The organism is Micromonospora maris AB-18-032, assembly GCF_000204155.1.
GTDB classification, from domain to species: domain Bacteria; phylum Actinomycetota; class Actinomycetes; order Mycobacteriales; family Micromonosporaceae; genus Micromonospora; species Micromonospora gifhornensis.
Genome location: NC_015434.1, coordinates 2,117,379 through 2,344,311, shown reverse-complemented (window position 1 = coordinate 2,344,311; position 226,933 = coordinate 2,117,379). Strand labels below are relative to the sequence as shown.

The window sequence follows — 226,933 nt, the reverse complement described above, 5'->3', positions numbered from 1 at the left end:
CCGCCTCGTCCTCTTCGTCGCCCTCGATGAGCACGCCGTCGAGTTCGAGCAGCCGCTCGGCCGCGTCGGTCTCGGCGTCGGCGTCGACCTCCGCCGCACGGGAGAACCACTCCCGGGCCTCCGCGCGCCGTCCGACGGCCAGCAGAGCATCGGCGTACGCGTACCGCAGTCGCGCCGTCCACGGCTCCGCCGTGTCGGAGGTCAGCTCACGCACCTGGAGCATGGCCACGGCCGCGTCCCGCTGTCCGAGGTCGCCTCGGGCACCAGCGGCCACGATCAGCAGTTCGATCGCGACGGCCCGGTCGAGCTTCTCCTGGTCGGCGCCGCGGAACAGGTCGATCGCCCGCTCGGGGCGGCCCAGGGCCCGCTCACAGTCCGCGATGACCGCCAGGTGACTCTGCAACCCACTCATCCGGTGGTACGTCCGCAGCTCTGCGATCGCCGTCTGCCACTCGCCGGCGTGGTACGCGGCCAGCCCGACGGCCTCCCGGACCGCGGAGATCCGCGATGCCAGGCGACGCGCGGCCAGGGCATGCGCCAGCGCCTGCTCCGGGTCCTCGTCGATCAGCTGTCCGGTCGCCACCAGGTGACGCGCTACGGTCTCCGCGACCGGCTTGGCAATCGAGAGCAGCTCAGCGCGAACGTCCTTGTCGAGGTCGGTCGCGAGGATCTCGTCGGGCAGCGTCGGGGCCGCCGTACCGTCGGCCTGCTCCGCTCCGTCCCGCCGAGCACGCGCGTCGTCGCCGCGCCCCCTGTCGTCGCGGAAGCCACCCTCACGGCGGTCACCGCCCCGGAACCCGCCCTCACGGCGGTCACCATCACGGAACCCGCCCTCACGGCGATCACCGCCACGGAAGCCACCTTCACGACGGTCACCGCCGCGGAAGCCGCCCTCGCGACGGTCACCGCCGTCACGGAACCCGCCGGAACGCTCACCGCTGTCGCGCCGGAAGCCGCCTTCCCGGCGGTCTCCGCCCTGGAAACCACCGGAGCGCTCGCCGCTGTCACGGCGGAAGCCGCCCTCACGACGGTCGCCGCCTTCGCGGAAGCCGCCAGAACGTTCCCTGTTGTCGGGACGGAAGCCACCCTCGCGACGGTCACCGCCGCGGAAGCCACCAGAGCGCTCGCCATCGCGGGAGCCGCCTTCCCGGCGGTCGCCGCCCCGGAAACCACCGGGACGCTCACCGCTGTCACGGCGGAAGCCACCCTCGCGGCGATCCCCGCCGCGGAAGCCGCCTTCCCGGCGGTCTCCGCCCTGGAAACCACCGGAGCGCTCGCCGCCGTCGCGGCGGAACCCGCCCTCACGACGGTCACCGCCCCGGAAACCACCGGGACGCTCGCCGCTGTCGGGACGGAAACCGCCCTCACGGCGATCCCCGCCTTCGCGGAAGCCGCCAGAACGTTCCCTGTTGTCGGGACGGAAGCCACCCTCGCGACGATCCCCGCCGCGGAAGCCGCCCTCACGACGGTCGCCGCCCTCACGGAAGCCACCCTCACGGCGGTCACCGCCCCGGAAACCACCGGGACGCTCGCCGCTGTCACGGCGGAAGCCACCTTCACGACGGTCACCGCCGCGGAAGCCGCCCTCGCGACGGTCTCCGCCGTCACGGAACCCGCCGGAACGCTCACCGCTGTCGCGCCGGAAGCCGCCCTCACGGCGGTCACCGCCCTCACGGAAGCCACCCTCACGGCGGTCACCGCCCCGGAAACCACCGGGACGCTCGCCGCTGTCACGGCGGAAGCCGCCCTCACGACGGTCGCCGCCTTCGCGGAAGCCGCCAGAACGTTCCCTGTTGTCGGGACGGAAGCCACCCTCGCGACGGTCACCGCCGCGGAAGCCACCAGAGCGCTCGCCATCGCGGGAGCCGCCTTCACGACGGTCGCCGCCCCGGAAACCACCGGAGCGCTCACCGCTGTCACGACGGAACCCGCCCTCACGACGGTCGCCGCCCTGGAAACCACCCTCGCGGCGGTCTCCGCCGCGGAAACCGCCGGAGCGCTCGCCGCTGTCACGACGGAAGCCGCCTTCACGGCGGTCACCCTCGCGGCGGTCGCCGCCCCGGAAACCACCGGGACGCTCGCCGCTGTCACGACGGAAACCACCCTCACGACGGTCACCCTCGCGGAAACCGCCGGAACGGGAACGGTCAGCCCCGTCACCGCGTCCCTCACGGGAACCACGGTCCCGGTCACGATCGTCGCGGTACGACGGGCGGTCGTCCCGGCGGAAGCCGCGGTCACGGCCCTCGGGCCGGCCCTCCTGGCTCCGGGGACGGTCTCCGCCCTGAGCTCCTGAACTCACAGGTACATCCTTCCTCAGTGCGCCATTCCATGGCGCAACGCAGTCGAGGGCCGACCCGATTCCGGGTGGCCCTCGACTGTGACGTGTGTCCGGCGGTGTCCTACTCTCCCACACCCTCCCGAGTGCAGTACCATCGGCGCTGGAAGGCTTAGCTTCCGGGTTCGGAATGTAACCGGGCGTTTCCCTTCCGCCATAACCGCCGTAACCCTATCAACATATCAAACAACACCACACCAACAACTTGTCGGGGTATTTGTTTGTTTGTTGTGAGTTACACAGTGGACGCGAGCAGAACCTTTGTGAGCAAGTCCTCGGCCTATTAGTACCGGTCAACTGAACCCGTTACCGGGCTTACATTTCCGGCCTATCAACCCAGTAGTCTAGCTGGGGGCCTTACCCACCCGAAGGTGGTGGGATACCTCATCTTGAAGCAGGCTTCCCGCTTAGATGCTTTCAGCGGTTATCCCTTCCGAACGTAGCTAACCAGCCGTGCCCCTGGCGGGACAACTGGCACACCAGAGGTTCGTCCGTCCCGGTCCTCTCGTACTAGGGACAGCCCTTCTCAAGTATCCTACGCGCACGGCGGATAGGGACCGAACTGTCTCACGACGTTCTAAACCCAGCTCGCGTACCGCTTTAATGGGCGAACAGCCCAACCCTTGGGACCTGCTACAGCCCCAGGATGCGACGAGCCGACATCGAGGTGCCAAACCATCCCGTCGATATGGACTCTTGGGGAAGATCAGCCTGTTATCCCCGGGGTACCTTTTATCCGTTGAGCGACACCGCTTCCACACGCAAGTGCCGGATCACTAGTCCCGACTTTCGTCCCTGCTCGACCCGTCAGTCTCACAGTCAAGCTCCCTTGTGTACTTGCACTCAACACCTGATTGCCAACCAGGCTGAGGGAACCTTTGGGCGCCTCCGTTACCTTTTAGGAGGCAACCGCCCCAGTTAAACTACCCACCAGACACTGTCCCTGAACCGGATAACGGTCCGAAGTTAGATACCCGAATCAACCAGAGTGGTATTTCAAGATTGCCTCCACACATACTGGCGTATGCACTTCACCGGCTCCCACCTATCCTACACAAGCTAACTCAGATACCAATGTCAAGCTATAGTAAAGGTCCCGGGGTCTTTCCGTCCTGCCGCGCGTAACGAGCATCTTTACTCGTAATGCAATTTCGCCGGGCCTGTGGTTGAGACAGTGGGGAAGTCGTTACGCCATTCGTGCAGGTCGGAACTTACCCGACAAGGAATTTCGCTACCTTAGGATGGTTATAGTTACCACCGCCGTTTACTGGCGCTTAAGTTCTCCGCTTCGCCCCGAAGAGCTAACAGGTCCCCTTAACGTTCCAGCACCGGGCAGGCGTCAGTCCATATACATCGAATTACTTCTTCGCATGGACCTGTGTTTTTAGTAAACAGTCGCTTCCCCCTCGCTCTCTGCGGCCATACAACGCTCCACCCGCGCGGGGCTTCACGTCTCCGGCCCCCCTTCTCCCTAAGTTACGGGGGCAATTTGCCGAGTTCCTTAACCACAGTTCGCCCGATCGCCTCGGTATTCTCTACCTGACCACCTGTGTCGGTTTGGGGTACGGGCCGCTCAGAACTCGCTAGAGGCTTTTCTCGGCAGCATAGGATCACTGACTTCACCTGAATCGGCTCGGCATCACGTCTCAGCCTACATGTGCCACGGATTTGCCTATGACACGGCCTACACGCTTACCCCGGCACAACCACCGGCCGGGCTCAGCTACCTTCCTGCGTCACCCCATCGCTTGACTACTACCCGCCAGGTTCCCACGCTCCCCAACCTCAACCCGAAGGTCTTGACTGGTTTGGGTGGTTAGCACAACGAGGTTCATCAGGGACGCTCCTTCGCGGGTACGGGAATATCAACCCGTTGTCCATCGACTACGCCTCTCGGCCTCGCCTTAGGTCCCGACTCACCCAGGGCGGATTAACCTGGCCCTGGAACCCTTGGTCATCCGGCGGAAGGGTTTCTCACCCTTCTTTCGCTACTCATGCCTGCATTCTCACTCGTGCCGCGTCCACAACTCGATCACTCGGCTGCTTCACCCCCGGCACGACGCTCCCCTACCCATCCACACACCTGCACAAGGCTCCAAAGAACCTCGCGAAGTACACGCGTGAATGCCACAGCTTCGGCGGTGTGCTTGAGCCCCGCTACATTGTCGGCGCGGAACCACTTGACCAGTGAGCTATTACGCACTCTTTAAAGGGTGGCTGCTTCTAAGCCAACCTCCTGGTTGTCTATGCGACCCCACATCCTTTTCCACTTAGCACACGCTTAGGGGCCTTAGCTGGTGATCTGGGCTGTTTCCCTCTCGACTACGAAGCCTTATCCCCCGCAGTCTCACTGCCGCGCTCTCACTTACCGGCATTCGGAGTTTGGCTGATTTCGGTAAGCTTGTGGGCCCCCTAGACCATCCAGTGCTCTACCTCCGGCAAGAAACACACGACGCTGCACCTAAATGCATTTCGGGGAGAACCAGCTATCACGGAGTTTGATTGGCCTTTCACCCCTAACCACAGGTCATCCCCCAACTTTTCAACGTTGGTGGGTTCGGCCCTCCACGCGGTCTTACCCACGCTTCAGCCTGCCCATGGCTAGATCACTCCGCTTCGGGTCTAGAACATGCGACTCAAACGCCCTCTTCAGACTCGCTTTCGCTACGGCTCCCCCACACGGGTTAACCTCGCCACATGCCACTAACTCGCAGGCTCATTCTTCAAAAGGCACGCCGTCACCCCGCAAGGCTCCGACGGATTGTAGGCGAACGGTTTCAGGTACTATTTCACTCCCCTCCCGGGGTACTTTTCACCATTCCCTCACGGTACTCGTCCGCTATCGGTCACCAGGAAGTATTTAGGCTTACCAGGTGGTCCTGGCAGATTCACGGCAGATTTCAGGAGTCCGCCGCTACTCGGGAACACCCACAGAAGACCAGCTGTTTTCACCTACCGGACTATCACCGTCTACGGTCAGCCTTTCCAGACCATTCAGCTAACAACTGGTTTTATAACTCCTCAAACGAGTGTCAGCTCGTTTAGCAGGGTCCCACAACCCCGACCACGCAACCCCTGACAGGTATCACACGCAACCGGTTTAGCCTCAATCCGCTTTCGCTCGCCACTACTCACGGAATCACTAAATTGTTTTCTCTTCCTACGGGTACTGAGATGTTTCACTTCCCCGCGTTCCCTCCACACACCCTATGAGTTCAGGTGCAGGTGACATCACATGACTGATGCCGGGTTACCCCATTCGGACACCCTGGGATCACAGCTCGGTTGACAGCTCCCCCAGGCCTATCGCGGCCTCCCACGTCCTTCATCGGCTCCTGGTGCCAAGGCATCCACCGTTCGCCCTTGACAACTTGACCACAAAGATGCTCGCGTCCACTGTGCAATTCTCAACAAACAACCAACCCACAACCCACAGCCCCACACCAGCAACCCCACCCCAAGGTGACATCCGGTATGCGAGACCAGGCCATGCCTGGCAACCAACCCCCACCAACCGGTGGAGTAATCGGCTCCGAAGAAAACAACCCATGGTTGTTCCTTCAGGACCCAACAGGGTGCTCTACATCCCTCCCCAGCCGCACCAGAGCAACCGTTCCCACCAACCCGAAAGCCGGCTGTACTAAGCGCCCCGACCGTTGCCGAGGAAAAACTCGCCAGTGTCTCCGCCATTGAGCACCCCGACCTGACATTCGCAGATCGCGGGCTCCATACCAGCCTTCGCTGGATGGTGCTCCTTAGAAAGGAGGTGATCCAGCCGCACCTTCCGGTACGGCTACCTTGTTACGACTTCGTCCCAATCGCCAGCCCCACCTTCGACGGCTCCCTCCACAAGGGTTGGGCCACCGGCTTCGGGTGTTGCCGACTTTCGTGACGTGACGGGCGGTGTGTACAAGGCCCGGGAACGTATTCACCGCAGCGTTGCTGATCTGCGATTACTAGCGACTCCGACTTCACGGGGTCGAGTTGCAGACCCCGATCCGAACTGAGACCGGCTTTTTGGGATTCGCTCCACCTCACGGTATCGCAGCCCATTGTACCGGCCATTGTAGCATGCGTGAAGCCCTGGACATAAGGGGCATGATGACTTGACGTCATCCCCACCTTCCTCCGAGTTGACCCCGGCAGTCTCCCATGAGTCCCCAACCGAATTGCTGGCAACATGGGACGAGGGTTGCGCTCGTTGCGGGACTTAACCCAACATCTCACGACACGAGCTGACGACAGCCATGCACCACCTGCCACCGGCCCCGAAGGACCCCACATCTCTGCAGGATTTCCGGCGATGTCAAACCCAGGTAAGGTTCTTCGCGTTGCATCGAATTAATCCGCATGCTCCGCCGCTTGTGCGGGCCCCCGTCAATTCCTTTGAGTTTTAGCCTTGCGGCCGTACTCCCCAGGCGGGGCGCTTAATGCGTTAGCTGCGGCACAGAGAACCGGAGAGGCCCCCCACACCTAGCGCCCAACGTTTACAGCGTGGACTACCAGGGTATCTAATCCTGTTCGCTCCCCACGCTTTCGCTCCTCAGCGTCAGTATCGGCCCAGAGACCCGCCTTCGCCACCGGTGTTCCTCCTGATATCTGCGCATTTCACCGCTACACCAGGAATTCCAGTCTCCCCTACCGAACTCTAGCCTGCCCGTATCGACTGCAGGCCCGCAGTTGAGCCACGGGTTTTCACAGTCGACGCGACAAGCCGCCTACGAGCTCTTTACGCCCAATAAATCCGGACAACGCTCGCGCCCTACGTCTTACCGCGGCTGCTGGCACGTAGTTGGCCGGCGCTTCTTCTGCAGGTACCGTCACTTGCGCTTCGTCCCTGCTGAAAGAGGTTTACAACCCGAAGGCCGTCATCCCTCACGCGGCGTCGCTGCATCAGGCTTCCGCCCATTGTGCAATATTCCCCACTGCTGCCTCCCGTAGGAGTCTGGGCCGTGTCTCAGTCCCAGTGTGGCCGGTCGCCCTCTCAGGCCGGCTACCCGTCGTCGCCTTGGTAGGCCATTACCCCACCAACAAGCTGATAGGCCGCGAGCCCATCCCAAGCCGAAAAACTTTCCACCCACAAACATGCGCCCATGAGTGAATATTCGGTATTAGCCCCCGTTTCCGAGGGTTATCCCAAAGCCTAGGGCAGGTTGCTCACGTGTTACTCACCCGTTCGCCGCTCGAGTACCCCGAAAGGCCTTTCCGCTCGACTTGCATGTGTTAAGCACGCCGCCAGCGTTCGTCCTGAGCCAGGATCAAACTCTCCAACAAAAACCTGTTGAACAATCCATCCCGACAACAAACAAAATGTTGCCAAAGGAATCCCAACCAGATCAGACCACAAAGGCCCAACCCAGTCCGGGGTATCAAACTACTTGGCACTGGCTTATCAAGCACCCTGTTGAGTTCTCAAAGAACAACCACACACCATCAAGCAACCCACCAGGGCCACCATCCGGGGCATCCGTTCCACTCTCACACCCGCCGCTCTCGCGCCGGGCACTTTTACTACGTTACCCGCTGGTTTCCGCCGTGTCAAATCGGCTTGCGCCGGTTTGTCACGCTTCCACCCTTTCTCCGGGCACCATGAGCGAATCGGCTGACGCCGTTACGTTCGTGGTTTCCGGCAGGCCAGCCGCTGCGGTTTCCCGCTAGCGCGCCTGGGCCCCTGCCAGCGGCCAACCATACCCGGTCGGTTCCGCTTCACCAAATCCGCCTCGCGGCGACTCTGGGGCACCACCCGGTCCCGTCTCGAAGCGGCTACGCCGCCCGCTCGGGAAGGTTGACCTGCGCTCGGCCTTCAGGTCTTTCGACCTGTTTCGTCCGGTCCGCGCTGGCAGAGAGAAAGTTACGCGCCCGGCGGTTTGATCGTCAAATCCGCCGGACGCGTCGCGCGTCACACTCCGCGACAGTGGCTCATTCGACCGCGGCGGGAACGTCCAGTTCGACACCGGCGAACGAGCGCTTGCCCCGGCGCAGCACCAGGTAGCGGCCGTGCAGCAGGTCGTCGGCCCCGATCACCGCGTCGGCCTCGGTGACCCGGACGTTGTTGACGTAGGCGCCGCCCTCGGCGATCACCCGGCGGGCCTCCTTCATGCTGGGCACCAGGCCGGACTCCTTGAGCAGGGCGGCCGCCTCCGGCAGCTTGTCGAGGCGTACCAGGCCGGCTTCGGTGAGCGCGGCGCGCAGGGTCGCCGCCGACAGGTCCGCCAGGGAGCCTCGACCGAACAGCGCCTGACTGGCGGCCACCACCTGGGCCATCTCCCGCTCGCCGTGCACCAGGGTGGTGAGTTCCTCGGCGAGGGCACGCTGGGCGGCACGGGACGCGGGCCGTTCCGCGGTCTCCTTCTCCAGCGCTTCGAGCTCCTCGCGGGAGCGGAAGCTGAAGTAACGCAGGTAGCGCCCGACGTCGCGATCGTCGACGTTGATCCAGAACTGGTAGAACGCGTACGGGCTGGTCATCTCGGGGTCGAGCCAGATCGCGCCGCCCTCGGTCTTGCCGAACTTCGAGCCGTCGGACTTGGTGACCAGCGGTGTGGTGAAGGCCTGCACCGGGCCGGCGCCGCGACGACGGACGTAGTCGACGCCGGCGGTGATGTTGCCCCACTGGTCGGAGCCGCCGAACTGGAGTTGGCAGCCGTGCCGGCGGTGCAGTTCGAAGAAGTCGTTGGCCTGGAGCAACTGGTAGCTGAACTCGGTGAAGCTGATGCCGCTCTCCAGCCGGGCCCGGACCACCTCCCGCGCCAGCATCTTGTTCACCGGGAAGTGCTTGCCCACGTCCCGGAGGAACTCGACCACCGACATCTCGCCGGTCCACTCCAGGTTGTTGACCAGCAGGGCTGCGTTGTCACCGGTGTACGACACGAAGGGCGCAAGCTGGTCGCGGATGCGCTGCACCCAGCCGGCGACCACCTCGGGCGGGTTGAGGGTGCGCTCGGCGCTCTCCTTCGGGTCGCCGATCTGACCGGTCGCGCCACCGACCAACAGCAGCGGACGGTGGCCGGCGAGTTGCAGGCGACGGGCCGTGGCGACCTGCATCAGATGGCCAACGTGCAGGCTGGGCGCGGTCGGGTCGAAGCCCACATAGAAGACGGCCGCCGGGCCGTCGAGCAGTGCGCGCAGCTCGTCGGGGTCGGTGGAGTCCTGGATCAGGCCACGCCACCGCAGGTCGTCGGTGAAGGAGTCCCGCCCGGCCGGCGGGAGGTTGCTGTCGGTCACGGTCACCGATTCTCCCCCATCAGCGCCTCTGGGCCCTACCGGGTTAGCAGCGCTGCCACCTCGGTAGGGTGACGTTGCCAAGATCGAGGAGGCCGCCATGGAGATGTCCGAGCTCTCGACCGGGTTCTTCGCCCTGCTCGGCTTGGAGTACGGCGAGGCCAGCGGTGATCGGGTGACGGTCCGTTGGCGGGTACGCCCGGAGCTGCTGCAGCCGTACGGCATCCAGCATGGCGGGGTCTACTGCTCGGTGGTGGAGACCGCGGCCAGCGTGGGTGCCGGCCTCTGGTTGGGTGAGCGCGGACGGGTGGTCGGCGTGTCGAACCAGACGGACTTCCTGCGGCCCGTCGGCGACGGGGAGTTGACCGCGATCGCCACTCCGGTGCACCGGGGGCGCAGTCAGCAGTTGTGGCAGGTGGAGATCACCGATGCCAAGGATCGCCTGGTCGCGCGGGGACAGGTCCGCCTGCAGAACCTCTACCCCGACAGCTGAGCCCGGCCGGATCACCGTGTGATCCGGAAGTCGTTGAGCAACAGACCCAGCCCTATGCCCGTTTCGCGATAGTTTGCGGCTTAGCGGCGATATTGTCGCGTCGATGACCGAGCCCGCGACGCCGTCGACGTGAAGAAGCTGCTCGCCGCCACGCTCGGCATCCTCTCCGCGGTCGGTGGCTTCGTCGACATCGGCGACCTGGTCGCCGCCGGTCAGGCCGGTGCCCGCTTCGGCATGGCCCACTCCTGGGTGCTGCTGCTCGGAGTCATCGCGATCTGCGCGTACGCCGAGATGGCCGGACGGATCGCGGCGGTGACCGGCCGGGCGGTGTTCGACCTGGTCCGGGAGCGGCTCGGGGCCCGCATGGCGCTTGTCAACCTGATGGCGTCGTATGTGGTCACGGTGATCACCCTGGCCGCCGAACTGGGCGGTGTGGCGCTGGCCTTGCAACTGGCCAGCGGGGTGCCGTACCTGCTCTGGGTGCCGGTCGCCGGGGCGGCGGTGTGGCTGGTGCTGTGGCGGGTGCGCTTCCCGGTGATGGAACGGCTGTTCGGGCTGGCCGGCCTGACGTTGGTGGTCTTCGCCGTGGCGCTGTTCTGGTTGCCGACCGACTGGGCGGCGCTCGGCCGTGGCACGGTGAGCATCGACGACGGCGGGCAGGGGTGGGGGGCGTACTGGTTCGTTGCGGTGGCCCTGTTCGCCTCGACGGTCAGCCCGTACGAGGTGTTCTTCTTCTCCTCCGGCGGGGTGGAGGAGCGGTGGAGCGCCGCCGACCTGGCTGACGCCCGGTTCAGCGTGCTTGTCGGCTTCCCGATCGGCGGGTTCCTGGCGCTGTCGCTGATCGCCACCGCGACCGTGGTGCTGCGACCCGCCGGCCTGACGGTCTCCGACCTCGGCGACGTCGCCCATCCGATCGTGCTGGCCTTCGGCGGGGTCGGCCTGGCGATCGCGGCCCTGGCGTTCTTCGCGGTCACCTTCGGCGCCGCGTTGGAGACCGGGTTGTCGGCCGCGTACGCCGCCGCGCAGTACTTCGGCTGGCAGTGGGGCAAGCGGGTCAGCCCGCGTGAGGCGGCGCGGTTCCACACCGTGTTGCTGGTCAGTGTGCTGCTCGGGGTACTTCTGCTGCTCACCAGGATCGATCCGGTGACGCTCACCGAATACATGTTGATCATCAGCGCGGTGGCGTTGCCACTCACCTACCTGCCGATCCTGGTGGTGGCCAACGACCGCACCTATCTCGGCGACCGGGTCAACGGGCGGTGGCTCAACGCGCTGGGGGCCGTGCTGCTGCTGATCATCGTGGCCGCGGCGATCGCCGCCATTCCAGTGGCCATCGGGACCAGAATGGGGCAGTGAGGATCCAGATCAGCCATGATCTGCTCGACCGCCAACTCGTCGACGTCGACGGCCGGCTGATCGGCAAGGTCGACGACGTGGAGTTCGCCCTCGACGCCCACGGGACGCCGTACCTGCGAACCCTGCTCACCGGGCCGGGCGCGCTCGGGCTGCGGGTCGGTGGCCGCATCGGCCGGATGCTGGCGTTGACCGCGGAACGGTTCGTCTCCGACCGGCCGATGGTGCCGCTGCGCATCCCGTACGGATTCGTCGCACGCATCGACAGCGCGGTGTGGCTGCGGATACGCGCCGAGGACCTGCCCACCTCGCCGGTGGAATTGTGGCTGCGTCGCCACCTGATCGGCAAGATTCCCGGAGCCGGCCGTGCGGGCGGGTGAGCTGCTCGGCCGCACCGCGTACGACGAGCAGGGCCGGCGGCTGGGTCGGGTAGTGGATCTGGTGGTGCGCGGCACGCCGGGCGGACCGCTGCGGTTGACCGATCTGGTGGTCACCCGGCACTGGTACGGGCGGCTCAGCGGCCGGTTGATCGGGCCGGAACGCCACCCGTCCGGGCCGTGGGCGATCCGCGCCGCCGCCCGATTGCTCGGCCGCAGCACCGTTCAGGTGCCGGTGCACCGGCTCAGGCTCGATCCGCCGGTGCCAGGTCTGCCCGAGGATCCCCCGACCCGGTGACGGCAGCGGACTCCGGTGCCTCCTGCGCCTCCTGCTCGGTCGCGTCCGGTGCGGTCGACTCCGCGTCGGCTGCCGATTCGGCTCGGCACAGCCGTACGCCGGTGATGGCACGTTCGTCGACCTGGGTGATCTCCAGCCGCCAACCGTCGACGGTGAGGTGCTCGCCGGCGGTGGGGATCCGCCCGAGGGCGGCGAGCACCAGGCCGGCGACCGTGGTGTAGTCGCCGGCCGGGCGGGCCGGCAGCTCCACGCCGATGTCCGGCAGGTCGTGCACCGGGAAGGTGCCGGGCAACGCCAACGCGCCGTCGGCGTCGGTACGCACCTCGCGGACGTCCCGGTCGGTCTCGTCGTAGATCTCCCCGACGATCTCCTCGAGAATGTCCTCCAGGGTGACGATGCCGTCGACGGCGCCGCGTTCGTCCACGACCAGCGCCATGTGCTGGCGTTCCGCCTTGAACTGGCGCAGCGCGTCAACCACCGACACCGAGTCCGGCAACAGCATCGGTGGTCGTACGCACTCGTCGACGGGCTGGTCGTCGCGGACGCCGACCAGGTCCCGCAGGTGGATGACGCCGACCGTGTCGTCGAGGCCGCCGTGGCGGACCACCGGTGCGCGGGAGTGCCCGGAGGCGGCCAGCACCAGCCGGGCCGCCTCGGCGGTGGTGCCGGTGTCCAGGCAGAAGACGCTCAGCCGGGGCACCAGCACGGCGCGCAGCTTGCGGTCGGCGATCTCCACGGCACCGGCGATGATGGTCTGCTGCTCCTTGGTGAAGCCGTGGTGGCCGGCGACGATGTCCCGTAGTTCGTCGGGGCTGATCTCGTCGCGTTCCGGCTCCGGGTTCAGCCCCGCCATCCGGACCACCAGGTCGCTGGTGGCGCCCAGCAGCCACACCGCCGGGCGGGTGAGCGTGGCGAGCAGGTCCAGCGGACGGGCGACGAGCAGTGCCCAGCGCTCGGGAATCTGCATCGCGATCCGTTTGGGGGCGAGTTCCCCGAAGACCAGGGTGACGAAGGTCAGCACCAGGGTGACCAGCACGATGGCGACCGGTTCGGCGGCTCGACCGAGCACCTCCAGCAACGGGGTCAGGGGCCGGGCCAGTGACACGGCCGCCGCCGCCGAGGCGAGGAAGCCGGCCAGGGTGATGCCGATCTGGATGGTGGCCAGGAACCGGTTGGGGTCGCGGGCCAGGCGGGCCAACACCTGCCCGGCTCGGCTGCTGCGGGCCAGCCGTTGGATCTGGCTGTCGCGCAGCGACACCAGAGCCAGCTCACTACCGGCGAAGATCGCGTTGATGACGATCAGGACCGCGACCAGGGCCAGCTGACTCCAGTAGCTCTGCACGCCCGGCTCCCTCGTTGGACCGCGCCCGGTGGCGCCGCCGGTGGAAGTCCCACCGGCGTAGCGGTGCCTATGCCCAATGGCTGCGACGGTGAATCATCGTCATCATCCGGGCAGGTCGAGCACGTACGACTGGCCGTGCGGACGAAATCCGATGCGCTGGTAGTAGGGGGCGCGCATGCCCGGCGGGCTGATCACCCGACGGAAGCCACGGTCGGTGAACAGGCTGCTGCGTCGGTAGACGAACTCGCCCGGGGTGAAGTCCCGGAAGGCCGGGGTGACGTAGTCCAGGTCGACCTGGGCCACGCCGTCTCCGGCGTCGTGGGCGAGCACCACGCCGACGACCTCGTCGGCGCGTACCACCAGGAAGGCCGAACGGCCGGTCACCCGATCGGGGTGGAAGCCCGGGTTGAACCGGGCGATGTCGGCGGCGTGCACCCGCAGCGTGTGCGCCAGGAACGCGTCGTCGGCGCCCACCTCGACCACCTGGTAGGTCTGCTCGTCGTGCCGGGTGGCGAGCAGTCGGCGCAGATACCAGATGTTGATCACTGCCAGGACGATGTTGAGTCCCACCATGGGCCACACCCGCAGTGCGCCGTTGTAGCCGATGAGCACCAGGCAGCCGATCAGGTTGACCGCCCGCAGCCGCAGGATGCGCGTCTGCAGCAGCGACCAGACCAGCAGCGCGGAGCCGGTCCAGCCGACGAGTTCCAGCCAGTTCACCCCGCGAGGGTAGTGCCGCCCAGCCCGGGCCGCCGCCTGGCGGGGTCGGGCCGATCAACCCGGCGGGGTGTCAGGCCGGCAACTCCAGCAGGTACTCGTCGATCTCCTCGCCCCGGCCGGGGGCGTACGCCCGTTCGGTGGACCGGATGACGAACCCGCAGCGGCGCAGCACGGTCAGCGAGCCGATGTTGTCGGTCGCGGTGCGCGCGTACAACGGGCGACGGGTCACCTCGCGCAGCAGGGCGGCCAGCGCGCGGGTGGCGTAGCCGCGACCCCACCGGGCCGGGTCGATCCAGTAGCTGACCTCGGTGCGGCCCTCGGCGGGGAAGACCAGCACGTGCCCAACCACCGCGTCGTCGACGGTCACGGTCCAGGCGAGATTCCGCGGGTCGGTCAGGATGCGCATCCAGTGCGCGGCGAACGCCCGCGTGTCGGCCGGGTCGGCGGCGCCGAAGGCAGCCATCCGGCCGGCCTCGGGGTCGAGTTGGTGGGCGTAGAACTCCGGCAGGTCGTCCTCGGCGACGGCACGCAGCCGTAAGTCGTCGCTCATCGCCGACGACGATACGCCGCGCGACGGCAGGGCCGTTGGTCCCGTGCCGAGCGGGCCGTCGACTCTGCCGGACACCGGCGGTGGCACGCCACGCTGGTGGTGCAGGGCAGCCGTCGGGGCACGGCCTCGGGGCAGGGGTGAAGCGGTGAGGGGTACGAGGGCGTGGGCAGGGGTGCATCGTGAGCACTGACATCGTCACCCGGCCGGTAGCCGTCAACGGACTCAGTTCCGCCGAGGCCGCCGAACGGCTGCGCCTGGACGGGCCGAACGCCGCCGAGGCGCCACCCCGCCGGCACCTGACCGTCCGCGTCCTGCGGCAGCTCACCGACCCGCTGGTCGCCCTGCTGCTGGCCGCCGCCGTGGTCACCACGGTGCTGCGGGACTACCCCGACACGGCGGTGATCCTGCTCGTCGTCGCGGTCAACACCGTCATCGGCGTGGTGCAGGAGGTACGCGCCGAGCGGGCGATCGCCGCGCTCGACCAGTTGGCCGCACCGACCGCCCGGGTGGTGCGCGACGGCCGGGACCTGGTGCTGCCCGCCGCCGACCTGGTCCGGGGCGACCTGGTGCGCGTCGAAGCCGGCGACGTGGTCCCCGCTGACCTGCTGCTCGACGAGGCCAGCCGGCTGCGCCTGGACGAGTCGGCGCTCACCGGCGAGTCACTGCCGGTGGCCCGCGACGTCGGCGAGGAGGCCAGCGCCGGCACCGTGGTCACCGTGGGCCGGGCCACCGGCACGGTGGTACGCACCGGCGCGGCGAGCGCGCTGGGCCGGATCGCCACCCTGGCGGCCACCACCCGACCGGGTCCCACCCCGCTGCAGCGGCGTCTCTCAGCGCTCGGCCGGGTCCTCGGCCTGGTCGCCGTACTGCTGTCCGGGCTGGTCTTCGTCGTCGGTGTGCTCGGCGGGCGGCCGCTGGTGGACATGGCCGTCACCGCGGTGAGCCTGGTCGTGGCCGCGGTCCCGGAGTCGCTGCCCGCGGTGGTCACCCTCGCGCTCGCGCTCGGCGCACGGCGGATGGCGCAGGCCCGGGCCATCCCCCGCCGGCTGCACGCGGTGGAGACCCTCGGTTCGGTCACCGTGATCGCCTCGGACAAGACCGGCACCCTCACCGAGGGACGGATGGCCGTGCAGCACGCCCGCACCGCCGACGGCGCCGGCTTCGACGTCACCGGCACCGGGTACGCCCCGCACGGCGCGATCCACCGCGACGGCCAGCGGATCGCGGTCACCGACGAGCTGCGTCAGCTGGCCCGGGCCGGGCTGTTGTGCAACGACGCGACGCTGACCCCGCCGGATGACCAGCGGCCCGAGTGGGGTGCCGTCGGTGACCCGTTGGAAGGGGCCCTGCTGGCCTTCGCGGCCCGGTGCGGCCTCGACCCGCAGGCCACCCGCCGCGCATGGCCACGCGTCGCCGAGCACCCCTTCGACCAGGAACTGCGCCGGATGACCACGGTGCACCGCTGCTGCGACAACAGGTATCTGGTGGTGTGCAAGGGTGCGCCGGAGAGCGTGCTGGCCGCGCCGCTTGTCGACGCCGACGCCGAGGAACTGGCCGAGCTGGCCGCCGCGGCACAGGAGATGGCGGGCGCGGGCCTGCGGGTGCTCGCCCTGGCGGCGGCGCTTGTGGACACCCCGCCGGTCGACCCCGCCCACCCGGTCGGGCTGCGAGCGGTGGGCCTGGTCGGTGTCGGCGATCCGCTGCGCGCCGGTGCGCCGGAGATCGCCGGCAGCTTCACCGAGGCCGGGGTGCGGCTGGTGCTGGTCACCGGCGACCATCCGGCGACCGCGGCGGCCATCGCCGGTCAGCTCGGCGTCTGGGACACCGGCGACCCGGTGGTACGCGGCGACGACGGTGACCCCGCCGAGGCCGACCCGGCGGCGCGGGTGTTCGCCCGTACCCGCCCGGAGCAGAAGCTCGACATCGTCGCCGCGATGCAGGCCCGCGGGCATGTGGTGGCGATGACCGGCGACGGGGTCAACGACGCGCCGGCGCTGCGCCGCGCCGACATCGGTGTGGCCATGGGCGGCGGCACCGAGGTGGCCCGGCAGGCGGCCGACCTGGTGCTTGTCGACGACGACCTGTCGACCGTGGCGACCGCCATCGGCGAGGGGCGGCGGATCTACGACAACATCCGGCGGTTCCTGCGCTACGCCCTCTCCGGCGGGGTGGCCGAGATCGTGGTGATGCTGCTGGGTCCGCTGTTCGGGCTGGCCGTGCCGCTGCTGCCGGCGCAGATCCTCTGGATCAACCTGCTCACCCACGGGCTGCCGGGTGTCGCCCTGGGCGCGGAACCGGCGGAACCGGGGACGCTGCGCCGGGTGCCGCGCTCGCCGCAGGAGTCCGTGCTCGGGGCGGGCCTGGGCCGGCACATCCTCATCGCCGGCGCGTTGATCTCTGCGGTGACTCTCGGCGCGGGTGTGCTGGCCGCCCACTGGGACCGGCCCTGGCAGTCGGTGGTCTTCGTGGTGCTGGGTCTGGCCCAGCTCGGGGTGGCGTTGGCGGTCCGCGCACCGCGCCCGCCCGACGGGCGGCGGGGCAACCCGGCGCTGCCGCTGGCGGTGGCGATCTCCGCGTTGTTGCAGGTCGCCGGGGTGCTGGTGGCACCACTGCGGGACCTGCTCGGCACCGAAGCGCTGGGTGCGGTGGAACTGCTCGCCTGCGCCGCGGTGAGCGTCCTGCCCGGCCTGCTGCTCCGGCTGACGATGATGATTCGTCGCCGGAAGGCGGGGTCGGTGAACCTGACCTCCCCTGATGGGTCAGGCTGGTAGTGAGCCGAAGGAGGACTCGATGAGCAGCAACAACGCCCCCGTCGTGGTGGGTGTGGACGGTTCCGAGACTGCCCTGCACGCGGTGCGGGCCGCCGCCCGGGAGGCCGCGTACCGGCAGCGACCGCTGCGGGTCGTGCACGCGTTCATCTGGCCGTTGATGCGGGTGCCGCTGGGCCCCGCGCCGGGCGCGCCGGCCGACGCCGGCCTGCGCAACCAGGCCGAGCAGTTCGTGGCCGAGGCGGTGGCCGAAGCCACCAAGGTCGCCCCGGAGGTGTCGGTCACCGGCGCGGTGGTGCACGGCGCGGCACCGGCGGTCATGCTCGCCGAGGCCGACAACGCCGCGCTGCTGGTGCTCGGCAGCCGGGGCCTGGGCGGTTTCGCCGGGCTGCTGCTCGGCTCGGTGGCCGTGCAGCTCAGCGCCCGGGCCAGCTGCCCGGTGCTGGTGGTCCGGGGTGAGCAGCGCGCGGACGGGCCGGTGGTGGTCGGCGTCGACGGCTCCCCCGCCTCCGATGAGGCGATCGGTTTCGCGTTCGAGGAGGCCGCCCGGCGCGACACCGAACTGGTGGCCGTGCACTCCTGGCTCTACCCGGCGCCGGCCGGTCCGGGCGACATCCTGCCGCTGGTCTACGACCTGGACGCCTTCCGGGAGCAGGAGGAAAAGGTCCTCGCCGACGCCGTGGCCAGGTGGTCGCCGCGGTACCCGAAGGTGCCGGTGCGGCAACTGCTGGTCCGTGGCTCCCCCGCCCGGGCACTGGTGGAGCAGTCCCGCGACGCCCAGTTGGTGGTCGTCGGTGCGCGGGGACGCGGGGCGCTGGCCGGGCTGCTGCTCGGCTCGGTCAGCCACGCGGTCCTGCACCACGCGGACACTGCGGTGGTGGTGGTCCGCGAGCCGCGTACCGTCGACGGTTCGTGATCCGGTGGGGTCGCGCCGCTCCCCCGGCGCCACCTCACCACGGGTGGCGGGCCCATCGGCCCGCCCGGCCGCCGGTGGACCGGCCCCGCATCAGGTGTGTCGGGGGCCGGTCTACCGGCCGGCGACGTTCGACAATGGCGTGACGACGTCTGGAGGCATCATGAACCGACCTGTCGTGGTGGGAGTGGACGGCTCACCGCCGAGCCTGGTCGCCGCGGAGCACGCGGCCCAGGAGGCGGTGTGGCGGTCCCGTCCGCTGCACCTGGTGCACGGCTACCTGCATCCGCTCGGCTACGGGGTGCCGATCAACCCGTACGAGATGGGTCTGCCGGCGCCCTCGGAGGACGGTCGGAAGATGCTCGAACAGACCGCCGCCGAACTTGTCGACCGGTGGCCGTCGCTCACCGTCGAGGTGCGGCAGGTGGCCGGTGGACCCGGCGCGACCCTGGTCGAGGAGTCACGTCGGGCCGAGTTGGTCGTGGTGGGCAGCCGGGGCCTGGGCGGCTTCGCCGGCCTGCTGCTCGGCTCGGTCGGCACCCAGGTCGCCGCGCACGGGCACTGCCCGGTGCTGGTGGTGCGGCCCCCGGACCGGCCGCTGCCGACCGACGGGCCGGTGCTGGTGGGGGTGGACGGCTCCGAGTCGGCGGAACTCGCCGTCGGCCACGCCGCCGAGGAGGCCGTCCGACGCGGTGGCACGCTGCTGCTGGTGCACGTCTCCGGTGAACGGGACGTCGACGGCGAACACCTGCTGGCCACGGCCGCCGCGGCCACCCGGGGCAGCCACCCCGGCCTGACCGTCGAGGAGCGGGTGATCACCGGCCGCAAGCCCGACGAGGCGCTGATCGAGGCCTCCGAACAGGCGGCGCTGGTGGTGGTCGGGTCCCGGGGCCGGGGCGGTTTCGCCGGCCTGCTACTCGGCTCGGTCAGCCAGGCGCTGGTGCACCACTCCCGCTGCCCGGTGCTCGTCGCCCACCCGCACGCTGCCGAGCACGCCGTCTGACATCTCGTCGCCCCGCACCACGATGTGTGGTGCGGGGCGACGCCGTACGCCTGTGCCTTCGGGTCAGGTGTCCCCGCCGCGCAGCAACTGTTCGAAGTCGGTGGTCAACGCGAACGGGTCGACCGGACCGGACGACGGGGCGCTGCGGTGCACCTGCCCGGCCAGTTCGGCGGCGGCCCGCGCGATCCGGGTCCGCAACGCGCCCTGCGCGGTACCGCCCGACCAGTCCTCGGGGGCGGCGAAGACGGCGGTCGGCAGCACCACCGCCCGCAGGTAGGTGAACATCGGCCGGATCGCGTGGTCCAGGGCCAGCGAATGCCGGGCGGTGCCGCCGGTGGCGCCGATCAGCACCGGCCGACCACCGACGGCGTCGGCGTCGACCAGGTCGAAGAACGACTTGAACAGCCCGCTGTACGAGGCGTTGAAGATCGGTGTCACGGCGACCAGCCCGTCCGCGCCGGTGACCTGGTCCAGCACCTGCCGCAGCGGCTCCGACGGAAAGCCGGTGAGCAGGTGGTTGACGATGTCGTGGGCGTGCTCACGCAGCTCGATCGGGTGCAGCGTGACCTGTTCGCCGTGGCCGACCAGCTCGTCGCGGGTGGCGGCGGCGAGCTGGTCGGCGAGCAGCCGGGTGGACGACGGCTGGCTGAGCCCGGCCGAGACCACGGCGAGGGTACGCACGGTCACCGCCCGGCCTCCGCCCCCGCGCTCTGGTCGGTGGCGGCCTGCTCGGCGGCGGCGCGCAGCGAGGCGTGCGTGGGCGCCAGCGGCACGTGCGCCGGACGCAGCGACTCGAACTCCTTGCGCAGCACCGGTACGACCTCCTCGCCGAGCAGGTCGAGCTGCTCCAGCACCGTCTTCAGCGGCAGTCCGGCGTGGTCCATGAGGAACAGCTGCCGCTGGTAGTCGCCGACGTAGTCACGGAACCCGAGGGTCCGGTCGATGACCTGCTGCGGGCTGCCCACGGTCAGCGGGGTCTGCGCGGTGAACTCCTCCAACGACGGACCGTGCCCGTACACTGGGGCGTTGTCGAAGTAGGGACGGAACTCGCGTACCGCGTCCTGGGAGTTACGCCGCATGAACACCTGGCCGCCGAGGCCGACGATGGCCTGGTCGGCGGAGCCGTGCCCGTAGTGCGCGAAACGCTGCCGGTACAGGCCCACCATCCGCTTGGTGTGCTCGGCCGGCCAGAAGATGTGGTTGGCGAAGAACCCGTCCCCGTAGTAGGCGGCCTGCTCGGCGATCTCCGGGCTGCGGATCGAGCCGTGCCACACGAACGGCGGCACCCCGTCGAGCGGACGCGGCGTCGAGGTGAACGACTGCAACGGGGTACGGAACTTGCCCCGCCAGTCGACAACGTCCTCACGCCAGAGCCGGCGCAGCAGGTCGTAGTTCTCGATCGCGAGGGGGATGCCGTTGCGGATGTCCTGCCCGAACCAGGGGTACACCGGGCCGGTGTTGCCGCGACCCATCATCAGGTCGACCCGACCGTCGGCCAGATGCTGCAACATCGCGTAGTCCTCGGCGATCTTCACCGGGTCGTTGGTGGTGATCAGCGTGGTCGCGGTGGACAGCAGCAGCCGCTCGGTACGCGCGGCGATGTATCCCAGCATGGTGGTGGGCGACGAGGGCACGAACGGCGGGTTGTGGTGTTCGCCGGTGGCGAAGACGTCGAGGCCGACCTCCTCGGCCTTGAGCGCGATGGTGACCATCGCCTTGATGCGCTCACGCTCGGTCGGCTCCCGCCCGTTGGTCGGGTCGACGGTGACGTCACCGACGGTGAAGACTCCGAACTGCATGATGCGCTCCTCGTGTCGTCCGACCGGGGACAGGTGTCCCCGGTGCCCCCGACAACATATTTGACGAGTCAACTATTCCGCGAGTCGGGCTGCCCTCGTCTCCCCCGGCAGGCCGCTTCCAACCGGTTGCGCGGAGGATCGTCGACCTGCATTCAGAGCGGATGGGAGCGGCTACGACTTCGGGCTGGGGCCGAAGCGGTTCGGACCGGGCGTCCCGTTCTGAAGGGCGAACACCAGCAGCACGATCCACCCGACGATCGGGATCAAGGCCAGCAGGAGCCACCAGCCGGTGCGGTCGATGTCGTGCAGCCGTCGGACGGCGACTGCCAGTGACGGCAGCAGTACCGCCAGATTGACGAGCAGGGAAACCGGCCCGCCCGACCCCTCGAAGTCGACACCCAGCGCGCCGTCGAGGACCGAAGCCACAATCCCGACCAGGAGAAGGAACAGCGAGAACCACCAGTACTCGGAGCGACGGGCCCGCCCTCGGAACGTGGCGTACTGGGAGAAAGCGGAACGAATGGCATCGGGGAACGACACGACAAGCTCCATTCATCAAGAGCGATGCTGATGCCAGCAGGGTAGGTCGTCGTGTCACGCGGCACTGGCCCATGATCGGCCACGAGAGCGTCAGCGGATCGACGCCGGACGCCGCCGTGGGACATGGCGGCGGTAAGGGCTGACGGTCGGGTCGCCGGTGATCCAGAAGCGCCAGGGCACGTCGTGGGCGGCGGCCACACCGACACGCGGGCCGGCGGAGACGGCCGACGGCGCGACCGGCCGGGTCGGCGGAGTCAGCAGCAGCGGCCCGGTCCCGTCCAGCATGCTGGTGCCGTTGGCCGCCGCCGTCACACCCAGCGCCATCACCAGCCGGGCCGGCCCACGGGCCAGGTCCCGGTCGGGCACCCCGCCGCGCCGCTCGCGGGCCAGATCCCGCCCCTCGACCACCTCGCCCGCGCGCAGCAGCACCGCCGCCGCCTCTCCCTCCGCGCCGCAGACGAGATTCAGACACCAGTGCATACCGAAGACGAAGTACGTGTAGGCGTACCCCGCCGGACCGAACATGACAGTCGTACGGGGCGTCGGACCCCGATGGGCGTGCGAGGCCGGATCCTCGCCGGTGCCCGCGTACGCCTCGACCTCGGTCAGCCTGATCCGCACACCGTTGGCCGTCACCTCCCAGCCGAGCAGCGACCGCGCGGTCTGCGCGATGTCGGCGGCGGGGGCGTTCAGCCAGGGATGGTCCACCCGTCCAGGTAACCCGGTCCCGCCCTGACCGGCAACCGCGCCCCCACGCTCGGTGCGGGTGCCTCCGGTCGAAGTGCGGACCCTGCCGCAGTTGACCAGGGGTTTCGCTCCTACATGACGGGTAATCGCGGGTACCGGCGCTGCCGGCGGTGAACAGGTCTCGGAGTGAGGGAGCGTGCGCATGTCCGATCAGCAGCCCACCATCATTCTCGTGCACGGAGCGTTCGCCGAGTCGGCAAGCTGGAACGGTGTGATCGACCGGCTGGGTGCCGGTTACAACGTGGTCGCGCTCGCCAACCCGCTGCGGAGCCTTCCCGGTGACGCCGCCTACCTGCGGGACGTGATGCGGTGGGTGGATGGCCCGGTCGTGCTCGTCGGGCATTCGTACGGCGGCATGGTGACCACGCAGGCGGCGGCCGACAACCCGTCGGTGCGGGCCCTCGTCTACGTCAACTCGTTCGCGCCGGACACCGGCGAGTCGGCGCTGTCGTTGTCCGGGCAGTTCCCCGGCAGCACCCTCGCCGGCACGCTTGTGCAGTATCCGGTGTCGACCGGCGGCAACGAGGTGGCGATCGCCCAGGACGCCTACCACAAGCAGTTCGCCGCGGATGCGTCCGCCGACCTCGCCGCACTGATGGCCCGGACCCAGCGGCCGGTCACCGAGCAGGCTCTCAATGACGGTCTCGTCGGCGACCCCGCCTGGCGCTCGCTGCCCAGTTGGTTCGTGTTCGGCGACGCCGACATGAACATTCCGGTCGCCGCGCACCGGTTCATGGCGGAGCGGGCCAACCCGCAGGGCCAGCGCGAGATCGAGGGCGGCTCGCATGCGATGGCCGTGGCCCGACCGGGTGAGGTCGCGGAGACCATCATCGAGGCGGTCCGGGGCTCCAGCTGATCTGGCGGGGTGACGCAGCGGGGCCGTCCATCAACGAGGTGTTGACAACACTTCGTTGAAGTGCTGGAGTTGGCGCATGGCCGACTCCAGCACCACGTCCGAGGATCGGGCGCACCGCAGCTATGCCGCACTGCAACGACTCACCGAACGGCACGCCGCCAGCGAACAGCAGCGGCGGCGGCACACCAACCCGTACGCTGCCGACCCGTACGAGGCGATCGCCGTGCTCCTGGCGCTGGCTGCCGGGGCAGCCCAGCCGGAACCGGGCGAGGAGCCGGTGGACGAGGCGGATCTGCTCGCCGCGCTGACCCTTTTCCCGCACCTGCGCGCGGAGATCGACACCATGGAGGCGGGCCTGTTCCACCTCGCCCGCAACCGGGGCCTCACCTGGCAGGCCATCGGCCAGGGCCTCGGCCTGGGCAGCGCCCAGGCCGCCAAGCAACGCTACGACCGCCTCACCGCCCGCACCCCGCCACCCCAACCCGCCCCCTGAACCAAGACCGCCCCCCGCCGATACGGCGGCAGCAGGTTCGGGGAAGATGCGGTCCCGATGGACCGGGAGGCAGCATCTTCCCCGAAGTTGCAGGCACCGCACGTGGGAGCGGAGGGGTCAGCGGGGGACGACGGTTTCGGCGGCCCACTCGCGCCAGGTGGCGAGGTGGTCGGCGGCGGCGGCGAGTTGGTCGGCGACCGGGCCGGGGCCGGTGGAGCCGGGAGTGATCCGGGCGGCCAGGGCCGAGCGGACCGACAGCACGTCGCGTACGGACGGGTCGAGGTGTTCGCTGACGGTGGCCAGGTCGTCGTCGGAGACCTCGTCGAGGGCGCAGTCCCGGGCGGCGCACAGCGCCACCAGCTTGCCGGTGATCTCGTGGGCGTCGCGGAACGGCACGCCCTTGCGGACCAGCCAGTCGGCCACCTCGGTGGCCAGCGAGAAGCCGACGGGTGCGGCGGCGACCAGGCGGTCGACGCGTACCGTCATGGTGGAGATCATCCCGGCGAGGGCCGGCAGCAGCAGTTCCAGGGTGTCGACCGCGTCGAAGGCCGGCTCCTTGTCCTCCTGCATGTCCCGGTCGTAGGTCATCGGCAGGCCCTTGAGCATGGTCAGTACGGCGACCAGCCCACCGACGAGCCGGCCGGACTTGCCCCGGGCCAGCTCGGCGATGTCCGCGTTCTTCTTCTGCGGCATGATCGACGAGCCGGTGGCGAAGGCGTCGTCCAGCTCGACCCAGCCGAACTCCTGCGACGTCCAGAGCACCACTTCCTCACCGAGGCGGGACAGGTGCACGCCGATCATCGCGGTGATGAAGAGGAACTCGGCGACGAAGTCCCGGTCGGCGACCGCGTCCATCGAGTTGGCGAAGGACGTGCGGAAGCCCAGCTCCTTGGAGACCGCCACCGGGTCCAGCGGCAGGCCCGAACCGGCCAACGCGCCGGCACCGAGCGGGCTGACCGCGGCGCGGTGGTCCCAGTCGCGCAGCCGCTCCAGGTCCCGCAGCAGCGGCTGGACGTGGGCCAGCAGCCAGTGGCCGAAGGTGACCGGCTGGGCGTGCTGCAGGTGGGTCATGCCGGGCGCGGCGGTGTCGACGTGCCGCTCGGCCTGCTCGACAAGCGCCTCGGCCAGCTCGACCAGCCGCGAGGCCACGCCCCGGGCATGGTCACGCAGGTAGAGCCGCAGGTCGGTGGCGACCTGGTCGTTGCGGGACCGCCCGGCGCGCAGCTTGCCGCCGAGGCTGCCGAGACGCTCCAGCAGACCGCGTTCCAGCGCGGTGTGCACGTCCTCGTCGTCGACGGTCGGCCGGAAGGCACCCGAGGCGCAGGCGGCTTCCAGGTCGTCCAGGGCGGCGAGGATGCGACCCAGTTCCTCCGGGTCGAGCAGCCCGGCACCGGCCAGCACCCGGGCGTGGGCCCGGGAACCGGCAATGTCGTACGGGGCCAGTCGCCAGTCGAACTGGACGCTCACCGACAACCGGGCGAGCGCCTCCGACGGGCCGCCGGCGAACCGGCCACCCCACAGGCTCGTCCGGTTGGCTGCGGTGCTGTTCTCGGTCAGGGTCTTGTCGTCCACCCCGCCCATTCTGGTGGTCACGATGGCACCTCATCCAACCGGGCGTACCGAGCGTTCATGGTGTGACACTCCCGTCGACGTTCTCGTCGCGGCGGGCCCAGCCGGCGAGCCGTTCGCCGAGCGCGGCGCCGCCGTCGCTCTCGCGGGCCACGACGAGGATGGTGTCGTCGCCGGCGATGGTGCCGACGACCTCCGGCAGGCCAGCCCGGTCCAACGCGCTGGCCAGATACTGGGCGGCCCCCGGTGGGGTACGCAGCACGGCGATGTTGCCGCTGGAGTCGACCTCGTTGAGCAACTCACGCAGCAGCCGTACCAGCCGGGCCGGGGCTGCCTCCGCGTCGCGCAACGGGCGGTGCCCGTCCTCCGGGATCACGTACACGGCGCGTCCGTCGCCGCCGCGGGCGGTGACGGCGCCGAGCTCCTTCAGATCCCGGGAGAGGGTGGCCTGGGTAACCTGGACGCCCTCGTCGCCGAGCAGTTCGGCGAGTTCGGTCTGCGACCGGATCGCCTTGTCACGGATCAGCTCGACGATGCGGGCGTGCCGGGCGGCACGGGTCAGCGGTGTCGTCATGGGCTCCTACCCTGCCAGGAGGAAGGCCAGCAGCGCCTTCTGGGCGTGCAACCGGTTCTCCGCCTGGTCGAACACCGCGCTCTGCGGGCCGTCGAGCACCTCGTCGGTGATCTCCTCGCCGCGGTGCGCGGGCAGGCAGTGCAGCACGATCGCCTCCGGCGCCGCGTGCCCGAGCAGCGTCTTGTTGACCTGGTAGGGCAGGAACGGGGTGATCCGGTCCAGGCCGTCGCTCTCCTGCCCCATCGAGGTCCAGGTGTCGGTGGCGATCACGTCGGCGTCGCGGACGGCGGCCACCGGGTCGGTGAACACCTGCGCCGAGCCGCCGGTGTCGGCGGCGATCTCCTCGGCTCGGGCCACCACCTCGGCGGCGGGCTGGAAGCCCTCCGGTCCGGCGATCCGCACGTGCATGCCGGCGGTCACCCCGGCCAGCAGGTACGAGTGGGCCATGTTGTTCGCCGCGTCGCCGACGTAGGTCAGCGTCCGCCCGACGGTGCCGCCGCACCACTCCCGCACCGTGAGCAGGTCGGCCAGCAGTTGGCAGGGGTGGAAGCCGTCGGTCAGCGCGTTGACCACCGGCACGGACGCACCGGCGGCCACCTCGGCGATCCGGTCGTCGCCGTGGGTGCGCAGCACGATCGCGGCCACGTACCGGGACAGCACCCGGCCGGCGTCGCTCAGGGCCTCACCCCGACCGAAGTGCGTGACCTGGGTGTCCACCACCAGGGGGTGGCCGCCGAGTTCGGCGATACCGACGTCGAAGGAGATCCGGGTCCGCAGGCTCTGCTTGTCGAACAGCACGGCCACCGCCCGGGGCCCGGCCAGCGGGGTGTGCGCGAAACGGTCGGCCTTCATCCGGGCCGCCAGGTCGAGCACGGCGGACTGCTCGGCCGGGGTGAGGTCGTCGTCGCGCAGGAAGTGCCGGGTCATGCGGGGGCCTCCGTCGGGGTCGGATCCACGTCGGTCGGCGTGGTGTGTACGGCGATCGGTCCACGCGGGTGCTGATCGGTGGCACCCGGGGCCACCGACGCGGCGGCGGTCAGCGCGATGGGCAGGGCGGCCAGGAAGGCGTCGGCCTGCGCGGCGGTGAGGATCAGCGGCGGGGCGAGCCGGAGCACGTCCGGCTGCACCGGGTTGACCAGGAAACCGGCCGTCCGCAGCGCCTCGGCGGCGGCCGGGGCCACCGGCGCGGTCAGCGTCACGCCGAGCAGCAGCCCGGCGCCCCGGACCCCGGCGACCAGCGGGTGCCCGAGCGCGTCGATGCCCCGGCGGATCCGTTCACCGACCCGCTTGACGTGGTCGAGCAGCCCTTCGTGGGCGATGGTGGAGATCACCGCGAGGGCGGCGGCGCAGCTGACCGGGTTACCGCCGAAGGTGGTGCCGTGCGAGCCGGGGGCCAGCAGGTCGGCGGCCGGGCCGAAGGCGAGGGTGGCGCCGATGGGCAGCCCACCGCCGAGCCCCTTGGCCAGGGTCACCACGTCCGGTTCGACGCCCTCGGCCTGGTGGGCGAACCAGTGCCCGGTACGCCCGATGCCGGTCTGCACCTCGTCGAGCACCAGCAGCGCGCCGTGCCGGGCGGTGATCCGCCGCGCGGCGGCGAGGTAGCCGGCGAGTGGGACGACGACGCCGTTCTCGCCCTGGATCGGCTCCAGGATCACCATGGCGGTGGCGTCGGTGACGGCCGCCTCCAGTGCGGCCACGTCGCCGTACGGGACGTGGGTGACCTCGCCGGGCAGCGGGCGGAACGGGTCGGCCTTGGCGGGCTGGCCGGTCAGGGCCAGGGCACCCATGGTGCGCCCGTGGAAACCACCCACGGTGGCCACCACGTGGGTGCGGCCGGTGCGCCGGGACAGTTTGAACGCCGCCTCGTTGGCCTCCGCGCCGGAGTTGGCGAAGAAGACCCGGCCGGGCCGGCCGGCCAGCGCCAGCAGCAACTCGGCCAGGGCCACCGGAGGCTCGGAGATGAACAGGTTCGACACGTGCCCGAGGGTGGCGACCTGCTTGGACACGGCGGCCACCACTGCCGGGTGGGCGTGCCCGAGGGAGTTGACGGCGATGCCGCCGAGCAGGTCGACGTACTCGCGGCCGGTCTCGTCGACCACGACGGCGCCGGAGCCGGAGACGAGGGCCAGCGGTGGGGTGCCGTAGTTGTCCATCATGGACTGACGCCACCGGTCGCTGAGGGCGGTCATGACGCCACCGAGCCTTCCTGGTTCGCGGGGCCGGCAACCTCGCTGGACGCGCTCACGACCATGGTTCCGAAACCTTCCGAGGTGAATACTTCCAGCAGCGTGGAGTGGGCCACCCGGCCGTCCACCACGTGCGCGGCCGGCACGCCGCCGCTGACCGCCCGCAGGCAGGCCTCCATCTTGGGCACCATGCCCGACTCCAGCGACGGCAGCAGCTTCGCCAGCTCGTCGGTGGTGATCTCGCTGATCAGGCTGGAGGTGTCCGGCCAGTTGGCGTAGAGGCCGGGTACGTCGGTGAGCACGACCAGCTTGCGGGCCTGCAACGCGATCGCGAGCGCGGCGGCGGCGGTGTCGGCGTTGAGGTTGTGCAGCACCCCGTCGGTGTCCGGCGCCACGGTGGAGATCACCGGGATGCGGCCGGCCGCGATCAGGTCCGTCACCGCGGAGGCGTTCACCGACTCGACGTCGCCGACCTGCCCGACGTCGACCGGCTCCCCGTCGACGTACGCGGGGCGGCGTACCGCGGTGAACAGGCCGGCGTCCTCACCGGAGAGCCCGACCGCGAGCGGACCGTGGGAGTTGATCAGCCCGACCAGTTCCCGCCCGACCTGGCCGACAAGCACCATCCGGACCACGTCCATCGCCTCCGGCGTGGTCACCCGCAGGCCGCCCCGGAACTCGCTGTCGATGCCGAGGCGCCCGAGCATCGCCGAGATCTGCGGGCCGCCGCCGTGCACCACGACCGGCTTGAGACCGACGTGGCGCAGGAACACCATGTCGGCGGCGAAGGCCCGCTGCAACTCCGGGTCGATCATGGCGTTGCCGCCGTACTTGACCACGACGGTGGCGCCGGAGAACCGCTCCAGCCAGGGCAGCGCCTCGATCAGGGTGGCCGCTTTGGCCTGGGCGCGGGTCAGGTCCGAGTTCAGGTTCATGCTCATGTGGAGTAGGCCGAGTTCTCGTGCACGTACGCGTGGGACAAGTCGTTGGTCCACACCGTCGCCTCGGTGACGCCGGCGTGCAGGTCGATGCGGATGGTGACGTCCCGGCCGGTCAGGTCGACCTTCGAGCGGTCCTCGGCGGCGGCACCGCCCCGGCAGACCCAGATCCCGTTGACGGCCACGTCGACGGCGTCCGGCTCGAACTCGGCGGCGGTGGTGCCGACGGCGGCGAGGATCCGACCCCAGTTCGGGTCGTTGCCGAACAGCGCGGTCTTCACCAGGTTGTTGCGGGCCACCGACCGGCCCACCTCGACCGCGTCGTCCTCGTCGGCCGCACCGACGACCTCGATGGCGATCTGCTTGGTGGCGCCCTCGGCGTCGGCGATCAACTGTTGGGCCAGGTCGTGGCAGGCGGCGGTGACCGCCGCAGTCAACTCCGCAGCGCTCGGCGTGACCCCGGCCGCGCCGCTGGCCAGCAGCAAAACGGTGTCGTTTGTGGACATGCAGCCGTCGGAGTCGATCCGGTCGAAGGTGACCCGGGTGGCGGCGCGCAACGCGGCGTCGAGCGTCTGCGGGTCGGCGACCGCGTCGGTGGTCAGCACGCAGAGCATGGTGGCCATCGCCGGGGCGAGCATGCCGGCGCCCTTGGCCATGCCGCCGACGGTCCAGCCGGCACCGGAGATCACCGTGGTCTTCGGCCGGGTGTCCGTGGTCATGATCGCCTCGGCGGCGGCGTCCCCGCCGTCGACCGTCAGACCGCCGATGGCGGCGCTGACCCCCGGCAGGAGCTTGTCCATCGGCAGCCGCTCGCCGATCAGGCCGGTCGAGCAGATCGCCACCTCACCCGCGCCGAACGGCTGGTCGGGGTGCTGCGCGGTCAGTGCGGCGGCGGCGTGCTCGGCGGTGGCGTGGGTGTCCTGGAAGCCGGCCGGGCCGGTGCAGGCGTTCGCCCCGCCGGAGTTGAGCACCACCGCCCGGACCACGCCGCCGTGCAGCACCTGCTCGCTCCATGCCACCGGTGCGGCCTTGACCCGGTTGCTGGTGAACACGCCGGCGACACCGGTGTCCGGGCCGTCGTTGACGACCACCGCGATGTCCGGTGCGCCGCTGCTCTTGAGCCCGGCGGCGACCCCGGCCGCCCGGAACCCGGCGGGTGTGGTGACGGTCATGGCGTTACTCCCAGCGGGGACAGGCCTGTGGTCTCGGGCAGGCCGAACATCAGGTTGGCGTTCTGCACCGCCTGACCTGCGGCGCCCTTGCCGAGGTTGTCCAGGGCGGCGACCACGATCAGTCGACCGGAGTCGACGTCGACGGTGGCCTGCAGGTGGCAGGAGTTGCTGCCCAGGGTGGCGGCGGTGTGCGGCCAGCGGCCCTCGGGCAGCAGGTGGACGAAGGGGCTGTCCGCGTACGCCTGGGCCAGCACGGCCCGGGGGTCCGCCGAGCCGGTCGGCCGGGCGGTCACGGTGGCCAGGATGCCGCGTGGCATCGGCGCGAGCACCGGGGTGAAGGACAGGCCGGTCGCGCCGGTGGCCTGCTTGATCTCCGGTACGTGCTGGTGGGCGCCGACCTTGTAGGGCGACAGGTCGCCCATCACCTCGCTGGCCAGCAGGTGGGTCTTGGCGGCCCGGCCGGCCCCGGAGGTGCCGGAGGCGGCGACGACCACCACGTCGGCGGGGTCGGCGACACCGGCGGCGATCAGCGGCGCGAGCGCCAAGGTGATCGTCGCGGCGTAGCAGCCGGTGTTGGCGACCCGGGTGGCGGCGGCGATCCGCTCGGCCTGCCCGGGCAGTTCCGGCAGGCCGTAGGTCCACGCGCCGGCGTGCGGGCCGCCGTAGTAGCGGGCCCAGGCGTCACCGTCGGTGAGGCGGTGGTCCGCGCCGAGGTCCACCACCCGGACGCCGGTGGGCAGCTGCGCGGCGAGGGCGGCCGACTGGCCGTGCGGCAGCGCGAGGAAGAGCAGGTCGGCCTCGGCGAGCGTCTCCGGTACGGTCTCGGCGAAGGTGTGGTCCAGCCCGACCAGCTGCGGGTGCACGCTGTCGACGCGCTGCCCCGCCTGACTGTGCGCGGTGGCGGTGACCAGATCGAACTCAGGATGCCCGGCGAGCAGGCGGAGCAACTCACCGCCCGCGTAGCCACTCGCACCGGCGACCGCGACCCGGATTCCCATGCCTACCTCCGTATGACTATGCAGGGAGGTTAGCAGCAGCGAGACTGGCGCTGCAAGTTCATGCAGTCGACCGTATGAGAATACTTGCTGTGTTAAGAAGGGGCCCCTGCTCTACCGGAGGCGTTAACAGGGGGCCCTTCCTTGCACCTACAGGCGGCCGGCGTGCACGGCGTCGGTGACCCAGGGGATGACCTCGTCGAGCATCGTGTCGAGCGAGGTGGTGGCGGTGAAGCCGAGCACCTCGGCTGCCTTCGTGGTGTCCGGCACCCGCTTGCGGACGTCGTAGCGGAACGGTTCGTCGCTGACGTACCGGAACGGCACCTCCGCACCCTTGATCTTGTGCCAGATCAACTCGGCCAACTCCAGCACCGTGGTCGACCGGGCGGTGGAGAGGTTGAAGTCCTCGTTGTGGGCCGCCGGATGCTCGATCGCCGTCGCGATGCCCCGGGCCAGGTCACCACCGTAGGTGTAGTGCCGCACCTGATCGCCCTCGCCCAGGATGTGCAGCGGATCCTGCCCCTTGACGATCTTCTGCACCAGGTCGGGCACCACGTGCGACATGGCCAGCTTCACGTTGCCGGAGAGCACCTCGGCCTGACCCAGCGCCCGCCCCTCCCCCACGCCCACACAGTTGAACGGCCGCACGATCGTGAACGGCAACTGGTACTGCTCCCAGGCGGCGCGGGCGTAGTACTCCACGGCCAACTTCTGGAACCCGTACGACGACAGCGGCGGCGGGATGCGCCGCTCGTCGCCCTCCCGGCTCGGCCAGTGCTCCGTCGACTCGTACACCATCGAGGAGGAGAGGTAGGTGACCTTGCGCAGCGTGCCGTCGCGGTGCGCCCGCAGCGCCGCGTCGCAGGTCGCCGCCATGATCCGCTCGTTGGTGGCGAGCAGGTCATAGGCGTACGCGTGGAAGTAGGAAATCCCACCGATCATCGCCGCCCCGGCGACCAGATGGTCACAACCGTCCAGCAGCTCGGTCAACAGGTCGGTGTCACGGGCGTCGCCCTCGACGAACCGGAACCGCGGATGGGTGTCGTAGCTGTGGCTGACCGGGCCGTACTTGGAGAAGTTGTCCACCCCGACGACCTCGTGGCCCCGGTCCAACAGCTCCGCGACCAGGTAGCCGCCGATGAAGCCGGCCGAACCAGTTACCAGGACCTTCGCCACGTGCGCTCCTATGCGGTCTTCTCGTACTCGGTGGACTCGACGCTCTGCACCGCCGCCGGTCGGGTCCGGGCGGCCAGCTTCTCCCGGCTCAGCCGTCGACCGTAGGCGAACAGATACCAGCGCAGGTACCCGGGGAGGAACCGGCCCAGGTCGAAGTGGGACTCCCCGAGCGGCCGATCCAGCCAGATCGTCGGGATCTCGGCCACCGGCAGCCGCAACCGGGTCGCCTTGGCGGTCAACTCCAGCCCGATCTCGAAACCGGTCCGCGACTCGATGCCCACCTCCCGGACGAAGGCCGTGTCGTACGCCTTGAAGCTGTTGGTGGCGTCCCGGGTGCCCACCCGCGCCAGGGTGTAGAGGCTGCGCCCCGCCCAGCGGGACATCAACCGCTTCAGCCTCGGCCCACCCACCTGCTGACCGCCGGGCATGTACCGGGAAGCGGCGGCGACCACCACGCCCCGGTCCACCAGCCGGGCCAACTCGTCGATCTGCCGGGGATCGTCACAGCCGTCGGCCATCGTCACCACCACAACCGGGGCCCGCGCCACGTCGATGCCGAACCGGATCGCGTTGGCCGGCCCCCGCCCGTACGTGTTGAGCACCGCCCGCACCCGCGGGTCGGTACGGGCGGCCTGCACGACGTACGGGACGGTGGTGTCCTCCGGCATGTCGTGCACGATGAGCACCTCGGCCGGCAGCAGCATCTCCCGCAGCATCCGCTCCAGACAGCGCACGATCGCCGCGCCCTCGTTGTAGACCGGCACGATCACCGAGACCCGGGGGATCACACCCGCACCCCCTGCCCGGTCAGACCCCACATGTCGATCACCGGTTTGTCGGTGTCCAGGCGGGCGTACTGCTCGTGCGGGGCGGCGATGACCAGCAGATCGGCCCGGCGCAGCACCTCGTCGAGGTCGACGAAACGCTCGTCGATGACGTACGGGTCGGTGCAGAGCGTCTCCCGGGTCTTCAACGCCAGGATCTTGCGCAGCTTGTACGCCAGACTCTCCCGGGGATCGTCGCTGCCACCCTTGAACGCCATGCCGAGGATGCCCACCGTCGAGCTGGCCAGGTCGAACCGGTCCTCCAGCCGCGAGACCAGGTACAACGGCAGACCCTCATTGATCAGCATCGCCGAGTGGCCGAGCACGAAGTTGTTCCGGTTGAACGCGGCCAACTGCATGGTGTCCTTGAACAGGCACGGCCCGGCCGCGAACCCGGGCATCGGCAGGTCGGCGGCGCGGGGGTACTCGTACGCCACGGCGTGCCGGATCCGGGCGAAGTCCAGCCCGAAGTCGTTGGCCATCATCCAGAACTGGTTGGCGGTGGCGAACTTGATGTACCGCCAGGTGTTGGTGAACAGCTTCGCCAGCTCCGCCTCCTCCGGCGTCAGCGTGACGATCCGGTCGGTCAGGTGCCGGAACAGCTTCTCCGCCCGGGTCAGCGACTGCGGGGTACGCGCCGCCACGATCTGCGGCAGCGTGAACAGCTCGGTCATCGCGTGCCCCTCGGCGATGCGCTCCGGGCAGAAGGCGACATCCGCCTGCACTCCCCGGCCGACCAGCAACTTCTCGGTCAACGCGGTCACTCCGGGGTAGACGGTGCTGCGCAGCACCACCAACTGCCCGTCGCGCAGATGCTCCGCACAGCGTTCCAATGCCCGCGGCACGGCCCCCAGGTCCGGGTTCAGATGCTCGTCGACCGGGGTGCCGACCACCACCACCAGATGCTCGGAGGTGCCGACAGCGGCCGGGTCGGTGGTGGCCCGCAGCCGCCCGGCGGCCACCGCCTCCGCAAGGGGTCCGGCCGCCCCGGCCTCGGCGAACGGCAGGGTCGCCGAGTTGACCGTGGCGACGGCGTCGGCGTTGATGTCGTACAGCACGACGGAGAGCCCGCGGGCGGCGAACGCGATGCCCAGTGGCAGGCCCACCCGGCCGCAACCACCGACTATGCAGACGTCGACCGAGGCGGGTGGCTCATCGGGCATGAGGGGGCTCCCGTGGGGGTGGCGGGTGTGATCCCAGGGTCATCGGGGTCACAGCAGGCTAACCCCTCAGAGGTGACTCGTGGGTAACCAAATAATCCAACCGTCGTGACCTTTCGGCCGATGCCGCCCGCCGCCGACTCCTCCCCCGCCCGATCAGGGGGAAGAGTCGACGACCCGAGTTGTCACATCGACTGTCGGGTAAGCCCCTGCTGCCGCTCGTAGGTGCGCAGCGCGATGTCCCATGCCTGGGTGTACTCGGACGGGCCGAGACCGAGATCGCCGTGTCCCTTGACGGCCTCCCGCAGCAACTCCACAAGCTTCGGAACGATGTCGCGGCGTTCCGTGACGTAGCGCTGGAACACCTCGGCGAACTCCGCGCCGGTCAGTCTGGCGGCGTACGCGGTGACCGGTTCGTCCTGGAGGTTCTGCAACACCGCCGCCCACCGACGGGTCAGATCGTCGGCCTGCCGGGTACGGATCTTCTCCAGTTCGTGCTCACACTCCAGCGCGATCCGCTGTTCCCAGTACGGACGCAGCCATTCCCGCACCCGCTCGTCCGGGCTGACCCGGAGCCGCACCGTGAACTGGGGCAGGTGCGCTTCCTGCGGCCAACGCTGGTGCATCAGCAGATCGTTCAGCGCCCGTTCGAGGTCGTGGGAACGGTGCGGCTCATGCTCGCGAGCCAGGTCCACAGCACGCTCACGGACGATCCCCATCGCCCAGGGCAACAGCGCCTCGGCCCGCAGCCGCAGCCCGTCGAAGGTCATGTTGGTCGCGGTCCACAGGTAGACGACGTGCAGGTTGAAGTCGAACGCGTCGCCCTTCGCCGGCACCAGCAGGGGTTGTGGCACGTCCTGCCGAAAGGTGACCCGGGTAGGTGCCGGGGGCGGCAGTGCGGGGGCGGGAACGGGAACCGGGGCGGGCGGGAAGATCGCGTGCCACCAGCGGCGAGGCCGCGGCGGCACACCCTGCCGCACGTGAGACGTCCCGGAAGGTCCAGTGATCATCAGGCATCCTCAAAGGTCAGAGTTTCGACGTCGTTGAGCAGGGCGCACCCGGGCATGACCGGGCGCCAGACGTGACGCAGCTGGTGATGGAGCCGACGACGCAGCGGAGGCCGTCCGGCCAACACCAGCCGCAGCAGCGCCAGCACGTGCGCGGACACCTCGGCCTGACCGTCCGCCCGGCTGAGCCAGAAGCCGAGCGTCCGCCAGGATCGGTACGCCGTCTCGGGCAGGCTCAGCGCTGTCGCCCAGAGAGTTGCCAGGTCGTGGGCGGAGACGATCTCGCTACGCGCCAGATCCAGCAGCTCCGGCCAGTGTTCCCGAGGTGGTCGTGCCCACCGTTCGGCCAGGATCCGCAACGCTCGCGCGGCGTGCAGCCGCACCTCTCGGTCTTCCGGGTCGGTCGATCTGGCCCACTGCGCCAGAGACGTCACCAGAGCAGCCCCGTGTCCGCCCTGGTAGACCTCGACCAAGCCACGCACGACCGAGTTGTGCCAGCGTTGCATCCGCCCGGAGGCGACCAGCCGAAGCTGCACCAGGGCGGCGTCCGGCCACAGCCGGGCCAGCCCCAGTTCGTGGGCGCGGGCGACGGTGTCGCGCAGATGTGCCGCCGGCCCGGCGGCCCAGCGGTCCAACTCGACGCTGACCCGCTGCCGCAACCGAGGCTGCATCGCAATCGCGACAAGAACGATCGCGGCCGCCTGCCGTACGCTCGCTCGCCGCTCCCGGGCAAGGTCGCGCACAGTGTCCAGGGCCGTCTGCACGTCCCGGCCGGCCGACCATCCGATGGCGGCGGCTGCCGCCTGTCGTACGTCCGGCTGCTCGGCCCGCACCATGTCCGCGAACCAGCCGAGCAGCGCCCGGGGCGTCCACCAGTCGGTCCAGGCCACATCCAGGACAGCGGACCGCAGCTGCTCGGTGCCGACCGAGAACTGCATCCGGATGCCGCCGGTCGCCCAGTCCTCGTCCGGTATCACGATGGCGCCGCGCAGCATCGGGCCGAGCACCTCGTCGAGGGTGACGCCGCGCAGACGTACCGTGGCCGACTGTAGCCCTTCCGGGCCGGACACCAAGCGTTCAGCCGCGAGGCGGATCTCGACCGTCGACAGTCCGGCGAGAACCACGCAGGCCAGCCGGAAGGCCCGTACCTGCTCAGCGGACCAGCCCACCGAGGCACCGGCGTCGGCCGGCACGTCGAGGATCTGGGAGGCACGCTCACGAAGCTGTCGGGGCAGCAGTTGCGCCAGCCGGTCCGTCAGTGCCCTGGCGCGCGGCACCGTCTGCGCGAGCGCCGCCACGACGGGGACCACCTCGCGGGGCCGAGGTGCTCCGGCCAGGTACACCGAGAGCAGTTGATGCCGGAGGCATTCCTCGTCGACGTACTGATCCACGCACTCGCCGACACAGTGGCCGGCGCAGAAGCCCACACAGCGCCCGGCCAACTCCCGCCGTAGAGCGGCGCGGAACACCTCGGCCGCAGGTGCCGGACGGTGCTCGACGACGTGCCCGGCGAGGTCCTGGACACGCCGGGAGAAATCGCCGACCAGCAGCAGTGTCATGGCATTGGCCGCAGCCCGCTCGGCGAGCCCCATCAGGGTGTAGCCGTCCAGCGCACCGACCATCTCATCGGTCAGCCGCAGCACGTAGCCGCTGCCCCGGCGCTGACCCAGCTTCGTCCGGAACACATCGGTGAGCTGCTCGACCCCGAGGATGTTCACCCCGCCGACACCGTGCCGGCGAGCCGAGGCGACCAGCGCTGAGGTGAGTCTTCCGCTGCCCGACGGTCCGGACAGGCACACCAGATGGCGCTGCTTCAGATGGTGATCGAGTTGCTGATCGCTGCCGGCCGGCGCGTAACCCCGCACCAGGTCCAGCACCGTCGTCTCACTGAGCGTCTCCGACCAGACCCGACGGCCGTCCACCGAGTCGGACGCCGCAGTGACATTGACCGTACCGATGGCGAGGGCACCGTGCCCGGTCGCGTTCTGGCCCCGGACGTACATGTTGCCGGCATCGATCCCCGCGTCACCGAACAGACCGGCCAGCCGGCGCAGCACATCACCGGAGTCGAGCGCATCCTCACGGTCCTCCTCATCGCCGTCGTCCGACTCGTCGTTCGGAGCTGGGTCGGCGTCCGTGTCCGGTGCCGATCCGTCAGCGGCACCACTGGCCGGATCCCCGGGACGTCCCTGACCCGAATCGCCGCCGGCATCTGGTCCGACTTCGGCCGCACCGGCTTCGGACTGGCCCGGCCGGGATCCGCCCGCCTCGCCGAACGTGGCCGGGTCGGTGCGCCCCGGCGGGTCCCCGGCCACCGGCTCCGGATATCGGTCGTTCATCGGTCCACGTCCGGGCGCAGGATGGCGTCACGACCGATGGATCCGATCGCCATCGCACCCGGTCCCACGGCGTTCTGGCCGTTGACCCGGATGTTGCCGGTACGGATGCCGCCGGCCGGCGGCTCACCACCGTGCCCGGTTCCGCTCTCCCCGCTCGGCTGCGCCGCCTCGCCCGGTTTCACCGCCTCGTCCAGCGACGATGGCTGCTGGCCGGGCGACGCATCGTCCCGCCAGGAGGTCACATCCTCGTCGAGAACACAGAGCCACGCCGGCTCAGAGAACCCCTTCTCTGGCTGGACCACCTCGATGCGCCGGAACCGGTCCGGCCGAATCTCCTCCGGGTACTCGGTCACCACGTCCCGGTAGATGTCGGAGGAGACCACCAGGGCAACTCCGGCGTCCGGGAAGGCCGCCAACGCTCGGCGCACCGGTGTCGCGTCGCAGAGCCGACTGACCATGACGACCGCCTGGCCGGGAAAACCGTTGGCCCCGTCCAGGTGCACCATGCCCTGATGTACCGCCACACGTAGCCGGATACGGGCCACCGGGAGACGGCTGGCGTTGTACTGCCGCAGTCGCCGGTTCAGTTCCGGCAGGAACCGCCCGATCACCCTCGCCTCGGGAATCTCGCGGGGCAGGACGGCCAGTTCCCCGTCTCCCGCCTGCTGCGTCGCCCAGCCGACACGATCCATGCCCACCCCGTCGGCTGCCTCACGCAGCAGCCGATGGAAGTCCTGCTGCGCTTCGTACTGCTGGACGTTGCCGCGCCGGCTGTAGCGCTCCATGTCCACGCAGACCAACAACCGCCGCTCCGGATGTTGCATCTCGTCACCCTCCTCACCCCGGTCCGTGAGGCCGGGCACGAGCGACATCCAACTGGGGGCGACGCCCAGAGACCCCGTAGAAGTACGGCTTCAGTGGCAATGTCCGTCAGCAGTCATCCCGCACGACACGGGTATTTTGGGCGACTGTCCAGGGTGCACTTGTGGCATGTGGAGCGTCCCGATCGACGTACTGTTGGAGCTGGGCCTGGATCTGCACCTCACACTCGGGCTGTTGCTCGCCTACCTGCTCGGTGTGGTGCTGGCACGACGGGTGAGACGTATCGCGGCCGGACGGTTACGCTGCGGACGCTGTCGTCGCTTGAGCGGAGTGGGAGCCTGGATGCGGCGCGAACCTACCCAGAACTCGCAGTGGCCCTACGGCACATTTCTGCAACGGCTCGGCCCACCCGTACGCTCCGCCCTGTTGGAGCTCGGCGTACGTCGCCAGGTGCCGGCCGGTCAGATCCTGATCCACGAAGGACAGCAGCAATCACACCTGGTGCTGATCGAAGAGGGCCTGACGAAGGTCACCGCCGCCCTGCCCGACGGCCGCACGGCGCTGTTGTCCCTGCGGGTCGGCGGTGACCTGGTCGGCGAGATGTCGGCACTCAACGACCGGCCACGCTCCGCGACTGTCACCACCTGCAGCGCCGCCCGCTACAGCGTGATCCCCTCGGAGCGGTTCCGCGCGTTCCTCAGAACCAATCCGGACGCCGCGCTCGAACTCGCCGCCATGGTCTCCGACCGGTTGCGCTGGTCGAACCGCCGACGGATCGACTTCTCCTCGTACCCGGTCAAGATAAGGGTCGCCCGGGTGATCGCCGAACTGTCACGTACCCACGGCCGCCAGACACCCGACGGCGTCGTCATCGACGTCCGACTCACCCAACCGGAACTGGCCTCCATCTGCGGCGCCTCCGAGACCTCGGTCCAGAAGATCCTCCGGGAGCTGCGCACCGACGGGCTGGTCGACACCGACTACCGCCGGATGACCGTCCGGAATCTGCCCGGCCTTCAACAGGTCGGGCAACTCCAAGCCGACGAATGTTAAGAAGGGCCCCTTCCTATGCACGAGGCGTTAAGAAGGGGCCCTTCCTTACATCTCAGGCGCCGCGGAGAGTGGCGCCGACGCGTTCGGTGGCGCGGGCCACCGCGGCGTCGCGGGCGGCAACCGCCTCCTCGACGGTCAGGGTGCGGTCGGGTGCCCGGAAGGTGAGCTTGTAGGCCAGCGACTTGCGGCCAGCACCGAGCTGCTCCGAGGCGTACACGTCGAACAGGCGCACCGCCTCCAGCAGTTCACCGGCGCCCTCGGTGAGGGCCTGCTGGACGTCCTGGGCGGGGACCGCCTCGTCGACCACCAACGCCACGTCGATCAGGGCCGGCGGGAAGCCGGAGACTCCGGGCGCGGGCAGCACCGGCGCTGCCGGCAACGCGTCCAGGTCCAGCTCCATGGCACTGGTACGCCGAGGCAGCTCCAGTGTGGCCAGCACCGCCGGGTGCAGTTCACCGGCGTGACCGACGACCGTCCCGTCGACCAGCAGCTGCGCGCAGCGGCCGGGGTGCCAGGGGGCGTACTCGGCGGCCCGTACCTCGATCCGGTCGGCGGGCACGCCGGCGGCGGCGAGGACGTCACGGCCCGCCTCCACGGCGTCCGCCCAGGTGGCCGGTCGCCCGGCACCCCACCAGCCGGCCGGCTCGATGTCGCCGGTCAGCACGACGGCGACGTGCCGGGGCTGGTGCGGGACCACCGCGTCGGCGGCGGCGAACTCGGCGTCGGTGGGTCGCCGGTCCACCCCCATGGCCGGCGGGCTGCCGGCGCCCGGGCGCGGCTGGAAGACCACACCGATCTCGTAGAGCGCCAGGTCCCGCAGGCCACGACCGAGGTTACGGCGGACGATGCCGAGCAGCGGGCCGAGCAGCGTGGTCCGCAGCAGCGGCTCCTCGTCGGACAGCGGGTTGGCCACCCGTACCGCCTGGCGACGCGGGTCGTCGGCGGGCAGGGCGAACTGGTCGGCGAGGTCGGTGGCGACGAACGGGTGCGCCAGCACCTCGACGTAGCCGCGCTCGGCCAGCGCCCGGGACACCGCCCGGTTACGCCGCTGCTGCCAGGTCAGCCCCCGGCCGGGCGGTGCGGTGGGCAGCAGCGACGGCACCTTGTCGTACCCGTCCAGGCGGACCACCTCCTCCACCAGGTCGGCCGGGTCGGTCAGGTCGGGCCGCCAGGTCGGCGGGGTGACGCTGAGGACGTCGGCGTCACCTGCGGCGACACCCACCTCGCCGGGATCCTCGGCGAGCCGGTCGGTACCCCGCGCCACGGTGCAGCCGACCTGTTCCAGCAGGGCGACCACCCGTGCCGGCGAATACTCCACCCCGACCCGCCGGCTCGGCAGGTCGACCGGCAACGTCACCGGGGTACGCGCCACGACGTGGTCGATGTCCAGCACCTCGTCGCCGGCGGTGCCGCCCGCGTGCTCGGTGAGCAGGGCTACCGCCCGGTCCAGGGCGACCAGCGGCAGGGCCGGGTCGACGCCCCGCTCCCACCGCTTCGCCGCCTCACTGAACAGCTTGTGTCGACGCGCGGTACGCCCCACCATCGCCGGGTCCCAGTGCGCGGCCTCGAACAGCACGTTGACGGTGCTGGGCAGCACCTCACTGGTCTCGCCACCCATCACGGCGGCGAGCGAGATCGGCACCCCGTCGCCGTCGCCCGCGACCGGGTTGGACAGGCCGGCGTCGCAGATGACCATGTCTTCCGGGGCGAGGGCGCGGGTCACCCCGTCGAGCGTGGTCAGCTTCTCCCCCGGTACCGCCCGACGGACCACCAGCGGGCCGGCGAGACGGTCGGCGTCGAAGGCGTGCATCGGCTGCCCGAGTTCGAGCATCACGTAGTTGGTGATGTCGACGGGCAGCGAGATGCTGCGGATGCCGGCAACGGTGAGCCGCCGCTGCATCCACTGCGGGGTCTGCGCCGTCGGGTCGACGCCGCGCACCATCCGGGCCGCGAACCGGTCACAGCCGACCGGGTCGCGTACCTCGACCGGGTACGCCGGTTGGGCGGTGCCCGGCGTGGCCGGCATCCGACCCGGGTCCTGGAAGCCGACGCCGAGGGCGTGCGCCAGTTCGCGGGCGAGCCCGCGCAGGGACATCTGGTAGCCCCGGTCCGGGGTGATCTCCACCTCGACGACGATGTCGTCGAGCCCGACCACGGGACGGGCGTCGTCGCCGGGCTTGGCGGCGACGTGTTCAGGCAGCACCAGGATGCCGGAGTGGTCGTCGCCCAGACCCAGCTCCTTGGCGGAGCAGATCATGCCGTGGGAGTTGCGCCCGTACGTCTTGCGGGCCCCGATGGCGAAGCCGCCCGGCAGCACCCCGCCGGGCAGGATCACCACGACCCGGTCGCCGGGGGCGAAGTTGCGCGCCCCGCAGACGATCTCCTGCGGTTCACCGGTGCCGTTGGCGGCGCCCACGTTCACCCGGCAGAACCGGATCGGCTTCTTGAAGCCGGTCAACTCCTCGATCTCCAGGACCTCACCGACCACCAGCTGTCCGGTTACCGTGGTGGACAGGTCCACGATGGACTCGACCTCGATGCCGAGGTCGACCAGGGCCCGCTCCAGGTCGGCGGCGGGCAGGTCCGGCAGGTCGACGTACTCCCGCAACCAACTGACAGAAACTCGCATGACTCGTTACCACCGTCTCCGTTACTCGCGCGCCCGCACTACGCCCCGTGGCCGAACGCCCGGGTGAACCGGACGTCGCCCTCGACCATGTCCCGCATGTCGCCCACCCCGTGTCGGAACATCACGGTGCGGTCGATGCCCATGCCGAAGGCGAACCCGGAGTAGACCTCCGGGTCGATGCCGCAGGCGCGCAGCACCCGCGGGTTGACCATGCCGCAGCCACCCCACTCGACCCACTGTGGGCCCTTGCGGTGCTCCGGGAACCACACGTCGAACTCCGCCGACGGCTCGGTGAACGGGAAGTAGTGCGGCCGGAACCGGGTCTTCGCGCCCTCGCCGAACATGGCGCGGGCGAAGTGGTCGAGCGTGCCGCGCAGGTGGGCCATGGTGATGCCCTTGTCCACCACCAGGCCCTCGACCTGGTGGAACACCGGCGAGTGGGTGGCGTCCAACTCGTCGGTGCGGTAGACCCGGCCGGGCACCACCACGTAGATCGGCGGCTGGCGGGTCAGCATCGTGCGCGCCTGCACCGGTGAGGTGTGGGTACGCAGCACCAGCCCGGACTGCTCGGGTGCGATGTGGAAGGTGTCCATCAGGCCCCGGGCCGGGTGGTCGACGGGAATGTTGAGCGCGTCGAAGTTGGTCCACTCCAACTCGACCTCGGGGCCCTCGGCCACCTCGTAGCCCATCCCGATGAACAGGTCGCTGATCTGTTCCATCAGCACGCTGACCGGGTGCCGGGAGCCACGCGGGCGCCGGTCGTAGGGCAGCGTCACATCGACGCGCTCGGCGACCAGGACCCGCTGCGCCTGCTCGCGGTCGAGCACCTCGGACCGGGCGGCGTAGGCCTGCTCGATGCTGCGACGGGCCTCGTTGACCCGCTTGCCGGCGTCGGCCTTGGCGGCGGGCGGCAGCGCGCCGATCTCCCGACGGGCCAGCGAGACCGGGGCCCGGTCGCCGAGGTGCGCCGGGCGGACCGCGGCCAGCGCGTCGGGGTCACCGGCGGCGGCGAACGCCTTCTCGGCCTCGGTCACGGCCTCGGCCAGGGCGGCCGGGTCGAGCAGGGCGACCTGCTTCGGGTCGTACGGATCGTTGCGGTAGGTCATGGCGTACGGGCACTCCTCACGGCGGCGCCGGCCCTCACAGGCGGCGAAGCGAGTCTACGGACGCGCGGCTGCGCCGCAGCCCGCCGGTGGGAGTGGTGCGGAGAGCAGGTCAGGCTCGCCGCCCGCCGACACCGGCGGGCTGGCTAAACGTACGCCGTGGTGCGTCCACCATCACCGGCCGCTCTCCTCGTGCTCTGCACATGTTCCTGCGCGTGATCTCATGTCAGCGCTGGGCTCTCGCCGAAGCGTACAGGCAGACCGCCGCGGCCGCAGCCAGGTTGAGGCTCTCGGCCCGCCCGTGCAGCGGGACCCGGACCCGGGCGTCGGCGGCGGCGATCAGCTCGTCGGGCAGGCCGTGCGCCTCGGACCCGAACAGCCAGGCGGTGGGAACGGCGAGTCGGCCGGCGTCGGCCAGGTCGTCGAGATCCGCTTCGCCGTAGCCGGTCGCGGCGAGCACCACCAGACCGGCGGCGCGGGCGGCGTCGACCACCGCCGCCGGGTCGCGTTCGCGTACCACGTCGACGTGGAACAGGCTGCCCGCCGAAGACCGGACGCACTTGCCGTTGTACGGGTCGACCGCCTCCCCGGCGAAGACCACCGCCGCGGCGCCGGCCGCGTCGGCGGTCCGCAACACGGTGCCGGCGTTGCCCGGGTCCCGGATGCCCGCGAGCACCCCGACCAGCCGCGGACCGCGGGACAGCGCGGTCGCCAGCGGCACGTCGAGGTGTTGGCAGACGGCGACCAGGCCCTGCGGGGCGACGGTCTCGGCGAGCGCCGCGAGCGCCTCGTCGGTCACCTCGGAGACGGGTACGTCGGCGCCGGCGGCGGCTGCCGCCAGGTCGGCGTGGCGGTCGAGCGCGGTGGGCGTACCGAACAGTTCGAGCACCGTCCGGGAGCGGGCCAGGGCCTCGCGGACCGCCTGCGGTCCCTCGGCGAGGAACCGGCCGGTGGCCTCGCGGTCGCGGCGGCGTTGCAACCGGCGGGCGGCGACCACCCGGGGTGTACGCGGCGTGAAGGGCATGGTGTCCTCACCACACACGCGCGAGGCGCCCCCCGTCGTCGAGGGACGCCTCGCTGCGTTGTGCGGGGATCAGGCGGCCTGGGCCGCCGCGCCGCCGGTGCCCTCGGCCTGCACCGCGGCCCGGGCCAGCTCGACGATCGCCGCGAAGGCGGCGGCGTCGTTGACGGCCATGTCGGCCAGGATCTTGCGGTCGACCTCGATGCCGGCCAGGCGCAGGCCCTGGATCAGCCGGTTGTAGGTCATGCCGTTGGCGCGGGCACCCGCGTTGATCCGCTGGATCCACAACTGCCGGAAGTCGCCCTTGCGGTCACGACGGTCCCGGTAGGCGTACTGCATCGAGTGCAGCACCTGCTCCTTGGCCTTGCGGTACAGCCGGGAGCGCTGACCGCGGTAACCACTCGCGGTCTCCAGCAGGGTACGGCGCTTCTTCTGGGCGTTCACAGCCCGCTTGACGCGTGCCATCTCAACTCCTTCTTGGGCTCAGGTGGCGCGCGTCAGCGGCCGAGCAGCTTCTTGAGGCGCTTGACGTCGGACTTGGCGGCCTCGACCACGCCCGTCAGCCGCCGGGTACGGGTGGAGGGCTTCTTCTCCAGGTTGTGGCGCAGACCGGCCTGCTGCTTCATGATCTTGCCCTTGCCGGTTACGCGGACCCGCTTACCCGTCCCCGTGTGGCTCTTCATCTTCGGCATGTGGAACGTCTTCTCCCCTGTTACTGGCCGCTGGTGTCAGCGGTCCCGCCGGTCTCACCGGCTGCTGCGCTCTCACCGGCCGTCACGGACTCGGTAGCCGCTGCGGGCTCGGTAGCCGCCGCGGAATCCTCCGCGGTCCGCTCCCGAGGTCCGCCACGCGACGCCGTGGCGGCGACCGCGGAGGCCTTCACGGCCCGGTGCGGAGCGAGAACCATGATCATGTTTCGGCCGTCCTGCTTAGGAGCGGACTCGACATATCCCAGTTCCGTGATCTCCGACTCGAGCCGACGCAGGAGCCGGTAACCCAGCTCCGGGCGACTCTGCTCGCGACCGCGGAACATGATCGTCACCTTGACCTTGTCTCCGGCCTTGAGGAACCGCACCACGTGACCCTTCTTGGTCTCGTAGTCGTGCGGATCGATCTTCGGTCGGAGCTTCATCTCCTTGATGACGGTCTGCTGCTGGTTACGCCGCGCTTCGCGCGCCTTCAGTGCGCTCTCGTACTTGAACTTGCCGAAGTCCATGAGCTTGCACACCGGCGGGCGCGCCATCGGCGCAACCTCGACCAGGTCCAGATCGACGTCCGCGGCCAGCTGAAGGGCGCGCTCCAGCGGGACGATGCCCACCTGCTCACCCTCGGGGCCGACCAGTCGGACCTCACGTGCCCGGATCTGCTCGTTCACGCGTGGTTCGACGCTGATGGGGCCTCCTCGAGTCGGTTCTTCATCGGTGGCCGACCCGTGCGGCTCCCGTCGGGAACCGGCGCGGAAAGCAGAAGGCCCCGGCGCATGCCAGGGCCCGCTCGACCGGTCGGCACGATCACAGGATCGCGCATCCGGAGCCGGGACGTGCCCGGAACCGGTGACCGGACCCGGCCGCCGCAGTTGGCGAACTCGGGTGGGAGCAGGCGCCCCACTTTCGTGGCCGCCCGCTCACACGGACAGCCTGGTCGACTTGACCACACTACACCCCGGTCACCGAGGCCTCAAACCGACCCACCGTGTCGCCTGCGCTGTCGCACGGACCGGTGGTGCCGACGCTGTCCGCCGCCGGGCGGCAGGCAGGTCAGGGGCCGGGGGTGCGCTCGGCAAGGGCGGCCAGGTGCGCCTGGTGCAGCCGGCGCAGGGCACGCACCCCGTCGACCGCATGCTGCTTGTCGGCGGCCTGCAGCGCCACCACCGGCAGCAGATCGTCGTCGTACAACTCCAGGGCGGCCCACGGCGCGCCGCGGTCGAACCGGATCCCCCGGACGACCTCCCAGGGCAGCTCGTACGAGCCGATGATGTTGCGGACCCGCACCCCCCGCGCGTCCGCCTCCACCCGGGGACGGGTGAACAGCAGGGCACCGAGGGCGAAGAGCACGCCGAGCCCGATCATGGCGAACTGGTCGCCGCGCTGGAAGGTGCCGTAACCGTTGCCGGTCGGCCCGGTCAGCGTGGTGGCGATCACCGCGAACAACACCACCACCACGACCGCCGACACCCAGCAGACCACCCGGATGCGCCGGGGCCGCAGCCGCACCGGCTCGCCGCCGGTCACCGGCCCACGGTCGGCCGTATCGGCACCCGGCTGCGCTGCACCCCGCTGAGCTGCGTCCCGCTGACTCATGGCACCAGTCTGCCATCCGCCCCCGGCCCGGCGGACGGTGCCACACGCAGCGACACCGTCCGCCGCACCGGTCACAACCGGCAGGCGTGGATGTTGGTGACCAGGATCGCCCGGGCCCCGAGCTCGTAGAGCTCGTCCATGATCCGGTGCACGTCGTCGCGGAGCACCATGGCCTGCACCGCCACCCAGCCCTCACGGTGCAGCGGCGAGACGGTCGGTGACTCGATGCCCGGGGTCAGCGAGCTGGCCCGGTCCAGCAGGCCGGCCGGCACGTCGTAGGCGAGCATGACGTACCGGCGGGCCACCAGCACCCCGTGCAGCCGGCGCAGCAACTGCTCCGCCTGCGGGTGCGCGGTCGCGCCGGCCCGGCGGACCAGCACCGCCGAGGAGCGCAGCAGCGGCTCGCCGAAGACCACCAGGCCGGCCTGGCGCAGCGTGGCGCCGGTCTCGACCACGTCGGCGACCACGTCGGCCACGCCCAGGCGGATGGCGTTCTCCACCGCGCCGTCGAGGCGGATCACCTCGGCCTTGACGCCCAACTCGGCGAGGTGACGCTCGACCAACCCCGGGTACGCGGTGGCGATCCGGTGCCCACCCAGCTCCTGGACGTCGTCGACGTCGTCCGGGCGGGCGGCGAACCGGAAGGTGGCCCGGCCGAAGTTCAGGTCGACGACCTCCTCGGCCGGCGCGCCGGAGTCGATCAGCAGGTCCCGGCCGGTGATCCCGACGTCCAGGTCACCGGAGCCGACGTAGGTGGCGATGTCCTTCGGTCGCAGGTAGAAGAATTCGATGTCGTTTGCCTCGTCCCGGCAGACCAGGTCCTTCGGGTCGCTGCGCTGGCGGTAGCCCGCCTCGCGCAGCATCTCGGCGGCCGAGGAGGCCAGGGCGCCCTTGTTGGGTACGGCGACACGCAGCATGACGGAGTGCTCCTTCGATCGGGTCAAGAGTCGACGGCGGGCACTCAGAGATGTCGGTAGACGTCCTTGAGCTCCAGTCCGCTGGCGAGCATCAACACCTGCACCTGGTAGAGCAGCTGGGAGATCTCCTCGGCGGTGCGTTCGGGCCCCTCGTGCTCAGCGGCCATCCACGACTCGGCGGCCTCCTCGACCACCTTCTTGCCGATGAAGTGCACCCCCTTCTCCAGCGCGGCGACCGTGCCCGAGCCGGGGGTGCCGGCGGCGGCCTTGGCCTGCAGCTCGGCGAACAACTCCTCGAACGTCTTCACGGAACCGGATTCTCCCAGTTGCCCCGGGTCGTGGCGTGCACCGGGTCCGGTGGTGACCGGTGAGCGGGACCTGTATTCCCTACCACCATGGTGGGACAGCTCTACGGCAGCTGCCGATGGTGGTCGTACGCTGTCGGCCATGGTCAGCACCCCACGCATCCGTACGCTAGCCACGGCCGGCGCGGTCCTTTTCGCCGTCACCGCCTGCGCGCCGCAGAACGAGCCCGCGCCCCCGCCCTCGACCTCCGACGCCGCCTCGTGCGCGAAGGAGAACCTGCCCACCCAGACCCCCGGCAAGCTCACCATCGCCACCGACCAGCCGGCCTACCAGCCGTGGTTCGTCGACGACAAGCCCGAGAACGGCCAGGGCTACGAGTCGGCGGTGGCCTACGCGGTGGCGGAGAAGCTCGGCTACACCCGCGACGAGGTTGTCTGGACCCGGGTCAAGTTCGACTCGGCGATCGCCCCCGGACCGAAGTCCTTCGACTTCGACATCAACCAGTTCTCGATCACCGAGGAGCGCAAGAAGGCCGTCGACTTCACCGCGCCCTACTACCTGGTGCGGCAGACCGTCATCGCCCTGAAGTCGTCCAAGATCGCCGGTAAGACCAGCCTGGCGGACCTGCGCGAGGCCAAGCTCGGCGCCCAGGTCGGTACGACCAGCTACCAGGCGATCACCGACGTGGTGAAGCCGACGACGAAGCCGCAGGTCTACAACAGCAACGACGACGCCAAGAAGGCCCTGCAGAACGGTCAGCTCGACGGCCTGGTCGTCGACCTGCCCACCGCCTTCTACATCACCGCCGCGGAGATCGACGACGCGGTGATCGTCGGCCAGTTGCCGCAGGTGGGCACGCCGGAGGCGTTCGGGCTGCTGCTGGACAAGGACTCCCCGCTGACCGGTTGCGTCAGCAACGCGGTCGGGCAGCTCACCGCCGACGGCGTGTTGAAGCAGTTGGAGCAGCAGTGGCTGGCCCAGGTCGCGGGAGCCCCTGAACTCACGTGAGCGCAACCTCGTACGTCCCCTCCCCCGCCCAGCGGGCCCGAGAGGAGTACCGCCGCAGGCAGACCGTACTGAGCGTGCTGATCGCCGCCGCCTCCACGGCGGCGGTCGGCACGCTGCTGGCGTTCGCGGTGACCGGGGCGCCCGGCTGGGACCGCGTACGCGCCTCGTTCTTCGACCCGCAGATCGCCCGGGACGCGCTGCCGGCGGTGCTGACCGGGCTCTGGCTCAACCTGCGGTTGCTGGTCTGCTGCGCCATCGGCGCGTTGCTGCTCGGGCTGGTGATCGCGATCCTGCGTACCCTGCGCGGGCCGGTCTTCTTCCCGATCCGGGCGCTGGCCACCAGCTACACGTACGCCTTCCGGGGCCTGCCGCTGATCATCGTGCTCTACCTGCTCACCCTCGGCGTGCCGGGCCTGCGGTTGCAGGGCATGCCGCCGGTGCTGGTGCTGGGCGGGCTCGCGCTGGTGCTCACCTACAGCGGGTACCTGGCCGAGGTGTTCCGCGCCGGCATCGAGTCGGTGCATCCCAGTCAGCTCGCGGCGGCCCGGTCGCTGGGGCTGACCTACCGGCAGACCATGCGGCACGTGGTGCTGCCGCAGGCCGTCCGGCGGGTGGCGCCGCCGCTGCTCAACGACGTGGTGGCGTTGCAGAAGGACGTCGGCCTGGTCTCCCTGGCCGGCCCGATCGACGCGGTCCGGGCCGCGCAGATCGCCACCGCGCAGAGCTTCAACTACACGCCGTACATCGTGGCCGGGGTGCTCTTCGTGCTGCTGGCCATTCCGCTGATCGCCGTCACCGACCGGGTCACCCTGCGGGCGGCCCGACGCCAGTCCGGAGGCTGAGCATGGACGTGTTGCGGTGCCGCGGGCTGCGCAAGGTCTTCGGCGACCAGGTGGTCCTCGACGGCCTCGACCTGACCGTGGCCGAACACCAGGTGGTGGCCCTGATCGGGTCCTCCGGGTCGGGCAAGTCGACCCTGCTGCGCTGCATCAACCTGCTGGAGGACCTGCACGACGGGACGATCGAGCTGGACGGCGAGGACATCACCGCCCCCGGCGTCGACCCCGACAAGGTACGCCGCCGTATCGGCATGGTGTTCCAGTCGTACAACCTCTTCCCGCACCTGAGCGTGCTGGACAACATCACCCTCGCACCCCGCCGGGTGCACCGTCGGGCGCGGGCCGAGGCGGAGGCCCGGGCCCGGGAGCTGCTGGAGCGGGTGGGGTTGGGGGCGAAGGCCGACGCGTACCCGGACCGGCTCTCCGGCGGCCAGCAGCAGCGGGTGGCGATCGTGCGGGCGCTGGCCAACTCGCCCCGGCTGCTGCTGCTCGACGAGGTCACCTCGGCGCTGGACCCGGAGCTGGTCGGTGAGGTGCTGACGATGATCCGCGACCTCAAGACCGAGGGCATGACGATGATCCTGGCCACCCACGAGATGGGCTTCGCCCGCGACGTGGCCGACCAGGTCTGCTTCCTCGACGCCGGCCGGGTCATCGAGTCCGGCCCGCCCAGCCAGGTGCTCGCCGATCCCGTCCACCCGCGTACCCGCCAGTTCCTGGCCCGCATCATCGAGGCCCGCCGCCTCTGACCGACCCGGTCGAGGGCGGGATGAGCGGTTACCGGCACCGATTACGCCATGATCGAGGCCACAATGTGGTGGGTCGGTAAGCTCGATTGGGTACAAAACGCACCCATGACGATGTCGCCAGAGGTAGCAGCCATGTCCAGTCAGCCGTCCGTACCCGTCGACGTCGCCCGCCTGCGAGAGGTGCTGGACGGACCGTGGGCCGAGGTCCGCGAGGCCCACCGCACCGAACTCGACGACAGCTTCCTGCCGGTGTACGGGGAAACCGGCGACCAGGCACGGGAGCGGATCACCGGGCTGCTGCCCCGGCTGCCGGTCACGATGGGCATGCCCGCGGCCTTCCCCGCCGAGTACGGCGGCCGGTCCGACATCGGCGCCTCGATCGTGGCCACCGAGATGCTGGCCCAGGTCGACCTGTCCCTGATGGTCAAGGCGGGCGTGCAGTGGGGCCTGTTCGGCGGCGCCGTGCTGTCGCTGGGCACCGGGCGGCACCACGACGCCTACCTGCGCGACATCGTCGCCGGTGACATCCTCGGCTGCTTCGCGATGACCGAGACCGGGCACGGCTCGGACGTGCAGCAGCTGCGCACCACCTGCACGTACGACCCGGCCACGCAGACCTTCGACCTGCACACTCCGCATCAGGCGGCCCGCAAGGACTACATCGGCAACGCGGCCCGCGACGGCCGGATGGCTGTCGTCTTCGCCCAGCTGATCACCAACGGGCAGCGGCACGGCGTACACGCCTGGCTGGTCCCGATCCGCGACGCGCAGGGCAACCCGATGCCCGGGGTGACCATTGGCGACGCCGGGCCCAAGGCCGGCCTGCTCGGCGTGGACAACGGGCGGCTCAGCTTCGACCACGTCACCGTGCCCCGGGACATGCTGCTGGACCGGTACGGCCAGGTGGCCGCCGACGGCACCTACTCCAGCCCGATCTCCAACGACTCCCGACGCTTCTTCACCATGCTCGGCACCCTGGTCCGGGGGCGGGCGAGCGTGGGTGGCGCTGCGGCGGCGGCCACCAAGGTGGCGCTGACCGTCGCGGTGCGCTATGGCGACATCCGCCGCCAGTTCAGCAGCCCCGACGCCGAACGCGAGGTGCTGCTCAACGACTACCTGGCCCACCAGCGCAAGCTGCTGCCCGCGCTGGCCACCACGTACGCCCTGCACTTCGCCCAGGCCGAGCTGGTCGCCGCGATCGACCAGGTGCAGGGCGGCGACGGCCCGGTCGACGAGCATCGGCAGCGGGAGCTGGAGTCGCGGGCCGCCGGTCTGAAGGCCGCGCAGACCTGGCACGCCACCCGCACCATCCAGATGTGCCGCGAGGCGTGCGGCGGGGCCGGCTACCTGGCCGAGAACCGGCTGCCCGGCCTGAAGGCCGACACCGACGTCTTCACCACCTTCGAGGGCGACAACACGGTGCTGTTGCAGCTGGTGGCCAAGGGGCTGCTCACCGGCTACCGGGACGAGTTCGGTTCGCTGGACGGCTGGGGGCGGGCCTCGTTCGTCGCCGAACAGGTCCGCGAGATGGTGTTGGAGCGTACCGCCGCACGGTCGCTCATCGAACGGCTGGTCAGCGCCGTGCCCGGCCGCGACGAGGAGGTCGCGGTCACCGACCGCGGCTGGCAGCTGAAGGCCTTCGAGGACCGTGAACGACACCTGCTCGACGGTGCGGTCCGGCGGCTGCGCAACGGCGCCAGCACCAAGAAGGACCGGCCCTTCGACATCTTCAACGACGTGCAGGACCACGTCCTGGCCGTCGCCGCCGCGCACGTCGACCGGGTCACCCTGGAGGCGTTCGTCGCCGGTATCGAGGCCACCTCGGATCCGGCGGTCAAGGCGCTGCTGTCCCGGGTCTGCGACCTGTACGCGCTCAGCGTCATCGAGGCCCACAAGGGCTGGTTCCTGGAGCACGGCCGGCTCACCCCGGCCCGCGCCAAGGTGATCACCGCCGTGGTGAACAACCTGCTCAAGGAGCTACGCCCGCAGATGGGCACGCTGGTGGACGGGTTCGGCATCCCGCAGTCGTGGCTGCACTGCGCCATCCTGCGCGAGGAGGCCGACCGGCAGGAGGCCATGGCCGCCCACGACGCCGCCGGTGACCCGCAGACCGTCCCGGCGTAACCGGACCGCCGGTCGGCGGCGGGACCCGCCGGGGTGGCGGTCGGCGTCGGGGTGGCGTACGCCCTCAGACGCCGAAGCCGACGCGCTGGTTGCCGCCGGTGCTGACGCCACGGATGGCCAGGGCGGCGTCCAGCGCGGCGACGGTGGCGGACCAGCCCTTGTCCTCCGCGGAGCCGGGCAGCCCGGCCCGGTCGCGGGCCTGGTCGAGGGTGTCGACGGTGAGCACCCCGTGCGCCACCGGCTTGCCCTCGTCGAGCGCGACCCGGGTCAAGCCGTCGGTGACCGACCGGCAGACGTAGTCGAAGTGGGCGGTGGCGCCGCGTACCACCACGCCGAGGGCGACCACCACGTCGCAGCGGCGGGCCAGGGCCTGGGCCACCACCGGCAGTTCCACCGAGCCGGCCACCCGGGCCACCACGGCCTGCGCTCCGCACGCCTGCGCGGCGGCCACCGCCCGGTCGAGCATGTGGTCGGTCAGCTCGCCGTGCCAGCGTGCGGCGACCACGCCCACGGTCATTCCCGACGCGTCGACCGGGGTCGTCCCCGGCTCACCGAAACCTGCCATCTGTCCTACGCTCCGATCTCGTTGCCGGCCACCGGACGACCCATCGGGGCCTCGGCGGTCTCGTCCACGTCGAGCAGGTGCCCCATCCGGTCCCGTTTGGTCCGCAGGTAGCGCACGTTCTCCGGGTGGGTGCGCACCGGCAGGCTCTCCCGGCCGGTGACGGTGAGCCCGTAGCCTTCCAACCCGGCCCGCTTGGCGGGGTTGTTGGTGAGCAGCCGCATCGAGCGCACCCCGATGTCGTAGAGGATCTGCGCGCCGGTGCCGTAGTCCCGCGCGTCGGCGGGCAGACCGAGGTCGAGGTTCGCGTCGACCGTGTCGCGGCCCTGGTCCTGCAACTGGTACGCCTGAAGCTTGTGCAGCAGCCCGATGCCGCGCCCCTCGTGGCCGCGTACGTAGAGCACCACGCCCCGCCCCTCCTTCGCCACCCGGTCCAGGGCGGCGTTGAGCTGGGGACCGCAGTCGCAGCGCACCGAGGCGAAGGCGTCTCCGGTCAGGCACTCGGAGTGCACCCGGACCAGCACGTCCCGGCCGTCACCGATGTCCCCCATCACCAGGGCCACGTGCTCGGCCGAGTCGGTCTCGCTGCGGTAGCCCAGCGCCCGGAACACCCCGTGCTCGGTGGGCATCCGGGCGTCGGCGACCAGTTCGACCTGCTTCTCGATGCGACGCCGGTAGGCGATCAGGTCGGCGATGGTGATCAGGGCCAGCGAATGCTCGGCGCAGAACTTCTCCAGGTCCGGCAGGCGCATCATGCTGCCGTCGTCGTTGACCAGTTCGCAGAGCACCCCGGCGGGTCGCAGACCGGCCAGCCGGGCCAGGTCGACGGCCGCCTCGGTGTGTCCGGCCCGCCGCAGCACCCCGCCCGGGCGGGCCCGCAACGGCACCACGTGCCCGGGCCGGGCCAGGTCGGCGGGCCCGGTCGACGGGTCGGCGAGCAGCCGGATGGTGTGCGCCCGGTCGGCCGCCGAGATGCCGGTGCTCACCCCTTCCCGGGCGTCCACCGTCACCGTGTACGCGGTCTGCCGGCGGTCCTGGTTGGTGTGGTGCATGGGCGGCAGGTCCAGCCGGTCGCACTCGTCCTCGGTCAGCGGTACGCAGATGAAGCCCGAGGTGTGCCGCACGGTGAACGCCAGCAGTTCCGGGGTGGCCAGTTCGGCGGCGAAGATCAGATCGCCCTCGTTCTCCCGGTCGGGGTCGTCGACCACGACGACCGGCCGGCCGGCGGCGATCTCCGCGAGCGCCTGTTCGATGTCGGTGAAGGGTCCCGGCTCGCTGTGCTCGGTCATGCGACGGCCTCCGCGTAGGTGGATGGAATCGGGACGGACGCCGCGGTGGTGGTCCGCGCGGTGCGCCACCGGCTGACCTCGGCGGTGACCGACCGGCCGCACGCGCCGGTCACGACGCCACCGGGCCGGGCACGGGCGCGTCGGCCGGGCGGGCGCCGAGCAGCCGCTCGACGTACTTGGCCAGCACGTCCATCTCCAGGTTGACCGGGTCGCCGACGGCTCGGGTGCCGAGGGTGGTCAGTGCCAGGGTGGTCGGGATCAGGCCGACGCTGAACCAGTCGTCGCCGACCTCGGCCACCGTCAGCGAGACCCCGTCGATGGTGATCGAGCCCTTCTCCACCACGTACCGCGACAGCGCCACCGGCAGCCGGAACCGGACGGTCTCCCAGCGCGGCGCGGGTTCCCGCGCGAGCACCTCACCGACGCCGTCGACGTGCCCCTGCACCAGGTGCCCACCGAGGCGGCTGCCCAGCGCGGCGGCGCGCTCCAGGTTGACCGGGTCCCCGGCACGCAGCGTGCCCAGCGCCGAGCGGCGCAGCGTCTCGCCCATCACGTCGGCGGTGAACACCCCGCCGTCGACGTCGACGACGGTCAGGCAGACGCCGTTGACCGCGATCGAGTCGCCGTGCCGGGCGTCGGAGGTGACCAGCGGGCCACGGACCGCGACCAGGACGGAGTCCTGCGCCGTCGGGGTCACCCCGACGACCTCACCCAACTCCTCGACGATGCCGGTGAACATGCCTAGCCCTCCCTCTTGCGGGGCAGCGCGGTGATACGTAGATCGGGACCGATCTGCGTAACGTCGGTGATCTCCAGGTCGATGGCCTCGGCGATGGTGGTAACACCGGCGTCGACCAGGGCCGCCGGGCCCGCGCCGAGCAGCCGGGGGGCGAGGTAGCCGACCACCCGGTCGACCAGGCCGGCGGCGAGGAACGCCCCGGCCAGCTTCGGCCCGCCCTCCAGCAGCACGGCCCGTACCCCCTTGGCGTGCAGGGCGGCCAGCAGCGCGGGCAGATCCACCCCGCCGTCCGGGCCGGCGCCCACCTCGGCCGCGGTGGCGATCCAGGTGCGGGCGGCGGCATCGCGGATCTGGGCGTCGAGCGGGGTACGCCCGGCCGAGTCGACCACCACGCGCAACGGTTGCCGGATGGCCAGGCTGCCGTCACGCAGGTTGCGCACGGTCAGTCGAGGGTCGTCGGCGAGGACCGTGCCCACCCCGACGATCACCGCGTCGACTGTCGCGCGCAGCGCGTGCACGTCCATCCGGGCCGCCTCGGAGGTGATCCACATGCTGGTGCCGTCGGCCGCCGCGGAGCGGCCGTCAAGCGTCGCCGCGTACTTCCAGATCACGTACGGCCAGCCCCGGCGCATCGCGGTCAGCCAGGCGACGTTGCCGTTCTCTGCTTCGGTGGCGCGTACCCCCAGGTCGACCCGGATGCCGGCGGCCCGCAGCGTCGCCGCACCCCCGGCGGCCACCGGGGTGGGGTCCGGCACCGCGATCACCACGCGCGCCACCTGCGCCTGCACCAGGGCGTCGCTGCACGGGCCGGTACGCCCGGTGTGATCGCACGGCTCCAGGGTGACCACCGCGGTGCCGCCCTTCGCCCGGTGCCCGGCCTGGGCCAGCGCGACGATTTCGGCATGCGGCCCACCGGCGTACGCGTGGAAGCCCTCGCCGACCACCTCGCCGTCGGCGTCGAGCAGCACACAACCGACCACCGGATTGGGACTGGTCGTGCCGAGCCCGCGCGCCGCGAGTTCGATCGCGCGACGCATCGCCTCGTCCACGGAGACGCTCGCCATCGCCTGACCCCTGCCCTCTCGCTGTCCGGGCGCGGGCGGGGAGGCGACAGGCATGCGGGCGGAATCCGGGAACGGCACAGCCGCCCCGGCAGGGAGGGTGCGCACGCCACGACACGGCGAGCACCGACCCCTTCCGATCCGCGCGCTGTCTCCCATCCGGACTGTCTGGGCGCGGACGGGCCGCACCCAACCGTCGGCCCCGGATTCTCACCAGGTCCACCGGGCGGACGAACCGCTCCCGGGTCGCGGGCTTACCACGGTCGGACCGTGGATCACCGCCGGTTCGGAATTACACCGAGTCCCGCCAGCGCGTGGTGGGTACTGAGGGAAAGTCTTACACGGCGAGTGGGTGGTTTGGCCAGAGCGGCGAGCTACTTCACATGACGCTGATTCGGATCGGAGACGCCGCGCCGACGATCCACCGCCACGTACGAACCGGGCTGGCTCTTGGCCACGCTCTTCATCTCCGAGGCGATGGTCATCGCCTCAAGTGGGCTGGTCAGACGCTTGTCGGCGTCGGAAACGCAGACCCCGATGGACAGCGTCACCAAAGCCGCTTTTCGCATGTTTCCGCGCCGGTCCTTCAGCTCCACATACCCCCGTTCGCGGTCCGTGGGGTCGTACAGCGCGTCGGCCGCCTTCTCGAAATCTGCGGAAACTCGGGACGTCAACGCCAGAACCTGATCCGGGGTACAGACGAACACGAAGTCGTCACCGCCGACGTGACCGAGGAAGGCCGGCGGCGGCGCCACCGAGACCACCGCCTGGTGCAGGGTCCGGGCCAACGCGGCGATGAAGTCGTCGCCGCGGACGAACCCGTACCGGTCGTTGACGCTCTTGAACCGGTCGATGTCGATGTACCCGACCGCGTAGTCGGTGCCGCTGCGGACCCGGTCGGCGATCTCCCGGCGGATGCGGCTGTTGCCCGGCAGCCCGGTCAGCGGGGAGACCTCGCGGAACTCCTTGTTGCGGCGCAACGTCGAGGTGACCCGGGCCAGCAGTTCCAGGGTGTCGAAGGGCTTGACCAGATAGTCGTCCGCGCCCGCGCTGAGTCCGTTGACCTTGTCCTGGGTCATCCCCTTGGCGGTCAACATGATCACCGGCAGGACCGCGGTCATCGGGTCGGCCCGCAGCCGCCGGGTCAACTCCAGACCGTCGATGCGAGGCATCATCAGGTCCACCACGGCGAGATCGGGACGCTGACGTTCGATCAGCTCCAACGCCTCCTGACCGTCGCTGGCCAGCATGACGTCGAAACCGTGCAGCCGCAGGTTGAACTCGACGAAACGGGCGATGTCCTCGTCGTCGTCGACGACGAGGATCACGTCCCTGCGGTCACCGGCGGCCTCCACCTCACTGCCCGTCGGCCGCGCGCTCCGCCAACTGCCGCAGCCGGCGTACCGCCTCGGCCGGATCGTCGGCGCCGTAGACCGCGGTGCCCGCGACGAACGCGTCGGCACCGGCCGCCGCGGCCTGCTCGATGGTGTCGGCGGCGATCCCCCCGTCGACCTCGATGCGCAGTTCCAGATGGCCGGCGTCACGGTGCCGACGGACGGCGCGGACCTTGTCCAGCAGCTGCGGGATGAACCGCTGACCACCGAACCCGGCCTTGATGGTCATCACCAGCAGCGTGTCGAAGTTCGGCAGCAGGTCCAGGTACGGCTCGATCGGGGTGTCCCGGTCGATCGCCAGCCCCGCCTTGGCGCCGGCGGCACGCAGGTCCTTGGCCAGCGCCACCGGATCGTCACAAGCCTCGGCGTGGAAGGTGACGTTGTAGGCGCCGGCGTCGGCGTAGCCGGGCGCCCACCGCTGCGGATCCTCGATCATCAGGTGGACGTCGAAGGGGAGTTCGGTGGCGGCGCGCAGGCTCTGCACGACCGGCAACCCGATGGTCAGGTTCGGCACGAAGTGGTTGTCCATCACATCGACGTGCAACCAGTCCGCGGCGTTCTCGACGGCACGGACCTCTTCGGCGAGGCGGGCGAAATCAGCGGCGAGGATGCTCGGCGCGACGATCAGCGGCGGTACGGTCACGCGGCCAGTGTACGAAGGCGGCCACCGGCCACCGGCAGCACGGCACCATCTGACGGACACCGCGTGACCCAGAGGTGACCAATGGTGCAGAATGGCACCCGCCGGAGGCGATGGCACGGTGTGCAGGTGGTCCCGACTGGCCAGACGGGGAAATCGCGGCGACACTCCATCCGGGACGGTGACGGTAACGTGCAGGCCGGTTGGCACGGGAGCCGACAGCCGGGCACCGACTCCCGGAAAGGGCGGACGATGCGACGGTGGTTCGCAGCGCTGGCGTTGGCGAGCGCGGCTGCGATTGCACTGAGTGGCTGTGTACGGCAGGGCGCGACGGACGGCGACCTCACCGACGACTGGCCCGCGCTGCGCGTGCCGACGATGTTCGTCCCGGCCACCGACGCCTGCCTGCCGCGGGTCACCGCGATCGTGCAGGCGAGCACCTACGAGACGGTCGACTGCGCGCGCAACCATCTGGCCGAGGCGGTGCACGTCGGCGCGTTCACCGGACGGGCGGCCAACGGTCCTCGACCCGAGCCCGGTTCCGCGGCGCTGCGCACCGCGCGGGCCGAGTGCGACCAGCGGGCCCGGCTGGTCCTCGGCGGCGACTGGCACGTCGCCCGCCTGACCCTGAACATCGCCCTGCCGTCGGTGTCGGCCTGGAACGGCGGCGCGCGCTGGTTCCGCTGCGACCTGAGTGAGACCGACAGCATCGACAACACCCGGCCGGTCAACCGCACCGGCAGCCTGCGCGGGGCGCTGATCGGCGACTCACCGCTGGTGCACCGCTGCTTCGACCCCAAGCTCATCGGCAACAGCCTGAACTACATGGCGCCGGTGCTGTGCACCGAACCGCACGGCGCCGAGTTCGTCGGGGTGTACACCGAGCAGGACATGACCTGGGAGGAGTTCACCAACTCGGCCGGCCAGGCACACCGCCGCTGCATGTCGCTGATCGCCGAGTACGCGGACGTACCCAACAACTCCGACCTGCCCTACCGCGCCGGCTCGATCTTCTACCCGCCGTCGCAGCGCGAGTGGGAGGAGGGCGACCGGGGGGTGCGCTGTCTGTTGTGGAGCGACGATCGCAAGCTCACCGGTTCGATGCGGGGGGTCGGCCCGCAGGGACTCCCCGTGACCTGATCACCGTGCCGTATGCTGCCGCTGCGCGAGCCGGCGGGCGGGGCGAGCGCGGACGGCGGGAGGGCCGACGGGGATGCGACGATGGCTGACCGGAATCGCGCTGGGCACGGTGGTGACGCTGGCGCTGGCCGGCTGCACGAAGCCGGCCGGGATCGACGGCGACCTCAGCGACGACTGGGCACCGATGGCCGCGGCCGAGGTGTTCACCCCCGACTCGGGGACGTGTCACACGCAGGTGCTGGACGTCGGCTACGTCGGCGCGTACGACCCGGTGGCCTGCGATCAACCGCACCGGGTCGAGACCCTGCACGTCGGCGCGCTCACCTCGGACGACGGGGCGACGCCACCGGCCGTCGGCAGCGCCCCGATGCGTACCGCCTTCAGCGAGTGCAACCGGCAGGTGCGCACCGCCCTGGGAGCCGACTGGCGTAGCGCCCGGGTCTGGCTGAGCGTGGTCTTCCCCTCACCGGCGGCGTGGGGCGGCGGCGCCCGCTGGTTCCGCTGCGACGTCACCGAACTTCGCGGCCTGGACAACCCGGACCCGGTACTCCGCAAGGCCAGCCTGGCCGGCGCCCTGTCCGGCACATCGCCGCTGCGGCACGGCTGCTTCAACGCCAAGACCAGCGGTGACAAGGTCACCGAGATGGTCGCCGTGAAGTGCACGGCGCGGCACCGGGCCGAGTTCGTCGGTGTCTGGACGGCCCCGAAGGGCAGTTACAAGGCGTTCCTGGACAACGCCGACCGGGCCCACCGGGCCTGCCGCAGCCTGATCGCCAAGTTCGCCAAGCTGCCGGACGACAACAACGTCCAGTACCGCGCCGGCACCATCTTCTACCACCCCGCCGAGGACGACTGGCGTAACGGCAACCGCGGGGTGCAGTGCTTCCTCTGGAGCAGCGAACGCGTCCTGACCCGGTCGATGAAGGGTGCCGGCAGCCGAGCCCTGCCGATCAACTGAGGCCGCGGGCCGCAGCTGTCCGGCAGGACCGGCGCCAGCGTCGGTCGGGGTTGGTGGGCTGGGCGTCAGCCGCGGCGCAGCACGGCGAGGAACATCGCGTCGGTGCCGTGCCGATGCGGCCACAGCTGCACCGTCGGCCCGTCCCCCAGCCCCGGCATGCCCGCCGGCAACAACGGCCGGGCGTCGACGAAGTCCACCGAGGCGCCGGATCGGCGGGCCGCCTCGGTGACCGTCACATGGGTTTCCACGGTGTGGGGGGAACAGGTCACGTAGGCCACCACCCCACCCGGGCGGACCGCACGGAGCCCTGCGGTGAGCAACTCGCGCTGCAACCGGGTCAACGCCGGCAGGTCCGAGGGCTGACGCCGCCACCGCGACTCCGGACGGCGGCGCAGCGAACCCAGACCGGTGCACGGGGCGTCGACCAGCACCCGGTCGAAGTGCCCCTCGGGCAGCTTCGGCTCGGCGCCGACCAGCCGCCCGTCGGTGTGCAACACGGTCACCGGCAGGCCACGGGTGGCACCTTCGACCAGGCGCGCCCGATGCTCGGCCACCTCCACCGCGGTCACTCGCGCGTCGCGTTGCGCGGCGAGCGCGCCGAGCAGCCCCGCCTTGCCGCCCGGCCCGGCGCACAGGTCGAGCCAGCGGCCGTCCGGGCCGTCGATCGGCGCCACCGCCAGAGCGTTGGCGACGAGCTGGGAACCCTCGTCCTGGACGTGGGCGCGCCCGTCGGCCACCGCCGCCACGTCGCCGGGTGCACCGCCACCGAGATAGACGGCGTACGGCGAGAAGGCGCCCGGCGCGCCACCGGAGGCGTCGGCGAGCTCGACCGGGTCGGCGAGACCCGGGCGGGCGCACAGGTGCACCGGTGGGCGTTCGTTGTTCTCGATCAGCAGGCGGGTGGTCTCGCCGAGGTCGCCGTCGAGCGCCTCGGAGAACGCCCTGACGATCCACTGTGGATGGCTGTGGGCGAGAGCCAGGTGACCGATCGGGTCGGTCTCCATCGACGGGGCGAGGCGGGACACCCACGTGTCCAGGTCGCACGCCGCGACCTCGCGCAGCACCGCGTTGGCGAAACCGGTGGCGCCCTGACCGACCATCCGGACCAGGTCGACGGTCGAGGAGACCGCCGCGTGCGCCGGCACCCGGGTGTGCAGCAGCTGGTACGCGCCGATGCGCAGCGCGTCGCGGACCGGCGGGTCGATGCGCTGCACGTCCCGACCGGCGGCCGAGGTGAGAATCGCGTCGAGGGTGCCGGAGTGCCGCAGCGTGCCGTAGGTCAGCTCGGTGGCGAAGGCGGCATCGCGCCCGAACAGCCCCTCCTCGCGCAGGATCGACGGCAGCACCAGATTGGCGTACGCGTCGTCCCGGTTGACCGCGGCGACGGCCTGGTACGCGGCGTACCGGGGGCGGTCCACCGTCGGACGCGCAGGGCGTGCGCCCCGACGGTCCGTTCCCCCGCGGGGCGCGGTGTCCCTCACGCCAGTTCCTCCCCGGCACTGACCCGAACGCCGCGCGCCCAGTCGGTCGCCGGCATGGCCCGCTTGCCTGCCGCCCGCACCTCGCCGAGGCGAACCGGGACGGTGGCCGTGCCGACCAGCACCCGCGACTTCTCCACCTTCAGCTCCCCGGGCTTGAGGGCGTCGGCGTCCGGTGCCGCGACGACCGGTCCCAACTTCACCCGCTCGCCCCGGAACGTCGTCCACGGCCCGGGCGCGGGGGTGCAGGCACGGATCCGACGGTCGACCGCGAAGGCGGGGTCGGACCAGCGGACCCGGGCGTCCTCCACGGTCAGCTTCGGTGCCAGGGTCACCCCGTCGGCGGGCTGCGGCTCGGCACGGGCGGTGCCGTCGGCCAACGCGTCCAGCACCGCCACCAGCAGCCCGGCGCCGGACTGCGCCAGGCGCTCCAGCAGGTCACCGGAGGTGTCAGCGGGCCGGATCTCGTCGGTCAGCGTGCCGTAGACCGGACCGGTGTCCAGCCCTTCCTCCAACTGGAAGACGCTGGCACCGGTGAGTTCGTCGCCGTGCAGCACCGCGTGCTGCACGGGTGCGGCACCGCGCCAGGCGGGCAGCAGCGAAAAGTGCAGGTTCACCCAGCCCAGTCGGGGAATCTCCAGCGCGGCCGGCGGCACCAGCGCGCCGTAGGCCACCACCGGCACGCAGTCCGGGGCGAGGTCGCGCAGCCGCTCCAGGAACTCCGGCTCACGCGGACGGGCCGGGGTGAGCACCTCGACGCCGTGCTCGTCGGCCCAGGCACCCACGGGGGAACGAACCAGGCCACGGCCGCGACCGGCCGGCGCGTCGGGGCGGGTCACCACGGCGATCAGCTCGTGCCGGGACTCGGCGACGGCGGCGAGGGCGGGTACGGCCACGGCCGGGGTTCCGGCGAAGATCACACGCATCCCGGTCACCGCCCCAGACCGAAGGGGCTGCCGGCGGCGTGCGGGCTCACCTTGACCGTGGGCGGGGCGCCGTCGTCGTACCACTCGGCCTGGCGGATCGCCTTCATCGCCTCCTTGCGACCGGCCGGGTCCAGCCGGTCGATGAACAGCACACCGTCGAGGTGGTCGGTCTCGTGCTGCACGCAGCGGGCCATCAGGCCGGTGCCGACGATCTGCAGCGGGTCGCCGTAGCCGTTGAAGCCCTTGGCGATCACGTTCTGCCGGCGCTTGGTGTCGAAGTACATCCCGGGGATGGACAGGCAGCCCTCCGGGCCGTCCTGCTCCTCGGCGTCGGGAAACTCCAGCACCGGGTTCACCAGGTGACCCACCACGTCATCGACGTCGAAGGTGAACACCCGCAGGCCCACACCGAGCTGTGGCGCGGCGAGCCCCGCCCCGGCGCTGTCACGCATGGTGTCGGTCAGGTCGGCGATGAGCTTGCGTAGCTCCACGTCGAAATCGACAACCGGATCGGCCGGCGTGCGCAGCACCGGATCGCCGAACAGACGGATGGGCTGGACGGTCACGCGGGTTGACTCCTTAACGGGCGGGCGGTGGTGCCGTACCAGTCTACGGAGTGTCCGGGGTCGCCCCGACCGGCGCACCATGATCGGCGACCGGGGCCAGCTCACCCACGGTGACCGGCAGCGTCTCGTACCCGCGCAGGGTCAGCCGCGACCGGCGCCGGGGCGTACCCGACAACGCCAGCGCGGGCAGCCGGCGCAGCAGCCGGGTGAAGGCGACCTGCCCCTCCAACCGGGCCAACCCGGCCCCCAGACAGTAGTGCGGGCCGGCCCCGAAGGACAGCGGGCTCAGCAGCGCCCGCCACGGGTCGAAGCGGGCCGGGTCGGGGTAGCGCCGGGCATCGCGGTTGGCCGCCCCGAGCAGCAGCAGCACCCAACTGCCGGCCGGCAGCTCCACCCCACCGGCGCGCAGCGTCTCGCTGCTGGTACGGCTGGTCAGTTGCACGGGCGAGTCGTAGCGGAGCAGTTCGTCGACGTACGCCGGGGCGTGCTCCGGGTGGCGTCGCAGCACGTCGGCGGCGCCGCGATGGGCCAGCAGCACCGCCAGACCGTTGCCCAGCAAATTGGTGGTGGTCTCGAAGCCCGCGACGAGCAGGACCACGAGGTTGGCCAGCAGCTCGTCGCCGGTGAGCCGGTCACCGGCGTCGTGCGCCTGCACCAGAGCGGTGGTCAGGTCGTCGGCCGGCCTGCGTCGACGCGCCGCCACCAGCTCGGTGAAGTAGCCGACCAGCTCGGTGGCACCCGCGTCGGCGACCACCAGTTCGTCCCAGGTGATCTCGGGTTCCAGGACGCCGGTCAGATCGGCCGCCCACCGCCGGAACAGCGGACGGTCGGCGGCGGGTACCCCGAGCAGCGCGCAGATCACCGCCACCGGCAGCGGATAGGCGAAGTCGGCCATGAAGTCGACGGGTCGGCCGCCACGGCCGGCCGACGCCATCGCCTCGATCAACTCGTCGGCCTGGGCGGCCACCACGTCCCGCATGGCCGCGATCCGGCGTGGGGTGAAGGCCCCGGCGGCGAGTCGGCGCATCCGGCTGTGATCCGGCGGGTTGGTCTCCAGCATCGACCGGGCGATCGTGGACAGGGCCGGGCTGTCGCGCCACTGCGGCAGCATCATGTCGCGCCACTTGTCGTCGGAGACCCGCATCCGGGGGTCCCGCAGGAGTTCGTCGACCTCGGGATAGCCGGTGACCGCGTACACGCCCGGACCGGTCTGGACCACCGGCCCGTGGGCACGCAGCCGCTCGTACGCCGGATAGGGGTCGAGGCGTCCCTCGGGCGACATGAGGGTGGCGAAGGTCTCCGCAGGGTCCATGGCTGGCCTCCCGGTGTGCCGGAAGGCTTCATCATGCCCACCGCACGCCACCCGGCGCGCACCGCGCCGGGTGATCTATCAGCGCGCCGCCCGAATGGTCAGCACGCCGGCCCAGTGGTCAGCCGAGGCCGCCGGGCTCCCCGGCCAGCACCGCGTCCCCGGCGAGCAGGGCGTGCTCGGGCAGCGGCAGACGGATGTCGTGGGCCGCCTCCCAGTCGTGGATCAGGCTGGGGCGGGCCTGGGCGGCGAAGAAGTCGACCGCGCTCGTGGTGCCCACCACCGGCTCGTCGACCTCGGCGACCAGCCGGCCGGGCACCAGCCGGAAGCCGTTGCGCAGGGCGGCGCTGAGCCGACGGTGCCCGTTGATCACGAAGAAGTACTCGCCGGTGTAGCCCAGCTCCAGCGGCTCCAGCCCCGTCTCGCCGGCCTCGGCCACCGCCCCGACGTCCGTCGAGTCCCACAGGCCACGCAGACCGGCGACGTCCTCGGTCGGGTAGACCCGCGCCGGGTCGAGCAGCAGCAGCGGCGGCGCGGTGCGCAGCACCTCGGGGGCGAGCCGACCCTCGTACACGTCGACGATGCGCTCGATCACCTCGTCGGCGGGGGCCCGGGTGGTGTCGCAGACCAGGTCGTAGTTACGCAGCCGGGCCTTGTCCACGCCGTAGCGGACCAGGAACCGACCCCGCTCGCTCTCGCTGCGTTCCCGGAGCTTGGCCTTGGCCTCCTCCAGCGAGGTGTAGCTCTCCGCCGGCCCGGAGGGGCGCAGCAGCACCCGGCGGGCCGCCTCACCCGGCTCGGTGATCATGTGCACCTTGAGCGCGTCGGTGAAGAAGTGCCAGGCCAACCGCGAGTCCATGACGAGGCTCTCACCGGAGGCGGCGATGTCGCGCTGGAGCTGGTCGACATAGCCGTCGACGGCCTGGTCCAGCTCGGCGTGCAGGTTGAGCTGGAGCGCGGTCATCTGACGCTCCTGGGCCATCTGCCGGTAGAGGTCGCCGACGCTGACCCGGCGCAACCCCAACCGCTTGGCGATCTCCACCGACACGGTGCTCTTGCCGCTACCGAGGTCACCGTTGAAGACGATCGACTGACGAACGGTCACGACTGGCCCACCCCTGATAACCGGCTGATTTGGAAGCATCGATATCGCGCCGGACCGACGCGGTCGCGCCGCCCTGCGACAACCCCTACCCTTGCGCGCCTGCCGCCGCGCCGTGACCTGGAGCTGTCGTGCGCCCCGGCATGACGGGCGACTCTATCACCTTCGGTACGGCGGCCCCGAAGACACGACCACCGACGCGCGCCATCGACACGCACGGCAATGGCACCCTCACATATGGCAGATAATTGCCGTGTCGGCCGCCACACAAACCTGAACGCACGGACGGCGCAGGGCGTGGGCGGGTGGCGTCAGAACATCGCGAGCGGGTCGACCTGCAGGCGTACCGGGTCGGCCGCCTTCCGGGCGCTGCGCACCCCGGCCGCCGCGTGCAACGCCTCGGCCAGCGCCGCCGCCCGCGCCCGGGGCACTCGGACGAGCATCCGCTCCCGGTCACCGTCGGCAGGCACCGGACCGAGCAACTGCGCCTCCTCGGGCAGGCGCGCCTGCGCCAACAGGTCGGCCACGGCATCCGGGGCACCGGTCAGGCTGGCCATCCGCACGGCCGGCGGAAAGCCGAGTTCCCGCCGCTCGGCCAGCTCGCGGGCGGCGAACCAGGCGGGATCCCAGCGCAGCAGCGCCTGCACGGGGGCGAGCGCGCCATCGGCCACCACCACGACCCGACCCCCGTCGGCGGCCGGCCTGGCCAACGCGGCCGCCGCCGCCCACCGCCGCAGCGCCTCCTCCCCCGCGCGCAGGTCGGCTCGGGTGAGCAGGGCCCAGGTGTCCAGCAGCAGCACCGCCCCGTAGCCACCCTCGGCGACCGGCTCGGCACCCGGGGTGGCGATCACCAGTCCGGCGCCGCCGGGAACGTCCGCCAGCACCTCCTCCCGTCCGGAGGTGCGCACCGGCACGCCGGGAAAGGCTCGCCCCAGTTCCTCGGCGGTCCGTCGGGCCCCGGTGACCGAGGCCCGCAGCCGCCTCCCACCGCAGTGCGGGCAGGCGTACGCGGCCGCCACCCGTCCGCACCAACGACAGGCCGGAGTCCCCCCGGCGGACGGCAGCGCCAACGGCCCGGCGCAGTGCACACAACGTGCCGGGGTACGACAGTCGTCACAGGCCACCGACGGCAGGTAACCGCGTCGGGGCACCTGCACCAGCACCGGAGACTCCGCCCGCAGCGCCTCCCGGGCAGCGGTCCAGGCCAGGCTGGGCAGCCGGGCGGTCGCCGCCGCCGGATCACGGGCCAGCTGAGGGTCGTCACCGGTCGGCGCCACCGCCGGGGCACGGGCCCGCAGCACCTCCCGGGCCGCCACCACCTCGCGGGCCCACCCGGTCTCCACCAGCAGTTGCGCCTCGGCGGTGCGGGCGTAGCCGCCGACCAGTGCCGCGGCCTCGTCGAGCTGGGCGCGGGTGAGCAACACCTCACGAGCGTGCGGGTACGGTGCCCGCGGCTCGGCGTGCAGGTCGTCGCCGTCGTCCCAGATCGCCACCAGGCCCAGCCGGGCCACCGGGGCGAACATCGCGGCCCGGGTGCCGATGACCACCGGCGCATCGTGGTGGCGGGCGGTGAGGAAGGCGCGATAGCGGCGGGCCGGACCGAGCGCGGCGGAGAGGCAGACGTGCCGGTCCGGCCCGAGGGTCGCGGTCAACGCGGCGTCCAGCCGATCCAGGTCCCGACCGTCGGCGACCACGACCAGCGCGCCCCGGCCGGCGGCCACGGTCGCGGCGACCGCGGTGGCGTACCTCGCCGCCCAGTCCTCGCCCGGCAATGCCGACCAGACGGCCCGGGCCGGGCGACCGTCCGCGAGGGCCCGCAGCAGCGCCGGCCCGGCCGGGTAGTCCCGCCAGCCGCCCGGCTCGACGGGTCCGACCGGTCCATCGGCCGCGACGGCCGGCATCGGCGGCCCGACGGAAGTGGAAACGGCTCCGGTGGAAGCGGAAACCGGTTCGGCGGGCGGGGTGGGCGGCGCGGTGGCGTCGGTGCGGGGAAGGAACTCCTTCTCCACCCGCGCGTGCCGGGGTGGGATCGCCAGACGCAGCACGTCGGCGAGGCTGCCGGCGTACCGGTCGGCGACCGCGCGGGCCAGCCGGAGCACCTCCGGGGCGAGCACCGGCACCGGCGAAACCACCTTCTCCAGGTACGCCAGCCGGGGATGATCGGAGTGGTCGAGGCGTTCCAGCAGCCAGCCGTCGACCTGCTGGCCGGCGAAGCGCACCTTCACCCGTACGCCGGGCCGCGCGTCCTCGCCCAGCCCGTGCGCCACCAGGTAGTCGAAGGGGCGATCCAGGTGAGGCAGCGGCACGTCGACGCAGACACGAGCGACCGGCGACCCGTCCACGGGCCGCCGGTCGTCTCGCCTGGTGCCGGTCAGGCTCCCGCGGCCGACTTGAGGTCGGCGGCCCGGTCGGTGCTCTCCCAGGTCAGCTCCGGCAGTTCCCGGCCGAAGTGACCGTAGGCGGCGGTCTGCGCGTAGATCGGGCGCAGCAGGTGCAGGTCCCGGATGATGGCGGCCGGACGCAGGTCGAAGACCTCGGTCACCGCCTTCTCGATCGAGGCCACCGGCACGGTCTCGGTGCCGAACGTCTCGATGAACAGGCTCACCGGGTGCGCCTTGCCGATGGCGTAGGCGACCTGCGCCTCGCACCGCTCGGCCAGGCCGGCGGCGACCACGTTCTTGGCCACCCACCGCATCGCGTACGCGGCCGAGCGGTCGACCTTCGACGGGTCCTTGCCCGAGAAGGCGCCACCGCCGTGGCGGGCGTAACCGCCGTAGGTGTCCACGATGATCTTCCGGCCGGTCAGGCCGGCGTCGCCCATCGGGCCACCGATCTCGAAGCGCCCGGTCGGGTTGACCAGCAGCCGGTAGCCGTCGGTGTCCAGGCCGAGGCTCTCCAGCTCCGGGGCGATGACGTGGTCACGCACGTCCGGCGTGAGCAGCGACTCCAGCGAGATGTCCGCGGCGTGCTGGCTGGAGACGACGACGGTGTTGAGGCGTACCGGCCGCAGCCCTTCGTACTCGATGGTGACCTGGGTCTTGCCGTCGGGCCGCAGGTAGGGGACGGTGCCGTCCTTGCGGACCGCGGCGAGGCGACGCGCCAGCCGGTGCGCCAGGGCGATCGGCAGCGGCATCAGCTCGGGTGTCTCGGAGCAGGCGAAGCCGAACATCATGCCCTGGTCGCCGGCGCCCTGCGCGTCGAGCGCGCTCTCCGACGCGCCGGTACGCAACTCGAAGGCGTTGTCGACACCCTGGGCGATGTCCGGTGACTGGGAGCCGATGGAGACGCTGACACCGCACGAGGCGCCGTCGAAGCCCTTCTTCGACGAGTCGTAGCCGATGCCGAGGATGGTCTCCCGCACGATCGTGGGGATGTCGGCGTAGGCCTTGGTGGTCACCTCGCCAGCGACATGCACCTGACCCGTGGTGATCAGGGTCTCCACCGCCACCCGGCTGTGCGGGTCCTGGCTGAGGAGGGCGTCGAGGATGCCGTCGCTGATCTGGTCGGCAATCTTGTCCGGGTGGCCTTCCGTGACCGATTCGGACGTAAATAGGCGGCGTGTCACGGCACTCCTAAGTCAGTGGATGTCGTTCGGCGGCAGTGTAGTCACCAACAGGTACGGGTACGTCGATGGTCGTCTAGCGGTCCACCCGTAAGGAGGAGCCGCCGCCCAGCCTAACGACGACCTGGTCCCACACCTGGTCGGCGAGATCCTCCTTGGACTGTTCGGCCAGCCGGGTGACCGAACCGTCCACGTCGATCACGGTGGCCGCGTTCGTGTCGGCACCGAAGACCTTGTCCGGCCCGACCTCGTTGATGACGATGAGGTCGGCCCGTTTCCGGGCGAGCTTGGCCCGGCCGTTGGCCTCGGCGTCGCCGGTCTCGGCGGCGAAGACCACCAGCACCTGCTCCGGCCGCCGCCGCTGACCCAGCTCGGCGGCGATGTCCGGGTTGGTCACCAGTTCGATGGTGGGCGCCACCCCGTCGTCCGTCTTCTTGATTTTGCCGGATGCGTAGGTCGCCGGCCGGAAGTCGGCCGGCGCCGCCGCCATCACCACCGCGTCGGCCTCGACCGCGGCCTTCAGGGTGGCGTCCCGCAGCTCGGCGGTGGTGCCCACCCGGATCAGGTCGACCCCGGCCGGATCGGGCAGCGACACGTTGGCCGAGATCAACGTGACCCGGGCGCCGCGGGCCACCGCGGCGCGGGCGAAGGCGTAGCCCTGTTTGCCGGAGGACCGGTTACCCAGGAAGCGCACCGGGTCCAGCGGCTCCCGGGTGCCCCCGGCGGTGACCACCACGTGCCGGCCGGTCAGGTCGGCTGGGGCGGCGACACCCCGGGCCAGGGTCCGGCGGGCGACGGCGAAGATCTCCGCCGGGTCGGGCAGCCGACCCTTGCCGGTGTCGGCCCCGGTGAGCCGTCCCACCGCGGGCTCGATGACCCGCACCCCTCGACGTCGCAGCGTCGCCACGTTCTCGACGGTGGCGGGATGCTCCCACATCTCGGTGTGCATGGCCGGTGCCAGCACCACCGGGCAGCGGGCCGTGAGCAGGGTGTTGGTGAGTAGGTCGTCGGCGATGCCCTGGGCGGCCTTGGCCAGCAGGTCGGCGGTGGTGGGTGCGACCACCACCAGGTCCGCCTGCTGGCCGAGACGTACGTGCGGCACCTCGTGCACGTCGGACCAGACGTCCTCGGCGACCGGTTGCCCGGAGAGCGCGGCCCAGGTCGGCGCGCCGACGAACCGGAGCGCGGCGGCGGTCGGTACGACCCGGACCTGGTGGCCCGACTCGGTGAACAGTCGGAGCAGTTCACACGCCTTGTACGCGGCGATCCCGCCGCCGACCCCGAGGATGATCCGGGCGTTCATCGAACGTGGAACGGTTACGGCTGGTCGGTCGGTTCAGCGGTGAGCAGACCCGCGTTGATCTCACGCATCGCGATGGAGAGCGGCTTCTCCTGAGGGGTGGTCTCGACCAGCGGGCCGACGTACTCGAGCAGACCCTCGCCGAGCTGGCTGTAGTAGGCGTTGACCTGACGCGCACGCTTGGCCGCGAAAATGACCAGAGCGTACTTCGACGTCGTCTTCTCCAGGAGCTCATCGATCGGCGGGTTGGTGATGCCTTCTGGGTTGGCGATGGATCCCACGGATAAACCTCTGCGTCTTTCGCACGGACCGCGCGAACGCGGTGCCGGCGCTCAACCGCGCAGGCGCGGCCGGGCCGGAGCCAGGAAGGAAGAACCGATGAATCCTACCAGTTCGTCCACGACCTGCTCAGTGCGGTCGTACGAGACGGCGTGGTCGAAGGCCGTCGTCACGGTCGGAACCGGCATCCGACCGGGTGGGTGAAGCAACACCAGGCGGGCCTGCGGCCAGGCGGCCCGCACCAGCAGCGCCCCGTCGAGGTCCAGGGGCAACAGGACCGGCACGCCGGCGGCGATGCGGCTGCGCAACGGGGCGATCTCGGTGCCCCGGCGGTGCGCACCGAACCGGCTCCACTCCAACAGGTCACCGGCGGCCAGGCGCCGCTCGAACTGCTCAGGGGTCAGGAAGTGGCGATCGACCCCGTCCAGCTCGCCCTCACGTCGGGGGCGGGTGGTGACCGGAATCGGCCGCCACACGGACGGAGAACGCGCCCGGACCAACTCGACGACACTCTCCCTACCGGCACCGGATGGGCCAGCCAGGACAGTGAGCCGAGCCGCCGGGCGCGTCTCGTCATCCAAGCTCACTGCTTGTTTCTACACGCAGCCACACTCAGTTGGCGGCGAACTCCCCAAGCAGGGCCTTGCGCTGCTGCTCGCCGAGGCCACGCAGGCGACGGCTGTCGGCGATCTTGAGCTTCTCCATGATCTGGGTGGCCCGGATCTTGCCGATGCCCGGCATCGCCTGCAGCACGGCCGACACCTTGAGCTTGCCGACGACGTCGTCGGACTCGGCCCGTTCGAGAACGGCTCCGAGGGTGGTCTTGCCCTGCTTGAGCTGCTCCTTCAGCTCGGCACGGGCTTTGCGGATCTCCGCAGCCTTCTCCAGCGCGGCTGCGCGCTGCTCGGGGGTCAGTGACGGGAGCGGCACCAGTTCTCCTCAGGTCCCTATCGCGACGGGCGGGACGCACCGCCGCATCTGTGAAACGTGGTGTCGCTGTGAACCCAGGGGTTCCCAGCGCCGGGAAAACTAGCGGTCAACGGAGCTTTCGGCAACGTGGGCGCGCGATGATCACCACAAAGTGACCGAGCCATCAGTCAGTCACGACAGCTTGAGCGCGGCCCGGCAGTCGACTACCGCCCGGTCGGCTGCGGCCCGCAGAGCCTCCGGGTCTGGGCCCGCTCCCAACACCTCTCGGGAGTACGAAGGCAGCACGGCGGGCAGGCTCGAGCCGAACACGACGCGGAGATCCGCCGCCGTGGCGCCCTGCGCGCCGAGGCCCGGCGCGAGCAACGGACCGTTCATCGCCGACAGGTCGCAGCCGGTCTCGCCGACCGTCGCCCCGACCACCGCACCGATGCTGCCGAGCGGCTCCGCACCGGCGTTGAGCTGCGAAATCTCGTCAATCACGGTCTGCGCGACGGTGCGTCCGTCGGCGGTCGTGGCCCGCTGGACCGAGGCGCCCTCGGGGTTGGAGGTGAGCGCCAGAACGAAGACCCCGCCGCCGTGTTCGGCGGCCAGTTCGAACATGGGGGCCAACGATCCGACCCCCAGGAATGGGCTTGCCGTGATCGCGTCGACATGCATGGGGCTGGATGGGTTGAGGTACGCCGACGCGTACGCCTGGACCGTCGAGCCGATGTCGCCACGCTTGACGTCGAGCAGAACGAGCGCGCCGCGCTCACGCAACTGTCGGATAGTTGACTCAAGCACCGCCACCCCGTGGGACCCGAATCGCTCGAAGAACGCCGACTGCGGCTTGACCACCGCAACCCGGTCACCGAGGGCGTCGACGACCGTCCCGGCGAAGTGACTGAGCCCGTCCACGTCGTCGGCCAGACCCCACCGGGCCAGCAGTGCCGGGTGCGGATCGATGCCGACGCAGAGCGGGCCGCGCTCGCCAACGGCCCGATGCAGCCGGGCGCCAAAGCTCTCCATCCGTGCCTTCCTCTCAGTGCTCAATCTGCCCTGTCCGACTACTCAAACTCGGCTTCTGCGGGCTACCGGTTACTCAGGCGACCCGGGCGGCCGCGCCGATAGCCGCCGCGATCCGGGCCAGGTCAGCGTCGTCGGTGACGTACGGCGGCATCGTGTAGATCAAATCCCGGAACGGGCGCAGCCACACCCCCTGGCCCACCGCGGCGGCGGTGGCGGCCGCCATGTCGACCTCGTGGTCGAGTTGCACCACGCCGATGCCGCCGAGGACCCGGACATCGGCCACGCCCGGCAGGCCGCGCAACGGCTCCAGGCCGGCCCGCAGATGGCGCTGGAGCCTCGCCACCTGCCCGGCCCAGTCGCCCGCCCGCAGCAGCCCCAACGACGCGTTGGCGACCGCACAGGCGAGCGGATTACCCATGAACGTCGGGCCGTGTGCCAGCACCCCACCCGTACGGATGCCCGCCGCCACCTCGGGGGTGCACAGCGCGGCGGCGAGGGTCAGGTAGCCGCCGGTGAGGGCCTTGCCCACACACATCACGTCCGGGACGACCCCCGCGTGCTCGGCGGCGAACATCGTCCCGGTACGCCCGAACCCGGTGGCGATCTCGTCGAAGATCAGCAACACCCCGTGCGCCCGGGTCACCTCGCGCAGCACCCTCAGGTAGTGGGGGTGGTGGAACCGCATGCCACCGGCGCCCTGCACCACCGGCTCGACGATCACCGCGGCCAACTCGTCGGCGTGCCGCTGCACCGCGTCGACGAGCGCCGCCTCGTACGCCGGGTCGGGGGGTGTGTCGAAGCCGCCCGGCGGCACCGGCGCGAAGACCTGCCGGGGCAGCACGTCGCCCCAGAGATGGTGCATGCCGCCCTCGGGGTCGCAGATGCTCATCGGGTGGAACGTGTCCCCGTGGTAGCCACCGCGCCAGGTGCCCAGCCGCCGCCGCTGCGGCCGGCCGGTGGCCCGCTGGTACTGCAGGCACATCTTGATCGCGACCTCGACGCTGACCGAGCCCGAGTCGGCCAGGAACACGTGCTCCAGCCCGTCGGGGGCCAACTCGACAAGCGTGCGGGCCAACTCGACGGCCGGGGCGTGGGTCAACCCGCCGAACATGACGTGGCTCATCCGGCCCAGCTGGTCGGTCACCGCCGCGTCCAGCACCGGATGCCGGTAGCCGTGGATCGCCGCCCACCACGACGACATCCCGTCGACCAGCTCACGCCCGTCGGCCAGCCGCAGCCGCACCCCCTCGGCCGCCTCCACCAGATACGGCGGCACAGCCGGCGGCAGGGTCGCGTACGGATGCCAGACGTGCGCGGCGTCGGCGGCGAGCAGCTCCTGCGGAGTCACCCGGTCTCCCCTCCGGCACCTGGTCGTCGGTGCCGCGAACGGCCCGCGCCCGGCACCCGTCGCTCGTACACCTCGGCCCCTTTGCTCTGCTTCACCGCACGCACCGGTTCCGGTCGAAACCCGGTGCGTGGGTTGGCGCAGAGCAAAGGGGCCAAGAACAGGTGGGTCGGGCCCGTCGCGGCCTGCCGTCGGGTCCGGCGCAGCCCGCCCCACCGTGATCGGTCATGGTGTGGTGGTGGCCGCCCGCGGTGCGGTCGCCGCCGCCCGGGCGACGGCGCGGGGCAGGGCCGGGCCTCGGTAGATGAACCCGGTGTAGAGCTGCACCAGGCTGGCGCCGGCGTCGAACATCCGGGCGGCGTCGTCGGGGTGCACGATGCCACCCACCCCGATGATCGGCAGCCGTCCACCGGTCTCCCGGTGCACGAAGTCGACCACCTGTCGGGCCCGGTCGGTCAGCGGTCGACCGGACAGGCCGCCGGCCTCGTCGGCGCGGTGTCGGTCGCCCGGCGCGAGGCCGTCGCGCCCCAAAGTGGTGTTCGTGGCGATCACCCCTGCGGCACCCCGGGCCAGGCACACCTCCAGCAGTTCGGCGATGGCGGGTTCGGTCAGGTCCGGGGCGATCTTCACCAGCACCGGCTTCTCCCCCACCAGAGCGGCGAGCAGCGCGTCCAGGTGGTCCCGGTCCTGCAGGGCACGCAGGCCGGGGGTGTTCGGCGAGGAGACGTTGACCGCGAAGTAGTCGCCGTGCCCGCGCAACGCACGGTACGACGCCTGGTAGTCGGCCACCGCCTCGTCCAGCGGCGTCACCTTGGACTTGCCGAGCGAGATCCCCAGCGGTACGCCCAACGGGCGCGGCAACGCCGCCAGCCGGGCCGCCAGGGCCTCGGCTCCGGCGTTGTTGAAGCCCATCCGGTTGATCACTGCCTCGCTGTCCGGCAGCCGGAACAGCCGGGGCCGGGGGTTGCCCGGCTGCGGGTACGCCGTCACCGTGCCGACCTCGACGAACCCGAAGCCCAACGCCGGCCACGCCGGCAGCGCCACCCCGTCCTTGTCCATCCCGGCGGCCAGTCCCACCGGGTTCGGAAAGCGCACCCCGAACACGGTCCGGGGTGCGGCCACCGCGTACCGGGCACGCAGCACCGCCAACGCCCCCGGCGTCCGCGACAGGGCGCTCAACCGCCGCAGCGTCCACTCGTGGGCCGCCTCGGCGTCCCCGCCACCGACCCGGAACAACCCCCGCCGCACCGTCTGCTCAAACATCACGCTCACCTCCCGGCGCCACCGCCGCCACCCCCATGACCGACATGGGTGCAGCGAGGGTCATCGGGAGGTCCGGAGGCTGGCGTGCAGGGCCTGCAGCGGGCGGACCTGCATGTCGCCGCGGATGAGGGCCTCGATGCCCATCACGGCGGCGGCCACCCCGGGCACCGTGGTCACGCAGGGGATGTCCGCCGTGACCGCGGCGCTGCGGATCTCGTAGCCGTCTGAGCGGGCGCTGGCACCGGACCCCTGCGGGGTGTTGATCACCAGGGCGATCTGGTTGCTGCGGATCAGCGACACCGCATCGTCGTCGGCACCTGCCTCGTAGTGCTTGCGGGCAACCTCGCAGGCGATCCCGTGCCGGCGCAACACCTCGGCGGTACCGGCCGTCGCCACGATCTCGAAGCCCAGATCCGCCAGCCGCTTCACCGGGAAGATCATGCCGCGCTTGTCCCGGTTCGCCACCGAGACGAAGATCTTGCCCCGGACGGGCAGTGACCCGTACGCGGCCGACTGGGACTTGGCGAAGGCGTGCCCGAAGGCGGTGTCGATGCCCATCACCTCACCCGTCGACTTCATCTCCGGGCCGAGCAGCGAATCCACCCCCTTGCCGGCCGGCGTCCGGAAGCGCTTGAACGGCAGGACCGCCTCCTTGACCGCGATCGGGGCGTCCGGCGGCAGGGTGCCACCGTCCCCGGTCGCGGGCAGCATGCCCTCGGCCCGCAGCTCGGCGATGGTCGCCCCGAGGGCGATCCGGGCCGCCGCCTTGGCCAGCGGCACCGCCGTCGCCTTGGAGACGAACGGCACCGTACGCGAGGCGCGCGGGTTGGCCTCCAGCACGTACAGGGTGTCGTCCTTCAACGCGTACTGCACGTTGAGCAGGCCGCGTACGCCGATGCCCCGGGCGATCGCCTCGGTGTACCGGCGGACCTGCGCCACGTGCGAACCGGCCAGGGTGATCGGCGGCAGGGCACAGGAGGAGTCGCCGGAGTGGATGCCCGCCTCCTCGATGTGCTCCATCACACCGCCGAGGTACACCTCCCCGTCGGCGTCACAGAGCGCGTCCACGTCGATCTCGATGGCGTCGTCGAGGAACCGGTCGACAAGCACCGGGTGATCCGGCGAGATGTCGGTGGCCCGCCCGATGTAGTCACGCAGCGTGGCATCGTCGTAGACGATCTCCATGCCCCGGCCGCCCAGCACGTACGACGGGCGGACCAGCACCGGATAGCCGATTTCGTCAGCGATCTCCTTCGCCTCCTCGTACGAGGTGGCGGTGCCGTGCTCCGGAGCCCGCAGACCGGCCCGGGCCAGCAGCGACCCGAATGCGCCCCGCTCCTCGGCCAGGTGGATCGACTCCGGGGAGGTGCCGACCACCGGCACACCGGCGTCCTTGAGCCGCTGCGCCAACCCGAGCGGGGTCTGCCCGCCCAGCTGCACGATCACGCCCACCACGCCGGGCCCACCGGCCTCCCGACCGGAGGAGTCCTCGGCGTGCCAGACCTCCAGCACGTCCTCGAAGGTCAACGGCTCGAAGTAGAGCCGGTCGGCGGTGTCGTAGTCGGTGGAGACGGTCTCCGGGTTGCAGTTGACCATCACGGTCTCGAACCCGGTGCCGCCGACACCCGACTGCGCACCGCGCAGCGCCTGGACCGCGTGCACGCAGGAGTAGTCGAACTCGATGCCCTGCCCGATCCGGTTGGGTCCGGAACCCAGGATCAGCACCTTCGGTCGCGGCGACCCGATCACCTCGGTCTCCGCGTCGTACGACGAGTAGTGGTACGGCGTGGTCGCCTCGAACTCGGCGGCGCAGGTGTCCACCGTCTTGTAGACCGGCCGGATCCCGAGCCGGTGCCGCAGGGTCCGCACGCCGTCCTCGGCGGCCAGTTCGGGCCGCAGCGCGGCCAGCTGACGGTCGGACAGGCCGGCCCGCTTGGCCTGGTAGAGCAAATCACCGTCGAGCACCGGCGCGGCCACGATCTCGTTGCGCAGCTCCACCAGCGCGGCGATCTGGTCCACGAACCATGGGTCGATGCCACCGGAGGCCGCGGTGACCTCGGCGATCGAGGCGCCCAGGCGCAGCGCCCGCTCCACCGTGTAGAGCCGGCCGTCGTGCGGGGTGGCCAGGGCGGCGAGGGTGTTCTCCTTGGTCGCGCCGGCCGGGTCGGGCACCGTCCAGAAGCCTGCGGCCTTGGTCTCCATCGACCGCATCGCCTTGTTCAACGCCTCGGTGAAGTTGCGGCCGAGGCTCATCGCCTCGCCGACGGACTTCATCGTGGTGGTCAGCTCCGGGTCCGCGCCGGGGAACTTCTCGAACGCGAACCGGGGGATCTTCACCACCACGTAGTCCAGCGTCGGCTCGAACGCCGCAGGCGTCTTACGGGTGATGTCGTTGGGGATCTCGTCGAGGGTGTAGCCGATGGCCAGCTTCGCGGCGATCTTCGCGATCGGGAAGCCGGTCGCCTTGGAGGCCAGCGCCGACGAGCGGGACACCCGCGGGTTCATCTCGATGACCACGATCCGCCCGTCGGCCGGATTGATCGCGAACTGGATGTTGCAGCCGCCGGTGTCCACCCCGACCTCGCGCAGCACCGCGATGCCCAGGTCACGCAGCTGCTGGAACTCGCGGTCGGTGAGCGTCATGGCCGGTGCCACGGTGACGCTGTCGCCGGTGTGCACACCCATCGGGTCGATGTTCTCGATCGAGCAGACCACCACCACGTTGTCGTGCCGGTCCCGCATGAGTTCGAGCTCGTACTCCTTCCAGCCGAGCACGCTCTCCTCGATCAGCACCTCGTGCACCGGGCTGGCGGCCAGCCCCGCACCGGCGATGCGCTCCAGGTCCTCGTCGTTGTGCGCCATGCCGGAACCGAGACCGCCCATGGTGAACGACGGCCGGATCACCACCGGCAGACCGAGGTCGGCAACGGTCTCGCGGACCTCGTCCATCGAGTGGCAGACACGCGAGCGGGGCACCAGACCCTCCGGGTCGGCCACCTCGAGCCGTACGCCCGCCTTGGCCACGATCTCCTTGAACAGCTGCCGGTCCTCGCCGCGGCGGATCGCGTCGATGTTGGCGCCGATCAGCTCGACGCCGTACTTCTCCAGCACCCCGGCCTCGTGCAACGCGACCGCGGTGTTCAGCGCGGTCTGCCCGCCGAGGGTCGGCAGCACCGCGTCCGGCCGCTCCTTGGCGATGACCAGCTCGACGAACTCCGGGGTGATCGGCTCGACGTACGTGGCGTCGGCGAACTCCGGGTCGGTCATGATCGTGGCCGGGTTCGAGTTGACCAGGCTGACCCGGATCCCCTCGCTGCGCAGCACCCGGCACGCCTGGGTGCCGGAGTAGTCGAACTCGCAGGCCTGCCCGATGACGATCGGCCCGGAGCCGATCACCAGAATGTGCTTGAGATCGCTCCGCTTAGGCATTGCTGTGTCCCTCGTTGTGGGTCCGACCCTCGATCAGTTCGGCGAAACGGTCGAAGAGGTAGTCCGCGTCGTGCGGGCCGGACGCCGCCTCCGGGTGGTACTGGACGGTGAACGCGGGCACGTCCAGGGCCCGCAGCCCCTCGACCACGTTGTCGTTGAGGCAGACGTGGCTCACCTGCACACCGCCGAACTCGGTCTCGATGACCTCGTCGGGCACCGTCGCGCCCGGCGTGACGCCCGGCACCTGCACGGCGAAGCCGTGGTTGTGGCTGGTCACCTCGACCTTGCCGGTCATCCGGTCCAGCACCGGCTGGTTGATGCCGCGGTGGCCGTAGTCGAGCTTGTAGGTGCCGAAGCCGAGCGCCCGACCGAGGATCTGACTGCCGAAGCAGATGCCGAACAGCGGCACCTTGCGGCGCAGCACCTCACGGGCCAGCTTCACCGGCCCGTCGGCGGTGGCCGGGTCACCCGGACCGGGCGAGAAGAAGATCGCGTCCGCGCCGGTGGCCAGCAGATCGTCGATGGTCGCGGTGACCGGCAGCACGTGGGTGGTCACACCCCGGGCGGCGAGTCGACGCGGCACGTTGCGCTTGATGCCCAGATCCAACGCGGCCACCGTGAACCGGTGCTCGCCCTCGGCGGCCACCACGTACGGCGCGGTGGTGGTCACCTCGGCGGACAGGTCCGCGCCCACCATCTGCGGCGACTGGCGGACCCGGGCCAGCAGGGCGCGCGGGTCGTCGTCGATGCTGGAGATGCCGACCCGCATCGCGCCACGCTCACGCAGGTGCCGGGTCAACGCCCGGGTGTCCACCCCGCTGATGCCGACGATGCCCTCGGTGGCCAGCCGGTCCTCCAGCCCGCCGGTGGCGCGCCAGTTCGAGCTGATCCGGGCCGGGTCACGCACCACGTAACCGGCCACCCAGATCCGCCGGGACTCGTCGTCCTCGGCGTTGACACCGGTGTTGCCGACGTGCGGGACGGTCTGCACCACCACCTGCCGGTGGTACGACGGGTCGGTCAGCGTCTCCTGATAACCGGTCATCCCGGTGTTGAAGACCGCCTCACCGAAGGTCTCCCCGACACTGCCGTACGCCTCACCATGAAACGTGCGCCCGTCCTCCAGGACGAGAATCGCTGGACGCCTACGACTCACTTGACTGCCTTTCCGTCCAGGACCGTCGCCTCGCCACGCAGGAAGGTCGCCACGATGCGACCCGGCAGCGTCATCCGGGCGTACGGGGTGTTGCGGCTGCGACTTGCCGACTCAGCCGGGTCGATCAGCCGGCGGCTCGCCGGGTCGACCAGGGTCAGGTTGGCCGGGACTCCGGGGGCCGGATCACGGCCGTGCTCGGTCAGCCCGGCGATGCGGGCCGGGGTGCGCGACATCCGCTCGGCGATCATGTCCCATTCGGGGCCGAGCACGTCGAGCGCGATCGACAGCGCCGTCTCCAGCCCGAGCATGCCCGGCCGGGCGTACGCCCACTCGCACTCCTTGTCCTCCACGGCGTGCGGGGCGTGGTCGGTGGCGATGATGTCGATCACGCCGTCGACCAGCGCGGCCCGCAGGGCGGCGACGTCGGCGGCGGTACGCAGCGGCGGGTTGACCTTGTACACCGGGTCGTACGCCCCGGCCGGGTGCCAGGTGTCCGCGATGGCGGGGCTGGCGAGTTCGTTGCTGCCGCCGACGACCGAGTCGGTGAGCAGCAGGTGGTGCGGGGTCACCTCGGCGGTGACCCGTACGCCGCGCGCCTTGGCCTGACGCAGCACCTCGACGCTGCCGGCGGTGGAGACGTGGCAGACGTGCAGCCGGCCGCCGACGTGCTCGGTCAGCAGCACGTCCCGGGCGATGATCGCCTCCTCGGCCACCGCCGGCCAGCCGGTCAGGCCCAGCCGGGTGGAGACCTCACCCTCGTGCATCTGCGCGCCCTCGGTGAGCCGGGGCTCCTCGGCGTGCTGGGCGATGATCCCGTCGAACGCCTTGACGTACTCCAGGGCGCGGCGCATCAGCCTCGGGTCGGCGACGCAGTGCCCGTCGTCGGAGAAGATCCGCACCCGGGCGGCCGAGTCGGCCATCGCGCCCAGCTCGGCGAGGCGCTCGCCGGCCAGCCCGACGGTGACCGCGCCGATCGGCTGCACGTCGACCAGCCCGGCCTCCCGACCCAGGCGCCAGACCTGCTCGACCACCCCGGCGGTGTCGGCCACCGGCGAGGTGTTCGCCATCGCGCAGACCGCGGTGTAGCCGCCCAGCGCCGCCGCCCGGGAACCCGTCTCGACGGTCTCGGCGTCCTCCCGGCCCGGCTCGCGCAGGTGGGTGTGCAGGTCGACCAGGCCGGGCAGGGCCACCAGCCCGTCGGCGTCGATCACGACTGCGTCCGGCGCGGACAGCCCCCGACCCACCTCGGCGACCACGCCGTCGCGCAGCAGCAGGTCGGTCGGTGCCGCGCCGAGCACGCTGACGTTTCTGATCAGGTACGAGTTCACCGGTTGTTTCCCCCGAGCAGCAGGTAGAGGACGGCCATCCGTACGGAGACTCCGTTGGTGACCTGTTCGACGATGGTGGAGCGGGGCGAGTCGGCGACCTCCGGGGTGATCTCCATGCCCCGGTTCATCGGACCGGGGTGCATGACGATCGCGTGCTCCGGCAACCGGCGCATGCGGGCGCCGTCGAGACCGTAGCGGCGGGCGTACTCGCGGGCGGACGGGAAGTAGGAGTCGCCCATCCGCTCCCGTTGCACCCGCAGCATCATCACCACGTCCGTCGACGGCAGCACCGCGTCGAGGTCGTAGCAGACGGCGGTGCCGGGAGCCAGGGCGGCGGCGATGTCGACCGGGATGAGGGTGGGCGGCCCGACCAGGGTGACCTTCGCGCCGAGGGTGGACAGCAGCAGCACGTTCGACCGGGCCACCCGCGAGTGCAGCACGTCCCCGACGACCGCGACCGACAGGCCGGCCAGCCGGCCCATCCGGGAGCGCATCGTGTACGCGTCCAGCAGCGCCTGGGTGGGATGCTCGTGGGTGCCGTCACCGGCGTTGACCACCGAACCGTCGACCCAGTCGGCGAGCCGGTGCGGGGCGCCGGAGGCCGGGTGCCGGACGACCACCGCGTCGGCGCCCATCGCCTGCAGGGTCAGCGCGGTGTCCTTGAGGCTCTCGCCCTTGGCGACGCTGGACCCCTTGGCCGAGAAGTTGATCACGTCGGCGCTGAGCCGCTTCGCCGCCGCCTCGAAGGAGATCCGGGTCCGGGTGGAGTCCTCGTAGAAGAGGTTGACCACCGTACGCCCGCGCAGCGCGGGCAGCTTCTTGACCTCGCGGCCGGAGACGGCGGCCATCTCGGCCGCGGTGTCCAGGATCTGGATGGCGGTGTCGGCGTCGAGATCGGCGCCGGAGAGCAGGTGCCTGATCATGAAAGCGCGGCCTCCCCGTAGAGCCGTACCTCGTCGACGCCGTCGGTCTCGGCCAGCGTCACCTTCACACTCTCGGCGAGGGCGGTCGGGATGTTCTTGCCGACGTAGTCGGCGCGGATCGGCAACTGCCGGTGGCCCCGGTCGACCAGGACCGCCAACTGCACGGACGACGGACGTCCGAGGTCGCTCAGCGCGTCGAGGGCGGCGCGCACCGTACGGCCGGAGAAGAGCACGTCGTCGACGAGGATCACCCGCATGCCGTCGATTCCGCCCGGCGGCACCTGGGTCGGGCCGACCGCCCGGGTGGCGTTGCGACGCAGGTCGTCGCGGTAGAGGGTGATGTCGAGCACACCGACCGGCACCGCGGTGCCCTCGAAGGCGTTGATCCGCTCGGCGAGGCGTCGCGCCAGCGGGGCGCCTCGGGTCGGCACTCCGAGCAGTACGGTGTCCGCCGCGCCCTGGGTCTTCTCCAGGATCTGGTGGGCGATCCGGTCGACGACACGTTGCACCTCGGCACTGGTCAGAATCACCTTCACCGAGGGTTGTCGCGGTGGCGACGGGTGGGCAGCCGGTGGGCAGGCCACGGCGGACCTCCTTCCCCGCCTCACGGGACGGGTCGTTAAAGGATGTCGGATCCCCCCAGGTCAGCCGGGTACGGCCGGCGGGAGGGCTTGGGCCACGTTACCAGTGGTCGTTGCCGTAACCACGGTCGGGCACGAGTGGCTCAGACCACGTCGGGGAGGGACCGGTCGGCGTATCGGTTCAGCGGGCAGAACGGGACAAGTCGACCGGGGTGTTCAACTGAGGTATCGCCACCACTTGACCACGTTTACGAATCCCCGTACCGTCACGCTCCGTAGCGATCGCTGGGAGAACCCCGAGCAGCACTGGGAGTGTCCGAATGCCCTCTGAATACGCCAAGTCTCTGGGCGCCCGTCTGCGCTCCATTCGCCAGCAGCAGGGTCTGTCCCTGCAGGGCGTGGAGGAGAAGTCGAACGGGCGTTGGAAGGCGGTTGTGGTCGGCTCGTACGAGCGCGGTGACCGGGCCGTCACGGTGTCCCGCCTGGCCGAGTTGGCCGAGTTCTACCGCGTACCGGTCTCGGAGTTGCTGCCCGACGGCAGCGGGGTGCGGCACGAGCCCACCAGCAAGATCGTCTTGGACCTGGAGCGGCTCTACGACGAGGCCAGCGAGGACCTCGCCTACGTCGCCCGGTACGCCCGCGCCATTCAGCAGCAGCGCGGTGACTACAACGGCCGGGTCCTGTCGATCCGCGCCGACGACCTGCGGGCCCTCGCGATCGTCTACGACGCCTCGCCCTCCGGTCTGATCGAGCGGCTGACCGAGCACGGCGTGCTGGTCGCCGACCCCCGGGCGTTCTTCGCTTCCTGAATTCCCAGCAACGAAAGGCCCGCGCCGTCCGGCGCGGGCCTTTCCGTTCGTCGCACTCCCCGACGCGGCTACGACCGCAAGCGGTGTCCCGCGTCGGAGCCGATCAGCGGGTGGCGTACTCGGCGATGCGGCCGAGCAGACCGTTGAGGAAGCGAGGCGAGTCGTCGGTCGACATCTGCCGAGCCAGTTCGACGGCCTCACTGATCGCCACCGCATCGTCGATCTCGTCGACGTAGAGCAGTTCGTAGACCGCGATCCGGGCGAGGTTACGGTCGACCACCGGCATCCGGTCCAGCGTCCAACCCTCGGCGTAGCTGGAGATCAGCTCGTCGATCCGGTCCAGATGACCGGCCACGCCCTCGACCAGGCCGACCGCGTACCCGAGGTGATCGGGGCGCGGCTTCTCGATCCGCTCGATGTAGCCGGCCAACACCTCGACCGGCGGACGATCACGCAGGTCGGCCTCGAAGAGCACGTCCAGCGCCCGCTTGCGCGCCTTGCGGCGCGCGGGCATCTGCTGCTTCGGACCCTCGGCCATCAGGCGCGGCCGAGGTAACGGCCGTCGCGCGTGTCGACCTTGATCTTCTCGCCGGTGGTGATGAACAGCGGCACCTGCACGGTCGCGCCGGTCTCCACCGTCGCCGGCTTGTTGCCACCGGTGGACCGGTCGCCCTGCAGGCCCGGCTCGGTGTAGGTGATCTCCAGCACGACCGAGGTCGGCAGCTCGACGTAGAGCGGCACACCCTCGTGCGTGGCCACCGTCGCCTCGGCCTCGGGCAGCAGGTAGTTCGCCGCCTCACCGACCGTCCCACCGGGCACGGTGATCTGGTCGAACGTCTCCATGTCCATGAAGACGTAGTCCTCGCCGTCGGCGTAGAGGTACTGCATGGTGCGCTTGTCAACGGTCGCGGTCTCGACCTTGGTGCCCGCGTTGAAGGTCTTGTCGACGACCTTGCCGGAGAGCACGTTCTTCAGCGTGGTACGCACGAACGCACCACCCTTACCGGGCTTGACGTGCTGGAACTCAACGACGGCCCAGAGCTCCCCGTCGAGGTTGAGTACCAGGCCGTTCTTCAGGTCGTTGGTGGTGGCCATTTCCTGCCTTGATCGTCATTTGGCGGACAGACCTAGCAAGTCTACTAGCCACCCTGCGGCACCCCGACCGCCGCCGTCCACGGTCAGTCCGGCCCCACCCGACCCGGACCGCCACCCTCCGTGACACAACCCACCCCACCGCCTCCCCCACCCCGCCCCTTTGCTCTGCTTCAACCCACGCAACGGTTACGCCCCGTGGCGAAAGCGCGGGACATCTCGCGCCACCCGCAACACGAAGATGCTGCTCATCGACGGTTGCGTGGGTTGAAGCAGAGCAAAGGGCGAAGCGAGGGTACGAGGGACGGAACGACGGCCATCACCGAGCGTGATTGAAGCAGGGGAAGCCGAGCGTAGTGCTCGCGCGGCCGACCGGAGCATGCGTGCCGGCGGGGAGATCAGCTGCTCTGGTCGCGGCGGGCGGGAGGTCAGCTGCGCTGGTCGCGGCGGGCGGCGAGGTGGTGCAGGGCGAGGCGGTAGCCGTCGACGCCGAGCCCGCAGATCACGCCGGTCGCCACCGCCGAGACCACCGAGCGGTGCCGGAACTCCTCCCGAGCGTGGATGTTGGACAGGTGCACCTCCACCAGCGGCCCGCGCAGCATGGCGCAGGCGTCGCGCACCGCGATGGAGTAATGCGACCAGGCGGCCGGATTCAGCACCACGGCGGCACCCTCGTCCGCGGCGGCGTGCAGCCAGCCGAGCAGCTCGTGCTCGGCGTCGGTCTGCCGCACGACGACGTCCAGGCCCAGGTCTCGTCCCGTCGTCTCGCAGAGTGTGACCAGGTCGGCGTAGCTGGTCGTCCCGTAGACGTCGACCTGGCGGGTGCCCAGCCGGCCCAGGTTCGGCCCATTGAGCACGTACACCTTCATGCTGGTTCGCCTTCCACTCGCGACAGTTCAGCCGCAGAAACCCGCGACGATTCAGCCGGACACCGCGTCGTACGCGGTGTGCAGCAGGTCGTCGTCGGGACCGTCCAGGATCGCCGGTCGGGCCAGCCCGTCGAGCACCACGAACCGCAGCCGGTTGCCCCGGGCCTTCTTGTCGACCCGCATGGCGGCCAGCAGGCCGGGCCAGGCGTCGGCCGGGTAGTGGGTCGGCAGGTCGAGCGCGGTCAGCACGGCACGGTGCCGGCCGGCGGTGGCCTCGTCCAACCGGCCGGTGAGGCGGGCCAGTTCGGCGGCGTAGACCAGGCCGACCGAGACGGCGTGCCCGTGCCGCCAGCGGTACTCCTCGACCTTCTCGATGGCGTGCGCCAGGGTGTGCCCGTAGTTGAGCACCTCGCGTACGCCTGACTCACGCAGGTCTCCGCCGACCACGTCGGCCTTGACCCGGATCGCCCGCTCGATCAGCTCCCGGGCCACCGGCCCGGTCGGATCGACGGCCGCCGCCGGGTCGCTCTCGACCAGGTCGAGGATGACCGGGTCGGTGATGAAGCCACACTTGACCACCTCGGCCAGACCGGCGGCCAGGTCGACCGGCGGCAGGGTGTCCAGCGTGCTGAGGTCCGCCAACACCCCGACCGGCGGGTGGAAGGCGCCGACCAGGTTCTTGCCGGCCGTGGTGTTGATGCCGGTCTTGCCGCCCACCGCCGCGTCGACCATGCCCAGCAGCGAGGTGGCCACCGGCACCCAGCGCACCCCGCGCAGCCAGCAGGCGGCCACGAACCCGGCCAGGTCGGTGACCGCGCCGCCGCCCAACCCGACCACCGCGTCGGTACGGGTGAACCCCGCCTCGCCGAGCCGGTCCCAGCAGGCCGCCGCCACGTCGACGTGCTTGCCGGCCTCGGCGTCGGGCACCTCGATCGGCAGCGGTGTCATGCCGGCGGCGCCGAGCCGGTCACCGATGGCGTCGGCCAACTCCTTCAGCGGCGGGGCGTGCAGCACCGCCACCCGGGTGGCATCGGGCAGCAGGCCGGGCAGCGTGTCGAGCAGGCCACGACCGACCAGTACGTCGTACGGCCGTTCGCCGCCGACCGGGATCCGGGTCACGTTGTCCATCGCCGGGAGCCTAGCCCACCGTCGACCGCCTGGACCGGATCCGCTCACCGGTGCCCGATCAATGGAACGGAGGTTTACCGGTTCGTGGACCGGGCAGGGGCACCATCACCAGCTATCCAGGGGGCACCATGACCGAGCGGACGATCGACGGCGCCGACATCCGGCTGCCGGCCACCATCCTCGGCGTCGGGCTCGGCGGTTTCGTCGACGGCATCGTGCTGCACCAGGTGCTCCAGTGGCACCACCTGCTCAGCAACACCGGCGCCGACAACATCGGCATCCGCGAGTACCCGGTGGACACCGTCGCCGGATTGCAGATGAACACCCTGTGGGACGGGCTCTTCCACGTGGTCACCTGGGTGGCGGTGCTGACCGGCCTGGCCATGCTCTACGCCCGGGTGACCCGGTCCCGGGGGCGACTGTGGCGCTCGCCGATGCTGTGGGGCTGGGCGTTGCTCGGGTGGGGGCTGTTCAACCTGGTCGAGGGCATCATCGACCACCACATCCTGGCCATCCACCACGTCCGGGCCGGCGAACACCAACTCTGGTGGGATCTCGGCTTCCTCGCCCTGGGCGTCGTGCTGATCGCCGTCGGGTGGCTCGTGCAACGCCGCGCCACCGCCGTGGACCTCTGCGCCGACGACACGACCTCGGCGAGCCGACGCCGATGAGCGTGGCGCACACCGCGCAGCACGCCACGACCGTCGGCCCGGCTGTGCTCGTACCCCTGGTGGCGGGTTGGTGTTATCTGGCTGCCGTGTTGCGGCAGCGCGAACCGGACCGGCCGGGCTGGAGCCATTGGCGTACGGCCGCGTTCGCCGCCGGATGTGCGCTGCTCGCCGTCGCCCTGCTGCTGCCGGCCGACGGGTTCGCCGCGCACATGTGGCAGCACCTGCTGCTCGGCATGCTCGCCCCGCTGGGCCTGGTGCTCGGCGCGCCCGGCACTCTGCTGTTGCGTACCGTCGACCGGCGGGTCGGGCGGGCGGCGCTGCGGGCGCTGCGGCATCCGGTGGCGCGCACGCTCGCCCACCCGGTCACCGGGCTGCTGCTCACCGCCGGTGGGCTGTGGCTGCTCTACCTCACCCCGCTGTACCGGGCCACCCTCGCCAGCCCGGTGCTGCACGACCTGGTCAACCTGCACTTCCTGCTCAGCGGGTTGCTGTTCACCTGGTCGATCGCCGGCCCGGAACCGTACCGGCACCGGGCGTCCGTGCCGGTACGGCTGGTGGTGCTCGGCGCCGCGGTCGTCGCGCACGCCAGCCTGGCCCAACTCCTGTACGCAGGGCTGCTTGTCGACGTACCGGCCCCGCCGCAGGCGCTGCGGGCCGGCGCAGCGGTGATGTACTACGGCGGCGATGCGGCCGAGATCCTGCTCGCCCTGGCCCTGCTGGCCAGCTGGCGCCCACAGCCGCGCCGCGCACCGGCACCGGCCGCGCGTCAGACGTTAAAAGGGGACCCCTGCTCTACCTGAGGCGTTAAGAAGGTGCCCTTCCTTACCGCTTGAGCAGGGGGATGATCTCGGCGGCGATCTCCTGCGGAGTGCGGCCGTCGGTCACCACCGTCACGGTCGCCACCTCGGCGTAGAGCGGTCGCCGCTGGTCCATCAGGTGTTTGAGGGTGGCCCGCGGGTTGATCGCCAACAGCGGACGCCCGACACCGAGACCGACCCGCTTCACCGCGTCGGTCAACTCGACCGACAGGTGCACCACCTGGTGACCGACCAGCGCGGCCCGGTTCTCCTCGGCCAGCACCGCGCCACCGCCGAGAGCCAGCACCCCGTCGCAGGAGGCCAGCGCCGCGGCCACCGCCGCCCGTTCGAGGGCACGGAAGTGCTCCTCCCCCTCGTCGACGAAGATCTCCGGGATCGGCTTGCCGGCCAGGCGCTCGATGTCGGCGTCGGTGTCCCGGAACTCGACCCCCAGCTCGGCCGCGAGGACCTCACCGACAGTGGTCTTGCCGGAGCCGGGCGCGCCGACCAGCACGCAGACCGGACGGGTCCGACCGGTCACCGGATCACCAGCGCGTCGAGGTAGCCCGCGAGGTTGCGGCGCATCTCGGCGATCGAGTCGCCGCCGAACTTCTCCACTGCCGCCTCGGCCAGCACCAGCGCCACCATCGCCTCGGCGACGACGGCGGCGGCGGGCACCGCGCAGACGTCGGAGCGCTGGTTGATCGCGGTGGCCGGCTCACCGGTGGTGATGTCGACAGTCGCGAGGGCCCGGTTCAGCGACGAGATCGGCTTCATCGCGGCCTTCACCCGCAGCGGCTCACCGGTGGTGATGCCGCCTTCCAGGCCACCGGCCCGGTCGGTGACCCGACGTACGCCGGTGGCGGTGGGGATGATCTCGTCGTGCGCCTCGGAACCGCGCGAGCGGGCCTGCTGCCAGCCGTCGCCGATCTCCACACCCTTGATCGCCTGGATCGACATCAGCGCGGTGGCCAGCCTCGCGTCGAGCTTGCGGTCCCACTGCACGTGGCTGCCCAGGCCGGGCGGCACGCCGTACGCCAGCACCTCGACCACACCACCGAGGGTGTCGGCGGCCTTCTTCGCGGCGTCGACCTCGGCGACCATCCGGGCGCTGGCCTCCGGGTCGAGGCAGCGCAGCGGGTCGGCGTCGATGCGCTCGGCGTCCTCCGGGCGGGGCCGCAGCCCCGGCTTGACGGCCACCGGGCCCAACTCCACCACGTGCGAGACGATCTCCACGTCGAGGGCTTGGCGCAGCAGCGCCTTGGCCACCGTGCCGACGGCGACCCGGGCGGCGGTCTCCCGCGCGCTGGCCCGCTCCAGGATCGGACGGGCGTCGGTGTGGCCGTACTTCTGCATGCCGGCCAGGTCGGCGTGGCCGGGCCGGGGCCGGGTGAGCGGGGCGTTGCGGGCCTGGCGGGCCAGCTCGTCGGCGTCGACCGGGTCGGCGGCCATCACGGTGCGCCACTTGGGCCACTCGGAGTTGCCGACCCGCAGAGCGACCGGGCTGCCCAGTGTCACCCCGTGGCGCAGGCCACCGATGACCTCGATCTCGTCCTGTTCGAAGGACATCCGCGCACCCCGGCCGTAGCCGAGCCGGCGGCGGGCCAACTCGCCGGCGATCTCGGTGGTGGTCACCTCGATCCCGGCCGGCACCCCCTCCAGCAACGCGACGAGGGCGGGTCCGTGCGATTCCCCTGCGGTCAACCAGCGCAACACAGCCATGAGTCTGTCACGCCCGGTGCCCGCCGCCCCGCACCGCCCGCCGAGTCCCGCCCTACGGAACATCGGCCCACAGCAAAACGAGTCCAAGCAGCGAACGACGCGTCGAGGGGGCACGGCACGTGCCCCCTCGACCGTTGCCCTACCCCTGTCGCCTGCCCCGTCGAAACACTGCCCTCAGGACGAGGCGTAACGCGGTATAGCCAAGAATGCAGCTAGCGCACGCAACTGTGAGGTAGGCCAGTCCCGAGCCCCAGCCGAGGGCAAAGAGCACCCCAGCGAAAATGGCGTAGAGACATACGAAGACGACCATCTCGGCGAGGAACGCTGGCCACGTCACCTCGCTACGCTTCCGCAGGTTGGCAACGAAGGTTTGCCGGATCCGACCAAACCGCTGACACATCGATCCAACCAGCATTTGCATCAGACGAGAGCCAGGCCGCGCTCCGCGCCCGCCGCTTGGCGCCGTACGAGGTGGCTGAGTCGACAAGTCGGAGCCTGAATGCAGCGCCATCGACGTCTGATCCTTCGGTAGGGGTTGATAGCTCTGCTGTGCAGCGGCGCGGCGCGGTCAGATGCCCCGGCCGCGCTTGTGCAGGGTGCGCAGCACGGCGTCGGCGCGGACCACCCGCCCGGCCACCGCCAACGCCAGGTACGCCCGAGGCTCGCGCGGGTTGCGGCGCAGGGTGCGCCGGGCCCAGCGCATCGCCCCGCGCCGGTCCCCCGAGGCGGCCCGCGCGAAGGCGATCTGCCCGGTGACCCGGGCCTGACCGGCCGGCTGGGTGGCGAACTCGGGGTAGCGCTCCAGCAGCCACTGCAACGCCTCGGAGATGGTGTCCCAGCGCTGGGCGAAGTACGACCGCTTGTGCCAGCGCACCAGCACGTACGGGGTGCGCAGGTTGACCAGCGGGGCGCTGCGGGCGGCCCGCAGCAGGAACTCGTAGTCCTCGGCGTAGCTGCCCGGGATCTCCTCGTCGACCAGCCCGAACCCGTCGCGCAGGGCCGCCGCCCGGATCAGGAAGGTCGACGGGTGCAGTTCGGTCATCCGATCCCGCAGCAGGTCGGCCAGGCTGATCGAGTCGCGTTCCAGTACCCGCTCGACGGTGTGCCCGTCGTAGCTGACCCGGATGCCGCAGCTGACGAACTCGGCACCGGGCACCGCGTTGAGGGCGTCGACCTGGGCCGCCAGCTTGCCCGGCAGCCACTCGTCGTCGTCGTCACAGAAAGCGATCAGCTCACCGGTGGCGGCCATGGTGCCGGAGTTGCGGGCCCCGGCCAGCCCCGGGGTGCGGGTATTGGTCACCACCCGTACCGGCCGGTCCGCCGCCGACAACTCGGCCAGCGACGGGTCCGGCTCGGACTGGTCGTACACCACGACCGTCTCGACCTGCCCCGGATAGTCCTGCCCGACGATGGCCCGTACCGCCGCCCGGAGCAGTTCGGGACGGTCCCGGGTGGGTACGACGGCGGTGACGCTCGGGTACGCGGTCATAGCTTGTGCCTTCCATTCGGGCCGGGCCCGCGCCACGGCCGCCACCAGGGCCGGTGACGCCGCTGCGCGGCCTCGGCCACCAACTCCTCGACGATCATGCCCACCCGGCGCACGGCGGTGCGTTGCGCCTCGGCCGCGTCGGCGTCCACGGTCACCGTGAACCGTCCCGGCTCTGCCAGGCCGGCGGTGAGGGCGTCCCGCAACTCCTGCCGGGTTTCGCAGAGCGCGACCAGGCCTGCCGCACCGAGCCGACGGGCGAACAACTGCTGGTGGTTGTCGACGTGCTCGCCGAGACTCGGGTCCCGGGGCACGACGATCGGCAGGTGCCCGTGCCGGCGGGCCTCCAGGATGGTGGCCGGGCCACCGTGGCAGACCACCAGGTCCGCCCCGGCCATCGCGGTCTGCAACTCGGCGTGCCCGAGGAACGGCACCGCGTCGGGCAGACCCTCGACCCGGGTGTGGCCGTGCTGCACGGTCAGCACCACCTCGTCGGCGACCTCGCCGTACCACTCCCGCAGCCAGCCGACCAGCCGGTCGAAGGGGTGCTTGTCGGTGCCGACCGCCACCAGCAGCTGGGCCCGACCGACCCGGTTGCCGTCACGGGGCGCCGGGATGTGGGCCGCGGCGGCGTCCGCGGATGCGCCGAACTGCGCGTCGGTGCGCGTCGCCTCGCCGCTCACAGCAGCGTCCCCACGACGGTGGCCTCCGGGTACTGGCGGCGCTGCTCGTCCCACTGCACGAGCATCTTCGACAGGAACGGGCGACACAGCCGGGCGGTGAGCGTCGGGGTGTCGATCCGGTCGTAGACCTCGATGTAGACCGTCGGGATGCGGCGCAGCCGGGCCAGCACGACGAACGGCAGCGCCACCCCGGCGCCGGTGGTCACCACCGCGGCGATCCGCCGCCGGCGCAGCACCCGGGCCGCCAGCAGGGCGTTGCGCAACAGGTTGCGCACGTTGCGGGTGGTCGGATGGTAGGCCGGGATCAGGTCCTCGCCGGCCAGCAGGGACACCGCCTCCGGCGTGTCGAAGGTCACCCAGCAGCGTTGCCAGGTCTCGTACCAGGGTTTCAGGGCGAGCAGCTGGGCCAGGTGCCCGCCGCTCGACCCGACCAGCAGTAACTGCTGCCCCACTTTGTCTACGTTGTCCACGCGACTCCCCACAAGTCCGCTGTGCCTGCACCACGGTCGAGCCGTACCCCCAGCGGTCGGCCCGACCTTCTCTCACTGTCGTTTCTCGATGACGTCAAGCAACGCCGGATGCAGCGCCGGGTTCCAGCCGGCACCGGCGTCGGCCAGCCGCCAGGTCCGCAGCCACATCTCGATCAGGTACGCGTCGGCGACCAGGCGGCGGCGGGCCGGGTCCAGGCCCAGCCGGTCGCCGTACCGGTCCAGCCACTGAGTCACCTGCTCGGCCGCGGTCGCGGCCGGTTCACCGCGCAGCACCAGGGATCGCTGGAACGCGTCGTGGGCCAGGTCGAAGCCGACCGGTACGTCCGGCCCGCTGTGCTCCCAGTCCCAGGCGACCAGCTCACCGGCGTGCCGGCCGAGGTTCCACGGCACCCAGTCGCCGTGCCAGTGGCCGAACTCGACGGCCACGTCGCCGTGCCGGCGGGCCAGTTCCGCCACCGCCGCCACCGCCCGCGCCCCGGCCGGATCCGTCTCGGCCGCCCGCTGCGCCGCTACGGTCAACCGATCGAGGAACGACGAGCCGGCCAGCGGACGCGGGGTCGCCGGTGGCCGACCCCGCCGGGCCACCGCGAGCAGCGCCGCGAGCTCCGGCGGGGCGTCGACCGGCACCCCGCGTACCCCGGTGGGCAGCGGCTCGACAAGCGCCACGGCCTGCCCCGCCCAGTTGGTCTCGGCGAGCAGCCGGGGGGTGGCCGGGTGCCCGGCGACGCCGGCCACCTCCGCCACCTCGCGCAGCGCCGCCGCCTCGGCGGTGACAAGCGCCCGGGTCGCGTCGTTCCAGCCGATCTTGGCGTAGCCGCGGGGCGTCCCCGCGTGGTCGAACAGTTGCAGGGTCGGCTTGTGGTTCGGATCCGGCGGGCGGACCCCGCAGGCCGCGTACGCCCGGCCGCCGCCCAACTCGGTGCTGAGCCGCTCGGCGAGCAGCACCTCGGCGGGATCGAGCGCGGCCGGCACGGCGACACTCAGCACCGGAAACGGTGCCCGCGCGACCACACCGGCCCGCGCCGCCACGCCGAGCGCGGCCCGCACGGCTCGCACCTTCACCGGCCGCAACGCGTTGTACGCCAGCAGCGCCGCCGCAGTGGCCCGCGACGAGCCCAGCGGCAGCAGGAACCGGGCCCGGTCCACCGACGGGACGACGGCGTAACGGGCCACCACCGTGTGCCCGGCCGGCACCGGGGCGTCCACGACCAACGTGATCCGCTGGTCACCGAAGACCGCCCGGGTGACCCACCCCAACCCGTCCTCGCGGCTACGCAGATCGTCGGCCCCGGTCACGCGACCTGGTCCGGCCAGTCGAGACGCAGCCCCAGCCGCTGCCGCAACGCCTCGTTGTACGGACGGTAGTACTGCGTCAACTCGGCCCGCAGCGCCGGCTCCAGCGGCGCCGACCGCCGGTCGTTGTAGACCTTGAAGTCGGGCAGGTCGTGCGCGGGCAGCCCGAGGAAGTCCAGGGTGCGCCGGTAGGTGGCCCGCGCGTCGCGGTACAGGTCCTCGCTGGGCAGGAAGAGCAGCTGCGCGCGGTCGAAGTGCGTCAGCCACGGCTCCAGGTGCTCCAGGTAGCGGCCCCGCGCCCGGTAGGTGTACCAGTCGTAGGCCTCGCTGAAGTACTCCGGCTCGGCGATCAGCCGCTCCCGCTCCCCCGCCGTACGCTCCGGCTCGGCGGCCAGCGCGGCGGCGAAGTCCAACGGCTCCACCCCGTTGGTGCGCCGCTCCTTCCAGTGCGAGTACGCCCGCTCCACCGGATCACGCAACAGCACGATGAGCTTCACCTGCGGCATCAACGCGGCGACCCGCTGCGCGGCCAGCGGGTGGAACATGTACAGCGGCGCGGCCTCACCCACCCGCACCGGACCACCGTGCCGGTTCTCCAGCGTCTCCCGCTGCCGCTGGGTCGGGAAGTGCGACCGGTACCACGCCTCGCCCCGGCCCCAGTTCTCCTCGAAGTAGTGCGAGGACTTCGTGTTCCAGGCCGGGAAGAGTCGCGGCACCAGCGGATGCTGGATGAGGTAGTTCCACAGCGATGTGGTGCCGCCCCGCTTGGTGCCGATGATGAGGAAATCCGGTAGCGGTCGACGGTCGCTGGTGCGTACCCCGTAGTCGACGAGGCTCTCCCGCACCCGGCTCGTCACCTGGGTCGGCACCAACTGCTTCACCCGGTCGCGGATGGACGCCACGACGATGTCACCTGCCCTTCGAGGGTCGTGGCGAGACGCTCGGCGCCCCGCCACGGATCTGCACCATGGTCGCCCGGATGCCCTGCCGCACCCGAGGCAACGTCAACAAACCGACGCAACCGACGGCCAGTACGGCCAGCGCCACCGCCAGACCGACGATCCCCCGGCCGCCGACCAACACTCCGACGATCGCCGCGGCACCCACACCGCCGACCGTGAACAGCGCGGCCCGCAACATCGACATGTCGGCCAACGGCTGACCGACGACGATGCGGGCACAGGTCACCGCGATCAGGTTCTCTGTGACGATGCCCGCCGCCCAGGCGCAGGCCGCGCCGGTGGCACCGTGGGCGGGGATCAGCACCAGGCCGAGGGAGACGGTGACCGTGAGACCGGCCACGGTCGCCGCGAGATGAAGCCCGCTGCGCCCGCTCATCAGCAACATGCTCTGCACGTTGCCCACACCCGTGTTCACCAGCATGGCCAGCGCCAGCACGGTCATCGCGGTGGCACCGCCGGCGAACCCGGAGCCGAAGAGTTCGAGAAACCCCGCACCGAAGACGGCCAGCAGCAGGTACACCGGCCAGGACAGCACCAGCGCCCAGGTGGTCAACTGCCGGTGCAGGGCGGCGGCCGCGTCGGGACGGTCCTGCCCGAACAGCCGGGACAGCTGCGGCGACACCGCCACCCGCAGCCCCTGCATGGCGAGCTGGCCGGCCAGGATGTAGCGGCTCACCGCGCCGAAGATGCCGGCATCGGCCGCACCGGCGAGCACTGTGGTGAGCAGCACACCGATCCAGACCGCACCCGAGTCGATGGCCGCCGACGCGGCCCGGGGCAGGGAGAACCGCCAGAAGGAACGCCACTCGTCGCGTCGGGCGCGCAGTCCCGCGCCCCGGCCGATCCCCAGCGGCCCGACGACCAGCAACAGGGTCACCGCAGCGGCCAGCAGGGCCGGCAGCACCCAGCCGGTCATGCCGGCCAGCAGGCCACCGCCGGCCAGCAGCACGGCCGCGCCGACCAGCAGCGGCCGCGCGGTGGGCAGCAGCACCGACTGCACCGCGACGTACATCCGCATCGGCCGTACGCAGCGCAGCACGCCGAACAGCAGGGTCATCGCCACCACCACCGGCACCGCGGCGAAGCTGACCCGCAGCAGCGCAGCACCGTCGACGCCGGCGCCGTCGAGCAGCCGACGCGCGAGCGGGTCGGCGGCGAGAATCCCGACGGTCGCGATGACGAGCGCCGTCGACAGCGGCGGAATCAACGCCACCGGCAGCATCCGGGCCGCGTCGCCCTGCGGGCCGAGCCGGCGTCGGGGCAGGCTCCAGATCAGGCCGGTCTCCGCGCCCAGCACGCAGAGCGCGGCGGCCACCGTCACCACGCCGATCGCCGCGAAGAAGACACCGGAACCCTCGGTGCCGTAGCCGCGGGTGATGACGACCACCAGGACGAAACCCATCAGCCCGTTGACGGCGGCCCCGAGCAGCCCGGCCGCGCCGCTGCGGGCGCCCCGGCGGGTCTCGGTCGCGGTGCTGTCCGACGCGGGTTCGGCGGGGCCGCCCGTGGCGGGTGGCTGCGGCGCGGGCGGGTGGACGGGGAGGCTCATGCCACCACCTCCGGTTGGGCCGCGGACGGGTGGGGCAGGGCCGGGCCAGGCGGTCGGGCCTCGCGTTCCACCAGGGACATGGTCAGGGCGACGGCGAAGAACGCCACCGCGAGGTTCGGGCTGGCCAGGCCGTAGAACGGGATCTGCACGATGCACACCACCGGCACCACCGCGAGCCACTGGCCCGCCGCCGAGCGGGCCCGCGCACAGATCACCGCCACGAGCGCGAACCAGGCCAGGAAGAACAACAACGCCGGTACGCCGTGACAGAACAGCACCATCCACAGCTGGCCCTGGGTGCCCACCGGGACGGGTGCGCTGATCGTGTCGACGGTGGCCGGCGCGCCGTAACCGAGCCAGGGTGACTCCGCCACCCGCCGCAGCACCTCTTCGTAGAGGGCGAACCGGTCGCTGTTGGTGTCGCTGGACTCGACCCGGTTGCCGATCAGCTCGGTGACCGGGATGAACAGGGTGGCCAGGCCACCGATGAGCAGCACACCGACCACGGAGGCGCCGACCCGGACGTTGCCGCGCCGGGCCGCCCGCAACCCGAGCACCAGCAGGCCGACACCGAGGCTGACGAACATCGTCCGGTTGAGGGTGAGGAAGGCCGGCGCCAGCGACAGCGGCAACGACACGATAACCGCCCAGCGCAGCACGCCCTGCCGCCGCAGCATGACGAAGGCCACCACGCAGGGCAGCGTCATCGCGTACGCGCTGCCGTAGTTGTTGGTGTACGGGAACGGCGCCGACGGCCGGTAGATGGGGTTGAGCGCACGCGGGCTGTACTCGCTGGCCGCGATCCGTACCAGGTCCTGGATGTAGGCGTTGCCGGAGACGCCACCCGGCAGGAGCATCTCCATCGGCGTGCTCATCTCGAAGCGGGGCGCCAGCACACCCAGCCAGCCGAGCACGACCAGCCCGAACCAGAACAGGCAGATCGGCACCAGCAAGGTGGACAACTCGATGCCCTGGCGCGCCACCGCGTACACGTACACGCCCACCACGAGGGCGGTCACGTAGAAGCCGAGTCGCAGGCCGAAGGCGAGCAACGAACCGACCGAGGACAGCTGGGTGGCGCTGACCACGACCAGCGACAGGAACAGCAGCCACAAGCCGGTGCCCGGCGGCAGCGGCACCCGACCCCGGACCAGCAGCAACGCCAGCAGCACCGCGCCCAGCAACGACCAGCCCAGGTAGAACGCGCCGGCCAGCCACCAGAGCGGCACCAGCCCGAACATCACCACCAGCGGCCACACCGGCAGCCGGGGCAGCACCGGAGCCGCCAGCCGGGCGCCCGGATGCTGGCCAGCCGGCTCGTCGACCGACGGCGGGCTGAGGGTGGGCACGGTCAGCCCCGGCCGGTGCGGGTCAGGACGAATCCCAGCGGGGCCACTCCGGCGGCCCGCAGTCGCTCCGCCAGGCGGCGCAGATCGCCCTGCTTCGTCCGATCCTGCTCGACCACCACGACGGCGGTGCCCTGCCGGGCGGCGGCCACGCCCCGCTCGTCGGCCTCGGCCGGCGGGGCGTTGAACAACACCAGCCCCTGGGCGGCGCGCTGCCGCCAGGTGCCGAAACGCACCCCACCGGCGCCCACCGGCACCTCGTCGGCCTGCTCGGTGACCGGGCTCTTCGCGGTCACCGGGCCGCCGCTCATCCGGGGCAGCATCATGGTCGCCTCCGGGTCACCGGCCGCCGGCCGGGCCGGGTTGGGATGCGGGGACGGACGGCGTACCGGCGTGATCAGCTCGGTGACGTCGTCGATGGAACCGGAGCCGTCCGGGCGCGGCTTGGGGATGGTGGGGCGGGCCGGGTTGACCGCGGCGGGCAGCCGACCGCGATCCGTCATCACCGTCGCGCGCAACTCGTCCAACCGGCCGCTGTCGTCGGCCACGTAGACGTCCCGGCCGGTGGCCGCCAGGGCCACCGCCAGGCCGGCGGTGAGGGGGGTCTGGTCCTCCCGGGTGGTCAACAGGGCGATCCGGGCCGGTTCGCGTACCCGCTCCGCGATGGCCATCGCCACGTACCGGATGTCCGCGTCCACCGGCCGGCGCCGTCCGAACAGCCCCTGCCCCCGCACGGTGCCCAGCAACGGCAGGCCGGTGGCGTCGCGCCCGTCGTCGACCGAGCGGATCCGCCGGTCCATCGACTCCCAGGCGTAGGCCAGCACCACCCCGAACAGCAGACCACCGAGCAGCCCCGCCGCCACGTAGAGCGGGCCGCGCCCGCTGGAGGAGACCAGGGCCTTCTCCGCACTCTGGGTGACCCAGCCCGGATTGACGTCGACCGCCGCGATCTCGGTACGGGCGGAGCTGAGCTGGGTCAACTGGTTGTTCACCCCGGCGAGTTCGGCGACGACCGCTTCGCGCGCCCCGTCCCGCGCGTTGGCCATCCGTTTCTGCAGGGCCGCCTGCCGCGCGGCGACATCTTCGATGCTCTTGTCGTACGAGCGCAGCATCTCCTCCCGCTGCCGTTCGTACATGTTGCGACGTACATCCAGATAGGACTGGGCGGCCAGGTTGGCATTGTTCACCGCCGACTCGGCCGAATCGGCGGTGAAGGTGAAACGCAGGATCTGCCCGCCGGCCGGTACCTCCACGTCCAGTGCGTCGCGCACGTCGCGGGGATCCCGGCCACCGGCGTCGGCGAGCCGCTGCACCACGTCGGTGCCGGTGGCGATTCCGCTCTCCACGTTCATGTTCACCGCCCGGTCGGCGGCCGCACCGCTGGGGGTGAAGGCGTCGGTGACCACCGGGCGGACCGCGACCACCGCGCTCGCGCTGACCGCACCGGGGATCAGGAAGACGTACCCGATCGCCGCCGCCAGACCCAGCACCGCGACTGCGGCCACCAGCCGGATCCGGTGCAGCGGAACCCGCAACAAATCGGTCAGCGTGACCGTACGAGCCGCAACCGTACCGCCGGACCAGCCGGGCTGTGCATCAGTCATGAACGCCACCGTCGCTACGTTGTCGAAAAGGAGCATCGCGGGTGCAGCGGCCTGCGGGACAGCTCCGCCCAGCGCTCGGGCCGGCGACGGGAATCCGCCGCCGGCCCGACCTGAACAAGTTACCGACCTTCTGCTACAACGGGTACACCCCTACTGCACCGCGAAGAACATCCGCGGAATCGACCAGGAGAGCCCATCTGCGGCCGTGGTGAGCACCGTACTCGCCGCCCCGCTGACCGCGGGCGCGGCCGTCGGGTCGAACGGCACGCTGCGCAGACTGCCGTCGGTGTGACCGTACACGATCTTGCCGTCGACCCAGGCCAGCCCCCGGACCGCAGACCAGGTCACGCCGGTGGTCGGCAGGGTGAACTCGGTGGCGCCCAGGTAGTTGCCGTCCACCTCGTAGTACCGGTAGTAGAGCCCGTTGGCGCCGGTACGGGTGTAGTAGAGGCGACCGTCGAGGAAGAAGGCGCCGGTCATGTTCGCCGGGTTGTACCAGGCGTTGAAACCGGACGACTCCCACGGCACCCCGACATTGCCGCCGTTGAACATCGAGATGTCGATCCGGCTGCCGGTGGTGCTGCCGGGGACGGTCCGCGACCAGTAGATCCGGTCACCCAGACCCCAGGTCGCGCCGGCACCGGTGTAGTTGGGCTGGCTGACCGTGGTCGGCGTGCCGACGGTGGTGCCGTCGAACGGCACCCGCTGCAGCTCGCCCGCGGTCACACCCAGGTACAGGTGACCGGAGCTGGCCGCCGACGGGTTGCGCGGAGTGATCGTCCGACCACCGGCGATCGGGAACATGCCGAGCCGGCCGTGGTACTCGTTGGCCATGCCGTCGGAGTTGTGCCCGAAGTAGAGCCCGTCGCTGCCCCGCCAGATCACCGGCACGGCCGAGCCCCAGTTGCTGGCTCCCGAGGGCAGGGCGCTGCCGCCGCGACGACCCGGGTTCCAGTTGACCGGCATGCCGGTGGCCGGGGTGACCGCGGCGATACCGAGCCGGTCGATCGCACCCGCGCCGGCCCGGTCGCTGGCGTTCGGGTTGTTCAGCCAGCGGAAGTGCCCACCGAGGTAGATGATGTTGTCGGCCACCTCGACCGAGGTGATCGTGTCGTTACCGGTGTAGTTGACCCAGGTGCCCAGCTGGTTGGGACCACGCGCGGCGGTCTCGAACCGGATCAGGGCGTCGCAGTAGGCGGCCGGCCAGCCGGAGCCACCGTTGGTGCCGACGACGAACCAGCTGCCGTCACCACCGAAGCGCAGGTCCTGCACGTAGTGCACGAAGGTGGCCGGGTCCACGCACGGCGCGACGAACTTCTCCGAACTCCAGTCGATCACGCTCGGCGTACCGGTCAGATCGATGAGCGCGATCTGGTTACGGGACAGCCCGTCGACGAGCGTGAAGTTGCCACCCACGGCCATGGTGCTGCCGTCCGGGGTGACGTCGATGGTCCAGGCGTACGAACCGGTGCCGTGCCGACCGACCGTGGCGTTGATGTTGAACGTCGGGTCGATCGCGCCCGTGGAGGCGTTGAGCCGGGCGAGCCCGGAGTGCGCGGTGCCGTTGATCCAGTTGAAGGCGCCGGCCAGGTAGAGGTCGTTGCCGTGCAGGACCATGTCGCGGATCATTCCGCCGTCGGAACGGCCGACCCAACTGGCGATGGTCTCGCCGGTGGCCGGGTCGAGAGCGACCAGGTTGCGACGCGACTCACCGTTGACGTTCTTGAACGCCCCGCCGACGATCAGCGTGCCACCCGGCCCGGCGATCAGGGCGTTGACGGCGCCGTCGAGCACCGGCACGAAGGCGGTGTTGATGACACCGGTGGTGCGGTTGTACGAGAACAGGTACCGCTGGGTGATCCACGGAGAACTGGCGGTCTGCCGGATCTGGGTGAAGTTGCCCCCGACGAACACGGTGTTACCCACTTCGGCGAAGGTACGAGCCTCACCGTCGCGGCCGTGCGGGGTGTGGTCGACCGGGTTCGTCGACACGAGGGTGCCCGTCTCAGGTACGGGCAACACGGCCGCCTCGGCCGCTTTGGGTACGGCCAGTACCGCCGCGAGAGTTGCCAACGCGACAGCTGCGACCCGTACTCGACGTCTACGGGTGGGATGCCGCCGGAAGGAGATTATGGGCACGCTACGCCTCCAGGGTGGACGGGATTGCCGGTAGCCTCTCGCGTCCACCCTGCAGGGCGACATCCGCCGATTGGGCGGTCGGTGAATCCGTTAGCGGACAGTGGCGACACCAGAGGCTTCAGCAGCGACCGAGTGTCCCAAACCGCTGTCCGGTTGCCGTCAGCGGCTCCCTCCGGTGGGTTGCCGCAGGTAGCTGTCCCGTCCCGCGGCGGTGAACCCGGCCAGCGCCGCGGCGTCGTGATTCATCGTCATGTTGCAGGTCTTGGTCGTGGTCGTCATGCCCGGCGAATTGAAGTAGATCGCTGCCTTGATTTTCGGGTGGGCCTTCAACGCCGCCGGGAATTCCTCGAACCAACGCCGCTTGGCGTTCGGATCATTCGCGTCGAAGTTCGTACCGAACTCGGCAAGCATCCGCGGCTTGCCCGCACCGATGCCCTTCTCGTCCAGCCACCGGTAGAACGATCCGACGGTGGTGCTCGGGCTCTTCCAGACCGTGCTGCCGTTGCAGACGTGGAAGTTGTACGGATCCCAGGCGACCCAGTCGACGTACCGGTCCCCGGGGTAGAGCCCGGCGTACCTGTCGTAGTGACCGGACCAGCCCATCATCGTCCACACCCAGACCGCGTTGCGCACGTCGGCTGCGGCGAACCGGTCGTGCACGTACCGCCAGGCCCGGACGAAGTCGGCGTCGCTGCCCTTGGCCGGCTCGTCCTCCGGTTCGTGATCGAAGCCGATGAAGACCGGCTGTCCCACCGCCCGGATCCGGCCGGCGACCGCGTCGATCGTCTCGTCGTACCGGCCGCTGTACACGTCCTTCCAGGTCAACACGGTGCCGGAGGAGAAGACCCGGCTCTCCCAGGCGAAGAACATCAGCCGACCCTCGCGCATCTGCTGCTGCTGGTACGCGTCCGGGAACGCACCGTTGCTGCCGGTGTTGGAGAAGTCGTGGTAGCGGTGCACGATGTCGAACTTGCGACCCACCTGCGCCTCGATGTCGGTGACGGCCCGGCCGTGGTCCCAGGTCTGTGGGTTGGTCGGCGAGTACATCCCCCACCAGGCGCCGCAGGACGGCACCAACTTGTCCGACACCTTCCCGCAGGCGCCGGAGTCGGCCGGCGGTCGGGTCGCGGTCGGCGTCGGCCGCGCGGGCGTCGGACTCAGGCTGGGCGAGGCGCTGGGCGACGGGCTCGGCGAGACGGGCGGTCGGGTCGGCTCCGCGGTGGGCGGCAGGGTGGCGCTCGGCGGGGGCGGCGCCGGACGGCCGGCGACGTCGTAGCTGAGCACCAGGTTGGGCCGCAGATCCGCGCTGCGGTTCTCGGCGGAGGCCCAGTAGATGCGGGTGTCGAGACCGGCCTGGGCCAGCGAGACGGTCCAGATGCCGTTACCCGTGACCAGCCCGGAGACGTCCCACTCGTTGAATCCCTTGGCGACGCCGGTGACCGTGTCCAGAGCCGAGGCGAGGCGCTCCGGTGCCGGGCGCTGCGCGGTGGCGTCCAGGTTCGAGGCGTGCGCGCTCACCGTGGCCTTGAACGCCTGCCAGGCGTGCACCCGCAGGGTGGCCCGGACGTTCGTCGCGTTCGCCGGCAGCGTGGTCACCATGAAGGCGAGCACCGCGTCCCGGCCACCACGTGGATTTCCGTCGCACCGCGCCGGGCAGGTGGCCAGGGTCGACTTGACGCTGTTGTCCCCGTCCTGCACCACGGCCGTGGCGGTGGTGTCGGCGACCACCGGGATGGAGACGTCGTCGTCGGCGAGCAGCGGCACCATGGTCGCGGTGAGTCCGAGCACGACCGTGATGCCGAGGGCACCGAGGACAACGGCCTTGCGCCGGGGACCGGGGTGCCGGATGAGGCGATGCAGTCCACGCCTGGTCACGGAAACTCCTTGCGTCTGCGGCGGTAACGCTGTGCAGCGTATCGGTGTACACAACAGAGCATGGGCATGACAGGGGGACCTAAGCGGGTCTTAATCCTCACCTAAGGCTCAGCGCAGAAACGACCCTTTCGGTCCGTGATCACTCTCGTCCGGATCCAGCATCACCACACTCGTCCGTAGATCATGGACGGTTGGCGTAGGCGGCGGTCAACGCCGAGGACATCGCCGCACGCGGGGCCGGCACACCGGTGAACTGCTCGAACTGGCCGATCGCCTGGGCCAGCAGCAGGTCCAGACCGGAGACGACGCGGCAGCCGGCGGCCGCGGCCGACGCGGCGAGCGGGGTCGGCCAGGGATCGTAGATGGCGTCGAAGAGGACCGTGGTGGGACGCCAGGCCACCGCATCGGCCAACCCGTCTGCGGCACCCTTGGGCACTGTGGAGATCAGCACGTCGGCGTTCGTCGATGCCACCGCCTCGGACCAGGGCGCGGCGGTCAGCGCCAGGCCCAGGGTGTGCGCCACCGGCGTCAGTTCGGCGACCGCCGCCGCTCGGCGGGCGATCACGGTGACGCCGGCCGCCTGCAACCGGGCCGCCGCCGCCAGCGCCGCCCGGGCGGTGCCACCGGCACCCAGCACGGTGACCGTGGCACCGGCACCCACCCCCGCCTCGGTCAGCACCTCGACCATGCCGGTGACGTCGGTGTTGTCGGCGTACCAGGAACCGTCGGGTCGGCGTACCAACGTATTGGCGGCACCGACGGCGGCAGCGACCGGCGAGACCTCGGCGGCCACCGCGAGCGCCGCCTCCTTGCCGGGCATGGTCACCGACAACCCGGCCCACTCCGGGCCCAGACCCGCGACCAGATCCGCCAGCTCCGCCGCCGCGCACTCGATCCGGGTGTACGACCACCCGTCGAGCCCGGCGGCCGCGTAGCCGGCGTTGTGGATCACCGGGGAGAGGGAATGCGCGATCGGCTTGCCCACCACCGCCGCCTTGTGCACCGAGCCCGCCACCGACGCTCCTCCACCGCAGGGACGACTGTCGCCTAACATCCAACAATGTCCGACAGCAGCCTGCGACACCGCATCGGAAAGACCACCCTCACCCTGCGTGGGCCGGACCGGCGGGCGCTCGCCGAGCAGGTCGTCACCCTCGCGCAGCGGCGGCACGCCTTCGCCTTCGGCAACATCGGCTTCGACTTCGTCAACCTGGTCGGCGGCCCCGATCCCGAGAATGCCCAGCCCTTCGGCGGTACGGATTCCGCGGATCTCGACCGGCTCGGCGACCTGTGGCTCGGCCTGTTCAACACCGCCACGCTGCCGTTCTACTGGGGCAGCTACGAGCCACGACGCGGCGCACCCGACACCGAGCGGCTGACGAGGACCGCGCGCTGGCTCGCCGATCACGGGGTGACGGTCAAGGGTCACCCGCTGGTCTGGCACACCGTGCAGCCGCCGTGGCTGCTCGGCCTCGACCTCGACGAGGTCGAGGCGCTGCAACGGGCCCGCATCCGCGACCTGGTCGGCGGGTTCGCCGGCCTGATCGACACCTGGGACGCGATCAACGAGGCGGTCATCATGCCCGTCTTCGCCAACGGGGACAACGCCATCACCGACCTGGCCCGGGCCCGAGGCCGGATCCACATGGTGCGGATGGCGTTCGAGGAGGCCCGGGCGGCCAACCCGACGGCGACCCTGGTGCTCAACGACTTCGACCTCAGCTCGGCCTACGAATGCCTGATCGAAGGCGTCCTCGAAGCCGGCGTCGGCATCGACGCGATCGGCCTGCAGACCCACATGCACCAGGGGTACCGGGGCGAGGAGTACATGCACGAGATGCTCGACCGGTTCGCCCGCTACGGCCTGCCGCTGCACCTGACCGAGACCACGCTGGTCTCCGGCCACCTCATGCCGGCGGAGATCGAGGACCTGAACGACTACCAGATCCCGCAGTGGCCGAGCACCTCCGAGGGCGAGGCCCGGCAGGCCGAGGAGATCGTCCGGCACTACCGGTCCCTGCTCGCACACCCGGCAGTCGAGTCGGTGAACTACTGGGGGCTCACCGACCGGGGTGCGTGGCTGGGCGCCCCTGCCGGCCTGGTCCGTGCCGACGGCAGCCGCAAGCCGGCGTACGACGCCCTCGAAGCCCTGATCAAGGGCGAGTGGTGGCTACCGCCGACCCCGATGCGCACCGACGCCGACGGCCGGGTCACCGTCGAGGGCTTCCTCGGCGACTACACGGTGAGCGCGGGTGAGCACCGCGCCCACTTCACCCTCGACGCCGCCGACAGCGCCGCCACCATCAGCGTGGCCTGACCATGATCGGCACCGGAGGTCCTGCAAATCTCCGCAACACAGAGAAATCCGAGGCCAGGAGAGCCAGCCACATTGCCAACGAGCGCGCGATGACATTTTCGGTTGCCGCCGACTGCCGTCAACTCACCAAGACCCGATTTCACTAACGGATTAAAGCGCGCCCAGCAATTGCTGACCGGGCGCGCTTCAATCGTCAGACTTGAGCAGCGCCCTAGCTAATACAGCGTCTTGGGCGCGGAGCAGTTGCCGATACCAGTCCGGCAGATGCGGTACGAATACTGCGCGCGCCCGAAGGTCGCGTGCTGCTCGGTGGCGGTGCAGACGCTACTGCCTTGCCAGTTCCAGGTGCTGGATCCAGGCGCCCGGTACTGCCATCGTGCGCAATGACTGTCAGTCAGAGTGTCCCTGGCGTAGAGATTCCAGTCCCCGTTTCTGATGTATTCGGCTCTCCCCGCTGCTCCGGTCGTGCTGAAGTACTCGTTCACGGCCGCCTGAACGGGCAGCGCTGAAGCGGCGAGAACGGCAGCCACGCCCGCTGCGACCACTGCTAAGCGGCGTGAACCTCGAACAACACCCACAGAATCAACCCCCGAACTCTCCGTTAACTTCTGCAAAGAAGACCCTAGGCCATCGATATGGGCGAGTCAACAGATCGATCAGGCGAGTTGTTGTTATAGCGTTGAACAGCCCCAAAGCACAATGACAAGACCGCAACTCGGTAACGACGTTGCCGGCCGCCGGTGCTGGTGTCATCCGGCGAGGGCCGCCGAACGCCGGGCTCGGGGCACCCGTACCGGCTCCGCGCGCGTTGACCTGCTTCTATCAGGCGTTGATGGTGCTCATCCGGTTCCGCAAAGCCGAGGACGTCGCCTTGCACGGCGCGGGGTTCGGCGCTTCACGGGCCACCGCGTACCGCTACCGCGACGAGGGCTTCACTGTCCTCGCGGCCCAGGCGCAGGATCTGCACACGGCCCTGCGGCGGGTCGCCGCCGACGGCTGGTCTCATCCTCCTAGGCGGGAAACCGTTCGACTGCGACCGGCCTCACCGAGACCACGCTCAGCGTCAAGGGCGACATGATCGACGCCTGGTATTCCAGCAGCATCGCGACTTCGGCGCAAACATGCAAGCCGTCATGCGCTCTCAGAGAATTCCGTTTTCCTTGGCCTTCGCCACGTTACGTTCGTGCTCGGCGTTGGTCTCGGCGAATGCGGAGCGCCCTTCCTTGTCGATCGCAACAAAGAAGAGCCAATCACCCTTGGGCGGATCCATCGCCCCTTCCAGCGCCTGCTTTCCTGGATTATTGATCGGCGTGGGCGTCAGACCGGGGTGCGAGTGCGTGCTGTACGGGTTCTTCGGATCACGAATTTCCTCCCTCCGCATTTCTTTCGAGGACTTGGTCTTTTTTCCAGTCAACTCCCAGTAGTAGTTGACCGACACGTCGAACTCAAGACAATTACACGGAAAGTTGCCGCTGTAGGCGCGGTTGTACGCCACCCGGGCGATTTTTCCTAGATCCTCGGCATTACCAGCCTCAGCCTGGGCCAGCGAGGCGACGATCAGCGCCTCGTACGGGCTGATCTTGCGGTCCTTCTGCACCCGGTCGGCGAACTCCATCTCACCGGTGACGCTCAGGAAGTGGTCGACCATCTGTCCGAGGATGGTCTCGGCGGTGGCGTTCGGCGGGATCTCGTAGGTGTCCGGGAAGAGGAAACCCTCGATGGACTTCTTGGACTTCTTGCCGTCGTCCCGCTTGAACCACCAGTCCGGTACGCCGAGCTTCTCCGGGTCCTTCGCGGCGGCCTCGAACTCCTTGACCGGGATGTCGGTCTTGTCGCTGAGCAGCTTGAAGATGCTCTTGGCGGTACGCCCCTCGGGGATGGTGATCCCATTGACGATCCGGCTGGCCGGGTCGAGCATCGCGGCCAGCGCCAACTCGCCGCTCATCTGCTTGCGCAGCTTGTAGGTGCCCGACTGGATGTTGCGGCTGCGGGAGTTCTTCTCGGCCGCCTCGATGAACGCCTTGGTGCTCTTGATCACGCCCGCGTCGTAGAGCGCCACGGCCATGTCGGCCAGGAACGCGCCCTGCGGAATCTGGATCGTCACTTCCTCGGTGCCCGCGCCGTCGTAGTCGGGGGTGACGAAGTAGCTCTGGACCCGGTCGAAGCCGTAGAAGGCACCACCACCGATGCCGCCGAGCAGCACCAGGGCCAGCAGCAGCGCCAGCGCTGTCTTGCCCCGGCCCCCGCCGGAGCGACCGCCCCGCTTACGACCTCGGCGGTGCTTGCCCTTGTCCCCCCGATCCTGCTCGTCGTGACCGAGGTCCAGCTCGTCAAACATCTACGTCCGCCTCCGCTGCGTGTCCAGCCAGCTCTGCAGAATCTCCACCGCGGCGGCCTGGTCGACCACCGCGCGTTGCTTCTTTCCCCGGACACCTCGTTCGGCCAGCCTACGGCTCGCCACGACCGTGGACATCCTCTCGTCGGTCAGCGTCACCGGGACAGGCGCTATCACCTCGGCCAGTTGTCGAGCGTACGCCTTGACGTGCTCGGCTGCGGGCCCATGTCGACCAGCGAGGTTGACCGGCAGGCCGACCACCACCTCGACCGCCTCGTGCTCGACGACCAACGCGGCGATCTCGACAAGATCCTTCGGCACCGCGTCCGGCCTGGGCTTCTGCTCCCGAGCGACGGTGACCAGCGGGGTGGCGAGCACCCCGTGCGGATCGGACCGGGAGACCCCGATGCGGACCTGACCGACATCCACACCCAGCCGTACACCCCGGGACAACTCAGTCACCGACCGTCACCTCTGTAGCGAAGGGGCCAGGGCGGACCGAAGTGGTCCGCCCTGGCCCGCTGTGCCGATGATTCACGCCTCGGCGATCGCCTTCTCGACCGTCAGCAGCAGGGTCGGCACCTCGGACTCGGGCAACCCGCCGCCCTGGGCGAGGTCCGGGCTGCCGCCGCCGCGCCCGGAGAACGCCGCCTTGACCAGGTCGTTGGCGGCAAGACCCCGGCTGCGGGCGGCCGGGTTGACCGACACCACAAGCGACGCCTTGCCGTTCGACCGGGACGCCACCGCGACCACACCCGGCCGGGCCGCGTCGATCCGGCCCCGGATCTCCTGCGCGAGGGTACGCACGTCGTTACCGGCCGCGCCCTCGGGCGCCTCGATGCCGACGTAGGCGACCCCACGGACGTCCTTGGCCTGGGCGGCGAACGCCGCCGCGCCGCCGAGCACCAGCTGGGCGCGCAGCTTCTCCAGCTCCTTCTCCGCGTCGCGCAGCTGGGTGACGGTCTGCTCGACCCGGTCCGCGACCTGCTCGGAGGGAACCCGGTACAGCTCGGCGAGACGGGACACCAGCAGATGCTCCCGGGCCAGGAAGTTGAACGCGTCCATGCCGACGAGCGCCTCGACCCGGCGGACCCCGGACCCGATGGACGACTCCGAAAGGATCTTCACCAGGCCGAGCTGGCCGGAGCGGGACACGTGGGTGCCACCGCACAGCTCGCGGGCGTAGTCACCGACCTCGACCACCCGGACCTGGTCGCCGTACTTCTCGCCGAACAGCGCCATCGCGCCGATGCGACGCGCCTCGTCCAGCGAGGTGACGAAAGCGTGCACCTCCAGGTCGGCCAGCAGCACCTCGTTCACCTGCTGCTCCACGTCCCGCAGCACACTCGGGGCGACACCGGTCGCGGTGTTGAAGTCGAACCGGAGCCGACCCGGAGCGTTGAGCGAACCGGCCTGGGTGGCGGACTCGCCGAGGAAGTTGCGCATCGTCTGGTGGACCAGGTGGGTCGCGGTGTGCGACCGGGAGATGGCCCGCCGCCGACTGGTGTCGATCTCGGCGTAACCGGTCTCCCCCGCGCGCACCTCGCCCCGGATCACCCGGGCCCGGTGCACGATCAGCCCCGGCACCGGCTGCTGCACGTCGAGCACCTCGACCTGCCCACCGCCCACGGTGATCATGCCGAGGTCGGGCTGCTGCCCACCACCCTCGGCGTAGAAGGGGGTGGTGTCTAGCACCAGCTCGACCATGTCACCCTCGACCGCCGCCGCACGCGGGCCGTCGGTGCCGAGCACCGCCCGTACCGTCGACTCGCGGGCCGTCTCGGTGTAGCCGGTGAAGGTCACCGGGCCCCCGGCGTCGAGCACCGACCGGTACGCCGACAGGTCGGTGTGCCCGGTCTTGCGCGCCTGCGCGTCGGCCTTGGCCCGAGCCCGCTGGTCGGCCATCAGCCGGCGGAAGCCCTCCTGGTCGACGTCGAGCCCCTGCTCGGCGGCGATCTCCAGGGTCAGGTCGATCGGGAAGCCGTACGTGTCGTGCAGCTGGAACGCCTTGTCACCGGAGAGCGCCGGCTTGCCCGCCGACTTCGTCTCGGTGATCGCGGTGTCCAGGATCGTGGTACCGGCGCGCAGCGTGGCGAGGAAGGCGTCCTCCTCGGCGTACGCGTACGCGGAGATCCGGTCGAAGTCGGTGGCCAGTTCCGGGTACGACGGCGCCATGCAGTCCCGGGCCACCGGCAGCAGTTCGGGCAGCGCCCGCTCCTGCCAGCCGAGCAGCCGCACCGCCCGGATCGCCCGGCGCATGATCCGCCGCAGCACGTAGCCCCGGCCCTCGTTCGACGGGGTCACCCCGTCACCGATGAGCATCAGCGCGGTCCGCACGTGGTCGGCGACCACCCGCAGCCGTACGTCGTCGGGGTGGGACTGGTTGGCCGCCTGGCCGGACTGCGCGCCGTACCGCTTGCCGGTCAGCTCGGCCGCGCGCTCCAGGATCGGCCGAACCTCGTCGATCTCGTAGAGGTTGTCGACGCCCTGCAGGATGGAGGCCATCCGTTCCAGGCCCATGCCGGTGTCGATGTTCTTCTTCGGCAGCTCACCGACGATCCGGAACTCCTCCTTGCTCCGGACGTCCGCGATCTCGTACTGCATGAAGACCAGATTCCAGAACTCCAGGTAGCGGTCCTCGTCGACCTCCGGGCCGCCCTCGAGGCCGTACTCGGGGCCCCGGTCGTAGTACAACTCCGAGCAGGGGCCCGCCGGTCCGGGGATGCCCATCGACCAGAAGTTGTCCTTCTTGCCCCGGCGCACGATCCGCTCCGCCGGCACGCCGGTGTGCAGCCAGATGTCGTACGCCTCGTCGTCGTCCAGGTAGACCGTCGCCCAGATCCGCTCCGGGTCCAGCCCGAACCCCCCCGCCTCGACGGACTTGGTGGCCAGGTCCCAGGCGAACGGGATCGCCCCGTCCTTGAAGTAGTCACCGAAGGAGAAGTTGCCGTTCATCTGGAAGAACGTGCCGTGCCGGCTGGTCTTGCCGACCTCGTCGATGTCCGGCGTACGGATGCACTTCTGCACGCTCACCGCGCGGGGGAACGGCGGTGACTGCTGGCCCAGGAAGTACGGGACGAACTGCACCATGCCGGCGTTGACGAACAGCAGGTTCGGGTCGCTGATGGCGGGCAGCGGAGCGGACGGCACCACGGCGTGGCCATTCGCCTCGAAATGGGCGAGATACCGCCGCTTGATCTCCGCCGTCTTCATCGCTGGTGTTCCTCCGGAAAGATTTCTCGATCACCGAGCCGCGGGTCCTCCCGCAACTCGGCGAACTGGTCGTCGAACGCCTCACCCTGCGCGAACGCCTCGTGGATCTCCTGCTCCCGCTCGGCCATCCCGGCGCGCACGTCCGCCACGAAGCTACGCAGTTCCTCGACGAGGCCGCCAGCGGATTGCGACAGGTTGTCGGCGATGCCGGCCGGAGTGTACGCGTGCGCGGCACGGGTCGCCTTGCGGACCACCACCACGCCGACGGCCAGTCCGATACCCAGCCAGAACAGACGCCTCATGCTCGTACCTCCCGACGGGTCACTGGTTGCCGCGCCGGGCGGCGCGCCGCTGGGCCTTGATGGTGTCGCGGACCTCGCGCTCGGTCTCGGCGTGCCGGCGGGCGGACGCGGCCTTGCGCACCCCGTAGCCGAACGCGGCCACCTTGACCAGCGGGTTCGCCGCGGCGGCGGAGACGACGGTGACCAGGTTGGCGACGTTGGCGCTGATGTTCTGCGCGTGGCTGGTCATCGTGTCGACCTTGGCGAGTTGCAGGTTCACCCCGTCGAGCGAGGTCTGCACCTGCTCCAGGGTGACGTTGACGTTGCGCACCGTGGTGTTGACATCACCCAGCAGCGGGCCGGTCCGGTCGTTGAGCTCGTTGATCATCCGGGTGGTGGCGTCCACGGTGTGCCGCAGCCGCAGGATGGGCAGCGTCAGGATCAGCACCAGCATCGCGAACGCGATCGCCGCGATCAGCGCCGCGACCTCCAAAAAGCCCACGCCTGTCCTCCTCAACGAAATGTCTCGGGGCGGCATTATCCCCGATCCGCACGACCGTCTCGCCCGCGCCGACGCCCGCTGGCCCTGCCGAACGAACGGCAGGGTGACACGCGTGACGCCAGACCAGACCCTACCGTCCGTGATGACATTCGGCTCAGGACGGTGGTGACGGCGTCAAGTCACCCAACGGGTCGTCGCCCAGGGTCGGGTAGGGGTCCACACCGGTCAGTGACGGATCGGTGCTCGGCTGGGGCCGGGTCCGGTCGTCGTCGATCGCGTTGCGCACCTTCACCGTCACCAACGATCCAGGGCACTCCTCGGCGGCGGTCTCCGGGTCCAGCGACGGCACCACCGCCGGCTCACCGTCCACCGGAGGCGGTACGCAGGTGGGTGCCCGGACCCAGAGATCGAGGGTCAACTCGTCCCGCCGCCAGCAGGTGTAGCTGCCCTTCTCCTCCTGTTCGGGGCAGTAGGCCGGCTTCCACGGCTGCCAGCCGTCCTGACTGAGCGCCGACTCGTACACCTGGGCGGTCTCCTCCGGTGACCGCTCGGAGTTCACGGTCCGCTCCCGCAGCCGGCAGTCCAGCAGACACCAGCGGCTGCCGCTGACGGCGTCGACCGGGTCGACCGCGGCCCAGGTGGGCACCGCCAGGTCGTCCAACGAGGCGAAGACCGGGTCGCGGCCCTCCGCCCGCAGACCGAAGAAGGCAGGCACCACGCCGAGCAGCAGCACACTGGCCACCGCCAGGACCACCACGCGCAGCCGTTGGTTGCCGCCACCCTGGTGGCGCAGTTCGCCACCGTCGTCCGGCCCGTCGTCGACCGGCCCGTCGGCGTCCCCGCGTTCGGCGTCGGCGGGTCGCCGTACCTCCGGCTCCATGCCGGGTCGGAGCACGGCCGGGCCCATCGGCGCGACCGCCGCGGCGGCCCGGGCCACCACCGGCGATTCACCGACCCGCGACGGCGACGGGGGTACCGGTGCGGTGCCGGACGGTTCCGGACGCGACGGGTTACGTGGTGGCGGGGCGGCCCGACCCGCCTGCCGTTCCTCAGGGCGAACGTTGCCCCGGTGAGGGCCCGGTGGCGGGCCACCGGGTCGGCCGGGGCCACCGGCGGGTCCTCCGTCGGGACCACCCGCAACGCGCGGTCCGCCGCTGGTGGGCGCCGCCCTCGGCGGCACCGGCGGTTCGTCGCCGCGCCGCGCCCCCGGCGGGGATACGGATGGAAACTCGCCCGACCGTCCCGTCCTCGGCGGCTCCGGCAGCCTGCCGGGGCGTGCCACATTCGGTGGCAGGTCGTCCGGCTCGACGGCGCGGCGCGCCGCTCCGGGCACTGCGGTGTCCGGCTGCCCCGGCACCCGGACAGGCCCGGCCGCCGGCGCTGACCCGGCGCGCCCGGCCACCGACGCCGATCCCGCCCGCCCGGCCGTCGAGGCCGTTCCGGGCCAGCCGGGCAGTGACTGGCCGGTGGTCGGCGGCCCGCCCGGCGATGGCTGACTGCCGGCCGGCGGCATGCCGGGCTGGTTGCTGACCGGCGGCACGCCGGGCGGCACGGCACGGCCACGGCCGGTGGGCGGCTCGTCGTGGCGCGGTGCGCCGGCGGCCGGCCGCCGTGGTCCGGTGCCGGGCCGACCCGTCTCGACGCCGGGGGCCGGACGGCCCGGTGGCGGCCCGGTGGGAGTGTCCATGCCGCGCTGCTCACGCGTCGCGGGCAGGTCGTCGGTGGACGAACCGGCCGGGGCGTTGCCCGGCCGGATCGTGCGCAGCGCCGGATCGGTGTGATGGGCACGACCGGCCTGTCGCAGCCAGTCCGCCGGCCGTTGTGGGCGGCCGGCGCCGCCAGCCGCGTCTGCCGGTGATTGTGGGCGGTCGGCACGGCTGGCCGGGTCGGCCGGTCGTGGGGCGCGACCGGTGCCGCTGGTCGGGTCGGCCTGGTGTAGGGCGTGGTCGGTGCGGCCGACTGGATCCGCCGCCCGCCGCCCCAGGTCATCGGCCGGGCCGGACCTGGTGACCGGCCCTTCCTCGGCGGCTCGCCGGCCAGGCCGGCCCAGCGGTTCCGGTTCCCCTGGGTGTACGGAGGCGGGCACGTCCGTCGCGCCGGCCGCCCGAGCACCGGTGACCGGCGGCTCGGGTGCTGCCCGACGCCCCCGGGACGGAGTCGCCGGGGTCTGCGGCGGGACCGACGCGGCCCGGCGGGCCCGGGGCGGATGCTCGTCGCCGGCGGAGGACGACTCGGGAATCGACGGAGCGTTGCCGGACAACGGCACCGCCGGTTGGTCCACGTCGGGCTCGGCGGCGCGCCGTCGACCGGCGCGCCGGCCGCCGGCAGGTGCACCGGTGGGACCGGCCCCCGACACGGGCGTCATGCCGGCCGGCGGACGACCCGGGCCGCGCTCGATCGGTTCGCCGCCGGAAGGTGCCTCGGGAACCGCCCGACGACCCGGCTGAGCGTACGGACGTGGCCCGGTGTTGCCTTCCGCCGGACCGGGAACGCCAGCAGGGTCCAGATGGTCCGGCGCGGCACGACGAGGGCCGGCGGGTGTGCCGGCCGGCCGGCCGACCGTGCGACGCGACGTGGGCGGGCCCGACACCGGACCGACCGGCACACCGGAGACCGGACCGTCCGGCGTACCGGGGATCGGGCCGGTCACCGGCCCACCGAAGAACGGCGGGCCGCCGGCCGGACGGGGCCCACCGGCCGCAGCGGGCCCTCCAGGCACAGCGGATCCCCCATGCGCTGCGGGGCCTCCAGCCGGGATGGACCCCCCAGCCGGACGGGGTCCGCCAGCCGGGGCAGCCCCACCGGCCGGACGGGGTCCGCCAGCCGGGGCGAGGCCACCGGTCTGATGCGGGCCGCCAGCCGGGCGGGTGAGCGGCGCGCCTGGCCAGGGGCCGTCCACCGGGCGGGCGCGGGGCGGTTCGGCGGTTGCCGGACGCGGCGGGGACGACGGGTCGGCACCAGCGGGACGTCCGAGATCCGGTTGCGTACGCGCGTCAGCGGTAGGCCCTGGGACCGGCCCCGTCGGCGGCCCCGACGAGCCCGGGGCAGGGTGAGGGCGGCCCGGAAGTGGACCGATACGGCCGGCGGCCGGCGGGCCGGCACGATCCGGGCCGGGTGGCACCGCCGCGCCAGGTGGCACTGGACCGGGTGGCACCGCCGGGCCGGACCGCGCGGCCGGTGCCTCCGGTGTGGGTGGCGCGCCGTCGGGACCGAGACCACCGCGCTGCTGCTTGGCCGAGCGCAGATCGTCGATCCAGCCGAAGTCCTCGCCGCCTTCCGGTTCCTCCGCGACGGCCTCGGACTTGTTGCGGCCCCAGCGGCGGTTCTTGGGACGCCGCTCGTCCTGGCCGTCCTCCGGTCGCTCCGAACCAGGCGATCTCACTGTTGACCCTTCCCGTCGGCGCGATCGCCGACCTCATCGGTCACTTCGGCGTCCGCGGTCGTCAACTGCGGTTCCTCGGCACCGGGTCGGGCCGGAGCCCGACCGGAGACCGGTGGCGTCGTCGTGGGGGCGGCCAGGCCACGGACGATCCGGCGCAACAACGGCAGCCGGGTGGCCACCGACCGTTCCGCGCCGTGCTGGCTCGGCTGGTAGTAGTCGGTCCCGACCAGGTCGTCCGGCACGTACTGCTGGCGGACCACGCCACGCTGGTCGTCGTGGGGGTAGCGGTACCCGGTGCCGTGACCGAGGCCGCGGGCACCGGCGTAGTGGGCGTCGCGCAGACTCCGCGGCACCGCGCCACCCCGACCCGCCCGTACGTCGGCGATCGCCGCGCCGATCGCGGTGGTGGCCGAGTTCGACTTGGGTGCGGTGGCGAGGTGGATCACCGCCTGAGCGAGGTTGAGCTGCACCTCGGGCAGGCCGACGTACTCGACCGCGTGCGCGGCGGCGGTCGCCACGCTGAGCGCGCTCGGATCGGCCATGCCGACGTCCTCGCTGGCGAAGATGACCAGCCGTCGGGCGATGAACCTCGCGTCCTCCCCGGCGACCAGCATCCGGGCCAGCCAGTGCAACGCGGCGTCCACGTCCGAACCCCGCATGCTCTTGATGAAGGCGCTTGTCACGTCGTAGTGCGCGTCGCCGGCGCGGTCGTAGCGCACGGCCGCGGTGTCCACCGCCCGCTCGGCGGTGGCCAGGTCGATCCGACCGGTGCCCAGCGCGGTGGCAGAGCCGGCCGCCGCCTCCAGGGCGGTCAACGCCTTGCGGACGTCCCCGCCCGCCAGCCGGACGAGATGGTCCTCGGCCTCGCTGTCGAGGGTGAGCGCACCGGCCAGACCCCGCTCGTCGGTCATCGCCCGGCGCAGCAGGCCGCGCACCGCCGCGTCGTCGAGGGGTTGCAGGGTGAGCAGCACGCACCGGGACAGCAGCGGCGAGATGACCGAGAAGTACGGGTTCTCCGTGGTGGCCGCCAGAAGCGTGACGGTACGGTCCTCGACGGCGGCGAGCAGGGAGTCCTGCTGGGTCTTGCTGAACCGGTGCACCTCGTCGATGAAGAGCACGGTGGGCGGTCCCCCCGACCGGCGCTGCCGCCGCGCGGTGTCGATCACCGCTCGGACGTCCTTCACCCCGGCCGACAACGCCGACATGGCGACGAACCGCCGGTCGGTGGCAGCGGCCACCAGATGGGCGATGGTCGTCTTGCCGCTTCCAGGCGGCCCCCAGAGGATGACCGACATCGGGGCGTCACCGGTGACGAGTTGTCGCAGTGGCGCGCCGGGGGCGAGCAGGTGGTCCTGACCGACGAGTTCGTCCAGGGTCGCCGGACGCATCCGCACCGGCAGCGGGGCGTCCGGGCCGACCGGGGTGAAGCCGCCGACGCCACTGGAACCCGCCACCGCACTGGCTGCTGCGGCAGGTTCACCCAGGGTGAAGAGCGTCTCGGACTCCATCACGAGAACAGTACCGGGCTCGACCGACGGCGCCAGAATCACGCCGTCGACCGAGCCCGGGATGATCCTTCTCGGTCAGCCGCGACCGGGGCGACGGCCCCGGTACCAGCGGCCACCGCGCCCGCCCACGCCGGCCAGGTGCAGCGCGAGCAGCAGCAGGCCGATGAGTACGAGGGTGTTCCAGTTGAACAGGTCCGGCGCTCCGAGGTTGCTGCCCAGCAGGTCGAGCAGAAGTGCGAAGCCGAAGACCACGGCGGCGGCGATAGCGAGCATGACGTTCCTCCGGTGGGGGTGCCAGTAGGTCGTCCCCGCATGTACCCGATCGGTCCCGACGCCAATCTCCACGGTGGAGCACCGACCCGCGCCGAGAAGGGCAGGCCGCCACCCCGGGAGGGGCCGTTCGTGCCCTTGTCCCGGCACCCCTAGGCTCATCCTCATGGTCATCGCCGACGGGGCGCTCGCCGAGCGGGAGGCGATTTTGAGCGCCATGGACCAGCACCCGTTCGTCCGACACTCACTACCGACGCGGGAGACCTTTCGGGTCTGGCGAGGGGACGGCACCCTGGGCTGGCTGCTACCCGCTGCCACGCTGGGGCCGCTGGGTGGAGTCTTCGGGCCGCCGGCCGAGGCGCTCGAATTGTTCGGCGCGCTCACCGCCCAGGGTGTCTTCCAGCCTGGCCGCTGGGTGCACCTGCCCCGGCTGGCCTCGGAAGCCCTCGACGCCGTGCCGAGCGTGACGGGCCACGAGGACTGGGACTTCCTCTGGACGACCACGCCACCGCCGCGGCAGCCGGGCGAGGAGCGGGTCGTCCGGCTCTCCGAGGCGGACCACCCGGCGTTGACCGCGCTCATCGACGAGTCGTTTCCGACCTCGACGGCACGGCCGGGCAATCCACAGGTCGTCGACTGGTACGGCATCCGCGAGGGCGACCGGCTGATCGCCTGCGGGGCCGACCGGACCCGAGGTGACGTGGGCTTCCTCGCCGGGCTGACGGTTGCTCCGGCCTTTCGCGGTCGCGGCCTGGGCGCCGCGCTCACCGCCGGCATGAGCCGCGCGCTGGCAGCCCACCACGACACGCTGGCGCTGGGTGTCTACCCGGCCAACATCGGCGCGATCCGGCTCTACCGTCGGCTCGGTTACACCGCCGCCTTTCCGCTCACCTCGGTGCGCTGCGCCTGACCAGCCGCCGGCTCACCGTCCCCCGCCAGTCTGGCCACCGGCACGCCTGGCGGTCCGGCCGCCGGCACGCTGTCCCCCGACGGTCTGGCCGCCGACTCGCCGTCCCCCGGCGACGGGCCGGTGTCCGGCACGCCGGCATCCCGCCCATCGTCTGCGGATTGGCGGCCGGCGCGCCAGGCCGGTAGGTAGAGCGGCGCGGCGACGGCCAGCACCACCGCGCCGACCAGCATCGCCGTACTCACCCCGGCTCGGTCGCCGATGTAGCCGAGCACCACCCCACCGAGGGCGCCCGCCGGCATCGCCACCATGGAGTTCAACGAGATCAGACTGGTCCGGTACGGGCCGGCGACCTGCCGATGCAGCAGCCCCATGTGCAACGGGTTGGACGCGCCGTGCACGGCGTAGCAGGCGACGAAGGCGATCAGCACTCCGGTCGGACCGGCGAACAGCGCCATGCCGACGACGGTGATGCCCTGCAGGATCCGCAGCAGGGCGGCACCGGGCGCGGCACCGAGCCGACGGATGAGCAGTGGCGTCAACGCCGCGCCGCCGGCCGAGGCGAGCCACGCCGCCGTACTGGCCGGGCCGAGCAGGGTGGCGGCCCGATCCGCGTCGGCGACCACCTCGGCCAGCCGGATCGGCAACAGCCCCTCGAAGGTGGCCATGCCGAAGCCCCAGAACAACTCGACCGCCACCAACGCGAGCAGCACCCGGGAGCGGCGCAGCAGGCCGAACGCCTCGCCCACCATCCGTGGGGCCTCCCGCACCGAGGCGCGCAGCGCCGCCGGCCCGGTCACCGCGCGTCGTTCGGTCAACAGAGCCAGCAACGCCACCAGGTAGACCACCTGCAAGCCGACGGCGGCGATCACCGGTCCGGTCAGCGCGCTGAGCGGACCGATCGGCCCGAGGGCCACCAGGGCGCCGCTGAGCAGCGCGCCGGCCGCCATGGCCAGGCCGAGCACCGTGCCGCCCTGGCCGAGCCCGTTCTCGTACCGGGCGTCGGGGTCGGCGGCCAGGGTGGTGTCGACGTACCAGGACTCCAGGGGGCCGCTGTCCAGGGCGCGGAACACACCCTGCAACGCCCAGACGGCGACCAGCAGGGCGAAGGAGTCCGCCACCACCAGCAGCCCGGTCGAGACGAGACCGACCAGGCTCGCCACCACCAGCACCGGCTTGCGCCCGAGGGCGTCGGCGAACCCACCGGTCGGCAACTCCAGCGCCAGGACCACCACGCCCTGCGCGGCGATGGCCAGACCGATCTGGGTCAGCGTCAGGCCGCGTTCCTGCATGAGCAGGATGGTCACCGGGATCAGCAGGCCGACCGGCAACCAGCGCAGGCCGTGCAGGACCAGGTAACGCCGCCGGACCTGGCGTACGGACAGGGGGTTCACCGGCCGCCACCGATCAGCAACGGCAGCGCGGCGAGGAAGATCTGCACCTGCTCGGCACCGGGCTCGGCCGGATCAGCCTCGGCACGGTAGCGCTCCAGCACCTGCCACACCTGTGTGCGCAGCTCCGCCAGCCGGGTCACCGGAATGGTCATGAAGATGTCGCTCATGCCGAACGCGTCGCGCCAGGCCGGCGGCCACTGGTCGCGTACGGCGAACCACCGCTCGGCTTGCTCGGCGTACTGGCGTACCTGCTCGGCCTGGATCCACTCGATGGCCGCCCGCGCATCCGGGTCGTCGTCGAAGTCGGTGTTCTCCCAGTTCGTGACGTCGTGCGCGGCCCGCCACCATCGCTGCCGCCCGGTCCCCCGGTCGGGTTCCTCGACCACCAGCCCCACCTCGGCCAACTGCCGCAGGTGGTAACTGGTCGCCCCGGTGTTGGTGTCGAGCAGCTCAGCAAGCCCGGTAGCCGTCGCCGGCCCCTTGATCCGCAACGCCCCCAACAGCCGCGTCCGCAGCGGATGCGCCAACGCCCGAACCTGCCGCCCATCGATCCGCACCCGCCTGGGCCGGCCCTTCTCACCACTCCCCATTCATCCACAATACCTATGCAGAACTCTTATGCACAATCCCTGTGCACCCTCCTTGCCCCGCGATCTTGCACTCATGGTCGCCCTTTAGCGGCTTTTGCACGGGTTCGCCCCGACAGAAAGAGCAAGATCGGCGCGGGCGGGCGGGCGGCGCGGGGTGGGGTGGGCGGGCCGCGTGGGGTGGGGCTCGCGTGGGGGTGGGTTAGAGAGTGAGGAGTTCGGTGATGCCGCGTAGGCGGGTGCGGAGCAGGGTGGTGGCGCGGGTGGTGTCGAGGCGGATCGTGGTGGGACGGACCAGGCCGTACTCGACCGTGGTCGTGGTCTTCAGGGCGGACGCGTCGAGTCCCTGGTGGTGCGCCACCAGCCGACCCAACTCGGCCCGGCTGACCGCCTCCGGACCGGCCACGTTCAGCGTCCCGGCGTAGTCGGAGCCGACCAGTTCCACCACGGCGGCGGCGAGGTCGGTGACGTCGATCGGGCAACGCAGCTCGTCGGTGAAGAGCGTGGCCCGACCGGCCAACGCGTCGCGACAGAGCTGGATCTGCTTGCTGCCCTGACCCACGATCAGCGAGGTACGCACCAGCACCGCAGACGGGTCGAGCGCCCGTACCACCGTCTCCGCGGCCGCCTTCGCCGCACCGTACGGGAAGATCGGGGTGGGTGGGTCGTCGTCGGCGTACGCCTCGGGACGCCCGGCGTGCAGCGCGTCGCTGGACATGTGCACCAGCCGGGCACCCACCTCGGCAGCGGCCCCGGCCACGTGCGCCGCCCCGTCGGCGGTGACCGCCCAGGCGTCGTACCGGTAGGAGGCGTTGACCACGACGTCGGGGCGCACGTCCGCGACCAGCGCACGCACCGCGGACCGGTCCGTCACGTCCACCCGCCGGACCACCACCCCCGGCACCCGCACGTCACCGCAGTGGCACGTCCCGACCACCGACCACCCCGCGCCGACCCCCCGCCGACACACCTCCCGCCCCAGGAACCCGCTACCCCCCACCACCAGAACCCGCATCCTCAGCCTCCCCCGGTTGGTCGATCAAGAAGTTGCGTCGCCGAAGCGCCTAGAGCATGACGCAAACTTCTTGATCGACCAGGAAGCCAAGGAGGCCGCGGGGGCCGAGCAAGGGTGGGTGGGTCAGGTGGGGTCGGCTACCGGGGCGGCGGGGCCGGCGGTGCCGGGGTGGGGGGCCTGGGTCGGCTTGGGCTTGGCGTCGATGCCGGCTTCGGTGCGCTGCTGGGCGGTGATGGGGGTGGGGGCACCGGTGAGGGGGTCGAAGCCGCCTCGGGTCTTCGGGAAGGCGATCACCTCGCGGATCGAGTCGGCACCGGCGAGCAGCATGCAGACCCGGTCCCAGCCGAAGGCGATGCCGCCGTGCGGCGGCGGGCCGTAGCTGAACGCCTCCAGCAGGAAGCCGAACTTGTCCTGCGCCTCCTCGGGCGTGATGCCGAGCAGGTCGAAGACCCGCTGCTGCACGTCGCGGCGGTGGATACGGATCGAGCCGCCGCCGATCTCGTTGCCGTTGCAGACGATGTCGTACGCGTACGCCAGCGCCCGGTCCGGTGCCTCCTCGAAGCGGTCCACCCACTCGGAGTTCGGCGAGGTGAACGGGTGGTGCACCGCCGTCCAGCCATCCGCCGCGCCGCTCTCGTCCGAGGTCCGTTCGAACATCGGCGCGTCGACCACCCAGCAGAACGCCCAGGCACTCTCGTCGATCAGGCCGGCCCGCTTGGCGATCTCGATCCGGGCCGCGCCGAGCAGCTCCTGCGCCTCCCGGGTCTCGGCGCTGGCGGCGAAGAAGATCGCGTCACCGGGCTTGGCGCCGACCGCGTCGGCCAGCCCGTTCAGGTGCTCGGCCGACAGGTTCTTCGCCACCGGGCCGCGTGCCTCGCCGGTCTCGGCGTCGAGCACCACGTACGCCAGGCCCTTGGCGCCGCGCGCCTTGGCCCAGTCCTGCCAGCCGTCCAACTCCTTGCGGGTCTGGGACGCGCCGCCGGGCATGACCACCGCGCCGACGTAGCCGCCCGCGTCGATCGCGCCGGCGAAGACCCGGAAGGTGGTGCCGCGCAGGTAGTCGGTGAGCTCGGTCAGCTCGACGCCGTAGCGCAGGTCCGGCTTGTCCGAGCCGTACCGGGCCATCGCGTCGTGCCAGGTGATCCGCGGGATCGGCCGGGGAATCTCGTAGCCGGCCAGATCCGACCAGAGGGCGGACACGATCGCCTCACCGAGGTCGATCACGTCATCCTCGGTGACGAAGGACATCTCGATGTCCAGCTGGGTGAACTCCGGCTGCCGGTCGGCCCGGAAGTCCTCGTCGCGGTAGCAGCGGGCGATCTGGTAGTACCGCTCCATGCCGCCGACCATCAGCAGCTGCTTGAACAGCTGCGGCGACTGCGGCAGGGCGTACCAGCTGCCGGGCTGCAGGCGCACCGGGACCAGGAAGTCGCGGGCACCCTCCGGGGTGGACCGGGTCAACGTCGGGGTCTCGATCTCCAGGAAGTCCCGCTCGTGCAGCACGGTGCGGGCCAGCTGGTTGGCCCGCGAGCGCAGCCGCATCGCCTTGGCCGGGCCGCTGCGGCGCAGGTCGAGGTAGCGGTACTTGAGCCGGATGTCGTCGCCGGCGACCACCTGGTCGTCGACCGGCAGCGGCAGCGGCGCCGCCTCGGAGAGCACGTCCAGCTCGGACGCGGTCACCTCGATCTCGCCGGTGGGCAGCTCCGGGTTCTCGTTGCCCTCGGGGCGTCGGGTCACCTCACCGACGACCTTGACGCAGTACTCGTTGCGCAGCGCGTGCGCGTCCTCCTCGCGGAAGACCACCTGGACCACGCCGGAGCCGTCGCGCAGGTCGACGAAGATGACACCGCCGTGGTCGCGCCGGCGGGCCACCCACCCGGCGAGCGTCACCGTGGTGCCGGCGTCCGTCGCGCGCAGGCTGCCGGCGTCATGGGTACGGATCACGGCGTGCGTCTCCCTCGTGAAGCTCTACATCTGTTCCCGGCATTCTCGCAGCACGCCCCCGCCGCCGTTTGCCGGGTGCAAGGAAGGGCACCTTGTTAACGCCTGAGGTAGTAAAGGGGCCCCCTTTTAACAGTCGGCGCGCACCGGATCGAGGTGCTCCGCTACCTGGTGCCCGCGCACACGCGGGCGGCCCACCAGATCGACATGCGTCGGCGCGTGAACGGCGGCACGCATGCGGGCGGGCCGCCGGAGGAGGAATTCGGCGGCCCGCTGCGGTGAGGAGGGTCAGTGGTGCGAACGGATCAGTAGACGCTGACGCCGTAGCGGCTCAGCACCGGCCCGACCGGCTGGAAGTAGGTGGTGCCGCCGATGCTGCAGTTGCCGCTGCCGCCAGAGGTCAGGCCGAGCGCGATGGTGCCGCTGAACAGCGAGCCGCCGCTGTCACCGGGCTGGGCGCAGATGTTGGTCCGGATCAGGCCGCGGACCTGACCCTCGGCGTAGTTGACCGTGGCGTTGAGGGCGGTCACCGAGCCGCTGCGTACGCCGGTGGTGCTGCCGGAGCGCTGCGCGGACTGGCCGACGTAGGCGTTGCCGGAGGCGGTGATGTCGCGGAAGGTGCCGTTGTAGAGGGAGACGTTGCCCGGCTGCACCACGCTCTGGTTGCTGTACCGGACGATGCCGTAGTCGCTACCCGGGAAGACGCTGCCGGTACGCGAACCCAGCAGCGAGGTCTGGCTGGAGTTGCTGTACCAGTTCGCCGCGATGTTGGTGCAGTGCCCCGCGGTGATGAAGTAGTACGTGCTGCCGGCCCGCACGTTGAAGCCGAGCGAGCAACGCCCGCCGCCCTGCGCGTAGATGGCCTCGCCACCGGAGATGCGAGTGCTCAGCACACCGGCCTCGGCCTCGATGCGTACCGCGCCGTTGGTCCGCGCCGCGGCGGCCTTGACGCGCTCCAGCTTGGCGCCGGTCACCGTGCTGTCGACGGAGACGACGACCTGGTTGGTGGCCGGGTCGACCCACCAGGCGGTGCCCGGGATGGCCGCGGAGCGGTCCAGTTCGGCGGTGGCCCGGTTCAGCTCCGCCGCACCACGCTTGACCAGCTTCGGGGTGGCGCCGGCCGACGCCACCTGGCGGGCGGCGAGGCTGTCGGTCACCGCCACGACCATCTTGCCGGCCGCATCGGCGTACGCGCCGGCGGCGCGGGCGCCGAGCCGCTCGGCGAGAGCCGCAGCGGAGTCAGGCGTGGCGGACGCGGGGGCCGCCTGGGCGGGGGTGCCGGCCAGTACGCCAGCAACGAGGGTTCCGGCCGCGGCGACGGTGACGGCGCGGCGCAGCATTGACCTTGTGGGTCGCATGTAACAGCCTCCCGGAGGGGGTTGGAGGGCCCTGTCACGTCGACAGGGCAGGGCAAAACTCGGCCACCTGGGGAAACGGCCAAGCGAAGGCAAGTATTCACATATTTAAGATCATTGACAAGGCCACCCTTTGCCCCCACTTTCACCGTTCGACCGAGGTAACCCGTCTGCAACATTGTGGATACAGACAGTCGTCTATACGCTCTGGTCACCGCGCCGCCACCCGGCAACCGTGAACCGGAGGCCACCATGACCCTCGTCCGACGCGCGCTGGCCACCCTCGCCGGCGTCACCGCCCTCGTCCTGTTCGCCACCGGCCCCGCCGTCGCCGACCCCGGCCCACCACCGAACTCGATGGCCAGCCTCGGCGACTCGATCACCCGCGGCTTCAACGCCTGCGGGTGGTACGTCGACTGCACCGGCCGCTCGTTCAGCACCGGCGACGACACCACCGTGAACAGCCACTACCTGCGAATCCGCCGAGTCAACTCGGCCATCAACGGCCGCAACCACAACGCCGCCCGCACCGGGGCCAAGTCAGCCGACCTGTACGGCCAGGCCGGCACCGCGGTCAGCCAGGGCGTCGGCTACGTGACCGTCCTGATCGGCGCCAACGACGCCTGCACCAGCTCGGAGTCGACGATGACCTCGACGGCCACCTTCCGGGCGAACATCGACTCCGCGCTGACCCGACTCAAGTCCGGCCTGCCGAACGCCAAGGTCTACGTGATCAGCATCCCGGACGTGCACCGACTCTGGTCGGTCGGCAAGGACAGCAGCAGCGCGCGTACCGCCTGGTCGCTCTTTGGCATCTGCCAGTCCATCCTGGCCAACCCGACCTCCACCGCCCAGGCCGACGTCGACCGCCGCAACCGGGTCCGCCAACGGGTGGTCGACTTCAACGCCCAACTAGCCGCGGCCTGTACCGCATACGGCGCAAACTGCCGGTACGACAACAACGCCGTCTTCAGCTACCCCTTCACCCTCGCCCAGCTCTCCACCTGGGACTACTTCCACCCCAACACCACCGGCCAACAAGCCCTGGCCACCATCTCCTACCCCGCCGGCTACCCCTGGTAGCCCTCCCTCCCCCCTTCCCCTCCCCCGCCCCCGCCCCGTACCCTCCCCGCGATCTTGCACTTTCTGTCGGTGCGAACCTGAACAAAAGCCCCGAAAGCGCGACCGAAAGTGCAAGATCGACGGGCGCGGGGCGGGAGCACGGGCACGGGGCGGGAGCCCGGGCACGGGGCGGGAGCCCGGGCACGGGGCGGGAGCCCGGGCACGGGGCGGGAGTCTGCGGGGTGGGGAGGCTAGCGGGGGTGGGCGCCGGGGCCGGGGCGGGGGATGAGGTCGCGGGGGTCGGTGACGGGGTGGCCTGCGGTGCAGTGGAGTTCCACGTGCACCTCGGCGCCACAGTCACGGTGGCCGACGCTCAGCGGCGACCCCTCCGGGTCGGCGAGGTAGCGGTCACCCCAGGCCAGGACGGCGACCAGTACCGGCCACAGGTCGAAGCCCTTGGGAGTGAGGCGGTACTCGTGGCGGATCCGGCTGCCCGGCTCCCGGTACGGCTCGCGGCGTAGCACGCCCTGCTCGACCAGGCCGGCCAGCCGGTTGGTCAGCACCTGCCGGGGAATCCCCGTCCGCACCCGCATGTCGTCGAAGCGGCGGACCCCGTTGAACACCTCACGCAGCACCACCAGGGTCCACTTCTCGCCGAGGATCTCCATGGCGCGGGCGACCGTGCAGTTGTCCACCGACCAGTCCAACGCGGCGGGTCTCATCCCACCAGGCTAGGTCTCGTTGACAGACTCAGCAACCGCTGCCAGGCTGAGTCCATGACGCAGACGCAGGATGCGACGCGCAGCCGCACCTTCTCGTGGTCCGACCCGAGCATCAACGCCGCGCAGATCGGCCGGCGCAGCGGCCTGGACCTGCTCCGCGCCATGGTCGCCGGCGAACTGGCCGCCCCTCCGGTGATGCACCTGATCGACATGGCCAGCATGACCGCCGAAGAGGGACGGGTGGTGGTCGAACTGCAGCCGCAGGAGTTCCACTACAACCCCCTCGGCACGGTGCACGGCGGCGTCATCTCGACGCTGCTGGACACCGCCGCCGCCTGCGCCGTACACAGCACCCTGCCGGCCGGCATCGGCTACACCACACTCGACCTGAACGTGAAGTTCCTCCGCCCGGTGACCGTGAACTCCGGCACGCTGCGCTGCGAGGGGACGGTGCTGCAACAGGGCCGTCGTACCGCCCTGGCCGAGGCCCGGCTGACCGACGGGCGGGACCGTCTCGTCGCCCACGCCACCTCCAGTTGCCTCCTGCTGCCCCTGGAGCCTCCCGCCGCCTGACGCAGCCAGCACCGGGCGGCACACGAGCCGCCCCGGGCGTGATCGTCGCCAGAGCCAGCAACGACCACGCCCGGGGCTTCACCGGGGTACGAGCACAACCAGGCCCGGTAGACGGCCGAGTTCGGGTCCGCCGGCAGACAGGCGGTCCGGGCTGCAGCGGGACCGCGCCGGCACCGGCTCGGTGCCGGCCCGCTCAGCCGACCAGCGGCTTGAGGTCGGCCTGGGGTGGGGTCCACTCCCCTGCTGCGGCGGCGACCTGGTCGCCGGAGCGGATGTCCTTGACCTCGTCGGGCGCGCCGTCGGTGCCGGGGAACCAGACGTACGGGATGCCGCGCCGCTCGGCGTACCGGATCTGCTTGCCGAACTTCGCCGCGCTCGGCGAGACCTCGGTGGGGATGCCCCGCGAGCGCAGCGCCTCGGCGACCCGGTTGCTGGCCGCGCGCTGCTCCTCGCTGGTCACGGCGACCAGCACGCAGGTCGGCACCGACCGGGACACCGACAGCGCGTCCGCGCCGAAGAGCAGGCCGAGCAGCCGGGTCACCCCGATGGAGATGCCCACCCCGGGAAAGCGGACGTTACCGGCGCTGGCCAGGTTGTCGTACCGGCCGCCGGAGCAGACCGAGCCGAAGCGCTCGTACCCGATCATCTGGGTCTCGTAGACGGTGCCGGTGTAGTAGTCCAGGCCCCGGGCGATGCGCAGGTCGGCCACGCAGAGGCCGGGCGAGTGCGCGGCGGCGGTCTCCACCACCCGGACCAACTCCTCGACGCCCTCGTCCAACAGCGGATCGCTGACCCCCAGCCCACGCACCGCGTCGGCGAAGGACGGGTCCGGCGCGGAGATCTCGGCCAACGCCAGCACCGCCTTGGCCTGCGCATCGCTCGCCCCGGCCGTGGTCGCCAGCAGCTCCGTCACCCCGGCCGGGCCGAGCTTGTCGAGCTTGTCGACCGCGCGCAGCGCCGCCTCCGGGTCGGTCAGCCCGACACCCCGGTAGAAACCCTCGCAGATCTTGCGGTTGTTGACCTGAATGCGTACCGGCGGGATCGGCAGCGACCGCAGCGCGTCGCCGATGACCAGCGGCATCTCCGCTTCATAGTGCGGCGCGAGGGTGTCCCGGTCGACGATGTCGATGTCGGCCTGGAGGAACTCCCGGTAGCGACCCTCCTGCGGGCGCTCACCGCGCCACACCTTCTGGATCTGGTAGCGACGGAACGGGAAGTTCAGCTTGCCGGCGTTCTCCAGCACGTAGCGGGCGAACGGCACGGTCAGGTCGAAGTGCAGGCCGAGGGTGTCGTCGCCGGACGGGCCCTCCGGGTCCCCGTGCAGCCGACGGATCACGTAGACCTCCTTGGAGGTCTCCCCCTTGCGCAGCAGCTGGTCCAACGGCTCGACCGCGCGGGTCTCCAGCGGGGCGAAGCCGTACAACTCGAACGTCGACCGGATCCGGTCCAGGACGTACTGCTCGATCATCCGCTGGGCGGGCGTCCACTCCGGAAAGCCGGAGATGGGCGTGGGCTTGCTCATGATGCTCCGTTCGGAAACCCGCACGGTCCGCGCGGGTGAGCGTGGGAGCGGCCGCTACAGGCCGCGGGTGGAGGCCGCCGGTCGCCCGCCGCCCATCCCGGCCACCTCGGCGAGGTACGGGTTGGTGGCGCGCTCGCGGCCGATGGTGGTCGCGGGGCCGTGGCCAGGCAGTACGACGGTGTCGTCGGCCAGCGGCAGGATCTTGTCCCGCAGGCTGGTCAGCATCGTCGGCATACTGCCGCCCGGCAGGTCGGTACGGCCGATCGAGCCGGCGAACAGCACGTCACCGGAGAGGCAGACCTGATCGGCCTCCCACGGCGAACCGGCGCCGGGCAGTCGGAACAGCACCGACCCGCCGGTATGGCCGGGCGCGTGATCGACGGTGATCTCCAACCCGGCGAGGGTGAGCGTCGCACCGTCGGACAGCTCGGCCACGTCCTCCGGTTCGGCGTACGGCAGCCGCCCGCCGAACAGCTGGGTCAGGTCCATCGACAGCGCCTTGGCCGGATCGGCCAGCAGCTCCCGGTCCCCCGGGTGCACGTAGGCGGTGATCCCCCGCGCCCCGCAGACCGGCGCCACCGAGAAGGTGTGGTCCAGGTGGCCGTGGGTGAGCAGCACCGCGGCCGGATGCAGGCGATGCTCGGCCAGCAGCGCGTCGAGCCGGTCGATCACCCCGATGCCGGGGTCGACCACCACGCACTGTTCCCCCGGCCCGGTGGCGACCACGTAGCAGTTGGTACCGAAGGCGTCGGCGGGAAAGCCGGCTACGAGCACGTCCGCTCCTCATCTGTCGTGCTGTCCGGTCGAAGCCTAACCGGCAGCTCGCGACGTTTTCGTCGTCCGCCCCACCAGCCTCACCGGGCGCTGGTATGTCCCGATCAGCCTGTGCACAGACCTCGTACACGACTTTTCCAGCCAGTACCCGTACACTCTGGCGGGCGTGTGGCGTGGCGCACCTGCCGCCCGACGGGTACGCGCAACCACCGGCTTGACGAACAGGGTAGAGGAAGGGGAGCACGGGTGGCTTCCAGCAGGGACCGGCAGCGCAAACTGGCGCGGGCCAAGCTCGACCGGCAGATGGCTCGTCGGGCCGCCGCCCTCAGACGACGTCGGCAGATTCGTGCCGGGGTCGGTACCGCCCTGATCCTCGTCCTTGTCGTGGCGGGCTCGGCCTGGGCGCTGGGTGCGTTCGACCGGGAACCGACCGAGGACACTGCGGCCCCCGAGGTCTGCCTCTGGACCCCGCAGAACACCGAGGGCAACAGCAACCTCAAGGACGTGGGCGAGCCGGCCACCACCGGGCTGCCGACCACCGGCACACGGCCCATGACGGTGACCACCAACCAGGGCGCGCCGATCAGCATCGAGTTGGATCTCGCGAAGGCGCCGTGCGCCGCCGCGAGCATCGCTCACCTGGCGAGCCAGTCGTTCTACGACAACACCAACTGCCACGAGATCACGGCCGACGGCGCGGTGCGCTGCGGTGACCCGAGCGGCACCGGACTCGGCGGCCCGGCGTACTCGTTCTACAGCGAGAACGTGCCGACCGCACCGGAGAGCAGCCCGGCCCCGGCGACCGAGCCGCCGACGTACCCCAAGGGCACGGTGGCGATGATCTCGAGCCCGCCGGGTGCCAACAGCAGCCAGTTCCTGATCTTCTTCAAGGACTCCATCAGCCACGAGCCGGCGTACCCGATCATCGGTCGGGTCACCGGGGGCCTCGACGTGGTGGAGAAGATCGGTGCCCTGCCGACCGTGGACAATGAGGCTGGGCAGAAGGTCAAGCCGGAGAACGACGTGGTCATCCAGAGCCTGACCGTCGGTGAGCCGGTGCTCGATCCGGCATCGCCGGCCGACCCCACGGGTACGCCGAGCCCGGCGGTCTCCGGCTCGACCGAGGCCAGCCCGAACGCCGGCTGACCCGCCACGGGCCAGCGGCATCCACAGACAGTCCAGGAGGATCGAGCGTGACGTCCACCAGAGAGCGGCAGCGCGCGGCGGCCCGCGCCCGGCTCGAGAAGGAGATGGCCGAGCGGGCGGCCCGGGCCCGCAAGCGCCGCCAGACGCAGGCGGTCGTGGGCGGCGGCGTGGTCCTGCTGCTGGTGGTCGCCGGTACGGTCTGGCTGGCCAGCAGCCTGATCGGCGACGACAGCGGCACCGACACCACCGCCCAGAGCGCGGACACGGTGCAGTGTGACTGGGTCGAGCTGCCCAACGGCGAGCGGAGCCCGACGACCAAGGACGTCGGTCTGCCGCCCGTCGAGCAGAGCAAGGTCGGCATCCAGACCATGACGATCACCACCAACCTCGGTCCGATCACCGCCCGGATCGACCGCTCGGCGGTGCCCTGCACCGCAGGCAGCTTCATCCACCTGGCCGAGCAGAACTTCTTCGACAACACCAAGTGCCACCGCCTGGTGACCGAGGGCATCAAGGTGCTCCAGTGCGGCGACCCGAGCGCCACCGGCAAGGGCTGGCGGGACAGCGACGGCACCGGCGGCCCGAGCTACCGGATGGCCGAGGAGAACCTGCCGACCGACAAGCGTCCGCCGTACCCCGCGGGCGTCATCGCGATGGCCAACTCCGGCCAGCCGGCCAGCAGCGGCAGCCAGTTCTTCATCGTCTATGGCGACTCGCCGCTGGACCCGAACTACACCGTGCTCGGCACCATCACCGACGGCATGGACATCGTCGAGGACGTCGCCAAGGCAGGCGACGACGGTGCCTTCGCCCAGCAGGCCGGTGGCGGCCACCCCAAGAAGGAAGTCGTCATCACCGACCTGACGATGAGCTGACCTCCTCCACCGCATTGTTGAAGGGCCCGCCGGCTACCCCGGCGGGCCCTTCAACATTGCACACCCGCACACCCGCACACCCGCACACCCGCACACCCGCACACCCGCGATCTTGCACTTCATGTCGCCTTTATGCGCAGTTCATCCCGCTATGTGACGACCAAGAGTGCAAGATCGCCGCGCACAAGGCCCGCGGGCGTAGACCCTCAGGCCACGCGCACCACGCGTACGCGTGGATCTTGCACTTTGTGTCGCCGTTACGCGGCATTTATCCCGGTATTCGGCGACCGAAAGTGCAAGATCAACGCATGAAGGGGCCGCGCGTGCAGGCCCCCGGGGCAGGTTCCCGTGCACGGCCCGCACGGCATCGACCCACGCAGGGCATCGACCCACGCAGGGCATCCCCGTGTAGGGCACCCCTGGGCAGGGGTATGCCGCTGCACGGGCACGCGCGTGCGAGCTTTGCCGCGGGGTTGGGGGCGCGGCGAGGGGTGGGGTTAGGAGCCGGAGGTTACGCGGTAGGCGTCGAAGACGCCGTCTACCTTGCGGACGGCGGCGAGCAGGTGCCCCAGGTGTTTCGGGTCGGCCATCTCGAAGCTGAACCGGCTGACCGCCACCCGGTCGCGGGTGGTGGTGACGGTGGCGGAGAGGATGTTGACCCGCTCTTCGGAGAGCACCCGGGTGACGTCGGCGAGCAGTTTGTGCCGGTCGAGGGCCTCCACCTGGATGGCGACCAGGAAGGTCGAGGCGGAGGTGAGCTTCCAACTCACCTCGACCACCCGTTCGCCCTGGGCGCGCAGGTCCTCGGCGTTGGCGCAGTCGTCGCGGTGCACGCTGACGCCGCCGGAGCGGGTCACGAAGCCGAAGACCGAGTCCGGGGGTACCGGGGTGCAGCAGCGGGCCAGTTTGATCCAGACGTCGCTGACGCCGCGTACGACCACGCCGGGGTCGTGGCTGGAGACCCGGCTGCGCGGCGGCCGGGTGGCCACGGCGGTCTCGGCGATGTCCTCGGCCGCGCCCTCCTCGCCGCCGTAAGTGGCCATCAGCTTCTGCACCACCGACTGGGCGGAGACCTGACTGTCACCGACCGCCGCGTACAGCGACGCCACGTCGGCCAGGTGCAGGTCCCGGGCGATCGCCATCAGGTTGTCGGAGGTGAGCATCCGCTGCAGAGGCATGCCCTGCTTACGCATCGCCTTGACGATCGCGTCCTTGCCCTCCTCGATCGCCTCCTCGCGGCGCTCCTTGTTGAAGTACTGCCGGATCTTCGTCCGCGCCCGAGGACTCTTGACGAAGCCGAGCCAGTCCTGCGTCGGGCCGGCCGTGTCGGACTTCGAGGTGAAGATCTCGATCACGTCGCCGTTGGACAGCGTCGACTCCAACGGCACCAGCTTGCCGTTGACCCGCGCCCCGATGCACTTGTGCCCGACCTCGGTGTGCACCGCGTACGCGAAGTCCACAGGCGTCGACCCGGTCGGCAGCGGAATGACGTCACCCTTGGGGGTGAAGACGTACACCTCCTGGCTGGACAGGTCGAACCGCAACGCGTCCAGGAACTCGCTCGGGTCGGCGGCCTCCCGCTGCCAGTCCAGCAACTGCCGCAGCCAGGTCATCTCGTCGATGTGCGCCGGCGGGCCGACGATCTGAGTGCCCTTGTGCTCCTTGTACTTCCAGTGCGCCGCGATGCCGAACTCCGCCGTACGGTGCATCGCGTACGTGCGGATCTGCATCTCCACCGGCTTGCCGGTCGGCCCGATCACCGTGGTGTGCAGGGACTGGTACATGTTGAACTTGGGCATCGCGATGTAGTCCTTGAACCGGCCCGGCACCGGCTGCCAGTTCGCGTGGATCACACCCAACGCCGCGTAGCAGTCCCGCACCGTGTCGACCAGGATCCGCACACCCACCAGGTCGTAGATGTCGTTGAAGTCCCGACCCCGCACGATCATCTTCTGGTAGATCGAGTACAGGTGCTTCGGCCGACCGGTGGTCTCCGCCTTGATCTTGGCGGCCTTCAGGTCGGTCTGCACCTTCTGCGTCACCTGCCGCAGCAACGCCTCCCGCTGCGGCTGGTGCTCCCCGATCAGCCGGTTGATCTCCTCGAACCGCTTCGGGAACAGCGTGCCGAAGGCCAGATCCTCCAGCTCCCACTTGATGGTGTTCATACCGAGACGGTGCGCCAGTGGGGCGAGGATCTCCAGGGTCTCCTTGGCCTTCTGCTCCTGCTTGGGCCGGGGCAGGAAGGTCAGCGTACGCATGTTGTGCAGCCGGTCGGCCAGCTTGATCACCAGGACCCGAGGGTCCTTGGCCATGGCGACGACCATCTTCCGGATGGTCTCCGCCTTCGCCGCGTCCCCGAGCTTGACCTTGTCCAGCTTGGTGACGCCGTCGACCAGCAGGGCGACCTCGCCACCGAAGTCCGTCCGCATCTGGTCGAGGGTGTACTCGGTGTCCTCGATGGTGTCGTGCAGCAGCGCGGCGACCAGCGTGGTGGTGTCCATGCCCAGGTTGGCGAGGATGGTCGCCACCGCGAGCGGATGGGTGATGTACGGGTCACCGGACTTGCGGTACTGGCCGGAGTGCCAGCGCGCCGCCGTGTCGAAGGCCCGCTGCAACAGCCGCGCGTCAGCCTTGGGGTGATTCTCCCGGTGTGACGAGATCAGCGGCTCCAGCACCTCGCTGACCTGCGAGGACTGCCAGGGCGCGTTGAATCGGGCCAGCCGCGCCCGGACCCGGCGCCCGGTGGGCGCGTGGGACAACGCGAAGCTACTGCTCGGCGGGGAATCAGCGGCGGCCTCGACGGGTGTGATGTTGGCACCGGCACCCGTACGGGCCACATCGCCGGTGGGTAGCGCCGTACCCGGCCCGCCGCCCGGCGCCGCAGCGGCGCTGTTGCGGTTCACCGAGCCGTCCGCGTCGCCTGTCGGATGCACCGTGCCCTCCACCGGAGGGGCGACATCGTGGGACACCGGCCTCCTCACCGCTCGCCGGAAACGAACCGACCGTGCGCCGGCCGGCCTGGTCTCGTGCCGCTCGGACGGCTCACCGTCCGCTCAGCAATGGGCAATGCTACCCGCACCGACAGTGCCCTGCCGCTCCGCCGGACGTACCGTGCCGCCTCGTCCGGTGGCGGTCGGCGCTCAAACGGTCAACAGGGCATGGACGTCGCGTGGCGCCAGCCGCTCCCGCCCCTTGAGGAAGGCCAACTCCAGCAGCACGGTGAACCCGGTCACGGTGCCACCGGCGCGCTCGACCAGGTCCAGCGTCGCCGCGGCGGTGCCTCCGGTGGCCAGGACGTCGTCCACCACCAGGACCCGGTGTCCGGCGGTGAAGGCGTCCTGGTGCACCTCCAGGGTGGCCTCGCCGTACTCCAGGGCGTAGGAGGCGGCGTACGCGGGTCGGGGCAGCTTGCCGGCCTTGCGGACCGGCACCACACCGACCCCGGTGGCGTACGCGATGGCGGCGGCGACGACGAAGCCCCGCGCCTCGATGCCGACCACGGTGTCGAAGGACTCCCGCCCGTGGTACGCGACGATCCCGTCGATCACGTCACGGAAGGCGGCACCGTCGGCGAACAACGGCATGAGGTCCTTGAACATGACGCCAGGCTTGGGGAAGTCGGGCACGTCGAGCACCCGGCTGGCGACCAGCCGAGCGACATCCGGGCCGCTGTCCCCCCGTACCCCGCTGCTGTGGGTCTCCGTCACGGTAGCTCCGCTCCCCTTCCACGACGACGGCGGCGTCCGGCACGCTGCTCGCACAGCATGCCGGACGCCGCCGGATGAGTTCCTACCGGGTGGCCCCGGTGTCGCTCAGCGTCGCTTTCCGCCGCCCGGGCGGTTGCCGCCGCCAGGCCGCCCACCGCGGGCGCCGCCGGAGCGCTTGCCCGCCGGCCGGGCCCCCACCTTCGGGGCCGCCGCACCGGCCAGAGCCGCACCGGCCTCCGCCGGCACCGGCTCCTCGTCGTCCTGGTCGACCGCGGCGGCCGTGGCCGCTTTGGTGCGGGCCTCCTTCGCCGGCACCGGGTTGGCCCGACGGGCCTCCACCCGCTTGTTGTGCGCCTGGATCCGCGGGTCGCGGTTCTTCAGCACCACCAGCAGCGGGGTGGCCAGCGTGATCGAGGTGATGAACGCCATGGCCATACCGACGAACAGCACCAGACCCAGGTCCTTCAGGGTGCCCGCACCGAGCAGACCGGCACCGATGAAGAGGATGCCGCCGACCGGCAGCAGGGCCACCACCGAGGTGTTGACCGACCGCATCAGGCTCTGGTTGACCGCCAGGTTGGCGGCCTCGCCGTAGGTCTGGTTGTTGTTCGCCGTGATGCCTCTGGCGTTCTCCTGCACCTTGTCGAAGACCACCACCACGTCATAGAGCGCGAAGCCCAGGATGGTGAGGAAACCGATGATCGTCGACGGAGTGACCTCGAAGCCGACGATCGAGTAGATGCCGGCGGTGAGCACCAGGTTCATCACCAGGGAGAAGATGGCCGCGACCGCCATCTGCCACTCGAAGCGCAGCACCAGGTAGGCCGTGACCAGGGCGATGAAGATGACCAGACCGAGCAGGGCCCGGTTGGTCACCTGGCTACCCCAGGCCTCGCTGACCCGGTTGGCGCTGATGTCGTTCGCGTCGATGCCGAACCGCTCGGCCATGTCGAGGCGGACGGTCTCGGCCTGCGACTGGTCGAGCTGGGTGGTCCGCAGCTCGTAGAACGAGCCGCCGGCCCCGCCGACCTGCTGGGCGGTGACCACGTGGGCACCCGCGGTGCTCAGCGACTCGCCCGCGGTCTCCTCGGCCTGCTGCATGGTGCCGACGCTGGTGGGGATCTGGAACGAGTTGCCACCGGCGAACTCGATGCCCGGGTTGAACCCCTTGATGAGGATGCTGGCCAACGCGATCAGCACCAGCACGGCCGCCGCGGTGAACCACATCTTGCGCCGGCCGACGACGTTGAGGCCGGCCTCGCCCCGGTAGAGGCGGCTTGCCAGAGAGTTCTCAGCAGCCATCTCAGGCCTCCTTGACACGCGGGTTGCGGGGCTGGGCCTGCTCCGACTTGGCCGGTAGCACCCGGCCGAGACCACTGACCCGCGGGGACAGGAACGCTTGGCTCCGGGCGAGCATCGTCATCATCGGGTGCCGGAAGAGGAAGACCACGACCAGGTCCAGCACGGTGGCCAGACCGAGGGCGAAGGCGAATCCCTTGACCGTTCCGACCGAGACGATGTAGAGGACCACCGCCGACATGATCGTGATGGCGTTCGCCGAGATGATCGTACGGCGGGCGCGGACCCAGGCACGGGAGACCGCGCTACGCGGGCTGCGGCCCTCGCGGATCTCGTCCTTCAATCGCTCGAAGTAGATGACGAAGGAGTCCGCCGCCACACCTAGCGAGACGATGATGCCGGAGATGCCGGCGAGAGTGAGGGTGAAGCCGATCTGCCGGCCGAGCACCACCAGCGCGCCGAAGAGCAGCAACGCCGACAGCACCAGGCTCGCGAAGATCACCGTGCCGAGCAGCCGGTAGTAGAAGAACGAGTAGATGATGACCAGCAGCATGCCGATGCCGGCGGCGAGCAGACCGGCCCGCAGGTAGCTGGCGCCCAGGGTGGCAGTGACGTTCTGCTGCTCCTGCGCCTCGAAGGTGACCGGCAGGGCACCGTAGTTCAGGTAGCCGGCCAGCTCGCTGGCCTCGGCGTTGCTGAAGTTACCGGTGATCTGCGAGTTGCCGGTGAGCACGCCCTGGATCTGCGGCGACGAGATGATCTGGTTGTCCAGCACCACGGCGACGCGGCAGCGGCCCTCGTCACCGAGCGCGGAGGCGTCACACGCCTGACCCTCGTTGTTGAAGGCCTCGCGGGTCAGCGCGGTCCACTTCTCCTGACCGTTGCGGGTGAAGTCCAGGCTGACCACCCACTGGCTGGTCTGGTCCCGCACCGCGGCGGCGGAGTCGACGTCGGTGCCGAGCACCTTCGCCTGGTCCAGCAGGTTCTTGGCGTAGCCGCCCTCACAGGCGACGACCTGCTGGTCCGCGGCGGAGATGGACGCCGGCGGCCGGTCGTCGAGCTGGAGGCAGCCGATGGTCGGCACGTTGAACTGCATCTGGGTCGGCAGCACCGCGACCTCGCGGCCGGTCAGCTCGGCGAACGGCTTGAGCTTTTCGGCAAGCGTCGGGTCGGCGCTGAAGTCGGCCGGTGCCTGGAGGCCGCTCGCGGCGGCCCAGGCCTCCGCGCCGACCTTCGCCTCGACGGCCTTGCGCTGATCTTCGAGGCTCTGCGGCACCGGCTCCTCGCTGGCGCTCGGCGACGCGCTGGCGCTCGGCGACGGGGTCGCGCTCGGGCTCTCCGACGGGGCTCCACCGCCCTGACCGCCGGACGGCGATGCCGTGGCCTCGGCGTTCGGGGTGGGGGTGGCGCTGCCGGTCGGGCTCGGGGTGGCGGCCGGGTCGGCGGTGCCGCTCGGGCTGGGGGCCGGCGAGGGGATCGCACCGCTGCCGTCGACGATCTTCAGGACCTTGCGGAAGCGCAGCTCGGCGGCGCTACCGATCTCGGTCAGGTCCCGGTTCTCGCCGGGCAGGGAGACGACGATGTTGCGGTCGCCCTCGGTGACCACCTCGGCCTCGGCAACGCCGTACGCGTTGACCCGGCTCTCGATGATCTGGCGGGCCTGCTCGAGGTTGTCCGCCGTCGGTGCCCGGCCGTCGAGGGTGTTCGTCGCCTCCAGCGTGAGCCGGGTGCCACCGACAAGGTCAAGACCGAGGCGCGGTTCGAGCCGGTCCTTCCAGCCTCCGCTGGCACCGCCCGCGAAGAACACCAAAAGATAGAGGACGACAAGGATGCCGCCCAGTACGGCCAATTGCCGTCCCGGGCGCATCTGTCCCTGAGGTGGTGCCACGGCTGTCCTGTCTCCCTGTGCGGTCGCGCCGCCGCAGGCGCGACGGCGGGTCGGCCGGTCTGCCCGGCCGACGATCTGCCTTCCGACGGCGCCCGGGGCTGACGCCGCCGCCTCTGATGGTCGACGCGGGGGGCGCGTGGACCGGACCGAGCCGGCGCGCCGACGCCCGGCGTCGGCCTGCTATTCAGTTGTCACACCGCATCCGGCGGTGGGTGCCCGACGGGGACGCGTGCGGGCTGTTCCCCACCCCGGCGCACCGGCGTACCGGCAGGCCAGGGCGGGTGCGGTGCTCACTCCTTGACGGCGTCGGTTTCCTCGGCCACCGGCTCCGTGGGACGCTCCGCCTTGGTCACCACGCGGGCGATCGCCGGTCGGGCGTAACGGGTCTGCACTCCGGGGGCGACCTCGAGCAGGACGCTGTCGTCCTCGACTCCGGAGACCGTGCCGTACAACCCGCCGATGGTCACCACCTCGTCGCCGATGGAGAGGCCGGACTGCATCGCCTCCGCCTCGCGGCGGCGCTTCTGCTGCGGGCGGATCATCATGAAGTACATGACGCCGAAGAGCAGCGCGATCATGAGGATCGGCGTGAAGCTACCCGCTCCGCTGCCTTCTGCTGCGTAAAACACGGTTGTCGACCTTCCCATTGGCCCCGAGCCGGCACATGGCACCGGAGCGGAGGCGGATTTTCACATCCTGTACAGACCGCGGCGAGTCTAGTCGCTGTATCTGGGAACGCCGAACGCGCCGCAGATCACGAACAGATCACGCCTCCCCCGTGTCCACGGAAAACAGATCGGGTGCCAGGGGAACTTCAGCAACAAATGTACCATTTGGCGGAGTACGGCCCAGGTGTCGCCAAGCAGCCTCCGTGGCCACCCGGCCCCGCGGCGTACGGGCCAGCAGCCCGGCCCGCACCAGGAACGGCTCGCACACCTCCTCGACCGTGTCCGGCTGCTCCCCCACCGCCACCGCGAGGGTGGACAGGCCGACCGGACCGCCCCGGAACGAGTCGACCAACGCAGTGAGCACCGCCCGGTCCAGCCGGTCCAGACCGAGCGCATCCACATCGTAGACCGTCAATGCGGAACGGGCGGTGTCAAGGGTGACCACACCGTCGGCGCGTACCTCGGCGTAGTCACGCACCCGGCGCAGCAGCCGGTTGGCGATCCGGGGGGTGCCCCGGGACCGGCCGGCGATCTCGGCCGCGCCGTCGTCGGTGATCGGCACGCCGAGGATGCGGGCCGAGCGGTGCAGCAGCGTCTCCAGGTCGGCCGGGGCGTAGAAGTCCAGGTGCGCGACGAAGCCGAACCGGTCACGCATGGGGCCGGTCAGCAGGCCGGACCGGGTGGTCGCGCCGACCAGGGTGAACGGCTCGACATCCAGCGGGATGGCGGTGGCCCCGGGACCCTTGCCGACCACCACGTCGACCCGGAAGTCCTCCATCGCGCTGTAGAGAAGCTCCTCGGCCGGCTTGGCGATGCGGTGGATCTCGTCGATGAACAGCACGTCGCCCTCGGCGAGGCTGGTCAGGATCGCGGCCAGGTCACCGGAGCGCTCGATCGCCGGCCCGCTGGTCACCCGGATGCCCGCGCCCAGCTCCGCGGCGACGATGTTGGCCAGGGTGGTCTTGCCGAGGCCGGGCGGCCCCGAGAGCAGGATGTGATCCGGTGGCGAGCCGCGCCGCATCGCGCCCTGCAACAGCAGGTCGAGCTGGTCACGGACCCGATGCTGGGCGATGAACTCGTCGAGGCGCTTGGGCCGGACGCTGACCTCGGCGTCGCGCTCCGCATCGTTGACGTACGCCGAGACCAGGCCGTTGTCGGGGCCGGTCACGGGATCATCCTCATCGGCGACCGCAGGGCTGGCAGACCCGCCTCACTCCGCGCGCTCATCGGGTCCGGCCCAGCAGCCGGATCGCCTGCTTGAGCAGCACCGGCACCGGCGGGGCGGCCCCGTCGACCGTCTCGGCGACCGCGGCGACCGCCTGGTCGGCCTGGCTCGCCGTCCAGCCGAGCCCGATCAACGCCTGACGGACCTGCTCCGGCCAGGCGCCCCCGGTGACCCCGGCCGCGCCGTCGGCGCCGACCGGGACCGGGCCGATGCGGTCACGCAGCTCCAGCACCAGCCGTTCGGCGCCCTTCTTCCCGATACCGGGGACCCGGGTCAGCGCGGCGGTGTCGGCGTTGGCGATGGCTTTGCGTACCGCGTCGGGGGTGTGCACGGCCAGCACCGCCTGGGCCAGGCGCGGCCCGACGCCGCTCGCGGTCTGCAGCAGTTCGAACAGCGCCTTCGCGTCGTCGTCGGCAAAGCCGTAGAGGGTCAGCGAATCCTCCCGGACGACCAGGCTGGTGGCCAGCCGGGCGGGCTGGCCGACCCGCAGGTCGGCGATGGTGCCGGGGGCGCACTGCACGGCCAGGCCGACGCCGCCGACCTCGATGACCGCATGGTCCGGGCCGGTGGCGGTCACCACGCCACGCACACTGGCGATCATCTCGCTCCTCCTCGTCTCGCCCGGTCCGCGGCGGCGGCCAGCTTGGACCGGGTACCACCGCGCCACACGTGGCAGATGGCCAGCGCCAGGGCGTCCGCGGCATCGGCCGGTCGGGGTGGCTCGGACAGCCGCAACAGCCGGGTCACCATCGCGGTCATCTGCGCCTTGTCCGCCTGACCGGAGCCGGTCACCGCCGCCTTCACCTCGCTCGGGGTGTACGTCTGCACCGGCAGCCCGGCCCGCGCCCCGGCGAGCACGGCGATCCCGCTGGCCTGGGCGGTACCCATCACCGTCCGGACGTTGTGCTGGCTGAACACCCGTTCCACGGCGACACTGTCCGGCCGGTGCTCGGCGACCAGGTCGGTCAGCGACCGGTCCAGGTGCAGCAGGCGGGTCGGCAGCTCGTCGGCCGGGTCGGTGTAGATCACGTAGTAGGCGACGAGCGTGCAGGGGCGACCCGGCACTCCCTCGACCACACCCACCCCGCACCGGGTGAGCCCCGGGTCGACGCCGAGCACCCGCACGCCTCCCCCTCCCAGCCGTCGAGCAGTACGTGTGTTCGACACCCTACCGATGCTCCTGCGGGGCCGCGCCCGGGGACACGCCCGCGCGACGGCACCGCCGCCACGCCGGTGACGTCAACGGCGACGGAATGTAGCCGGAGGCCACCTGCCACCGTAGGAGTATGTGCGCGTACGCCATGTGCGCCCGGCCACCCAGCTCGTAGTTTCATGCGCCATGACGGCAGAACCCGTGGCGCGCCCCCACGTCGTGAACGTCGACCTCACCGGCCGCATTGCTGTGGTGACCGGCGGCGGCAGCGGCATCGGTCGGGCCTGCGCCCTACGGCTGGCCGTGGCCGGCGCCCAGGTGCTGGTGGTCGACCGCAACGCCGAGGCGGCCGAGCAGGTGGCGGCGGAGGCCGGTGGCCGGGCTGTGGGGGTGGATCTGGCGGACGCCGCCGCGGTAGACCGGCTCGACGCCGGCGTGGACATCGTGGTCAACAACGCCGGTCTGCAGCACGTCGCCCCGATCCAGGACTTCCCGGTCGAACGCTTCGAGTACCTGCAGCGGGTGATGGTCGAGGCGCCGTTCCTGCTGATCCGGCGGGCGCTGCCGCACATGTACGCGCAGGGCTGGGGCCGGGTCGTCAACATCTCCTCGGTGCACGGGCTGCGCGCCTCGCCCTACAAGGCGGCGTACGTCGCGGCGAAACACGCCCTGGAAGGGCTGTCCAAGGTGGTGGCGCTGGAGGGCGCGGCGCACGGCGTCACCGCCAACTGCATCAACCCCGCGTACGTGCGCACCGCCCTGGTGGAGGACCAGATCGCCGACCAGGCCGCCACCCACGGCATCCCGGAGACCGAGGTGATCGAGAAGATCATGCTGGCCCGGGCCGCGATCAAGCGCCTGATCGAGCCGGACGAGGTGGCGGAACTGCTGGCCTACCTCTGCTCACCGCCGGCGGCGTTCCTCACCGGCGCGTCGATCGCGCTCGACGGGGGCTGGACGGCGAACTAGTGTCTCCCCGCACAATGTCGGTCATGTCGTCGCCGCTGGAGTTCCTGGAACTGCTCGCCCGGGAAGCCGCTGCGGTCGAGTTCGAGGGTCCGCTGGTCGCCGCCCGCTCGGCCGGGCTGCCCGCCGACCAGATCGCCGAGCTGGAGCAGGCCAAGACGGTGGCGCTGCGGGTCCGCGCGCTGCTGGAGCGCCGCCGCCGCCGGGAGAGCGAACTGCTGAGCCTGTACGACACGGTCAGCGACCTGGCCGGGCTGCGTGACCTGGACGACGTGCTGCGGGCGATCGTGCACCGGGCCCGGCACCTGCTCGGCGCGGACGTCGCCTACATGACCCTCAACGACGCCGAACGCGGCGACACCTACATGCGGGTCACCGACGGCTCGGTGTCGGCCCGCTTCCAGCAGCTGCGGCTGCCGATGGGCGCCGGCCTCGGCGGGCTGGTGGCCCAGTCGGGCGCCCCGTACGTGACCGCGAACTACCCGCAGGACGAACGCTTCCACCACACCCGGGAGATCGACGCCGGGGTGGGCGAGGAAGGGCTGGTGGCGATCCTCGGCGTGCCGCTGCGGCTCGGCTCCACCAGCATCGGCGTGCTCTACGCGGCGAACCGTTCGGCCCGGCCGTTCGTCCGCGAGGAGGTGGCGTTGCTGCTCTCGCTGGCCGCGCATGCCGCGGTGGCGATCGACACCGCGCGGCTGCTGGCCGAGACCCGGGCGGCGTTGGCGGAACTGTCGTCGGCCAACACCACCATCCGGGCGCACAGCAGCTCCGTCGAGCGTGCCGCGGCGGCCCACGACCGGATGACCGCGCTGGTGCTGCGCGGTGGCGGGGTGGAGGACGTGGCCGCGGCGGTCACCGAGGTGCTGGGCGGCACGCTGCTGGCGTTGGACGCCGAGGGCCGGCTGCTGGCCCGGGTCGGTGCGCTCGACGAGCCGGACCGCGCCGACCTCGTGGAGGCGGTGGCCGCGTCCCGGACCGAGGGACGCAGCGTACGCCGGGGTGAGGTGTGGTATGCCGCCGTGGTGGCCGGCGCGGAGAACCTGGGTGCGCTGGTGTTGCACCCCGAGGGCGAACTGGCCGACGCCGACCAGCGGATCCTGGAACGCGCAGCGCTGGTCACCGCGTTGCTGCTGCTGTTCCGGCGCACCGTGGCCGAGGCCGAGGGCCGGGTCCGGGGTGAGCTGCTCGACGACCTGATCGCCCGGCCGTTGCGCGACACCGAGGCGCTGCGCAGCCGCGCCCGCCGCCTCGGGGTGGACCTGGACGCCCCGCACGTGCTGGTGGCGGTCGACGACGACGCGATCGCGGCCACCGGCTCGGCCCGCCAGCGGGTGCTCTCCTGGGCCACCACGTACGCCTCGACCCGGGGTGGGCTGGCCGCGGCACGCGACGGGCGGGTGGTGCTGATGCTGCCCGGGCAGGATGCCGGTGGCAGCGCCCGGGCCGTGTCGCGGGACCTGTCCCGAATCACCGGCCGGCCGGTGACCGCCGGAGCGAGCGGCCCGGTCGCCGGGCCGACGTCGCTGGCCGTCGCCTTCCGGGAGGCCGACCGCTGCCTGGCCGCGTTGGGCGCGTTGGGCCGGGCAGGGCAGGGTGCGAGCACCGCCGAGTTGGGCTTCGTCGGGCTGCTGCTGGGCACGGTCTCCGGCGACGGTGACGCCGACGTGAGTCAGTTCCTCGCCACCACCATCGGCCCGGTCGTGGACTACGACGCCCGTCGGGGCACCGCCCTGGTGCGGACGCTGGAGGCCTACTTCGGGGTCGGCGGCAGCCTGGCCCGGGCCGCCGAACTGCTGCACGTGCACGTCAACACGGTGACCCAGCGGCTGGAGCGGGTCGGGCAACTGCTCGGCGCGGACTGGCAGAAACCGGAGCAGGCGCTTCAGGTGCAGCTCGCGCTGCGGCTGCACCGGCTGCGTACCCCCGGTGGTTGAGCCAGCTGCTCATCCCTGGCTGCCGGCCCGCGACGACCGCGCGCGGCTCAGTGCTTGCCGTAGTGCTGCCGGGTCTCCCGAATCGCCTCCTCGGCGGCGGCCTGCTCCTGCGGGGTGGTTCCGCGCCGGGCGGCCAACCAGGCCCGCAGCAACTCCACCGCGATCGGCAGGACCGAGATCCCCACGATGCCGATCAGGATGAACTCGATGTTCGCCTTGACGAACGGGATCTGCCCGAGGAAGTAGCCCAGCACGGTCACGCCGGTGCCCCAGAGGATGCCGCCGACGACGTTGTAGATGACGAAGGTGCGGTAGTTCATCCGGCTCACGCCGGCCACGATCGGGGTGAACGTCCGCACGATCGGCACGAACCGGGCCAGCACGATGGAGCGCGCGCCGTACTTCTCGAAGAAGTCATGCGCCTTGAGCAGGTTCTCCTGCTTGAACAGGCGTGAGTTGGGCCGCCGGAACAGCGCCGGGCCGACCTTGCGACCGAACAGGTAGCCGACCTGGTCACCGGCGATCGCGGCGACGGTGATGAGCAGACACACCAGCCACAGCGGATATTTGAGGTACTGCCCGTCGGCGACCAGCAGCCCGGTGGTGAACAACAGCGAGTCACCCGGCAGGAAGAAGCCGATCAGCAGCCCGGACTCGGCGAAGACGATCACCAGGATGCCGATCAGCCCGAAGGTCGAGATCAGCCACTCCGGTTCGAGCCAGTCCGGCCCGAGGGCCAGGTCGGTGACGGGCGAGGGCACAAAGACCTCCGATGACGGGAACGATCCCGACGACTGCGGGACGCCCGTAGTCTAGGCCGCTCCCGGTCCGCCGGGGACCCGACACCGATACACGCCGATGTCGCCGTTGCGCACCGGGTCGCCGTGGCCGTCCGCCGGCCGGAGCCCCGGCGGTGCGCGGCCCTGCCTCAGCGGGCCTGGATGCCCGCCAGCACCTGGTCGACGACCCGCGCGGGCAGCGTCGTCTCGTCGAGGTCAGGGTTCCAGTTCAGCATCCGTTGGATGAGCAGCGGGCCGGTGATCAGGGCCAGGGTGACCTCGACGTCGATGTCGGGGCGGAGTTCGCCGTCGCGGATGCCGCGCCGTAGCACCTCGCGCATCACCGCGCGGCGGGGCTCCACGATGCTCTGGTACAGCGCGTAGTGCTCGGCATTGCGTTTCACGTTGGGCACCAGACAGGGCATGATCTTCGCCGCGCGCGGGTCGATGTTCTGCCCGACCGCGCCGACCAGGGCGATGAGATCCTCCCGGACGGACCGGCCGGACGGCTGCGGCGGCTCGCCCTTGAGGGTGCGCAGCGCGTCGTGCAGCAGCGCGTCCTTGCCCGCCCAGCGACGGTAGATGGTGGCCTTGCCGACCCCGGCCCGCGCGGCGATCGCCTCGACCGAGATCGCCTCGATCGTGCTGCCCTCGGCGAGGAGGTCCAGCGTGGCCTCGATGATCGCTTCGTCTGCGCGGACGCTCCGCGGCCGGCCGGGCGGCCGCGGAGCGTCTGCCGTGCTCGTCATGCCCGCATTGTTCCCGACGCTATGCGGTGCCGGCCAACTCGGGTTCACCGACCGCTGCCGGCGCGCCGGTGCCGGACCGGGTGGGCATCCAGCGCAGCGCCACCAGGATGCCGGCGGCGGTGACCAGTGCGGCAAGCGCCGCCGACCAGTGCATCGCCGAGATGAAGGCGTCGTTGGCCGCCGTGATCAGCTGCGGCGCCGTCGGCCCGAGCTGACCAGCGGCGGCGTACGCCCCGGAGATCGACTCGCCGGCCGCCTCCCGCGCCTGCGGTGGCAGCTCGGTCAGGGCCGGGTCGATGCCGTTGCGGTAGCCCGCGGCGAGCACCGAACCGAGCACCGCCACGCCCAGCGCGGCGGCCACCTGGCGGATGGTGTTGCTGACCGCGGAGCCGACACCGGCCTTCTCCCTCGGCAACGCCGACATGATCGACTCGGTGGCCGGCGGCATGATGTTGGCCATCCCGGCACCCTGGATGAAGAAGAACACCAGCACCACCCAGATGGGCGTGACCGCGTCGATGAGGGCGAACGCGCCAAGCGCCACGGCGGACAGCACCAGCCCTACCACCGCGACCGCCCGGGGTCCGTACCGGCGCACCATGGCGGCGCTGCGCGGGGCGAAGAAGAGTTGGGCGACCGCGAACGGCAGGAAGATCAGGCCGGTCTGCAACGGGCTGTAACCGCGTACCAGTTGCAGGTAGAACGAGCTGAAGAACATCACGCCCATGGCGGCGAAGAAGACCAGCCCGATCAGCGCCACCGGAACGGCGAAGCGCGGTTCCCGGAACAGCCGTACGTCCAGTGAGGGATGGCTGCTGCGCCGCTCGTGGGCGATGAACCAGGCCAGCACCGCCAGCCCGCCGACGATGGCGGCCCAGACCAGCGGCCGACCGAAGCCGTGCTCGCCGCCGTCGATGATGCCGTACGTCAACGTGACCAGGCCGACCACCGACAGCGCGACACCGAGCACGTCGATGCGCCCCGGGTTCGGGTCCCGTGACTCCGGCACCAGCAGCGCCACCAGGACGACGCCGAGCGCGACGACCGGCACGTTGATCAGGAAGACCGAACCCCACCAGAAGTGCTCCAGCAGCAGGCCGCCGAGGATCGGGCCGATCGCCATCGCCAACCCGACCGCGCCGGCCCATATCCCGATGGCCCGTCCCCGTTCCCGCGGATCGAAGACGTTGGAGATGATCGACAGGGTGGCCGGCATGATGGCCGCACCGCCGGCCCCCATCAGCGCGCGGGCGGCGATCAGCTGTGCGGGGTTCTGCGCGTACGCGGACAGCAGCGACGCCAGGCCGAACAGCACCAGGCCGATGAGCATCATGCGACGGCGACCGGCCCGGTCGCCGAGCACGCCGAAGGTGAACAGCAGCCCGGCGAAGACCAGGGTGTAGGAGTTGATGAACCATTCGAGCTCGCCGTGGCTGGCTCCGAGTCCGTGTACCGGATCGGCGAGCCTGCGCAGCGCGACGTTGAGGATGGTGTTGTCCAGGACGACCACGAGCAGGCTGATCACCAGCACCCCGAGGATCGCCCACCTCCTCGGATGTCCAGTGTTCGCATTCGGCGGCATTCCCCGCACCCCCCGCTTTTCGATACGGTCGCGTCCGTAATCGCATCTGAGCGTAGGCCCGACAGTATCGATACGGAACCGTTTCGTATTTAATGTGACCGCCGTCACACCAGCACCCCGACAGCCCCCACCCGCCAGGTCACCAGATGCCAACTTGGGGCCATTGTCCGGAAATGGTTGGCGCTCACCGGGCCGTGGACGGAATCCCCGGCGGGTGGGTGGCGTTGTAACCCATGGCTGACGAAGTAGGGGCCAGGTAGGCGCCAGTCACACCCGAGCACCCACGGTGACCAGCGCGATCCTCCCCCACGGCCCCGACCGACCGCCCAGGGAATGGGCCGGCCCTCCCGGTCGTTACACCTGGACCCGGCACCACGACGGGCGTGCACCGTACGCGTCAGCGACGCTTCCCCCAGCGCATCGCAGCACGCCGTACCTGCGCTTCTGGACTCTTCGCGCCGCGCCCCCTGGTCCTCCGCGCCCTTGCCGGCGCACACCTCCCCGCGCCCCTCCCCCGCGCGGACATCACCCCCGAATGGAGCTTTGATCATGAACACCATGCTGCGTAAGAGCGTCCTCGCCATCGCCGGTCTCACCGTCGCCGGTGGTCTCGCCGCCGGCCCGCTCAACCACACCACCACCGACACCACCACGAACACCACCACCACCGTCGCGCAGGCCACCAAGCCCGACACCACCACGCTCATCCCCCACGGCGTCCAAGGCAACCAGTCCCACATCGACCTCAACGACGAACAGATCGCCAACACCAAGGCCATCATCGCCGCCACCAAGAAGACCGGCATGGACGAACGCGCCGCCGTCGTCTCCATCGCCACCGCCCTGCAGGAGTCGAAGCTGGAAAACCTCGGCCACCTCGGCGACCGCAACGACCACGACTCCCAAGGCCTGTTCCAGCAGCGCCCGTCCAGCGGCTGGGGCACCGTCGAACAGATCACCGACCCCGAATACTCCACCACCGCCTTCCTCAAGGGCCTCCAGCAGGTCGACGGCTGGCAGAACATGCCCCTGACCGAAGCCGCCCAGACCGTCCAGGTCTCCGCCTACCCCTTCCACTACGCCCAGTGGGAACAACAGGCCGCCGACCTCGTCACCGAACACTGGAACAGCTGACCCCAAGACCTTCCACCACAGGGGGAACAAGACGCCGATGGCCGGCACCCGCACCCGGGTGCCGGCCATCGGCGTCTTCACCGTCCGCACGACCGCCCTCCGCCCGACTGCCCTCCGCCCGACGGGCGTCTGCGACACGAGCGGGCGGCGGCGTGCAGGCGGGGGGTTCCGAAGGGGGCTTGCGCAGGGCCGATAGGTTGATGATCCACTCAGCAGGTCGCTCCGGAAGGTACGTAACCCATGCCCATCGGCTTCATCCTTGCGATCGTCGGCGCGGTCATCGCGGCCGTCGCCGTCGCCGTCGCACTGCTCGGCGGACACCGGAACGTACGACAGGTCGGCGCCCTGACGGCGGTCTCCGCACTGGTCGCGACGCTCCTGCTCACCGTCGCGTCGAGCGCCCACTCGGTACCGATCCGCTCGGTCGGGATCGTCACCAGCTTCGGCAAGCCGACCGGTGAGGTCACCGGCTCCGGCCTGAAGTGGGTCGCGCCGTGGCAGCGGGTCGGCGAATGGGACGCCGGCCGGCAGAAGTACGACCACATCGGCAACGATGCCTGCGTACGGGTGCGTACCGGCACCCTCGCCGACGCCTGCGTCGAGGTGCTGATCGAGTGGCAGGTCCAGCCGGAGAACGCCCCGCAGCAGTTCATGGACTACAAGGGCGACTTCGACAGCTTCCGCGGTCAGCGGGTCGGTGTGCAGCTCGACAGCGCGGTCAACGACGCCTTCGCCTCCTACAACCCGCTGGAGCGCATCGACGCGAAGACCGGCAACCTGAACGTCGACCTCAAGCCGTTCGCCGAGAGCATCAAGTCCAGCGCCGAGGGCCGGCTGGGCAGCGACGTCGACATCCTGTCGGTGACCATCACCCGGGTCAATCACGACGAGAAGACCGAGGGCAACATCAAGGCCTTCCAGGACAAGCTGGCCCAGACCCGCAACCTCGAACAGGACCGCCGCAACGCCGAGATCCAGAAGGAGATCACCGAGACCAACGCCAAGGTCGACAAGGTGACCCGCTGCCTGGAGATCGCCGAGAAGAACGGCAGCTCGCCGGGCCTGTGCATCAACCCGGGCATCGTCACCGGCACCGCGAAGTGAGCTGACACCCCTCGCCGGACGGTGATGAGTTGTCTGGGCAGTCCGGCGAGGGCGTGTGATCAGCTGGTCAATGCGTCCAGGGCAAGGTCGACGTCGTCCTGGGTCGAGTACAGGTGGAAGGAGGCGCGGACGTTGCCGGCGCGGACCGCTGCGCGGACACCGGCCCGTTCGAGCTTCTCCTGCGCGCCGGCCACCTGGACGGTGACGATCGCGCTGTCGCCCGGCGGCTGCCCCAGCCCGGTGAGGAACCGGTTGGCCAACGCTACGTCGTGCGCGTGCACCGCCGACACCCCGATCTCCAGCAGCAACTCCAGCGTCGGGGCCGCGCCGACCCAACTGAACCAGGCCGGTGAGATGTCGAACCGGCGGGCGTCGTCGGCCAGCCGCAGCGGTGGACCGTAGTAGGAGCCGTGCGGGTCCTGGCCGGCGTACCAACCGGCGGCGTCCGGACGCAGCCGCTCCCGTAGCTGCGGCGCGAGGTAGGCGAACGCGGTGCCGCGCGGGCCCATCAGCCACTTGTAGCCGCCGACCACCACCGCGTCGGCGCGGGCCGCGTCGAACGGCAGCCAACCGCAGGCCTGGGTGGCGTCGACCACGACCAGCGCGCCGTGCGCCCGGGCCGCCGCGACGATCTCGTCGTACGCGGCCACCGCGCCGTTGGCGGACTGCACCAGGCTGAACGCCACCAGGTCGGTGCCGGCGTCGATCGAGGTGGCCAGGTCGGCGAGGGGCACCGTGCGTACCTCGACACCGCGTTCCCGCTGCACCAGCCAGGGGAAGAGGTTGGAGGTGAACTCCACCTCGGGTACGACCACCCGGGCGCCGGCGGGCAGGGCGGCCGCGATCGGTGCCAGCAGCTGCGAGACGTTGACGCCGACCGCGACGTCGGCCACCGGCACCCCGGTGAGCTGGGCGAAGGCCGCCCGCGACCGGTCGGTCGCCGTGCTCCAACTCTCCCAGGAGGCGGTACCTGCCCGCCACCCGGCGAGCGCCTCCTGCAACGCGTCCCAGGCCGGGTCGGGCGGTAGACCGTAGCTGGCGGTGTTCAGCCACCCGGGATGCGGTTGCCACAGCTTCTGTGCCTGCTCAAGCTCCACGCCAACCGACGCTAGTCGCCGGTCCCGGCCGGTGAGCAGCGCCAATCCGCACCCCCTGGCTCTCGACCCCGGCGAAGATCGACGCCGTTTCGGCGTTGTGGCGGGGTCCCGAACGGCCGGTCACCCCCACAGCGCCGAAACGGCGCTCAGCCACTGAGTGGCGCGCAACCGCCGGGCGGGTCAGCTGACGTTGGCTGGGCCTAGGACGCTCTTGAGGTCGGCCATCAGGGCGGTGGTCGCCGCCACCCGGACCGGGCCGAGCCGCAGGAGGGTGGTGCGGCTGCCGTTGAGCAGCTTGACGTGCACCTCGGCGTCGCCCGGATGCAGCACCAGCGTCTCCTTGAGCCGCTCCACCAGCGGCGGAGTGCACCGGGTCACCGGGATGGTCAGGGTGACCGCCTTGTTGGTCGTGCTGGTGGAGACGTCGGGCAGGGACATGTCCATCGCCATGATGCGGGGAATGTCGTCGCGCCGGTCCACCCGGCCCTTGACCACCACGATCGCGTCCTCGGCGATGTACTGGCCGATCACCTCGTAGGTGTTCGGGAAGAACAGCGTCTCCACCCCGCCGGCGAGGTCCTCCAGGGTGGCCGAGGCCCACGCCCGGCCCTGCTTGGTGACCCGCCGCTGCACGCCGGAGAGGATCCCGGCGAGGGTGACCACCGCACCGTCGGGCACGGTGCCCTCCTCGGACAGGGCGGAGATGGTGCAGTCAGCGGACGCGCCGAGGATGTGCTCCAGGCCGAACAGCGGGTGGTCGGAGACGTACAGGCCGAGCATCTCGCGCTCGAAGGCCAGCTTGTCGCGCTTGTCCCACTCCCCGTCGCCGATCGTCGGCATGACCTGGGTGTTGGTGGCGACCTCGGCTTCGCCGAAGCCCGCCCCGAACAGGTCGTACTGGCCGACGGCCTCCTTGCGCTTGACGTCGGCGTACGCGTCGATGGCGTCGGCGTGCACGGTGAGCAGGCCCTTGCGGGAGTGCCCCATCGAGTCGAACGCGCCGGCCTTGATCAGCGATTCGATGGTCTTCTTGTTGCAGACCACCGCGTCCACCTTGGACAGGAAGTCGTAGAAGTCCGCGTACTCGCCCTTCTCCTGCCGGCAGCGCATGATCGAGGTGACCACGTTCGCGCCGACGTTGCGGATCGCGCCGAGGCCGAAGCGGATCTCCTTGCCGACCGGGGTGAACGGACCGGCCGAGGTGTTCACGTCCGGCGGCAGCACCTGGATGCCCATCCGGCGGCACTCCGACAGGTAGAGCGCCATCTTGTCCTTGTCGTCGCCGACGGAGGTGAGCAGCGCCGCCATGTACTCGGCCGGGTAGTGCGCCTTCAGGTACGCCGTCCAGTACGACACCAGTCCGTACGCGGCGGAGTGCGCCTTGTTGAAGGCGTACCCGGCGAACGGGACCAGCACGTCCCAGACCTTCTGGATGGCGTCGTCGGAGTAGCCGCGTTCGCGGCAGCCGTCCCGGAACGGAATGAACTCCTTGTCCAGGATCTCCTTCTTCTTCTTGCCCATCGCCCGGCGCAGCAGGTCCGCCTGACCCAGGGTGTAGCCGGCGAGGATCTGCGCGGCGCGCTGCACCTGCTCCTGGTAGACGATCAGGCCGTAGGTCGGGGCGAGGATCTCCTTGAGCGGCTCCTCCAGCTCCGGGTGGATCGGGGTGATCTCCTGGAGGCCGTTCTTGCGCAGCGCGTAGTTGGTGTGCGAGTCCACGCCCATCGGGCCGGGCCGGTACAACGCGAGGACGGCGGAGATGTCCTCGAAGTTGTCCGGCTTCATCATCCGCAGCAGCGACCGCATCGGCCCGCCGTCGAGCTGGAACACGCCAAGGGTGTCGCCTCGGGCCAGCAGTTCGTACGCGCCCTTGTCGTCCAGCGGCAGACCCAGCAGGTCCAGCTCCTTGCCGTGGTTGAGCTGGATGTTCTTCACCGCGTCGTCGATGATGGTCAGGTTGCGCAGGCCGAGGAAGTCCATCTTCAACAGCCCGAGCGACTCGCAGGTCGGGTAGTCGAACTGGGTGATGATCACCCCGTCGGAGTCCCGGCGCATCAGCGGGATGTGGTCGATGATCGGCTCGGCGGACATGATGACGCCGGCGGCGTGCACACCGGTCTGCCGGATCAGCCCCTCGATGCCCCGCGCGGTGTCGATGACCTTCTTGACGTCGGCCTCCGACTCGTACATGCCGCGGATCTCGCCGGCCTCGGCGTAGCGCGGATGCTTCGGGTCGAAGATGCCTTCGAGGGGGATGTCCTTGCCCATCACCGCCGGCGGCATGGCCTTGGTGATCCGGTCGCCGACCGCGTACGGGTAGCCGAGCACCCGGGCCGAGTCCTTGATCGCGGCCTTGGCCTTGATGGTGCCGAAGGTGGCGATCTGGGCGACCTTGTCCTCACCCCACTTGTCGGTGACGTACTTGATCACCTCACCGCGCCGACGCTCGTCGAAGTCGATGTCGACATCCGGCATGGAGACGCGCTCGGGGTTCAGGAACCGCTCGAAGATCAGCCCGTGCGGGATCGGGTCCAGGTCGGTGATGCCCAGGGCGTACGCGACAAGGGAACCGGCTGCCGAGCCACGGCCCGGACCGACGGCGATGCCCTGGTTCTTGGCCCACTGGATGAAGTCGGCGACCACGAGGAAGTACGACGGGAAACCCATCTGGATGATGACGCCGAGTTCGTACTCGGCCTGCACCACGTGCCCCTCGGGGATGCCGTTCGGGAAGCGGCGGGCCAACCCGGCGAAGGTCTCCTTGCGGAACCAGGACTCCTCGGTCTCCCCCTCGGGCACCGGGAAACGCGGCATCAGGTTGTGGAACTCGAACATCCCGGTCGGGTCGACCTTCTCGGCCACCAGCAGCGTGTTGCGGCAGCCCTCCAGCCACACGTCGGAGTTGTCCACGCCGCGCATCTCGTCGGCCGACTTGATGTAGTAGCCGCTGCCGCCGAACTTGAACCGGTTCGGGTCGGCGACGTTGCTGCCGGTCTGCACGCAGAGCAGCACGTCGTGCGCCTCGGACTGGGCCTCGTGGGTGTAGTGCGAGTCGTTGGTGACCACCGGCGGGATGTTCAGCTTGCGGCCGATCTCCAGCAGCCCGTCCCGGACCTGCTTCTCGATGTCCAGGCCGTGATCCATCAACTCCAGGAAGTAGTTCTCCTTGCCGAAGATGTCCTGGTACTTCGCCGCCGCTTCGAGGGCCTGCGCGTCGTGGCCGAGCCGCAACCGGGTCTGCACCTCGCCGGAGGGGCAGCCGGTGGTGGCCATCAGTCCGTCGGCGTGCTCGGCGAGCAGTTCCGCGTCCATCCGGGGCCACTTCACGAAGTAGCCCTCGGTGTACGCCTTGCTGGTGAGCTTGAACAGGTTGTGCAGGCCGACCCGGTTGCGCGCCCAGATGGTCATGTGGGTGTAACCACCGCTACCGGAGACGTCGTCGCTCTTCTGCTCCGGGCGACCCCACCGCACCCGCTTCTTGTGGAACCGCGACTCCGGCGCCACGTACGCCTCGATGCCCAGCACGGGCGTCACCCCGGCAGCCATGGCCTGCTTGTAGAAGTCGTTCGCGCCGTGCATGTTGCCGTGGTCGGTCATCGCGACCGCCGGCATTCCCTGCCGCTTGACCTCGGCGAACAGGTCCTTGAGCCGGGCCGCCCCGTCGAGCATCGAGTACTCCGTGTGCACGTGCAGATGCGCGAACGAATCGCCCATGCCAAGCCCCCCGGGTCGGCTGATCAAGTCGGGTCGACTTACCCTAACCCGCCACCGAGGGGCCTTCCGAGCGGCGCGCGGCGGGCGTACCGCAGACCACCTGGCCATTGACGGAGGGTGACCGGCCAGCGACGCCGGCGTGGTCGGCGTCGCCTGGTCTGCACCGCAACTCCGCCCGGCTGAGCGACGTCAGCCAGGCGGCCTGCTGAGCAGGCCGGGCGGCTCCCGTCGGGTACGGGGGCCGCCCGGCCTCAGGTTCAGTGCGCGACGGGCAGGTTCGCCTCCTGGCGGGCCCGCTCGTCGCCGCTGAGGGTGTGCAGCGGCTTCTCCCGGATGAACAGCACCGCCAGCAGGGCGAGGAACGCGATCGGCGCGCCGATCAGGAACAGTTCCGAGGTGGCGGTGGCGTACGCGTTCTGCACGATCCGCAGCACCGGCTCGGGCAGCGTGGACAGGTCGGGTACCTCGGTGGTGCCGCCGTCGGTCGCACCGGCGGCCGGTCCGAGTTGCGCGGTCATCAGGCTGGTGACCCGGTTGGCCAGCACCGCGCCGAGGGCGCTGACGCCGATCGCGCCGCCCATGCTGCGGAAGAAGGTGAGCACCGAGGTGGCGGCACCCAGTTCGTGGGCGGGTACGTCGTTCTGGGCCGCCAGCACCAGGTTCTGCATGAGCATGCCGACCCCGATGCCGAGCAGCGCCATGTAGCTGAACAGCAGCGGCAGCGGGGTGTCGATGTCGATGGTCGACAGCAGCAGCATCGCGACAACCATGACGGCGGCCCCGGCCACCAGGTACGCCTTCCACCGGCCGTACTTCGTGATGAGCTGGCCGGCGATCGTGGAGGAGACCAGCAGACCGAGGATCATCGGCAGGCTCATCAGGCCGGCGATGGTCGGCGACTTGCCCAGGGAGGTCTGGAAGTACTGGGACAGGAAGACCGTCCCGCCGAACAGGGCGACACCGACAAGCATGCTGGCGACGGTGGTCAGCGTGACCGTACGGCTGCGGAAGATCTCCAGCGGAATGATCGGCTCGGCGGCGCGGGACTCGACCCAGACGGCCACCACCAGCAGCGTCAGGCCACCGACGACCATCAGCGCGGTCCAGCCGGAGGCCCAGGCGAACTTGTGCCCGGCCAGCGAGGACCAGATCAGCAGGGTGCTCACACCGGCGGTGATCAGCGCCGCGCCGGCCCAGTCGATGCGGGCCTTGCGGCGGATGATCGGCAGGTGCAGGGTGCGCTGGAGCAGGAAGATCGAGATGAGGCTGAACGGCACCCCGATCAGGAAGCACCAGCGCCAGCCCAGCCAGGAGGTGTCCACGAGCACGCCGCCGATCAGCGGGCCGGCGATGGTGCCGACGCCGAACACCGCGCCGAAGATGCCGGCGTAGCGGCCCAGCTCACGCGGCGGGATCATGGCCGCCATCACGATCATCGCCAGGGCGGTCATGCCACCCGCGCCGATGCCCTGGATCACCCGGCTGACCAGCAGCACCTCGACATTCGGGGTGAGACCGGCGACCAGCGAGCCGAGCACGAACAGCCCGAGGGAGAGCTGGATCAGCAGCTTCTTGCTGTAGAGGTCGGCCATCTTGCCCCACAACGGCACGGTGGCGGTCATGGCCAGCAGTTCGCTGGTGACGATCCAGGTGTAGACGGTCTGGCTGCCGTTGAGGTCGGCGATGATGCGCGGCAGCGCGTTCGCGACCACCGTCGAGGCGAGGATCGCCACGAACATCCCCACCATCAGCCCGGAGAGGGCTTGGAGGATCTCCCGGCGGGACATCCGGCCGCCGTCCGCCCCTGCGGCGTCGACCGGCTCGATCGCAGTCGTCATGACACTTCTTCCTCACGCATGGTTCAGTCCTCGACGCGGTCGCGCCGGAGAGGTGGTCCTGGTCTGGGTGCCGCGGCCAGCCTCGCCGGACGCCAGGCTCGACAGGCTCGACAGGCTCGACAGGCGGCAGATTCGGTGGGTGACGGGCGCGGCTGGCGGTGGGCTCGGCAGGTGGCAGGTGGGGCGGGCCCGGTGGTCAGCCGGTGCGGGGGTCGGGCAGGCCGGCGGCGACGGTGGCGAACGACTCGTCAAGCAGCGCGGCCAGGCGGTGGGCATCGCCGGTCGCCCACCGGATCATCGCGGCCCGCAGGGCAGCCCCCGCGACCGCCACGACCAGCGCCGGGTACGCGTCGTCGGCCGGCAGTCCGGTACGCGCGGCGATCGCCTCGACGAGGGCCCGTTCGGTGGTGGCGTTGCCGGTGACCAGGCGGCCCAGCAGCACCGGATGCTGGGTCACCACCCGCAACCTCAGCTGCCACAGTTCGGCGTCGCCCTGTGCCTCCTCGACGGCAGCGATGAAGGCGCGGCGCAGCGCCTCCAGTGCGGGCTGCTCGGCAGGTACGGCGGCCAGTGCCCGCAGCACCCGCTCGCGGTCGCCCTCGCTGTCGCCCACCAGGGCGTCGTCCTTGGTCGGGAAGTAGTTGAAGAAGGTACGGGCGGAGACGTCCGCCGCCTCGCTGATGTCCTCGACCGTCACCTGGTCGAGGCCGCGCTCGGCGACCAGCCGCAGCGCGGCGGCGGCCAGGGCGGCCCGGGTCTGCCGCTTCTTGCGGTCCCGCCGTCCCAGCGTCGTCAGCTCGTCCACCTGCACGTCAGAAACCGTAAGGCCAAAGGTGCATAGGCTGCAAAGTTTTAGCGTGTGACACGAATTTCCCTGACTGACACCATGTCGGGCAACCAACATCATTGGCGGGCCAACACCATTGGCCAGTGGACAACACTGTGTGCCACACAGTATGGTGTGACGCATGGGCAGTGACGACGTGTTGCGGACGCATCTGCAGGAGTTACGCCGGGGGACGGTGGTGGTGGCCAGCCTGGTGGCGCTGCGCCAACCCGGCTACGGGTACGCGCTGCTGCAACGGCTCACCGGGCACGGCTTTCCGGTGGACGCCAACACCCTCTACCCGCTGTTGCGCCGGCTCGAGGAGCAGGGGCTGCTGACCAGCGAGTGGAACACCGAGGAAAGCCGGCCGCGCAAGTTCTACCGCACCAGCGAGGCGGGCGAGCAGGTGCTGGACCGCCTGCTCACCGACCTCGCCGCCGTGCAGACCTCTTTGACCGCCCTGATCGAAGGAGCCCCCCGATGACGACCTCCCTGACCGACAGATACCTCGCCGCCACCCTGCGCTCGGTGCCGACGGCACGCCGCGAGGAGATCGCCGACGAGCTGCGCGCCTCGATCGGCGACATGGTCGACGGCCGGACGGCCGAAGGAGTCGACGCCGCGACGGCCGAGCGCGAGGTGCTCACCGAGCTGGGCAACCCCGCCGAGCTCGCCGCCCGGTACGCCGACCGGCGACTGCAACTCATCGGCCCGACGTACTACCTGGCCTGGCAACGGCTGATGATCGGACTGCTGAGCACCATCCCGGCCATCATCGGCGTGCTGATGGGTGTGCTGGAGGCCACCGTCTCCGACAACGCCGGCGGCGCGATCGGCAAGGGCATCGTCGCGGCGTTCAACGTCGCGGTGCAGATCGCCTTCTGGGTGACCCTGGTCTTCGCGGTCATGGAGCGGGTGGGCACCCCGCTCAACCAGCCACAGTGGAGCGTCGACCAGCTCCCCGACGAGCCCGTCGAGCGGGACGTCAGCCTCACCGACGTGTGCGCCTCGATCGTGTTCCTGGTCCTGTTCATCGCCGCCCTGCCGTGGCAGCACTTCCAGACGGTCGTCGGCGACGGTGACCGGTTGCCGATCCTCGACCCCGCGCTCTGGAGCTTCTGGCTGCCGGCGCTGCTCGTCGTCCTGGTCGCCACCATCGGACTGGAGGTCGCCAAGTACCGGGCCCGCCGGTGGACCTGGCCGCTGGTCGCCGTCAACGCCATGCTCAACCTGGCGTACGCGGTGCCGGTGATCTGGCTGCTGTCCAACGACAAGTTGTTCAACCCCGAGTTCGTCGCCCGCTTCGCCTGGCTGCGCGAGGGCGGCATCGACACCGTCGCCCGGATCAGCATCGTGGTCGTCGTCGCCACCACCCTCTGGGACGTCGTCGACAGCGCCCTCAAGGCCCGCCGCGCCACCTCCTGACCCCCATCCCAGCACTGTTGGTCATGAGGTTCGGCGGCAGCTGTGGAGATCCACCACTGCCGTCAACCTCATGACCAACGCCGTGGGGCGGCGGTCGGGTGGGGAGCGCGGGTGGTGGGGCGTCAGTAGGGTGGGCTTGACGGAACTGGTGCGGACCTGGGAGTTGCCGTGGAAGTGATCATCGGTTTGGTGTGCCTGGTCCTGATCGTCGTGGCGGTGCTCGGTTTCGGGGTGTCGATCTACAACGGGTTGGTTCGGGCCCGCAACACGTACCGCAACGCCTTCGCCCAGATCGACGTGCAGCTGGTACGCCGGCACGATCTGATCCCCAACCTGGTGGAGACCGCCAAGGGCTATCTCAAGCACGAGCGGGAGACCCTGGAGGCGGTGATCAAGGCCCGCAACGCGGCGGTCAACGCGCAGGCCACGGCCGCCGCAGCGCCGGGCGACCCGGCGGCGATGCAGCAGCTCAGCGGCGCGGAGAACGCGCTCACCGCCACGCTGGGTCGACTGTTCGCGCTCTCCGAGGCGTACCCGGACCTGAAGGCCAACCAGAACATGATGCAGCTGTCGGAGGAGCTGACCTCGACGGAGAACCGGGTCGCCTTCGCCCGGCAGGCCTACAACGACGCGGTGATGGCCTACAACAACAAGCGTGAGGTCTTCCCGTCCAGCCTGATCGCGGGGATGTTCTCGTTCGGGCCGGCCGCGCTGTTCGAGCCGGACGACCCGCAGCAGCGTCAGGCCCCGCAGGTCTCCTTCTGATGAACTTCTTCGAACGGCAGCGCCAGGTACGCCGGCTGTCGACCCGGCTGGTGCTGCTGTTCGTGCTGGCCGTGATCGGCATCGTGGTGGTGGTGAACGTCGCGGCGATCTTCGCGTTCAACGCCACCGCCGCCGACCCCGGGCAGCTGGCCGGCTTCGTGGCCATGGTGACCGTGGCGACCGTCGCGGCGATCGGGCTGGCCGCGCTGGTGCGTACCCTCGCGTTGCGCGGCGGTGGCGGGAAGGTGGCCCGTGAGCTGGGCGGGGTGCCGGTGCCGCCGGACACCACCGACCCGGAGCTGCGCCGGCTGCGCAACGTCGTGGAGGAGATGGCGCTGGCCTCCGGCGTACCGGTGCCCGAGGTCTACATCCTGCCGGAGGAGACGGCGATCAACGCCTTCGCCGCCGGCTGGGGCCCGTCGGACGCCGCCGTCGCGGTCACCCGGGGCGCGTTGCAGCGACTCAACCGCGACGAACTCCAAGGGGTCATCGCGCACGAGTTCGCCCACGTGGTCAACGGGGACATGCGGCTCAACATCCGGCTGATGGGCCTGCTGTTCGGCATCCTGTTCCTGACCGTGATCGGCCGGGGCCTGTCCCGTTCCGGCCTGATCAGCGGCGGCAACCGGCAACGCGGCAACAGTGGCGGTGGCGTCAACCCGCTGCTGCTGGTGGGGCTGGCACTGCTGGTCGCCGGGTACGTCGGCGTGCTCGCCGGGCGACTCATCCAGGCCTCGGTGTCGCGGCAACGGGAGTACCTCGCCGACGCCTCGGCCGTGCAGTACACCCGGCAGACCCGGGGCATCGCCGGGGCACTGAAGAAGATCGGCGGTCTGGCCGACGGCTCGGAACTGAAGTCGCCCAAGCGCGACGAGGTCGGGCACATGCTCTTCGGCGAGGCGGCCCGGACCTCCTGGTTCGCCACCCACCCGCCGCTTGCCGACCGGATCCGCGCGTTGGAGCCGTCCTTCGACCCGGCCGAACTGCAACGGCTGTCCCGGCAGTGGGCGGCGGCGCCACCGTCCGGCCGGCAGGAGGACGTCGCACTGGGCCTGGCACCGGCCGCACCGCCGCAACCCGCGCCCGGCCAGGTCCCAACCGACCGGGCCGCCGGGGCGGAGGCAGCCGGTGGGGTACGCCCGGAAGCGTCGCCGTTGCCGGTGCCGGGAACCCGGGTACGCCTCGCGCCGACCGAGGTGCTCGGGCGGGTGGCCGCGCCGACGGAGAACGCCTACCAGCACGCCGCAGCCCTGCTCGACCAGATCCCGGCCCCGCTGCTCGACCGGGCCCGCGGCCGCGACACCGCCGTGCCGCTGCTGCTGGGCCTGCTGATCAGCGCCGAGCCGCAGGTCCGGCAGCACCAGCACGCCGCCCTCGCCCAGCAGCACGGCCGCGAACTGGCCGACGCCGCGCTCGGTCAGGCGCAGGCCCTGACCGGGCTGCATCCGATGCTCGTGCTGCCGCTGGCCGAGCTGACCTTCCCGGCCCTGCGTGACCGGCCGGCGCCGGAACTGGAGTCGACCGTGGCGGCGGTGTTCACGCTGATCCACGCCGACGGTGCGATAAACGTCTCCGAGTACTGCCTGTCCCGGCTGATGCTGGCCGAGATCCAGGAGTCGCTGCGACCGGACTCCCGCTGGCGTACCGACCGGCGGACGCTCACCGACGCCCGCTCCGCGGCGGGCTTCCTGCTGGCCACGCTCGCCCAGGTGGGGCACGCCGAGCGCGCCGACGCGCAACGCGCCTTCCAGGCCGGCGTCGACCTCCTGCTGCCCGGCACCACCTGGTCGTACGCGCCGCCGGAGAACGGCGTGCTGGCCCTGGAGACCGCCTGGCCGGTGCTCGACGGGCTGCGCCCGGCGGACAAGGAACGTCTGGTCGCGGCCGTGGTGGCGGTGATCAGCCACGACCAGATGATGACGGTGGCCGAGATCGAACTGCTGCGGACGATCTGCGGTCTGCTGCACTGCCCACTGCCGCCGATGGTCGGCGCCGGGATCGGCTGACCGCACCACCCGCCGCGAGCAGCCCCACCTGTTCGGCCGACATCACGTCGGCGCAGGTTGGGACACCGGCCGCCGAAGTGGCATCCTGACCCGAGTGACCAGCGAGACAGCCGACGGGTGGCAGCGGCCGGGGCCCACCCCCGAGCAGCAGCGGGTGGACCTCTACGCCGGTCTGGCGGCGACGGCCCTGGCGCTGTTCAGCCTCACCCTGGCGCACAGCACCGGGTCGTTCCTGCTCGGGCCGCCCCCTTCCGGCCTCGAACAGATCCTCTGGACCGTCGCGGTGCCGCTGCCGCTGATCTGTCGCCGCCGCTACCCCACCGTCACCACGCTGCTCATCTCCGCTGCCTTCATCGGGTCGCAGGTCCGGGCCGTACCCGAGTGGCAGCTGTCCCAGTGGGCGCTGTTCGCCGCGATCTTCACCCTCGGCGCGTGGGGGCGCGATCGGCGGCTGTCCCGTCGGGTGCGCGTCGGCGTGATCGTCGCCATGTTCGTGTGGCTGGCGATCTCCTACGGGATCAACCTCGGCAGTCTGCCGCCGGACGCCTTCGCGGACGCGGTCGGGCCGGTGCCGCCCGTCCTCGCCGCGATCGTCACCGGCGTCCTGATCAATGTGCTGTTCTTCGGTTTCGCGTATTTCTTCGGCGAGACCGCGTGGGTCGCAGCCCGCCGACAGCACGAGGTGGCCGAGCAGGCCGAGGCGTTGCGCCGGTCGCAGGCCGAGGCACGCGAGAACGCGGTGGTCGGCGAACGGGTCCGCATCGCCCGTGAGCTGCACGACGTGGTCGCCCACCACGTGTCGGTGATGGGCGTGCAGGCGGCGGCCTGCCGGCGGGTCTTCGACAAGGACCCGACCAAGGCCCGCACCGCGCTGACCGCGATCGAGGAGTCCGCCCGCACGGCGGTGGACGAGCTGCGCCGGATGCTCGGTGTGCTGCGGGCCCGCGACAGCGAACCCGACGCACCCCAACAGGTGGCCGGGATCGCGCAGGTCGAGGCGGTGGTCACCCGGGCCCGCGAGGCCGGCCTGGAGGCCACCCTCGGGGTGTACGGTGACCCGACGCCGCTGCCCGAGTCGGTCTCCCAGGCCGCGTACCGGGTGGTGCAGGAGGCGGTCACCAACGTGTTGAAGCACGCCACCGGGGCGCGGCTGCTCGACGTACGGATCCGCTATCTGGCGCAGGAGGTGGAGATCGAAGTGACCGACGACGGCCGGGGCAGCCGGGCACCGAACGCCGACGGCCTGGGCCTGATCGGGATGCGGGAACGGGTCGCCACGCACGGCGGCGAACTGGAGGTCGGTCCACGGACCGGCGGTGGCTGGCGGGTACGGGTGCGGTTCCCGCTGCCGGTGCCGACGGGACGGGCGACGTGAGCACCGCTGCGGGCCACGCCGAGGAGTCCGGCAGCGACCGGCCGATCCGGGTGCTGCTGGCCGACGATCACCACCTGGTGCGTACCGGCTTCCGGGTGATCCTGGAGATCGAGGACGACATCGAGGTGGTCGGCGAGGCCGCCGACGGGCACCGGGCCGTCAGCATGACCCGCGCCCTGCGCCCCGACGTGGTGCTGATGGACGTGGAGATGCCCGACGTCGACGGGTTGGAGGCGACCCGGCGGATCCGCGCCGAGCAGGACCAGGCAGGGCCGGCCGTGCTGATCCTCACCACCTTCGACCGTGACGACTACCTGTTCGCCGCGCTGCGCGCCGGGGCCAGCGGCTTCCTGCTCAAGAACGGCACACCGGAGGCGTTGATCGAGGCGATCCGGGTGGTGGCCCGGGGCGACGGTCTGCTCGCCCCGGAGATCACCCGCCGGGTGATCGCCACCTTCGCCCGGCCGGGCGGGCCGAGCACCGGCGGGACAGATCCGCAGGCGGCCCTGCGTGACCTCACCCCCCGGGAACGGGAGGTCCTGGTCCTGGTCGCCGGGGGCGCCAGCAACGCCGAGATCGCCACCGCGCTGCACCTCGGCGAGGCGACCGTCAAGTCGCACGTCAGCCGGGTGCTGGCCAAGCTGGAGCTGCGGGACCGGGTGCAGGCGGTGGTCTTCGCCTACGAGCAGGGGGTGGTCCGCCCCGGCGGGTGAACGGACTCCACCGCGAGGAGGAGCCGCGATTTCCGTCGCCGGGCGGACGGCAGTCGATCATCAAAGAATTAGCGTGGACGCCGTGACCACAGTCCTCCGCCTCGACGGCGTCGACCGCAGCTTCGGCGACCGCCAAGTGCTCAAGAACGTGTCCTTCGAGGTCGCCGCCGGCCGGATGACCGGCTTCGTCGGCGGCAACGGCGCCGGCAAGACCACCACCATGCGGATCATCCTCGGCGTACTGGCCGCCGACGCGGGTCGGGTGACCTGGGGCGGTCGGCCACTGGACCGCCAGATCCGGGGACGCTTCGGCTACATGCCGGAGGAGCGCGGCCTCTACCCGAAGATGAGCGTCCGCGAACAGGTGGTCTACCTGGGGCGGCTGCACGGGATGACCGCGGAGGGCGCGCGGCGCGCCACCGACACCCTGCTGGAACGGATCGGGCTCGACGAGCGGGGCGACGACCTGCTGGAGACGCTGTCGCTGGGCAACCAGCAGCGCGCCCAGATCGCCGCCGCGCTGGTGCACGACCCCGCGGTGCTGGTGCTCGACGAGCCGTTCTCCGGGCTGGACCCGATGGCCGTGGACACCATCCTGACGGTGCTGCGGGAGCGGGCCGCCGCCGGCGTACCGGTGCTGTTCTCCAGCCATCAGCTCGACGTGGTCGAACGCCTCTGCGACGACCTGGTGATCATCGCCGACGGTACGATCCGCGCCGCCGGCAGCCGGGAGCTGTTGCGGTCCTCCGCCACCACCCGCCGCTTCGAACTGGTGGTGGACACCGACGCGGGCTGGCTGCGGGACCAGGCCGGGGTCAGCCTGGTCGACCTGGACGGCCCCCGCGCCGTCTTCGACCTCGCCGCCGACACCGACGAGCAGCCGGTGCTGCACGCCGCGCTGGCCCGTGGCCCGGTGCGCACCTTCCGGCCGGTCACCCCGTCCCTCGCCGAGATCTTCCGAGAGGTCACCAAGTGAACACCTTCGAGGCCACCCGGCTGGTCGCCGCCCGCGAGGTCCGGGTCAAGCTGCGCGACCGCACCTTCCTGATCAGTACGCTGTTCTTCCTGCTCATCGCAGCGGCGGCAACCATCCTGCCGCCCCTGCTCGCCGGTGGGCCGTCCACCGTGGCGGTGACCGAGGCAGCCGCCGGCCCGCTGCGGGAGGCGGGGCTCGAGGTGCGGATCGTGGCCGACGACGCCGCCGCCGAGCAGGCGGTCCGCGACGGCGACGCCGATGCGGCGGTGGTCGCCGGCCCGGCCGTGCTGGCCATGAACGACGCCCCCAGCGACGTGGTGTCCGCCCTGAGCAGCGCACCCCCGGTGCGGCTGCTGAACCCGGACGCGGTGGACCCGGTGGTGGCCTTCCTGGTGCCGTTCGCCTTCGCCTTCATCTTCTTCATCACCTCGCAGACCTTCGGCATGCAGATCGCGCAGAGCATCATCGAGGAGAAGCAGACCCGGATCGTGGAGATCCTCGTCGCCGCGGTGCCGGTACGCGCCCTGCTGGCCGGCAAGATGCTCGCCGGCACCCTGCTCGCGCTGGGACAGATCGGGCTGATCGCCGTCGTCGCAGTGGCCGGCATGGCCCTCGGCGACAGCAACCAGTTGCTCTCCCTGCTCGGCCCGGCAATCGGCTGGTTCGTGCCGTTCTTCCTGCTCGGCTTCGTGTTGATCGCCTCGATGTGGGCGGCGGCCGGCGCGCTGGTCAACCGGCTGGAGGACATCAGCGGGGTGTCCATGCCGGTGCAGCTCGCGGTGATGCTGCCGTTCTTCGCGGTGATCTTCCTCAACGACAACGCCGGTGCCATGCAGGTGCTGTCCTACCTGCCGTTCTCGTCGCCGACCGCGATGCCGCTGCGACTGTTCACCGGCGACGCCGCCACCTGGGAACTGTTCGCCTCGCTGGCCCTGCTGCTGGTCGCGGCGGTCGGGTTCGTGCTCGCCGGGTCCCGGGTGTACGAGGGCTCGCTGCTGCGCACCAACGGCCGCACCTCGATCCGTACCGCCTGGCGGGAGCGCGAGACGCTGGGCTGACGGCACCCGGCCCAGTGCAGCGTGCCGACGTCCTCCGGGACGTCGGCACGCTTGCAGATCACCCGTACTCGTGATGAATAGCTACATAACGGTCACATAATGACAGAAGCCCCTAATCTCCTCCTCGACAGAGTGACCTATCTGGAGGAGGTAGCTGGATGAGACGACGACTGGTGACAACCGCGCTGGCAGGAGTGGCCGCACTGGCGGGCACGCTACTGGCCGCAGCGCCCGCGCAGGCCGAAACCTGCGAGGCCGGCATCGACTGCGAGACAGACCTGACCTTCGAGGTCACCGCCGGGCCGCTGCAGATCACCGTGCCCGACGACGCGACACTCAGCAGCGGCCCGCCGGGCGGATACGCCTCCGGCCAGATCGGCGACGTCCTGGTCGAGGACCTTCGGGCCGAGTCGGGAGTGGGTTGGGTCGCCTCGGTCAGCAGCAGCGACTTCACCACCGGCACCGGCGTCGGCGCCGGCGAGACGATCACCAGCGACAACGTCTACTACTGCTCGGGTGATGCCGACACCACCGGAACGGGCACCTTCACCCCCGGCCAGGTGGGACCCTGCACCGCCCCGCCGCCTCCTGCCGGAGTCGCGCTGGACGCCGCCGTAACGGCCTACAGCCACGGCACCGACGGCTCCGGCAACAACACAGCGACCTGGGACCCGCTGGTCACCGTGTCGATTCCGCTGCAAAGCGTCGCCGGGACGTTCACGGGCACCATCACCCACAGCGTGAACTGAGTTCGATGCGCTCAGGGACAACCCGTTCGTGGAGCCTGCCGGTCGCGGCGCTCGCCATCCTGGTGGCGAGCGTCGTGATCGGCGCCCCCGCGGACGCCACCGACCGGGACCGCGGCACCGGCGCGAGCCCCGCTCCGGCATCGGGCAGCATCGGCATCCGGCTGGTCGAGGCATCGGTGGACCGGCGTGACGACCCCCGCGCCCGGGTCTACATCGTCGACCACGTCAAGCCGGGCAGCCGGATGACCCGACGGATCGAGATCAGCAACAGCTCCGCCTCGACCCATCAGATCACCATCGGGGTCGCCGCAGCCGAGATCAAGGACCACGAATTCGTGCCGGCGTCCGAGCCGGACGCCAACGAGCTGTCCGAGTGGACCACCATCGACCCACCCGTCATCGTGGCCCGGCCATACAGCACCACGACGGTACGCGCCACCATTGCCGTACCGCCTTCGGCGTCCCGAGGTGAGCGTTACGGCACGATCTGGGCCACCGTCGGCGCCGCGGAACGCCGGGACGCGGCGATGCTGGTGCGCAAGGTCAACCAGGTCGGCATCCGGGTCTACCTCGACGTCGGCCCGGGCGGCGAACCGCCGTCGGACTTCCGGATCGAGGAACTGACCCCGGGCCGGACCGAGCAGGGTGCCCCGGTGGTACGGGCGCGGGTGCGCAACACCGGGGAACGGGCCCTCGACCTGACCGGCAAGCTGTGGCTCTCCGATGGTCCAGGCGGACTGTCAGCGGGACCGTTCCCCGCGACCCTCGGTACGACCGTGCTACCCGGCGACACCACCCACCTTGAGGTGGTGCTGGACCAGCAGGTCCCCAACGGACCGTGGCAGGCCCGACTGCGGGTGGAGAGCGGACGCCTCCACCGGGAGGTCACCGCGAAGATCACATTTCCGGACCAGAAGGGTTCCTGGGGACTGCCGACCACCTTCTCCGAACAGCTACCGATGATCATCCTGGCCAGCGGTGTGGTCGCCACCATCGCCGGCGTGGTCATGGTCGTCGGCTACCGGTACGCCCGACGCCGCAGGTACCAGTTCGTCCGGTGATCCGGTGTCCGCCGAGTACGGCAGCGTGTCCCAGCCGGCCGGCAGACGCGGCACCGGCCAGGTCGGATCCGGGTGCCAGGTCGCCCACGATTCGTCCCACCAGCGCTGGCCCGCGTCGAGCAGGGCGGCGATCCGGTCACCCTCGGCCCGGATCGCCTCGGCCATGCCGGGATAACGCCCCTCCACCAGCCGCTGGGCGAACAGTTCCACATCCTTGAAGACGTACCGGTCGGCGTCCGCCGCCCACCACAGGTCCAGCTCGTGGTCGAGGGTGTCCACCCCGATCGGCGTACGCCGGAACGGGTCCTGGAGGTTGAAGTACCAGCCGGCGAAGGCGCGCTGCGGGCCGGACCAGAAGACGTCGACGGCGTGTGCCTCGCCGGGACGCTGGAGCATCAGCTTGCCGTGCCCGCTCCAGGCCCGGTGGCCCGCCAGCTGCCAGGGATGCCGGCCACACGGAAACCTGCCCTCGACCGGAAAGCCGAACTCCGCACCCGGCGGCAGGTAGAGCGCCAGCAGATCGGGGCTGTCCTCGACGCAGATCGTCGGGCAGGCGAACCAGGCCTCACCGTGCAGGATCTCCCGCCGGATCACCACGTCACCCGGGCTGAAGCGTTCGACCGCCACCACTCCCCCTGGTCAGTCCTGGGCCAACTCCGGCCGATACTCCCTGATCCAAGCCTCCACATCCGACTTCCGCCACACCTTGCCCATCGCCAGCACCGCAATCGGCTCGGGGAAGTTCCGCTGGTTGGCGATGACGGACGCGCGCTGCCGGGAGACGTTTCCCAGCATCTCCCGGATCTCCGACACGCCCACCAACTCCATGAGTTGACAATGACAGCGTCAACCCTACTCGACGCCGACAACTACGGAGTCTATTGACGTAGGCAACAAGGCGAGGCAGCATGGCTGCATGAGGGCACTGAACCTCTCACCCGATCAGGGGCAGCCGCTGGGCCGGTGGCATCCGGTGCACCGGCATCTGCCCGTACGCCCGGGGTGGTCTTGTGGGGTGTGCGCGGCGCCGTGGCCGTGCCCCAGGGCGCGGATGCTGCTGCGGGTCGAGTACGGCGCCGACCGGGTCGGCCTGTCGGTTTACCTGGCCGGGATGCTCTTCGACGCCACCGGCGACCTGCTGCGGCACACCGGGGGCCCGCTGCCCGCGCCGGAGGAACTGTTCGACCGCTTCCTGGCCTGGACCGCTCCACAACCCCGAGCCCGGCACCGGGCCGCGGTGTCGCAGCCCGGTGGTAGAACTCCGGGAACCACCTGCCCGAGGAGCATGATCATGGATGTACGGGACGCCGCGCAGCGCTGGGCGGACGCCTGGGCCCACGGCTGGCCCGCCAAGGACGTCGAGAGCATCGTCACGTTGCAGGCGACCGACGGCGTCCACTGGGCCTCGCTGTTCCGCCCCTGCCGAGGGCGTGACGGGCTGCGCGCCTACGTCGAGGAGTGTTTCGGCGAGGAGACCCGCCCGGCCGAGGTCTGGTTCGCCGCACCGCGCTGCGACGGTGCGACGGCGACTGTCGAGTACTGGGCGATCACCTACCCGTACGACGCGCCGCTGACCATCTCCGGCTGCACCCTGCTGCGCTTCGACGCCGACGCCCTGGTGGCCGAGTCGCGCGACTACTCGCACACCAGGGAGGGCAGGTTCCCGCCACCGGCCGGCATCTTCGACTGACGGGTCTGCCGATCGGAAACGCGGCGGGGTGTCACTCTTCGGGCAGCGTGCGCATGCCCCGCAGCGGTGAGAAGACGACCCAGAGCAGCCCGAGCAGGGCGCCGATGCTGGCGATCCAGAGCGCGGGACGTACCCCGATCGCCGCACCGAGTGTCCCGCCGACCAGGGCGCCGATCGGTCGGATGCCGTGGTTGACGGTGCGTCGGAACCCGGAGACCACGGCGAGCATGGCCACCGGTGTGGCCGCGATCTGCACCGAGCCGACCGCGATGTCGAGGACCATGACACCCAGCGCGGAGACGAACTCGGCGGTGAACAGCAACGCGAGCACCACCGGCTCCGGCCCCATGGCCAGCGGCACGAGGACCAGTGGGGCGGGGAAGGCGACGAAACCGACGAGCACTGCGGGGCCGATGCCGATCCGGCGACTGACCGGGCCGGTCACCGCCGCGCCGAGGAGTCCGCCGACTGCGCCGGCCCCGATGACCAGCCCCAGGATGCCGGGTGAGACGCCCAACTCGGTGGTCACGTACAGCACGAAGAGCGCCGCGAACATGTAGTTGAACAGGTTGAGCGTGGTGGTGCCGAGCAGGGTCGCCCGCAGGATCTCGGAGCGGGCCACGAACCGTACGCCCGCCGCCATGCCCAGGGCGGTGCCGGTGGTCACGGTGTGCTCCGTGACCCTCGTCCGGGCCAGGAAGACCGCCGACACGAGATAGGTGAGCACGCCGGAGAGGAGCGCGACCGGGGCGGTGAGCACCTGCACGAGCAGCCCACCGATGCTCGGGCCGGCCACATGCGACATGGCCCGGCTGCCGTTGACCAGACTGTTGGCGTCCACATAATCCGGTCGACGGACCAGGGCGGCGAACAGGCTGCTGTGCGCCACCTCGAAGAACACCGAGAGACAACCGATCAGGAAGGCCACGGCGCACAGCAGCATCAGGTTCAGGGTGCCGGTCCACCAGAGCAGCGGCACGGCCAGCAGCAGGCCCGCCCGGCCCAGGTCGGCGGCGATCATCACCCGACGTCGGCGCGGGTGGCGGTCCACCCAGGCGCCGGCCGGCAGGGAGAGGAACAGGTTCGGCAGCAGCGAGGCGGCGGTCAGGTAGCCCATCTCGGCCGGTCCGGCACCGACAGCGAGCAGGGCGAGCAGCGGCACGGCGAGCATGGTGACCTGGTCGCCGAAGAGCGAGACGGTCTGCGCCGACCAGTAGCGACGGAAGGCCGTCTGCCGCAGCAGGCGGGGGATGCGGGGCCGGCGCGGCGGCGCCGGGCCGGCCAGGACCAGGGGTTCAGTCATGGTCGGACTCCGCGCGCTGACCCTCGGCGGGTACGGCGCCGCGCGGGAGCGCCATCTGGACGAAGGTCACCGGGCGGGACCCGGGCGGACGCTTCGCCGGATCGGCGATCCGTTCGTCGTACCGGGCCAGCAGCGCATCGACCTCGGCTGTGAGCTCGCGCAACTCGGCGGCGGTGACGTGCAGCAGCGTGTCGCCGAAGCCGGCTGCGATCCGCCACTCGACAGGCTCGTCGGCACGGATCGCCAGGTAGTTCTGCGCCCGTTGCAGATAGATGTCGACCATCACGCTGTTGATCTGGTCCGTAGCGGCCCGCATGGCCGGATCGTCGGAGTCGTCCCAGGACGTGTACAGCGTGGTGGCCCGCCACGGTCGCTCCCGCCCGTCCGCCCCGGGCACCCGCTCGGCGAACCCGTACTTGGCGAGTTGCCGCAGGTGGAACGAGCAGTTGGGCACGTTGTCGTCGAGCCTGGCGGCGGCCTGCGTCGCGGTCATCGGGCCTTCGCCGCGAAGGAGCCCGATCAGGCGCATCCGCAGCGGATGCGCGTACGCCCGCAGGGCGCGAGGATCGGTGACTTTGACGGTTCGCTGAGGCACCTCTTCGCTCATATGGTAGAGAATGCTTTAGAAAGATATCTCTAGCAACCCTTGATGGGCGACGAACGCGCCGACGAGTCTCCGACCGGGTGAGGCGTCTCGTGCGACCGACCTCCGGAGCGGATCACAACTGCATCCGACTACGGCGCTCAGGTAATCCGTTCTTGACTCAGTTGCGGCACCAGCCGGGCAGCAGTCTCGAAGTCAGCGTTCTGATGAAGTACCACCAGTTTCAGCCGAATGGCAGTAGCCGCCACGAGGTGATCTGCCACGGAAAGCCCTTGGTGGGCATTGTGACTGGCGAGTTCCTGCCGCACCGCCCGCACGACCTGCCAGGCGTCGTCCGGCACGGGAACCCAGGGATACAGGTCGCGGAGTCCGCGTTCGACCCGGTCGTACGCCTTGGCATCCGCGATGGTCAAGGTCTCCACGAGCACCGGGTCGCAGATGCCGATCAGACCACGGGCGGCCAGGCCGGACCAGTGTGGTTCGGCTTCACGACGAACCATGCGGACCAGCGCGCTGGTGTCGATGAGGTATTTCACCTGTCGAGTTCGTCGAGCTGATCGAAGTCGAAGCCGCCCCCGTCAGCGACCTCCTGAAGGTCAGCCAGGGCTCGCTGCCGTCGCTCCCGGCTGGACTCCACCGCCTGCCTGAGCGCCTCTGTCACCGTCTCCTTCTTGGTCGCGGTGCCGAGCGCAGCAGTCGCCTCCGCCAGAAGATCCTCATCGAGATCCAACAGGGTTTTGGCCATGAGATACACCTCCCGGACAAGGATATATCCGGGAGGTTCACATATCCAACGAAGCGGCTGTCAGCCGACGGCCGCCATGATCTCGTCGCTGACGTCGAAGTTGGCGTAGACGTTCTGCACGTCGTCGCAGTCCTCCAGGACGTCGATCAGCTTGAAGACCTTCCGCGCGCCCTCCTCGTCCAGCGGCACGTTGACGCTGGGGATGAGGGAGGACTCGGCCGACTCGTACTCGATGCCGGCGTCCTGCAACGCGGTCCGGACCGCCAGCAGGTCACCCGGCTCGGAGACCACCTCGAACGCCTCGCCCAGGTCGTTGACCTCCTCGGCGCCCGCGTCCAGGACGGCCAGCATCACGTCGTCCTCGCTGGTGTCGGCCTTCGGCACGATCACCACGCCCTTGCGGGAGAACATGTACGACACCGAGCCGGCGTCAGCGAATGAGCCGCCGTTGCGGGTCAGCGCGGTACGCACCTCGGTCGCGGCACGGTTGCGGTTGTCGGTCAGGCACTCGATCAGCAGCGCGACGCCGTTCGGGCCGTACCCCTCGTACATGATCGTCTGGTAGTCGGCGCCGCCGGCCTCCAGGCCGGAACCGCGCTTGACCGCGCGGTCGATGTTGTCGTTGGGGACCGAGTTCTTCTTGGCCTTCTGGATCGCGTCGTAGAGGGTGGGGTTACCGGCGGGGTCGCCGCCGCCGGTCCGCGCCGCAACCTCGACGTTCTTGATCAGCTTGGCGAACATCTTGCCGCGCTTGGCGTCGATGACCGCCTTCTTGTGCTTGGTCGTCGCCCACTTTGAGTGGCCGGACATCTGTTACCTCCGTTGCTACCCGCCGTCTGCATCGACCGCACCGCGCACGCCCCGCTCCGCACCCGCGCACGCGGTGGTGCCGGTCTGTTCTGGTGGAAGCCGTGGCGGGCAGATGGCCCTGCCGAATCTCGACAATCCTACCGACGGACGGCGGGGAACCGTCACCCGCCGCACGCCCACAGCCTTGTCGATCAGCGCAGAACGCCGGATAGCGGGCGAAGCTACTCCCCCATGCCGTACGATCCCGACACGCTGACCTCCGACATCTCGAAATCCTCGCAACGCTCGTCGAACCCGGTCCGGTAGCGGACGAACGCCGGCAACAACGGCAGTGGCGCCGGCAGACGCGGGCCGATCACCACATCGATGAAGCGGTGCCCGTCGGCAAGCCGCAGCGACAGGTAGCGCAGGCCGGGCGGGCGGGTGTGAGCCAGTTCCCGGTAGACCTGATCGAGCAGGGCCAGGTGCTCGTCGAGCCGCTCCGGCCGGACTGCGCCGAGCCGAGGTCGCCACACTGGCCCAGGTCAGCATGGAGTACCTGACCCGCCTCGAACAGGGACGCGACAGCCGCCCGTCGCCGGAGATCCTCGCCGCGCTGGCCGACGCCCTGCGACTCGACGACGCCGACCGGCGGCACCTTCAGCAACTCGCCTCGGTCGACCACCATCGGCACCTGTGCGCGGGCGAGCGACCGTCGGTGTCGCATACCGTCCGCCCGACGGTCCGGACGCTGCTGGAGGCGCTGCGGGATCGGCCGGCGTACCTGCTCAACCGCCTCGCTGACGTGCTCGCCTGGAACGAGCCGTTCGACCGGCTGGCCCGCCCGCTGGGGCTGCTGGACGGCGAACACCCCAACCTGGTCTGGTACGTCCTCGCCGACGAACGCGCCCGGGAGCACTTCCCCGACTGGGCCGACCTCGCCGACCAGCAGATGGCCGACCTGCACCGGCTGCGCGAGGGTGACCCCGCCACCGACGCCCTCGCCGAACGACTCGACCGTACCGTCGGGGAACCGTTCCGGTCCCGGTGGCAGCGCCGCCCGGTCGCGACCCACTCCAGCGGCGTGCGCCGGCTGCGGCATCCGGAGGTCGGGCCACTACGGCTGGCGTACGAGACCCTGGAAGTCGCCGGCGACCAGCAGCGACTGGTGGTGGCGCAGCCCGCCGACGCCGACAGCGCTGCGGCACTGGATCGCCTGCTCGGCCGCCGCCCAGACAGCCTGCGCTCCGTGGTCGGCTGATAGCCCGGCCCCCGCCTACCCCCCCGGCCATGAGGCGGCGCTCGTCCAGGTCCTCGATCATGCTCCGCCGCCCTGCGGCGCTGCGGGACGCGGCGATGCGGCTGCGCGCTGCGGGACGCGGCGATGCGGCGATGCGGCGATGCGGCGAGCAACTTCGGGGATGTTGCTGCCTGCCTCCGACCGAAGGCAGCAACATCCCCGAAGTTGCTGCCGATACCTGCCGGGTTCGGCGGGTCCGGCGGGTTGGGTGGCATGGTGGGTTCGGCGGGCGTCTTTGGCCGGTGGGACCCGTGGGCCGGTGGGACCCGTGGGCCGGTGGGACCCGTGGGCCGGTGGGACCCGTGGGCCGGTGGGACCCGTGGGCCGGTGGGACCGGTGCCGGGTGGGATCGGTGGGGCCGGGACCGGTGTGGCCAGTGGGGTCAGGTTGCGGTGCGGACCATGTCAACGAAGTGGGCGTGCAGGCGCAGGTCGCCGGTGAGTTCCGGGTGGAACGAGGTGGCCAGCAGGTTGCCCTGACGCACCGCCACGATGCGGCCGGTGGCCGGCCCTTCGGCGACCGTGCCCAGGATCTCGACGTCCGTGCCGACGCGCTCGACCCAGGGGGCGCGGATGAAGACCGCGTGCAGCGGGCCACCGTCGATGCCGGTGATCTGCACGGGCGCCTCGAACGAGTCGACCTGGCGGCCGAAGGCGTTGCGCCGCACGGTCATCGCGATGCCGTCGAAGCCGCGCTGGTCCGGGCGGCCGTCGAGGACCTCGGCGGCCAGCATGATCATCCCGGCGCAGGAGCCGTAGACCGGCATCCCGGCGGAGATCCTCTTGTCGATCGGGTCGCGCAGCTCGAAGATGTCGACGAGCTTGCTGATCGTGGTGGACTCGCCGCCGGGGATGATCAGGCCGTCGACCGCGTCCAGTTCCGCGCTTCGGCGCACCGGGCGGGCTTGCGCGCCCGCGCCGGTCAGGGCGGTGAGGTGTTCACGGACGTCGCCCTGAAGGGCGAGCACGCCGATCACGGGTGCGGGCACTGTGCTCCTTCCGGGAAGCGTTAAGAAGGGACCCTTTCTCTACCGCAGGCGTTAATAAGGTGCCCTTCCTTGCACCTCACCAGCCGCGGTCGGCCAGGCGGTGGGGGACAGGGATGTCGTCGACGTTGATGCCGACCATCGCCTCGCCGAGGCCGCGGGAGACCTTCGCCAGCACGTCCGGGTCGTCGTGGAAAGTGGTCGCCTTGACGATCGCGGCGGCCCGCTGGGCCGGGTTGCCGGACTTGAAGATGCCGGAGCCGACGAAGACGCCCTCCGCGCCGAGCTGCATCATCATCGCCGCGTCGGCCGGGGTGGCGATGCCACCGGCGGTGAACAGCACCACCGGCAGCTTGCCGGTCTCGGCGACCTCCTTGACCAGCTCGTACGGGGCCTGCAGCTCCTTGGCCGCGACGTACAGCTCGTCTTCCGGCAGCGAGGAGAGTCGGCGGATCTCCTGACGGATCTTGCGCATGTGGGTGGTGGCGTTGGAGACGTCCCCGGTGCCGGCCTCACCCTTCGAGCGGATCATGGCGGCGCCCTCGGTGATCCGGCGCAGCGCCTCGCCCAGGTTGGTCGCCCCGCAGACGAAGGGGACGGTGAAGGCCCACTTGTCGATGTGGTTGGCGTAGTCGGCCGGGGTGAGCACCTCGGACTCGTCGACGTAGTCGACGCCGAGCGCCTGGAGGATCTGCGCCTCGACGAAGTGGCCGATGCGGGCCTTGGCCATCACCGGGATGGAGACGGCGTTGATGATCCCGTCGATCATGTCCGGGTCGCTCATCCGCGACACCCCGCCCTGGGCGCGGATGTCGGCGGGCACCCGCTCCAGCGCCATCACCGCGACCGCGCCGGCGTCCTCAGCGATCTTGGCCTGCTCGGCGGTGACCACGTCCATGATCACGCCGCCCTTGAGCATCTCGGCCATCCCCCGCTTGACGCGGGCAGTGCCGACGACCGGGGTGGTGCCGCTGGTGTTCGGGGAAGTCGTCTCGGACACGGCTCATCGCTCCTTGATGCGCACCGGTGGGGCAGCGACATGCTACGACCGGCGCGAGTGCCGTGCCGACAGCCAATCAGGGCCGTGGTGGCCTGCGGTGTGGCCGCCGTCACCGTACGCAGGGGCGGCGGGTCAGCGGGTGGTGACGTCGGCGGCGGGCGTGGTCAGGGTCGGGTCGTCGATGTCGAAGTAGCGCGGCCAGGTGTGTCGGCGACCCATCCGGAACAGGCGTACCAGGCGACGGCTGCGCGCCGTACGGGCGTCGCGGACCAGGTCGGTGTGCACCTGCCGGGCCAGGGCGAGCCGCCGGCTGGCCGCGATGACCGCCTCGCAGTCCGGGTCGGTGGGGTCGAGTTCGACCGCGCGCAGCTGCCGGGTCAGGTCGTTCTCGGCCGCCTCCCGCTCCTCCGGCTGCGCGTCGAGCGCGATGCGCGCCGCCGCGTACAGCTCCACGCCGTAGCGGCGTTCGGCCAGCACCGCCGCGGCGGCGGCCCGGCGCAGCAGGTGGGCGTCGAGGGCACGGGCCGCGAGCTGCGCGCGGGCCTGCAGCCGCTCGACCCGGCCGGCGGTCCAGATCAGGTACGCCGCCACCAGGCCGACGACCACCGTCGCGCCCACCACCCACCACATGCCCGGCATCGTAGTGCTGCTCCCGTTCCTCCCGGTCAGTCCGACCCCACCCACTCCTGGTCGATCACCCGCCCGTCGGTCGCCTCGATCGCAGCTGCGTATACCTCCAGAACCCGGCGGGCAACCACGGGCCAGTCGAAATTTGCCACCACCTGGTCGCCGCAGGCGGTCAGCTCCGCCCGGGCAGCCGGATCGTCGAGCAGGTCAGTGAGGGTCTGCGCCAGCGCCGCCGCGTCGCCGGTGCGAAACAGCCGCCCGGCCCGCCCGTTGTCCAGCACCCGGCGGAAGGCGTCCAGGTCGCTGGCGACCACGGTGGTGCCGGCGGCCAGCGCCTCGGTGAGGATCATGCCGAACGACTCGCCCCCGGTGTTCGGCGCGACGTAGAGGTGCACGCTGCGCAGCATCCGGGCCTTGTCCGCCTCGGGTACCAACCCCAGGAAGGTGACCCGATCCCGCAACTCGGGCGGAAAACGGTCGAACAGGTCGTCCGGGTCACCGGGGCCGGCGACCAGCAGACGCAGTCCGGGACGTCGGGCGGCCAGCTCGACGAACGCGTCGCGCAGGATCGGGAAGCCCTTACGCGGTTCGGTGAACCGGCCCAGGAAGCCGAGCGTGCCGCCGGTGCCCGGCCCGCACTCCCCCGGCCAGCCGGGCAGCGGCTGCATGCCGGCGAACTTGGCCACCGCCACCCCGTTGGGGATCTCCACCGCGCCGCCGTCGAGGTGTTCCACCTGGACCTTGCGGGCCAGCGCGCTCACCGCGATCCGGGCGGTGATCCGCTCCAGCACGATCTGAAGGGCCCCCTGAGCGGCGGAGAGCACCCGGGACCGGGTCATCGCGGTGTGGAAGGTCGCCACCACCGGTCCCCGGGCGGAGAGCACCGCGAGCATGGAGACGCTCAGCGTCAGCGGCTCGTGCACGTGCAGCACGTCGAAGTCGCCGCGGGTGATCCACCGGCGTACCCGGGCGGTGGAGACCGGGCCGAACGCGATCCGGGCCACCGAACCGTTGTACGGCAGCGGCACCGACCGGCCCGCCGACACCACGTACGACGGCAGGGGTGAGTCCTCGTCCGCCGGGGCGAGCACGCTCACCTCGTGGCCGAGCCCGATCAACGCCTCGGCGAGGTCCATGACGTGGTTCTGCACCCCGCCCGGCACGTCGAAGGAGTACGGACAGACGATGCCGATCCGCATTGCGCCCGTCCCCTCAGTCCAGCCACATCCGCTGCAACATGTGCCAGTCTTGCGGATGCCGGGCGATGCCCGCCGCGAGACCGTCCGCGATCAGCTGGGTCAGCGACCGAACTCGCTTGTCCAGCGTGCCGTCCTGGTGGCCCGGCACCGGCAGCGGACCCTCGAGCGAGGCACACGCCGCATCCGGTTCGTACCACATGGACGCCACGTACAGCGGCGCGCCGGTACGCAACGCGAGCAGCGCCGGACCGGCCGGCATCCGGGTCCGGCCGCCGAAGAAGTCGACCTCCACCCCGCGCGCGGACAGGTCCCGGTCGGCCAGCAGCGGCACCACCGCCCCGTCGTTCAGCCGGTCGGTCAGCACGTCCAGCGGCGGCCGGTGACCACCGGTGGTGGGCAGGATCTCCATGCCCAGGCCCTCCCGGAAGGCCACGAACCGCTGGTAGACGGCCTCCGGCTTGAGCCGCTCCGCGACAGTGGACAGCGGCCAGCCGTTGGCGACCACCCAGGCACCGGCCAGGTCCCAGTTACCGGCGTGCGGCAGTGCCACCACCGCACCCCGACCGGCCGCCACGTCGGCGGCGAGCAGCTCGGCACCGTCCAGCCGGAAGGTGGCGAGCACCTGCTCGCGGCTCAGCGACGGCAGCCGGAAGGCTTCCATCCAGTAGCGGGCGTACGACCGCAGGCCCGCGCGTACCAGCTCGTCCAGCTCCGCCTCGGACAGGTCGGGGCCGACCACCCGGCGCAGGTTGGCGCGCAGCCGGGTGGCACCGGCGCCCCGACGACGGTGAGCCCGGTCGGCGCCGGCGGTGAACGCCGCCGCAGCCACCGGGCGGGGCAGGGCGCGGACCAGCCGCCAGCCGGCGACGAAACCGATTTCGGTGAGATTCACCGGCACCCCCGTCGCCGGGCTGTGCCGCTCACCCGCGGCCACCCGGCGCGTCGACCTGCTGGGCCTGCCGGTAGACGTGCCGCATCCGCTGGCCGACGGTGAACAGCGACACCGCCGCGAGCAGCCAGAGCGCGATCGGCAGCGCCAGCGGGTGCACCAGGGCGGCAAGCAGACCACCGACACCGACGATCAGCAGGCGCTCGGTACGCTCGGCGACGCCGACGTTGGCGTTCATGCCGAGTCCCTCGGCGCGTGCCTTGACGTACGAGACGAGCCCGCCGGCGGCCAGGCAGATCAGCGCGGCGGCCATGCCCGCGTGGTCCCCCTCGGTGGCCAGGTAGTACGCGACCGCGCCGAACACCGCGCTGTCGGCGACCCGGTCCATGCTGGAGTCGAGGAACGCGCCGAACCGGGTCGACCCGCCGCTCATCCGGGCCATCGTTCCGTCGAGCAGATCGGTCAGCGCGAAGACCGTCACGATCAGCGCACCGGCGACCAGGTGGCCGCGGGCACCGAAGCCGAGAGCGCCGACGAGCACCCCGAGGGTGCCCGCGACGGTGACCGCGTTGGGGGACACGCCCGCGCGCAGCAGGCTGCGGGCAATCGGTTCGACGACGCGGGTCATCCCCGCGCGGACCGACACTTGGAAGATCTTCGCCATGGCGGTCCCACGATAACGGTCGGCCCGACCACGCCGACAACGCCGGTCCGAGCTGGGAGGGTTGTGTCGTGCGGCCATCGGGTGTGGGATCGGGTCGGGAGGGTGACCCAGCTCACCCGACCGCCCGTTGACTGCCCGGTCCGGGGCGATCCACCGGAGGATAGCGCCGCGGTACCCCGTCCGGGCCGCATCCCCGTCGCGCGCGGCGGTCGTCACCACCACCGGTTGAGGGAGGTGCGCCCGATGGCGCAGAGGAGTCAGGACAAGCACGCCGCCGGGGTACCGGTGGTGACCGATCCGGCGAAGATTCGCAACGTGGTGCTCGTCGGGCATTCCGGCGCGGGCAAGACGACCCTGGTCGAGGCGCTGCTCGCGGCGACCGACACGATCGCCCGCGCGGGCTCGGTCACCGACGGCACCACCGTCTGCGACCACGATCCGGCGGCCGTACGCCAGCAGCGTTCGGTCTCGCTGGCCTGCGCGCCGCTGATGCACGACGGCATCAAGATCAACCTGCTGGACACGCCCGGCTACGCCGACTTCGTCGGCGAGTTGCGGGCCGGCCTGCGGGCCGCCGACGCCGCGCTGTTCGTGGTCTCCGCCGTGGACGGGATGGACGCCGCCACCGCCGCCCTGTGGGAGGAGTGCGCCGCCGTCGACATGCCCCGGGCGGTCGCCGTCGCCCGGCTGGATCACCCCCGCGCCGACTTCGACGAGGCGGTGGCGCTGTGCCAGCGGGTCTTCGGCGACAACGTGCTGCCGCTGTACCTGCCGATGCTCGGCGACGACGGGGTCTCCACCGCCGGTCTGCTCGGGCTGATCACCCGGCGGGTCTTCGACTACACCGACGGACTGCCGGCGCAGGTGCGCCAGCCCGACCCGGAGCACCTGCCGGCCATCACGGAGTCCCGCGACGAACTCATCGAGGGGATCATCGCCGAGAGCGAGGACGAGACCCTGATGGACCGGTACCTCGGCGGCGAGGAGATCGACGCCGAGATCCTGATCGAGGATCTGGAGAAGGCCGTCGCCCGGGGCCACTTCTATCCGGTGGTGCCGGTCTGCGCGGCCACCGGGGTCGGGGTGGACGTGCTGCTGGAGGTGCTCACCGCCGGCTTCCCGTCGCCGCCGGAACACGCGCTGCCCGCGGTCACCGGGGTGGACGGCTCCCCCCGCCCGCCGTTGACCTGCGACCCGGACGGTCCGCTGGTCGCCGAGGTGGTCAGGACCACCATCGACCGGCACGTCGGCCGGGTCTGCGTGGTCCGGGTCTTCTCCGGCACCCTGCGCCCCGACCAGACGGTGCACATCGCCGGGCACGGGCTGGCCGAACGCGGCCACCCCGACCACGACGCCGACGAACGGATCGCGCACCTGTACAGCCCGCTGGGCGCCACCTTGCGCGAGGTCGGTGTGGCGGTGGCCGGCGACATCTGCGCGATCACCAAGTCCGGCAGCGCGGAGACCGGCGACACCATCTCCGCCAAGGATGATCCGCTCCTGATCGCCCCGTGGGAGATGCCGGAGCCGCTGCTGCCGGTGGCGATCGTCGCCCGGTCCCGCTCCGACGAGGACGCCCTGGCCCGCAACCTGGCCCGCCTGGTCGCGGGCGACCCGACGATGCGACTGGAACGCAACCCGCAGACCCATCAACTGGTGCTGTGGTGCATGGGCGAGGCGCACGCCGACGTGGTCCTCGACCGGCTGCGCGCCGGCGGGGTCGAGTTGGACACCGAACCGGTCAAGGTGGCGCTGCGGGAGACGCTTACCGCCCCGGCAACCGGGCACGGCCGGCACGTCAAGCAGTCCGGCGGGCACGGCCAGTACGCGGTCTGCGACATCGAGGTGGAGCCGTTGCCGCGCGGCGCCGGCTTCGAGTTCGTCGACCGGGTGGTCGGCGGGGCGGTCCCGCACAACTACATCCCGTCGGTGGAGAAGGGGGTACGCGCCCAGATGGAACGCGGCCTGCTCGCCGGGCACCCGGTGGTGGACCTGCGGGTGACCCTTGTCGACGGCAAGGCGCACAGCGTCGACTCCTCCGACGCGGCGTTCCAGACCGCCGGGGCGCTGGCCCTGCGCGACGCCGCCGCCAAAGGCCGCCCGGCGCTGCTGGAGCCGGTCGACGAGGTGACCGTACGGGTCCCCGACGGCAGCGTGGGCACGGTGCTGGGTGACCTGTCCGGCCGGCGGGGCCGGGTGCTCGGCACCGAGTCGGACCCGGAGTCGGAGGGACGCACCCTGGTCCGGGCCGAGGTGCCCGCCACGGAGTTGCTGCGCTACGCCGTCGAGTTGCGGGCGATGACCGCCGGCGCCGGCACCTTCCGCCGCCACTTCGTGCGGTACGACCCGATGCCGGAGCACCTGGCCGACCAGATCCGCAAGGAGCACGCCTGACGGGAGCCCAGGTCCGGTCAGGGGCGGGCGGTGGGCAGCATCGGGCTCGGCCAGTAGGGGCGGTCGGCCTCGCGGAGGGCGGCGGTGCGCAGCGCGGCGAGTTGGCGTTCGACCTCGGCGAAGTGGTCGGGGGTGAGCGGGCCGAGGGTCAGCGCGGCGGCGTTCTCCTCGACCTGGGCGACGCTGCGGCAGCCCGGGATCGGGATGGTGCGGTCGCTGCGGGCCCAGATCCAGCCCAGCGCACCCTGGGCTAGGGTACGCCCGTCGGCGGTCAACGCCGCCCGGACCGCCTGTACCCGGCGCAGCCACTCCGGGGCGGGTCGGCCGCCCCGGAACCACTCCAACCAGCCCGAGGCCATGCCCCGTACGTCGTCGTGGGGCAGCGTCGAGTCGGGCTGGTACTTGCCGGTGAGCAGCCCCATGCCGAGCGGCCCCCGGTTGACGCTGGCCAGGTCGTACTTCTCGCAGACGCCGAGCAATTCGGGGGCGTCCCGCAGCACCGACAGGCTGTGCTGCACGGCGGCGGCGTGCGGGGCGTCACCGAAGGCGGCAGCCCGGTCGGTGCGGTCGGTGCTCCAGCCGTACGTCCGGATCAGGCCGTCGGTGACCAGGTCCTCCAGGGTGCCGATCAGCGCCTGCGCCCGGGCCGCCGGCAGGTCGGCCAGGTGCAGCTGGTAGAGGTCGATGCGGTCGGTGCCGAGCCGACGCAGCGAGGCCCGCACGGCCCGGTGCAGGTACGCCGGTGAGGCATCCGATCCGGTGGCCTGCCGGGTCTGCTCGTCGAAGGTGTAGCCCCACTTGGTGGCGATGATCGACACGTCCCGCCGCCCGGCCAGGGCCCGCCCGAGGATGCGCTCGCCGTGCCCGGCCCCGTACGTGTCGGCGGTGTCGAACAGCGTCACACCGAGGTCGAGGGCGCGACGGATGGCCCGTACCGACTCGGCGTCGTCGACCGCTCCCCAGCCCAGCGGGGTGCGCCCCTCCGCCCACGGGCCACCGATCGCCCAGCAGCCCATGCCGAGGGCACTGACTTCGATGCCGCTGCGCCCCAGCGTCCGCGTCGACTGCACCATCGGCGCATCGTGCCATCTTCCAGCCGGTGCTGGGCAGAGATCCATCACGACCATACGTACGAACGACCAGACCCGGAGGATCACCCGCATACGGGTCCGTCTCGCCCGTGTTCCCGGCGCGGATCCATCCGTCCCAGCTCACCGCCGGATACCGGCCCGTCACCGAGCGGTCGGACTGCTCACGCAGCGCCACCGCGCCCTCACCGACATCTCCGGACACCGGACCGACCCGGTCCGGCCCGCCGGTCAGCTGGGCCAGGCGCGCACGAACAGGTCGCGGGTGTCGCTGAGCAGTTGCGGCAGGACCTTGGTACGCCCGATCACCGGCATGAAGTTGGCATCGCCGCCCCACCGGGGCACCACGTGCTGGTGCAGGTGGGCGGCAATGCCCGCGCCGGCCACCCCGCCCTGGTTCATCCCGAGGTTGAAGCCGTGTGCGTTGCTGACCTTGCGGACCACCCGCATGGCGGTCTGGGTGAACGCGGCCAGCTCGACGGTCTCCGGCTCGTCCAGGTCGGTGTAGTCGGCCACGTGCCGGTACGGGCAGACCAGCAGGTGACCCGGGTTGTACGGGTACAGGTTGAGCACGACGAACACGTGCTCGCCCCGGGCGACCACCAGGCTCTCCTCGTGGGGTCGACCCGGGGCCAGGCAGAACGGGCAGCCGGAGGGCTGTTCGTAGCCGCCCTCGGGCCGGTCCTCACCGGAGATGTACGTCATCCGGTGGGGGGTCCAGAGCCGGTCCAGCCCGTCTGCCATGTCCCTGTCGATGTGCTGCTCGTCCGCCCCAGTCACACGGCGATCCTACGTACCGCACGGGGCCGGTTCGCCACCCCGTACCGCAGACGTCCGGCGATCGCGGCCACCGGGTGACGGCCAATTGCAGAATGCGACAAGGATTTCTTGACTATTACATCGATGTCGATGAAACTTTCACTCCTCACAATTCGAAGATCGTCGATTGGAGTGGTTGTGGAACGACGTACCGTCCGGCACCGTCTGGTCAGTGCCCTCACCGCCTGCGCCCTGGCCGCACTGGCCAGCCTGGCGGCGGTGACCGCCACCGGCGCCCCCGCCCAGGCCGACGCCTGCTACACCTGGGGTCGAACGCTCTCCTCCGGCATGACCGGCGAGGACGTACGCCAGTTGCAGATCCGCGTCTCCGGCTACCCCGGCTACGGCGCGGTGCTCACCCTCGACGGGGCGTACGGCCCGGCCACCCGGTCGGCGGTGATCCGCTTCCAGCAGGCCTACGGGCTGGCCGCCGACGGGGTGGCCGGTGCGCAGACCTTCAACCAGATCTACGCCCTGCAGGATCCGGACTGCACGCCGGTCAGCTTCAGCTACGCCGAGTGGAACCGGTGCAACAGCGACTGGTCCGGCGGCGCGGTGTCGGCGAGCACGGCCCGGTTCAACGCCCTGGTCTCGATGTGGAAGCTCCAGGCGATGCGCCGCGCCATGGGCAACGCACCGCTCTACCTGAGCAGCGGATTCCGCAGCTACTCCTGCAACAGCGCGGTCGGCGGCGCCAGCAACAGCCGACACCTCTACGGCGACGGGATCGACCTGGTCGGGTCGCACTCCTTCTGCGCGCTCGCCCAGCAGGCCCGCAACCACGGGTTCACCAACATCCTCGGCCCGGGATATCCGGGACACAACGACCACACCCACCTGGGCAACACGCCCAGCCGTTCCTGGTCGGCACCGAGCTGCGGGATCTGACGCACCCGTGCGACGGCAGCCCCGCCGAATGCGGGGCTGCCGCAACGGCGGGTCAGGCGGCGGACGGGCCGACGTTGGTGCGGGTGTTGACCACGTCGAGGACGTGGGTGACCGCCTCGGCCAGCGGCACGCCGTTGCGCTGCGAGCCGTCGCGGTAGCGGAACGAGACCGTACCGGCGGCGACGTCGTCGTCCCCGGCGATCACCATGAACGGGATCTTCTGCTGCTGGGCGTTACGGATCTTCTTCTGCATCCGCTCGTCACCGGAGTCGACCTGGGCACGGATGCCCTCGGCGCGCAGCGCGGCGACGAAGCCGTGCAGGTAGTCCGCGTGGTCGTCCCGGATCGGGATGCCGACCACCTGCACCGGGGCCAGCCAGGCCGGGAACGCGCCCGCGTAGTGCTCGGTGAGCACCCCGAAGAACCGCTCGATCGAGCCGAACAACGCCCGGTGGATCATCACCGGCCGCTGCCGGGTGCCGTCGGCGGCCTGGTACTCCAGGTTGAAGCGCTCCGGCAGGTTGAAGTCGACCTGGATGGTGGACATCTGCCAGGTCCGGCCAATGGCGTCCTTGACCTGCACGGAGATCTTCGGCCCGTAGAAGGCCGCCCCGCCCGGGTCCGGTACCAGGGTGAGCCCGGACTCCTCGGCGGCCGAGCGCAGCGCCTCGGTGGCCCGCTCCCAGTTCTCGTCGGTGCCCACCGACTTCTCCGGGTTGCGGGTGGACAGCTCCAGGTAGAAGTCGTCCAGGCCGTAGTCGCGCAGCAGTTCGAGGACGAAGGCGAGCAGCGACTTCAGCTCGCCGGCCATCTGCTCCTCGGTGCAGAAGATGTGCGCGTCGTCCTGGGTCATGCCGCGCACCCGGGTCAGACCGTGCACCACACCGGACTTCTCGTACCGGTAGACCGTGCCGAACTCGAACATCCGCAGCGGCAGTTCCCGGTAGGAGCGGCCACGGGAGCGGAAGATCAGGTCGTGCATCGGGCAGTTCATCGGCTTGAGGTAGTAGCTGGCGCCCTCCACCTCCATGGGCGGGAACATGCCGTCGGCGTACCAGTCCAGGTGACCGGAGACCTCGTACAGGTGCCCCTTGGTGATGTGCGGGGTGTTGACGAACTCGTACCCGGCCTGCTCGTGCTTGAGCCGCGAGTAGTTCTCCATCTCGCGGCGGATGATGCCGCCCTTGGGGTGGAAGACCGCCAGGCCGGAGCCGAGCTCGTCGGGGAAGCTGAACAGGTCGAGGTCCACACCGAGCTTGCGGTGGTCGCGCCGGGCGGCCTCCTCCAACAGCTTCAGGTACGCCTTGAGCTCGTCGCGGGTCGGCCAGGCGGTGCCGTACACCCGCTGCAACTGCGGGTTGCGCTCCGACCCGCGCCAGTACGCGGCGGCCGAACGCATCAGCTTGAACGCGCCGATCAGCCGGGTGTTGGGCAGGTGCGGGCCCCGGCACAGGTCCGACCAGCAGACCTTGTCCTCGGTGGCGGCCAGGTTGTCGTAGATGGTCAGCTCGCCGCCGCCGACCTCCATCACCTCGGAGGAGTCCAGCCCCTCGCCCTTGACGTCGATCAGTTCCAGCTTGAACGGCTCGGCGGCCAACTCGACCTTCGCCTCGTCCAGGCTGTCGAAGCGGCGGCGACGGAACCGCTGGCCGGACTTGATGATCTCCTGCATCCGCTTTTCGAGCTTGGCCAGGTCGTCCGGCTGGAACGGCTTGTCGACGGCGAAGTCGTAGTAGAAGCCGTTCTCGATCGGCGGGCCGATGCCGAGCTTGGCCTCGGGGAAGATGTCCTGCACCGCCTGGGCGAGCACGTGCGCGGTCGAGTGCCGCAGCACGTTGAGCCCGTCCGGGGAGTCGAGGGCGACCGGCTCGACGACGGTCTCCTCGGCCGGACGCCAGTCCAGGTCCCGCAGCACGCCCTGCGGGTCACGGACCACCACGATCGCCTTCGGACCGCTGGTGGGCAGTTCGGCGGCGGCCACCGCGTCGGCCGCCGTCGTCCCGGCGGCGACGACGACAGGGTCGGCCACGGCGGGGGTACGGGGTGCGGACACGGGGAACTCCTCGCAGCAGATGTGACGGAAGGTGCCGGTGACGGCTCACCGCGATGGTATCGGTCGGCCCGACGGCCACCGTCCCCGACACCGTAGGGGACGAATCCGGGCGGCGTTGAACCTTTTCGGCCCGGAAACCGAACTACCAGGTGTGGCCGGAGCCGGTTCCGGCCACGTCGACACGGATGGGGAACCCAGGATGGCGATGACGCGCGGCGGGAGCCGTCGACGCCGGGGTGGGCTGGTGGCCGCCCTGGCCACGGCCGGGGTGCTGCTCTGGCCCGCGACCACGGCGTGGGCCGACGGCGTGACGTTCACTCCGACCGAGGCCCAGCAGGGCAACTCGGTCAAGCTCGAGTTCCTGGTGCCCGACGAGCGGCCCGGGGTCCGGACCGAGCGGATCGAGATCCGGATGCCGGCGGAGACTCCGGTGGCCGAGGTGTATCCGCTCTCGGTGCAGGGCTGGGCGCCCGCGATCACCACCCGCAAGCTGGACGTCCCGGTCGCGGGCATGCACGGTCCGGCGACCGACGTGGTGACCGCCGCGCTGACCTGGACCCGGGGCACCGGCGAGGCGGGCACGGGCCCGGCCCGGCTGGTGTTCTCGATGGCGCCGCTGCCGCAGACCGACCAGGTGCGGTTCGAGCTGACCCAGACCTACGCCGACGGCCTCCAGGTGCACTGGGGCGACCGTCCCGGCCAGCGCCCGCTGCCCGCGCTGATCCTCACCCCGGGCGACCCGGCGTACCCGGGTGCCGCCCACGGTGGTCACGGCGCGGCCCCCGGCGGTGCGGTGCCGGGCGCCCCCGCGCCGGCCGCCGCCACGCCCGACGAGGGCCCGAACGCCAACAGCCTGCTCGCCGCCGGCCTGGTCGCCGGCCTCGGCGGTGGCGCGGTGGTCGGTTGGCTGATCAGCCGACGCCGCCGCGCCGACACCGAGGAGATCGACCGGTCGGTCCTCGACGAAGAGCCCGCCGCCGAGAACGGCCCGACGGCGGTGGCCGACGCGGAGCCGACGCAGCGCCGCGACGACCGGGTGGCCCGGGCCGGCGCTACCCGCTGAGCGGCACAGGTCAGCCGGTCCACTCCGGCAGCGGTTCACGGGCCGCCAGCCAGCCAGTGGGCACCCCGCCCGAGGTGCCCACTCCGGTGTACCCGGCCACCGTCCCGCCGACGATGGCGGCGGTGGTGTCCACGTCCCCGCCCGCCTCGACACAGGCCCGTACGGCCGCCGGATAGTCCTCCAGGTAGCTGGCGGCGACCCACAGGGTGAAGGCGACGGTGTCCTGGGCGGTGACCCGGCTGCCGTTGCCGAGCGCCGCCACGACCTCGGCCAGCGGTCGACCGAGCAGGTCGACTGCCCGGCGTACGCCCCGGTGCACCTCGGTCGCCGGATCCAGCGCGGCGGCCACCCCGGCGAGCAACCGGGCCGGGTCGGGTCGGTCGCCGTCCAGGCGGGCCCGCGCGGCCAGCGACGCGGCCACCGCCACCGCGACGGCACCGGCGATCCCCTCCGGGTGGGCGTGGGTCACCTCGGCCGACGCCTGCGCCTGCGCGGCGGCCCGGCTGGTCGAGTCGGCGAAGTACGCGCCCAGCGGCGCGACCCGCATCGCCGCGCCGTTGCCGCAGGAGCCCTGCCCGTCGAAGGCGGCGGCCGCGGCGACCGGCCAGGGGGTGCCGGTACGGATCAGCCGCAGGATGCGCACGGCACCGGGGCCGTAACCCCGGTACGGTTCGCAGCGCTCGGCGAACGCGACCGCCAGGGCGTCCCGGTCGATGCTGCCCGTCTGCGCCAGGGCGGCCAGCACCGAGCAGGCCATCTCGGTGTCGTCGGTCCACTGCCACGGTGCTGGCGGAAGCAGCCCGGCAGCCAGGTCGGCCGGCTGGCGGCCCGGTACGAAGAACTGGGATCCGAGGGCATCACCGACCGACAGACCCGCGAGGCTGTCCCGGGCCAGCGTCAGTCGGGTGTCCGGGTAGAGAGTGAACGTCATCGTCGTACCAGCTTGGCGGGTTCCGGGGTGGGCCGCAACGACGAACCATCCGCCGCGCCGAGTACCGTGCTGGGGTGGCCACCGTCCTCCTGGTCGAAGACGATCATGTCGTACGCGGCGCGATGCTGCGTTCGCTCACCGACCGGGGTCACGCGGTACACGCCGTGGGCACCGCCCTGGACGCGCTGCGGAGGGTCGCTGCGGAGGCGCCTGACCTCGTCGTCCTCGATCTGGGGTTGCCGGATCTGGACGGCTCGGACGCGCTGCGGATGCTGCGCGGCATCACCGACGTGCCGATCATCATCGCCACCGCCCGCGACGACGAGCAGTCCGTGGTCAAACTGCTGCGGGCCGGGGCCGACGACTACATGGTCAAGCCGTTCACCGGCGCACACCTGGACGCCCGGATCACCAGCGTGCTGCGGCGGGTGGGCCGGGCCAGTCGGGCGGAGCAGCCGGTCGTGCTCAGCGTCGGCGGCCTGCGGGTCGACCTCGGCGAACGCAGCGCACAGCTCGACGGGGAGTCGCTGGCGCTGACCCGAAAGGAATTCGACCTGCTGGCATACCTCGCCGCGCGTCCCGGCCGGGTAGTGTCCCGGCGGGAGCTCTTGGAGGAGGTATGGCGGCAGCCATCGGTCGGCGAGGACCAGACCATCGACGTTCACCTGTACTGGCTACGCCGCAAAATGGGCGAGTCCGCGGCGAAGCCACGCTACCTGCGCACCGTGCGGGGGGTGGGCTTCCGGCTGGTGGCGCCGGACTGAGGCGTGCCCTGGCCCTGGCGACGACCGGCATGGGCGTACTGCTGGCGCTGGTCTTCCTGGTGCCGCTCGGGCTGACCCTCGGCAGCCAGGCCCGGGAGGAGGCGATCGCCGACGCCGCCCGGCGCAGCGCGCTGGTGACCGGGGCGCTCGCGGTGAGCACCGACCCCGACGTGGTGGCCCGCGCGATTGAGGCCAGTGGCGACGACGCGGCGACCCGCCCCGTGGTGCACGGCCTGGCCGACGCCGCCGCCGACTCCGACTCCGACGTCGCCGCGACCGGACGGGCCGACGCCGACCAGCTGGCGCAGGCGCAGGCCGAGCGACGTTCCGTGGTGCTCGACGTCGACGGTGGCGTGCTGCGGTTGGATCCGGTGGTGCTGGCCGACCGGACCGCCGTGGTGGAGGTCTTCGTGCCGGACTCCGCCCTCGGCGGGGACGCCGGCAACCGGTGGCTGCTGCTCGCCGGTGTGGCCGTCGCCCTGGTGGGCGCGGCGGTGCTGGTGGTGGACCGGGTCGCCGCGCGGACCGTGGACGCCACCCGGGATCTGGTCAAGGCGGCGCTCGCGGTCGGCGACGGCGACCTGGGCGTACGCGTCGAGCCCAGCGGCCCACGCGAGTTGGCCGAGGCGGGCCACGCCTTCAACCGGATGGCCGAACGTCTCGTCGCGGCCCGCACCGACGAGCGGGAACTCGTGGCGGACCTGTCGCATCGGCTGCGTACCCCACTGACCGTGCTACGGCTCGACGCGGAGGCGTTGGAGCCCGACGACACAAGCGTGGGCTCGTTCAGCCAGGCGGAGTTGGACCACCGGCGGGGGATCCGGCGCATCCGGCAGGCGATCGTCACCCTGGAGGGTGAGATCGACACGCTGATCAAGACCACTCGCAAGGCGGTGGCCACCGAGGCGGGGCCGGCCATGTGCGACGTCAGTGAGGTGGTCCGGGACCGGATGGTCTTCTGGGCGGCCCTGGCGGGCGACCAGAACCGTCCGCACCGGGTGATCGGCGCCCAGTTGCGGATTCCCGCGCCGGTGCCCCGGGCGGAGTTGGCCGCCGCGCTGGACGCGGTGATCGGCAACGTGTTCCGCTACACCCCGCAGGGCACTGCGTTCGAGGTGGCGGTCTCCCGACGCGACGGGTACGTGGCGATCCGGATCGACGACGCCGGACCGGGCATCCCCGACGCCGACCGGGCGTTGCGCCGGGGTGCCAGCGACCAGGGCTCCACCGGGCTGGGGCTGGACATCGCCAAGCGGGTGGCGTTGCAGGCCAACGGTTCGGTGAGCATCGACCGGGCCCGGCTCGGCGGGGCCAGCGTGGTGATGCTGCTCGCCGACCCGGAGGCGACACCGCGTCAGGTCAGTCGTTTCGGCCTGGTCGGGCGGATGGCCCGGGAGCAGAAGAGCAGCGGGCGGCGGTGGCCCCGGCAGCGTCCGACGGGCCAGTGAACCTCGACGCGTACGGGGACCGTCAGGCGTCGCCGAGATGAACGGGTTGTGCCCCGGAACAAGTCTTCCTTAGATCGGGATTAACCCGGGCGGTGCGCTCGCCGTCCACTGGCAGGATTCCTTCGAACCCAGCAGTTCCACCGGCCTTTCGCTCCCAGCGCACCGGCCGGTGGAGCCGTGCGCGCGGCGGGAGACATGGTCCCCCCACACCTCCTCCCGCCGCGCGCCACTCGCTCGGGTCGTTGCGCTTCTGCGCCGGTGCTCAGGCCAGCGCGGTCGCCAGGTAGGCGTCGATCTCGTCGAGGATCCGGCGCTTGCCGGTCTCGTCGAGGAACGACGCGGTCACCGCGTTGCGGGCCAGCTGCGCCACCTGCTCCGGGCCGGCGTCGAGCAGCCGGGCGGCCACCGCGTACTCGTCGTCGAGGGTGGTGCCGAACATCGGCGGGTCGTCGGAGTTGATGGTCACCAGCAGCCCGGCCTCGACGAGGTGGGGAAGCGGGTGCTCCTCGATGGCCGGCACCGCCCGGGTGCGCACGTTGGAGGTCGGACACACCTCCATCGGGATCTGCCGCTCGGCGAGGTACTTCAGCAGCTCGGGATCCTGCGCGGCGGAGATGCCGTGACCGATGCGTTCGGCGCCCAGGTCGCGCAGCGCGTCCCAGACGGTCTGCGGGCCGGTGGTCTCCCCGGCGTGCGGCACCGAGCGCAGTCCCGCCGCCCGAGCCTGGTCGAAGTAGGGCTTGAACTGCGGGCGCGGCACCCCGATCTCGGGCCCGCCCAGGCCGAAGCTGATCAGCCCGTCCGGGCGCTCGTCCAGGCTGATCCGCAGCGTCTCCTCGGCGGCCTCCAGCCCCGCCTCGCCCGGGATGTCGAAGCACCAGCGCAGCTCGATGCCGAAGTCGGCGGCGGCCCGCCGGCGGGCGTCCTCAATGGCCTCGCAGAACGCCGGGGCGGGGATGCCGCGGCGTACGTGCGAGAACGGCGTCACGGTCAGCTCGGCGTAGCGGACCTGCTGGCGCGCCAGTTCCCGGGCCACCTCGTGGGTGAGGATCCAGACGTCCTCCTGGTCGCGGATCAGGTCCACGACGCTGAGGTAGAGCTCGATGAAGTGCGCGAAGTCGCGGAACACGAAGTAGTCGGCCAGCAACTGCGGATCCGCCGGGACCGGGCTGCGCCCCTCGTGCCGCGCGGCCAACTCGGCCACGATCCGGGGTAAGGCGGAGCCGACGTGGTGCACGTGCAGCTCCACCTTGGGCAGTCCGGCGATGAAGGTACGCAGATCGGTCACAGATTCTCCTGGGCGCTGGCGTCGACACGGGCGACGACGAAGATCCGGCGGAACGGGAAGTACACCTGCCCCTGCCGCACCGGGTACGCCTCGGCGAGGCGTACGCCCAGGGCGGCCCGGAAGGCCGACCAGCCGGCGGCGTCGAGCGTGGCCCGGACCGGACGCAGCGCGGTGCCCTCCATCCAGGTCAGCACCGGATGATCCGCATCGGGCCGGGCCTCCAGCAGGTGCACGTAGGTAGTCTCCCAGGCGTCCACGGCGCAGCCGGCGGCGACCAGCGACTCGGCGTAGTCGGCCGGCTCGGCGACCGGCGCCTCCCGCTGGAACGGGGCCAGTTCGGCGCGCCAGGCCGCGAGCCCGGCGACCTCACGCAGCGCGCGGTGCGACGGGGCCGCGAAGTTGCCGGGCACCTGGATCGCCATCCAGGCACCGGCGGGCAGCTGCGCGGCCCACCTGGTGAGCAGCTCACGGTGGTCCGGCACCCATTGCAGGGCGGCGTTGCTGACCAGCACGTCGGTGTGCGGTTCGGGATGCCAGTCACGCAGGTCGGCCACCTCGAAGGTGACCGGTACGTCGAGCGTGGCGGCCCGGGCGATCATCTCCGGCGAGGAGTCCAGGCCGACGATCCGACTGTCCGGCCAGCGGGCGGCGAGGGTGGCGGTCAGGGTGCCCGGGCCGCAGCCGAGATCGACAACCGTCCTCGGCTGTTCGGCCGGCACCCGGGCGAGCAGGTCCTCGAAGGGCCGGGAACGTTCGTCGCGGTAACGCAGGTAGGTCGCCGGGTCCCACATCTCACGCCTCCAGAAATACAAACCGTACGTACGTCTTGTTAGATTACGGCCCGCTCCGGCTCACAGCAAGTGAGCAACTAGGCTCAGCCTCATGGAGCAACGCACCTTCCCCCGACTGGGTCGGCAGGCCGGCGTGGTCGGTCTCGGCGCCTGGCAGCTCGGTGCCGACTGGGGCACGGTAAGCGAGGACGACGCGATGGCGGTGCTCGATGCCGCGGTCGAGGCCGGCGTCACCTTCCTGGACACCGCCGACGTGTACGGCGACGGGCGCAGCGAGCAGCTCATCGGCCGCTTCCGGGCCGCCCGCCCGGACACCGCGCTGACCGTGGCGACCAAGATGGGCCGCCGCGTGCCGCAGACCCCCGAGGCGTACACCCTGGACAACTTCCGCGCCTGGACTGACCGGTCCCGGGCCAACCTCGGCGTGGACACTCTGGACCTGGTGCAGTTGCACTGCCCGCCGACGGTGGTCTTCGCCGACGACGCGGTCTTCGACGCCCTGGACACCCTGGTCGAGGAGAAGCGCATCGCCGCGTACGGCGTCAGCGTGGAGACCTGCGACGAGGCGCTGACCGCGATCGCCCGCCCCGGGGTGGCCAGCGTCCAGATCATCCTCAACGCGCTGCGCCACAAGCCGCTGGAGCGGGTGCTGCCGGCCGCCGCGAACGCCGGTGTCGGCATCATCGCCCGGGTGCCGCTGGCCAGCGGTCTGCTCTCCGGCCGCTACGACGAGCACACCACCTTCGCCGCCGACGACCACCGCTCGTACAACCGGCACGGGGAGGCGTTCGACGTCGGCGAGACGTTCTCCGGCGTCGACTTCACCACCGGCCTGGCCGCCGTACGCCGCCTCGCCCCGCTGGTCGGCGACGACCGGACGATGGCCCAGTTCGCGCTGCGCTGGGTGCTCGACCAGCCGGGCGTCACCGTGGTGATCCCCGGTGCCCGGGACGCGGCACAGGCCCGCGCCAACGTCGCCGCAGCCGATCAACCGCCACTGTCGACATCGGAGCTGGCCGAGGTGGCCTCGGTCTACGACGAGCTGATCCGGCCGCAGGTGCATCACCGATGGTGAGTGACACACCGGCCGACAGCGTCGCGCCTCGCCGGCCCGACGACCAGGAGATCGCGATGAGCGGATGGTTCCGGCTCACCCTCGGCCTGCTGGGCGTGGTCCTCGGTGCGGCCTGCACGGTGCAGGGGCTGGGCTATGTCGAGGGCAGCGTGATGGCCGGCCAGCGGATCTGGGCCGTCATCGGCCCGGTGCTGATGCTGGCCGGCCTGGTCCTGCTCTGGCTGGGCGCGCGCGCCCGCAACCGCCGAGGATCGGGACCGCCTGCCTGAGGTGGGCAGGAAAAAGCCCCGCGTCCTGTCGGAACGCGGGGCTTCACACCGATGTGTGGGGCGGCCTCGCCACTGGCCGGCAGCCGCCGACCGGTGTTCTCAGAGGGGGCGGACCTGCTCGGCCTGCGGACCCTTCTGGCCCTGGGCGATCTCGAACTCCACCCGCTGGTTCTCCTCCAGCGTGCGGTAGCCGCTGGACTGGATGGCCGAGAAGTGGACGAACACGTCTGCACCCCCGCCGTCGACGGTGATGAAGCCGAAGCCCTTGTCAGCGTTGAACCACTTCACGGTTCCCTGCGCCATGTGTATCTCCTTCTAAAACTGGCGGCCCAGCACGCCGTGCGGCCGGTTGGCCGTTTTCGAGCAGCGGTGCCTGAGGCGGCCCCCGGTGAAGGAGAGCTTCTCTCAACCACGCCATCTCTCAACAGCGTGGAACAGCAAACCACGTACGCAAAAACTCTGCACAGCCTACCGGACGAAATTCTCCGACATGTGACCTGACGGATACGTCGGGACCGCTCGGCGGTGGCTGTGCATGAGTCGAAAGTGCCCTGCGCGCGGCCGTTCTAGTCCGGCCAACTGCCGGTCAGGCGGCGTACGCCCACCGCTCCGCCGCGGTCCACGGCGGCCCGTACCACCGCGAAAATTGCTCCCTGCAGGGCCGCCGCCGCGAGGATCTCACCCCAGCGACGGTCCTCATCGGTCGCGTTGGGCGCCTCGCCGTCTCCGGCGGTCATCTTCCACACCTGACGGAAGATGCTGCCGGCGATGGCACCGGCGGCGATGCCCATCAGCACCCCGACCGGCCGATAGGCGGCCTTGCCGATGCCCTTGCTCATCGACGCCTCCCCTGGATGATGGCCAGAATCACCGCGGCGACGACCGCGCCGGCGGCCAGCGCCACGAAGGGTGCCGGACCGCCGCGAGCCCCGTCTGCGGACATCTCCCGGCGCAGGCCGGTCTGTGCACGGACCCGGGCGACGGTCATCGCGGCTTGGTCACGCACCCGCTCCCGGGCCTGGTCCGCAGAGGACTTCAGCCGCTTCTTGACGTCGGCCTTCGCGGCCAGCGCCTCCATCGTCTCGCCCAACTCGACCCTGGTCCGCTGGATCTCCGCCCGCAGCGCCTCGGTGTCGCCGGTGCCGTTGCGCGTCATGCCCGTCCCCTGTCCTTCACCGCGGCGCTGACCACGTCGACGTCGGCGCGCAGGCTGCGCACGGTCGCCTGCGGCACCGGCGGCACCGCCCGGCTGACCTGACGGCGTCCGATCAGCGCCAGCACGCCGGCGATCAGGAACATGGCCACCGCCACGATCAGCGCGGCGGCCCACGCCGGCAGCACCAGGGCCAGCAGCAGGATCGCGGTGGTCACCAGCGCACCGAGACCGAAGAACGCGAACGCGCCGCCGCCGGCGAGCAGACCGGCACCGATACCGGCGCGCTTGCCCTTCTCCGTCAGCTCGGCGCGGGCTAGCGTGAGTTCGTCGCGCACCAGCCGGGAGACCTGCTCGGCCGCCCGCTGGACCAGCTCGGCGGTGGACGGTTCGCTCCCGAGATGGGCGGTCTTCCCGTTGTGGGATGTCCTCCCGTTGTGGGATGTCCGGATGTTCGCCACGTCGGCCATGCTGTCCCCCTCTCGTTCATCACCGCGCTGTATGCCCGAACTCGCCGCCGGTCAATCCTCGACTCGTCACCCGGCGCAGCACCGAGATGGGACAGAAGCGTCCCGCAGCAGGTCCCCAGAAAACGCGCCGGCAAACGGACGCCACCGAGCCGGATGTGAAATCCGACGGTCGACCGAGTGCCGGGACGTCCGCGCGCCACCGCCGGTGCCGCGACGTCCCGCGCCGACGCGGCCGGCGCCGGGTCAGTGGCGCGCCTCGGCGGGTTCGTCGGGGCCGACGAACGCCTCGCTGCGGGCCTCGCCGTCGTCGCTGCCACCGAAGAGGCGCGCGTCGTCCGGCACGTCGGAGCGACGGCGTGGGGCCCGTGCGGGCCGCACCCACTGCCAGGGCAGGGTGCCGGCGCCGTCGCCGACCTCGGCCCGCAGCCGGGGCATCGCGGTGGGCCGCTGGTCGCGTACCCAGGCCACCAGGTGTTCGCGGACCAGGCAGCGCAGGTCCCACAACGCGCCGGCGCTGGCGGCGCTCACCAACGCGCGAATCTTGATCATGCCGCCGGTCGCGTCCGTCACCTGGAGTACGCAGACCCGGCCGTCCCACAGGTCGGTGCCCTCCACCAGGCGACGCAACTCCTCCCGCATGGCCTGCACCGGCACCGACCAGTCGACCTCGAACTCGGCCGTGCCCAGCACGGCGGCCTCGGTCCGGGTCCAGTTCTGGAACGGGGTGCTGGTGAAGTAGGAGGTGGGCAGGATCAGCCGCCGGTCGTCCCAGATCTGCACCACCACGTAGCTGAGGGTCAACTCCTCGATGCGGCCCCACTCCCCCTCGACCACCACCACGTCGTCGAGGCGGACCGCGTCGCTGAAGGCCAGTTGCAGCCCGGCGAAGAGGTTGCCGAGCAGGCTCTGTGCGGCCAGCGCGGCGACGATACCGACCACCCCGGCGCTGGTCAGCACACCGGCACCAATGCCGCGGACCGCGGGAAAAGTCATCAGCATCACGCCGAGGGTGAGGATCACGATCACCACGATGGTGACCCGGCGGAGCATGACGACCTGGGTGCGTACCCGGCGGGCGTGCCGGTTGTCGGGCACGTCGACGCGGAACCGGGCCAGCGCGGTGTCCTCGACCACCACCAGCAGGGCGGCGACCAGCCAGGCGCCGGCGGCGATGACCGCGAGCACCAGCAGATGCAGCAGCACCCGCCGCCAGGTGGCGTCGACGGCGTAGCCGGTGCTGAAACGGACGGCGAACTGCACGGACAGCACCGTCGCGGTCACCTGTGCGGCGCGGTGCGCGTGCTCGGCCAACTCGGTCAGCAGCACCGACCGCCGTCCCCACCGTCCGATCAGCCGATGCACCACCTCGACGACCACGACAGCGGCCGCCGCCGCGACGAGCGCGGCGACGACCGTAACCAGGTAGCTGTGCACGTGTTCCTCTCCCTCCGGTCCGACGACAAGATCCGCACAAAGGGGCCATGTTGCCTCGGATCGCCGTCACCGGCCACCGCTGGGGACGCGGTGGCCGGCCGGAGGGTTCAGACCTTGCGGTAGCGGGACTGGAGGAAGCAGTAGACGCCGAAGGCGGCGATGCCCAGGCCGATCAGGATCAGCAGGATGGTGCCGAACGGCTGGTCACGCAGCGTTCGCAGCGCGGCGTCCAGGCCACGGGCCTTCTCCGGGTCGTAGTTGACCGCGGCCAGCACGACCAGCAGACCGGTGACCGCGAAGGCGCTGCCCCGGGAGATGTAGCCGGCCATGCCGAGACGGCGGGCGAGCTGGGTGGTCCGGGCGTTCATCTCGCCGGTCTTCAGCCGCTTCATGAACTTCTTCTTGGCCCCGTAGATGACCATGCCGACACCGACGCCGGCGAGCACCAGACCGGCGAGGCCGACCAGCCAGCGGCCACCGCTGGACTCCATCATCCGCGCGGTGAGCTCCTCCTGCTGGGAGGCGCTGTCGGAGTTGGCGTTGGAGAAGACCTTCCAGGCCGTCCAGGCCAACCAGAGGTAGATGACCGTCCGGGCGGCGGAGACGACCCGCTCCTTGGTCCGGTCGTTGCCCTGCGCGGCGTGGTGCCCGACGGCCGCCTCGAGGGCCTGCCAGATCGCCATGGCGAGCATGCCGACGGCGATCGCGATGACAAGGAACTTGCCCATGGGTTGCGCCGCGAGGGTACGCAGCGCGCCGGACTGGTCGCCGTCGTCGGCAGACTTGCCGAACGCGAGCTGCAGGACCAGCCAGCCGAACAGCAGATGCACGATCCCGTAGCCGATGAAACCGGCCCGGGCGAGGAGTTCCAGCCACCGGCTGTCGGCCGTACGGGCGGCGGTGGCTTCGGCGTTCCGGGTGAGAGACATGGGCTCTCAATCACCGAACACGAAGATTTCCAAACGTGGGCCGCCGCCCGCCGTGACCGCTCAGCCCGGGTTGCGGGCGATCCGGACCGCGACCTGCGAATCGGTGACGCTGTCCAGGGTGACCCCGAGGCCACCGACCTCGGCGGCCTGCTGGCCGACGGTCAACGTCAACTGCTCACCGGCGATGTCGAGGGTGACCTGGTCGTTCTGCACACCGACCAGCTTGGCCTCGACGCCGAAGATGTTGGCATTGGCCTCGACGCCACGGTCGAAGGTCACCGTGCAGGCGTCCAGGCCGCAGTTGGTGCTGGCGCCTTCCGAGCTGCAACCGGCCAGCAGTGCCGTGCCCAGGGCGAGGCCGGCGAGCAGACCGACGAGTTTGCGGGTGCGGGGAGTCTTACCGGCGGGGGGTCGGTTCATCACGTCGCCCAGCGTACGAGACGCCGGCGAACGCCGTCGGCGTCGCGCCGGCCGGTGGACAATGGGCGGCGTGAGCATGCTGGTCGAGGAGAACGCCGCCAAACACCGCTACGAGATCCTGGTCGACGACGCGCTTGCCGGGTTCACCGCGTACCTGCCCCGCGGGGAGGCGCTGGTCTTCACCCACACCGAGGTGGACCCGGCGTTCCAGGGCATGGGTGTGGGCTCGGCGCTGATGCGCGGCACGCTGGAGCAGGTCCGCGCCCAGGGTCAGCGGATCGTGCCGCAGTGCCCCTTCATGGCCGCGTTCATCAAACGCCACCCCGAGTACGCCGACCTGGTCACCAGCTTGACGTGACCGTGACCCCGCTGAGGACCTCGGCCGCGGCCCGTCCCGCGGCCCGGGTGGCGCCGTGGGTGGCGATGTGCACCGGACCGGTGACCAGCGCGGGGACTCCCAGCTCCACCACCACCGCGTCGGGGCGGGCGATCAGCGCCCGGTCGACGGCGGCGCGCATCCAGGTGTGCCGGTGCAGGTCCCGCACCACCAGGACCAGGGGACGGCCGGCGGCGTCGGCGCCCGGGTCGGCCGGCGTCGCCGCCTCGGTGTAGCGGGCGACGGTGGTGCCCGGCAGCAGTTCGGCCAGCGGTGCGGCCACGCCCCACGGGGTGTCCGCGCCGATGGCGATGTTGTGCGGTGGCGCGAACTCCACCACGTGCGCGGCGCGGCCCAGCGGCAGCGCGGCCTCCCCGCCGGTCCGGGTGATCCGGACGGCGCGACGGGCCGCGTGCAGACCGACCGCCGAACCGGTGCCGTCGGCCGGATCGCCGACCGGCCCGGCCGCCCGGGCGGCCACCGTCCAGGCGGCGAGCTGACCGACCCGTTTGGCCGCTTCGGCCAGCCGCTCCTCCGGCAGGTCCCCGGTGACGACCGCGGCCACGATGGCGTCCCGCAGGTGACGGACGGTCTGCTCGTCGGCGTGCTCACCGCCCACGCAGATCGCGTCCGCACCGGCGGCGAGGGCCCGTACGACGGCGCCGGCGAGGCCGTACCGGCCCGCCACGGCCTGCATCTCGATCCCGTCGGTCACCACCACCCCGCTGAAGCCCAACTCCTCCCGCAGCAGGCCACCGAGGATCCGGCTGCTCAAGGTGGCCGGCAGGTGCGGGTCCAACGCGGGCACCAGCAGATGGCCGGTCATCACCGCCTGCACGCCGGCGGCGACAGCGGCCCGGAAGGGGGCCAGCTCGACGGCGTCCAGCCGGGCCCGGTCGGCGGTGATGCGGGGCAGGTCGTGGTGCGAGTCGACGTGGGTGTCGCCGTGGCCGGGGAAGTGCTTGGCGCAGGCGGCGACACCACTGGACTGCAGGCCGCGTACCCAGGCGGTGGTGTGCCGGGCCACCAGCGCGGCGTCGGCGCCGAAGGAACGGACCCCGATCACCGGATTGTCCGGGTTGGAATTGACGTCGGCGTCCGGCGCGTAGTTCAGGGTCACTCCGGCGGCGGCGAGTTCGGCCCCGAGGTCGCGGGCGACCTCCTCGGTGAGCGCCGGGTCGTCCACGATGCCGAGGGCGAGGTTGCCCGGCCGGGAACTGCCCCGCACCGACTCGATCCGGGTGACGTCGCCGGCCTCCTCGTCGATCGCGACGATCACGTCCGGCCGTTCCGCCCGCAGCGCGGCGGTCAGCGCGCTGACCTGCTCCGGGTCGACGACGTTGCGGCTGAACAGGACCACCGACCCGAGCCCGTCGCCGAGCCAGCGGCGGACCCAGTCGGGTGGGACGGTGCCGACGAAACCCGGCTGGAGAACGGCCGTCGCCAACGCCGCCAGGTTTCCGTTGGACGCGCTCATGCCCGTTCTCCTCCGCTCGTACCGCCACCCGACGGTGCAGACATGGTCACACCGCGCCCACGAATAGTCAATAAACCTTACAGTTGCCTTGGGAGCGCTGCCCCGCGAGAGTGCGGGGATGGAACTGCTGCTCGCCGACGCGACGAACGCGGCCGACATCCCCGGCGTACGCCTGCTCGGCCTGGTGGTCGGCGGCCTGCTGCTGCTCCTCGCGATCCGGGCGATGTTCCGGCGCTGACCCCCGTCGGGTGTGACCGGAACACCGTGGGGTACCGCCTGCCGCAGACACCGACACAGCGAGGGGGCAGCCCATGAAGATCGGCTACTTTCTGTCCACTGAGGAGTATGCGCCTGCGGAGCTGCTGGCCCAGGCACGGGCCGCGGAACGGGCCGGATTCGCCGCCCTCTGGATCTCCGACCACTACCACCCGTGGATCGACGCGCAGGGCCAGGCACCCTTCGCGTGGTCCATGATCGGCGCGCTGAGCCAGGTCACCCGGCTGCCCGTCACCACGGCGGTGACCTGCCCGACCACGCGCATCCACCCCGCCGTGCTGGCCCAGGCGGCGGCCACCAGCGCGGTGCTGCACGAGGGACGCTTCGTCCTCGGGGTCGGCTCCGGCGAAGCGCTCAACGAGCACATCCTCGGCGACCGGTGGCCGCAGGCCGGCATTCGACTTGAGATGCTGGAGGAGGCGGTCGAGGTGATGCGCAAACTCTGGGACGGCACGTTCGTCAACCACCACGGGCGCCACTACCAGGTCGAACACGCCCGCCTCTACACGCGGCCCGAGACCCCTCCGCCGGTCTACGTCTCCGCGTTCGGCCCCAAGGCGGTCGACCTCGCGGCCCGCATCGGCGACGGCTTCATCAACACCGTGCCCGACGCCGATCTGGTGCGCCGGTTCCGCGACAACGGCGGCGGCGACAAGCCGTGCCAGGCCGGCTTCAAGGCCGCGTACGCGCCGACCGAGCAGGAGGGCGTACGGCTGGCGTACGAGCGGTGGCCGACCGAGGCGATCCCGGGCGAACTGTTGCAGGTGCTGCCCTCGCCCCGGCACTTCGAGCAGGCCGCCCAACTGGTCGACCCGCAGGCGATGCGCGAGGCGATCGTCTGCGGCAACGACACCGACGCACACCTGGCGCGGATCGACGCGTACGCGAAGGCCGGTTTCGACGAGGTCTACGTCGCCAACACCGGACCGCACTGGCAGGAGCTGCTCGACCTGTACCAGCGGGAGGTGCTGCCCCGACTGACCTGACCGGCGACTCCGGTATCCGGTTTCGGCGCGGCTGCGCCCGGGTACCTGCGGCCCTCGATGAAACTGACCACGCACTCGATGTCGTTGCGCCGCGCGGCTCGCAGCCTGTTCGGTTGGAGCACCCTGCGGCCCAACCAGCTCGCCGCCATGCGGGCCGTGATGAAGCGCCGCGACGCCCTGGTGGTCCTGCCCACCGGCGCCGGCAAGTCGGCGATCTACCAGATTCCGGCCAGCCTGATCCCCGGCCCCACCGTGGTGATCTCGCCGCTGCTCGCCCTGCAACAGGACCAGATCGCCGCGCTCAACGAACGGCAGCGACCGGAGCTGCGCGCGGTGCGGATCAGCTCGGACGAGGCGCCCAGCCAGCAGGCCGAGGCGATCGCCGAGATCCGCGACGGGCGGGCCGAGTTCCTCTTCATCACCCCGGAGCAGCTGGCCAACCCGCAGCGGCTGGCCGAGGTCCGCGACCTGAAACCGGCGCTTGTCGCCATCGACGAGGCACACTGCATCTCCGCCTGGGGGCACGACTTCCGCCCGGACTACCTGGCCCTCGGCCAGCTCATCGAGGGCATCGGTCGGCCCCCGGTGGTGGCGCTGACCGCCACCGCCTCCCCGCCGGTACGCGAGGACATCGTCGCCCGGCTACGGCTGCGCAACCCGGAGATCGTGGTGTCCGGGTTGGACCGGCCGAACCTCTTCTTCGAGGTGGCGCACTGTCCGACCGAGGACTACCGGTGGCGTCGGTTGATCGCGCTGTTGGAGCAGGACGAGCGGCCGGGCATCATCTACGTGCCGACCCGTCGGGCCGCCGAGGAGCTGGCCGAGCGGCTCACCGCCGCCGGCTTCCCGGCGCAGTACTACCACGGCGGGATGGCCGGCGGTGCGCGTGCCCGGCTGCACGAGGCGTTCCTCGCCGACCAGGTGCCGATCATGGTGGCCACCTCGGCGTTCGGCATGGGCATCGACAAGCCCAACATCGCCTGGGTGGTGCACATGGCGCTGCCCGACTCGCCGGACAGCTACTTCCAGGAGATCGGTCGCGCCGGACGCGACGGCCAGCCCGCCCGGGTCCTGCTGCTCTGGCAGGCCGAGGACGTCGGGTTGCAGCGGTACTTCAGCGGCGGCCTGCCGGACGTCACCGAGCTACGCGACCTGGCGGCGCTGCTGCGCAGTGGCCCGACCACCCGTAAGGAACTGCGCGAGACCACCGGCCTGGGGCCGCGCAAGCTCGGCCAGTACCTGGCGTTGCTGGAGCAGGTGGGCGCCGCGCAACCGCGCGCCGGGCAGCGGGTCGGCGCGCCCCGCTACTCCCCCACCCCGGTCCAGGCCGCCGAGGCGGCCCTGGCCGAGGCCGAGCGGCAGCAGAACCTCACCCGCTCGCGCACCGACATGATGCGCGCTTTCGCCGAGACCAACGCCTGCCGTGGCCAGACCCTGCTGGCGTACTTCGGTGAGCAGATGAGCGCGATCTGCGGGCACTGCGACAACTGTCACGCCGGCACCAGCGTCGCCGACGACGGCGCGGTGGGGCCGTTCCCGGTGCACAGCCAGGTCCGGCATCCGGAGTGGGGTGCGGGCCTGGTGCTCAGTTACGAGGAAGGCCGGATGACTGTGCTGTTCGACGAGGTCGGGTACAAGACGTTGTCGGTCAGCGTGGTGTCCGAACAGGGGCTGCTGTCGCTGGACTAACCTGGGCCAGCCATCGGCCGCACCCTTGCCCGGGTGCGGCGAGGAGACCGACGACGAGCGGGAGGGCACATGATCGAAGAGCCGGCGTACACCGGTTTCGGTTTCACTGACGAGGAGTGGGGGCTGCTCGTCGGTCTGCCGCAGTCGGTGCTCACCGCGGCGAGCGCCGCCGAGTCCGACGGCACCAGGGCGACGATGGCCGAGAGCGCCGCCGGCCTGGAGAGCATCTCCGCCGGTCGGGAGTCGGCCAGCCCGCTGGTGGCGGCGGTCGCCGGTGAGCTGGTGACCCGGGTGGGCGACCCGGAGGCCGGCGAGGAGTTGCCCGCCATCGCCCCCGCCGACCCGCGCGCCTACGCCGAAGACGTGCTGGTCCGGGCGAAGGAGGCGATGGCGCTGTTGGCGGCCAAGGTCGACTCCGGTGAGGCCGGGGCGTACCGGCACTGGCTCGTGGAGATCGCCGAGCGGGTCGTCGGCGCGGCCAGCAGCGGCGGGGTCCTCGGCCTGGGCGGCAGCCAGGTCAGCCCGTCGGAGCGACGCTTCCGCGACCGGCTGGCGCAGGTTCTCGACGACTGATTCGACCGTACGGCGGCGCTGTGCAGCGCCGCCGTACGTCTGCGTCGGACCACGTGCCGCCCGCTTCGCCGACCGCGACGGCAGGTCAGGCGACCCGGCGGCGGAACAGCACCGCGGAGAGCACCACCCCGAGGGCCAGGATGCCGAGGAACCAGGCCAGCGCGCGGACCGGCGCCGATCCGACCGGCGTGTCCAGCAGCAGCCCGCGCAGGGACTCGATGACCGGCGTGACCGGCTGGTGCTCCGCGAAGCCGCGTAGCCACCGGGGCATCGTCTCCACCGGCACGAACGCGCTGCTCGGATAGGGCAGGAACATCACCAGGAAGGTGTAGCCGTTGGCCGCCTCGGGAGTGCGCGCCAGCAGGCCGAACGCCGCGGACAGCCAGGACACCGCCAGCACGAACAACACCAGCAGCCCGGCTGCGGCCAGCCAGCGCAGTGGCGCGACGGCCGGACGGAACCCGATGGCGACGGCCACCGCCAGCACCAGCGTCGTGGCGACCAGGTTGCGGGCCACGCTCGCCACCACGTGACCGGCGAGGATCGAGGTGGCGCCGACGTCCATCGTGCGCAGCCGCTCGATCATCCCCTCGGTCAGGTCGGTGGTCACGCTCACCGCGGTGCCCGCCGCGCCGAAGCCCGCACAGAGCAGCAGTACGCCGGGCACGACGTAGGTCACGTACGCCGAGCCGGTCTCGATCGCCCCGCCGAAGAGGTAGACGAAGAGCAGCATCAGCAGCACCGGCAGCACCAGCGAGGTGAGCAGTGCGTCGACGTTGCGCCGGGACAGCCGGACGCAGCGGCTGATCATCACCGCGGTCTGCGTACCCCGTACCGCGAGCTCAGACATTCGCCACCTCCTGCGGCGCGCCGGTCGGTCGGCCGGTGAGGGTGAGGAAGACGTCGTCCAGCGTCGCCTCCCGGACGGTGAACCGGACCACCCCGTGCTGGTCCGGGTCGAGGTCGTCGAGCAGGCGTCGGACGTCCGGCGCGCTGCCGTCGGTGGTCACCGACAGTTCTCGCCGGGCCGGGTCGCGGTGGGTGACCCGGTCGCCGAGTCGCTGCGCCGCCTGCTCGAAGGCGACCGCGTCCCGCCATACCAACTCCAGCCGCTGGGCGCCGAAGCGCTGCTTGAGCTCGGTGGCGGTGCCTTCGGCGGCGAGCCGACCCTGGTGCAGCACGGTGATCCGGTCGGCGAGGCGGTCCGCCTCCTCCAGATACTGCGTGGTCAGCAGCACGGTGACGCCGGCCCGGGCCAGGTCGCCGATCACCTCCCACAGGCCCTGCCGACTGCGGGGATCCAGCCCGGTGGTCGGCTCGTCCAGGAAGACCACCGACGGCGTGCCGACGAGGCTGGCGGCGAGGTCGAGCCGGCGTCGCATGCCACCGGAGTAGGTCCGTACCCGCCGGCCGGCGGCCTCGACCAGGTCGAAGCGTTCCAGCAGGGCGGCGGCCCGCTGACGGGCGGCGGAGGGCGACAGACCGGCCAGCCGGGCCAGCATGGTCAGGTTCTCCACGCCGGTCTGCCCGTCGTCGAGAGCCGCGTGCTGGCCGGCGAGGCTGATCGCCCGCCGCACCTGCCGCCGGTGGCGCAGCACGTCGTGCCCGGCGACCCGGGCGGTCCCCGAATCCGGCCGGGTCAGGGTGGCCAGGATCCGCACCGTGGTGGTCTTGCCCGCCCCGTTGGGCCCCAGCAGCGCGTGCACGCCGCCGGCGGCCACCCGCATGGTCAGCCGATCCAGCACCACCAGGTTGCCGTAGGTCTTGCGCAGGTCTTCCAGTTCCACTGCCGGCGGCCCGTGTGCCATGATCACTCTCCTTAACTGCGTATGCAATACGCTTTTCTGCGTAAACCATACGCAGAGGCTAGGATGACGGTCAAGGGAGGTGGAGTGGACGACATCGAACTGCCCGAGAACATCGCGCTCGCCTGGGGGCTGCGCGACCGGTCGAGTCGCGGCCCGAAGCGCAGTCTCAGCCTGGAGCAGGTGGTCGCCACCGGCATCCAGGTCGCCCAGGCCGAAGGGCTGCCGGCGGTCTCGATGAGCCGCGTCGCCAGCGAGCTGGGCGTGTCGACCATGTCGCTGTACCGGTACGTGCCGACCAAGCACGACCTGCTCGATCTCATGGTCGACACCGCATTCGGCCCGCCGCCACCACCCCGCGCCCCCGACGAGGGCTGGCGAGCCGCCCTGGCCCGCTGGGGTGAGGGCAACCTCGTCGCGTTGCGCCGACAGCCCTGGATGCGCCACGTGGCGATCAGCGGTCCACCGATCAACCCGAACCAGGTCCGCTGGTTCGAGTACGGGCTGGTCGCCCTGCGGGGCACCGGGCTACGGGCCACCGAGCGGATCTCCACCATCATGCTGGTCAGCGGGTACGCCCGCAGCTGGGCCATGATCAGTCTGGATCTCGCCGAGGCCGCCGCCCGATCCGGGCAGACCCCCGACGAGGTCGGCCTGCGCTACTGGCGCAACCTCGCCGTGCTCACCGCGCCCGGCCCGTACCCGGCCATCCACGAGCTGCTGGCCGAGCCGTTCGACGACGAGGAGCACCCCGACGAGGAGTGGCGCTTCGGCCTCGAACGGATGCTCGACGGCGTCGAGATGCTGATCCGCAGCCGCGCCTCGGGCCCACCCCGGCGCTGACCTGCCCTCAGGCCCCCTCCAGCAGCGTCAACACCGCCCGCTCGGCCTGCTCGCGAGAGGCGTCACCGTCCACCGGCGCCAGCACGCCGTCGTGGAACAGGTCGACCACCCGAGGGTCCACGTAGGACGTACGCGCCACCGTCGGGGTGTTGCCCAGCAGCTCCGCAACCTCCCGCATCACCCCCGCCACCGCCCGGCGACGCGCCGTCACCGACCGCAGGGTGCCCAGCGCAGCCAGTTGGGTGGCCGCCCGTACCGTCGCGTGCCAGGTCCGGAAGTCCTTCGCGGTCATCTCCCCGCCGCTGGCCTCACGCAGGTAGTCGTTGACCTCGTCAGCACGCACGTCGCGCCAGTCCCGGCCGTCCCAGTAGCCGAAGAGCCGCTGCGCCGCGCGCCGCCGCCGACGCAGGTTGGCCAGCACCTGACACAGCTCGGGGTCGGAGACCAGCCGCACCTGCTCGACGCCGCCCTTGGCGGGGAACTCAAAGACCACACAGCCCTGCCGCAACCGGGTGTGCTCGGCGCGCAGGGTGGCCACCCCGAAGGTCGGTTCGTCCCCGGCGGCGTACTGGTCGCTGCCGACCCGGAAGGTGCCCATGTCCAGCAGCCGGGTCACGGTCGCCAGCACCCGCTCCCGGCGCAGCCCTCGCCCGGACAGGTCGTGACCGACCCGTTCCCGCAGCACCGGCAGCCGGCGGGCCACCTCCAGCACGTGGTCGAACTTCGCCTGGTCCTGACGCTGTCGCCAGACCGGGTGGTAGAGGTACTGCTTACGCCCGGCGGCGTCGATGCCGATGGCCTGGATGTGCCCGTTGGGGTACGGCGAGATCCACACGTCGCGCCAGGCCGGCGGGATGACCAGTGCCCGCAACCGGGCCAGCTCGTCGGGGTCACGTACCGGTTCCCCGCCCGGCCCGAGGTACGACCAGCCCTGGCCGCGCCGGCGGCGTCCGTACCCCGGCCGACCCGGATCGCTACGCCGCAACCGCACGGTCCGCACGCACCGCCCGTTCCACTTCGTCGACGGCCGCCAGCACCTGGTCGAGATCGAGCGCGGCCATCGTGGGGTGACTGCCTACCCCGTCCCAGTCCGGCCATGCCCCGCCGCCCGCCCAGAGCACCCGGTGTCGCCGCCGCTCCGGCGGCGGTCCCCACCGGCTCGGCGGAACCGGGCCGAACAGCACCACCGAGGCAGTGCGGTAGCCGGTGGCCAAGTGGGCCACCCCGGTGTCCCCGCTGACCACCAGACGGGCGCCCGCGACCAGCGCCGCCAACCCGGCGACGTCGGTGCGCCCGGCGAAGACCGCCTCCGGCGGCAGGCCCGCCTCGGCCGCGACCCGCGCGACGGTGTCCCGCTCGCGCGCGCTGCCGGTCAACACGACCCGGTGCCCCCGCTCGGTCAACGTCCGGGCCAGCGCCGCGTACCGCCCGGGTGGCCAGCACTTGGCCGGCACCTTCGACCCCGGATGCAGCACCGTCACCCCGGCGGGCAGACTCGTCGTCGCCGGCCGACGCAGGTCCAGGTCCGTCGGGTCGGCCGCGATGCCGTACGCGGCCAGCAGCCGGCACCAGCGCGCCACCTCGTGCTCGTCGTCGTCCCACGCCGGCCCGTCGAGATGCCCGGCCTCGGCGTTGGCGAAAGCGAGCAACCGGGCGGGGCCGACGGCGGCCAGCAGCCGGTGCGAGTCCGGCCCCCGCCCGTGCAGGTTCACCGCGACCTCGACCGCCGCCCCAGGCCACGCCAGCCGCTCCAGCCCGGCGGTCGGCAGCACCCGGTCGACCCCACCGACCAGCTCCACCAGCGGGGCGAGCCAGGCCGGCGCGGCGAGCACCAACTCACGATCGGGGTACGCCGCCCGCAACGCCCGCAACGCCGGGACCGCCGTGGCGAGGTCACCGACACCCAGGGCACGCAGCGCCACGATCACGGGTAGGAGGTCTCCTGCTCGGCGCAGACGACCAGCTCACGGACCGCGCAACCGGCGGGCTGGGAGAGCGCGAACATGATCGCGGCGGCGGTGTCCGCCGGCTCGTTGAGGATCGCGTCCGGCCCGGGACGGTACTGCGCGTCCCGGTCGTCGAAGAAGGCGGTACGCATCCCGCCCGGCACCAGCAGGGTCACCCCCACCGACCCGGCCAGCTCGGCGGCGAGCGCCCGGGTGAACCCGACCACGCCGAACTTCGCCGCGCAGTACGCCGTCGCGTCACTGACCGCCTTCAGCCCGAGAGTGGAGGCCACCGTGACGATGTGCCCCCTCGACGCCTCCAGGAACGGCAGCGCCGCCCGGATCACCGCGGCGGTGGCCAGCAGGTCCACCGCGACGATCCGGTCCCACGTCTCGCCGGGCACGTCCGCCAGCCGGCCCGGCACGTCGATACCCGCCGCCGTGACCACCGCGTCCAGCCCACCCGTGCGCTCGACGAGCCGACGGGTGGCCTCCTCCGCACCCCGGGTGTCGGCGAGGTCGCACTCGATCCACGGCACGCCGTCGGCCGGCGGCTGCCGGTCGAGCACCAGGGGCCGGCCGCCGGAGCGGGCCACCGCCGCGACCACCGCCGCCCCCAGACCGCTGGATCCGCCGGTGACCAGCACCGTCCGGCCGGTGTCCGGGGCGCTCATGCCAGCGCTCCGGTGGCCCGGGTGGCGGCGATCAGTCCGGTGGTCGAGCGACCGTCCAGATAGGGCACCACCACGCTGTGACCGCCCCAGCGGCGCAGGATCTCCGCCTCGGGCAACGCCTCACCGTCGGCGCCACCGGTGGCGTAGTCGCCACCCTTGACCCAGATGTCCGGTCGCAGCCAGGACAGCGCCGCCGCCGGGGTGGACTCCTCGAAGATCACCACGGCGTCGACACAGCTCAACGCGGCCAGCAGCCGACCACGGTCGGCCTGCCCGATGACCGGCCGGTCCGGCCCCTTCAACCCGCTGACGCTGGTGTCGGAGTTGAGGCACACCACCAGGCAGTCGCCGAGCTGCCGGGCGGCCTGCAGGGTGGCCAGGTGACCGGCGTGCAGCAGGTCGAAACAGCCGCCGGTGGCGACCACCGTGCCACCGGCGGCCCGGACCCGGGCGACCACCGCGGCGGCCGCCGCCACCCCGACCCGGTCCCCCGCGACGGCGGTGTGCACCGGCTGCGGGGCCCGCCGCACCGGCTGCGGCAGCGCCGTGGCCACTCCCCCGTCCGCCACGTACGCCGACGCCTCGGTCACCGCCTCGGTCACCGCCTCGGAGACGAGCGCCCCACCGGCCAGGGCGAGGCTGGCGGTGGCCGCGAAACGATCTCCCGCACCGCAGGTGTCCCCCTCGGCGGAGACCGGAGCGGGCACCATCAACGGGGTCGAGCCGGCCTGGCTGAGCAGGGCGCCGTCGGCACCCAGCGTCACGGCGACCGCGCCCGCCCGCCACCGCTGCCGCAGCCGCTCGGCACCCTCGGCGGCGGTGGCCAACCGGGTCGCCCCCGGCGACGCCTCCACCAGTTCCCGCACCTCCGCCTCGTTCGGCGTCGCCAGTCGTACCCCGGGCACCGCCGCCGGCCCACGGGGATGCGGGTCCCAGACCACCGGGGCCCGGGTCGCCGCCAGCGCCGCCCGCAGCGCCGGCTGGCGGGCCACCCCCCGCCCGTAGTCGCTGACCAGCACCACCGACGCCCGGTCGATCACCCGTAACACCGCCTCCGCGGGCTCCCCCGGCTCGCTGACACCACCACCTCGGTCGTGGCGTAGCAGCACCCGCCCGCCGGCGCGCAGCCGGATCTTCTCCGGGGTGGCCCCGGCCAGCCGCAACGGATACACCTGCACCCCGGCCGCGGCCAGCAGCACACCCAGGCGGGCCGCACCGGCGTCGTCGGCCAGCGCGGTGACCAGGACCACCTCGGCGCCCTGGGCCGCCGCGAAGACGGCCGCCAGACCGGCACCGCCCGGCCGGTCGACGTGCGCCATCTCGTCGAGCACCGGCACCGGTGAATCCGGACAGAGCCGGTTGACCACACCCTCGACGTCGCGGTCGAGCAGGGTGTCGCCGAGCACCACCACGGGTCCTGTCACGCTTGCCTCCTCACGCCTCGACCGGTCGCCCGGCGCCGCCGTCCAGCACCACCTCGACACCCGCCCGCACCGGGCCCTCCGCCGGGGCGCTCGACACCGCCGGCACCTGCGGCTCGACGTAGCGCGGTGTCGTGCCGCCGGTGTGCTCCGGCATCGCCTGTTCCACGTACTCACAGAGCAGATGGCTGGAGACCAGGTGCAACTCCTGCACGACCTGGCTGTCCGACGACTCCACCGCGAGCACCTCGTGACAGGCGTCGGCCAGCGGATTCGGGGCCGGTCCGGTGAAGGCCCAGCACCGCAGCCCGGCTTCCCGCCCCGCCCGGGCCGCGGCGAGCAGGTTGCCGCTGCCACCGCTGGTGGACAGCAGCAGCAGTACGTCGTCGGGCCGACCGTGCGCCCGGACCTGGCGGGCGAAGACCTCGTCGTAGCCGTAGTCGTTGCCGATCGCGGTCAACGCCGAGGTCTCGGCGTGCAGGGCGATCGCCGACAGGGGTTGACGGTCGTCGCGCAACTTGCCGACCAGTTCGGCGGTCAGGTGTTGCGCCTCGGCGGCGCTGCCGCCGTTGCCGGCCACCAGCAGCCGACCACCGGCGGTGAGTCGCTGCGCCAGCGTCGCACCCCACCGGGCGAGCAGCGGCTCACACCGCTGGTACGGCGGCAGCGCCGCAGCCAGGTTCGCCAGGTGCCGCTCCAGCAGGGTGGCCGCCGGCATCAGGCCACCACCCGGGTCGGCCGACGTACGGCGACCACCTCGGCGTACACCTCGGCGATCCGCTCGGCGGTGACGGTCCACGAGTAGTGCTGCCGGGCCCGGGCCCGCGCCGCACCGGCGTAGGCGAACCGGCGGATCCGGTCGTCGAGCAGCCGGCGCAGCGCCTCACCCAGCGCCCGGGGATCGCGGGCCGGCACCAGATCCCCGGTCACCCCGTCGACCACGGTGTCCCGCAGGCCGCCGACGGCGGTAGCCACCACCGGCACCCCGCACGCCATCGCCTCCAGCGGGGTCAGGCCGAACGGCTCGTACCAGGGGGCGGCGACCAGGATGTCCGCCGAGCGGTACCAGCGACCCATCTCCTCCCGGGGCACCGCACCCACCAGCCGCACCCGGTCGGCCACCTCGCAGCTGCCCGCCAGGGCCCGCAACCGCCGGGCGTACGGGTCGGTCTCCAGCAGCCCGGCCGGCGGGCCGCCCACCACCACGCACTCCGCCTCGGGTACGTGTGCCATCGCCCGCACCACGGTCTGGAAGCCCTTGCGTTCCACCAGCCGGCCGACGGTGAGGATCCGGGGGCGGTCGGGTTCCCGCTCGGCCGTCGGTCCCAGCGGCGCGAAGGTGCCCAGGTTCACCCCGGACGGGACGACGGTCATCGCCGAGCGGGGCACCCCCATCCGGACCAGTTCCCCCACCTCGTCGCGGCACTGCGCGATGACCCGGTCGACGCAGCGGCCGAGATGCAGCTCGTAGCCGATGCGGCGGGCCGGGCTGGTGTCCTGCACGCCCTGGTGGCGGCGCTTGACCGTGCCCAACGCGTGGTACGTCTGCACCACCGGTATCCCGAGGGCCCGGCCGGCCTGGAGGGCGGCCAGTCCGCTCATCCAGAAGTGCGCGTGGATCACCTCGGGCGTCCAGTCGCCGCCGCGCCAGCGGTCCACCAGCCACGCGCCGAACGGTCGCATGTGCGGCAGCAGCGCGTCCTTGGCCACCGGTTCGGCCGGGCCGGCCGGCACGTGCACCACGTCGTAGCCGTCCGGACTGCGGACCAGCACCGGCAGGTCGACCGCGTCGCGCCGGGTGTAGACCCGTACGTCGTGCCCGGCGGCGGCGAGCGCGGCGGACAGCTCCGCGACGTGCGTGTTCTGGCCGCCGGCGTCCTCACCGCCCAGGATGGCGAGCGGGCTGGCGTGCTCCGAGATCATCGCTATCCGCATACTTCCTCCTCCAGCAGCCGGTCCCAGTCGGCGAGGAATCGGTCGAGGCCGTAGCGCTCCCTGGCCGCGGCACGGGCCGCGAGGCCCGCTCGGCGGGCCTGCTGCGGCTGCGCCACGAACCGGTCGGCGGCCGCGAGCAGGGTGTCGACCCGGGTGGACAGCGCACCGGCGTCCGGCGGCACCGCCATCGCCGCCTCGGTGGTGGCCAGCGCCACCACCGGCATGCCGATGCTCATCGCCTCGATCAGGCTCAGCCCGAGCGAGGTCCACCGGCACAGGTGCAGGTACGCCCGGCGGCGCGCCAACTCGGCGTGCATCCGGTGCTGCGGCACGTCGTCGTGGCTCATCAGCCGGTCGGCGGGCAGCCCGAGGTAATCGGCCAGCCCGGCCACCTTCATGCCGAAGACGTCCAGCGGGGCGATCTCGGCGAACCGGGGCAGCAGGTCGGTGCCGGTGACCCGCCAGCGGCGTACCGGCTCGTTGATCACGACGGCGAGTCGGTCCAGCTCACCGGTGTACTCCACCGCCGGGGGCACGATGCCGTGGTCGACGACGGTGGTCCGGGTCGCCCCGGTGTCCCAGAAGAGTTCGTTGAACGCGGTCACGTGCGCGATCAGCAGGTCGTCCCGGTCGGCCATCGGGTGGCGGCTGTGCGGGACGTCGCCGTCCTTGGGGGTGTTGTGCTCCACGTAGATCGCCGGCAGGTCCCGGCCGGGGCGGCGGCCCAGCCACTCGGTCGCCAGGTCCAGCTCCTCGGGGCGTTGCAGGATGACCACGTCCACCTCGGCGTCGCGCAGCTGCTCCGGGCTCACCTCGGTCGCGCTCTCCGGCCAGGTGTACGTGCGGGCGCGGCCCAGGCCGTACGGACCCCGGTCCGGGGTGGCCGGCACCAGGTAACGGTGTTTGCCGTGCACGAAGGAGGTGGTCCAGGAGCCGTGCACGTGCCACAGCAGGATGTTCATCGGCCACTCCCACCGCTCGGCACGGCCAGCAACCGCAGGGCGGTCAGGACCGCTTCGGGTTCGACCCGGCTCAAGCAGGGATGCCCGGGTACGGGACAACGCGCGGCCCGGGTGTCGCGACACGCGGCGGTGGCGTCGCCGAGGCGTACCGTCGGCACCCGCCAGGGTCCCCACTGGCCGAACGGGACGGTGGGCGCGAAGAGGCTGACCACCGGCACCTCGTGGGCGGCGGCCAGGTGCGCCGGGCCGGTGTTGCCCACCACGACCGCGCCGGCTGCCGCGACGACCCCGGACAACTCGGCCAGCCCGGTCCGGCCGCCCAGGTCCACGGCGTGGGCGCCGGCCACCCGGGCGGTCAGGTCGCGTTCCTGCGGGCCGCCGGTGACCACCACCCGGTGGCCGGCGTCGACCAGTTCTCGGGAGATCCGTTCGGCCAGCTCCGGTGGGCAGCCCCGGGCCTGGGCCGCCGAGCCGGGGTGCAGCACCACGTACCCCGGTTCGCCGGCCTCGGGTGGGGGCGGTGGCGCCGGCCGCAGCCGCAGGCGCGGCTCGTCGCCGGGCGGTAGCGGGTAGCCCGCCGCCGCGGCGAGGGACAGGGCACGCTCGGCCTCCGGCACACCGGCCGGTACCCGGTGCCGCACGTCCAGCAGCGAGCCGGGATAGTCGTCGCTGATCGCGGCGATCCGCGCGACACCGGCCATGCGCAGCAGCAACGCCAACGGCAGCGGCGACTGGTGGAAGGAGGTGAAGACGACCGCCTCGTCGGCGGCGACCGCGGCGAGCCGGGCGATCAGCGTGGTCATCTCCGCCGGGTCGACGGGTCCGGGCGCGGGGTCGATCCACGGCAGCCGGTGTTCGATCACCTCGTCGACGCCGGGCAGCAGGTCGGCGGCGGCCCGACCATGCGGACCGCAGAGCAGCACCACCCGGTCCGCGCCGGCGGCCACCGCCCGGATGCCCGGCCCGGTCACCAGCACGTCGCCCGCCGAATCGGAGCGGACCACCAGCACGGTCCGTTCTGCCTCGACGCGGGTGGCGGTCGTCGCCGGTGTCAGCGCCTGCTGGCGGCGCAGGATCTCCGCGACCGCCGACGGCAGGTCGTCGGCCACCCAGGGCGCCGCGGCGATCTCCTCGGTCCGGGTGACCGGCGTCGGCACCAGGATGCCTGCCGCACCGGCGGCCAGCGCCGCCGTGATGTCCCGCCCGATGTCACCGATCAGCGCGCACCGGGCCGGTACGGTGCCCAGCGCCTCGGCGGCGGCGTGCACCAGACCCGGTGCCGGCTTGCGGCAGGCGCAGCCGTCGCCATCGTCGTGCGGGCACACCTGCCAGCTGTCGAAGGGCCCCAACAGTTCCTCGACCCGGCGGTGCACCCGGTCCAGTTGCGCCTCGGTGAACAGGCCCCGGGCCAGCCCGGACTGGTTGGTCACCACGGCGAGTTTCAGACCGGCGGCACGCAGTCGGTCCAGCGCCGCGCGGGCGCCGGGCATGGCCCGCACCTTGTCCGGATCACCGTTGTACGGCACGTCCTCGATCAGGGTGCCGTCGCGGTCCAGCAGCACCGCGTCGAACAGCGGGGATTCGCGACCGACCGGTCCCGCGCCGGCCAGCACCCCGGCTGACCTGCGCTTATCCGGTTCCCCACGGTCCCCTCGCACGGGCGGCGGGTTCCCGACGCCCCGAGGAGTAAACGTCGACTGCGACGCGGCGGACGGATGCCGCGCGTCGGCGGCCTGCTGGGCGCCGCCAGCGGTGGCCTTACCCGTCGCCCCGGAGAAGCTAACCCGGGTGCGGTTAGCCGGCGACGCCGGCGGGGTACGGGCAACCGGTGGCGATCGTGCAGCAAGTGATCAAGGCCCCGGTCCAGCAGGTCTGGGCGGTCCTCGCGGACGGATGGACCTACAGCGACTGGGTGGTCGGCACCGCCCACATGCGCAACGTGGACGACGGCTGGCCCGCCGTCGGCACCCGCCTGCATCACCGCGCCGGTCCCTGGCCGTTCTCGCTGGAGGACTCCTCCCTGGTGTTGGAGTGCGAGCCGGAACGCAAGCTGGTGCTGCGGGTGAAGCTCTGGCCCGCCGGTGAGGCGATCGTGGTGTTCGCCCTGGAACCGGTCGGTCCGGACGCCACCCGGGTGTCGCTGGGCGAGGACTTCGCCGCCGGCCCGCTGCGCTGGGTGCGCAACAAGCTCAACGACCTGGTGCTGCACCAGCGCAACAAGGAAACGCTCAACCGGCTCTCCGACATCGCCCGCCGGCAGAAGACCCCGGACTGATCCGGCGTCGACCGACCGCGTGCCGGCAGACCGGCCGACACCGGGCGGGGGAGCCATTTCGCCCCGGAAGGGGCAAGTAGCTACTCTCTGAGAGACCCTGTTCGCAGACCGAGGATGTCCCCCATGATCGAACCCGTCCAGTTGCCCTCGCCGTGGCGGGACGCGCGCCTGACTGTCGTGGTGCCGACCTACAACGAGGCCGGCAACCTGCCGACGCTGGTCGAGCGGCTCCTGGCGCTGCCACTGCCCGGCCTGAAGGTGCTGGTCGCCGACGACAACTCGCCGGACGGCACCGGCGACGTGGCGGACAAGCTGGCCATCGAGCACCCCGAGCGGGTCGAGGTGGTGCACCGGCCGGGCAAGGAGGGGCTCGGGCGCGCGTACGTGGACGGGATCAGTCGGGCCCTCGACGGTGGGGCGGAGTACGTGGCCCAGATGGACGCCGACCTGTCGCATCCGCCGGAGGCGCTGCCCGGCATGCTCGGCGCCCTGCTGTCCACCCAGGCCGGCGTGGTGATCGGATCGCGGTACGTCCCCGGTGGCGAACTGGACGAGAACTGGCCGCTGTACCGGCGGGCGCTGAGCGGCTGGGCGAATCTGTACGTGCACACCCTGCTGCGGGTACGCATCCGGGACCTGACCGCCGGCTTCAAGATCTGGCGGGCCGACGCGCTGCGCGACATCGGGTTGGAGCGGGTCCAGTCCAACGGCTACAGCTTCCAGGTCGAGATGCACTACCTCGCCACGAAGCTCGGGCACACCATCCTTGAGGTGCCGATCCGGTTCGAGGAGCGGCGGGACGGCATCTCGAAGATGACCACGGCCACCAAGATCGAAAGTGCGCTGATGCCGTTCAAGCTGCGCACCCGGCATCGCCACATCGAGCGCTGACCCGGGTCAGCGGTAGATCGCGCGGTGCGCGGTGCGTACCGCGCCGTGGTAGAGGTCGCCGGTGAGCACGCCGTCGCGGGCCAGCGCGGCCCGGGCGGCGTTCGCGCCCGGCGCGCCGTGCACCCCGCCGCCCGGGTGCGCCGACGAACTGGCCAGGAAGAGCCGGTCCACGGGCGTGTCGGCCCGGCCCAGGCCGGGGATCGGGCGCAGGAACAGCTGCTGGTACGGCGCGGCGGTGCCGCCGCCGAGCGCCCCGCCGACCAGGCTCGGGTTGGCCTGCTCCAACTCGGCCGGTCCGGCCACGTGCCGGCCGACGACCAGTTGCCGGAAGCCGGGGGCGGCGGCCTCCAGCACCTCCTCCATCCGCTCCACGTGCGTCATCAGTTCCTCGGCCCGCCAGTCCTGCCGGAACGGCAGGTGGGTGTACGACCAGAGGGACTCGGTGCCCGGCGGGGAGTGGCTGGGGTCGGCCACCGACATCTGCCCGAGCAGCAGGAACGGATCACGCGGCAGGTCGCCACGGGCCAGGTCGGCGGCGTACCCGGTCAGCCCACCGAGATCGGCGCCGAGGTGCACGGTGCCGGCGGTGGACAGCCGCGGGTTGCGCCACGGCATCGGGCCGGACAGCGCCCAGTCCACCTTGAGCGTCGAGCCGTCCCAGCGGAAGTGTTCCAGGTCCGCCACCAGCCGGGGCGGTAGCGCCGAGGCCCCGACCAGGTCGAGGTAGAGCGCGGGCGCGGGCACGTCGGCCAGCACCGCCCGGCGGGCCTGCCACAACCGTCCACCCACCGTGCGTACGCCCACCGCCCGTCCCCGGGCGATCAGCACCCGATCCGCGCGGGCACCGTAGCTGATCCGGCCGCCCCGCTCGGTCAGCCGGTCCACCAGCGCGTCGGTGATCTTCTGCGCCCCGCCGACCGGCACCGGCCAGCCGACCTGCTGCCCGAGCATCGCCAGCAGCCAGCCGTACACCCCCGAGCCGGCCTCCTCGGGGGACAGGTCGGTGTGCAGGGCGCAGCCCGCGAGCAGCGCGGTGCCGCCGTCACCGGCGAACAGTTCCGCACCGAGGCGACGTACCGGCAGCACCATCCGCCGGGCCAGCCGCAGCGCGCCACCGACCCGCAGCCGACGCAGCAGGTCCAGCCCACCGCGTACCGGTGGGAACGGCGTGGTGATCACGTCGATCATCGGGGCGGCGACCTGCCGCCACTGCTCGTACGCGGTCAGCCAGCGCTGCCCGTCACCGGGCGCGAACTCCTCCAGGGAGGCCGCGGTGACCGCCGGATCGCGGTTGAGCAGTGCCGCCCGCCCGTCGGGAAACAGGTGCGCCAGCACGTCCGGGGCGTGTCGCCAGACCAGCCCGTGGCGCGGCAGGTCCAGGTCCCGCAGCACCGGCGAGACGTAGCCGAGCGGGTAGAAGGAGCTGTAGAGGTCGCTCAGGTAGCCCGGTGCGGTGACCTGGGCCGACCGCACCGCCCCGCCGGGCACCTGGGTCGCCTCCAGCACCAGGACGTCCCAGCCGGCGTCGGCGAGCAGATTGGCGGCGACCAGTCCGTTGTGTCCCGCTCCGATGACGACGGCGTCCGCCCGCTCGGAACCGGTGGAACCCGGCGAAATCATCCACCGACGCTACCCCGCGGCCAACCGGACGAAACGTTTGCCGGCCCCGACGTCGGGCATCCAGCGCCCATGTACACGGTTGCGCAGCTGATCGGCGGGGTGTGGGGGGCCGGCGGGGACGACGGCGAGTTCGTGGTCTGCGACCCGTCCGACGGCAGCCGGGTGAGCACCGCGCCGATCGCGATCGCCGACGAGGTGGGCAAGGCCGTGGCGGCGGCCCGGGAGGTGACCGCGCAGTGGGCGGCGACCGCACCGGCGGAACGGGCGGCGGCGCTGCACCGCGCCGCCGACGCGGTGGCCGAGGCCGCCGACGAACTCGCGCAGGCCACCACGGCGGAGATGGGCAAGCCGCTGGCCGACGCCCGGGGCGGAGTCGACGCCGGCATCGGCACCCTGCGCCAGTACGCCGAACTGGCCGCGACGCGTGGTGGGCGTACCCTGCACGGCGATCCCGCCGCTCTCGACTTCATGGCCCCCGAGCCACGCGGGGTGGTCGCCGTGATCACCCCGTGGAACGATCCGGTGGCGGTGGCCTGTGGGCTGCTCGGCGCGGCCCTGGTCACCGGCAACGTGGTGCTGCACAAGCCGAGCGAACGGACCCCGGCGACCGGGTGGCTGCTGGCCCGGGCGTTCGACACCGCGCTGCCGGCCGGGGTGTTGTCGCTGCTCACCGGCGGGCCGGAGACGGGCGCGGCGCTGGCCGCCGCCGAGGTGGACGTGGTGGCGCACGTCGGCTCCACCGCCACCGGCCGGGCCATCGCCGCGGCTGCCGCGGCCGGCGGCGCCAAGGTGCTGCTGGAGAACGGGGGCAGCGACCCGCTGATCGTCGACGCCGACGTCGACCCGGTCTGGGCGGCCGGTCAGGCGGCGCAGGGCGCGTTCGCCAACGCGGGGCAGATCTGCGTCGCCGTGGAACGGATCTACGTCCATCGGGACATCGCGGAGGACTTCGTCGACGCACTCGTCGAACGGGCTGCGGCACTGCGCGTCGGGCCGGGCCGCGACCCGGACACCGAACTCGGCCCGCTTGTCGACCGGCGGCACCGTGACCAGGTGCACGGGCAGGTCACCGCGGCGGCGGCCGACGGTGCCCGGATCCGGGTCGGCGGCACGCTGCCCGAGGGCCCCGGCGCCTTCTATCCCGCCACGGTGGTCGACAACTGTCGGCACGACCTGACGCTGGTCCGGGAGGAGACCTTCGGGCCGGTCGCGCCGGTGGTGGTGGTCGACTCGTTCAGCGAGGCGCTGCGGTGTGCGGCCGACTCGCCGTACGGGCTGGCCGCCACGGTGCTGACCGGGTCGATGAGCCACGCCCAGCGGGCCTGGCGGGAGTTGCCGGTCGGCACCGTCAAGGTGAACGCGGTCTTCGGCGGCGCCCCCGCCGGTGCCGCCCATCCCCGTCGGGGCAGTGGTCAGGGCTTCGGCTACGGGCCGGAACTGCTCGACGAGTTCACCGCGATGAAGGCGGTGCACATCGAGGCGCCCGGCGGCGGGCACTGGTGAGCGCGAGGGTCCCGGTCGCGGGCGTACCCCTGCGACCGGAACCCTCGACGTCAGCTCAGTCGCCGCGGGCCTTGCGGGTCTGCCGGTCGTTGGCCTTCTCGATGGCCTTGACCAGTTCCGGCTTGGTCATGCTCGATCGGCCCCGCACGTCCAGCTTGCGGGCCACCTCCAGGAGGTGGTCCTTGGGGGCGTTGGCGTCCACCCCACCGGCCGTGGGTGCCCGCCGCTGCGGGCCGCCACCTGCGGCCTGCGCGTCGCTGGGGCCCTTGCGGCCCTTGGGCTCCCAGTGGTCGCCCACCTTCTCGAACTGGTGCTTCACCGCGGCGAAGGCGGTACGGTGCGCCCGCTCGCCCTCGCCGTAGGTCTCGACGGCGGAATCGTGCGTCTTCTCCCAGGTGCGCTGGGCCTTCTCCGGGGAGCGCCGCAGCGTGCTGGGCAGTACCTCGCGCCCGGGCATCTCGTCCTCCTGTCGTCTGCGAGCGTTCCTACTGGCGTCCCCGTTGCCGCAGCCGGTAAACGGGCGAGCGGTTTGCCGACGGCTGAGGCCGGGTACCGGCCGGGCCACCCGAACCGGGTCGCGAACTGCGAGGGAGCGGTGATGACCACGACGAACTCCGACGTCCCGCCGGCCGACGGTCGCACCGCCGGGCTGCCCCGCCGGATCCGCCAACTGAGCTGGCCGACCTGGCGTGGCGTGCTGATCCGCAGCGGCCGCAACTTCCTGCGGGACAACTGCACGGACTGGGCTGCCGCGCTCACCTACTACGGGGTGCTCGCGCTGTTTCCGTCCACCGTCGTGGTGGTCGCCCTGGTCGGTCTCGTCTCTGACGGCGAACGCACCGTCGACACCGTCCTGGACCTGGCCCGTGGCGTCGGCGCCGGTGATGTGGTGGGCAACGAGAGCTTCGTCGGGGTGGTTCGGGCGCTGGTGGACCAGAACAGTTCGGCCAGGGTCCTGCTCAGCTTCGGCCTGTTCGGTGCTCTCTGGTCGGCGTCGAACTTCATCGCGTCGTTCACCCGTGCCTCGAACGCGATCTACGGGGTGATCGAGGGCCGGCCGATGTGGCGGTTGCGTCCGATGCAGATCGGGCTTGCCGCCCTGTCGCTGGTCCTGATCGCCACGGTGGCCGCCGGTCTGATCGTCAGCGGCCCGGTCGCGGACGCGGTCGGTGACCTGATCGGTGCCGGTGGCGCGGCTCGTACGGCCTGGGCAGTGGCCAAGTGGCCGGCCCTGGCGATGATCGCGATGCTGCTGCTGTCCCTGCTGTTCTGGGTCGCGCCGAACGTGCGCCAGCCCCGCTTCCGCTGGCTCACCCCGGGCGGCGTGGTGGCCCTGCTCGCCTGGATGATCTCCTCCTTCGGCTTCGGCCTGTACGTGGCGAACTTCGGCTCGTACGACGCCACCTACGGCAGCCTCGGCGCGGTCATCGCGTTCCTGGTCTGGCTCTTCCTGTCCAACTCGGCGCTGATGCTCGGCGTCCAGATCAACGCCGAACTCCAGCGCGGTCGGGTGATCCAGTCCGGTGCGAACGACACCACCGAACCGGTGTTGCCGCCCCGCTCACCGGCCGGTTCGTGACTGCTTGCCGGGTTTACCACTCACCGTGGCGGGTAGCGCAGAAGGCATGGATCGCGGCAACAGCAAGCACGCACCGAGAGTCGACGAGCAGATGAGCCAGGAGGTCAACGGCCTGGTACAGGGGCCGGGGACCGGTGGCTCGCGGGTCGACGAGTCCCGGGTGCCGGAACCCGCCGGGGAAGACCAGCCGGAGGCGACCACCGCCCCCGGCGGTGACCTGCGCAGCGGCACCCCACAGGGGATGACCTCCGAGGACGTCGAGGCGCGAAGTCGGCTCGGGCGGTTCATCACGATGACCGCCCTGCCCGGCGACCGGGCCGCGTTGCTCGCCAACGCGCGGGAGAACGAGGCACCCGACGACGTGATCGCCGCGCTGGAGCGTCTGCCCGACGGCACCCGGTACCAGACGGTGTCCGAGGTGTGGGCGGCGTTGGGGCACAAGAACGAGACGACGCGCTGGTGAGACGGGCCGTCCAGGCCCGTCGCCCCCGCCGGCGCAGGGAGGGATGCTGATGAGTGGCGTAACCGAACATGTCGACGTGGCCGTCCCGGTGCGGACGGCGTACGACCAGTGGACCCAGTTCGAGGAATTCCCCCACTTCATGGAGGGCGTGGAGTCCGTACGCCAACTGTCCGACACGATGACCCACTGGACCGTGGAGATCGCCGGGGTCAAGCGGGAGTTCGACGCCGAGATCACCGAGCAGCTGCCCGACGAGCGGGTGGCGTGGCGCTCGACCGGCGGCACCCAGCACGCCGGGGTGGTGACCTTCCACCGGCTCGACGAGCACAGCAGCCGGGTCAGCCTGCAACTGGAGTTCGACCCGCACGGCGTCATCGAGCAGGCCGGCGACAAGCTCGGCGTGGTCGACCGGCGGGCCAAGGGTGATCTGCAGCGGTTCAAGCAGTTCATCGAACGACGCGGGCAGGAGACCGGCGCCTGGCGCGGCAAGGTCGACCGACCGCAGCCCTGAGCATGATCTCGTCGACGGCCGCCGGTGTCCCCACCGGCGGCCGTCGCCGTGCACGGCGCACCGTCGGTCGCCGGGCCGGCTGGGCACCGTCGGTGCACGGCTCGGGCCGCGGGTGGCCGCTCCCGTTTGCGGCGACCCGGCGGGGGTACGGCTCAAGGCATGACGGACGACAGGACGTGGCGCAAAGAGGAGCGGCTCTCGCTGGAGGAGTTGGACCGGGCCGTGGCCCGCAACACGCTCGACGGGCAGGCCGATGACGTGACCGCCAACGACGCCGGTGAGGAGGCCGCCTTCGGGCACGGCCCGGAGCCGGCCGACCGCGGTCGGGTCGTGCCCGGCAGCGACCTGGAGCCGACCGACCCGGAGCGGGGTTACCGCCCGTCGACCACCGGCCGGACCGGACCCGACACCATGTGACGCCCGCCCCGACCGGGGCGGTGAGGCGCTGGCCGGACGGTCGGAAATCCGGACAGCTCGGCCAGAATCGGCCGTTCGGCTGACGGCAACGCCCTCGATGCGCGTAAGACTTTCGGAATGCATCAGGGCTCCGGCTTCCTCACCACGCGTCAGCGCCGCCTGGCATGGATCGGCTTCCTCCTCGCCGCCGTGCAGGCACCCGTCTCCGCCCGGCTGGTCGCGGACAGCTCCTGGCTGTTCAGCCTCTGCGTCGCGCTGATGGTGGCCACTGTGATCATCGCCGACGACGCCGCCCGCCGACGCCCGCTCGTCCGACTGACTTCACCGCCGACGGCCCGGCTCGCCGGGTCGTCGGCGCTGTGTGATCGGTCACCCCGGCCGAGGGTCGGGTTCGCTCGGTGACGTTGCCCGCTGGTCCGTTTCGTGCCTTGCTGAGGGCTGGTGCACCATCCGCGGCGGCGTGGGCTGCCCGGTCCGCACCGACTCGGAACGCGCGGACAGCCGACGGCGACCAGCGGTGGATGCGCCGGCCAACCGAGTGGACGAGGACGCTACCGGTCCGGGTTGGTTAGATTCGTTCCCCATGCGCGTGCCCCCGAACGAGGTTCCCACCTCCACTGCTGTCGACGCTACGCGAACCACCCTCGTGGGGCTCGCCAACGCCGTCGGGCTCGACGGGTTGGCCGCCGCCAACCAGCTGCCCGGGCTGCTCGCGGTCGTCGATCAGCACGCCGCCGCCGTACGCGACAGCCTGCACGGTGACCAGCGCCCGTTGACCGCCGCCGCGCTCGCCGGCTACGCCGAGGGCGTACGCGCCGCAGCCGACGAACACGGGTGGCAGCCGCCCACGGATCCGATCGACTGGTCGGAGGCCGACTGGGTGCTGGTGCGCCTGCTCGCCGTCTGCGCGCTGACCGCCGCCCTCGACACCCCGGCCCCGCAGCCGCCGCCGTTGTGACGGCAACGGGTGCCCGCCGTCGGCGGACACCCGTTGCGACCTGCTGCCGTGCTCACCGGCGAAACTGCTGCGTTTCGTCACTCGCGGCCCCGGACTGGTGGGTCGCCCGGCCACCGGCCATCGCCTGACTCCGCTCGGCACCGGCCCGGTCGGCCATCTGCCGCTGGGTGTCGCCGCGACCGGCCGCAGCGCCCTGCCGCTGTTCACGAACGGCCCGTGACTCGTCAGCGATCCGGCGCAGCCAGTCCTCCCAGCGGTTCTGCATCGGCTTGACGAGACCACCACCGACGCCGATGATCAGAATGCCGGCCACCGTGGCGAGCACCGCGATGAGCACCGGCGTCGTGACGGTGGTGGCGATGCCCACCTGGTTGAGCGCCGCGATCACACCCAGGGCGATCACGAAGAAGGCCGTCACGTCGGCCAGCACCTTGCCGTACGACAGGCCGCCCAGGAACCCGCTGACGATGTCCCGTACGGCGTTGGCGATCGCGAAGGCGATCACCACGATGACGATCGCGACGAACGCGCGTGGCAACCAGGCCACCACACCCGAGATCAGGTTGCTGATCGCGTTGGGTCCCCAGACCCCGAACGCGAACTGCAACGTGAACAGCAGCACGGCGTAGTACGCCAGCTTCGCCAGGATGTCACTGGCGTCGTACTTCGTTCGTTCCAGTGCTCGTTTGATGCCACCTCGTTCGACCGCCCGGTCGAACCCCACCCGTTCCAGCGCCGCGTCAACGATCTTGAGCACGGCTCTGGCGATGAGCCATCCGACCACCAGGATCGCGATGAACGCGATGGCCCTCGGTACGAACAGCAGCACCGACCTCCACATGTCAGCCACGGCATTGCCGATGTCGACCTGCCTGGCCGCGAAGGTTTCCGGCATGATGTCCCTCCTGTCGCATGGTCTGCCCCGCGCGCTTACCCCTTCGCTCGGACGGCACGCCGCGCCGATCGCCTCCTTTTTCTCGACAGATCGCCACAGGATTGCTCTGAACTGGACTTATGTCCCGAGCCTCGGGGATCGCGGCGCATGATCGAAACACTGTTCGGCTCGCCGGACTAGGCTGCTGTCATGCCAGGAACGGTCGGGCGAGTCCCCACGCCAGCAGGCAGCGTCCCGAGCGCGCGGATGCCTGGCGTCACCGGCATGGTCAGCCGCCATCAGTGGAGCGGCAGCAGGCTCGGCCCCCCGGAATACTGGGACCTGGCCGTACGGGCCGCCGCCGAGATCGTGCTCGCCTCGCCGGCACCGATGGTGCTGCACCTGAGCGACGAGTTCTTCCTGCTCTACAACGACGCGTACGCCGAACTGATCGGCGACAAGCACCCCCAGGCCCTCGGACAGCCCGCGCCGCAGGTCTTCGCGGACATCTGGCCGATGCCGGGCATCGGTGACGTGGTGGAGCACACCTACCGCACCGGCGAGCCGTTCCTGGAACGGGAGATGACCCTGCCGCTGCGCCGGGCCAACGGGCAACTCGACCAGGTGGTGTACGTACGGGCCTGCTCCCCGGTGCGGGACAGCCGGGGCCGCATCGTCGGTGTGCTGTCCGTGATCACCGAGACCAACCCGGCGATCCGGCAGTTGCAGGGGATCAGCGAACTCGCCGCGGCGCTGTCCGGCACCCTCACCCTCGACGACGTGGCCCGGGTCGCGCTGCGCTACGCGATCACCTCGTTCGACGCCGACCGGGTCTCCTTCGCGGTGGACGACGGTGGCGGCTGGCGGCTCGCCCGACGGGTGCGGGGCGAGTTGGTGGACGAGGCCGACGAGCGGCTCCCGCCGCTGTGGCGGCGCGGGCCGGCGGACTGGCCGGCCCCGGCAGTGGTCAGCGCCCGCACCGGGCGGGCCAGCTACACCGACGACGGCGAGCCCCTGCGCGAGGTCGCCGCCGACCGTCACGACCAGAAGATCCGATCCCTGGCCACGGTGCCGTTGAGCGCCGCCGTGGTACGCGGTGCCCTCACCGTCGGCTACCGCTCCCCGCACAGCTGGTCCGCGCAGGAGCGGGTGTTGCTGGCGGCGTCGGCCGAGTTGGTCGGTCAGGCCACCGAGCGGGCCCGCCGCTTCGAGACCCAGCACGGTACGGCCCAGTTGTTGCAGCGCAGCATGCTGCCGGAGAATCTGCCGGGCCTGCCCCGGCTGCGGATCGCGGCGCGCTACGACCCGGGCGTGGACGGCAACGCCGCAGGTGGCGACTTCTACGACGCCTTCGTGCTGCCCACCGGTGAGCTGGGCGTGGTGCTCGGTGACGTCGCCGGACACGACGTGCAGGCCGCGGCCCGGATGGGTCAGGTACGCGCGGCCCTGCGGGCGTTGGCCCTCAACGAGCCGCGCCCGGACCAGGTGCTCGTCGGGCTCGACCGTCTGGTCAGCAGCCTGGGTGCCGAGGCCGGTACGCACGAGCTGTTCGTCACCGTGGCGTTCGGGGTCATCGACGTGGCCCGGGAACTGCTCACCCTGGCCAGCGCCGGCCATCCGGCACCGTTGATCCGGCGTTGCTCGGCCGACGGCGAGCCGCGAGCCGAGTATGTGCAGGTGCCGGCCGGCGCGCCGCTGGGCGTCGGATACCAGCCGGCGACCTGCACCGTCGCGTTCCCGCCCGGCGACACGTTACTGCTGTTCAGTGACGGCGTGGTGGAACGGCGGCGGCAGGGGCTCACGCACGGTCTGGCTCGGCTGGCCGAGTCGGTGGGCGCCGCGCACAGCGGCGACCCACGCGCGCTCTGTGCCACCGCCACCGCCGCGGTGCCCGGCGCCACCGAGGACGACGTGGCCGTGCTCGCCGTCGAGTACGCGCTGCGGCCGAGCCGGTCGGCCCGGATGGAGGTACCGGCCGAGCCGACGGCGCCGAGCCGGGTACGGCACTGGATGACCGCCCAGCTCACCGAGTGGCAGGTGGCCGAGTCGGTGATCGGCGCGGCGGTGCTGTGCACCAGTGAGTTGACCACCAACGCCCTGCTGCACGCCGGCACGGCGGCCCGGGTGGAGATCGACCTGAGCCCCGAGCGCCTGCTCGTGTCGGTGGCCGACTCGGGTTCGCGCGGCACGGTCACCCGGACCCGGACGGACACGTTGAGCAGTCGGGGCCGTGGGCTGGGCCTGATCGAGGAGTTGAGCGACGCCTGGGGCACCGATCCCACCGTGCGGGGCTCGACCGTCTGGTTCGAGATCCTCACCCCGCCGCAGTAGGGCTTTCAGCGCGGGTAGCTCAGGTCAGCCGGCTGGCAAGCGCGCGACCGAGGTCGTGGCCGGAGCGCCACGCTGTCTGTACCCGGGGTGGCGCACCGTACGCGTCTCCGGCCAGCCCGATCCCCTCGTCGTCGAGGTGGAACCCGGCGGCGGAACCGGCGGTGGGCTGGGCGTACGTCCACCGGTGCAGGTGCACGTGTACCGCCGGTTCGGGCAGGGCGAGCAGGTCGCGTACGGCCGCCTCGACCGCCGGGGCGGCGGCGGTGGGCTGGGCGAGATGCCCGGCGGCGAAGTGCGCGGTGGTGTGCGCGACGAGCACGGGCTCCCGGTCACCTCGGCGGTCGCCGTCGTCGCAGACCAGGCGCAGCACCGGGTGGTCGTTGACGAACGCGCCCCGGAAGTCCGGCCAACGCCGGTGCGGGAACCGCAGCATCGCCGCCAGTGACGGTGACCAACGCTGGTTCCGCAGCGCCTCGGTGGCGGCGGTCAGGGCCGGGTCGAGCACCAACGCGGCCTGTGGCCCGGGCATCGCCAGTACCGCTGCCTGGCACCGCTGGCCGTCCACCGACGGTCCCGGGGCCACGTCGAGCACCAGCCG

Annotated in this window: 210 protein-coding genes, 3 rRNA genes and 1 riboswitch (2 of these 214 only partly in view); of the genes, 64 read left to right on the top strand and 149 right to left on the bottom strand. The window is 71.2% G+C overall.

Features of this window, described 5'->3' with window-relative positions:
• Nucleotides 1–631 carry the 5' portion of a tetratricopeptide repeat protein gene (locus tag VAB18032_RS10770; protein WP_415877998.1) on the bottom strand. The gene continues 407 nt to the left of window position 1, outside the view, so only the first 631 of its 1,038 coding nucleotides appear in the window; the start codon lies at nt 629–631; its stop codon lies off the left edge, out of view.
• Here VAB18032_RS10770 and VAB18032_RS32310 point away from each other — a divergent pair.
• Nucleotides 533–2,296, top strand: coding sequence for a hypothetical protein (locus tag VAB18032_RS32310; protein WP_013732845.1), 1,764 nt, complete (start codon nt 533–535; stop codon nt 2,294–2,296). The two genes, VAB18032_RS10770 and VAB18032_RS32310, sit on opposite strands and share 99 nt — an antisense overlap.
• A 93-nt stretch (nt 2,297–2,389) precedes the next feature.
• On the opposite strand, the gene rrf is transcribed toward VAB18032_RS32310, so the two are convergent.
• From rrf to tyrS, 4 genes are all read right to left on the bottom strand, one after another.
• Nucleotides 2,390–2,506: ribosomal RNA gene (rrf, locus tag VAB18032_RS10760) — 5S ribosomal RNA — on the bottom strand.
• 95 nt (nt 2,507–2,601) lie between these two features.
• A 23S ribosomal RNA gene (locus VAB18032_RS10755) occupies nt 2,602–5,715 on the bottom strand.
• Nucleotides 5,716–6,097: 382 nt separating this feature from the next.
• Nucleotides 6,098–7,612: ribosomal RNA gene (locus tag VAB18032_RS10750) — 16S ribosomal RNA — on the bottom strand.
• The 16S, 23S and 5S rRNA genes sit together here, the layout of an rRNA operon.
• Nucleotides 7,613–8,257: 645 nt before the next feature.
• A complete protein-coding gene (tyrS, locus tag VAB18032_RS10745) occupies nt 8,258–9,559 on the bottom strand; it encodes a tyrosine--tRNA ligase (RefSeq protein ID WP_043723718.1) in 1,302 nt (433 codons plus the stop codon).
• A 97-nt stretch (nt 9,560–9,656) separates the two neighbouring features.
• On the opposite strand from tyrS, the gene VAB18032_RS10740 reads away from it, so the two are divergent.
• The 4 genes from VAB18032_RS10740 to VAB18032_RS10725 all read left to right on the top strand — a co-directional run bounded on the left by VAB18032_RS10740 (nt 9,657) and on the right by VAB18032_RS10725 (nt 12,077).
• Complete coding sequence (locus tag VAB18032_RS10740) at nt 9,657–10,049, top strand: PaaI family thioesterase (RefSeq protein ID WP_013732843.1); 393 nt, start codon at nt 9,657–9,659, stop codon at nt 10,047–10,049.
• 129 nt (nt 10,050–10,178) lie between these two features.
• A complete protein-coding gene (locus tag VAB18032_RS10735) occupies nt 10,179–11,405 on the top strand; it encodes an NRAMP family divalent metal transporter (RefSeq protein WP_013732842.1) in 1,227 nt (408 codons plus the stop codon).
• Entirely contained in the window at nt 11,402–11,782 is a 381-nt protein-coding gene (locus tag VAB18032_RS10730; protein ID WP_013732841.1) for a hypothetical protein, read from the top strand. The genes VAB18032_RS10735 and VAB18032_RS10730 overlap by 4 nt, the downstream gene beginning before the upstream one ends.
• Nucleotides 11,769–12,077 carry a PRC-barrel domain-containing protein gene (locus VAB18032_RS10725; RefSeq protein WP_013732840.1) on the top strand — a complete coding sequence of 103 codons (309 nt, stop codon included), beginning with the start codon at nt 11,769–11,771 and terminating at the stop codon, nt 12,075–12,077. The genes VAB18032_RS10730 and VAB18032_RS10725 overlap by 14 nt, the downstream gene beginning before the upstream one ends.
• On the opposite strand, the gene VAB18032_RS10720 is transcribed toward VAB18032_RS10725, so the two are convergent.
• The 3 genes from VAB18032_RS10720 to VAB18032_RS10710 form a co-directional block, all read right to left on the bottom strand.
• Entirely contained in the window at nt 12,025–13,419 is a 1,395-nt protein-coding gene (locus VAB18032_RS10720; RefSeq protein ID WP_013732839.1) for a hemolysin family protein, read from the bottom strand. The genes VAB18032_RS10725 and VAB18032_RS10720 overlap by 53 nt on opposite strands.
• 102 nt (nt 13,420–13,521) lie before the next feature.
• Nucleotides 13,522–14,139 carry a hypothetical protein gene (locus VAB18032_RS10715; RefSeq protein WP_013732838.1) on the bottom strand — a complete coding sequence of 206 codons (618 nt, stop codon included), beginning with the start codon at nt 14,137–14,139 and terminating at the stop codon, nt 13,522–13,524.
• A 70-nt stretch (nt 14,140–14,209) separates the two neighbouring features.
• Complete coding sequence (locus tag VAB18032_RS10710; protein ID WP_013732837.1) at nt 14,210–14,689, bottom strand: GNAT family N-acetyltransferase; 480 nt, start codon at nt 14,687–14,689, stop codon at nt 14,210–14,212.
• Between the two features lie 179 nt (nt 14,690–14,868).
• On the opposite strand from VAB18032_RS10710, the gene VAB18032_RS10705 reads away from it, so the two are divergent.
• From VAB18032_RS10705 to VAB18032_RS10695, 3 genes are all read left to right on the top strand, one after another.
• Nucleotides 14,869–17,460: a cation-translocating P-type ATPase gene (locus VAB18032_RS10705; RefSeq protein ID WP_013732836.1), complete on the top strand. Its 2,592-nt coding sequence runs from the start codon at nt 14,869–14,871 to the stop codon at nt 17,458–17,460.
• 19 nt (nt 17,461–17,479) lie between these two features.
• Complete coding sequence (locus VAB18032_RS10700) at nt 17,480–18,373, top strand: universal stress protein (protein ID WP_013732835.1); 894 nt, start codon at nt 17,480–17,482, stop codon at nt 18,371–18,373.
• Nucleotides 18,374–18,533: 160 nt separating this feature from the next.
• On the top strand, nt 18,534–19,373 hold the full coding sequence (locus VAB18032_RS10695; protein WP_013732834.1) for a universal stress protein: 840 nt from the start codon (nt 18,534–18,536) through the stop codon (nt 19,371–19,373).
• 63 nt (nt 19,374–19,436) lie between these two features.
• Here the strand turns inward: VAB18032_RS10695 and VAB18032_RS10690 are convergent, their stop codons facing one another.
• From VAB18032_RS10690 to VAB18032_RS10675, 4 genes are all read right to left on the bottom strand, one after another.
• Entirely contained in the window at nt 19,437–20,060 is a 624-nt protein-coding gene (locus VAB18032_RS10690; RefSeq protein WP_013732833.1) for an FMN reductase, read from the bottom strand.
• Nucleotides 20,057–21,172, bottom strand: a complete 1,116-nt coding sequence (locus VAB18032_RS10685; RefSeq protein WP_013732832.1) for an LLM class flavin-dependent oxidoreductase — start codon at nt 21,170–21,172, stop codon at nt 20,057–20,059. Before VAB18032_RS10685 ends, VAB18032_RS10690 begins: the two co-directional genes overlap by 4 nt.
• Nucleotides 21,173–21,343: 171 nt before the next feature.
• Nucleotides 21,344–21,712 (bottom strand): DUF805 domain-containing protein, encoded by a 369-nt coding sequence (locus tag VAB18032_RS10680; protein ID WP_013732831.1) that lies wholly within the window; start codon nt 21,710–21,712, stop codon nt 21,344–21,346.
• 90 nt (nt 21,713–21,802) lie between these two features.
• The gene (locus VAB18032_RS10675) at nt 21,803–22,420 is read right to left on the bottom strand and encodes a DNA-3-methyladenine glycosylase (protein WP_013732830.1); all 618 of its coding nucleotides are present in this window, start codon (nt 22,418–22,420) and stop codon (nt 21,803–21,805) included.
• 181 nt (nt 22,421–22,601) lie between these two features.
• Between VAB18032_RS10675 and VAB18032_RS10670 the strand changes: the two genes are divergently transcribed.
• Both VAB18032_RS10670 and VAB18032_RS10665 read left to right on the top strand, forming a co-directional pair.
• Complete coding sequence (locus tag VAB18032_RS10670) at nt 22,602–23,315, top strand: alpha/beta fold hydrolase (RefSeq protein WP_013732829.1); 714 nt, start codon at nt 22,602–22,604, stop codon at nt 23,313–23,315.
• Between the two features lie 76 nt (nt 23,316–23,391).
• Nucleotides 23,392–23,808 carry a hypothetical protein gene (locus VAB18032_RS10665; protein ID WP_013732828.1) on the top strand — a complete coding sequence of 139 codons (417 nt, stop codon included), beginning with the start codon at nt 23,392–23,394 and terminating at the stop codon, nt 23,806–23,808.
• Nucleotides 23,809–23,925: 117 nt separating this feature from the next.
• Here VAB18032_RS10665 and argH read toward each other — a convergent pair whose 3' ends face one another.
• From argH to VAB18032_RS10600, 13 genes are all read right to left on the bottom strand, one after another.
• Nucleotides 23,926–25,389 carry an argininosuccinate lyase gene (gene argH, locus VAB18032_RS10660; protein ID WP_013732827.1) on the bottom strand — a complete coding sequence of 488 codons (1,464 nt, stop codon included), beginning with the start codon at nt 25,387–25,389 and terminating at the stop codon, nt 23,926–23,928.
• A gap of 46 nt (nt 25,390–25,435) precedes the next feature.
• Complete coding sequence (locus VAB18032_RS10655; protein ID WP_013732826.1) at nt 25,436–25,951, bottom strand: arginine repressor; 516 nt, start codon at nt 25,949–25,951, stop codon at nt 25,436–25,438.
• Between the two features lie 6 nt (nt 25,952–25,957).
• Nucleotides 25,958–26,878: an ornithine carbamoyltransferase gene (gene argF, locus VAB18032_RS10650; protein ID WP_013732825.1), complete on the bottom strand. Its 921-nt coding sequence runs from the start codon at nt 26,876–26,878 to the stop codon at nt 25,958–25,960.
• Entirely contained in the window at nt 26,875–28,140 is a 1,266-nt protein-coding gene (locus VAB18032_RS10645; RefSeq protein ID WP_013732824.1) for an acetylornithine transaminase, read from the bottom strand. Before VAB18032_RS10645 ends, argF begins: the two co-directional genes overlap by 4 nt.
• A complete protein-coding gene (gene argB / locus VAB18032_RS10640; RefSeq protein WP_050814580.1) occupies nt 28,137–29,072 on the bottom strand; it encodes an acetylglutamate kinase in 936 nt (311 codons plus the stop codon). The genes VAB18032_RS10645 and argB overlap by 4 nt, the downstream gene beginning before the upstream one ends.
• A 2-nt stretch (nt 29,073–29,074) precedes the next feature.
• The gene (argJ, locus tag VAB18032_RS10635) at nt 29,075–30,247 is read right to left on the bottom strand and encodes a bifunctional glutamate N-acetyltransferase/amino-acid acetyltransferase ArgJ (RefSeq protein WP_013732822.1); all 1,173 of its coding nucleotides are present in this window, start codon (nt 30,245–30,247) and stop codon (nt 29,075–29,077) included.
• Nucleotides 30,244–31,245 (bottom strand): N-acetyl-gamma-glutamyl-phosphate reductase, encoded by a 1,002-nt coding sequence (argC, locus tag VAB18032_RS10630; RefSeq protein WP_013732821.1) that lies wholly within the window; start codon nt 31,243–31,245, stop codon nt 30,244–30,246. Before argC ends, argJ begins: the two co-directional genes overlap by 4 nt.
• Before the next feature lie 147 nt (nt 31,246–31,392).
• Nucleotides 31,393–32,418, bottom strand: coding sequence for an NAD-dependent epimerase/dehydratase family protein (locus tag VAB18032_RS10625; protein ID WP_013732820.1), 1,026 nt, complete (start codon nt 32,416–32,418; stop codon nt 31,393–31,395).
• Nucleotides 32,419–32,426: 8 nt separating this feature from the next.
• A complete protein-coding gene (locus VAB18032_RS10620) occupies nt 32,427–33,206 on the bottom strand; it encodes a glycosyltransferase family 2 protein (RefSeq protein ID WP_013732819.1) in 780 nt (259 codons plus the stop codon).
• Nucleotides 33,203–34,405, bottom strand: a complete 1,203-nt coding sequence (locus VAB18032_RS10615) for a nucleotide sugar dehydrogenase (protein WP_043720359.1) — start codon at nt 34,403–34,405, stop codon at nt 33,203–33,205. The genes VAB18032_RS10620 and VAB18032_RS10615 overlap by 4 nt, the downstream gene beginning before the upstream one ends.
• Nucleotides 34,406–34,587: 182 nt before the next feature.
• A complete protein-coding gene (locus tag VAB18032_RS10610) occupies nt 34,588–35,412 on the bottom strand; it encodes a hypothetical protein (protein WP_081476077.1) in 825 nt (274 codons plus the stop codon).
• On the bottom strand, nt 35,412–37,748 hold the full coding sequence (locus VAB18032_RS10605) for a hypothetical protein (RefSeq protein WP_013732816.1): 2,337 nt from the start codon (nt 37,746–37,748) through the stop codon (nt 35,412–35,414). The genes VAB18032_RS10610 and VAB18032_RS10605 overlap by 1 nt, the downstream gene beginning before the upstream one ends.
• Nucleotides 37,745–38,620 (bottom strand): hypothetical protein, encoded by an 876-nt coding sequence (locus tag VAB18032_RS10600; protein WP_415877990.1) that lies wholly within the window; start codon nt 38,618–38,620, stop codon nt 37,745–37,747. The genes VAB18032_RS10605 and VAB18032_RS10600 overlap by 4 nt, the downstream gene beginning before the upstream one ends.
• A gap of 292 nt (nt 38,621–38,912) precedes the next feature.
• On the opposite strand from VAB18032_RS10600, the gene VAB18032_RS10595 reads away from it, so the two are divergent.
• On the top strand, nt 38,913–39,623 hold the full coding sequence (locus VAB18032_RS10595; RefSeq protein WP_043723704.1) for a Crp/Fnr family transcriptional regulator: 711 nt from the start codon (nt 38,913–38,915) through the stop codon (nt 39,621–39,623).
• 52 nt (nt 39,624–39,675) lie between these two features.
• Here the strand turns inward: VAB18032_RS10595 and pheT are convergent, their stop codons facing one another.
• The 9 genes from pheT to VAB18032_RS10550 form a co-directional block, all read right to left on the bottom strand.
• Nucleotides 39,676–42,252: a phenylalanine--tRNA ligase subunit beta gene (gene pheT / locus VAB18032_RS10590; protein WP_043720353.1), complete on the bottom strand. Its 2,577-nt coding sequence runs from the start codon at nt 42,250–42,252 to the stop codon at nt 39,676–39,678.
• A 38-nt stretch (nt 42,253–42,290) separates the two neighbouring features.
• Nucleotides 42,291–43,358 (bottom strand): phenylalanine--tRNA ligase subunit alpha, encoded by a 1,068-nt coding sequence (gene pheS / locus VAB18032_RS10585; RefSeq protein ID WP_013732812.1) that lies wholly within the window; start codon nt 43,356–43,358, stop codon nt 42,291–42,293.
• 223 nt (nt 43,359–43,581) lie between these two features.
• Entirely contained in the window at nt 43,582–44,379 is a 798-nt protein-coding gene (locus tag VAB18032_RS10580) for a TrmH family RNA methyltransferase (protein ID WP_013732811.1), read from the bottom strand.
• Nucleotides 44,380–44,448: 69 nt separating this feature from the next.
• A complete protein-coding gene (gene rplT, locus VAB18032_RS10575) occupies nt 44,449–44,841 on the bottom strand; it encodes a 50S ribosomal protein L20 (RefSeq protein ID WP_013732810.1) in 393 nt (130 codons plus the stop codon).
• A gap of 32 nt (nt 44,842–44,873) precedes the next feature.
• The gene (rpmI, locus tag VAB18032_RS10570; protein WP_013732809.1) at nt 44,874–45,068 is read right to left on the bottom strand and encodes a 50S ribosomal protein L35; all 195 of its coding nucleotides are present in this window, start codon (nt 45,066–45,068) and stop codon (nt 44,874–44,876) included.
• Nucleotides 45,069–45,088: 20 nt separating this feature from the next.
• Entirely contained in the window at nt 45,089–45,751 is a 663-nt protein-coding gene (gene infC, locus VAB18032_RS10565) for a translation initiation factor IF-3 (RefSeq protein WP_013732808.1), read from the bottom strand.
• A 382-nt stretch (nt 45,752–46,133) separates the two neighbouring features.
• A complete protein-coding gene (locus VAB18032_RS10560) occupies nt 46,134–46,607 on the bottom strand; it encodes a PH domain-containing protein (protein ID WP_013732807.1) in 474 nt (157 codons plus the stop codon).
• 140 nt (nt 46,608–46,747) lie between these two features.
• A complete protein-coding gene (gene hisG, locus VAB18032_RS10555) occupies nt 46,748–47,593 on the bottom strand; it encodes an ATP phosphoribosyltransferase (protein WP_013732806.1) in 846 nt (281 codons plus the stop codon).
• Nucleotides 47,594–47,637: 44 nt separating this feature from the next.
• Nucleotides 47,638–47,901 carry a phosphoribosyl-ATP diphosphatase gene (locus tag VAB18032_RS10550; RefSeq protein WP_013732805.1) on the bottom strand — a complete coding sequence of 88 codons (264 nt, stop codon included), beginning with the start codon at nt 47,899–47,901 and terminating at the stop codon, nt 47,638–47,640.
• Nucleotides 47,902–48,040: 139 nt separating this feature from the next.
• On the opposite strand from VAB18032_RS10550, the gene VAB18032_RS10545 reads away from it, so the two are divergent.
• From VAB18032_RS10545 to VAB18032_RS10530, 4 genes are all read left to right on the top strand, one after another.
• Nucleotides 48,041–48,907, top strand: a complete 867-nt coding sequence (locus VAB18032_RS10545; protein WP_013732804.1) for an ABC transporter substrate-binding protein — start codon at nt 48,041–48,043, stop codon at nt 48,905–48,907.
• Nucleotides 48,904–49,749, top strand: coding sequence for an amino acid ABC transporter permease (locus VAB18032_RS10540; protein WP_043720348.1), 846 nt, complete (start codon nt 48,904–48,906; stop codon nt 49,747–49,749). Before VAB18032_RS10545 ends, VAB18032_RS10540 begins: the two co-directional genes overlap by 4 nt.
• 2 nt (nt 49,750–49,751) lie before the next feature.
• Complete coding sequence (locus VAB18032_RS10535) at nt 49,752–50,495, top strand: amino acid ABC transporter ATP-binding protein (protein WP_013732802.1); 744 nt, start codon at nt 49,752–49,754, stop codon at nt 50,493–50,495.
• A gap of 132 nt (nt 50,496–50,627) precedes the next feature.
• Nucleotides 50,628–52,619, top strand: coding sequence for an acyl-CoA dehydrogenase family protein (locus VAB18032_RS10530; RefSeq protein ID WP_013732801.1), 1,992 nt, complete (start codon nt 50,628–50,630; stop codon nt 52,617–52,619).
• 64 nt (nt 52,620–52,683) lie between these two features.
• Here VAB18032_RS10530 and ribH read toward each other — a convergent pair whose 3' ends face one another.
• From ribH to rpe, 6 genes are all read right to left on the bottom strand, one after another.
• A complete protein-coding gene (ribH, locus tag VAB18032_RS10525; RefSeq protein WP_043720344.1) occupies nt 52,684–53,184 on the bottom strand; it encodes a 6,7-dimethyl-8-ribityllumazine synthase in 501 nt (166 codons plus the stop codon).
• Between the two features lie 5 nt (nt 53,185–53,189).
• Entirely contained in the window at nt 53,190–54,470 is a 1,281-nt protein-coding gene (locus VAB18032_RS10520; protein ID WP_013732799.1) for a bifunctional 3,4-dihydroxy-2-butanone-4-phosphate synthase/GTP cyclohydrolase II, read from the bottom strand.
• Between the two features lie 109 nt (nt 54,471–54,579).
• Complete coding sequence (locus VAB18032_RS10515) at nt 54,580–55,209, bottom strand: riboflavin synthase (protein ID WP_013732797.1); 630 nt, start codon at nt 55,207–55,209, stop codon at nt 54,580–54,582.
• 2 nt (nt 55,210–55,211) lie between these two features.
• On the bottom strand, nt 55,212–56,273 hold the full coding sequence (ribD, locus tag VAB18032_RS10510) for a bifunctional diaminohydroxyphosphoribosylaminopyrimidine deaminase/5-amino-6-(5-phosphoribosylamino)uracil reductase RibD (RefSeq protein ID WP_013732796.1): 1,062 nt from the start codon (nt 56,271–56,273) through the stop codon (nt 55,212–55,214).
• A gap of 140 nt (nt 56,274–56,413) precedes the next feature.
• Nucleotides 56,414–56,586, bottom strand: a riboswitch (FMN riboswitch).
• A 58-nt stretch (nt 56,587–56,644) separates the two neighbouring features.
• Nucleotides 56,645–57,625 carry a GGDEF domain-containing response regulator gene (locus tag VAB18032_RS10505; RefSeq protein ID WP_013732795.1) on the bottom strand — a complete coding sequence of 327 codons (981 nt, stop codon included), beginning with the start codon at nt 57,623–57,625 and terminating at the stop codon, nt 56,645–56,647.
• 1 nt (nt 57,626) lies between these two features.
• Complete coding sequence (rpe, locus tag VAB18032_RS10500) at nt 57,627–58,307, bottom strand: ribulose-phosphate 3-epimerase (protein ID WP_013732794.1); 681 nt, start codon at nt 58,305–58,307, stop codon at nt 57,627–57,629.
• Between the two features lie 249 nt (nt 58,308–58,556).
• On the opposite strand from rpe, the gene VAB18032_RS10495 reads away from it, so the two are divergent.
• Entirely contained in the window at nt 58,557–59,444 is an 888-nt protein-coding gene (locus VAB18032_RS10495; RefSeq protein WP_013732793.1) for a septum formation family protein, read from the top strand.
• A 73-nt stretch (nt 59,445–59,517) separates the two neighbouring features.
• Nucleotides 59,518–60,402 carry a septum formation family protein gene (locus tag VAB18032_RS10490; protein WP_013732792.1) on the top strand — a complete coding sequence of 295 codons (885 nt, stop codon included), beginning with the start codon at nt 59,518–59,520 and terminating at the stop codon, nt 60,400–60,402.
• Nucleotides 60,403–60,467: 65 nt separating this feature from the next.
• Here VAB18032_RS10490 and VAB18032_RS10485 read toward each other — a convergent pair whose 3' ends face one another.
• The 19 genes from VAB18032_RS10485 to pyrR all read right to left on the bottom strand — a co-directional run bounded on the left by VAB18032_RS10485 (nt 60,468) and on the right by pyrR (nt 82,890).
• Entirely contained in the window at nt 60,468–61,820 is a 1,353-nt protein-coding gene (locus VAB18032_RS10485) for an RsmB/NOP family class I SAM-dependent RNA methyltransferase (protein WP_013732791.1), read from the bottom strand.
• A gap of 59 nt (nt 61,821–61,879) precedes the next feature.
• Nucleotides 61,880–62,806 carry a methionyl-tRNA formyltransferase gene (gene fmt, locus VAB18032_RS10480; protein WP_013732790.1) on the bottom strand — a complete coding sequence of 309 codons (927 nt, stop codon included), beginning with the start codon at nt 62,804–62,806 and terminating at the stop codon, nt 61,880–61,882.
• A gap of 5 nt (nt 62,807–62,811) precedes the next feature.
• Nucleotides 62,812–63,372, bottom strand: coding sequence for a peptide deformylase (def, locus tag VAB18032_RS10475; RefSeq protein WP_013732789.1), 561 nt, complete (start codon nt 63,370–63,372; stop codon nt 62,812–62,814).
• Nucleotides 63,373–63,415: 43 nt separating this feature from the next.
• Nucleotides 63,416–64,684 carry a cytochrome P450 gene (locus VAB18032_RS10470; RefSeq protein WP_013732788.1) on the bottom strand — a complete coding sequence of 423 codons (1,269 nt, stop codon included), beginning with the start codon at nt 64,682–64,684 and terminating at the stop codon, nt 63,416–63,418.
• Nucleotides 64,685–64,802: 118 nt separating this feature from the next.
• Nucleotides 64,803–65,786 (bottom strand): AAA family ATPase, encoded by a 984-nt coding sequence (locus VAB18032_RS10465; protein ID WP_013732787.1) that lies wholly within the window; start codon nt 65,784–65,786, stop codon nt 64,803–64,805.
• Between the two features lie 308 nt (nt 65,787–66,094).
• Nucleotides 66,095–68,125 (bottom strand): primosomal protein N', encoded by a 2,031-nt coding sequence (locus VAB18032_RS10460; RefSeq protein WP_013732786.1) that lies wholly within the window; start codon nt 68,123–68,125, stop codon nt 66,095–66,097.
• Nucleotides 68,126–68,154: 29 nt separating this feature from the next.
• Entirely contained in the window at nt 68,155–69,348 is a 1,194-nt protein-coding gene (gene metK / locus VAB18032_RS10455; RefSeq protein ID WP_013732785.1) for a methionine adenosyltransferase, read from the bottom strand.
• 73 nt (nt 69,349–69,421) lie between these two features.
• Nucleotides 69,422–70,648, bottom strand: a complete 1,227-nt coding sequence (coaBC, locus tag VAB18032_RS10450; protein WP_013732784.1) for a bifunctional phosphopantothenoylcysteine decarboxylase/phosphopantothenate--cysteine ligase CoaBC — start codon at nt 70,646–70,648, stop codon at nt 69,422–69,424.
• 14 nt (nt 70,649–70,662) lie between these two features.
• Nucleotides 70,663–70,926 (bottom strand): DNA-directed RNA polymerase subunit omega, encoded by a 264-nt coding sequence (rpoZ, locus tag VAB18032_RS10445; RefSeq protein ID WP_007075826.1) that lies wholly within the window; start codon nt 70,924–70,926, stop codon nt 70,663–70,665.
• 51 nt (nt 70,927–70,977) lie between these two features.
• Nucleotides 70,978–71,511 (bottom strand): nucleoside/nucleotide kinase family protein, encoded by a 534-nt coding sequence (locus VAB18032_RS10440; protein WP_043720334.1) that lies wholly within the window; start codon nt 71,509–71,511, stop codon nt 70,978–70,980.
• A gap of 25 nt (nt 71,512–71,536) precedes the next feature.
• Entirely contained in the window at nt 71,537–71,854 is a 318-nt protein-coding gene (gene mihF, locus VAB18032_RS10435) for an integration host factor, actinobacterial type (RefSeq protein ID WP_007458370.1), read from the bottom strand.
• 171 nt (nt 71,855–72,025) lie between these two features.
• On the bottom strand, nt 72,026–72,862 hold the full coding sequence (pyrF, locus tag VAB18032_RS10430; RefSeq protein ID WP_013732782.1) for an orotidine-5'-phosphate decarboxylase: 837 nt from the start codon (nt 72,860–72,862) through the stop codon (nt 72,026–72,028).
• Between the two features lie 73 nt (nt 72,863–72,935).
• On the bottom strand, nt 72,936–74,210 hold the full coding sequence (locus VAB18032_RS10425; RefSeq protein WP_013732781.1) for an adenosylmethionine--8-amino-7-oxononanoate transaminase: 1,275 nt from the start codon (nt 74,208–74,210) through the stop codon (nt 72,936–72,938).
• Nucleotides 74,211–74,432: 222 nt separating this feature from the next.
• Complete coding sequence (locus tag VAB18032_RS10420; RefSeq protein ID WP_043723686.1) at nt 74,433–75,473, bottom strand: quinone-dependent dihydroorotate dehydrogenase; 1,041 nt, start codon at nt 75,471–75,473, stop codon at nt 74,433–74,435.
• Nucleotides 75,474–75,530: 57 nt separating this feature from the next.
• The gene (gene carB / locus VAB18032_RS10415; protein ID WP_013732779.1) at nt 75,531–78,899 is read right to left on the bottom strand and encodes a carbamoyl-phosphate synthase large subunit; all 3,369 of its coding nucleotides are present in this window, start codon (nt 78,897–78,899) and stop codon (nt 75,531–75,533) included.
• On the bottom strand, nt 78,892–80,055 hold the full coding sequence (carA, locus tag VAB18032_RS10410; RefSeq protein ID WP_013732778.1) for a glutamine-hydrolyzing carbamoyl-phosphate synthase small subunit: 1,164 nt from the start codon (nt 80,053–80,055) through the stop codon (nt 78,892–78,894). The genes carB and carA overlap by 8 nt, the downstream gene beginning before the upstream one ends.
• Nucleotides 80,052–81,383 (bottom strand): dihydroorotase, encoded by a 1,332-nt coding sequence (locus tag VAB18032_RS10405; protein WP_013732777.1) that lies wholly within the window; start codon nt 81,381–81,383, stop codon nt 80,052–80,054. The genes carA and VAB18032_RS10405 overlap by 4 nt, the downstream gene beginning before the upstream one ends.
• Nucleotides 81,380–82,306 (bottom strand): aspartate carbamoyltransferase catalytic subunit, encoded by a 927-nt coding sequence (locus VAB18032_RS10400; protein ID WP_013732776.1) that lies wholly within the window; start codon nt 82,304–82,306, stop codon nt 81,380–81,382. The genes VAB18032_RS10405 and VAB18032_RS10400 overlap by 4 nt, the downstream gene beginning before the upstream one ends.
• Nucleotides 82,303–82,890, bottom strand: coding sequence for a bifunctional pyr operon transcriptional regulator/uracil phosphoribosyltransferase PyrR (gene pyrR, locus VAB18032_RS10395; RefSeq protein ID WP_043720330.1), 588 nt, complete (start codon nt 82,888–82,890; stop codon nt 82,303–82,305). The genes VAB18032_RS10400 and pyrR overlap by 4 nt, the downstream gene beginning before the upstream one ends.
• Nucleotides 82,891–83,207: 317 nt before the next feature.
• Between pyrR and bldD the strand changes: the two genes are divergently transcribed.
• Nucleotides 83,208–83,696: a transcriptional regulator BldD gene (gene bldD / locus VAB18032_RS10390; protein WP_007458348.1), complete on the top strand. Its 489-nt coding sequence runs from the start codon at nt 83,208–83,210 to the stop codon at nt 83,694–83,696.
• Nucleotides 83,697–83,799: 103 nt separating this feature from the next.
• Here bldD and nusB read toward each other — a convergent pair whose 3' ends face one another.
• The 4 genes from nusB to aroB all read right to left on the bottom strand — a co-directional run bounded on the left by nusB (nt 83,800) and on the right by aroB (nt 86,785).
• Complete coding sequence (nusB, locus tag VAB18032_RS10385) at nt 83,800–84,210, bottom strand: transcription antitermination factor NusB (protein WP_193386316.1); 411 nt, start codon at nt 84,208–84,210, stop codon at nt 83,800–83,802.
• A gap of 23 nt (nt 84,211–84,233) precedes the next feature.
• On the bottom strand, nt 84,234–84,791 hold the full coding sequence (gene efp, locus VAB18032_RS10380) for an elongation factor P (protein ID WP_013732772.1): 558 nt from the start codon (nt 84,789–84,791) through the stop codon (nt 84,234–84,236).
• 425 nt (nt 84,792–85,216) lie between these two features.
• Complete coding sequence (gene aroQ / locus VAB18032_RS10375; RefSeq protein WP_013732771.1) at nt 85,217–85,657, bottom strand: type II 3-dehydroquinate dehydratase; 441 nt, start codon at nt 85,655–85,657, stop codon at nt 85,217–85,219.
• A gap of 51 nt (nt 85,658–85,708) precedes the next feature.
• On the bottom strand, nt 85,709–86,785 hold the full coding sequence (gene aroB / locus VAB18032_RS10370; RefSeq protein ID WP_013732770.1) for a 3-dehydroquinate synthase: 1,077 nt from the start codon (nt 86,783–86,785) through the stop codon (nt 85,709–85,711).
• A gap of 128 nt (nt 86,786–86,913) precedes the next feature.
• Between aroB and VAB18032_RS10365 the strand changes: the two genes are divergently transcribed.
• Together VAB18032_RS10365 and VAB18032_RS10360 are read left to right on the top strand one after the other, a co-directional pair.
• Nucleotides 86,914–87,456, top strand: coding sequence for a DUF2243 domain-containing protein (locus tag VAB18032_RS10365; RefSeq protein ID WP_013732769.1), 543 nt, complete (start codon nt 86,914–86,916; stop codon nt 87,454–87,456).
• A complete protein-coding gene (locus VAB18032_RS10360) occupies nt 87,453–88,256 on the top strand; it encodes a cytochrome c oxidase assembly protein (protein ID WP_013732768.1) in 804 nt (267 codons plus the stop codon). Before VAB18032_RS10365 ends, VAB18032_RS10360 begins: the two co-directional genes overlap by 4 nt.
• Before the next feature lie 22 nt (nt 88,257–88,278).
• Here VAB18032_RS10360 and VAB18032_RS10355 read toward each other — a convergent pair whose 3' ends face one another.
• The 13 genes from VAB18032_RS10355 to VAB18032_RS10295 all read right to left on the bottom strand — a co-directional run bounded on the left by VAB18032_RS10355 (nt 88,279) and on the right by VAB18032_RS10295 (nt 104,457).
• Nucleotides 88,279–88,794 carry a shikimate kinase gene (locus VAB18032_RS10355; protein WP_013732767.1) on the bottom strand — a complete coding sequence of 172 codons (516 nt, stop codon included), beginning with the start codon at nt 88,792–88,794 and terminating at the stop codon, nt 88,279–88,281.
• The gene (gene aroC, locus VAB18032_RS10350; protein ID WP_043723684.1) at nt 88,791–89,969 is read right to left on the bottom strand and encodes a chorismate synthase; all 1,179 of its coding nucleotides are present in this window, start codon (nt 89,967–89,969) and stop codon (nt 88,791–88,793) included. Before aroC ends, VAB18032_RS10355 begins: the two co-directional genes overlap by 4 nt.
• A gap of 574 nt (nt 89,970–90,543) precedes the next feature.
• Nucleotides 90,544–91,464: a glycosyltransferase family 2 protein gene (locus tag VAB18032_RS10345; RefSeq protein WP_013732764.1), complete on the bottom strand. Its 921-nt coding sequence runs from the start codon at nt 91,462–91,464 to the stop codon at nt 90,544–90,546.
• Entirely contained in the window at nt 91,461–92,144 is a 684-nt protein-coding gene (locus VAB18032_RS10340) for a glycosyltransferase (RefSeq protein WP_013732763.1), read from the bottom strand. Before VAB18032_RS10340 ends, VAB18032_RS10345 begins: the two co-directional genes overlap by 4 nt.
• Nucleotides 92,141–92,614, bottom strand: coding sequence for a glycosyltransferase family protein (locus VAB18032_RS10335; protein WP_043720323.1), 474 nt, complete (start codon nt 92,612–92,614; stop codon nt 92,141–92,143). The genes VAB18032_RS10340 and VAB18032_RS10335 overlap by 4 nt, the downstream gene beginning before the upstream one ends.
• A gap of 72 nt (nt 92,615–92,686) precedes the next feature.
• The gene (locus VAB18032_RS10330) at nt 92,687–93,931 is read right to left on the bottom strand and encodes a hypothetical protein (protein WP_013732761.1); all 1,245 of its coding nucleotides are present in this window, start codon (nt 93,929–93,931) and stop codon (nt 92,687–92,689) included.
• Nucleotides 93,928–94,830 (bottom strand): sulfotransferase domain-containing protein, encoded by a 903-nt coding sequence (locus VAB18032_RS10325; protein WP_013732760.1) that lies wholly within the window; start codon nt 94,828–94,830, stop codon nt 93,928–93,930. The genes VAB18032_RS10330 and VAB18032_RS10325 overlap by 4 nt, the downstream gene beginning before the upstream one ends.
• A 7-nt stretch (nt 94,831–94,837) precedes the next feature.
• Nucleotides 94,838–96,439, bottom strand: a complete 1,602-nt coding sequence (locus tag VAB18032_RS10320; RefSeq protein ID WP_013732759.1) for a lipopolysaccharide biosynthesis protein — start codon at nt 96,437–96,439, stop codon at nt 94,838–94,840.
• Nucleotides 96,436–97,788 carry an O-antigen ligase family protein gene (locus VAB18032_RS10315; protein ID WP_013732758.1) on the bottom strand — a complete coding sequence of 451 codons (1,353 nt, stop codon included), beginning with the start codon at nt 97,786–97,788 and terminating at the stop codon, nt 96,436–96,438. The genes VAB18032_RS10320 and VAB18032_RS10315 overlap by 4 nt, the downstream gene beginning before the upstream one ends.
• A gap of 2 nt (nt 97,789–97,790) precedes the next feature.
• Nucleotides 97,791–99,389, bottom strand: a complete 1,599-nt coding sequence (locus tag VAB18032_RS10310; protein ID WP_043723673.1) for a P-loop NTPase family protein — start codon at nt 99,387–99,389, stop codon at nt 97,791–97,793.
• A 150-nt stretch (nt 99,390–99,539) separates the two neighbouring features.
• Nucleotides 99,540–101,462 (bottom strand): delta-60 repeat domain-containing protein, encoded by a 1,923-nt coding sequence (locus VAB18032_RS10305; RefSeq protein WP_043720321.1) that lies wholly within the window; start codon nt 101,460–101,462, stop codon nt 99,540–99,542.
• Nucleotides 101,463–101,687: 225 nt separating this feature from the next.
• Nucleotides 101,688–103,403 (bottom strand): glycoside hydrolase, encoded by a 1,716-nt coding sequence (locus VAB18032_RS10300; RefSeq protein WP_013732755.1) that lies wholly within the window; start codon nt 103,401–103,403, stop codon nt 101,688–101,690.
• A gap of 181 nt (nt 103,404–103,584) precedes the next feature.
• Nucleotides 103,585–104,457, bottom strand: coding sequence for a shikimate dehydrogenase (locus VAB18032_RS10295; RefSeq protein WP_050814578.1), 873 nt, complete (start codon nt 104,455–104,457; stop codon nt 103,585–103,587).
• Between the two features lie 6 nt (nt 104,458–104,463).
• Between VAB18032_RS10295 and VAB18032_RS10290 the strand changes: the two genes are divergently transcribed.
• The gene (locus VAB18032_RS10290; RefSeq protein ID WP_013732753.1) at nt 104,464–105,720 is read left to right on the top strand and encodes an endo-1,4-beta-xylanase; all 1,257 of its coding nucleotides are present in this window, start codon (nt 104,464–104,466) and stop codon (nt 105,718–105,720) included.
• 1,141 nt (nt 105,721–106,861) lie between these two features.
• Here VAB18032_RS10290 and mltG read toward each other — a convergent pair.
• The 8 genes from mltG to VAB18032_RS10250 form a co-directional block, all read right to left on the bottom strand.
• A complete protein-coding gene (gene mltG, locus VAB18032_RS10285) occupies nt 106,862–108,058 on the bottom strand; it encodes an endolytic transglycosylase MltG (protein ID WP_013732750.1) in 1,197 nt (398 codons plus the stop codon).
• Complete coding sequence (gene ruvX / locus VAB18032_RS10280; protein WP_013732749.1) at nt 108,059–108,517, bottom strand: Holliday junction resolvase RuvX; 459 nt, start codon at nt 108,515–108,517, stop codon at nt 108,059–108,061.
• Between the two features lie 72 nt (nt 108,518–108,589).
• A complete protein-coding gene (alaS, locus tag VAB18032_RS10275; protein ID WP_013732748.1) occupies nt 108,590–111,268 on the bottom strand; it encodes an alanine--tRNA ligase in 2,679 nt (892 codons plus the stop codon).
• The gene (locus VAB18032_RS10270; RefSeq protein ID WP_013732747.1) at nt 111,265–111,570 is read right to left on the bottom strand and encodes a hypothetical protein; all 306 of its coding nucleotides are present in this window, start codon (nt 111,568–111,570) and stop codon (nt 111,265–111,267) included. The genes alaS and VAB18032_RS10270 overlap by 4 nt, the downstream gene beginning before the upstream one ends.
• 19 nt (nt 111,571–111,589) lie before the next feature.
• Nucleotides 111,590–112,087 (bottom strand): DUF948 domain-containing protein, encoded by a 498-nt coding sequence (locus VAB18032_RS10265; protein ID WP_050814577.1) that lies wholly within the window; start codon nt 112,085–112,087, stop codon nt 111,590–111,592.
• 118 nt (nt 112,088–112,205) lie between these two features.
• Nucleotides 112,206–112,931, bottom strand: a complete 726-nt coding sequence (locus VAB18032_RS10260; protein ID WP_415877997.1) for a hypothetical protein — start codon at nt 112,929–112,931, stop codon at nt 112,206–112,208.
• A gap of 2,498 nt (nt 112,932–115,429) precedes the next feature.
• Nucleotides 115,430–116,941: a replication-associated recombination protein A gene (locus VAB18032_RS10255; protein ID WP_013732743.1), complete on the bottom strand. Its 1,512-nt coding sequence runs from the start codon at nt 116,939–116,941 to the stop codon at nt 115,430–115,432.
• A gap of 75 nt (nt 116,942–117,016) precedes the next feature.
• Nucleotides 117,017–117,214 (bottom strand): hypothetical protein, encoded by a 198-nt coding sequence (locus tag VAB18032_RS10250; RefSeq protein ID WP_013732742.1) that lies wholly within the window; start codon nt 117,212–117,214, stop codon nt 117,017–117,019.
• Between the two features lie 163 nt (nt 117,215–117,377).
• Between VAB18032_RS10250 and VAB18032_RS10245 the strand changes: the two genes are divergently transcribed.
• A complete protein-coding gene (locus VAB18032_RS10245; RefSeq protein ID WP_013732741.1) occupies nt 117,378–118,121 on the top strand; it encodes a GNAT family N-acetyltransferase in 744 nt (247 codons plus the stop codon).
• Here VAB18032_RS10245 and VAB18032_RS10240 read toward each other — a convergent pair.
• From VAB18032_RS10240 to VAB18032_RS10220, 5 genes are all read right to left on the bottom strand, one after another.
• On the bottom strand, nt 118,079–119,512 hold the full coding sequence (locus VAB18032_RS10240) for an MFS transporter (RefSeq protein WP_013732740.1): 1,434 nt from the start codon (nt 119,510–119,512) through the stop codon (nt 118,079–118,081). The two genes, VAB18032_RS10245 and VAB18032_RS10240, sit on opposite strands and share 43 nt — an antisense overlap.
• On the bottom strand, nt 119,509–120,102 hold the full coding sequence (locus tag VAB18032_RS10235; protein WP_043720317.1) for a helix-turn-helix domain-containing protein: 594 nt from the start codon (nt 120,100–120,102) through the stop codon (nt 119,509–119,511). Before VAB18032_RS10235 ends, VAB18032_RS10240 begins: the two co-directional genes overlap by 4 nt.
• 199 nt (nt 120,103–120,301) lie before the next feature.
• Complete coding sequence (locus VAB18032_RS10230; RefSeq protein WP_043720314.1) at nt 120,302–121,114, bottom strand: SDR family oxidoreductase; 813 nt, start codon at nt 121,112–121,114, stop codon at nt 120,302–120,304.
• Nucleotides 121,115–121,237: 123 nt separating this feature from the next.
• Nucleotides 121,238–123,058, bottom strand: a complete 1,821-nt coding sequence (gene aspS, locus VAB18032_RS10225; RefSeq protein ID WP_013732737.1) for an aspartate--tRNA ligase — start codon at nt 123,056–123,058, stop codon at nt 121,238–121,240.
• Nucleotides 123,059–123,360: 302 nt separating this feature from the next.
• A complete protein-coding gene (locus tag VAB18032_RS10220) occupies nt 123,361–124,413 on the bottom strand; it encodes a S1 family peptidase (RefSeq protein ID WP_043720310.1) in 1,053 nt (350 codons plus the stop codon).
• A gap of 249 nt (nt 124,414–124,662) precedes the next feature.
• On the opposite strand from VAB18032_RS10220, the gene VAB18032_RS10215 reads away from it, so the two are divergent.
• Nucleotides 124,663–125,493, top strand: coding sequence for an SGNH/GDSL hydrolase family protein (locus VAB18032_RS10215; protein WP_013732734.1), 831 nt, complete (start codon nt 124,663–124,665; stop codon nt 125,491–125,493).
• A 230-nt stretch (nt 125,494–125,723) separates the two neighbouring features.
• Here the strand turns inward: VAB18032_RS10215 and VAB18032_RS10210 are convergent, their stop codons facing one another.
• Nucleotides 125,724–126,194 (bottom strand): winged helix-turn-helix transcriptional regulator, encoded by a 471-nt coding sequence (locus VAB18032_RS10210; RefSeq protein WP_043720307.1) that lies wholly within the window; start codon nt 126,192–126,194, stop codon nt 125,724–125,726.
• Between the two features lie 54 nt (nt 126,195–126,248).
• On the opposite strand from VAB18032_RS10210, the gene VAB18032_RS10205 reads away from it, so the two are divergent.
• A complete protein-coding gene (locus VAB18032_RS10205) occupies nt 126,249–126,767 on the top strand; it encodes a PaaI family thioesterase (RefSeq protein ID WP_013732732.1) in 519 nt (172 codons plus the stop codon).
• Nucleotides 126,768–126,960: 193 nt separating this feature from the next.
• Here VAB18032_RS10205 and hisS read toward each other — a convergent pair whose 3' ends face one another.
• Together hisS and VAB18032_RS10195 are read right to left on the bottom strand one after the other, a co-directional pair.
• On the bottom strand, nt 126,961–128,289 hold the full coding sequence (gene hisS / locus VAB18032_RS10200) for a histidine--tRNA ligase (protein WP_043720302.1): 1,329 nt from the start codon (nt 128,287–128,289) through the stop codon (nt 126,961–126,963).
• Nucleotides 128,290–128,343: 54 nt separating this feature from the next.
• On the bottom strand, nt 128,344–129,063 hold the full coding sequence (locus tag VAB18032_RS10195) for an MBL fold metallo-hydrolase (protein ID WP_013732730.1): 720 nt from the start codon (nt 129,061–129,063) through the stop codon (nt 128,344–128,346).
• 246 nt (nt 129,064–129,309) lie between these two features.
• Between VAB18032_RS10195 and VAB18032_RS10190 the strand changes: the two genes are divergently transcribed.
• Together VAB18032_RS10190 and VAB18032_RS10185 are read left to right on the top strand one after the other, a co-directional pair.
• Entirely contained in the window at nt 129,310–130,209 is a 900-nt protein-coding gene (locus tag VAB18032_RS10190) for a peptidylprolyl isomerase (protein ID WP_013732729.1), read from the top strand.
• A gap of 47 nt (nt 130,210–130,256) precedes the next feature.
• Nucleotides 130,257–131,084 carry a peptidylprolyl isomerase gene (locus VAB18032_RS10185; protein ID WP_013732728.1) on the top strand — a complete coding sequence of 276 codons (828 nt, stop codon included), beginning with the start codon at nt 130,257–130,259 and terminating at the stop codon, nt 131,082–131,084.
• Nucleotides 131,085–131,581: 497 nt separating this feature from the next.
• Here VAB18032_RS10185 and VAB18032_RS10180 read toward each other — a convergent pair whose 3' ends face one another.
• From VAB18032_RS10180 to ruvC, 8 genes are all read right to left on the bottom strand, one after another.
• A complete protein-coding gene (locus VAB18032_RS10180) occupies nt 131,582–134,029 on the bottom strand; it encodes a RelA/SpoT family protein (RefSeq protein WP_193386315.1) in 2,448 nt (815 codons plus the stop codon).
• Between the two features lie 195 nt (nt 134,030–134,224).
• Nucleotides 134,225–134,791 (bottom strand): adenine phosphoribosyltransferase, encoded by a 567-nt coding sequence (locus VAB18032_RS10175; protein ID WP_013732726.1) that lies wholly within the window; start codon nt 134,789–134,791, stop codon nt 134,225–134,227.
• 105 nt (nt 134,792–134,896) lie between these two features.
• The gene (gene secF / locus VAB18032_RS10170) at nt 134,897–136,093 is read right to left on the bottom strand and encodes a protein translocase subunit SecF (RefSeq protein ID WP_013732725.1); all 1,197 of its coding nucleotides are present in this window, start codon (nt 136,091–136,093) and stop codon (nt 134,897–134,899) included.
• A gap of 1 nt (nt 136,094) precedes the next feature.
• Nucleotides 136,095–137,978, bottom strand: coding sequence for a protein translocase subunit SecD (gene secD, locus VAB18032_RS10165; RefSeq protein WP_043720300.1), 1,884 nt, complete (start codon nt 137,976–137,978; stop codon nt 136,095–136,097).
• Nucleotides 137,979–138,268: 290 nt separating this feature from the next.
• A complete protein-coding gene (yajC, locus tag VAB18032_RS10160) occupies nt 138,269–138,607 on the bottom strand; it encodes a preprotein translocase subunit YajC (RefSeq protein WP_043720297.1) in 339 nt (112 codons plus the stop codon).
• 136 nt (nt 138,608–138,743) lie between these two features.
• The gene (gene ruvB, locus VAB18032_RS10155) at nt 138,744–139,814 is read right to left on the bottom strand and encodes a Holliday junction branch migration DNA helicase RuvB (protein WP_013732722.1); all 1,071 of its coding nucleotides are present in this window, start codon (nt 139,812–139,814) and stop codon (nt 138,744–138,746) included.
• Between the two features lie 55 nt (nt 139,815–139,869).
• Nucleotides 139,870–140,472, bottom strand: coding sequence for a Holliday junction branch migration protein RuvA (gene ruvA, locus VAB18032_RS10150; protein WP_013732721.1), 603 nt, complete (start codon nt 140,470–140,472; stop codon nt 139,870–139,872).
• On the bottom strand, nt 140,469–140,996 hold the full coding sequence (gene ruvC / locus VAB18032_RS10145; RefSeq protein ID WP_013732720.1) for a crossover junction endodeoxyribonuclease RuvC: 528 nt from the start codon (nt 140,994–140,996) through the stop codon (nt 140,469–140,471). The genes ruvA and ruvC overlap by 4 nt, the downstream gene beginning before the upstream one ends.
• A 214-nt stretch (nt 140,997–141,210) precedes the next feature.
• On the opposite strand from ruvC, the gene VAB18032_RS10140 reads away from it, so the two are divergent.
• Together VAB18032_RS10140 and VAB18032_RS10135 are read left to right on the top strand one after the other, a co-directional pair.
• A complete protein-coding gene (locus VAB18032_RS10140) occupies nt 141,211–141,993 on the top strand; it encodes a 3-hydroxybutyrate dehydrogenase (protein ID WP_043720294.1) in 783 nt (260 codons plus the stop codon).
• Between the two features lie 14 nt (nt 141,994–142,007).
• Entirely contained in the window at nt 142,008–143,927 is a 1,920-nt protein-coding gene (locus VAB18032_RS10135; protein WP_043720289.1) for a helix-turn-helix domain-containing protein, read from the top strand.
• Between the two features lie 47 nt (nt 143,928–143,974).
• Here the strand turns inward: VAB18032_RS10135 and VAB18032_RS10130 are convergent, their stop codons facing one another.
• The 3 genes from VAB18032_RS10130 to VAB18032_RS10120 form a co-directional block, all read right to left on the bottom strand.
• Nucleotides 143,975–144,688: a DedA family protein gene (locus VAB18032_RS10130; RefSeq protein WP_013732717.1), complete on the bottom strand. Its 714-nt coding sequence runs from the start codon at nt 144,686–144,688 to the stop codon at nt 143,975–143,977.
• A 167-nt stretch (nt 144,689–144,855) separates the two neighbouring features.
• Complete coding sequence (locus VAB18032_RS10125) at nt 144,856–145,455, bottom strand: TetR/AcrR family transcriptional regulator (protein WP_013732716.1); 600 nt, start codon at nt 145,453–145,455, stop codon at nt 144,856–144,858.
• 19 nt (nt 145,456–145,474) lie between these two features.
• The gene (locus tag VAB18032_RS10120) at nt 145,475–147,037 is read right to left on the bottom strand and encodes an MFS transporter (RefSeq protein WP_043720286.1); all 1,563 of its coding nucleotides are present in this window, start codon (nt 147,035–147,037) and stop codon (nt 145,475–145,477) included.
• A gap of 549 nt (nt 147,038–147,586) precedes the next feature.
• Between VAB18032_RS10120 and VAB18032_RS10115 the strand changes: the two genes are divergently transcribed.
• Both VAB18032_RS10115 and VAB18032_RS10110 read left to right on the top strand, forming a co-directional pair.
• A complete protein-coding gene (locus VAB18032_RS10115; protein ID WP_013732714.1) occupies nt 147,587–148,171 on the top strand; it encodes a hypothetical protein in 585 nt (194 codons plus the stop codon).
• 240 nt (nt 148,172–148,411) lie between these two features.
• Complete coding sequence (locus tag VAB18032_RS10110) at nt 148,412–149,275, top strand: SPFH domain-containing protein (protein WP_013732713.1); 864 nt, start codon at nt 148,412–148,414, stop codon at nt 149,273–149,275.
• A gap of 59 nt (nt 149,276–149,334) precedes the next feature.
• Here the strand turns inward: VAB18032_RS10110 and VAB18032_RS10105 are convergent, their stop codons facing one another.
• The 4 genes from VAB18032_RS10105 to VAB18032_RS10090 all read right to left on the bottom strand — a co-directional run bounded on the left by VAB18032_RS10105 (nt 149,335) and on the right by VAB18032_RS10090 (nt 156,735).
• Complete coding sequence (locus tag VAB18032_RS10105) at nt 149,335–150,372, bottom strand: aminotransferase class V-fold PLP-dependent enzyme (RefSeq protein WP_043720283.1); 1,038 nt, start codon at nt 150,370–150,372, stop codon at nt 149,335–149,337.
• A 180-nt stretch (nt 150,373–150,552) separates the two neighbouring features.
• The gene (dnaE, locus tag VAB18032_RS10100) at nt 150,553–154,086 is read right to left on the bottom strand and encodes a DNA polymerase III subunit alpha (RefSeq protein WP_013732711.1); all 3,534 of its coding nucleotides are present in this window, start codon (nt 154,084–154,086) and stop codon (nt 150,553–150,555) included.
• Nucleotides 154,087–154,343: 257 nt separating this feature from the next.
• Nucleotides 154,344–155,924: an MDR family MFS transporter gene (locus VAB18032_RS10095; protein ID WP_013732710.1), complete on the bottom strand. Its 1,581-nt coding sequence runs from the start codon at nt 155,922–155,924 to the stop codon at nt 154,344–154,346.
• A 196-nt stretch (nt 155,925–156,120) separates the two neighbouring features.
• Complete coding sequence (locus VAB18032_RS10090) at nt 156,121–156,735, bottom strand: acyl-CoA-like ligand-binding transcription factor (protein ID WP_013732709.1); 615 nt, start codon at nt 156,733–156,735, stop codon at nt 156,121–156,123.
• Nucleotides 156,736–156,892: 157 nt separating this feature from the next.
• Here VAB18032_RS10090 and VAB18032_RS10085 point away from each other — a divergent pair, with 157 nt between their 5' ends.
• The 10 genes from VAB18032_RS10085 to VAB18032_RS31580 all read left to right on the top strand — a co-directional run bounded on the left by VAB18032_RS10085 (nt 156,893) and on the right by VAB18032_RS31580 (nt 166,878).
• Complete coding sequence (locus tag VAB18032_RS10085; RefSeq protein ID WP_013732708.1) at nt 156,893–157,234, top strand: PadR family transcriptional regulator; 342 nt, start codon at nt 156,893–156,895, stop codon at nt 157,232–157,234.
• Nucleotides 157,231–158,175: a permease prefix domain 1-containing protein gene (locus tag VAB18032_RS10080; protein WP_013732707.1), complete on the top strand. Its 945-nt coding sequence runs from the start codon at nt 157,231–157,233 to the stop codon at nt 158,173–158,175. Before VAB18032_RS10085 ends, VAB18032_RS10080 begins: the two co-directional genes overlap by 4 nt.
• Nucleotides 158,176–158,343: 168 nt before the next feature.
• Entirely contained in the window at nt 158,344–158,940 is a 597-nt protein-coding gene (locus VAB18032_RS10075; RefSeq protein WP_013732706.1) for a LemA family protein, read from the top strand.
• Nucleotides 158,940–160,946 (top strand): M48 family metallopeptidase, encoded by a 2,007-nt coding sequence (locus VAB18032_RS10070; RefSeq protein WP_013732705.1) that lies wholly within the window; start codon nt 158,940–158,942, stop codon nt 160,944–160,946. The genes VAB18032_RS10075 and VAB18032_RS10070 overlap by 1 nt, the downstream gene beginning before the upstream one ends.
• 94 nt (nt 160,947–161,040) lie before the next feature.
• Nucleotides 161,041–162,321 (top strand): sensor histidine kinase, encoded by a 1,281-nt coding sequence (locus VAB18032_RS10065; protein ID WP_013732704.1) that lies wholly within the window; start codon nt 161,041–161,043, stop codon nt 162,319–162,321.
• On the top strand, nt 162,318–163,034 hold the full coding sequence (locus VAB18032_RS10060; protein WP_013732703.1) for a response regulator: 717 nt from the start codon (nt 162,318–162,320) through the stop codon (nt 163,032–163,034). The genes VAB18032_RS10065 and VAB18032_RS10060 overlap by 4 nt, the downstream gene beginning before the upstream one ends.
• Nucleotides 163,035–163,116: 82 nt before the next feature.
• On the top strand, nt 163,117–164,010 hold the full coding sequence (locus VAB18032_RS10055; protein WP_043723662.1) for an ABC transporter ATP-binding protein: 894 nt from the start codon (nt 163,117–163,119) through the stop codon (nt 164,008–164,010).
• Entirely contained in the window at nt 164,007–165,068 is a 1,062-nt protein-coding gene (locus VAB18032_RS10050) for an ABC transporter permease (RefSeq protein ID WP_013732701.1), read from the top strand. Before VAB18032_RS10055 ends, VAB18032_RS10050 begins: the two co-directional genes overlap by 4 nt.
• 158 nt (nt 165,069–165,226) lie before the next feature.
• Entirely contained in the window at nt 165,227–165,817 is a 591-nt protein-coding gene (locus VAB18032_RS10045) for a hypothetical protein (protein ID WP_013732700.1), read from the top strand.
• A 5-nt stretch (nt 165,818–165,822) separates the two neighbouring features.
• A complete protein-coding gene (locus VAB18032_RS31580; protein WP_013732699.1) occupies nt 165,823–166,878 on the top strand; it encodes a hypothetical protein in 1,056 nt (351 codons plus the stop codon).
• Here VAB18032_RS31580 and VAB18032_RS10035 read toward each other — a convergent pair.
• A complete protein-coding gene (locus tag VAB18032_RS10035) occupies nt 166,771–167,505 on the bottom strand; it encodes a ribonuclease FAU-1 family protein (RefSeq protein ID WP_126712564.1) in 735 nt (244 codons plus the stop codon). The two genes, VAB18032_RS31580 and VAB18032_RS10035, sit on opposite strands and share 108 nt — an antisense overlap.
• 12 nt (nt 167,506–167,517) lie before the next feature.
• Nucleotides 167,518–167,706: a hypothetical protein gene (locus tag VAB18032_RS10030; protein ID WP_013732697.1), complete on the bottom strand. Its 189-nt coding sequence runs from the start codon at nt 167,704–167,706 to the stop codon at nt 167,518–167,520.
• 223 nt (nt 167,707–167,929) lie between these two features.
• Between VAB18032_RS10030 and VAB18032_RS30590 the strand changes: the two genes are divergently transcribed.
• The gene (locus VAB18032_RS30590) at nt 167,930–168,568 is read left to right on the top strand and encodes a nuclear transport factor 2 family protein (protein ID WP_013732696.1); all 639 of its coding nucleotides are present in this window, start codon (nt 167,930–167,932) and stop codon (nt 168,566–168,568) included.
• A gap of 31 nt (nt 168,569–168,599) precedes the next feature.
• Here the strand turns inward: VAB18032_RS30590 and VAB18032_RS10015 are convergent, their stop codons facing one another.
• The 6 genes from VAB18032_RS10015 to VAB18032_RS09990 form a co-directional block, all read right to left on the bottom strand.
• Nucleotides 168,600–169,871 (bottom strand): MFS transporter, encoded by a 1,272-nt coding sequence (locus VAB18032_RS10015; protein WP_013732695.1) that lies wholly within the window; start codon nt 169,869–169,871, stop codon nt 168,600–168,602.
• A complete protein-coding gene (locus VAB18032_RS10010) occupies nt 169,864–170,478 on the bottom strand; it encodes a winged helix-turn-helix domain-containing protein (protein ID WP_013732694.1) in 615 nt (204 codons plus the stop codon). Before VAB18032_RS10010 ends, VAB18032_RS10015 begins: the two co-directional genes overlap by 8 nt.
• A 137-nt stretch (nt 170,479–170,615) precedes the next feature.
• The gene (locus tag VAB18032_RS10005) at nt 170,616–171,011 is read right to left on the bottom strand and encodes a PIN domain-containing protein (protein ID WP_013732693.1); all 396 of its coding nucleotides are present in this window, start codon (nt 171,009–171,011) and stop codon (nt 170,616–170,618) included.
• The gene (locus VAB18032_RS10000; protein ID WP_013732692.1) at nt 171,008–171,220 is read right to left on the bottom strand and encodes a type II toxin-antitoxin system VapB family antitoxin; all 213 of its coding nucleotides are present in this window, start codon (nt 171,218–171,220) and stop codon (nt 171,008–171,010) included. The genes VAB18032_RS10005 and VAB18032_RS10000 overlap by 4 nt, the downstream gene beginning before the upstream one ends.
• Nucleotides 171,221–171,280: 60 nt before the next feature.
• Entirely contained in the window at nt 171,281–172,030 is a 750-nt protein-coding gene (locus VAB18032_RS09995; RefSeq protein ID WP_013732691.1) for a YebC/PmpR family DNA-binding transcriptional regulator, read from the bottom strand.
• Nucleotides 172,031–172,251: 221 nt separating this feature from the next.
• Nucleotides 172,252–172,545, bottom strand: coding sequence for a hypothetical protein (locus VAB18032_RS09990; protein WP_013732690.1), 294 nt, complete (start codon nt 172,543–172,545; stop codon nt 172,252–172,254).
• A 14-nt stretch (nt 172,546–172,559) separates the two neighbouring features.
• Here VAB18032_RS09990 and VAB18032_RS09985 point away from each other — a divergent pair, with 14 nt between their 5' ends.
• Nucleotides 172,560–173,270, top strand: a complete 711-nt coding sequence (locus VAB18032_RS09985) for an MmyB family transcriptional regulator (protein WP_013732689.1) — start codon at nt 172,560–172,562, stop codon at nt 173,268–173,270.
• Between the two features lie 421 nt (nt 173,271–173,691).
• On the opposite strand, the gene pdxT is transcribed toward VAB18032_RS09985, so the two are convergent.
• The 6 genes from pdxT to pgsA all read right to left on the bottom strand — a co-directional run bounded on the left by pdxT (nt 173,692) and on the right by pgsA (nt 178,673).
• Complete coding sequence (gene pdxT, locus VAB18032_RS09980; RefSeq protein ID WP_013732688.1) at nt 173,692–174,297, bottom strand: pyridoxal 5'-phosphate synthase glutaminase subunit PdxT; 606 nt, start codon at nt 174,295–174,297, stop codon at nt 173,692–173,694.
• Between the two features lie 76 nt (nt 174,298–174,373).
• Nucleotides 174,374–175,294 (bottom strand): pyridoxal 5'-phosphate synthase lyase subunit PdxS, encoded by a 921-nt coding sequence (gene pdxS, locus VAB18032_RS09975; RefSeq protein WP_013732687.1) that lies wholly within the window; start codon nt 175,292–175,294, stop codon nt 174,374–174,376.
• A 132-nt stretch (nt 175,295–175,426) separates the two neighbouring features.
• Nucleotides 175,427–175,933 (bottom strand): hypothetical protein, encoded by a 507-nt coding sequence (locus tag VAB18032_RS09970; RefSeq protein WP_013732686.1) that lies wholly within the window; start codon nt 175,931–175,933, stop codon nt 175,427–175,429.
• A 26-nt stretch (nt 175,934–175,959) separates the two neighbouring features.
• On the bottom strand, nt 175,960–177,120 hold the full coding sequence (locus tag VAB18032_RS09965) for a glycosyltransferase family 4 protein (protein WP_013732685.1): 1,161 nt from the start codon (nt 177,118–177,120) through the stop codon (nt 175,960–175,962).
• A 13-nt stretch (nt 177,121–177,133) separates the two neighbouring features.
• Nucleotides 177,134–178,012, bottom strand: a complete 879-nt coding sequence (locus VAB18032_RS09960) for a phosphatidylinositol mannoside acyltransferase (protein ID WP_043723650.1) — start codon at nt 178,010–178,012, stop codon at nt 177,134–177,136.
• Between the two features lie 28 nt (nt 178,013–178,040).
• Nucleotides 178,041–178,673, bottom strand: a complete 633-nt coding sequence (gene pgsA, locus VAB18032_RS09955; protein WP_013732683.1) for a phosphatidylinositol phosphate synthase — start codon at nt 178,671–178,673, stop codon at nt 178,041–178,043.
• A gap of 243 nt (nt 178,674–178,916) precedes the next feature.
• Here pgsA and VAB18032_RS09950 point away from each other — a divergent pair, with 243 nt between their 5' ends.
• Nucleotides 178,917–181,067, top strand: a complete 2,151-nt coding sequence (locus tag VAB18032_RS09950) for an elongation factor G-like protein EF-G2 (protein ID WP_013732682.1) — start codon at nt 178,917–178,919, stop codon at nt 181,065–181,067.
• Between the two features lie 17 nt (nt 181,068–181,084).
• Here the strand turns inward: VAB18032_RS09950 and VAB18032_RS09945 are convergent, their stop codons facing one another.
• On the bottom strand, nt 181,085–182,137 hold the full coding sequence (locus tag VAB18032_RS09945) for an aldo/keto reductase (protein ID WP_198408953.1): 1,053 nt from the start codon (nt 182,135–182,137) through the stop codon (nt 181,085–181,087).
• 249 nt (nt 182,138–182,386) lie between these two features.
• On the bottom strand, nt 182,387–182,899 hold the full coding sequence (locus VAB18032_RS09940) for an HIT family protein (protein ID WP_013732680.1): 513 nt from the start codon (nt 182,897–182,899) through the stop codon (nt 182,387–182,389).
• Nucleotides 182,900–183,112: 213 nt separating this feature from the next.
• Here VAB18032_RS09940 and VAB18032_RS09935 point away from each other — a divergent pair, with 213 nt between their 5' ends.
• The gene (locus VAB18032_RS09935; protein ID WP_013732679.1) at nt 183,113–183,862 is read left to right on the top strand and encodes a D-Ala-D-Ala carboxypeptidase family metallohydrolase; all 750 of its coding nucleotides are present in this window, start codon (nt 183,113–183,115) and stop codon (nt 183,860–183,862) included.
• 52 nt (nt 183,863–183,914) lie between these two features.
• Here the strand turns inward: VAB18032_RS09935 and thrS are convergent, their stop codons facing one another.
• The gene (gene thrS / locus VAB18032_RS09930; RefSeq protein WP_013732678.1) at nt 183,915–185,915 is read right to left on the bottom strand and encodes a threonine--tRNA ligase; all 2,001 of its coding nucleotides are present in this window, start codon (nt 185,913–185,915) and stop codon (nt 183,915–183,917) included.
• 199 nt (nt 185,916–186,114) lie between these two features.
• On the opposite strand from thrS, the gene VAB18032_RS09925 reads away from it, so the two are divergent.
• Nucleotides 186,115–186,978 carry a DUF1775 domain-containing protein gene (locus VAB18032_RS09925; protein ID WP_081476070.1) on the top strand — a complete coding sequence of 288 codons (864 nt, stop codon included), beginning with the start codon at nt 186,115–186,117 and terminating at the stop codon, nt 186,976–186,978.
• A gap of 10 nt (nt 186,979–186,988) precedes the next feature.
• On the opposite strand, the gene VAB18032_RS09920 is transcribed toward VAB18032_RS09925, so the two are convergent.
• The gene (locus VAB18032_RS09920; RefSeq protein WP_013732676.1) at nt 186,989–187,909 is read right to left on the bottom strand and encodes an ADP-ribosylglycohydrolase family protein; all 921 of its coding nucleotides are present in this window, start codon (nt 187,907–187,909) and stop codon (nt 186,989–186,991) included.
• A 74-nt stretch (nt 187,910–187,983) separates the two neighbouring features.
• On the opposite strand from VAB18032_RS09920, the gene VAB18032_RS09915 reads away from it, so the two are divergent.
• Together VAB18032_RS09915 and VAB18032_RS09910 are read left to right on the top strand one after the other, a co-directional pair.
• The gene (locus VAB18032_RS09915) at nt 187,984–188,673 is read left to right on the top strand and encodes a response regulator transcription factor (RefSeq protein WP_043720268.1); all 690 of its coding nucleotides are present in this window, start codon (nt 187,984–187,986) and stop codon (nt 188,671–188,673) included.
• A gap of 29 nt (nt 188,674–188,702) precedes the next feature.
• A complete protein-coding gene (locus tag VAB18032_RS09910) occupies nt 188,703–190,121 on the top strand; it encodes a HAMP domain-containing sensor histidine kinase (protein ID WP_013732673.1) in 1,419 nt (472 codons plus the stop codon).
• 262 nt (nt 190,122–190,383) lie between these two features.
• Here VAB18032_RS09910 and VAB18032_RS09905 read toward each other — a convergent pair whose 3' ends face one another.
• Together VAB18032_RS09905 and VAB18032_RS09900 are read right to left on the bottom strand one after the other, a co-directional pair.
• The gene (locus VAB18032_RS09905) at nt 190,384–191,409 is read right to left on the bottom strand and encodes an adenosine deaminase (RefSeq protein WP_013732672.1); all 1,026 of its coding nucleotides are present in this window, start codon (nt 191,407–191,409) and stop codon (nt 190,384–190,386) included.
• Nucleotides 191,406–192,200: a trans-aconitate 2-methyltransferase gene (locus tag VAB18032_RS09900; RefSeq protein WP_013732671.1), complete on the bottom strand. Its 795-nt coding sequence runs from the start codon at nt 192,198–192,200 to the stop codon at nt 191,406–191,408. Before VAB18032_RS09900 ends, VAB18032_RS09905 begins: the two co-directional genes overlap by 4 nt.
• A gap of 91 nt (nt 192,201–192,291) precedes the next feature.
• Here VAB18032_RS09900 and VAB18032_RS09895 point away from each other — a divergent pair, with 91 nt between their 5' ends.
• Both VAB18032_RS09895 and VAB18032_RS09890 read left to right on the top strand, forming a co-directional pair.
• Entirely contained in the window at nt 192,292–193,275 is a 984-nt protein-coding gene (locus VAB18032_RS09895) for an aldo/keto reductase (RefSeq protein ID WP_013732670.1), read from the top strand.
• Nucleotides 193,269–193,544, top strand: coding sequence for a hypothetical protein (locus VAB18032_RS09890; RefSeq protein ID WP_013732669.1), 276 nt, complete (start codon nt 193,269–193,271; stop codon nt 193,542–193,544). Before VAB18032_RS09895 ends, VAB18032_RS09890 begins: the two co-directional genes overlap by 7 nt.
• A 99-nt stretch (nt 193,545–193,643) precedes the next feature.
• On the opposite strand, the gene VAB18032_RS09885 is transcribed toward VAB18032_RS09890, so the two are convergent.
• The 7 genes from VAB18032_RS09885 to VAB18032_RS09855 all read right to left on the bottom strand — a co-directional run bounded on the left by VAB18032_RS09885 (nt 193,644) and on the right by VAB18032_RS09855 (nt 197,950).
• Complete coding sequence (locus VAB18032_RS09885) at nt 193,644–193,847, bottom strand: cold-shock protein (protein ID WP_013732668.1); 204 nt, start codon at nt 193,845–193,847, stop codon at nt 193,644–193,646.
• A 263-nt stretch (nt 193,848–194,110) separates the two neighbouring features.
• Nucleotides 194,111–194,383, bottom strand: coding sequence for a DUF4235 domain-containing protein (locus VAB18032_RS09880; RefSeq protein WP_013732667.1), 273 nt, complete (start codon nt 194,381–194,383; stop codon nt 194,111–194,113).
• Nucleotides 194,380–194,700, bottom strand: coding sequence for a DUF3618 domain-containing protein (locus tag VAB18032_RS09875; protein WP_013732666.1), 321 nt, complete (start codon nt 194,698–194,700; stop codon nt 194,380–194,382). Before VAB18032_RS09875 ends, VAB18032_RS09880 begins: the two co-directional genes overlap by 4 nt.
• A complete protein-coding gene (locus VAB18032_RS09870; RefSeq protein ID WP_013732665.1) occupies nt 194,697–195,167 on the bottom strand; it encodes a phage holin family protein in 471 nt (156 codons plus the stop codon). Before VAB18032_RS09870 ends, VAB18032_RS09875 begins: the two co-directional genes overlap by 4 nt.
• 243 nt (nt 195,168–195,410) lie before the next feature.
• On the bottom strand, nt 195,411–196,601 hold the full coding sequence (locus VAB18032_RS09865; protein WP_013732664.1) for a mechanosensitive ion channel family protein: 1,191 nt from the start codon (nt 196,599–196,601) through the stop codon (nt 195,411–195,413).
• 107 nt (nt 196,602–196,708) lie between these two features.
• On the bottom strand, nt 196,709–197,530 hold the full coding sequence (locus tag VAB18032_RS09860; RefSeq protein WP_013732663.1) for a DUF1206 domain-containing protein: 822 nt from the start codon (nt 197,528–197,530) through the stop codon (nt 196,709–196,711).
• A 60-nt stretch (nt 197,531–197,590) separates the two neighbouring features.
• Complete coding sequence (locus VAB18032_RS09855; protein ID WP_013732662.1) at nt 197,591–197,950, bottom strand: hypothetical protein; 360 nt, start codon at nt 197,948–197,950, stop codon at nt 197,591–197,593.
• Between the two features lie 76 nt (nt 197,951–198,026).
• Here VAB18032_RS09855 and VAB18032_RS09850 point away from each other — a divergent pair, with 76 nt between their 5' ends.
• Nucleotides 198,027–198,308, top strand: a complete 282-nt coding sequence (locus VAB18032_RS09850; protein ID WP_232510765.1) for a GNAT family N-acetyltransferase — start codon at nt 198,027–198,029, stop codon at nt 198,306–198,308.
• Here the strand turns inward: VAB18032_RS09850 and VAB18032_RS09845 are convergent.
• Complete coding sequence (locus VAB18032_RS09845; protein WP_013732660.1) at nt 198,292–199,803, bottom strand: glycoside hydrolase family 3 protein; 1,512 nt, start codon at nt 199,801–199,803, stop codon at nt 198,292–198,294. The two genes, VAB18032_RS09850 and VAB18032_RS09845, sit on opposite strands and share 17 nt — an antisense overlap.
• A 311-nt stretch (nt 199,804–200,114) precedes the next feature.
• On the opposite strand from VAB18032_RS09845, the gene VAB18032_RS09840 reads away from it, so the two are divergent.
• From VAB18032_RS09840 to VAB18032_RS09830, 3 genes are all read left to right on the top strand, one after another.
• Entirely contained in the window at nt 200,115–201,065 is a 951-nt protein-coding gene (locus VAB18032_RS09840; protein WP_013732658.1) for a TIGR03557 family F420-dependent LLM class oxidoreductase, read from the top strand.
• A gap of 57 nt (nt 201,066–201,122) precedes the next feature.
• Nucleotides 201,123–202,754, top strand: a complete 1,632-nt coding sequence (locus VAB18032_RS09835) for a RecQ family ATP-dependent DNA helicase (protein WP_043720261.1) — start codon at nt 201,123–201,125, stop codon at nt 202,752–202,754.
• A 69-nt stretch (nt 202,755–202,823) separates the two neighbouring features.
• Nucleotides 202,824–203,327, top strand: coding sequence for a hypothetical protein (locus VAB18032_RS09830; protein WP_013732656.1), 504 nt, complete (start codon nt 202,824–202,826; stop codon nt 203,325–203,327).
• Between the two features lie 85 nt (nt 203,328–203,412).
• On the opposite strand, the gene VAB18032_RS09825 is transcribed toward VAB18032_RS09830, so the two are convergent.
• Both VAB18032_RS09825 and VAB18032_RS09820 read right to left on the bottom strand, forming a co-directional pair.
• Entirely contained in the window at nt 203,413–204,177 is a 765-nt protein-coding gene (locus VAB18032_RS09825; protein ID WP_013732655.1) for an ABC transporter permease, read from the bottom strand.
• On the bottom strand, nt 204,170–205,135 hold the full coding sequence (locus VAB18032_RS09820) for a daunorubicin resistance protein DrrA family ABC transporter ATP-binding protein (protein WP_013732654.1): 966 nt from the start codon (nt 205,133–205,135) through the stop codon (nt 204,170–204,172). Before VAB18032_RS09820 ends, VAB18032_RS09825 begins: the two co-directional genes overlap by 8 nt.
• A gap of 84 nt (nt 205,136–205,219) precedes the next feature.
• On the opposite strand from VAB18032_RS09820, the gene VAB18032_RS09815 reads away from it, so the two are divergent.
• Nucleotides 205,220–205,975 carry a TetR/AcrR family transcriptional regulator gene (locus VAB18032_RS09815; protein ID WP_013732653.1) on the top strand — a complete coding sequence of 252 codons (756 nt, stop codon included), beginning with the start codon at nt 205,220–205,222 and terminating at the stop codon, nt 205,973–205,975.
• 7 nt (nt 205,976–205,982) lie between these two features.
• On the opposite strand, the gene VAB18032_RS09810 is transcribed toward VAB18032_RS09815, so the two are convergent.
• The 8 genes from VAB18032_RS09810 to VAB18032_RS09775 are packed head-to-tail and all read right to left on the bottom strand — an operon-like array spanning nt 205,983 to nt 214,526.
• Nucleotides 205,983–206,966 (bottom strand): DNA topoisomerase IB, encoded by a 984-nt coding sequence (locus VAB18032_RS09810; RefSeq protein ID WP_043723639.1) that lies wholly within the window; start codon nt 206,964–206,966, stop codon nt 205,983–205,985.
• Nucleotides 206,950–207,903 carry a glycosyltransferase family 9 protein gene (locus VAB18032_RS09805; protein ID WP_013732651.1) on the bottom strand — a complete coding sequence of 318 codons (954 nt, stop codon included), beginning with the start codon at nt 207,901–207,903 and terminating at the stop codon, nt 206,950–206,952. Before VAB18032_RS09805 ends, VAB18032_RS09810 begins: the two co-directional genes overlap by 17 nt.
• Nucleotides 207,900–208,595 (bottom strand): SDR family oxidoreductase, encoded by a 696-nt coding sequence (locus tag VAB18032_RS09800; protein ID WP_013732650.1) that lies wholly within the window; start codon nt 208,593–208,595, stop codon nt 207,900–207,902. Before VAB18032_RS09800 ends, VAB18032_RS09805 begins: the two co-directional genes overlap by 4 nt.
• Nucleotides 208,592–210,019, bottom strand: coding sequence for a PfkB family carbohydrate kinase (locus VAB18032_RS09795; RefSeq protein WP_043720256.1), 1,428 nt, complete (start codon nt 210,017–210,019; stop codon nt 208,592–208,594). Before VAB18032_RS09795 ends, VAB18032_RS09800 begins: the two co-directional genes overlap by 4 nt.
• Nucleotides 210,020–210,029: 10 nt before the next feature.
• Nucleotides 210,030–210,734 carry a D-sedoheptulose-7-phosphate isomerase gene (locus VAB18032_RS09790; protein WP_013732648.1) on the bottom strand — a complete coding sequence of 235 codons (705 nt, stop codon included), beginning with the start codon at nt 210,732–210,734 and terminating at the stop codon, nt 210,030–210,032.
• Entirely contained in the window at nt 210,734–211,951 is a 1,218-nt protein-coding gene (locus VAB18032_RS09785; RefSeq protein ID WP_043720253.1) for a glycosyltransferase, read from the bottom strand. Before VAB18032_RS09785 ends, VAB18032_RS09790 begins: the two co-directional genes overlap by 1 nt.
• Complete coding sequence (locus VAB18032_RS09780) at nt 211,942–212,913, bottom strand: glycosyltransferase family protein (RefSeq protein WP_013732646.1); 972 nt, start codon at nt 212,911–212,913, stop codon at nt 211,942–211,944. The genes VAB18032_RS09785 and VAB18032_RS09780 overlap by 10 nt, the downstream gene beginning before the upstream one ends.
• Entirely contained in the window at nt 212,910–214,526 is a 1,617-nt protein-coding gene (locus VAB18032_RS09775) for an HAD-IIIA family hydrolase (RefSeq protein ID WP_013732645.1), read from the bottom strand. Before VAB18032_RS09775 ends, VAB18032_RS09780 begins: the two co-directional genes overlap by 4 nt.
• A 233-nt stretch (nt 214,527–214,759) precedes the next feature.
• Between VAB18032_RS09775 and VAB18032_RS09770 the strand changes: the two genes are divergently transcribed.
• Both VAB18032_RS09770 and VAB18032_RS09765 read left to right on the top strand, forming a co-directional pair.
• Entirely contained in the window at nt 214,760–215,188 is a 429-nt protein-coding gene (locus tag VAB18032_RS09770; protein WP_342341542.1) for an SRPBCC family protein, read from the top strand.
• Between the two features lie 123 nt (nt 215,189–215,311).
• Nucleotides 215,312–216,079, top strand: coding sequence for a polyprenol monophosphomannose synthase (locus tag VAB18032_RS09765; protein ID WP_013732643.1), 768 nt, complete (start codon nt 215,312–215,314; stop codon nt 216,077–216,079).
• Nucleotides 216,080–216,085: 6 nt separating this feature from the next.
• Here VAB18032_RS09765 and VAB18032_RS09760 read toward each other — a convergent pair whose 3' ends face one another.
• Nucleotides 216,086–217,699: a phytoene desaturase family protein gene (locus VAB18032_RS09760; protein WP_013732642.1), complete on the bottom strand. Its 1,614-nt coding sequence runs from the start codon at nt 217,697–217,699 to the stop codon at nt 216,086–216,088.
• Between the two features lie 69 nt (nt 217,700–217,768).
• Here VAB18032_RS09760 and VAB18032_RS09755 point away from each other — a divergent pair, with 69 nt between their 5' ends.
• Nucleotides 217,769–219,202, top strand: coding sequence for an aldehyde dehydrogenase family protein (locus VAB18032_RS09755; RefSeq protein WP_013732641.1), 1,434 nt, complete (start codon nt 217,769–217,771; stop codon nt 219,200–219,202).
• 55 nt (nt 219,203–219,257) lie between these two features.
• Here the strand turns inward: VAB18032_RS09755 and VAB18032_RS09750 are convergent, their stop codons facing one another.
• Nucleotides 219,258–219,659 carry a ChaB family protein gene (locus VAB18032_RS09750; protein WP_013732640.1) on the bottom strand — a complete coding sequence of 134 codons (402 nt, stop codon included), beginning with the start codon at nt 219,657–219,659 and terminating at the stop codon, nt 219,258–219,260.
• A 141-nt stretch (nt 219,660–219,800) separates the two neighbouring features.
• On the opposite strand from VAB18032_RS09750, the gene VAB18032_RS09745 reads away from it, so the two are divergent.
• The 6 genes from VAB18032_RS09745 to VAB18032_RS09720 all read left to right on the top strand — a co-directional run bounded on the left by VAB18032_RS09745 (nt 219,801) and on the right by VAB18032_RS09720 (nt 223,130).
• Nucleotides 219,801–220,781 carry a YihY/virulence factor BrkB family protein gene (locus tag VAB18032_RS09745; protein WP_013732639.1) on the top strand — a complete coding sequence of 327 codons (981 nt, stop codon included), beginning with the start codon at nt 219,801–219,803 and terminating at the stop codon, nt 220,779–220,781.
• Nucleotides 220,782–220,827: 46 nt separating this feature from the next.
• A complete protein-coding gene (locus tag VAB18032_RS09740) occupies nt 220,828–221,244 on the top strand; it encodes a DUF2795 domain-containing protein (protein ID WP_013732638.1) in 417 nt (138 codons plus the stop codon).
• Nucleotides 221,245–221,293: 49 nt separating this feature from the next.
• On the top strand, nt 221,294–221,755 hold the full coding sequence (locus VAB18032_RS09735) for an SRPBCC family protein (protein WP_013732637.1): 462 nt from the start codon (nt 221,294–221,296) through the stop codon (nt 221,753–221,755).
• 159 nt (nt 221,756–221,914) lie between these two features.
• Nucleotides 221,915–222,172 (top strand): hypothetical protein, encoded by a 258-nt coding sequence (locus VAB18032_RS09730; protein WP_013732636.1) that lies wholly within the window; start codon nt 221,915–221,917, stop codon nt 222,170–222,172.
• Nucleotides 222,173–222,289: 117 nt separating this feature from the next.
• Nucleotides 222,290–222,574 carry a hypothetical protein gene (locus VAB18032_RS09725; protein WP_013732635.1) on the top strand — a complete coding sequence of 95 codons (285 nt, stop codon included), beginning with the start codon at nt 222,290–222,292 and terminating at the stop codon, nt 222,572–222,574.
• Nucleotides 222,575–222,755: 181 nt separating this feature from the next.
• A complete protein-coding gene (locus VAB18032_RS09720; RefSeq protein WP_043720247.1) occupies nt 222,756–223,130 on the top strand; it encodes a DUF6401 family natural product biosynthesis protein in 375 nt (124 codons plus the stop codon).
• 52 nt (nt 223,131–223,182) lie between these two features.
• Here the strand turns inward: VAB18032_RS09720 and VAB18032_RS09715 are convergent, their stop codons facing one another.
• The gene (locus VAB18032_RS09715; protein WP_013732633.1) at nt 223,183–224,025 is read right to left on the bottom strand and encodes a mechanosensitive ion channel family protein; all 843 of its coding nucleotides are present in this window, start codon (nt 224,023–224,025) and stop codon (nt 223,183–223,185) included.
• A gap of 189 nt (nt 224,026–224,214) precedes the next feature.
• Between VAB18032_RS09715 and VAB18032_RS09710 the strand changes: the two genes are divergently transcribed.
• Nucleotides 224,215–226,335: a SpoIIE family protein phosphatase gene (locus VAB18032_RS09710; RefSeq protein ID WP_043720244.1), complete on the top strand. Its 2,121-nt coding sequence runs from the start codon at nt 224,215–224,217 to the stop codon at nt 226,333–226,335.
• Between the two features lie 19 nt (nt 226,336–226,354).
• Here VAB18032_RS09710 and VAB18032_RS09705 read toward each other — a convergent pair whose 3' ends face one another.
• Nucleotides 226,355–226,933: the 3' portion of an NAD(P)/FAD-dependent oxidoreductase gene (locus tag VAB18032_RS09705; RefSeq protein WP_013732631.1), read on the bottom strand. 381 nt of this gene lie beyond the right edge of the window; 579 of the gene's 960 nt are visible here — the last part of the coding sequence; its start codon lies off the right edge, out of view; its stop codon occupies nt 226,355–226,357.

What these genes read in the sequence shown, in the direction of transcription:
- VAB18032_RS32310 (WP_013732845.1), top strand. Translation starts at nt 533, where the DNA reads ATGCGCCAGCGCCTGCTCCGGGTCCTCGTCGATCAGCTGTCCGGTCGC.
- VAB18032_RS10740 (WP_013732843.1), top strand. Translation starts at nt 9,657, where the DNA reads ATGGAGATGTCCGAGCTCTCGACCGGGTTCTTCGCCCTGCTCGGCTTG.
- VAB18032_RS10710 (WP_013732837.1), bottom strand. Translation starts at nt 14,689, where the DNA reads ATGAGCGACGACTTACGGCTGCGTGCCGTCGCCGAGGACGACCTGCCG.
- VAB18032_RS10700 (WP_013732835.1), top strand. Translation starts at nt 17,480, where the DNA reads ATGAGCAGCAACAACGCCCCCGTCGTGGTGGGTGTGGACGGTTCCGAG.
- VAB18032_RS10695 (WP_013732834.1), top strand. Translation starts at nt 18,534, where the DNA reads ATGAACCGACCTGTCGTGGTGGGAGTGGACGGCTCACCGCCGAGCCTG.
- VAB18032_RS10685 (WP_013732832.1), bottom strand. Translation starts at nt 21,172, where the DNA reads ATGCAGTTCGGAGTCTTCACCGTCGGTGACGTCACCGTCGACCCGACC.
- VAB18032_RS10670 (WP_013732829.1), top strand. Translation starts at nt 22,602, where the DNA reads ATGTCCGATCAGCAGCCCACCATCATTCTCGTGCACGGAGCGTTCGCC.
- VAB18032_RS10665 (WP_013732828.1), top strand. Translation starts at nt 23,392, where the DNA reads ATGGCCGACTCCAGCACCACGTCCGAGGATCGGGCGCACCGCAGCTAT.
- argH (WP_013732827.1), bottom strand. Translation starts at nt 25,389, where the DNA reads ATGGGCGGGGTGGACGACAAGACCCTGACCGAGAACAGCACCGCAGCC.
- VAB18032_RS10655 (WP_013732826.1), bottom strand. Translation starts at nt 25,951, where the DNA reads ATGACGACACCGCTGACCCGTGCCGCCCGGCACGCCCGCATCGTCGAG.
- argF (WP_013732825.1), bottom strand. Translation starts at nt 26,878, where the DNA reads ATGACCCGGCACTTCCTGCGCGACGACGACCTCACCCCGGCCGAGCAG.
- VAB18032_RS10645 (WP_013732824.1), bottom strand. Translation starts at nt 28,140, where the DNA reads ATGACCGCCCTCAGCGACCGGTGGCGTCAGTCCATGATGGACAACTAC.
- argB (WP_050814580.1), bottom strand. Translation starts at nt 29,072, where the DNA reads ATGAACCTGAACTCGGACCTGACCCGCGCCCAGGCCAAAGCGGCCACC.
- argJ (WP_013732822.1), bottom strand. Translation starts at nt 30,247, where the DNA reads ATGACCGTCACCACACCCGCCGGGTTCCGGGCGGCCGGGGTCGCCGCC.
- argC (WP_013732821.1), bottom strand. Translation starts at nt 31,245, where the DNA reads ATGGGAATCCGGGTCGCGGTCGCCGGTGCGAGTGGCTACGCGGGCGGT.
- VAB18032_RS10615 (WP_043720359.1), bottom strand. Translation starts at nt 34,405, where the DNA reads ATGCCCGATGAGCCACCCGCCTCGGTCGACGTCTGCATAGTCGGTGGT.
- VAB18032_RS10610 (WP_081476077.1), bottom strand. Translation starts at nt 35,412, where the DNA reads ATGATCACTGGACCTTCCGGGACGTCTCACGTGCGGCAGGGTGTGCCG.
- VAB18032_RS10605 (WP_013732816.1), bottom strand. Translation starts at nt 37,748, where the DNA reads ATGAACGACCGATATCCGGAGCCGGTGGCCGGGGACCCGCCGGGGCGC.
- VAB18032_RS10600 (WP_415877990.1), bottom strand. Translation starts at nt 38,620, where the DNA reads ATGTCGCTCGTGCCCGGCCTCACGGACCGGGGTGAGGAGGGTGACGAG.
- VAB18032_RS10595 (WP_043723704.1), top strand. Translation starts at nt 38,913, where the DNA reads ATGCGGCGCGAACCTACCCAGAACTCGCAGTGGCCCTACGGCACATTT.
- pheT (WP_043720353.1), bottom strand. Translation starts at nt 42,252, where the DNA reads ATGCGAGTTTCTGTCAGTTGGTTGCGGGAGTACGTCGACCTGCCGGAC.
- pheS (WP_013732812.1), bottom strand. Translation starts at nt 43,358, where the DNA reads ATGACCTACCGCAACGATCCGTACGACCCGAAGCAGGTCGCCCTGCTC.
- VAB18032_RS10580 (WP_013732811.1), bottom strand. Translation starts at nt 44,379, where the DNA reads ATGCCCTTCACGCCGCGTACACCCCGGGTGGTCGCCGCCCGCCGGTTG.
- rplT (WP_013732810.1), bottom strand. Translation starts at nt 44,841, where the DNA reads ATGGCACGCGTCAAGCGGGCTGTGAACGCCCAGAAGAAGCGCCGTACC.
- rpmI (WP_013732809.1), bottom strand. Translation starts at nt 45,068, where the DNA reads ATGCCGAAGATGAAGAGCCACACGGGGACGGGTAAGCGGGTCCGCGTA.
- hisG (WP_013732806.1), bottom strand. Translation starts at nt 47,593, where the DNA reads ATGCTGCGTGTCGCCGTACCCAACAAGGGCGCCCTGGCCTCCTCGGCC.
- VAB18032_RS10545 (WP_013732804.1), top strand. Translation starts at nt 48,041, where the DNA reads ATGGTCAGCACCCCACGCATCCGTACGCTAGCCACGGCCGGCGCGGTC.
- VAB18032_RS10535 (WP_013732802.1), top strand. Translation starts at nt 49,752, where the DNA reads ATGGACGTGTTGCGGTGCCGCGGGCTGCGCAAGGTCTTCGGCGACCAG.
- VAB18032_RS10530 (WP_013732801.1), top strand. Translation starts at nt 50,628, where the DNA reads ATGTCCAGTCAGCCGTCCGTACCCGTCGACGTCGCCCGCCTGCGAGAG.
- ribH (WP_043720344.1), bottom strand. Translation starts at nt 53,184, where the DNA reads ATGGCAGGTTTCGGTGAGCCGGGGACGACCCCGGTCGACGCGTCGGGA.
- VAB18032_RS10520 (WP_013732799.1), bottom strand. Translation starts at nt 54,470, where the DNA reads ATGACCGAGCACAGCGAGCCGGGACCCTTCACCGACATCGAACAGGCG.
- VAB18032_RS10515 (WP_013732797.1), bottom strand. Translation starts at nt 55,209, where the DNA reads ATGTTCACCGGCATCGTCGAGGAGTTGGGTGAGGTCGTCGGGGTGACC.
- ribD (WP_013732796.1), bottom strand. Translation starts at nt 56,273, where the DNA reads ATGGCGAGCGTCTCCGTGGACGAGGCGATGCGTCGCGCGATCGAACTC.
- VAB18032_RS10495 (WP_013732793.1), top strand. Translation starts at nt 58,557, where the DNA reads ATGCGACGGTGGTTCGCAGCGCTGGCGTTGGCGAGCGCGGCTGCGATT.
- VAB18032_RS10490 (WP_013732792.1), top strand. Translation starts at nt 59,518, where the DNA reads ATGCGACGATGGCTGACCGGAATCGCGCTGGGCACGGTGGTGACGCTG.
- fmt (WP_013732790.1), bottom strand. Translation starts at nt 62,806, where the DNA reads ATGCGTGTGATCTTCGCCGGAACCCCGGCCGTGGCCGTACCCGCCCTC.
- VAB18032_RS10470 (WP_013732788.1), bottom strand. Translation starts at nt 64,684, where the DNA reads ATGGACCCTGCGGAGACCTTCGCCACCCTCATGTCGCCCGAGGGACGC.
- coaBC (WP_013732784.1), bottom strand. Translation starts at nt 70,648, where the DNA reads ATGAACGCCCGGATCATCCTCGGGGTCGGCGGCGGGATCGCCGCGTAC.
- pyrF (WP_013732782.1), bottom strand. Translation starts at nt 72,862, where the DNA reads ATGGAGAGCTTTGGCGCCCGGCTGCATCGGGCCGTTGGCGAGCGCGGC.
- carB (WP_013732779.1), bottom strand. Translation starts at nt 78,899, where the DNA reads ATGCCTAAGCGGAGCGATCTCAAGCACATTCTGGTGATCGGCTCCGGG.
- VAB18032_RS10400 (WP_013732776.1), bottom strand. Translation starts at nt 82,306, where the DNA reads ATGATCAGGCACCTGCTCTCCGGCGCCGATCTCGACGCCGACACCGCC.
- bldD (WP_007458348.1), top strand. Translation starts at nt 83,208, where the DNA reads ATGCCCTCTGAATACGCCAAGTCTCTGGGCGCCCGTCTGCGCTCCATT.
- nusB (WP_193386316.1), bottom strand. Translation starts at nt 84,210, where the DNA reads ATGCCCGCGCGCCGCAAGGCGCGCAAGCGGGCGCTGGACGTGCTCTTC.
- efp (WP_013732772.1), bottom strand. Translation starts at nt 84,791, where the DNA reads ATGGCCACCACCAACGACCTGAAGAACGGCCTGGTACTCAACCTCGAC.
- aroQ (WP_013732771.1), bottom strand. Translation starts at nt 85,657, where the DNA reads ATGAAGGTGTACGTGCTCAATGGGCCGAACCTGGGCCGGCTGGGCACC.
- aroB (WP_013732770.1), bottom strand. Translation starts at nt 86,785, where the DNA reads ATGGACAACGTGACCCGGATCCCGGTCGGCGGCGAACGGCCGTACGAC.
- VAB18032_RS10365 (WP_013732769.1), top strand. Translation starts at nt 86,914, where the DNA reads ATGACCGAGCGGACGATCGACGGCGCCGACATCCGGCTGCCGGCCACC.
- VAB18032_RS10360 (WP_013732768.1), top strand. Translation starts at nt 87,453, where the DNA reads ATGAGCGTGGCGCACACCGCGCAGCACGCCACGACCGTCGGCCCGGCT.
- VAB18032_RS10345 (WP_013732764.1), bottom strand. Translation starts at nt 91,464, where the DNA reads ATGACCGCGTACCCGAGCGTCACCGCCGTCGTACCCACCCGGGACCGT.
- VAB18032_RS10320 (WP_013732759.1), bottom strand. Translation starts at nt 96,439, where the DNA reads ATGAGCCTCCCCGTCCACCCGCCCGCGCCGCAGCCACCCGCCACGGGC.
- VAB18032_RS10310 (WP_043723673.1), bottom strand. Translation starts at nt 99,389, where the DNA reads ATGACTGATGCACAGCCCGGCTGGTCCGGCGGTACGGTTGCGGCTCGT.
- VAB18032_RS10295 (WP_050814578.1), bottom strand. Translation starts at nt 104,457, where the DNA reads ATGTTAGGCGACAGTCGTCCCTGCGGTGGAGGAGCGTCGGTGGCGGGC.
- VAB18032_RS10290 (WP_013732753.1), top strand. Translation starts at nt 104,464, where the DNA reads ATGTCCGACAGCAGCCTGCGACACCGCATCGGAAAGACCACCCTCACC.
- mltG (WP_013732750.1), bottom strand. Translation starts at nt 108,058, where the DNA reads ATGTTTGACGAGCTGGACCTCGGTCACGACGAGCAGGATCGGGGGGAC.
- alaS (WP_013732748.1), bottom strand. Translation starts at nt 111,268, where the DNA reads ATGAAGACGGCGGAGATCAAGCGGCGGTATCTCGCCCATTTCGAGGCG.
- VAB18032_RS10270 (WP_013732747.1), bottom strand. Translation starts at nt 111,570, where the DNA reads ATGAGGCGTCTGTTCTGGCTGGGTATCGGACTGGCCGTCGGCGTGGTG.
- VAB18032_RS10265 (WP_050814577.1), bottom strand. Translation starts at nt 112,087, where the DNA reads ATGCCGCCCCGAGACATTTCGTTGAGGAGGACAGGCGTGGGCTTTTTG.
- VAB18032_RS10260 (WP_415877997.1), bottom strand. Translation starts at nt 112,931, where the DNA reads ATGGAGCCGGAGGTACGGCGACCCGCCGACGCCGAACGCGGGGACGCC.
- VAB18032_RS10255 (WP_013732743.1), bottom strand. Translation starts at nt 116,941, where the DNA reads ATGGAGTCCGAGACGCTCTTCACCCTGGGTGAACCTGCCGCAGCAGCC.
- VAB18032_RS10250 (WP_013732742.1), bottom strand. Translation starts at nt 117,214, where the DNA reads ATGCTCGCTATCGCCGCCGCCGTGGTCTTCGGCTTCGCACTTCTGCTC.
- VAB18032_RS10245 (WP_013732741.1), top strand. Translation starts at nt 117,378, where the DNA reads ATGGTCATCGCCGACGGGGCGCTCGCCGAGCGGGAGGCGATTTTGAGC.
- VAB18032_RS10235 (WP_043720317.1), bottom strand. Translation starts at nt 120,102, where the DNA reads ATGGGGAGTGGTGAGAAGGGCCGGCCCAGGCGGGTGCGGATCGATGGG.
- VAB18032_RS10230 (WP_043720314.1), bottom strand. Translation starts at nt 121,114, where the DNA reads ATGCGGGTTCTGGTGGTGGGGGGTAGCGGGTTCCTGGGGCGGGAGGTG.
- VAB18032_RS10220 (WP_043720310.1), bottom strand. Translation starts at nt 124,413, where the DNA reads ATGCGACCCACAAGGTCAATGCTGCGCCGCGCCGTCACCGTCGCCGCG.
- VAB18032_RS10215 (WP_013732734.1), top strand. Translation starts at nt 124,663, where the DNA reads ATGACCCTCGTCCGACGCGCGCTGGCCACCCTCGCCGGCGTCACCGCC.
- VAB18032_RS10210 (WP_043720307.1), bottom strand. Translation starts at nt 126,194, where the DNA reads ATGAGACCCGCCGCGTTGGACTGGTCGGTGGACAACTGCACGGTCGCC.
- VAB18032_RS10205 (WP_013732732.1), top strand. Translation starts at nt 126,249, where the DNA reads ATGACGCAGACGCAGGATGCGACGCGCAGCCGCACCTTCTCGTGGTCC.
- hisS (WP_043720302.1), bottom strand. Translation starts at nt 128,289, where the DNA reads ATGAGCAAGCCCACGCCCATCTCCGGCTTTCCGGAGTGGACGCCCGCC.
- secF (WP_013732725.1), bottom strand. Translation starts at nt 136,093, where the DNA reads ATGGCTGCTGAGAACTCTCTGGCAAGCCGCCTCTACCGGGGCGAGGCC.
- ruvA (WP_013732721.1), bottom strand. Translation starts at nt 140,472, where the DNA reads ATGATCGCCAGTGTGCGTGGCGTGGTGACCGCCACCGGCCCGGACCAT.
- VAB18032_RS10140 (WP_043720294.1), top strand. Translation starts at nt 141,211, where the DNA reads ATGACGGCAGAACCCGTGGCGCGCCCCCACGTCGTGAACGTCGACCTC.
- VAB18032_RS10135 (WP_043720289.1), top strand. Translation starts at nt 142,008, where the DNA reads ATGTCGGTCATGTCGTCGCCGCTGGAGTTCCTGGAACTGCTCGCCCGG.
- VAB18032_RS10125 (WP_013732716.1), bottom strand. Translation starts at nt 145,455, where the DNA reads ATGACGAGCACGGCAGACGCTCCGCGGCCGCCCGGCCGGCCGCGGAGC.
- VAB18032_RS10120 (WP_043720286.1), bottom strand. Translation starts at nt 147,037, where the DNA reads ATGCCGCCGAATGCGAACACTGGACATCCGAGGAGGTGGGCGATCCTC.
- VAB18032_RS10115 (WP_013732714.1), top strand. Translation starts at nt 147,587, where the DNA reads ATGAACACCATGCTGCGTAAGAGCGTCCTCGCCATCGCCGGTCTCACC.
- VAB18032_RS10110 (WP_013732713.1), top strand. Translation starts at nt 148,412, where the DNA reads ATGCCCATCGGCTTCATCCTTGCGATCGTCGGCGCGGTCATCGCGGCC.
- dnaE (WP_013732711.1), bottom strand. Translation starts at nt 154,086, where the DNA reads ATGGGCGATTCGTTCGCGCATCTGCACGTGCACACGGAGTACTCGATG.
- VAB18032_RS10095 (WP_013732710.1), bottom strand. Translation starts at nt 155,924, where the DNA reads ATGACGACTGCGATCGAGCCGGTCGACGCCGCAGGGGCGGACGGCGGC.
- VAB18032_RS10085 (WP_013732708.1), top strand. Translation starts at nt 156,893, where the DNA reads ATGGGCAGTGACGACGTGTTGCGGACGCATCTGCAGGAGTTACGCCGG.
- VAB18032_RS10080 (WP_013732707.1), top strand. Translation starts at nt 157,231, where the DNA reads ATGACGACCTCCCTGACCGACAGATACCTCGCCGCCACCCTGCGCTCG.
- VAB18032_RS10070 (WP_013732705.1), top strand. Translation starts at nt 158,940, where the DNA reads ATGAACTTCTTCGAACGGCAGCGCCAGGTACGCCGGCTGTCGACCCGG.
- VAB18032_RS10045 (WP_013732700.1), top strand. Translation starts at nt 165,227, where the DNA reads ATGAGACGACGACTGGTGACAACCGCGCTGGCAGGAGTGGCCGCACTG.
- VAB18032_RS31580 (WP_013732699.1), top strand. Translation starts at nt 165,823, where the DNA reads ATGCGCTCAGGGACAACCCGTTCGTGGAGCCTGCCGGTCGCGGCGCTC.
- VAB18032_RS10030 (WP_013732697.1), bottom strand. Translation starts at nt 167,706, where the DNA reads ATGGAGTTGGTGGGCGTGTCGGAGATCCGGGAGATGCTGGGAAACGTC.
- VAB18032_RS30590 (WP_013732696.1), top strand. Translation starts at nt 167,930, where the DNA reads ATGCTGCTGCGGGTCGAGTACGGCGCCGACCGGGTCGGCCTGTCGGTT.
- VAB18032_RS10015 (WP_013732695.1), bottom strand. Translation starts at nt 169,871, where the DNA reads ATGACTGAACCCCTGGTCCTGGCCGGCCCGGCGCCGCCGCGCCGGCCC.
- VAB18032_RS10010 (WP_013732694.1), bottom strand. Translation starts at nt 170,478, where the DNA reads ATGAGCGAAGAGGTGCCTCAGCGAACCGTCAAAGTCACCGATCCTCGC.
- VAB18032_RS10000 (WP_013732692.1), bottom strand. Translation starts at nt 171,220, where the DNA reads ATGGCCAAAACCCTGTTGGATCTCGATGAGGATCTTCTGGCGGAGGCG.
- VAB18032_RS09995 (WP_013732691.1), bottom strand. Translation starts at nt 172,030, where the DNA reads ATGTCCGGCCACTCAAAGTGGGCGACGACCAAGCACAAGAAGGCGGTC.
- VAB18032_RS09985 (WP_013732689.1), top strand. Translation starts at nt 172,560, where the DNA reads ATGGAGTACCTGACCCGCCTCGAACAGGGACGCGACAGCCGCCCGTCG.
- VAB18032_RS09970 (WP_013732686.1), bottom strand. Translation starts at nt 175,933, where the DNA reads ATGCCGGGCATGTGGTGGGTGGTGGGCGCGACGGTGGTCGTCGGCCTG.
- VAB18032_RS09965 (WP_013732685.1), bottom strand. Translation starts at nt 177,120, where the DNA reads ATGCGGATCGGCATCGTCTGTCCGTACTCCTTCGACGTGCCGGGCGGG.
- pgsA (WP_013732683.1), bottom strand. Translation starts at nt 178,673, where the DNA reads ATGGCGAAGATCTTCCAAGTGTCGGTCCGCGCGGGGATGACCCGCGTC.
- VAB18032_RS09950 (WP_013732682.1), top strand. Translation starts at nt 178,917, where the DNA reads ATGGCGCAGAGGAGTCAGGACAAGCACGCCGCCGGGGTACCGGTGGTG.
- VAB18032_RS09940 (WP_013732680.1), bottom strand. Translation starts at nt 182,899, where the DNA reads ATGGCAGACGGGCTGGACCGGCTCTGGACCCCCCACCGGATGACGTAC.
- VAB18032_RS09925 (WP_081476070.1), top strand. Translation starts at nt 186,115, where the DNA reads ATGGCGATGACGCGCGGCGGGAGCCGTCGACGCCGGGGTGGGCTGGTG.
- VAB18032_RS09920 (WP_013732676.1), bottom strand. Translation starts at nt 187,909, where the DNA reads ATGACGTTCACTCTCTACCCGGACACCCGACTGACGCTGGCCCGGGAC.
- VAB18032_RS09910 (WP_013732673.1), top strand. Translation starts at nt 188,703, where the DNA reads ATGGGCGTACTGCTGGCGCTGGTCTTCCTGGTGCCGCTCGGGCTGACC.
- VAB18032_RS09900 (WP_013732671.1), bottom strand. Translation starts at nt 192,200, where the DNA reads ATGTGGGACCCGGCGACCTACCTGCGTTACCGCGACGAACGTTCCCGG.
- VAB18032_RS09895 (WP_013732670.1), top strand. Translation starts at nt 192,292, where the DNA reads ATGGAGCAACGCACCTTCCCCCGACTGGGTCGGCAGGCCGGCGTGGTC.
- VAB18032_RS09890 (WP_013732669.1), top strand. Translation starts at nt 193,269, where the DNA reads ATGGTGAGTGACACACCGGCCGACAGCGTCGCGCCTCGCCGGCCCGAC.
- VAB18032_RS09885 (WP_013732668.1), bottom strand. Translation starts at nt 193,847, where the DNA reads ATGGCGCAGGGAACCGTGAAGTGGTTCAACGCTGACAAGGGCTTCGGC.
- VAB18032_RS09880 (WP_013732667.1), bottom strand. Translation starts at nt 194,383, where the DNA reads ATGAGCAAGGGCATCGGCAAGGCCGCCTATCGGCCGGTCGGGGTGCTG.
- VAB18032_RS09875 (WP_013732666.1), bottom strand. Translation starts at nt 194,700, where the DNA reads ATGACGCGCAACGGCACCGGCGACACCGAGGCGCTGCGGGCGGAGATC.
- VAB18032_RS09870 (WP_013732665.1), bottom strand. Translation starts at nt 195,167, where the DNA reads ATGGCCGACGTGGCGAACATCCGGACATCCCACAACGGGAGGACATCC.
- VAB18032_RS09860 (WP_013732663.1), bottom strand. Translation starts at nt 197,530, where the DNA reads ATGTCTCTCACCCGGAACGCCGAAGCCACCGCCGCCCGTACGGCCGAC.
- VAB18032_RS09855 (WP_013732662.1), bottom strand. Translation starts at nt 197,950, where the DNA reads ATGAACCGACCCCCCGCCGGTAAGACTCCCCGCACCCGCAAACTCGTC.
- VAB18032_RS09850 (WP_232510765.1), top strand. Translation starts at nt 198,027, where the DNA reads ATGCTGGTCGAGGAGAACGCCGCCAAACACCGCTACGAGATCCTGGTC.
- VAB18032_RS09845 (WP_013732660.1), bottom strand. Translation starts at nt 199,803, where the DNA reads ATGAGCGCGTCCAACGGAAACCTGGCGGCGTTGGCGACGGCCGTTCTC.
- VAB18032_RS09840 (WP_013732658.1), top strand. Translation starts at nt 200,115, where the DNA reads ATGAAGATCGGCTACTTTCTGTCCACTGAGGAGTATGCGCCTGCGGAG.
- VAB18032_RS09835 (WP_043720261.1), top strand. Translation starts at nt 201,123, where the DNA reads ATGAAACTGACCACGCACTCGATGTCGTTGCGCCGCGCGGCTCGCAGC.
- VAB18032_RS09830 (WP_013732656.1), top strand. Translation starts at nt 202,824, where the DNA reads ATGATCGAAGAGCCGGCGTACACCGGTTTCGGTTTCACTGACGAGGAG.
- VAB18032_RS09825 (WP_013732655.1), bottom strand. Translation starts at nt 204,177, where the DNA reads ATGTCTGAGCTCGCGGTACGGGGTACGCAGACCGCGGTGATGATCAGC.
- VAB18032_RS09820 (WP_013732654.1), bottom strand. Translation starts at nt 205,135, where the DNA reads ATGGCACACGGGCCGCCGGCAGTGGAACTGGAAGACCTGCGCAAGACC.
- VAB18032_RS09800 (WP_013732650.1), bottom strand. Translation starts at nt 208,595, where the DNA reads ATGAGCGCCCCGGACACCGGCCGGACGGTGCTGGTCACCGGCGGATCC.
- VAB18032_RS09790 (WP_013732648.1), bottom strand. Translation starts at nt 210,734, where the DNA reads ATGCCGGCGGCCACCCTGCTGGAGCGGCACCTGGCGAACCTGGCTGCG.
- VAB18032_RS09785 (WP_043720253.1), bottom strand. Translation starts at nt 211,951, where the DNA reads ATGCGGATAGCGATGATCTCGGAGCACGCCAGCCCGCTCGCCATCCTG.
- VAB18032_RS09780 (WP_013732646.1), bottom strand. Translation starts at nt 212,913, where the DNA reads ATGAACATCCTGCTGTGGCACGTGCACGGCTCCTGGACCACCTCCTTC.
- VAB18032_RS09765 (WP_013732643.1), top strand. Translation starts at nt 215,312, where the DNA reads ATGATCGAACCCGTCCAGTTGCCCTCGCCGTGGCGGGACGCGCGCCTG.
- VAB18032_RS09760 (WP_013732642.1), bottom strand. Translation starts at nt 217,699, where the DNA reads ATGATTTCGCCGGGTTCCACCGGTTCCGAGCGGGCGGACGCCGTCGTC.
- VAB18032_RS09755 (WP_013732641.1), top strand. Translation starts at nt 217,769, where the DNA reads ATGTACACGGTTGCGCAGCTGATCGGCGGGGTGTGGGGGGCCGGCGGG.
- VAB18032_RS09750 (WP_013732640.1), bottom strand. Translation starts at nt 219,659, where the DNA reads ATGCCCGGGCGCGAGGTACTGCCCAGCACGCTGCGGCGCTCCCCGGAG.
- VAB18032_RS09745 (WP_013732639.1), top strand. Translation starts at nt 219,801, where the DNA reads ATGACCACGACGAACTCCGACGTCCCGCCGGCCGACGGTCGCACCGCC.
- VAB18032_RS09740 (WP_013732638.1), top strand. Translation starts at nt 220,828, where the DNA reads ATGGATCGCGGCAACAGCAAGCACGCACCGAGAGTCGACGAGCAGATG.
- VAB18032_RS09735 (WP_013732637.1), top strand. Translation starts at nt 221,294, where the DNA reads ATGAGTGGCGTAACCGAACATGTCGACGTGGCCGTCCCGGTGCGGACG.
- VAB18032_RS09730 (WP_013732636.1), top strand. Translation starts at nt 221,915, where the DNA reads ATGACGGACGACAGGACGTGGCGCAAAGAGGAGCGGCTCTCGCTGGAG.
- VAB18032_RS09725 (WP_013732635.1), top strand. Translation starts at nt 222,290, where the DNA reads ATGCATCAGGGCTCCGGCTTCCTCACCACGCGTCAGCGCCGCCTGGCA.
- VAB18032_RS09720 (WP_043720247.1), top strand. Translation starts at nt 222,756, where the DNA reads ATGCGCGTGCCCCCGAACGAGGTTCCCACCTCCACTGCTGTCGACGCT.
- VAB18032_RS09715 (WP_013732633.1), bottom strand. Translation starts at nt 224,025, where the DNA reads ATGCCGGAAACCTTCGCGGCCAGGCAGGTCGACATCGGCAATGCCGTG.
- VAB18032_RS09710 (WP_043720244.1), top strand. Translation starts at nt 224,215, where the DNA reads ATGCCAGGAACGGTCGGGCGAGTCCCCACGCCAGCAGGCAGCGTCCCG.